Below are 180,904 nucleotides of genomic sequence, written 5' to 3' on the forward strand. Positions count from 1 at the left end.
GGGCGCCGCGCGTTGCGGGGGCCCATCCCGGACGGACCGCGCTGGTACGCGATGGGGAACACCTCCTGGGGCAGGGGCACGTTGTGACCGGCCTGCGCGTGGGTCATCCAAAGACCTCCGTACCATCGGGAACCGTCGCGTACTGCAGACCGCCGCCGTCGTACGCGGGGAGGTCCAGGTGGTCGCTACGCCGCACGTCCCACCCCAGGTGTACCCAGTCCACGTACTCGAGGTACGTCTGGACACCCTCGGATCGGTCGAGCGACGCCTCCATCTTCGCCGGGTCTCCCACAGCCGTCACCTTGTACGGTGGTGAGAAGACCTTTCCGTGCAGCAGCAGGATGTTTCCCGAGCACCGGAACGCCGACGTCGACGTCACTCGCTCGCCCTGGAGGGTCATCGCCTCGGCGCCGCCGCTCCACAGCGCGTTGATCACGTGCTGGAGGTCCTGCTGGTGCACGACGAGGTCGTCCGGCTGCGGCTCCACGCCCCCGGGGCCCGCGCCGACCGCGGTGGACGGGGCGTCGTCGAGGGTCACGGTCAGGCCGGCGCCCTGCACCGGCACCGTCCCGGAGACAACGCCCTCCCGCCGCCTCAGGTCGTCGTCCAGCGTAGGCACGATCGTGCCGGCGCGGGCGCTCAGCGTCTCGATCTCGCGGTCCAGCACGGCACTGCGGTCGGTGAGGTCCTGGACCCGGTTCGTCTCGGTGTCCACGAGCTGCGCCAGGTCCTGCGGGTCGCGGTTGCCCGCGCCGCCGCCGGCGGCCAGGCGGGCGCTGGCGCTGAACATGAGGCCGGCCAGCACGGCAACGGCGCCCACGCTCAGCCAGGAACGCCAACGCGCGTGGGTGAGTGCACCAAGGAAGCCTCCCGCACCGCCCTTGGGCGCCGGTGCCGAGGTCGGCTCAGGTCCGGTCACACGCGTCCCTCCTGCAACATTCGACAAACCCGCGGACGCGTCTGGTCACGACTCGGGCTGTCGACCACTACGCTAGTCCACGAGCAAGCAGACGTCGGCTCGGCACACCCGTCGGGCAGACCCCCCAGGACAGGAGCCCGCCTCGTGCCCGAGTCGAAGTCCCGCAACAAGAAGAAGGCCACGCCCAAGGCCGCCAAGGCCGAGGCCAAGGTCGCGCTGCCCGGTGAGGCGGTCAACCCGCGTTGGCTCGCCCCCGTCATGGTCGGCCTCATGGTCCTCGGTCTCGCGTGGATCGTGACGTACTACCTGACGAGCGCCGACCTCGCGCTGCCGATCCCGCCGATCGGCCAGTGGAACCTTGCGGTCGGCTTCGGCCTGATCATCGTGGGTTTCGGACTCACCACGCGCTGGCGCTGAACACGGCGGCTCCGCGGCCGCACAGAGGCGGCCGCGGAGTCGTGTACCCATTTATCCACAGCTGTGGGTAAAGCTGGGGAAAAGAGAGCGGCGATACACCGCCAGCCGCTCCGTCCGCCTGTTCACAGGACGCCGACGGAGCTGTAGCGCCACACGGCGAGGCCGACGAGAACCGCGATCCCGGCCACCGGGACCAGCCAGGCGACCAGCTCGCGACGCTCCTTCGGCGCGTAGGCGTAGGCCGTCGCCACCAGCGCACCGGTGACCAGGCCGCCGAGGTGCGCCTGCCACGAGATGTTCGGCACCCAGAATCCGATGGCGCCGTTGATCGCGAGCAGCACGAGCACCTGGCCCATGCTCCGGCCGAGCCTGCGCATGACCGGGAGCATGGCCCCGAACAGCCCGAACACCATGCCGGACGCCCCGACCACCGGCGTGACCCAGGCATCCGACGTGAACGGGTCGCCCGCCAGGAGCAGCACGCCGACGGATCCGCCCACCGCGGAGAGCAGGCACAGGACCGCGAACCGCGCCCGGCCGAGCAGCGGCTCGAGGAACTGGCCCGTTATCCACAGCGCGTACATGTTGAACAGGATGTGCAGCGGCGACGTGGAGTGCAGGAAGGATGCCGTCAGGAAGCGCCACGGCTCCACCGCGCCGCCCCAGGGCCAGAACCACAGGGCATGCGTCCACTCACCTCCCGTCGCCAGCTGCAGCACCCAGCTCACCACGCAGATGCCGATGATCGTGAGCGTCACGACCGGCCGGCCGTTGGCCGTGGCGGTGGCCGTACCACCGAAGACCGTCCGGACACGCGGCGCGGCGCGGCTCGACTCACGGACGCAGTCGACGCACTGGATGCCGACCGCGGCCGGCCGTTGGCATTCCGGGCACGCCGGCCGACCGCAGCGCTGACAGCGCACGTAGGCCACCCGGTCCGGGTGTCGCGGGCAGACGGGAGCCTCGGCCTCGGTCGGCTCCTCGGCGGCCGGGTCGTTCATCGTGATACGTCCTCAGTCCCCTCGGTCCTCGTGCTCAGGTCGTACGCGTCCGGTCCGACGGCGCTGGCGCGCCCCCGAAGCTCAGGGCTCGATCGTGACGGACTCGATGACGATGTCCTCAACGGGACGGTCGCCGGGACGCGTGCGCGTCTTGCCGACCTGGTCGACGACGGCCCGCGACTCGTCGTCCGCGACCTTGCCGAAGATCGTGTGCTTGCCGTTCAGCCACGGGGTCTCCGCGGTGGTGAGGAAGAACTGGGAGCCGTTGGTGCCCTCGATCTCGCCGGTGACCGGGTTCCGGCGCTTGCCGGCGTTGGCCATCGCGAGGATGTACTTCTCGTTGAACTGGAGCTCCGGGTGGATCTCGTCGTTGAACGTGTACCCCGGGCCGCCGGTTCCCGTCCCGAGCGGGCAGCCGCCCTGGATCATGAAGTCGTCGATGACGCGGTGGAAGATCAGGCCGTCGTAGAACGGGTCCTTGCGCTCCTCGCCCGTCCGCGGGTCCGTCCAGGCCTTCTCACCCGTCGCGAGGCCGACGAAGTTCTCGACAGTCTTGGGCGCGTGGTTCGGGAAGAGCTCGATGCGGATGTCACCGGAGGTGGTGTGCAGGATTGCGAACATGTATCAATCCTCCCACGGAGCGGCCCGCAGGTGCTGCAGCGGCGCCGCCCGCCCTCGCCAGTAACGTCAGGCGATGGCAGAGTGGCACCTTGAGGAGTATTGAACAGTTCGGGGGGAGTTACATGACCCGCAAGAAGGTGACCGACTACGTGGACACGACCAAGATCGACACCGAGAAGGTCAAGGAGAAGGCCGCGGAGGCCACAGCTCTGCTTTCCGACGTCAGCTCCAAGGCCGCGACACAGGCCGGCTCGCTCGCGGCCCAGGCCAAGGACCGGGCCTCGAACGCGAAGGACTGGGCCCAGCCCCGCGTGCACGATTTCATCGCGTGGCTGACACCGCGCGCGGAGAAGGCGTGGCAGGACAGCGTCCAGGCCGCAGCGCCCCAGGTCGAGAAGGCGGCCGGCAAGGCCGCGCCGCTCATCGACTCCGCACACGACAAGCTCGTGGACGACCTGCTCCCGAAGATGGTCTCCGCGTTCAACGCCGCAGCGGACAACGCCGCGGCGGCACAGGGCAAGGCCTCGCTCGCCGCGACCGTCACGGACGCGGCGGACAAGGCGAGCAAGAAGTCCCGGAAGGGCTGGCTCATCGCGCTGGCCGCCGGCGGTGCGGCCGTCGCGGGCTACGTGTTCTGGAAGCGCGCACAGCCGCAGACCGACCCGTGGGCCGAGCCCTGGGAGCAGAGCTCGGGAGCGGACTACTCCGACGGCGCCGCCAAGCACTCCTCCGGCGCCGGTTCCGCCGTGGCCAAGGGCCGCGAGGCCGGGGCCAAGGCCGCACAGACGGCCAAGGACCTCGGTGCCCGGGCCTACTCGGCCGCGAGCCCCGCGTTCGAGGCGGCGAAGGAGAAGGCCGGCCCGGTGCTCGAGAAGGCCGCACCGGTGATCGACGCCGCCAAGGAGAAGGCCGCACCCGTGATCGACGCGGCGCGGTCGACGGCGCAGAAGGCCAGCAGCGCGGTGTCCGACGCCGCGCACAAGGCCGGTATCAGCGGCTCCGACAGCGCCTCTGACGCACCGTCCGCGACCCCGGAGCCGGAGGACGCCGCGCCGACCCCACCGGTCGTGGACGAGCCGGTCGTGGACAAGGTCCCGCCGGGGGAGAGCAAGCAGGGGAGCTGACCTCCGGGTCGCTGTCCGAACTCCAGGAGGGCCCGGCCGATTCGGCCGGGCCCTCGTGTCGTGCGCGGACCTGTCGTGCCCGGCGTCAGCCGCCGATCGGCGTAGCGGCACCCGCGAACGGGTCGAGCTGGATGAAAGCCTCGGTCGGGTCACCGTCGTGCACGAGCGACTCCTGCGCCACGACGTCGTCGAACGCGAACGCGTACGCCTTCCCGTCCGCCATCTGCTCGTGGATGAACTTCGCGTAGTAGTTCGTCACCGAGTCCTGGTAGAAACCGGCGGGATCCTGGGTCGGCTGCGTGCTGCTGTCGAGCAGCGAGGACCGGTTGAACCCGGCACAGAGCGTGCGGGCGATGGCGCCGATGTCGTTGTTCGGCGCCGCGAGGTCGCCCGCGCAGCCGAAGATCGACTCGCCCGACGGCTTCGGGAACGTCGTGACGACGGCGCCCGAGGTGTCGGTGAACGTCATCGTGTCGCCCGAGACGGTGCCGAGGAACTTCTTCTCGGGCTGGTCGCCGTAAGGCACGACCGTCAGGGTCTCGCTCGAGTACTTGCTCCAGACCCGGTCGACATAGTCGGACAGGACGTTCGCATCGACCTGGCCCGTGCCGACACCGTGGCCCGGGGAGAGCACCCGCAGCACGGACCCGTCGGGGCCGGTCTGCGCGAGGCCGTCCCAGCCGTCCTGCTGCGCGAGCGAGGAGACCACGTTGTCCCAGCCGTCTGGCTTGAGCATCCCGGTGTGCATTAGCTCGCCGCTCGAGGAGCGCAGGCCCGTCTGGTAAGGGGCCGAGAAGAAGTCGACCTGGGTGCTGTTGATCCACAGCCCCGAGTCGTTGAGCGTGTACTCCGTCCAGTTGAACAGGATGTCCCGGTTCGGGTCGCTCGGGTTCTGCACGGCCGGCTGCACGAGCTGGCCGTCGTTGACGATCTTGAAGTCGAGCTTGCTGCCGTAGGAGAAGTAGACCCGTCCGGACAGCTTCGGCATCTGGATGGTGACGTCCTGGCCGTCCGCGGGTCCCGCGATGGACGCGTCGGGTGCCGCCTCGGGCACGCCACCGACGTCGGGCCAGGCGTGGAACGTCCCCTCGGCGTCGGAGTAGCCGAGCTGGCCACCCGTCTCGCCCAGCACATAGATGAACACCTGGTCGCTCCGGCCGGAGTCGTTGGTGATCGTGAGCGGGATGGTGTCGGGTACTGCGGTGGCTGTCGGCGTGGCGACCACGGCAGCCGCCAGGGCGGCGGTCACTGCGGCGGCGGTGCCGATGAGCTTCCTGGTCAGGGACACGCTGTCCTCCTCGGTTCACGAGGGGCCGAACAGTGTGGTGGTGCTGCCCCTCGCGACTCGACGATATGGAAGGAGTCCTGCCTTGTCAGTAGGCGGAAGCGGATTGAGGGTGAAAAATCGTGCGAACGGCCCGAACCTGCGGGTATTCCACGAGTAGGGCGTACGTGGTTCCCCCGACAGGTGTCCGCCGACCATGAGAGCCGAGGGTGGCGAGAACGCAAAAAATGACCGAAGCCCGGACGAATCCGGGCTTCGGTCATTTGGGGTGGAGCCAGGGGGACTCGAACCCCCAACCCCCTGCTTGCAAAGCAGGTGCGCTACCAATTGCGCCATGGCCCCGGTGGAGGACCGCTCAGTCGATCGAGTCGGTGACCTCGGACCAGAGATCGCGGCCTGCGGCATCCTCGCTCAGCTTGCGCCAGAGGATGTAGCCGGCTCCGGCCGCCAGCAGCAGTACGAGCAGCTTCTTCACGAGTTCCTCCTGGGGAGCCTCTGCAGGTCCTGGAGTGGGGCTAGGAGGACTTGAACCTCCGACCTCTTCCTTATCAGGGAAGCGCTCTAACCGTCTGAGCTATAGCCCCGAGAGCGTTGCGCACGCTCTTGGCGACACTGGAGATTACCCCAGGTAGGGACGATGTCCCAAACCGAAATGATGGTTCGCGGTGTGACGTGCGCCGAGCCGTGCGCGATGACGCACGGGAACGCTCTGGTACTGCTGGATCAGTCGTCGGTCAGCGTCATGTGCACGCCGCCGACCAGTGCTGCCGTGATGTTGTACAGGAACGCCATGATCGTCGCGATCGCCGTCAGCAGGACGATGTTGCAGATGCTGATCAGGGTCGCGAGCGAGATGACACGGGGGAACTCCACGAACTGCGTGAGGTTCACGTTGCTCTGCGGGCCGACGGCGTCCTCCACGAACGTCTGCACCGTGGTGAACACACCGAGGCTGTTGAGCACCGACCAGAAGACGGCGGTGGCGACCACGGTCATGATCGCGACCGCGACGGCCAGCAGGAACGCGAGCTTCATGACCGACCACGGGTCCACCCGGGAGAGGGCGAGCCGCACCCGGCGAGGCCCGGCCGGCGCCGGACGCGGCACCTCCGGCGTGGGGGTCGACGCGGGCTGCGCGGGCACCTGCTGGGCCTGCGGCCCGTCGGGGACCGGAGTGGCCGTGCCGCGCACGCCTGCGGCCGTGTAGTGCATCTCGGGCCGCGGCTTGGGCTCGTTCTGGGCGGACGCCGCCTGCCCGTCGTCGTCAGGCATGATCGAGGACACCTTCTTCGCCGCGCTGCGGGCGGCGTCCAGGGCGGCCTGGGCCGCCTTCATCGCGCCGGCCTTCACGCCGTCGGCCGGTCCTGCCGGGGCCGGGGCCGGGGTGCTCACCGACGCAGTGGGCGCCGGCACCCGGTTCCACGACTTGGCGTCGGGCTCGGTCGGGGTGGAACCCTGCGCCGTCGAGGCGTCGTTCTTGGCCGAGGCCCGCCCGATGGCCGATACCAGACCCGCCGGGTCCTTGTCCTCGCCGTTCGACACCGACGTGGGCTCTGCCGACTTCTGGTCCTTGCCCGACTTCCCGGCCTCGTAGGCCGACCGCCAGACGCCCCCCGTCGTCGGGACGTCGGTGGTGGAATCGCCGGGAGCAGGCGGTGCCGGGGGCTTGCCCTCGGCCTTGGCCGGGGCCGTCTTCGCCGGCGCGGCGACCACGATCGGCTCGGACGCCTTCTCGCCGTCCTTGCCCTGCCCCGTGGCGGCCTCGCTGCTCGTCGAGCCGTCCGACGCGGACCCCTTCTCCGAGTCGGCCCCTGCCGACTCCGTGTCCGAGGTCTCGGCCTCGGCCGATGCCGCAGGCACGTCCTTGCGGTCCCGGGTGATCTCCAGGTCCTCTTCGAGCGAAGGCGTCGCGATGCGCACGTGCCCGTTCTTGTCACTCGTCATCAGCTGTCCTCGCGTCCGGTGCTGTCCTGCTCAGGGGTGCTCGGAACCTCGTCGGGGGTCGGATTCTCTTCCACGGTAACCCGCTCGGTGGGTTCGCCGTCGGAGTTCTCGTCCAGGGCTCCCACCGCATCGCCCGCGTCCTCACGCTCCGCGTTGCGCGCGACGGCGATGATCCTGTCCCCCTTGTCCGGCTTTGCGAAGGTTACCCCCTGGGTGTTCCGGCCGGTGAGGTTAACTTCTGCGACAGCCGAGCGCACGATCTTCCCGCGCTCCATGATGACCAGCACCTCGTCGTCGGCGTGGGTGACGAGGGCTCCCACGAGGTCGCCGCGTGCCTCGACGAGGTTGGCGACCTTGATGCCGAGGCCACCGCGGCCCTGGATCCGGTACTCCGAGATCCGGGTGCGCTTGGCGAACCCGCCCTCGGTGACGACGAACAGGTCGGCGCCGTCGATGACGACGTCGGCGGACAGCAGCTCGTCCTCCTCACGGAACTTCATGCCGGTGACGCCAGACGTCGCGCGGCCGAGCGGACGGATCGACTCGTCGTCCGCGTGGAAGCGGATCGACTGGCCCTTGCGCGACACGAGGATGAGGTCGTCGTCGGCGTTCACGAGGCGGGCCGAGACCAGCTCGTCCGCGGCGCCGTCGGCGTCCTCCCGCAGGTTGATCGCGATGAGGCCGCCGGAACGCGGCGAGTTGTACTCGCTCAGCCGGGTCTTCTTCACGAGCCCACGTCGCGTGGCCAGCACCAGGTAGTCGGCGGCCTCGTAGTCGGGGATGTCGAGCACCTGGGCGATCTTCTCGCCGGGCTGGAAGGCCAGCAGGTTGGCGACGTGCTGACCCTTCGCGTCGCGGCCACCCTCGGGGAGCTCGTAGCCCTTGGCCCGGTAGACCCGGCCGAGGTTGGTGAAGAACAGCATCCAGTGGTGGGTCGTCGTCGTGAAGAAGTGGTCCACGATGTCGTCCTCGCGCAGCTGCGCGCCGCGCACACCCTTGCCGCCGCGCTTCTGCGAGCGGTAGTTGTCCGTCCGCGTCCGCTTGGCGTATCCGCCGCGCGTGATCGTGACGACCACGTCCTCCTCGGGGATCAGGTCCTCCATGGACATGTCGCCGTCGTAGGGGAGGATCGTGGTGCGGCGCTCGTCGCCCCAGCGCTCGGTGACCTCGTCGAGCTCCTCGCCCACGATGGCCCGCTGCCGCTCCGGCTTCGCGAGGATGTCCTCGTAGTCCTCGATCTCGGCACGCAGCTTGGCGTGCTCGTCGAGGATCTTCTGGCGCTCGAGGGCGGCCAGGCGGCGCAGCTGCATCGACAGGATCGCGTTGGCCTGCTGCTCGTCGATCGTGAGCAGGTCCATCAGGCCCGTGCGCGCCTCGTCGACGTCGGGGGAGCGGCGGATCAGCGCGATGACCTCGTCGAGCGCGTCGAGCGCCTTGAGGTAACCGTCGTAGATGTGGATCTGGTCCTGTGCCTCCTTGAGGAGGTACTCGGTACGCCGGCGGATGACCTCGATCTGGTGCGTGGTCCAGTGCCGCACGAAGGCGTCGATGCTGAGCGTGCGGGGCACCTCGTCGACGAGCGCAAGCATGTTCGCGCTGAAGTTCTCCTGCAGCGGGGTGTGCTTGTAGAGGTTGTTCAGCACCACCTTGGCGACGGCGTCGCGCTTGAGCACGATCACCAGGCGCTGCCCGGTACGGCCCGACGTCTCGTCGCGGATGTCGGCGATGCCGTTGATCCGGCCGTCGTTGACGAGGTCCGCGATCTTCGAGGCCAGGTTGTCCGGGTTGACCATGTAGGGCAGCTCGGTGACGACCAGGCAGATCCGGTTCTGGATCTCCTCGACGTTCACGACCGCGCGCATCGTGATGGAGCCACGACCGGTGCGGTACGCGTCCTCGATGCCCTTGTGGCCGAGAACCTGTGCGCCCGTCGGGAAGTCGGGGCCCTTGATGCGCTGCAGGAGCGCCTCGAGCAGCTCCTCGCGCGTGGCGTCGGGGTGGGCCAGGTGCCACCGGACCCCCTCGGCCACCTCGCGCAGGTTGTGCGGCGGGATGTTCGTCGCCATGCCGACGGCGATGCCGGCCGAGCCGTTGACCAGCAGGTTCGGGATGCGCGCCGGAAGGACGACGGGCTCCTGCGTGCGACCGTCGTAGTTGGGCCGGAAGTCGACGGTGCCCTTCTCGATGTCTCGCACCATCTCCAGGGCGAGCGGAGCCATCTTGCACTCGGTGTACCGCGGGGCCGCGGCCGGGTCGTTGCCCGGCGAGCCGAAGTTGCCCTGCCCGGCCACGAGCGGGTAGCGCAGCACCCAGTCCTGGACCAGGCGGACCAAGGTGTCGTAGATCGCGGTGTCGCCGTGGGGGTGGTACTTACCCATGACGTCACCGACGACGCGCGAGCACTTGGAGAACGCGCGGTCCGGCCGGTAACCGCCGTCGTACATCGCGTAGATGACGCGGCGGTGCACCGGCTTGAGGCCGTCACGCACGTCGGGCAGCGCACGGCCCACGATCACGCTCATCGCGTAGTCGAGGTACGACCGCTGCATCTCGAGCTGCAGGTCCACCTGCTCCACGCGGCCGTGCTGCACCGCGACTCGTGCGTCCTCCGCGGGAATGCCGTCGTCGGCGTTCTCCACGCCGGGGGTCTCGTCCGTCACCGTCTGTACTTCCTTTCCACGCCGGTGGGCGTGTCACTTCGTCTCCTGGGCCGCCCTGTCCGTTCCCGGGGCCGCACGCCCGGACGGGCGGCGGCTCCGGGGCTCACGAGCCCCTGGCTCGTGCGCTCGTTCCTCGGACGACTCTGCACATGTCGATGTCCTGCGAGGCTGCGCCTCACTCCTCAGATGTCGAGGAACCGCACGTCCTTGGCGTTGCGCTGGATGAAGGTGCGGCGGGACTCGACGTCCTCGCCCATCAGTACGGAGAAGATCTCGTCGGCCGCGGCCGCGTCGTCCATGGTCACCTGCAGCAGCGTCCGGTGGTCCGGGTCCATCGTGGTGTCCCAGAGCTCGGAGTAGTCCATCTCGCCCAGGCCCTTGTAGCGCTGGATGCCGTTGTCCTTCGGGATCCGCTTGCCCTGGGCGGCGCCGGCCTCGAGGAACGCGTCGCGCTCCCGGTCCGAGTAGACGTAGTCGTGCGGTGCGTTGCTCCACTTGATCCGGTACAGCGGCGGCTGCGCGAGGTACACGTGGCCGTGCTCGATGAGCGGACGCATGTAACGGAACAGCAGTGTGAGCAGCAGGGTGGCGATGTGCTGACCGTCGACGTCGGCGTCCGCCATGAGCACGATCTTGTGGTACCTCAGCTTCGCGATGTCGAAGTCCTCGCCGATGCCGGTGCCAAACGCCGTGATGAGCGCCTGGACCTCGGCGTTCGAGAGCGCCTTGTCCAGCCGTGCCCGCTCGACGTTCAGGATCTTGCCGCGCAGAGGGAGGATCGCCTGGGTGCGCGGGTTGCGACCGCGGACCGCCGAACCACCTGCCGAGTCACCCTCGACGACGTAGATCTCGCACTCTTCCGGGTGGTTCGACTGGCAGTCCCGCAGCTTGCCAGGCATGCCGCCGCTGCTCAGGATTCCCTTGCGCCGGGTCGCCTCGCGCGCCTTGCGCGCCGCGATGCGGGCCTGGGAAGCCTGGATCGCCTTGCGGATGACGTCGCGCGCCTCGTTCGGGTGGGCGTCGAACCAGTCGACGAGCTGCTCGCGCACGACGCGCTGCACGAAGGTCTTGGCCTCCGTGTTGCCGAGCTTCGTCTTGGTCTGGCCCTCGAACTGCGGCTCGCCGAGCTTGACGGAGATGACGGCGGTCAGCCCCTCCCGGATGTCGTCACCGGTGAGGTTCTCGTCCTTCTCCTTGATGATCCCCTTGTCCCGCGCGTAGCTGTTGACCAGCGTGGTCATCGCCGCACGGAAGCCCTCCTCGTGCGTGCCACCCTCGGTGGTGGAGATCGTGTTGGCGAAGGTGTGCACCGACTCGCTGTAGGCGCTGGTCCACTGGAGTGCGACCTCGACGGAGATCTTGCGCTCGGTGTCCTCGCTCTCGAACCAGATCACGTCGGGATGGATGAGCTCCACGCGCTTCGCCGAGTTCAGGTGGTGCACGTAGTCCATCAGACCGTCGTCGTACTTGTACGTCACGGTGCGCCAGGCGTCGGCACCCTGCGCGTCCGGGGTGGTCCCGTCGGCGCCGCCCTGCCCGTCGGCGACCTGCTCGACGCCGTCGGCGGCCGCCTCGGGCTCCGCGCCCGTGACCTCGTCGGTCGCAGCGGAGTGACCCGCGCGCTCGTCGGTCAGCGTGATCTTCAGGCCCTTGTTCAGGAACGCGTACTGCTGGAACCGCGCCCGGAGGGTCTCGAAGTCGTACTCGGTGGTCTCGAAGATGCTGCCGTCGGCCCAGAAGGTCTGCGTGGTCCCGGTGTGCTCGTCGGCACCGAGCGGCTCAAGCTTCTCGACGCCGGTGATCGGGTTACCGCCGTCGGTGTACTCCTGGCGCCAGTGGAAGCCGTCGCGGCGCACCTCGGACACGAACCGGGTACTCAGGGCGTTCACCACGGACATGCCGACGCCGTGCAGGCCGCCGGAGACGGCATAACCGCCACCGCCGAACTTTCCGCCGGCATGCAGGATCGTCATCACGACCTCAAGCGTGGGCTTGCCCTCGGTCGGGTGCATGGCGACCGGGATACCGCGGCCGTCGTCGGTGACTCGCACCCCGCCGTCGGCCAGAAGGCGTACGTCGATCTCGGTGGCGTGGCCCGCGAGAGCCTCGTCCACAGCGTTATCCACAATCTCGTACACAAGGTGGTGGAGCCCACGCTCACCGGTTGATCCGATATACATGCCCGGTCGCTTACGAACGGCCTCGAGACCTTCCAGGACTGTGATGTTCCCGGCGTCGTAGCCGCCGTCGATTCGCTCTGTCACGGGCGGGGTTGCTCCTCGTCTTTCAGGCACACGATGTGCACGACGACGGACGTACCAGCGACGGCACGAGTGGCTCAGGCCCGGTAGGGCCCCGGCCTGCTCGGGTGCTATGCACGGTCCGACGACTCGTCGGTGCTCAGCGTTCCGGGTCCTCAGGACGTTCCTGGGAACCCGGCGCGGTTGACCCCCTCATACTACCTTCTGAGCGGCGAAAACCCGGGATCCTGGGGTGTTTGTAGCCACTCCTCCACAACCTTTCTCCACAGGGTGATTTCCGGGGCCCTGGAGGGGTTCGGATCAGCCCCCCGGACCGCCGTCGCGGTGGTTGATCGGGTTCGCGGCCCAGGCGTTGATCACCGTCGGGGGCCGCCCGCGATCGCGACGCCCGGACGACGTCGTCCGCCGTTCCACGGAGCACGCGTCACGGGCATGTCGCGACGGCACCAGGCATGCAGATGCCCACTGAATCGCAACGTCACTGCCTGACGAAGGTCAGAAAATTTGTACGCAGAAGGAGACATTTCGTTGATTTGTCTTTTTCTGCTCTAATGGCACCGACCGGTCACATGCGCGCGCTCGCGCACTCTCACTTCGAAGGGCTTACAGAGTGAAGAAGCTTCTTGCCGGCGGAACCCTCGCCGTCCTGGCTTTCGGCGGCATGATCGCCTCGGCCGCACCCGCATCCGCACACACGCCGAGCGTCTCCTCGGACTGCGGTTTCGTGAACGTTGATCTCAAGTACTACCAGGGCGCCAAGGTCACGGTCGTCATTGACGGCCAGACCGTCGAGGACACCGAGTTCAACGGTGGTTTCCAGAAGCGCTACGAGGAAAACCTCGGCCTCGACAAGGCGCACGAGTGGACCGTCACCGTCGACGCCTACGACGGCAAGGACGGCACGCAGTACGACTGGTCGCAGTCGGGCTCCATCGGTGTCTGCCAGACGCCGCCGCCCGCCGAGGTCGTCAACCCCGTGGTGCCGGAGGCCGTTTCCGGCTGCGCCGCCAGCCTGGACGACATCGTGCTCCCCGAGAGCACCGAGGCGATCACCTACACCAAGACCGAGGCCGGCATCGTCGCCACCCTCAACTCGGAGGAGTTCATCTTCCCCGAGGAGCTCGGTGCCTACATCCCGCAGGAGGACGGTTCGGCCCTGCTGCCGACCGAGGCCATCGTCTTCGAGGAGGAGTGCGAGCCGACGCCGACGCCGTCCGAGCCTTCGGTCGAGCCGAGCGAGGCGGCCTCCGTGCCGCCCGTGGACGAGCCGTCCGCATCGCCCAGCCCCGCGGCTGAGGAGCCCGAGGAGCTCGCCGCGACCGGTGCGACCGTCGGTGGCGCCATCGCGTTCGCCGCGCTGCTGGCCATCGGTGGCGTCGCCCTGGTCTGGGCCCGCAAGCGCATGCAGCACAACGCGTGAGCTGATCGCTCCTGGCTGACGCCACGGCGCAGCTGAGCAGAGAAGGGCTCCCCGGCTTCGGCCGGGGAGCCCTTCGTGCGTCTGTGGACGCGTGAGCGTGCGCCTGTGGATATCCGGCCGGCGTCAGCCCCAGGTATCGCGGGGACCCGGTCCACGCACCGAGCGCGGACCGCGCCGGAAGCCAGGACCCGCGGGGCCGAGAACCGTGACCTCCTCGACGACGCCCTCACCGATCTCCTCGGCCATGCGGCGGATCAGGTTCGGCACCAGCAGCCGTAGCTGGGTCGCCCAGGCGGTGGAGTCCGCGCGCACCACGAGGACCTTGTCCTCGAACGTCTCGGGCGTGCAGTGGTCGGCGATCTCCGAGCCCACGACCTCGCGCCAGCGGCCCACGACACCGCCGACCGACACCTCCTCGGTCCAGCCCTTCTCCCGTAGCAGCCGGCCGACTACAGCCCCGAGAAGCTGTGGATCCCGCGCTCCGGGGCCCGAACCGCTCGACCGGGGCTCGGCCAGGGGAGAGCGTCGTGAGGGCGATCCGGGCCGCAGCCCACGGGCACGGGCCGCCGCCTTGGCGCGGTTCAGGGCCGCGCGCGCGACCTCCGACGGCGGGGTCAGCGCGGGCTCGGAGTTATCCACAGGCCCCTGTGGAGATTCATCAGTCACGGGTCACCGTCCCGGGTTCCACGTGAAACCGTACGCCGTCGAGCGCCGCCGGGATGTCCTCGGGCACGGCGGCGGTCACGAGCACCTGGCGGGCCGGGAGCACCAGGTCCGCGAGACGCTGCCGGCGCCGGACGTCGAGCTCTGCGAACACGTCGTCAAGTATGAGCACCGGGTCGGCATCGGTACCGAGATCCGGGTCCCAGAATGCGGGTGAATCCGCCGAATTCTGCGGATCTCCGCCGAGTAGACGGAACGACGCCAACCGTAGCGCGAGCGCGAACGACCACGATTCGCCATGGCTCGCGTACCCCTTGGCAGGCAGCCCGCCGAGCGTCAGGACAAGGTCGTCCCGGTGCGGCCCGACCAGGCTCACGCCCCGTTCGAGCTCCTGCGGCCGGGCGGCGGCCAGGGCCTCCAGCAGGAGGTCACGGAGGCGCGCGACGTCCGAAAAGTTATCCCCAGAGCCTGTGGACAAGTCCGGTGGATTGTCCTCCGACAGCGCCGGGAGGGACGACCGGTACACGATCTCCGCATCGCCGTCGGCGTCGCTCACCTGCTCGTACGCCGCGGCGACCGCAGGACGGAGCGCGTGCACCAGCTGGACCCGCAGCGACAGGATCTCCGCCCCGAGCTCGGCGAGCCGGGCGTCCCAGACGTCGAGCGTCGCGAGCTCGGCGGCCGCCGAGCTCTCGGAGCGGGACGACCCACCCGACCGCCTCGCCGACCGGGCCGACTTCAGCAGTGCCGAGCGCTGCCGCAGCACCCGTTCGTAGTCCGAGAGCACCGCGGACATCCGCGGCATCATCAGGACCAGCAACTGGTCCATGAACCGCCTGCGGCCGTCCGGGTCACCCTTCACCAGGGCGAGATCCTCGGGGGCGAACAGGACCGTCCGCAGGACGCCCAGCACGTCTCGCGCCCGGACCGGCTGGCCGCGATTGATCCGGGCGCGGTTCGCCTTGCCCTGGGTGATCTCCAGCTCGACCGTGCTTGCCCGGTCGCCCCGCACGATCCGGGTCCGCACGACGGCGCGCTCCGCACCCGAACGCACCAGCGGTGCGTCCGTGGCGACGCGGTGCGAACCCAGGGTCGCGACGTACCCGATGGCCTCGACGAGGTTGGTCTTGCCCCGGCCGTTGCGCCCTACGAAGGCGTTGACCCCGGGCTCGAGCTCCACGTCGGCCGACGCGTACGACCGGAAGTCCAGCAGGGAGAGGTGGGAGACGTACATCGGTAGGAGATCGTACGTCCCGGACGCTACTCCGCCGACTTGACCGCGTGCCCGCCGAACTGCTGGCGGAGCGCGGCCACGGCCTTCATCGCCGGCGACTGCTCCTGGCGGGAGGCGAACCGCGCGAACAGTGCGGCAGAGATCACGGGGAGCGGAACGGCCAGGTCGATGCCCTCGTCCACGGTCCAACGGCCCTCACCCGAGTCGTCGACCCAGTCGTCCAGCAGCGCGAGCTTCGGGTCCTCCTCCAGCGCCTTGACCATGAGGTCGAGCAGCCAGGAACGGACGACCGTGCCGCGGCTCCAGGCACGGACCGTGCCGTGCACGTCGGTGATCAGGTCGGACTTGGCAGCCAGGAGCTCGTAGCCCTCGGCGTAGGCCTGCATGAGGCCGTACTCGATGCCGTTGTGGACCATCTTGGCGTAGTGGCCTGCCCCGACCCCGCCCGCATGGACGAAGCCCTCCTCGCGGGGCCCCTCGGGACGCAGCGCGTCGAAGACCGGCATGACGCTCTCCACGTCCGCGGCAGCGCCGCCGACCATCAGGCCGTAGCCGTTCTCGAGGCCCCAGACACCGCCGCTCACGCCGACGTCGAGGTAGCCGATCCCGTTCTTGGCGAGCTCCGCGGCTCGCTCCTGGTCCTCGACGTAGTGGGAGTTACCGCCCTCGATCACGATGTCGCCCTCGGACAGGATCTGCCCGAGCTGGTCGAGGACCCCGCGCGTGGGCTCGCCGGCCGGCACCATCACCCAGACGACGCGCTTCTCCTCGGGGAGCGCGGCGGCGAGGTCGGCGAGCGTCTCGACGTCGGACACCTCGGGGCGCGGGTCGAACCCGGTGACCTCGATGCCGCCCTTGCGAAGGCGGGCCCGCATGTTGTTGCCCATCTTCCCCAGGCCGACCAGGCCGATGTGGGTAACCATGTGCGTGAAATCCTCCAGGGTCGTTCGACGGGGTCGCTCGTGGCGGCCGCCTTGGTGCTTGCTGACGGTGCTGTGGATGCACTGGACCGCTCCGGCCCCGACGGGCGGAGCAGCGGACCGTCAGCCGGTGAAGCGGATCGGCACCAGCAGGTACCGGTAAGCGGAGTCGTCCTGGCCGTCCAGGCTGCCCTGGCCCGTGAACTCCACCGGCTTGTTCGGGTGCGTGAAGGACAGCCGGACGAAGTCCGTGCCCAGTGCGCCCAGCCCGTCGAGCAGGAACTGCGGGTTGAACGCGACGGCGATGTCCTCGCCGACGAGCACGGCCTCCAGGGCCTCGGAAGCCTGTGCGTCGTCACCCTGACCGGCGTCCAGCACGACCTGTCCCTCGCTGAACGAGAGGCGGATCGGCGTGTTGCGCTCCGCGACGAGGCTCACGCGCTTGGCGGCCTCGATCAGCGGCGCGGTGGCGACGACGGCGTGGATGGGGGTGCTGTCCGGGAACAGCCGGCGGACGGCCGGGTAGTCGCCGTCGACCAGCTGGGACGTGGTCTGCCGGCCGCCGGCCTCGAAACCCACGAGGTCGAGGCCCTGTCCTGTGGACAGACCGACGTTGACGAGACCGCCGCCCGAGCCGAGCGACTTGGCGACGTCGTTGAGCGTGCGCGCCCGCACCAGCGCGACGGCGGAGAAGCCCGGGGTGGCCGGGGTCCACGTCAGCTCACGCAGGGCGAGCCGGTAGCGGTCGGTGGACAGGAGGGTGATGCGCTCGCCCTCGATCTCGACCCGCACACCGGTGAGCAGAGGCAGCGTGTCGTCCCGGCTGGCGGCGACGGTCACCTGCGCGACGGCGTGGGTGAACGCGTCGCCGGAGACCGTGCCGCTGACCTCGGGGAGACCCGGCAGCGCGGGGTACTCGTCCACAGGCATGGTGAGGAGGGTGAACCGGCTGGCGCCGCAGGTGACGATCACCTTGCTGCCCTCGAGCGCCACGTCGACAGGCTTGTTGGGCAGCGCGCGGGAGATCTCGGCGAGCAGTCGCCCGGAGACCAGCACCGTGCCCGGCTCTGCGACCTCGGCGGGGATCTCCGACCGCGCGGACGTCTCGTAGTCGAAGCTCGCGAGGTTGATCACGCCCTGTGCGTCTGCCTCGATCCGGACGCCGGCGAGGACCGGAGCCGGTGGGCGCGTGGGGAGCGTGCGAGCGGTCCATGTCACGGCATCGGCGAGGACGTCGCGCTCGACCCTGAACTTCATGCCGTTGCATCTCCTCTTGTTCCTGGACTGTCGAGGGAAACCCTACGCGAGTTGAGGACCGGGCGGCACTCGATAGACAGGGGCTGTGGATGGACTTCTCGACGGCACTCGTACTAGTGTTCGAAGTGGTGTCTGAGCGCTCGACCGCCTGATGAAGGCGTGTGGATTCCCCCTGATAGATAACTGTCGTAGTAGTAGTCGGTGTTGTGGAAACTGGGGAAATCGTGCCTTTCCGCAGGTCAGGTGCCATTTCTGCCTGTGGAGGAACTGTGGGTCCAACTGTGCATGAACTAGGGACCACTGTGGACGGCCAGTTTTTACACACAGGCTGTCCACCGATTCGGGTCTCGTCGCCCACAGAAAACAGGCCTTCATCCACACCTGTCCACAGGCTTGTCCCCAGGTGTGAACGGGCTGGTCAGCGCGGCAGACCAGGTTCTGCACAGACTCGGTCCACAGTGCTGGGGACAACCTGATCGGAGTGGCCGGAATCCGGGGATCCGTGTGTGGACAGACCTGTGGAGGTGCGTATACGCAACACCCCTGTGCACCGATAGGGCTGTGCACAGGGGTGGGGATAAGTGTGGGACTGCGGGTTATGCCGGATTTCACAGACGGGTTCGGGCCTGTGGGCGGCTCGGGGGGACGTCGGTCCGGCGCAGAGCTCGGAGACGGCTCGGCGTCTGCCGGGGACGGTCAGGAGGGCTCGTCAGCCGCGCTGCTGCTGCTTGATCCGGCTGGTGAGCTCGGTGACCTGGTTGTAGGTCGAGCGACGTTCCGCCATCTGGCCGGCGATCTTCTTGTTCGCGTGCATGACCGTGGTGTGATCACGGCCGCCGAACTGCTGGCCGATCTTGGGCAGCGACAGATCGGTGAGCTCGCGGCACAGATACATGGCGATCTGCCGAGCGGTGACCAGCACGCGGGAGCGTGACGAGCCGCACAGGTCGTCGATGGTGAGGCCGAAGTAAGCGGCGGTCTGCGCGATCACGACGGCGGGAGTGATCTCCGCCGTGTCGTCGTCGTCGGTGATGAGGTCCTTGAGGACTATCTCCGCCAGCGCCAGGTCGACCTGCTGCCGGTTGAGGTTGGCGAAGGCGGTCACGCGGATCAGCGCGCCCTCCAGCTCACGGATGTTCGTGGAGATCCGCGAGCCGATGTAGGAGAGGACCTCGGCCGGCACGTCGAGGTGCTCGCTGGCCGCCTTCTTGCGCATGATGGCGATGCGGGTCTCGAGGTCAGGGGGCTGGACGTCGGTGATGAGGCCCCACTCGAAGCGGGAGCGCAGCCGGTCCTCGAACCCGTTCAGCTGCTTGGGCGGGACGTCGGACGTGATGACGACCTGCTTGTTGGCGTTGTGCAGCGCGTTGAAGGTGTGGAAGAACTCCTCCATCGTCTGTTCCTTGCCCTGCAGGAACTGGATGTCGTCGATGAGGAGCACGTCGACGTCGCGGTACCGGCGCTGGAACGCGCCCGCCTTGCCCTCGCCGATGCTGTTGATGAAGTCGTTGGTGAACTCCTCGGAGTTCACGTACCGCACCCGGATGTGTGGATACAGGTTGTGGACGTAGTGCCCGATGGCGTGCAGCAGGTGGGTCTTGCCCAGCCCCGAGTCGCCGTAGATGAAGAGCGGGTTGTACGCCTTGGCCGGCGCCTCGGCCACGGCGACCGCGGCAGCGTGCGCGAACCGGTTGGACGAGCCGATGACGAACGTCTCGAAGATGTACTTCGGGTTCAGCCGGGTGGGCTCGGCGGAGGGCTTGGGCGCGGGCTGCGGCGCGATCGGCATCTGCGCCTGCTCCGGCTCCGGTGGTTCCTGCTCGAGGGAGAGCGCGGCTGGGCCGGAGATCTGCGACGGGCCGGCGAGCGTGCTGCTGCTCAGCTCGGGGTCGACGGTGATGCCGAAGCGGACGTCCCGTCCGAGCACCGAGGACATCGCGGAGACCAGGTCGTCGCGAACGGCCGTCTCCAGGTAGGTACGCGTCTGCTCGTGGGGAACGGCGATGAAGACCATGTCGTCCAGCACGGCCATCGGCTTGGCGAGACGGATGAAGGCGAGCTGCCGGGGGCTCATGTCAGGCCGGGCCTCGAGCGCTGTCAGGGTCTGCGCCCAGACGTCGCCGATGTTCTCGTCCGGGTTGGCCACTGGCTTTCCTTCGTCTCGTGCGTGGGGTGGTGCGCGATGCTGGGGGTGTGTTGGAGTCTGCCATGATGGGGCACCGTCCACACAGTTGTCCACAGGTTGTGGATGGCGGGGATCATGGCTGGGTAAGTGGTACGTAGCGTGCGTTGACGGGGTGGGGACAAGGGCGTCCGGGACGCGCGGTGTGGCGCGTCCGACACGCATGATCCCGCGGTTCTGGTTTGACCCGGGGGGTCCCGTCGGCGTAACGTCAGACAGCCGTTCCAGGTACTTCTGCGCGCCTATACACCGATCCGAGCCACGTCCTCCGACGTTGGCCAGGACCAGTGGGCCAGGCCCCGGGTCGGCTCGGTCGATCGAAGTACTGAACGGCCACCATTCACTGCATCGTCGAGGACAGACGGTGTGCCTACCCCGACGTTCTTGGAGTACCTCGTGAGCAAGCGGACCTTCCAGCCGAACAACCGCCGTCGTGCGAAGACCCACGGCTTCCGGCTGCGCATGCGCACCCGTGCCGGCCGCGCCATCCTGGCAGCTCGCCGGCGCAAGGGTCGCGCCGAGCTCTCAGCCTGAGCCATGTTGCCCGCGGCGCACCGTCTGCGCCGTTCCGTCGACTTCGAGCGGACGGTGCGCCGCGGCACGCGCGCAGGTCGATCGACCTTGGTGGTTCACCTTCTCGTTCCGGACGAAAGCGTCTCGGATCCGGGATCGGGAACTCCCCAGGTCGGTTTTGTCGTTTCCAAGGCTGTGGGTAACTCCGTGCAGCGCAACCTGGTGAAGCGCCGGCTCCGTGCCGCGGCGATCGGCCAGCTCTCAGTGCTGCCCGACTCCGCTTGGGCCGTCGTGCGCGCGCTTCCGCCGTCGGCGGGCGCGACCTACGCGGACCTCGATCGTGACCTCGACTCGTGCTTGCGCCGTGCCGTCGCGCGCGCTTCCGGAGGCGGAAAGAGATGACCACCGTCCCCGTACCCGAGGGTGAGGCGCCGGTGCGCGAGCCATCGCTCATCGGCCGGCTCCCGGTGACGCTCCTCGTGGGGATGGTCCGGTTCTACCAGGCGTTCATCAGCCCGATGAGCCCTCCGAGCTGCAAGTACTACCCGTCCTGCTCGCAGTACACCGTGATCGCGCTCCGCCGCCATGGTGCGCTGCGTGGGCTCGGTCTCGCGCTGTGGCGCCTGCTGCGGTGCAACCCGTGGAGTCTCGGCGGCGTCGACGACGTGCCGCCGGCGCGCGGCACGCACACTCACGCCGAGGGCTGACCTGCCCCGGTCCGTGCCGCCGTACACGACCCCCTCGCACCTCCCGCAGACTTCGCGTCACCAACACTGGAGCTTCTTGACCGATGGACTTCTTCGCCTTCCTCTACCCCATCGAGTGGGTCGTGGCCTGGATCATGTACGGGTCACACTGGCTGTTCACGACCCTGGGGATGTCCAGCGGCCCCGGCACCGCGTGGGTGCTCTCGATCGTGGCCCTCGTGATCGTCATTCGCGTGCTGCTCATCCCGCTGTTCTTCAAGCAGATCAAGGCCTCGCGCGGGATGCAGATGATCCAGCCCGAGCTGCAGGCCGTGCAGAAGAAGTACAAGGGCAAGACGGACCCGGCGTCCCGCGAGAACATGACGCGCGAGACCATGGAGCTGTACCGCAAGCACGGCACCAACCCGTTCGCCTCGTGCATGCCGATCCTGCTGCAGTCACCGATCTTCTTCGCGCTCTTCCGGGTGCTCAACGGCCTGCAGCCGATCTCGACCGGCGCCCAGGACCCGATCGGCCCGATCACCCGTGAGGTCGCCGGCGACATCGAGTCGTCGACGCTGTTCGGCGCGCAGCTGAGCGACGTCTTCCTGCAGACCGACTCGATGACCTCGCGCATCGTGGTGATCGTCCTGATCGTCGCGATGAGCGTCACGACCTTCACCACGCAGCGCCAGCTCACGATGAAGAACATGCCGCCGTCGGCCCTCGAGGGTCCGATGGCGCAGACGCAGAAGCTGATGCTCTACATGCTGCCGATCGTCTTCGCGATCTCCGGCGTGAACTTCCCGGTCGGTGTGCTGATCTACTGGACCGTCACCAACCTGTGGTCCATGGGCCAGCAGTACTACACGATCAAGCGGATGCCGACGCCTGGTTCCATCGCCGAGAAGCAGATGAAGGAGCGGCAGGCGGCGAAGGCCGCACGCAAGGCAGCCCGTAACGGCACGGTCATCGAGGACGAGGTCCCGGTGGTCGAGGAGCCGAAGAGCGGTCAGCGAGTTCAGCCGAAGCGCAAGAACCGGCAGAAGGGCGCGGCTCGGCCCGAAGCGACGCGACCGGCGATCGCTCAGGCGGCACCGCAGGACGCGGCCGACACGACGACCGATGCGCCGGCCGAGAAGCAGCAGGTCGCCAAGTCGAAGCAGTCCGGCACGCCGAAGCAGGCCGGCTCGGCCAAGCAGTCCAGCACGCAGCCGGGATCGAAGCCGAAGCAGTCCGGTACCGCGCCGGGGGCGACCTCGTCGTCGTCGGGCAAGCGCAAGCAGAAGAAGTAGGAGGAGACTCGATGAACGCGAGCACAGGTACGGCCGCCCCCGACCCCGCGGCCACGGTCGCCGATCCGGAGGACCGCACCAAGCGCCTCGAGGAGGAGGGCGAGATCGCGGCCGACTACCTCGAGGAGTTCCTCGACATCGCCGACCTCGACGGCGACATCGACCTCGACATCAAGCACGACCGCGCTGCGGTCGAGGTGGTCGCGGACGACCCCTCGTCGCTGTCCCACCTGATCGGCCGCGAGGGCGAGGTGCTCGACGCGATGCAGGAGCTCACCCGGCTGGCCGTGCAGACGCGGACAGGGGACCGGAGCCGGCTGATGCTCGACATCGGGGGTTACCGGGCAGCTCGCCGGGTGGAGCTCACCCGCATCGCTGAGAAGGCCGTCGAGCAGGTGCAGGCCTCAGGCGAAGAGGTCGAGCTCGAGCCGCTGAACGCCTTCGAGCGCAAGGTCGTGCACGACGCCGTCGCCGCTGCCGGCCTGGTCAGCGACTCGCGTGGCGTCGAGCCGGAGCGGTACGTCGTGGTTCAGCCAGCCGAGACGTCGGCTGTGGTTACCGACTGAGCAGATGGCTTCGGCCGAGGGCCGGTGCACGTCCCAGGACGTGCACCGGCCCTCGGTGTGTTTGGCTACTTTCGACAGCGAGTGGAGGACGGGGACGTGGAAGGTTCCGACGTGGCAGGGGAGACCGGCGCGGCCGATGAGGTGTTCGACGGCGAGACGCTTGGTGCGAGCGACACGGTCAAGGCGTACTTCGGTGATGCGTATGACGGCGTGGCTCGCTACGCGGAGCTGCTCCGCGACCAGGGTGAGCTGCGTGGGCTGATCGGGCCTCGCGAGGTATCGCGCATCTGGGAGCGGCACATCCTGAACTCCGCCGCCGTGGTTCCGTACCTGCCGACGACCGGGTCGGTCGCGGACATCGGGTCCGGGGCTGGTCTGCCCGGCATCGTGATCGCGGTGATGCGGCCTGAGCTCGACGTCATCCTGGTGGAGCCGATGGAGCGGCGGACGACCTGGCTCGCCGAGGTGGTCGCCGAGCTAGGACTCACCAACGTCCAGGTGAAGCGGGGGCGAGCCGAGGAGTATCACGACGCCTTCGAGGTCGACGCGGTCACATCGCGGGCGGTCGCCGCACTGTCGAAGCTGGTCCGGATGAGCATGCCTTTGGTGCGCATGGGCGGCGAGCTGGTGATCCTCAAGGGGCGCAACGTGGTGCAGGAGATCGAGCCTGCCCGCAAGGTGCTGCGCAAGTTCTCGGCCGTCGAGCCGGAGATCCTTGAGGGGGCCACGGTCGAGGGCGTCGAGGCGACGACGATTCTTCGGGTGCGGCGCAGCAAGTAGCGATGTTTCACGTGGAACGGGAGCGGTCGCCGGTGGGGCGACCGCTCCCGTTCTGTGTGGTGGCACCTGCTGGTCCTGCGTTGTGCCGGGTGGAGCGTGGCTGCCTGAGGCCTTAGCAGCCGCCGCAGTTGTAGTAGAGGATGTCCCAGTGGTTGCCCTCGTCGGTGTACAGATTGCCGGCGCCGGAGCGGTACTGGTAGCCCCAGCCGGAGACGTACCCGACATACGTGAAGTTGCTGGTGATGTAGTTGTCGATGCAGGTGGTCGGCCGGATGTCGAGCTTGTAGCCGTTCCAGTGACTGTAGGTGCCGCTCGAGTGGCCGGTCTCGGTGCCGCCAGTGATCGTGATGGCACAGCCGCTGGCGGAGCGCAGCGTCTTGATCCCGTCGATGGTGGTCTGCCGTACCTGTTCGAACGAGGTGCACGTGGCGACGTTGCGATCGCTGCACCCGCCGCTCGACGTCCAGCTGATGCCGGCAGCGCTCAGCTGACTGGTCGCTTGTGCGTGGGTGAGGAAGGTGGCCGCGCTGGCCGGGGCTGCGAAGCCGAGCACGAGTGCTGCTGTGAACGCGGTGATGAGGGCAGTGGCTCGGGTGCCGAGTCTGGACAAGACGCCTCCCTGCGTGGAGTCAGACGTACCTGGGCGCTTCGAGGATATGTGGAGCGCTGACCCGATGGGGCATACCACTTCTGCCATAGCGAGTAGTGCGCGGGGCGCTGTGGCGGAATCTGATCACGGCACCGGGCAGCCGAGATTCACATGTCGCGTGGCGCCGCCGGGGGATGGCGGGCGATCCCAGAGTTGCCGATCGCAGGTCGGGAAGGGAAGGCAGAACAAGGTAGGCGCAGGAGGGCAGCTCGCGGTGCCTCTTGAGCATCGGTCAGGGCATCGTTTCACGTGAAACAGCATGCGATGTCTGGCCTCTCGATCACACCGCTCCGGGCAGGCCGAGAGGTCAGCGCGAGCGGGAGAAGCAGGAGTTTGAGCGGTCCCATGAGCCGATCGCACTGGCTCGGGGGCGTCCCGTGCGATGCGGGCCGGCGAGATGTCACGCTGACGCGGGGCGTGCGTTTCACGTGAAACAGACTGGGCCGTACCGTCCGATCCGGGAGGGCAGCGTGCGCTCGGCGAGGAATGCTCGTCAGGCGACATCTGATCCCTCGCGTGACGGCGTTTCGGCACGCTTGAACAAGGGCGCGACCGTAGCGTTACACGGGTGTGCTTCTTCAGACGAAAGTCCAAGCGAGCGGCGGCGGCTGCGGCTGTAGCGGCGCGCGCAGTGACGGAAAATACGTCCGAGTCGTCCGCGTCTGCGCGTCTTGCGCCTAGGCGCGACGCCAACCCGGTTGCGGATGACAACGGAGCGGGGGGTGGCGGCACCGGTGATGCCGGTGCGGTCGGCTCCGAGCGGGGCGTACCAACACCGCACACTCCCGTGTCGAGTGCCGTTGGGGCTGGGGCGTCGGTTGCCGGTTCCGAACGGGGGAGCGAGGCCGAGACGGCCAGTCCCGGAACTGGACCGGTGGAGGAGCCTGACGCCGAGCCAACCAGTGTCTCCCCGGCTGAAGCGTCTGGCGCGCCGTCCGCCGAGCCGTCCGCCGAGCCGGCCGGACTCGAGTCGACTGTCGCCCACTCCGGGCCGGCCACCGCTCAGGAGGCCCAGCCGCGCAGCCTGGCGGAACAGGACGCGGATGCTCCAACGGTCGAGCCCGCATTGCCCGGCGCAGGGCTCGGAGAAGCGCTGTCACCTGAACCTCCTGAGCAAGTGGAGCCGTTGGCGGGGGACCCGGCGACGGAGGACCTCCGGGACGCCGCGCGTGCGGAGCTCCCCGCGGCCCTCACTGGCACTGAACCCGGAGGTCAAGAAGCAGTTCCCTCGTCGGTCGACATGGCACCGCCGGCTGCGGAGATCGTGAGCGGTCTTCCGCGACACGAGATCTGGGGCCAGGACCGACCAGACCCTGAGGGAAAGAACGTTGCCGTACTCAACCAGCTGATCCAGTCGGTCACCCAGGCGGTGCCGACGGAAGACGACGAGAGCACCCACGTGGCAGAGGTCCTGGAGAACGACACGATGATGGAAGCAGTCCTGGAGCCGGCAGTTGGCGAACGGGAGGCGACCGCGGAGACGACGAACGGCGTCGCCGTCGACCCGGACCTCATGGAGGAGTTGCCCAACCAGCGGATCCCGGAGGATGCGATCAAGCGGGCGAGCGAGGCGCTCGACGCGGCCGTGAAAGCCGCACCGGCGGTGATCGGTTCCAGCACGATGGTGCAGGACGACGAGGCGGTGGAGTTCGTGGACTCCGAATTCACACATTTCGACGGAGAAACCGCGCCTGAGTCCGAGCCAGATGTCGGGGGCAGCGATTACAGTGTCCGCGTGACGGATCCGATTCCTGTGCAGAGCCTCTCCGCTCCTGGTGTTTCACGTGAAACGTCCGGGTCCGCGCAGACGCCCAATGGCACTCAGCAGCCCACGGGCGGCCCGCACGGTGGCGATGACGAGCGGCGATCGGCCCTCATCGCAACCGTCCCGGCCGTTGACGATACGACTCCTGTCGCCGCCGAGCTCGCAATGGACGCTCGCCGACGTATAGAACTACAGGGCAGGCGCTTCCCGCGTCCGCCGAAGACCCGCATCATCACGGTGGCGAACCAGAAGGGCGGCGTCGGCAAGACGACGACCACGGTGAACATCGCCGCTGGGCTGGCGCAGTCCGGCCTGAACGTGCTCGTGATCGACAACGATCCGCAGGGCAACGCCTCGACGGCGCTCGGTATCGAGCACCGCGCGGGTACGCCGTCCGTCTACGAGATCCTGGTCGAGGGCGAGCCCCTGGCGAACACCGTGCAGCAGTGCCCGGACATCCCCAATCTCTGGGGCGTGCCCGCGACGATTGATCTGTCGGGTTCCGAGATCGAGCTGATCTCGCTCGTTTCACGTGAAACGCGGCTCCGCAAGGCGCTCGACAAGTACCTGGACGATCGCGTCGCCGCAGGTGAGGAGCGCATCGACTACGTGCTCATCGACTGCCCGCCCAGCCTGGGCCTCCTGACGGTGAACGCGTTCGTCGCGGGTCGTGAGGTCTTCATCCCGGTGCAGTGCGAGTACTACGCGCTCGAGGGGCTGAGTCAGCTGCTCAAGACGATCGACCTCATTCGATCCCACCTCAACCCGGAGCTGCGTGTCTCGTCGATCCTGCTGACCATGTACGACGGCCGGACCAACCTGGCACAGCAGGTCGCAGGCGAGGTGCGGTCGCACTTTCCGGCGGAGACGTTCAAGACGACGATCCCACGCTCGGTCCGCATCTCCGAGGCGCCGAGCTACGGCCAGACCGTGATGACCTACGATCCGACGTCCACTGGCGCACTCGCGTATCTCCAGTCCGCCCGGGAGCTCGCCGAGCGCGGGCAGGGTGGGTCGAGTCCTCGCCGCATGAAGGCAGAAACGGTCGGAGCGCAGGACTGATGCTCGGCAGTGATGAACGGGGTGCGCTGCACCCGGTGATGATGGAGACGAAGCCCGTCCGCGCTCGGCGTCGGACCGGAACCGACGAGGAGACACGATGAGTGCGAAGCGACGCGGGCTCGGGCGGGGCCTGGGCGCCCTGATCCCGACGGGTCCGGAACCCGACGAGCAGGCTTCCGGCGGAGGGGAGTCCGACGGCGTGGATGGCGCCTTGGCGGGCTCGGTCGCGACCGTTGTCGAGGAGCGTCCGTCGCACGAGCTTGCTTCGGCGGACGAGGTGCCCGTCAGCAGCGTCTCGGTCGGGACCATCACGGAGTCCGCACCCGAGCAGGCCACCGAGAAGAAGGTCTCCAAGAACACCGGACCGCGTCCGAGCACGGTGAAGTGGGACTCCGCGATCGCCAGTGGCCGACTGTCGGTGGCCAACGAGAGTGCGGACGGCAACGGCGCCTCCGCGCTGGACGATGCCTTCTTCAGCCGGGAGGAGAGCGCGGCCGAAGTTGTTTCACGTGAAACGCCAGACCTCGTCCCCGTGCCGGGCGCTCGCTTCGCCGAACTGCCTGTCACCGCGATCCGGCCGAACACGTGGCAGCCGCGCACGGTCTTCGACGAGGGCGACCTCGACGAGCTGGTCGAGTCGATCAAGGAGATCGGCGTGCTCCAGCCGATCGTCGTCCGGCCGGACAAAGAGCACCCGGGCGAGTACGAGCTCATCATGGGTGAGCGGCGCTGGCGTGCGACGCAGGCCGCTGAGCTGGAGACCATCCCGGCGATCGTCCGCGACACGGACGACGGGGACATGCTTCGGGATGCGCTACTCGAGAACTTGCACCGGTCGAACCTGAACCCGCTCGAGGAGGCAGCTGCCTACCGGCAGCTGCTCGACGACTTCGACTGCACCCATGAGGAGCTGGCGAACCGAATCGCGCGCAGCCGTCCGCAGATCTCGAACACCCTGCGCCTGCTGCGCCTCCCCCCGCTTGTCCAGCGCCGGGTGGCGGCCGGCGTGCTCTCGGCCGGCCACGCACGGGCCCTGCTCGGGCTGAGCGATGGCGCCGAGATCGAGCGGCTCGCGCAGCGCATTGTGTCGGAGGGGCTCTCGGTCCGCGCGACCGAGGAGATCGTGATGCTCACGGAGTCGGACGGCACCGGCTCCAAGGCTCGGAAGGCCCCGCGGGCCGGCACGCGCTTCGAGGCCGTGGACGAGCTGGCGACCCGGCTCTCCGACCGGTTCGAGACGCGCGTCAAGGTGGCCCTCGGCAAGAACAAGGGCCGCATGACCGTCGAGTTCGCCTCGGTCGAGGACCTGAACCGCATCCTCAATGTCATGGCTCCCGAGGAGCGCGGACTCCTCCGTCCGCCGTCCGAGGACTGACGGACACACGCGGACAGGCACACGGCTCAGGGCCGGCACCCGTAAGGGTTGCCGGCCCTGAGCCGTTTCACGTGAAACCGACGACGCCGAACTAGCGGACCGCGGTCAGCGCTCGGTCGATGACCGCACGGTAGAGCGTCGCCAGATCGTGCCCGCTGGCCGCGACCGCCTGCGGCAGCAGCGACATCTCGGTCATGCCCGGTGCGACGTTGACCTCGAGCACATGGGCGGTGCCGTCCGGGTCGAGGATCAGGTCGGTGCGGGAGAGGTGCCGCAGGTGGAGCGCGCGGTGCGCGCGCACCGCGACGTCCGACACGAGGGCTGCCTGGTCCGCGGTCAGTCGCGCCGGTGCGAAGAACTCCGTCTCGCCGGCCACGTAGCGCGCGGCGTAGTCGTACCCGCCGTCGGCCACGATCTCGACCGAGGGGAGGGCCTCCGGGCCGTCCGCGCCCTCAATGACACTGACCGCGAGCTCGATCCCCTCGACCGCGCGCTCGATGAGCGCCGTCTCACCGTAGGCGAAGCACTCCACCATGGCGCGCGGCAGATCCTCGGCGCGGGTCACGACGGTGACGCCCAGCGCGGAACCGCCCTCGGTCGGCTTCACGACAAGCGGCAGTCCGATGCGCCGAAGGATCGTGTCGAGCACCGGCTGTGCCCCGAGATCGCGGAACAGGCTCTGGGGGAGCGTCACGTAGTCGGGGGTGGCGATCCCGGCGCCGAGCAGCGCGGACTTGGCGATCGGCTTGTTCCACACCACGCGGCTCGCCCGCGGACCCGTACCCACGTAGGGAAGGCCGACCATGTCGAGCACGTCGCGGACCGAGCCGTCCTCACCGGACGCTCCGTGCAGCAGCGGCCAGACGACGTCCGGCCGGGTCTTCTCCAGGAAGGGCAGGAGGTCTGCGTCGACGTCGTGCAGCAGGACCTCCAGGCCGGTGGTGCGGAGCGCCTCGGCGACACGACGCCCGGAGCGCAGGGAGACGTCGCGTTCGTGCGAGAGTCCGCCGGCCAGGACGACCACGAGCGGAACGCTCCGGGCGCCGTCGGACCTGGAGGAGATACTGGGCAAGCCAGGGGTGGCCGGCTCGGCCGGGACGGATGCGGGACTGGTCATCGAGGACTCACTCGGTCGGGACGAACTGGAACAGACAGCTGCCATCGTGTCAGACGCGCAGGTCAGGGGCGTGACCGGCCGCTCGCCGGCGCGGTGCGTCAGGCCAGGTCGGGTGCGGGGCCCTCGACGTCGTCCGTGTCGGGGTCGGGCTGTCCTGCGGTGCCGAAGAGCTGCACCAGCTCGGACTCGCCGTGCACGACCCCGGCCAGCCGGCGTACTCCCTCGCGGATGCGCTCCGGAGTGGGGAAGCAGAACGAGAGGCGCATGTGGTCGGAGCCGCTGCCGTCGTAGTAGAAGGCGGTACCGGGCACGTACGCGACGCGGGCGGTGACGGCCCGCGGCAGCATCGCCCTCGCGTCGAGGCCCTCGGGGAGCCGAACCCAGACGAAGAAGCCGCCCTGCGGTACGTTCCACGACGCGCCTGGCAGGTGCTCGCCGAGCGCGCCCACGAGCGCGTCGCGCCGTTCGCGGTACGTCTCGCGGTAGGCCTTGATCTGCGCCTTCCAGTCGCAGGTCTCCAGGTATGTCGCCACCGCGAGCTGGGACGCGTTCGAGGGCGACAGGACCGCGGACTCGCTGGCGAGGACGAGCTTGTCCCGCACCGCGTGCGGCGCGATGACGAAGCCGACGCGGTAGCCGGGAGCGAACGTCTTGGAGAAGGATCCGAGGTACAGCACGCCGTCGGTGTCGTAGGAGCGGAGCGCGGGCATCGGCTCGGTGTCGAAGCCGAGCAGCCCGTACGGGTTGTCCTCGACCACGAGCACGCCGTGCCGGCGGCAGATCTCCAGGATCTGCGGACGCCGTTCGGTGGACAGCGAGACGCCGGCGGGGTTCTGGAAGGTCGGAACGGTGTACAGGAACTTCACGCGCCGGCCCGCGGCGGCGAGGCGGGTGAGCGTCGCGTCGAGCTCCGCGGGGACCAGGCCGTCGGCATCGAGCGGCACCTGGACGACGTCGGCCTGGTAGGAGCGGAAGACGCCCAGCGCACCGACGTACGAGGGCGCCTCGGCGATGACGACGTCGCCCGGGTCCACGAAGATGCGGGTCACGAGGTCCAGTGCGGACTGCGACCCGGTGGTCACCACGACGTCGTCGGGGTGGGCGGACACGCCCTCCAGCGCGACGACCTGCGTGATGTGCTCCCGCAGCGACTCCTCGCCCTGCCCTGAGCCGTACTGCAGGGCCGTGGTGCCCTTGGTGACGATGAGCCGCTGCATCGTGTCGGCGATGACATCGAGCGGTAGGCCCTCGAGGTACGGCATCCCGCCCGCCAGCGACACGACCTCGGGGCGGTTCGCCACCGAGAAGAGCGCTCGGATCTCCGAGGCGCGCATGCCGTGCGCTCGCGCTGCGTACGAACCGAACCACGGGTCGAGGCGGGTACCGGCGGTCTCGGGAAGCTCGTTCACGCACGTCAGTCTCGCACGCACCGTGTGCGAGAGGCAGTGGTCGTTCGTAGTGAAACGGTGAGACTGCCAGGCAGACCGGCTCCGGGTCGGGCCCGAGCAGGACAGCAGAAGAGCGCGTGCCCGGCTCCACGTCCGGTCACGAGGACCAGCGGGCCGGGCACGCGCTCCTTGCACGCGGTGAGGGGACGGTCAGCCCGCGAGGACCTCGTCGATCTCCTCGGTCAGCGCGCGCTTCGGACGGGCGCCGATGATCGACTTCACGACCTCACCGCCCTTGTAGACGTTGAGCGTCGGGATCGAGACGATGCCGTAGTCCATGGCGGTCTGCCGGTTCTCGTCGGTGTCGATCTTGACGATCTTGATCTTGCCCTCGTACTCGTCGGAAAGCTCCTCGAGGATCGGCGCGACCATGCGACACGGGCCGCACCAGGTGGCCCAGAAGTCGACGAAGACAGGAATGTCAGAGTCTAGGACCTCGGCCTTGAAGGTGTCGTCGGTGACCTTGATGGTGCTCATCCAGCATCCTCCTTGTAGATGGCCCCGTGCGGGGCCGAGCGGGGCGGGCCGGCGGGTGCCGGCCGGAGGGCTCAGTCGTTCAGCGAGTCCAGGAACGCCTGGGCGTCGAGCGCCGCCGAGCAGCCCGAGCCGGCGGCCGTGATCGCCTGGCGGTAGGTGTGGTCGACGGCATCGCCGCAGGCGAAGACGCCGGGAAGGTTGGTACGGGTGCTGCGGCCCTCGACGAGGATGTAGCCGTTCTCGTCCAGGTCCACCTGACCCTTGACGAGATCCGTGCGGGGCTCGTGGCCGATCGCGACGAACAGGCCGGTCGCGTCCAGGTCGCGCACCTCGCCGGTGACGGTGTCCCGCAGGCTGAGCCCGGAGACCTTCTCGTCGCCCGTGATGCCGGCGATCTCGCTGTTCCACGCGAACTCGATCTTCGGGTCCGCGGTGGCGCGCTCCGCCATGATCTTCGACGCGCGCAGGTCGTCGCGACGGTGCACGACGGTCACCTTCGAGGCGAAGCGCGTGAGGAACGTGGCCTCCTCCATCGCCGAGTCGCCACCGCCGACGACGGCGATCTCCTGGTCGCGGAAGAAGAAGCCGTCACACGTGGCGCACCACGAGACGCCGCGCCCGGAGAGGCGCTTCTCGTCGGGCAGCCCGAGCTCGCGGTAGGCCGAGCCGGTCGACAGGATCACGGAGCGGGCACGGTAGGTGTCGCCGCCACCCGTGACGATCGTCTTGACGTCGCCGGACAGCTCGACCTGCTCCGCGTCGTCCCAGACGACCTTGGCGCCGAACTTCTCCGCCTGCTCCCGCATGGCCTCCATCAGGTCAGGGCCCTGGATGCCGGCGGGGAAGCCGGGGAAGTTCTCGACCTCGGTCGTGTTCATGAGGGCGCCGCCCGCGGTGACCGAACCCGCGATGACCACGGGCGCGAAGCCGGCACGAGCCGCATAGATGGCCGCGGTGTAGCCCGCGGGTCCGGACCCGACGATGACGACGTCGAGCACAGGGGCGTCGGCGGTGCCGGCGGCCGGAGCGGTGGTCTGTTCGGTCAAGGTGTTCTCCTCGAGTTCCATTGGCACACGCAACAACACGCGGGCGGGTCCCAGTGTTCCAGCCCTGGGCACGCACGGCTCGACCGTGGACGTGAGTCTCGACACACGGTATCGACATCCGTCGACCCATCGGGTAACGGCGCCAGTCCTGTCACGGCAGAACACCGGCGGGAGCGAACCATCTGCATGAACATGGTTCGGACCCGCCGGTGTTCCGTATTGCTCGGTGCCGTCGGTGACGGCGATCGGTCAGCTCAGCACTACCTCGTTCAGCTCCAGCCGGAAGCCGTCCGAGACCTGCGGCAGCTCGGTGACCCAGATCGTGAACGAGTCGCTCACGACGGGCTCCGACAGCTCGAACGTGGTGGTCTCCGAGAAGGTGCCCTCCGCGAGGACCTCGCCGCCCTCACCACCCTTGAGGATCTGCACCTTGCCGCCGGGCGTGTTGGTGAGCAGCTCGATCTTGGTGACGGACGCCGGCTCGCGGAGCCGCAGCTCCAGGCCGAGGAAGTCCTTGAACCCGCCGAACGCGGCACGCTGGTACGTCGTCGTGAAGTAGAACGTGGCCGGGTCCGTGTCGAAGGCCCGCTCGACCGCTTCGGGGTGGTCGAGCGTGCTGCCCTCCCAGTCGAGCTCGCCGAGCAGTGTCCCGGAGTCGATCACCGGACGTGCCTCGGTCTCCGTGGGCGCCGACGGCTCGGTGCTGCCCTCGCCGTCCGCTCCGGCCGACGTGGAGACCGACGGGGAGGGAGAAGCGTCGGCGATCACGTCGGGCGTGGGGGAGAGGACCGCGTTGACGGCCCAGATGAGTCCCGCCACCACGGCGACACCGACCAGGCCGAGCACGATGGGCGTCGGGTTCACGCCGCCACGCTTGGGCGCGGGCTGGGTGGCGAAGCCGCCGTCCTGCTCGTAGTAGCCGCCGTTGTCGGGCGGGTAGCCACCCGGGGCGAAGGACTGCGGCGGGTACTGCTGCGGCTGCTGCGGGGCGTACTGGGCCTGGTCGTGACCGGGCTGGCCCTGCGCGACCGGTTGGCCGTACTGGTCGTACCCCGCCGGCGGGTAGCCGGCCGGCGCCCCCTCGGGCGGCGGGGGTGGCACCGGGGCGTGCTGCTGCCCGTACGCCTGCGGCTCGTAGGTGTAGTCGTTCTGCTGTTCGGGATAGCCGGCGGGCGCGTTGCCCGCCCCCATCGCCATGGTCTCGTCGTTTCGTGCGATCCGGCCCGTGGCGGGACGCCGCACGGGCGGGACTCCTTCGCCTCCGAAGGCCTCGGCGATGGACTGCCGCCGCGGCTCCTCCGGCTCGGGCTGTACGAATCCAGGCAGCGATGCCACTACGGAAACCTCTCCCCACGGCGCGAGGGCCGTGGTCACGTCGTCGGGGTTCTTCGGTCCGTCGGTGCCGCCGGACGCGTCGAACGTCCGGGCCACCAGGCCGTCGATCTCGGGGTCCACGTGCGGGACCAAGCTGGAAAGGGGCGCCACAGCGCCGGAGCCGTCGACCTGCGCGGGCAGAGGGATCAGGGTGTCCTTCGCGATCCACTCCGCCTCGAGGTCCTGGCCGGGCCACCGCGCGGTCATCGCGTAGTAGAGGAGGGCCACCAGGCCCTGGGCGTCGAGCTCCGCGGGCTTCACGTTGAGCGTGTCGCCCGAGGCGAGCCCTCCGTCGAGCCCCAGGCCCGTGATCCGCACCTGGTGGCCGTCGACCCGTAGCGCCTCGGGGCGCAGAGCAGCATGGTGCACGCCGCGGGCGTGGGCCACGGCGAGCGCGCTCGCCGCCTCACCGACGATCGCCCGGGCCTGCTGCTCGTCCACCAGGCCGCTGGAGATGACCTGGGTCAGCGTGGTGCCGGTGTGCGGCTCCGTGACCACGTACTTGCGGCCCTCGGGGTCGGAGCCGGCGTCGAGCACCCGGACGAGGCGGGGATCCGTCACCAGGGCCGCACGCCGCGCGGCGTCCAGGGCATCGCCCGTATAGGGCCCGGTCACGAGCGTTACGCGGACGTCGCGGTCCAGGATCAGGTCGTGCGCTTCCCATGCGGTGGCCGCGGCAAGGTCGGTGGACGCCTGCTGGCGCAGCCGGTATCTCTCGACCAGCACGGTGCCTGGTTCGACAGTGCTCACGCGGACCTCCTCGCTCGGTCGGGGGACAGTAGCAGGTACGTGACCGCCGGGATCACGCACCGTCGCCATGCTACGCGGAACCGCTGCGGACCCGCGGGAACGTCGTCCGTATGTACGAAAGCGCAGCCCACACGAGTGAGCTGCGCCTCCCGTACGACGACGGCGCGCGTCAGCGCCGGAAGCGAGCCAGAACGGGGCGAAGCAGGCCGTCGAGCTCCCGGACCCGGAACAGGCGCAGGAGCAGGACGTAGACGGCGAGCATCACCAGGCCGCAGAGCGCGGTGACCCACAGGCCGCTGAGCATCGCGAGCACCCAGCCCTTCCCGAAGACGAGCGCGTCGAACCCGCCGACCAGCTGGTACACGCCCCACCCGGCACCACCGGCGACCGCGGCGGCGAGCACCGTCTTGGCGTGCAGCGCGAAGATGCGGCCGCCGTCCAGGCGTCCGTCGAGCTTGCGCTTGAGGCCGCCCGTGCGCAGCAGCACCGTGATCCAGTTCGACAGCGCGTAGGCGCCACCGGCGGCGATGACCCAGTACTGCGGCTCCAGCCACAGCTGCGCTGCGACCAGGCCGGCCACCAGTGCGACCGTGGACGGCACGGTGATCCAGAACACGGAGCGCCCGTCCTCGTAGGCGTAGTAGACCCACTTCATGAGCGCCATGCCGCCGAGCGGGACCAGACCGAACGAGAGTGCCACCAGGACGGGCGCGATGAGCGCTGTGTCCTCGGCTCCCGCGGTCGGGACGATGAAGGCCGTGAGCGGCCCGGCCAGGACCACGAGCGCGGCGGTGGCGAACACGGTGAAGACGCCGATGGTGCGCAGCCCCAGGGACAGGTCGTCGCGGACCTTGTCGGTGTCACCCTCCTGCGCGGCCTTGCTGATGCCCGTGAAGAGCGCGGTCGCGATGGAGACCGTGACCAGGGAGTGGGGGAGCAGGTAGATCAGGAGCGCCTGCGTGTAGGACGCGTTGCCGGCGAACGACTCCGTGGCCGTGCTCGCGGCACCGGCCTCGGACGCGACACGGGTCAGATAGAGGACACCCGCCTGCTCCAGGACGACGGCGGCGAACGTCCACATCGCGACGGCGCCCGCCGAGCGCAGGCCGATGCCCCGCAGGCCGAAGCGGAGGTTCCAGCGGAAGCCGGAGCGCAGCAGCGGGACGAGCAGGACCAGCGCCTGCGCCACGATGCCGAGCGTGGCCGTGCCGGCCAGCAGGATGGTGCGCGGGGTGTTCCACCCGGAGAGGTCGTTGATCCCGGCGTCGGCGCCGCCGAACACGATCAGGAAGATCCCGAACCCGAGCACGGAGACCACGTTGTTGGCGACGGGCGCCCACATGAACGGCCCGAACTGCTCTCGGGCGTTGAGCACCTGACCCAGCAGCGTGTACAGGCCGTAGAAGAAGAGCTGGGGGATGCACCAGTACGCGAAGACGGTGCCCAGGGCGAGCTGCTCCGCCGACCAGCCGTCGGTGTAGAGCATGACGACCCACGCGGCGCCGCCGGTCAGCACGGCGGTGATCGCGAGGATGCCGACGGCCGAGATCGTGAGCAGCTTGTCGACGCGTTCCTGCGCGTTGTGCGCGCGGAACGCCTTGACGATCTGCGGCACGAGGACGGCGTTCAGCATGCCGCCCGCGAGGATCGCGAACAGCACGTTGGGCAGCTTGTTCGCGACGTCGAACGCGTCGGCGACGGTGCCCGTGGCGCCGATGGCTGCCACGAGCATCAGGTTGCGAACGAGCCCGCCGAGGCGGGAGGCGGCCGTGCCGGCCGCCATCACTATCGAGTTGCGCCCCAGGCTGCTGCTCGACGATGCCGCGGCCGTAGGCGTCTCGGGCGCGCCCGGTCCGCTCGCGGCATCGGCGCTCGGGTCCGACGCTGGGTCGGTCGATGCGGTCACGGCGTTCTCCTGGGTCAAGCGACTACTCCCGTGGTCTGGGCCCTGCCCGGCGCTGTTCGGCCGACGTGTGCGGCCGAAACCTTACTCTGCCCGGACGGCCACGGAGGCCGCCGGCGCCGCCGGGGCGGGACCCGACGCCTCGGCGGCCGCTCCCGTGGCCTCCTCTACGTCCTTGCTGGTGGCGCGGTACGGCGACCGACCGCGGCGCACCGTGCGCCAGATACCGGCCAGGAACAGCAGGGCGACGAGCCCCGCGGCGATCCACGTGCCGAGCTCCTCCCAGCCGGCGCGGACGCGGACCTGGAACGACGAGTCGTCGCTGATCTTGGCGCCGTTCGGGGTGAGCACCTGGGCCTCCACCCGCACGTCGCCCGAGCCGATGGCCCGCACCGGTACCTGCACGTCCATCTCCCGGCCCGCCGGGATGACCTCGGTGATGCGGTCGTCGACGGTCAGGCGCGGGTGGTCGGGGCGCAGCACCACCGTGACCGTCGCGTCGACGTTGAGCGTGTTGCGCACGCGGACCGGGATATTGCCCTTGTCCGTGATGAAGTTGACGTCCTGGCGCGGCACCACGCTGACGGAGTGCTTCGTGAGCGCGTTCGACGCCTCGAGGGTCTGCTTGACCAGCGTCTCCCGCAGCCCGGCATCGGCGCGGTGTGCGACGGCGAGCGGGGCGATCAGGTGGGTGACACCGGGCTCCCAGATCTCGCGGGCCCGGTCGCCGGCGACCGACGAGAACGTGACGACGGCGTCGCGCGCCCGCTCCAGGGCCCTGACGCTCGTCACGCCGAGCTCGGCCTTGGCCATGCTGCGCTTCGCCAGGGCGGCGCGGGCCACGTCCGGAGCGTCCTGCGCGAAGAGCGTGTCGACGGTCGTGACGTCGACCCAGCCCGCCTCGTCGACCTCGTTCAGGATCTTGCTCGCGCCCTCGGCGTCGGGCGTCCAGGTGCGTGGTGCGACGATCAGCAGCGACGGCGGGGCGGCCGGCGTCTGGCTCACGACGGCGGCGGTCTCCGCGAGCAGTCGCTGCGCGCCCTCGGCCGGGGTGGCCGCGCTGGTGGCGGCCTTCGTCGAGGCGGAGCTCTCCGCGGACGTCCCGTCGTCCGCGCCGGACAGGTCGGTGGCGGCGAGGAAGGCCTGCGTGAGGGCGTTGTCGGCCACCGCGGCGCGTGCGGTGCCGCCCGGGACGCGGAGGTCCGCCCGGCCTGTCACGGTACCGGCGCCCTCGTACGCGAGTCCGCCGCTCCCGACGACGATCTGCCGGCGGTCCGCCCTGACGGCCAGGCTGAGGGTCGCGATGTCGGGCACGACGCCGTCGGCAGGCCAGGCCAGATTGGTCTGCCACGCCTCCGGGACCTCCCAGTTCCCCTCGCGAGGCGCCTGGAGGAAGCTGCGCGTGCCCGTGGTGCGCACGTTCGCGTGGGCGAGCGCGGCGAGGTCGGGGTCGTGGCTGGGGAGGGCGTACGTGGTGGTGTCCGCGGCGGCCGCGGTCATGCGCTCGGACCAGTCGATGAGTGCCGGGTCGTCCGACGCCGCGGCCACGCCGATGGTGTCGGGGTCGATCGCCAGCGACACCTTCGAGTTCTCCGCGACCTGCAGCACGCCGTCGAGACGCTGGCCGGACGCCGTCTGCTGGGCCAGCTCGATCTCGGCGGTGCTCGGGTCGGCCGGGTCGATCGCGGGGCTCGTGACGGCGGCCAGGACGCTGAGCTGCATCGGTGCGCGCTCGAGGCCGTCGGCGTCGTACACGAGGAAGGAGCGGGCGATGCCCAGGCGCCCCGAGGCGTCGCCGGCGGCCACGGCGAGCTTGCGCGCGCCGAAGCCCTCGAAGGTCTGGGCACCCGGGTCGTAGGTGAACGAGACGCTCTTGGACGCGCCCGGCTTGAGGTCCCCGATCGACTTCGGCACCGGCGTGCCCCGGACCGGGTCGAGCAGGCCGGCCGTGGCCCACTCGTCGATCTGGATGCGCGACGTGATCGCGACGTAGTCGATGGTCAGCTGGGCCACCGCGTCGGACACCGTTGCGTCGCTCGTGTTGGTGACCTCCGCGCGGATGGTCACCTTGTCCCCGGGACGTGCGACGGGGTGCGAGATGTCGGTGACGGCGACGTCGAGCGCACCGGCCTCGGCGGAGGTGGTCGTGGCGAGCGGCTCGGTGACCGTGGCGTCCGCGGTGGCGTGCGCCGTCGTCGGACCGGTGGCGGCCGCCGGGGGCAGCGCGGACCCGACGAGCACTACGCCCGCCAGGAGCACGGCGCCGAGCGTGCCGGTACGGCGGGCCGCCCGGTTGCGGGCGGGACTGCGGGAGGGGTCGGGCTGCTGCTTCATGGCAGGTCGGGGCGCTCCGTGGGGAAGGCGTCGGCGCGCAACGCGTCCCGGAGGTTCCTCGAGGAGACGAGGAGATCCAGGGCGGCCGCGGCCAGTCGCTGCTCGTTCGGGTACGACAGGCGCTCGGCGAGCTCGTCGACCCTGACCCAGAGAGCGTCCTCGGCTTCGCCGTCCGGATCGTTCTCCACGGTCAGGTGACCGCCCTCCGCGCGCAAGAGGTAATGGTGCACCACCTTGTGCACCCGCCGGTCCTCACCGGTGAACCAGTAGTCGATCACGCCGAGCTCCGCCTGGATGGAGCCGCGGATGCCGGTCTCCTCGCGGATCTCGCGGATCGCGGCCTCCTGCGGGGTCTCACGACCCTCGAGGTGGCCCTTGGGCAGGCACCACTCCAGCCGGCCGGTGCGGTTGCGGCGCAGCAGCACTGCCGCGCTGAACTCCTCGGGACGCTCGGACTCGGCCCGCAGGACGAGTCCGCCGGCCGAGGTCTCGTCCACGATGGGCAGGTGCACGGGGGCGGTCGCGGCGGCGGCACGCCGGGCAGGGTTCACCCGCAACGGGGCCCCGCCGGGCGGCGGAGGCACCTCCGGGCGACCGTCTGGACCGTCGCTCGCCGGAACAGGGGTGGACATGCCCCAACACTACCGACTGACCACCCTTGATCTGGTCAGGTGAGGGGGTGCGGGCGGTTTCGGGCACCGGGTCGCCCCGGCACGTCCGCACCACGTCCGCACCTCCGCATCTCGTCCGCACGACGGCGACGCGTGCGCACTCGCATGCCCGCCGGGTGGACCTCGGTGAGTGATGCCGTGCCGGGTCTGGGAGAATCTTGGGCTGTGTCTACCCCTGAGCAGGATCTGCTGCGTCGCGCCCTCGGCGTGCTGACCGAGATGGCGCCTGCCGCGCTCGAGCTGGGCGAGCAGTTCCGGGCTGCCGGTCACGAGCTGTCGCTCGTCGGCGGCCCGGTCCGCGACGCGTTCCTCGGCCGCGCGAGCAACGACCTCGACTTCGCGACGTCTGCCTCGCCGGACCAGACGCAGCGGCTCCTCGCGCGCTGGGGCGACGCCCACTGGGACATCGGTAAGGAGTTCGGCACCATCGGCGCGCGCCGGGGCGACGTCGTGGTCGAGGTGACGACGTACCGCACGGACAAGTACGACCCGGCGTCCCGCAAGCCGCTCGTGGAGTTCGGGGACACGCTCGACGGCGACCTGTCGCGCCGTGACTTCACCGTGAACGCCATGGCCGTGCGCGTGCCCGACCTGACCTTCGTGGACCCGTTCAACGGGCTCACCGACCTCGCGGCCGGTGTGCTGCGCACCCCCATCGCGCCCGAGCGCTCGTTCGACGACGACCCGCTGCGCATGATGCGCGCCGCGCGGTTCGCGGCCCAGCTCTCGTTTCACGTGGAACCGGGGACCCTCGCCGCGCTGGTCGCGATGGCCGAGCGGATCGAGATCGTGTCGGCCGAGCGCGTGCAGGCGGAGATCACCAAGCTGATCCTGAGCGACAACCCGCGGGCCGGGCTCGAGGTGCTCGTGGACACCGGCCTCGCCGAGCAGGTGCTGCCGGAGCTGCCGGCGCTCCAGCTCGAGATCGACGAGCACCACCGGCACAAGGACGTCTACCAGCACTCGCTCACGGTCCTGGACCAGGCGATCGCTCAGGAGACCGGCGCCGACGGCGCGGTGCCCGCCCCCGACCTGGTGCTCCGCCTCGCTGCTCTGCTGCACGACATCGGCAAGCCCGCCACGCGCCGCTTCGAGTCCGGCGGCGGCGTCAGCTTCCACCACCACGAGGTGGTCGGCGCCAAGCTGACCGCCAAGCGGCTGCGGGCGCTCAAGTTCGAGAAGCAGGTGGTCAAGGACGTGTCACGCCTCGTCGAGCTGCACCTGCGCTTCCACGGGTACGGCGACGGTGCCTGGACCGACTCCGCCGTCCGGCGCTACGTGACCGACGCGGGTCCGCTGCTGGAGCGGCTGCACCGGCTGACCCGTGCCGACTCGACCACGCGCAACAAGCGCAAGGCCAAACGGCTGTCCGACGCGTACACCGACCTGGAGGAGCGCATCTCCGCGCTGCGCGAGCAGGAGGAGATCGACGCGATCAGGCCTGACCTCGACGGCACGCAGATCATGGAGATCCTCGGCATCTCCCCGTCGCGTGAGGTCGGCGAGGCCTACAAGTACCTGCTGGGCCTGCGCATGGAGCGCGGCCCGCTGGGCGAGGAGGCGGCGACGGAGGAGCTCAGGAAGTGGTGGGCCGAGCGGGGGTAGGTGTCGCCGCTCGGCCGGCGCACGGGCCTAGACGTGCGTCGGGTCGAAGAGGGCGCTGACCGACTCGCCGCTGTGGATGCGGCGCACCGCCTCGGCGAACGCCGGGGCGACGCTGATCACCGTCAGCTTGTCGTGCGCCAGCAGTCCGGTGGACGGCACCGTGTTGGTGGTGACGATCTCGACCACGTCGGGGTCGGCCGCGATGCGGTGCGCGGCGTCGTTGGCGAAGATGCCGTGCGTGCAGACGATACGGACACTGCGTGCGCCGTGTTCCCGGAGCAGTTCGAGGATCGCCAGGATCGTCGAGCCGTTGGCGATCTCGTCGTCGAGCACGATGATGTCGCGGCCGGTCACGTCGCCGATCAGCGAGGTGATCTCGACCCGGTCGCCGTCGAACCGTTCCTTCGCGGCGGCAGCCACCGGAATGCCGAGCATCTTCGCGAACGCCGACGCGCTCTTCGCGTTGCCCAGGTCCGGGGAGACCACCGTGGCCTTCGAGAGGTCGCTCGGCAGGAAGTGCGCCGCCAGTTCTCGCAGTGCGTTGAGCTGGTCCGTCGGCACCCGGAAGAACGCGTGCACCTGCGGCGCGTGCAGAGTCATCGTGAGGATGCGGTTCACGCCCGCCGTCTCCAGCAGGTCCGCTACGAGGCGGCCGCCGACGGAGATGCGCGGGGCGTCTTTCTTGTCCGAGCGCGCGTACGCGAAGTGCGGCATGACGGCGGTGATCCGGGCGGCCGACGCCCCCTTGGCCGCGTCGACCATCAGCAGGAGCTCCATCAGGCTCTCCTGCGCGGGACGCACCACGGGCTGCACGAGATAGACGTCCCGCTCGCGGCAGTTCTCCAGGAGCTGGACCTGCAGGCAGTCGTTCGCGAAGCGCTGGATGTTGATCGGGCTCAGCGGAACGTCGAGATCAGCACACATCTCCCGAGCGAAACGCTGGCCCCCGGTTCCGGCAAAGACCCTCACCTCGGCCATGGCTGGAGTCTACGGAACGTCGAGCCGACACGCCCGGCCGGAGCAGGCATCATGTGGATCGTGAGCCTCACCGAGTGGCAGTTCTGGGAGCCCTTCGTCGACGCGCTGCGCCGGTCGGCACCGCCAGGGACGGGCGTCAGCGAGTTCGTCGGCACGGTCGGCGGGGGCACCTGGGACGGGACCTACCTCGACGACGGCGACGCCACCGCTCGCCGCGCGCACTACCGCGAGGCCGCGCGGGAGGCCGCCCGGACCGGCGGGCGCGGGCCCAAGGCCGAGCTCGACGACGCCCTGCGCGCGATCGCGGACCTGGCGCCCGAGGCCGGGCAACCGGTGCGGGTCGTGGCCGCGGAGGACCCCGACGACGACGTGGTCGAGCTGGTCGCGCTGCCGCCCGGCGTCGTGTCCGGGCCGGTCACGCCGGTGCTCGAGGTGGTGCTGGAGCCCGGTGCGCTCCCGGCGCCGTACCGGGAGACGATCTCGCCGCCGCCTGACGGTACCCCGGCGGCGTCCGCGGACGCGGACGCGGTGACGCAGGTGGTCGCGGAGCGGATGCCCGCCGCCGTCGGCGCGGCGCCCGAGGAGATCGACGAGGCGGAAGCGGCGCTGCCCGACGGCGCGCGGCTGCCCGCCGAGGTGCGGGCCCTGTACGCGGCGGCCGGCTCGGGCAACCTGCGGTTCGAACCGCGGGAGGACCTGTTCGGCGGGTTCGAGATCGTGCCGCTGCGTGGGAGCTTTCTGCGCGAGGCGTTCCTGCCGGCGGCCCGGTTCAGCACCTGGAGCGCCGACGCCGACAGGTCCGCGCCGGCAGATCCCGCCGGCCGGGTGCAGTCCGCGGTCGGCTCGCCGCTCTGGTTCCCCGTGGGGACGGACGGCGCCGGCAACATCTGGGCCGCCGACCTCGCGCCCGGACCGAACGGCCACCTGGGGCAGATCGTGCTGCTCGACCACGAGCAGCGGGCCGGGGCGACCTTTCGGGCTGAGAGCCTGGCGGCGCTGCTGGTGGGGCGGCGGGTCGAGGTGGGCGGGACCGGTTCCGGAGAGGGTTCCCCGCGGCGACCGGACGACCAGCCCGCCGGAGCCGGCCCGCGGCCGCCGTCGGACGGCGAATTCCTCAACCTGGACCCGGCGGCCTGGGCCGAACGGCTCGACGCCGGGACGGTGCCGACCACTCTCAAGGCCGCCGGGCTGGCACCCGACCGGGCGCACCCGCCGGCGCTGACCGACGCGATCGCGGCGGCCAACCGGCTGCTGAAGCTGCGCGGGCAGCCGATCATCGAGGTCACCCGGCTGACCAGGCCCGCCGGATCTCGTCCGAAGGGTCCGGTGTCCTCGGCGGGCGCGGAGGTGCCGCGACGCAAGGGACTGCTTGGCCGCCTGTTCGGGCGCTGACCGGCCAGGACGCGGCCGCCCGCGCACGCGAGGTCAGGACGACCGAGACCCGCGCATGACGAGGGCGGGACCTCCCGGAGGAGGCCCCGCCCTTGTCATACCCGCGGCGTCAGGCCCGCGACGTCATACCGATCGGCTCAGTGCCCGCCGTGGAACTCGCCGTCGGTCTCGGGCCGCTTGATCAGGACCGCCAGTGCGATCGTCACCGCCATCACACCGGCGCCGATCGCGAACGCCAGGCTGGCACCGGACGTCAGGGCGTCGGCGGCGGACTCTCCGGCGGCGGTCAGCGTGTCCGACCGGAGCGTCATGATCGCGATGAACAGCGCGATACCCGCCGCACCCGCGACCTGCTGCACCGTGTTGATCGTGGCCGAGCCGTGCGAGTACTGGTGCGGCTTGAGCACACCGAGCGCCGCGCTGAACAGGGGTGTGAACACCGCGGCCAGGCCCAGGCTCAGCAGGACGTGCGCGCCGAGCACGTAGAGCGGCGAGATGCCGGGGTGCAGGAAGGCGAGCATCCCGATGCCGAGGGTCACGAGCACCGTGCCGGGCACGAGGATCGGACGCGGCCCGACCCGGTCGTACCAGCGGCCGACGACCGGGCCCAGCAGACCCATCGCGAGCGCGCCGGGCAGCACGATCAGCCCGGACTGGAGCGGCGACAGGCCCATCGCCTCCTGCAGCACCAGCGGCAGGACGATCAGGGTGCCGAGCATCGCCAGCATCGCGACCGCCATGATGCCGATCGCCACGCGGAAGTTGGACTCGAGGAAGGTGCGCAGGTCCAGCAGGGCGGAATCGGTGCGCTGCCGCACGATCTGCCGCCAGATGAACAGGCCGAGGAACACCAGACCCGCACCGAGCGGGATCCACGGGTTGAGCCCGCCGCCCGCGTGCGCGCCCTCGCCCAGCCCCGACAGGCCCCACACGAGACCGCCGAACGCGACCAGCGTGAGCAGCAGGGACAGCGGGTCGAGGGTGTGGTGCTCCTTGTCGTTCACGTCGCGGATCCAGAGCAGGCCGGCGACCAGGGCCAGCACCGAGATCGGCAGGACCACGCCGAACACACCGCGCCAGCCGAGCGGCTCGAGGATCGCGCCCGAGAGCGTCGGGCCGAGCGCGGGTGCCGCCGCGATGACCAGGCCGACGTTGCCCATGACCCGGCCGCGCATGTGCGCCGGCACGATGGTCATGATGGTCGTCATGAGCAGCGGCATCATGATGGCCGTGCCGGTCGCCTGCACCACGCGGCCCGTCACCAGGACGCCGAAGCCCGGCGCGATCATCGCCAACGCGGTGCCGGCGGTGAACAGGGACATCGCGAGCAGGTAGGCGCCGCGCGTGCCGAGCCGGTTGATGAGGAACCCGGTCGCCGGGATCACGACGGCCATCGTGAGCAGGAACGCCGTGGTGAGCCACTGCCCGACCGTCGGGGTCACGCCCAGCTCGTCCATGATCGGCGGCAGGGCCACCGACATGGTGGTCTCGTTGAGGATCACGGTGAAGGCGCTCGCCATCAGCAGGGCGATGGCCCGGAAGTGGCCGGGGGCGAGCTTGTCGGGGCGCGCCTGTGCGTCGACCACGGCGTCGCCCGACGTCGGGCGGCTGGTGCGGTCGTCCAGCGGATCAGCGGTGTCAAGGATTTCGGTCGTCATGGGGATTGCCCTCTCGGTACGGTGCGCGGGCCGAGATCGAGAGCGACATTGCACACGACCTACGTCTAACGACGCCGGACCATCGTCGAGTATTCCCGGCGGTGATCGCGACCTGTTTTTGTCGACGTCTGCGGTCAGCAGAAATCATCGGTCGGGCATCGACCGGACCGAGCTCAGTTCCCCGTCGCGCCGGCCGGCTCCGCGTCGCCGTCCGCGGGACCGCCCGAGGGGGAGACCGGCTCCGTGACCGGCGTCGCGACGCCGAGTGTCACGCCCTGCCCGGCCATGAACGGCTCCGGGTCGACGGCCTCGCCGTTCATGCGCACCTCGTAGTGCAGGTGGCAGCCCGACGACGTCCCGGCGCCGGCCGGGTCGATGCGCGAGTCGCCGCCCATGGACGCGATCTGTTGCCCGGCCTGCACCGTCTGGCCCACGCGCACGAGGTTCGTGCCGGTGAGCAGGTGCCCGTAGGTCGAGTCGAGGCCCATGCCGTGCTCGATCCGGATCGTGTTGCCGGTGCCCCAGCCGGTCGCGCCGGAGATCACCACGCGTCCCGCCGCGGCCGCGTACACCTGCGTGCCGCACGACGCCGCGATGTCCTGACCCAGGTGGTACGTCGACGCGCCCGCGATGCCGGTGTTGCGGGGGCCGAACCCGGACGCCTTGGTCCCGACCGCCGGATTGGCCCAGCCGCCGATGCTCACGGCGGCCTGCCCGATCGAGCCGGACATGCACGGAGCGGCTGCCGCGGCGCCCTGGATGGAGCGCGACAGCCCGGCGAGGTCCTCCTTGTCGGCACCGCTGACCAGCTGCATGACCTCCAGCGCCTGGTCCCAGTACTTCTGGTAGTGGTACGGGTCGGCGTTCCGCTGCGCCTTGTGCGCCGCGATGGTCGGCTCGAGCGTCTCCCAGCCGGTGACGGCGAGCAGGCGGTCGTAGAACCGGCCCGAGGACTGCACCGGGTCGAGCCGCTCCTCGACCGTGCCGTACCACTTCTGCTCCTGGAACATGCCGATCGAGGAGGTCAGCGAGCCGTCCGGGTTGCGCACCCCGAACCGGTCGTCGCCGTAGTTCAGGTTGCGCATGCCGGACTCGCCCAGCGCTGTCATCACCGTGATGGCCTGCGCGCGGGCCGGCACCCCGCGCTCCTCGCCGACCTGGAGGATCACGGCCGCGTTCTGCAGCTGCTCGGCCGTGAAGCCGCCCGCGGCCTCCACCTGCCCGGCGGGCACCACCGACGCCGACATGCTGCAGCCGTTCTGCGATTGGTTCTCGCTGACCGCGCCGCCCACGAGCACGACCATCGCGATCACCGCCGCCGGGACGGCCAGGACGGCTGCGGCCAGGACGGCCAGCACGAGCACGGCGCGTCGCGTCGCGTCGTCCTTCTTCCTGCCGGTGCCCGGCCGCGAGGTCCGGACCGCCTGTGACACGGCCCGCGTCGCGAGCCCGACGCTGTCCCGCCCGCTCACGACCCCTCCGGCGGCCTGATCTGCTCGGCCAGCCAGGGTGCCGCGCCGTCGACCCGGGTCAGCAGCACCGTGTAGGCGCCGATGTCGGTGGGCACGGCCACCTCGGCAAGGAGCGTGGACGTCTCGTCGGTGACCTCTGGCTCACCGGTCACCTCGGTGACCGGCACGAGCCGCGGGTCGACGTCCTGATAGACCGGCTGCGCCTGCGGCGTCAGGAGCGGCTTGAGGCCGTCCCACCAGGCGTCCCCCGCCTGGTCCTTCGCCGCGAACGCGGTCATGGTCGCCAGGGCGGCGTCGCGCGCGGCCTGCCGGACGGCCTTGTCCCACCTGGCCTCGACGGGCTCGGCGGGGGCGGCCTCGTCGAACTCCGGCTCGGCCGTCACCTCGACCGCCGGGTCGCCGGCTGCAGGGTCGCCGTCGACCGCCTCGGTGGCGGCCGTGTCGTCGGCGTCGTCGGACGTGCCCTCGGGGTTGTCGAAGTCGTCCTGGCCCCCCGGTGTGACGACGTCGCCCACCTCAGCCGTCGGGTCGGCCGCCGGGCCACCCTCGCGGGGCCATCCGATCCAGGTCCCGATTGCGAGGACGATCACCGTCAGCACCACGATCACAGTGCGCTTCATGAGCGGCCCAGCCCTCGCATCTGACGTCGTCCGGGGTTGTGCACGATGGCGGACGGCTGCGGGCCGGCGCCCGGTGCCGCGCCACCCTGCCGCGCCGCGTTCAGGGACTGGGCGAGCCGGGCGGCGCTCTGCGAGCGCTCGCCCCGTCGGCCCAGGCCGCGCACGGCGCCGAGCACCTGCTTGGCCTGCCCGGCCTTGCGGACCACCGTGAGCGCCTTGGACGCGCCGGCCGCCGCGGCGGACGTGCCGCCGCTCGCGACCATGGCACCCGCCTGCAGCGCGATCGACGTCCCCGCGCGACCCGCGCTGCCCAGCCGGTCGGTGAGCCGTTCGCCCGCCGTCGGCGGTAGGTGGGGCGACGGCTCGTTCGACGCCTTCTCGCCGGCGTTCGTCGCGTCGGGCACCTGGTCCCCGGCCGCGCGTCCGCCGTCGGGCGAACCGTCCTGGACGGTCCGGGCCGCGGTGGTCCAGGCGCTGCCCCCGGCCCCGTTGCCCGGGCCGCCGTCCGGCCCGCCGTCGGGGCCCGCGGCGTCGACGGGGATCGGGACGGTCCGGTTGTCGTCGGACACGGCCCGCCCCGCTGCGACGCCTGCTGCCGCACCGGCGGCCGCGCCGCCGACCGTTCCACCGCCGGGGGTGCCGTCCATCGCGGACGGACCCGCCGCCGGCGCGTCGCCGCCGTCGACCTCCACGGCGTTGCTGTTCGGCTGTACCGGCGCCGGGCCGAGCCCGACGCCGGCCCAGGACTTGGCCTTGTTGTACCGGTCGCGCCACTTCGCGGTGCCGTCCCACGGCATCGCGGCGGGCTCGCCGATCTGGGAGGGCACGCCGGCGGCCGCGAGCTTGTCGGCCAGGGACCGCAGGCCCTGCCGCACGCTCGCGCCCATGAGCACGTAGAAGACGGCGCCCGCCACGACCAGCGTGTTGAAGAGGTAGAGCCGCACGAGGAACGGCAGGCCGCTCGTCGCGTCGTAGAAGCCGAGCAGCATCTTCATCCAGGCGACCAGGAACATCGTGGCCATCGCGACGAGGATGCAGCCGAAGCCCACGCTCGCGAACGTGCGGAAGAGCTGGGCGCGTGTGCCGCTGGAGATGACGCCGACGGGCAGCTGCCAGAGCAGCTTGATCGCCGACCAGCCCAGCAGCAGCACCGCGAAGATGGTGCCGCCCACGATCACCACGGACAGCAGCAGGAACACGAACCCGGTGGTGAGCAGGCTCAGCGTGGAGACGACCGTGCCGGCGTCGACCGTGGACGCCGCCTCCTTGTACGCCGCGTCGCAGCCGCCGATCTCGTCGACGGCGTTCTCCCGGCCCACGTTCTGCGTGTAGGTGTCCTCGCAGCCCGTGCCGTCGATGACCGAGCCGTAGTTGATGATCTGGTGCGGCGCGCGCAGCAGGGTGTCCACGAGCTGGCCCTTGAGGCCGTCCCGGATCACCGTCGCGTCGCGTTGGAAGGACGCGCCCTCGGTGGCGAAGCCGGTCGCGATGTCCATTCCGGCGTCCCGCGACTGCACGATGACGCCGTTCTGCCCGCCGACCACGGCCATCGGGTCGGCGAGGAACCCGGTGGCCAGGGCAGCGATGACGCAGCCGATGATCAGCTCCATGAACCCGCCGGCGTAGCGACCCTTGAGCAGCCACCACCCGACCACGAACGCCAGGATGATCAGCATCAGGTTCAGCAGGCCGACCTGCGCGATCATGCCCTTGACGATGACGCTGAGCCCGGCGAGCGGCGCCAGGATGTAGCCGAGCCAGTCCATCCCGAGCACCCAGTCGAGCACCCAGATCTGTACCGCGACCATGTCGCGGTACCAGACCCAGAACATGCCCGCGAGGGTCGAGAAGATCTCGGAGTCGACGTTGAGCGGGTTCCACGGCGAGCCCGTGTCCCACTGCAGCGTGAACCGGTCGACGGCCACGCCCTGGGTGTCCTCGAGGTTCAGCCCACCCTGTGGGTCGGCGAACGCGAGGGGCGCCAGCCGGATCATGCCCCGATCACCGCACCGGAGGAGCTCGTCGGCGTCGTCTTGACCGTCTGGGCGCGCTTCTCGACGAGCGGCGCCATGACCTTCGCCCGGCCGTACCGGGCCTGGAAGTCGCGGATGAGGCACTCGCCCCGGCGCTCCTCGACCACGCCGACGGCGGAGTCCGTCACCGGGGCGGTGCCCTCGGTGACGAGCTTGACCAGACCCTCGTCCACCGGGGCGTCGGTCGGCAGACCGTGCAACCAGCGCAGGCCTCTGCGAGCCAGGTTGGAGTCGCGGTGGCGCAGCAGCACGCGGAACGGGATCAGTCCGCGCACCACCTCGTTGCCGAAGTCCTCCTCGGCGTCGTGGCTGCCGAGCAGCAGCGCGGCCTTGTGCTTACGGCCGTCGCGGATGAACGTGCCGATCTCCTCGGCCGCCTCGGGGGACGACATGGTCTTGGACGCCTCGTCCGCGGCGAAGATGTCGAGCCGGGAGCGGTCCGCGAAGCAGCGGTAGCGCGCCAGGGCCGCGATGAGCGCGAACGTGGCGCGACCGAACACCTTCTCCGCCTTGAGCTCGGCGAAGAGGTGCCCGTGCTCCATGTCGGCGCGCGAGGGCAGCTGCATCTTGTGCGTGTGCAGCACGATCGCGGGCGAGCTCAGGTCGAGCGGCGGCAGGGTGTCGTCGAACAGGGCGCGGCCGAAGTCGAGCTCCGAGAAGATGCGCATCTCGTCGGCCAGCATCCGGGCACCCGGGAACTCGCAGTCCTCCTCGAGGTGCCGGGCGAGCGAGCCGAGCGACGTGATCTTGTGCCGCCACATGTACTCGGTCTGCAACACCTTGGACAGGAGCACGTTCTGCTCCGACTTGGTCTGCACGGACAGCAGCACGGTCAGGAACGCGCGGGCGACGCGGGGCGCCTGGGCGGGCGGCAGGATCCGCAGCGGGTCCATCGAGACCGTCGCGTCCTCCGAGATCTCCACGACCTGGGAGCCGGGGATCTCGGAGACGGCGATGCCCCACTCGCCCATCTCGGTGTGGTCCACCGCCATGAGCGTCGCGCCCATGTCGACGTTGTCCATCGCCACCGTCTTCATGCTCACCGACTTGCCCGAGCCCAGCTCGCCCACGAAGCCCATCGCGAGCGCGACGTCCAGCTTGTCGGTGGCGCCGGCCAGGTTCACGAACACCGGGTTCGGCCGGGCCGCTCCGTTCGAGATCTCCAGGGCGAACAGCGCGCCGGAGGTGTCGCCCAGCTCGGTCGTCGCGAACGGCACGGCGGCGGAGAACGCCCGTGCCGTCGTGATCTGCGAGTACTCGCGCACGGCCCGCGGCGTCGGCATGCCCGGCAGCGTGGCGTCGAAGAGCGTCGGCTGGATCGTCGGGTCGGTGCGCAGTGAGAACTGCATCGCGGCGAAGTACTTGGTCAGGTCACGGGCGTCGTCCAGCGCCTGCTCCGGGGTGTGGCCCGACACCGTGAACATCGTGGTGGCGTCGACCTCGACCTCGAGCTCGTCGGCGTCCATCACGGCCTGGTACTCGCCCAGCGCGCGCGCCGTCGTGTCCAGGGACGAGCCGGCGCGCTCCTCCTCGGAGCGCTGGTCGAACTGGTCGTTGAGCGTGCGGACGGCGCGCCGGTTGCGGTTGGTGACCTCGTCGCGCGAGCGCACCGTCATGCGGATGGCCCAGTCGCACGGGACGCCGGACTCGTCGACGCGCCCGATCCACTCGCAGCCCGGGTACACGATCCCGCCTGACGGTGTATCGCTCACCACGAGCGTCGTCTGGTACGACGCGAGCTCGGGATTGGTCGGGTCGAGCACCTTCACGTACGGTCGCTTCAGGATCTGCAGCGGGCCGAGCTTTTTCTCGGAGTCGGTCTGTCCCGCCGGGTCGATGAGCGCGGAGGGCAGCACCGAGGGTCCGGACAGGTGCATCTCGGCGTCGAGCGATCCGTCGACCGGCACCGCGGTGTCGAGCCCGAGGCCACGCTGCATCGCGTGGCCGAACATCCACGCCATCTCGGCCACGGTCGCCGGCCGGGGGTCGAACGCCGAGGGCATCTCCTTGCGCAGCGCCTCCGCCTGGGCGGCGCGCTCGCCGACAGCATGCCGGCCGGGCACGGACCGCGGCATCATCAGGGTGTCCTGGAGCGTGGTCCAGCTCGCCTGCAGCGGTTCCATGAAGGCCTTGGCGCCGGGGTTGGCCAGGGGCGCGGCGATCCAGTGCACGCGCCGCCCGATCGGGATCTGCTCCAGGAAATCGAGGGTGGCCTCGCACTCGGCGGCCCACGCCTCGCGTTCGGTCAGGTCGACGCCCTCGATCATGGCGAGCACCACGGAGGCCGGGTCGGTGGCCGCCGTCAGCCCCAGGTGCAGCGACTCGCCCCGCAGCGCGCGGTACAGGGCGGTGTGGTGCCGCCGCGCCGCGTGCTTCTTGTCGTCCGGCTGGAACGCGTAGGGCACGGGGGACACGCGCCAGACCGCCCACACGGTCCCGGTGCGGGTCCACATGAGGCCGTCGGTCAGGGCCGAGATGTGGCTCAGCATGGGGGCTCAGTCCTCTCGCGGGGTGGTCGGCGGGGTGGTGGGTGGGTTCTTCTGCTGGCCGGCGAGCAGCTGCCCCACACCCGTGAGGTCGCTGTTCCTGCGGTCCGCCGCCGCGGTCGCGGCGGCTGCCGCCCAGTCCGCCGGCGAGCGTCTGCTCGGTGGCGCACCGGGCTGTTGCCCGGGTTGCGGGCCCGGCCTCGGGTCGAGCCGGCGGCCCTCGAACGTGGCGTCCGCGGGTCCCCGGGCGGTCAGCTCCGGCAGGAGCTCGGTCGGCACGGGTCGCACCACGGTCGGCGGGACGGCCTCGGCGGGCCGGGCCACTGCCTGGGCGGGCTGGGCCACCTGGGCGGGCTGGGCCGCCTGAGCGGCGGCACCCGGCACCACGACCATGACGCGGTGCGTCATCAGGCGCGGCTTGGGCAGGGCGACCTGTCCGCCGGACAGTCGTCCCGGGCTGGAGGTCAGGTTCATCGCGTCCATGACGAACGCGACGGGGTTGCGCCCGGAGCTCGGGAGCTTGCCGGTGGCCCAGACGACGCCGACGACCACCCCGACGGCGACCACGATGTTCATGAAACCGCCGAGCTGCGCCCACAGCGGGGCGGTCTTCCACAGGGCGAACGCCACCACGGCGCCCGCTCCCACCTGGGTGATGGTGTACGGCCCACCCCAGATGCGCCCGCCGCTGGGCAGCTTCCCCACGAGCATGGGGATGCGGCGGGCCTTCGTGTAGAACTTCGCGGTCTCGGTCACCGGACACCCTCCTCACCACACGCCGGGCGCGCGGACGCGCCCGTCAGACCAACCCTGTGCCTTGCCCCCAGCGCCTTGCCCATGTGTCTGACCTGCCGGTACCGGCCGTCAGAGAACTGTCTGCGTGTTCACGATCGCCGGGGCGGAGTCGAACTCGTCCCTGGCGAGGTCGGAGGTGACGTTGATGCCACCGTTCACCAGCCACAGGACGATCCCGCCGACGATCGCGGACATCAGGATCGCCGCGATCGACATCTTGGTCTTCACCGCGGTGATGACGACCATGAGGATGACGACCACGAAGGTCACGGACTCGATTGCGCTCTTGACCTCCTCGGACTTCACGGTGATGAGGTCGAGGAAGCCGTCGGCCATAACGATCTCGCTGATCATGGTTTCTCCTTCGTTACTCCCCGGCGGTGCCGGGGTCGATCGTGCCGGATGGCGTCGTGTCGATACGGACCGCCGGCTCAACGCCGGCAACCTCCCAGCGGCCGTCCCGCGCGACGAGCGTGAGGACGTACTGGGCGGTCGTCTTGTTGCCGTCGAGCCGGGTGAGCTCGGCGGTGATGAGGGCGTGCGTACCGTCGCCGTCGGCGGGGTCCTCCGTGACCTCGTGCGAGCCCTTGATGCCCGTCACGGCCACGGCCGAGTACGGGGCGGGGGTGATCGCCGAGATGGAGGTGCCGGGCGCCAGGTAGCGCGTGATCTCGCCGTCGCCCGCGATCATGGCCGCGAGGAAGCCGGTCGCGGACTGGCCCGCGGCCGAGGTCGGGGAGATGGTCTCGGAGTAGTCGAGGTCCGGGGCCTCCGCCGCCGCGGCGGGTCCCGGGACGGGTGAGGGCAGCGCGAGAGCTGTGACCGCGAGGTCCGGGCCGGAGTACTTCGTGTCCGTGCGCTGCACGAGCACGGGCACCTGGAAGTAGCGGCGCACCCAGACGAGCGCGACCTCGGCCTGCTCGCCCTTGGCGTCCGCGGGCGGCGGCGTCGAGCCCGGGGCGGGCTCGGCGACGTCGACGCCGACCGTCACGGACCACACGTCGTTCTCCGCCTGCTCCACCTGCGCCACCGACGAGTCGCGGATGGTCAGGCCCTCCTGGGGGAGAGTGCCGACCGGGGCGTTCGTCAGGGACGCGATGAGCTGTTGGTCGTTGCTGTCGGCCCGCAGCCAGGTCTCCACGAGCTCGACCGCGCGCTCGGAGGCGGCAGCGGACTCCGCGGTGCTCGCCGAACCGGCGGCCACCGCGACGGGTGCAGGCTCGGGCCGCAGCAGGGTCCACGCCAGGGCGGCGGGACCGGCGAGCAGCGCGAGCGCCAGCAGGGCGCCCCAGGCCTTGGTGACCAGGGCAGGGCCGTTGGACCACTCGACGACCTGTGGGGGAGGGTCGCCGTCGTTCCCGCCGCCGCCCGATGCCGGGGGTGTCGCGGGTCGTTCGGGTCCGCCCGCCCAGGGCGAGGCGGAACCGGGGGCGCCGTCGGTGGGGGCAGGCAGCTCGGCCGGCTTGGCGGCCTTCTTGCCCCGACGGCGCACGAGGAGCGAGCTCATCGGGTGTGCACCTCGTTCTGCAGGTCCGCGCGGATGCGCTCGCGGGCCTCGCGGGCGCTGCGCACGCGCGGGCTGTCGAGCGCCTCGGTCAGGCGGATGGTCGTGTCGTTCTCGCCGAGGGGGTCCTCGGAGAGAGATGCGATGAGGTCGCGCACGACGGGCGCCACCTCACCGCGTGCGGCGTGCACCTCGGCCGTGTCGCGGAGCAGCGACCACGTGTGGTCGAAGGCCGAAGGCCCTGGGTCCGCGCTGCCGAGGTCGGTACTGCCGAGTCCGGCGCCGGGCGCCTGGTCGAGCTCGTCCTTGCTCATCTCGCCTCTCCCGTTGTTCCGTCAGTTGCGTCTGCTGAGCACAAATGGCTGGTGATGCGTTCGTGTGACATCGGTCGAGCAGGGGTTTTGCTCGACTGTGACGCAGGTCACACGGACTCCGGACGAGCGGGCAACAGTGGCGGGCAACACCCTCCCGATGGACTCGGGGCAGACGGAGGGGGGAACCGCCATGCCTGCACGCACACCGGCACCGGCATCAGGAACACTGATGCGAGAGCTCGACCACGACTGGGCAGACCTGGTCCGTACGCGATCGTTCGCCACCGAGATCGATCGCTTCGTCGCACGGTTCCCCAGGCTCGCGGGACTGCGCAGGGGTGAGCCCGTGCGCCTCGCGCCCGAAGAGGCGGACGAGGTGCTGTACGCGCTCATCGTCGAGCACGCGAGCGGCAGCTTCGCCGCGGGGCGCGCGGTGCTGCAGTGCATGCTGCCCGCGGTCCGCACCATCGTGCGCAAGTCGCGCCGGCACTACCCGGACGTGCAGGACCTCGAGCAGGAGGCCGCCGCCGCGATGTGGGACGCGATCACCCACTACGACCTCGCGCGCAGCAGCCGCGTCGCGATGTGGCTCCAGGGGCACACCCTGACGCGCGTCGTCGGCGACCGGGCGCCGCACGCACGGGGCGGGCGGGCGAGCCGCGGCCCCCAGGTGGCGGAGATCCCCACCGACACGAACACGCTGACCGTCCTCGAGCGGCCGACGACGCCGGAGGCGGGGCCCGACGCGGTCTACTCCCTCGCGAGCCTGTCGCTCGGCACCACGGGCGAGGTCCTCGACGTCATCGCCTGGGGGCTCGACAAGAGCGTCCTCACGCGGGACGAGTCAGCACTCCTGGCGCGGCTCTACGCGCCGGACCCCGATCTCCCGGAGTACGCCGAGCTCGGCTCGGGTCGCGGGAACTATCAGCGGCGGGTGGCCCACGAGCTGGGCATCTCGCACGCAGCCTTGCGCCAGCGGGCGAGTCGCGCAGTGCGACGGCTGGCGGAAGCCGTTCAGTCCGGTGGTCTGTCTGGGGGACAGCCGGGCGAACGGGACGGTGAGGGACGACGGCGGCCGACGGGTTGAGCACTGGGGGGTGCGTGATGCCCTGAAGGTCGTTCGAAGTCTCCTCATCGCGAGAGGGCCCCACCGCCAGCGGGGCCCTCTCGTTCTGTCCGGCTGCCTCGTGGCACATGGTGTCGTCAAGATTTTGCCGTCCATCTCTCCTCGGACCGCATCGTCGCGGTGGCCCTATCTCACGGGCTGACCTGCGAAGTCAATGCCACAACTGTGGTTCTGACATGCCAGCGAACGATTGTCTGAGGGTCACTCAATATTCAAGCCTTCTCCACAACTTTGAAGTCTCCTTGACCTAGCGAGCATCCGGAACGCTGATTAGCGTTCAACCTGCCGGGTCCGGCCGTCTGGATGAGGATTACCTGCGGTGACACACCTGTGACACCGCAGGAGGCCTTCGACAGCACGGCGGGAGCACGGTGGAGACAGGCGCAGGCATGGGATCCTCTTCGGGTTCCGCTCCGGGAAGATCCCTGGCGGACTCTGTCGACGGGCTCGGAGGAGACGGCACGGTGAGCAGTGGCACGAAGGTCGCGAACCAGGACCAGCAGGCCCGGTCCGCGACAAGACCCCAGCGTCCCGCACCCCCCGGGCCGCTCAAACCCACGCGTGCCCGACGCCGGCCCGCCCTGATCGCCCTCGGCCTCGCGCTCGTGGCGCTCAGCGTGCTCGGGAGCGTCTACCTGACCACGTCGCTCGGCCAGACCCACCAGGTGCTGGCCGTGACGGACGAGGTCGCGCGCGGCTCGGCGCTCACAGCGAGTGACATCGCCGTCGTCGAGCTGCCCACCGGGCCGACCACGCTCGAGCCGATCTCCGCCGACGAGTTCGACCGGATCGTGAATCAGGTAGCGACGACCGATCTCATGCCCGGCCAGCTCATCACGGAGAAGAGCATCACGCCGGAGCTGCAGCCTGCCGCGGGCCAGTCCATCGTCGGCGTCGCGCTCGCGCCCAACCAGATGCCGACGAACCAGCCGAAGTCCGGGGACTCCGTGCGGATCGTCGAGACGCCGGCCACCGGTGGCGAGCCGCCGGTCGAGGCGCCGTTCTCGATCCCCGCCACGGTGGTCAGCACCCAGCCGTCGAGCCTCGGCGACCAGACGGTCGTCGATGTGCAGGTCGAGTCGAAGAACGCCGCCGCGCTCGCGGCCCGCGCCGCGACCGGCCGGGTCGCGCTGGTGATCGACGCCGTCGGGGCCGGGTGATCCGGTGGCTCTCATCGCCCTGGCCAACGCGAAGGGTTCGCCGGGCACCACGACCGCGGCCCTCGTGCTGGCGCTCCAGTGGCCACGCCCGGTGCTGCTCGTGGAGGCCGACCTCGCCGGGTCGTCGATCCTGGCCGGTTACTTCCGCGGGCAGCTGCCGCACGACCGAGGCCTGCAGCCCCTCGCCATCGCGCACTCCCACGGCGATCTCGAGGCCGCGTTCTGGGAGCAGACCATCCCGCTCGTTCGAAACGATCCGGACAAGAAGCTGCTGCCCGGCATCGTCAGCCCGCACACCGCCCCCGCCGTCGCGAACCTCTGGGGGCCGCTGGCCAACCAGCTCGTCGCGCTGGAGCGGGGCGGCATCGACGTGCTCGTCGACCTCGGCCGGCTCGGCACCGGCGGCGCCGTCCGGGAGGACCGCGAGCCGATCGTCCGCCTGGCCGACCAGGTGCTGATCACCACGGGTTCGCGCCTGCCAGACATCGCGGTGACGCGGGAGCTGGTCAAGTCCCGCACCTCCGTCGTCGACGCCGCGGCGCGCGAGCTCACCAACCTCACGGCCCTGACCGTCGGGCCCGGCCGGCCCTACGACGCGAACGAGATCGCGCGCACGCTCGGCCTCGGCACCGTGGGCTCGCTGGCGTGGGACCCGGTGAACGCCGAGGTGCTGTCGGTGGGCTCGCCCGCCGGACGGCGCTACTCGACGTCGCCGCTGGTCCGGTCCGCCGGACCCGTCATCTCCCGCCTGCAGGACCGCACCGAGAAGCGCCGGGCCCGGTTCTCCACCGGGCCGAGCGAGGTGGGCCGGGGCACCGGTCCGCGCCGTCCGCCCGAGCAGTCGGGTGCCGGCGTCCGCCCCACGTCGTGGAGCGGGCAGGCCGCCGGACCCTGGCGGGGTGACGCGTGAGCACCCCCGAGTTCCCGGACCTCTCCTCCCTGCCGATCTTCCACGACGCGGACGACCGGGCCCCGGCCGCGCCGCGTCGTGCTCCAGACACAGATGCGGAGAACATGACGGGCCGACGCCCTGCCGCCGTGCAGAACACCTGGAACCCACCGGCCGCGGAGCCGGGCAACGGGCAGGCCCACACCGTCGATCCTGGCCGGGCGGCGACCGCACGTCCCGGGGGCGGTGCGCCGTCGCCGTCGGGCGGCGGGGCCTCGCCCTGGGTCGGGGCGGTGGCTCGGGCCGGCCGGGAGTACCACGGCCAGCCTGGCAACCCGCGCCTGCGCGACTCCGAGTTCTGGCGCCAGGTGAACAGCCTGCGCGGCGAGGTGTCCTCACGGCTCACCAACGCCCTGTCCACGCGCGAGCTGGACGAGGAGCAGCGCGAGGCCCTGGGCCAGGAGCTGATCCAGCAGGTGGTGCGCGACCACAACGACGCCCTGCTCTCGGGCGGTCAGCGCAACTGGACCACCGAGTACCAGGTCGAGGTGACGCGGGCGCTGTTCGACGCGCTGTTCCGGCTCGGCCGGCTGCAGCCGCTCATCGACACCCCCGACGTGGAGAACATCGAGATCACGGGTACCGCACCCGTGCTCCTGCTGATGGGCGACGGCCGCCGGACGTACGCCGAGCCGATCGCCGACTCCGACGCCGAGCTCATCGACTTCCTGCAGTTCCTCGCGGCGCGCGACCCGGCGAACGAGCGGTCGTTCACGCGGGCCAACCCGTTCCTCAACCTGGACCTGCCCGGCCGCGTGCGGCTGGCCGCCGTGGGCTGGGTGGTCCCGTGGCCGCGCGTCACCATCCGCCTCCAGCGCCTCCAGTCGGTGGACCTCGAGCTGCTGCGCGACAACGACACCGTCGACACGGTGCTGGTCGAGTTCCTGACGGCGGCCATCCGCGCGCGCAAGTCGATCGTGGTGTCCGGCCAGGGCCAGGGCAGCGGCAAGACGACGCTGCTCCGTGCGCTCTGCGCCGGGCTCGACCCCTGGGAGTCCATCGCCACGATCGAGACGGACTACGAGCTCTACCTGCATCTCGAGCCCGAGAAGCACAAGCGGGTGGTCGCGCTGCGCACCCGCGAGGGCTCGGGCGAGATGAACACGTCGGGCCGCCGGACGGGCGAGATCAACACGAACGTCAACGTCTACGAGTCCCTGCGGCACAACATCTCCCGCGTCATCGTCGGTGAGGTGCGCGGGCCCGAGATCGTGTCGATGTTCCAGGCGATGCAGATGGGCAACGGGTCGCTGTCGACGGTGCACGCCGACGGCGCGCGCGACGTCGTCGAACGTTTGGTCGGTATGGCCGTGCAGGACTCGACGCTGTCCGAGACCTACGCGTACCGGCAGGTCGCCCAGTCGATCGACCTCATCGTGTTCCTCCGGGTGGACACCGGGGCCGACGGCCGGCGCGTGCGCTACGTCTCCGAGGTCATCGAGGTGACCCGCGGCGAGGCCGGCAACCCGGTCGCGATCACCGACGTGTTCGAGCCGGGTCCGGGCGGACGTGCGGTGCCCAAGGTGACGCCGTCGTTCCTCGCCGACCTGGAGGCCGAGGGCTTCGACGCCAACCTGCTGAACTACCGGGACGGGCTCTGGGGGACCGCATGACCACGCTGATCGCGGTAGTCGTCGGGCTCGGTGCCGGGCTCGGCGTGTGGTTGGTCGTCGTCGGCGCGCAGCGGTACGAGCCGACGCCGAAGCCCAAGCGCACCACCCCGCCGTTCCACGGGCTGCTCCGGCTGCTCGGTCTGACCAAGGGCGGGCCGCTGTACCCGCAGCGCAAGATCCTCGGCGTCGGCGCGGTGGCGGGCCTCGTGGTCGGCATCCTGACCGGCTGGTGGTCGCTCGTGCTCATCGTGCCGGTGCTGATCGTGGGACTGCCGTCCCTGTTCCGCACCACCACCCAGTCCAACGAGGTGGAGAAGCTGACCGACCTGACCGCCTGGGTGCGTTCGCTCATCGGCGTGCTGTCCGGCGGCGCCGTCGGGCTGGAACAGGGCATCGCCGCGACGCTGCACAGTGCCGCGCCGTCCGTCCGGCCGTCGCTCGCCCGGCTGGTCGCTCGGCTGGAGGCGCGGCAGCCCATCAAGCCCGCGCTGTACCGCTGGGCCGAGGAGATGGACGACTACTCGGCGGACATGATCGCGTCGGCCATGATCCTGGAGTCGGACAACCGCACCGGCGCCGTTGCGCCCGCGCTGCGGCAGCTCGCCGAGTCCCTGTCCGCCCAGGCCAAGGCGCGGCGCGAGATCGAGACCGAGCGGTCGACCGGGCGCGCGACGGTGCGCTGGGTGACGATCGTGACGCTCGTGGTGCTGGTGGCCACGGCGATGTCCGGCTACCTGAGCGGCTACGACTCGCCCCTGGGGCAGGTCGTCGCCGTGGTGCTGTTCTGCGCGTACGTGGTCTGCCTGCTGTGGATGCGCCGCATCAGTCTGGGGCAGCCCATCCCGCGGTTCCTCCCCGACGAGCGGGGGGCCTGACATGTGGCCCTGGGCAGTGGGCAGCGGTCTGGTCGCGGGACTGGGCCTGTTCCTCGTGGTGCGCGAGCTGCTCCCGTCGACGCCGCGGCTCCAGTCCGCGCTCGACCGGCTGAGCGGCGACGACAAGGTGGAGCCCATCACCGTCTCCGACGGCACCGAGCTCACCGCGACCAAGCGGTACACGCAGGTGTTCGGGGCGTGGGCACAGCGGCGCCTGCCGCTGTCCCTGCTGGGCCGGGGCGGGCCGACCCGAGCCGACCTGGACCTGATCGGCAAGACCGCCACCGACCACTACGGCGAGAAGGCGCTCGGCACGGTCATCGTGCTGGTGGCCGTGCCGTTCCTCGGTCTGTGTGTCGGGCTGCTCAACCTGGGCATGCCGGTCGGGGTGCCGTTCGGGGTCGCCCTGCTGTTCGCGGTCGGCGCCTGGTTCCTGCCGGACCTCGACGCGCGATCCAAGGCCAAGCGGGCCCGGCAGGAGTTCACGCGGGCCGTGTCGACCTACCTGGAGCTGCTCGCGATCGAGCGGGTGTCGGGCGCCGGCGCCACGCAGGCCACCTTTGCCGCGGCGCAGGTCGCCGGGTCGTGGCCGTTCCGGCGGATCGCCGCGGCGCTCGAACGGAGTCGCTGGGAGGGGCAGGCGCCGTGGGTGGCGCTGCGCGAGCTCGGCGAGGAGGTCGAGGTGGACGCGCTGGGCGAGGTCGCCTCGATCGTCGAGCTGGCGGGCACCCAGGGCTCGGCGATCCACGACCAGCTGCAGTCCAAGGCGGCGGCGATGCGCGACGCGCAGCTCGACGTCGAGCAGCAGATCGCGCACGACGCGACGGTCCGGATGACGGTGCCGGGAACCATGACCGTATTTGTGTACTTTTTGATGCTCATCTTCCCAATCGGGGTCACTATGTTTCAGACTGCTCCCTGAATCGGCTCGCCCCCGGTGATGCCGAGGTGTCACACGAGCCGCGTCTTACCCATTTGTTGAAGTCGACATCACCCCAGGAGTCAACATGAACCAGCACCTGAGCCAGGGCCGGACGGTGGCGGCGCGCGCCGCCGCACGGGCGTCGCTGCGCGCGGCCGCGGCGCGTGGTCGCGTCGACGCCCTGAACGCGCGATTCGCCGAACGTTCGGCAGAGCTGCGCCGACGGCTCGCCGACCGTGCGGGCGAGCCGGACGATGCCGGGCTGGAGTCCATCGAGGTCGTCGTCCTGTCCGTGGTGGGCCTCGGCATCGCCATCGCACTCGGCGCCGCGATCAAGGGCCTCGTCGACCGCTACATGTCGCAGCTCTAGGGATGTAGTCCATGAATGAGCGCGGTGCCGCCTCGTTGCAGACCGTCCTCACCTACCCGATCGTGCTGATGCTGATCTTCGGGATGGTGCAGGGGGTGCTCTACTTCCACGCGCAGAACACGGCACAGTCCGTGGCCAACGGGGCCGTGCAGGCCGCGCGCGTGGAGGGTGGCAGCATCGACTCGGGCTACGCGGAGGCGGCCTCGCGGCTGGCTCGCGGGGGCGACGCGTTCGCCTCGGTCCGCGTCTCGGTGACGCGCGGCGAGGAGATGGCCACCGCGACGGTGACCGGGTTGGCGCCGTCGATCGTCCCGGGGTTCCGCGGGTTGCGGGTGGAGCAGTCGGCGACCGGTCCGGTGGAGCGGTTCACGGCGCCGGTGGTGGGGCCGTGAGCGCCGCCGACGAGCGCGGCAACGTGGCGATCAACACGGCCGTCATCTTTCCCGTGCTGCTCCTGATCGGGCTGCTGCTCATCATGGCCGGCCGGCTGGTGCTGGCCGAGGGCGTGGTGCAGTCGGCGGCGAACGAGGCCGCGCGGGCGGCGTCGATCAGCCGCACGGCGAGCATGGCCGGGATACAGGCGACGTCGACGGCGACCTCCACGCTGGTGAACTCCGGGGTGCGGTGCTCGTCGACGTCGGTTCGGCCGGCCACGGACGCGTTCGCGCTGCCGCTCGGGACCGTCGGCACGATCACCGTGCGGGTCGAGTGCGTGGTGCCGCTGCGGGATCTCGGGCTGCCGGGCGCGCCCGGATCGCGGACGATCAGTGCGACGGGGACGTCGGTGCTCGACGCCTACCGGGGGCGGTCATGACCAAGGGGGCAGGGCGGATGTGGTTGCGGCGTGGGCGGACGGCGGCGACGCCGGAGGGAGCGCGAGCGGTGCGCCAGCGGGGCGAGGTGAACATCCTCGCGGCCGGCATGGTGCCGGCGCTCATCATCGCGATCGGCCTGGTGGTGGACGGCGGCGGGCGGCTGCACGCCGAGGACGAGGCCGAGTACGCCGCTGACCAGGCGGCGCGAGCCGCCGCACAGCAGATCCGGATCGACCGCGCGCAGCTGGGACTACCTCCCGAGGTGGATCCCGCGCGCGCGACACAGGCTGCCGCCGACACGCTCGGCGCGCTGGGAGTGCAGGGCGGGGTGACCGCCGTCAACGGCGCCACCGTCAGCGTCGGCACTCAGGTCACCTACAAGACGACGTTCCTGACGTTGATCGGAATCAGCTCGCTCAGCGTCTCGGCCGATGCCGAGGCGCGGGCGGTCCGCGGTATCGGACAGGAGGAATCCTGATGAGCACCTCGACAGCCCAGGGTCGTGCGGTGACCGGTGAGCCCGGCGCACCGCGGCGGGGCACCGGCGCGCGCGTGGTGAGGGGGCTGGGCGCGACGCTGCTGCTGCTGGCGCTCGTCGTCGGGATCCCGGTGGGCCTGTGGCTGCTCGGCGGACCCATCTGGACGGGCCCGGTCAGCCTCGATCGTGTGGTCTCGCTGCTCAGCAGCCCCGACGTCACGGGTTCGGTGCTGATCGGCCTGATCAAGATCGTCGGCTGGATCGCGTGGCTGACGTTCGCGGTCGCCGTCGTCATCGAGCTGGTCGCCGCACTGCGCGGACGGCGGTCGCCGCACGTGCGCGGGCTCGGTGCCCAGCAGCGCGCCGCGGCGGTGCTGGTCGGCGCGGTGATCACGATGCTGGTCGCGGCTCCCTCGGTCTCGCCCGCGATGGCCGCGCCCGTGCCGGTCGAGCCGGCCGAGACCGGGACCGTGGCGACCGCGCCGGTCTCGTCGGAGGCGGCCTCGCTCAGTGGCGCGTCCACCGATGCCGTCACCGGAGCGGCGGAGCGGAGGGCGGCGGCCGACGAGGCGGCCCCTACCTACACGGTCCAGCCCGGCGACTCACTGTGGCGGATCGCCGAGCAGACCCTGGGCGACGGCGCGCGGTTCAAGCAGATCGCCGACCTGAACTACGGCGTACCGCAGGCCGACGGGAGCGCGCTCGACGCCGGCAACTGGATCGAGCCCGGCTGGGTGCTGCGTCTGCCCGCGGAGGCGGCCGACGGCGCCGTCGTCCCGACGAGCACGACCGGGACCGACGGCGACGAGCCCGTGGGTCTCGGTCCCTCGAAGGCCGACGACGACCGGGACGAGACCGTGGACGTGACCAAGTCCCGGTCGGAGGCCGCCGAGGTCGTCGTGGAGTCGGGCGACACCCTGTGGGGGATCGCCGAGGAGGAGCTCGGCGACGGCACCAAGTACCCGGAGGTGTTCGAGGCGTCACGCGCCACGGAGCAGCCGGGCGGGGCGCGGCTCACCGACCCCGACCTCATTCTCCCGGGCTGGACCGTGACCGTGCCGGGTGCGGAGTCGGCTCAGGGCGAGGGCGAGAAGGACGAGGCGGCGAAGGACGAGGGCGCCGCCCAGGGGAAGCCGGGTGGCGCCGACGAGTCGGCGTCTGAGGGGGAGTCCGCCGACGCGGGCGCGGAGCAGGGCGGCGGAGCCGGGGCGGAAGCCGAGCAGCCGGGTGACGCGGAGGCCGGGGCCGGGCAGTCGGACGAGGCCGCCGGTTCTGACGCTGCCACGCCTGGGGCAGAAGGCGACGACGCCGCGGCCGACGGCGGTGCTGCCGACGGTGCTGTGGAGGCAGCCGGGGCCGCGCGGATCGGCCAGCGCGCACCTGCCAAGGAGCCCGCGCCCGAGCCGGCGACGCCGTCGGCCGAGGTGACGCCCGAGGGCGCCGTCGAGCCCGAGGACATCAAGGAGCCCGGTGGGGCCGGGAACGACGTCGTCGAGGAGCAGGCGCCGACCGACGAGCAGCCCGCGGGTGAGCAGCCGGCGCGGGAGCAGCCGGCGGGGCAGGCCCCGGCCGGCGACGAGCCGAACCGTGCCGCGCGGAACGCCGCCCCGAAGGAGGCATCGGCCCGTGGCGACGACGCGCGGGAGGACGCCGGTCGCGACGGTGCCGGTCGGGAAGGCGCGGACACACCGGACCCGGCCGACGCCGCGACCGGTACCGCCGGGATCGGTCGCCCGGGCGCCGGTTCCGATGCCGGGTCGGGCTCCGGCGACAAGGAGCCGAGGCCCGAGCAGACCGCCGAGGGAAACCTCGTCCCGGAGCCGGCGCCCGCACCGCAGGAGCCGACCGGGCCCCAGTACGACGAGGTGACGCCCGAGGACCTCCAGAACGACCCCGACCTGGAGCAGGACCAGTCGGCGCCGCGAGGTTCCTCGCTCGACGAGACGGTGCCCGGCAGCGGGCTGATCGCTGACGAGCTCATGCCGCAGGAGCCCGCCGAGCGGCGGAGCGACGAGAGGTCTGCCGATGAGAAGTCGGCAGACGAGAAGGCGGCTGCGGAGGAGCCGGCTGCCGAGGAGACGTCGTCCGGGAGCGGCACGACCTGGGGCAGCGATCCGGCGTCCGAGGACACCGTGACGGGCAACGGCCTGGAGGGCGTGATCGAGGAGCCCACCGAGCTCTACCCCGAGACCGAGGTCGAGCCGACGTCCGTCGGAGGCGCGGGTGCCGACGCCGCCGGTAGCGGCGCGGACGACTTGCGCCCCGAGGAGATCGCCGGTGACGAGCCCGTCGTGGAGCAGACCGCTCCCGAGGTCGCCGTCGAGTCGTCCCCGCCCGTGGCGGCGTCCGACGAGGCACCGGCGCCGACCGAGGCCGAGGCCGCGGGGCGCGCGGAGTCGGGGTCCGAGGCGATGGCCTCCGGGCCAACGGCGACGGCCACCGTGGCAGCCGGGGGCGGGTCGCTCCTGGACTCGGCGACCGATGTCGTGTCCGACCTGGCCGACGACATCGAGGAGTCCGTGGGCGTTCGGACCGCGGCCGGCGTCGGCGGACTGCTCGCCGCGGGCCTGCTCGCACTGGTCGCCGTCAAGCGGCGCCGGACGCGCAAGGGCCGCGAGCCGGGAGAGACCGTCGTCCTGCCCGACCCGGAGACACCGGCGGGCGTGCTCGAACGCGACCTGCACGCCGTCGAGGACCCGTTCGGGCGAGACCAGGTGGACCGCGCACTGCGGAGCCTCGCGGTGTGGCACCGCGAACGCGGACTGCCGCTGCCCGGCGTCCGCATCGCACGACTGAAGAGCAACGAGTTCGTCGAGCTGTACCTCGACCGCGCCTCCGAGCTGCCCGAACCCTGGGCCAGCACCACCGACCGGTTCATCTGGCAGCTCGCGGCGGGTGACGCCGATGCGGCCGCCCAGGTCGGGTCGACGCGGCCCGCCGGACCCGAGGACGGCGAGGCGCCGTACCCGGCCCTCGTCACCGTCGGTCACGACGACGAGGACGCGCACCTCATGCTCGACCTCGAGAACCTCGCATGCCTCGACATCCGTGGCACCGACGCGGCCGCCCAGGCCACGCTCGCGGCGCTCGCGGTCGAGCTGGCCACGAGCCTGTGGGCGGACGACCTGCAGGTCACCGTTGTGGGCACGCTCGGCGAGCTGCCCGGCGTCGTCGACACGGGCCGCGTGCGGCACGTCGCCGGTCTCGCGGAGATCCTGCGCGAGCTCGAGGCGCGCGCAGCCGACGTCGACCGTACGCTTGCGCAGGTCGGAGCCGCTTCCGTGGCTGAGGCGCGGGGTCGTGGGCTGGCGACCGATGCCTGGACTCCCGAGATCCTGCTGGTCGGCGAGCGGCTCGGCCTGACCGACCGGGCCAGGCTGGAGACCCTCGTCGAGCGTGTGCCCGGCGTCGGGATCGCCGCGGTGACGTCCAGTGCGGAGGTGGGGGACTGGGTGCTCGACCTGACCGGTGACCTCACCAACGGCGACACCACCCGCGGCATCCTCATGCCCGCCTACATCGCGGTGCGCCCGCAGCAGCTCGACGCCGCGACCTACGCCCAGGCGCTGGCTCTCCTGGCCGAACCCGAGACCGCACCCGGCCCCGAGTGGAGCCGTTCGATCGACCGCACCGAACCGACGCTCGAGGAGATCCCCGTGGAAGCTGTCCGCGCTGGTGTCGCGGATTCCGACGTCGCCGTCGGCGAGGCGGCGAGCCTCGCTCCGTCGCCGAACTTTGCCGTGGGCACGGTGGGCGGCACGACGACGCACGGTGCGCAGCCAGAGAGCTTCTCGCCGTGGGCACGGGCCGCGGTCAGCGTGGCGACGCCGCCGCTGGGGACGCCCGTCGTCGGGGGGCCCGCTTCCGGGGCCGCCGAACCTGCACCGGCCGAGGAGCCCGCCGCCGTCGAGCCGCCGATCGTGCGCGTACTCGGTGACGTGGAGCTCGCCGGGGCCACGGGCGTGGAGCTGCCCTCCACGCACCAGCGGCAGGCCACGGAGCTGATCGCCTTCCTGGCGTTCAACCCGGGCTCGCGCGGTTCGGACATCTCCAAGGCGCTGTGGCCGTCGCGTGAGCCCAATCTGGCGACGCGGCGGTCCGCGGTCTCGCGTGCGCGGCGCTGGCTGGGTACCGACGAGAACGGCTTCGAGTACCTGCCCCGCTACTGGTCCGCCGACGACGGTGGCCAGGCGGACCTCGAGTCGGCCGGCTACCGCCTGCGCGGTGTCGCAACCGACTGGCACAAGTTCTGCGACCTGGTCGGCCCGGACCTCACGCAGACACCGACGCCGGACCTGCTCGCCGCGCTCGACATGGTGCGAGGCAAGCCGTTCGAGGGCGTGCCGCTGCGCAAGTACGCGTGGGCCGAGCAGCTCATGCACACCATCTCGTCGGGCGTGGTGGACGTGTCCCACGAGGTGGCGCGTCGCGCGCTTCTGGCGGGCGACGTGGCGACAGCGCGGCACGCATCCCAGGTGGGACGGCTCGCCGACCCGGTGGACGAGCGGTCGTGGCGCAACGGGATCCGCGCAGAGATCGCCTCCGGTCGGCGCGACGCGGTGGGACGGCTGGTGGACCGGCTGCGCGATCACCTGGAGCAGCTCGCGATGGACCCCGAGCCGGACACCGAGGAGCTGTTGGCCCAGGTGGACGAGCAGGACCGCCGCCGGGAGCGCGCGGGGGGCTGAGGCTGCGGCGCACGTGGTTCCTGGCAGTGTCTGCCGGCCGCGACCACGTGCGCTCAGTCGAACCCGCCCGGGCCAGGGATCGGCGCCAGATCGATCGCGAAGCTCTCGGCGCCCTCGCCGGTGAGCTGCGCCAGGAGGGCGCGGATGGCGGCCTCTGCGTCGTCCAGGAGGACAGCGTGCACGACGGCGCCGGGGACGCCGACCGCGCGCAGGGTCCAGCGTTGCTCGCCGCGATACGCGACCACCGTGTACCTGTTCACGCCGGGCTCGCCGGACGTCGCGCCGTTGGGCGCTTCTGCTGAGGTGTCATGACCACAAGCGTGTAGAGGAACTGGGTAATCCGCTACTTGAACACACTCCCCGACATGTTATGACGTGGATCCGAGGCGAAAAATCCGCCTATCGCGCTGTATCTCGATACCGAAGTGGCCCGTCTCCTCAAAGTTATCCACAGGGCCCACTTTCCGGATCGCGGGTGCCCGGCTAGCGTCTTTCTCGGCCGTTGCGGATACGCAACGGCGTGGTCCGAGGGGGCGGGGTGCGGGGATGAGCGGCAGGATCATGCGCGCGATCGGGCTGATCGTGACGGCCGGCTTGGTGCTGTCGGCGTGCACTGGGTCGCCGGGGGAATCCGAGGCGTCGCCGTCCTCGGCTGATGACCCGACTCCGGTGGTGTCCGCGAGCCCGTCTCCGACGGTTCCGCCCAAGCCGGAGCGCCCGGAGGCGATGAACCGGGAGGACGCGGAGGGGGCTGCCGCTGCGGCGAAGTACTTCATCGAGCTCTACCCGTATGTGATGGCTACGGGGGATGTCGAGGAGTTCAAGGCGATGTCGCATCGGGCTTGCGGGTTCTGCGAGGACGCGCTCAAGCAGGCTGAGAAACTCCGATCGCGCAATGAGACGTGGACCGGTGGCGAGATCAAGACCGATCTGCGCGAAACCTACGAGCGAGACGAAATCACGGGTATCTACCCACTCGATTTCGAGGTGGAACAAGCCGCTGCGCGGATCACGGACTCCACGGGCGCGACGGTCTTCGAGGGCAAGAATGAGCGGGCGACGTACCGAGTCGAACTCGGTCTGAGAGATGGCGATTGGGTCGTTGCCGAGATCGCAGCGAGGCCAGCGCAGTGAAGCGCTTGCTCACCCGGATTTGCCTGGTCGCGGGAATGGTTGGGCTCGGGGGTTTCAACCCTCCGTCTGCCGTTGCGGATGATCCATACGAGCAGTTTGGTGGGACTGCTCAAGGGCAGACGGTCTCGATCGATGCTGTGCGCAAGCCGCAGCCAGCGGATGGGTCCAGCCCTAGTGTGGGGCAGCGCGCACCCGGGTATGAAGCCCTTGCGCCCGTGCGCCAATGGCGGGTCACTCCCGCCATGTGCTACCTCCGCGATCTCGGCGGTGCGACCGTCCTTGCCGAGTCCTGTGACGAAGGTCATCAGCTGGCCTACGAGGGCATTGAGTGCGAGGACGACGAGCAGGCCGTCGGCGCCCTCTTCGAGCAGCGCAGGCAATCAGGTGGCTGGTCGAGCGCGGAACTCGTGGAGGACGAGTCCTGCCTGGCCGAACAACGCCGCCAGATTGACCTTCCTGCCGCTGCCGCTAGGGCCTTCCAGGAGATGCCGATCGCGCCGTCGGAGGTGATCGTGCAGCCGCCCGACGGCTGGACGCTCGTCAACGTTGACACCATCGCCTTCACCGATCGGGAACCACGAACAGTCAGCACCGAACTGTTCGGCATCCCGGTAGAGATCCGGGCAGTGCCGAGCAGCTATTCCTGGGACTTCGGTGACGGGACATCGCCGTTCCACACAACCGAACCGGGTGCGCCGTATCCCGAGCACACGATCGCGCACGCCTATGCGAAGCCGGGCGCGGCGACCATCTCGCTCACCACCACATGGGGCGGCCAGTTCCGGCTGGCCGGGGAGCCCACATGGCGTGATGTGCCGGGTGAGGCGACGACGGCGTCGGTGTCGGACAGTCTGGAGATCCTGGAGGCGCGAGCCCGCCTGGTGGAGGACTTGTACGGTGAGTGAACCGGTAACTGGGGCTCAAGTGGTCGCGTGTTTCGCGGCCGTGGCTTCGAAGCAGCTGTCGATGAGTGCGGTGAGCTCGAGCGGAAGCGGGAGCTCCGCCGCTTCCTCGGCGGACAAGTCGTCGTAGAGGGCGACGGCAACGGGTCCCGCCATGTGGTCGGCCGGTGCGTCGGTGCAGAGCAGGATCCCGACACTAGGGCTGTGGGTATCCGGTAGGCGAAGGAGATCGTCCACCAGCGCGACCGTGTACCGGGTGCGGCCGATCAGCGCCGGATTGAAGCGCCCGACGTGTACCTGGACCGCGATGTAGCGCAGCTGGGTCACGTGGAAGAGGAGCAGGTCGACCGTGTAGTCGCGCTCGTCCTCCATCAGGCCCATGTGCCGGTCGGCCACGCAGATGTTGCGCGCCGGCACGGCGAGCTCTTCCTCGAGATGGTCCACCACGATGCCGGTGAAGGTGCGGCGGAGGGACTCGGTGATTTCGTCGATGACGTCCTCGAACCCCTCAGGTCCGGATTCGGTGCGCCGGAACATGTTCATCGTTCGCTGGTCCCCTGGGTGTGCGTCTGATAGGTCATGACCCAAGCCTGTAGAGGGATTACAACATCCGCCACCCGAGTTGCGTATACGCAACGAATCGCGAGGAGTGGCCATGGAGGCCTGACAGGGCGTGGCGTCTACATGGTTAAGTCTTGCCCTGCGTTGGCGAGATGTTGTGAATTATCACGGAGGCGCCTTGCCGGGAAGACGGATGTAGCGCACCCTTGGCTACGGCCGTGTTCACTGAGTTCTGCCCGAAGTTGAGGGAGTCGCCGATGGTCTCGTCCGCCATCACGCCCAAGCGCACCATCGCCGTCCTCATCGGAGTCGCAGTCATAGCGGTGGCCGCATTCGCGGTCGTGCGGTCGGGAGTGCTCGAGCCGGAGACGGTCCAGGGTGCAATCCCGGGCCCGGGATCATCGGCCCCCTCGGCGTCGGCTCCCGCGAGCTCGTCCCCCTCCGCTCCGTCGGCGCAGCCGTCCCCCTCGCCGACCACGCCGGAGCAGATCAAGGCCCAGAACATCGCCGACGCGAAAGCGCGTCTGGAAAAGTACTACGAGACGACTGCCCAGGTCGCAAACAACGGCTACAAGGACTGGGACACGCAGTTGAGGCCTTTCTGGGGGCATCCGGCACTGAGGTCCTCGCTCAGGGCTGCCTATACGGAGTCGGCTTCCTCTGGCGACTACACGACTGGCGCAGCCTCGGTTGAGTCAATGAACGTAACGCAGTATAAGGACTCGGACGTCGGCAACGAGGAGGTGCATCTCAAGGCATGCGTTGACTTTGGTGACGTGCAGAACTTCTCGCGAGCCGGTGACGAAATTCCTCGTGCTGCTGGCGCTCCTACCAGATACCAATTTGATTATGTGATGCGCCACCAAGGGCCGAAGAGCTATTGGACAGTTAACCAGCAGACGCCACACCCGGAGCAGGCATGCTGACCTTGCGGCTGAATCGGTGGGTTGGAAGAGCCCTGGTTGCGTCAATCGCGATGCTGGCCGCCGTGCTCGTTGGTGTGGCGCCAGCACCGATAGCAACGGCAGACGAATGCACTCCTACGACACTTCCCGACGGGGTAGTTATTCCGTGTGAAGGCGGAGGTGGTGGTGATGACGGTGGTGGCGACGACGGAGGAGACACTGGTGGCGGCGGCGGTCCGCGAGTCTGCCGCGACCTGGGCGAAGTAGTCCCGTGTAGCAACGAGTACGGTGCATGGGACGGCGATTGCTATGTGCGGAATGCAAGCCCGCAGCCTCCTGCCGGGGACCCGGCATGGGAGGGCCACGAGCCCGGCGACGGAACTGTGCTTGAGTGCACCCCGCCTGCATGTGCAGAGGCGGGCGGCAACCTTGAGAACTGCGAAGGTCATTCCTATTACTGGTCCGCCAGCCCCGCGGCTCCCGCCGGCCCCTCCGCCGAAGAACTCGCTCGACGAGCAGTAGCCGCGATGAACCTCAGCATGGGCCAGATCGGTTCCACCCCGCCGGCATCGACGGCCAACCAGAATCCCGTCGGCACCATCGGCCTGCCCATCTGGTTGTGGATCGCCAATCGCGCCGAGAACACAACCGGTCCGATCACCCGCACCGCGGGCGGCGGCGGACTGACTGTCACGGCCACCGGCACGCTCGACCGGGTCGAGTGGACCCTGACCGCAGCGAACGGCACCACCGTGGGCGCCATCTCGTGCGACGGAGCCAACGCACCGGGCACGCCCTACGACGGCCGCAACAGCGACGAGCCGTCGCCCACCTGCGGTTTCGGAGCTGACCTCAACTCCAGCCCGGGCAACCTGACCCTCACGGGAACGGCCTACTGGGTCGTGGAGTGGCAGAGCAGTGGCGGACAAGCAGGCGAGATCCCGTTTACGTCGCAGCCGAACAGCTCGCAGATCCGGATCGGCGAGCTTCAGGCGCTGCTGCGGGACTGAGCCGCATCAGATCGACCGAGGGGCGGACCCAGATCGGGTCCGCCCCTGCTGCCTTCTCGGCTCCATGAACAGCTTGACCTTTAGCGCGCTATGGGTTGTGCCACGGATCGCGTGCGGCCCTCCCAGACCCCCGCAGCTCGCCGTCAGCGTCCCCGATGAAGGGCTGTCGATCGGTGACGTCGCCGCCGTCGTCGGGCTGAGCGTGCAGACCCTGCGTTACTACGAACGCGAGGAGCTGCTGCTCGACCCGACACCGCGCCGAAGAAACGGTCACCGGCACTTTCATCGCGACGAGCTCGACCGGCTGGTCGGCCCGGTGATGCAGCGCGAGACCGGGGTGCCGATCGCGCGTGTCCGCGACGTCACCGCTCCTAGCCGGGGACCGGAGCGGGAGCGTCTTGTGGCCTTCGAGAACCACCGGAAAGCCGTCGACGCGCAGCTGACGCGGGAGCGGGACGCGGGACTACGTGCAGGCCGTAGCGGGGGCGGATCGGTGACAGGCGTGGCAGGCGCCCACACCGCTCAAACGTGGACGCCGAATCGCTCGTATCTCACCGCGAGGAATTCTCGGTCTGGCCGGTCAGCGCGCCGCTGGGGCAGTCTGATCTGCCTCCCGTGCATCTCCTGCAGGCCATGCTTCAGCATCGGCCCGTCGATCTCGGCAAGCAATCGGTCGGAAATGCGAACCTCGAAGTCGGGCGTCACCCCGAGCATGTTCTGGTCGTAGGCAGCGTGGTGGATCTTGCACATCGCGAGCCCGTTGGTCACAGTCGGGGCTCCACGCTCGTCGGAGTCGGGAATGATGTGCGCTGCGTCCAACAGGGAACCGTGCTTCAACTCGCACACCGTGCAGCGTGTCTCGTAGGCAACGATCACACGTGTGCGAAAGGCCGGCTGGTGCAGGCGTTGCTTCGCCAGTCGGCGTGCGTAGTCGCGCTGCGGCTCGGCCATTGCCCGTACGTCGGGAACGAAGTTGAACGACTCATCGAGCGCGATGATGAACGTGCGTTCCTCGGGGTAGTCCTCAACGACATAGACCGGAGCCACCGGGGTGTAGATGTTTGGCACCTCCTTGCGAAAGAGGATCAGGGGCACGCCGGTGGCCAGTGCGTTCCGCAGCTTGCGGTTGTCCCCTGACCACGGGTCCCCCTCTCTGTATGCGTAGTGCAGCAGACCGTCCTCGGCTTCGACGTCGTCGTACGGGCCGTGAACCGCACTGACTATTGAGAGCGTCGACTCGAAGGAGGCCGGGTTACGGATTCCGCGGGAGAAGTCGATGATTGGTAACTTCTGGTCGTCGATCTGGAAGCTCAAGAGTTCGGTGCGGTGGAGAAACCCACCGTTGGCTTCGGCGCGCTCCTGAACCCAGGAGATGATGCGCGTGCGCAGCGCTCGCTCGACCACAGATTCCATGACCACACCCCATCAGATTTCGCCGCTCTGCGGGAGCGATTCCCGGGGTGAGGACGAAGATGCGACACAACGCCGGGCGTGCCACAGGTGCCCGCGTTCCACCCAACCCGCATGCTGGACACATGGCATCCACCAGCTCCGTTCTCCGCGGCATCGGCCAGGTAGCCCTCGGCGCCGCTCTCCTCACGGCCGGCATCGGCCACCTCACCAAGGCGCGCAAGGAGTTCCAGGCCCAGGTCCCGACCTGGTTCCCGGCCGACCCGGACGCCGTGGTGGTGGGGTCAGGGATCGTCGAGATCGGCCTTGGTACGGCGCTCGTGGCCACGTGGAAGCAGCCCGCCCGACGGCGGCTGGGCGCACTGGCCGCCACGTTCTTCGTCGCGGTCTTCCCCGGGAACATCGCGCAGCTGGTTGAGCGGCGCGATGCGTTCGGCCTGGACACGGACCGGAAGCGGGCGCTGCGCCTGCTGGGCCAGCCGGTCCTGGTCGCCTGGGCGCTCGCCTCGACGCGGTCCCGGTCCGCCAGGGCCAAGGCCAAGGACTGACGTCAGGCGTCCTGGAACACGCCCACGCTGCTCGCGAATTCGACCAGCTCGAACGTCGAGCCCGTGACGAGAGTGGCTCCTGCCGCTCGGGCGACGTCGGAGACCTGCTCGACGTTCCCATACAGCACGAACGGGACGTGGGCGTCCTCCGCACGGACCTTCGTCAGCAGGCGGAGTCCGGCGTCGGGGACGTCGACGCCGGACTCGTGCCGGCCCATGTCCGAGATCACCAGGCCGTAGTGGCGCGCCGTGAGCAGGCGCATCGCCTCGTCCGTGGTGCGCGCAGTGTCCACCTCGGCGCCCTCGCGCCGCCACGACTCCGCGAGCATCGCGTTGTTCTCGGGGTGGTCGTCGACCCACAGGATCGAGTGGGGCGCCGAACCCGGCAGCGCGCCCTGCGTGTCCGGCCGATCGAAGTCGATCAGCTCGTCGGCCGGCTCAGCCTCGTGCTGCTCGCCTTCCGACCCGCCCCACGCGGCCTCCGACCCGGCCCTCGCCGCGTCCGTCCAGCCACCGGCCTCGCCCACCCCGACGTCGTCAAGCCGCTTGCGCAGCGCAGCCACCTCGCGCTGCAGGTCCGTGATCATGTCCGACTGTTGGTCCGTCGCCTGCTTGAGATTGAGCCGTTGCCCGCCGATCTCCAGCGTGACGTCGTCGGAGTTTCGCAGCTTTGACAGGAGCTGCCGTCCGAAGACCAGCAGTACGACGATCACGAGCAGTGGCCACAGCAGGCTGGCGACAGCCCCGATCAGGTCAGCGACAGGAGACACGGGAGAAAAGGTACAGGTCGGACGGTAGCGGGCGTCAGCCCTCCAGCAGCCCACGGATGTCGTCGGCGCCCAGCGACCCCGCGAACGCGCCCGCGTCATCGCTCAGCACGGCGTCGAACAGCCGGGCCTTGCGCTCCTTGAGCGCCATCACCTTGTCCTCGATCGTGTTCTCGGAGACCAGCCGGAAGACCATCACGTTCTGGGTCTGCCCGATGCGGTGCGTCCGGTCGATCGCCTGCGCCTCCGTCGCCGGATTCCACCACGGGTCGAGCAGGTAGACGTAGTCGGCCTCGGTCAGGTTCAGCCCGAACCCGCCGGCCTTGAGGCTGATCAGGAACACCGGTGCCGTGCCGTCCTTGAACCGGCCGATCACCTCCGGTCGGCGCCGGGTGGAACCGTCCAGGTACTCGTACGGGATCCCGAGCTCCTGGCACACCTCCGCGGCCTTGGCGAGGAACGATGTGAACTGCGAGAACACCAGCGCGCGGTGCCCCTCGGCGGCTACCTCGGCCAGCTGCTCGGCCAGCAGGTTGAGCTTCGCCGAAGCGACACCCTCGTACTCCGCGTCCACCAGCGACGCGTCCAGCGCCATCCGGCGCAGTGTCGTCAGCGCGCGGAAGACCGCTACCCGGTTCTCGTCGAAGCTGTCCAGCAGACCCAGCAGCCGGGACCGTTCCCGCTGCAGGTGGGTGTCGTAGATCCGGCGGTGCCGGGGGTCCAGGGTCACGCGGAGCACCTGCTCCTGCCGCTCGGGCAGCTCCGGCGCTACCTGGCTCTTGGTCCGGCGCAGCATGAGGGGCTTGATCCGACGGCGGAGCCGGCTCAGGAGCGGGCCCGAGTCGCCCTCACCGGCGACGGGCTTGACGTAGTCCTCCCTGAACTTGGTCGCCGACCCGTACAGCCCCGGCGCAACGATCGCGAGCATCGCCCACAGCTCCATGAGGTTGTTCTCCATGGGTGTGCCCGTGATGGCCAGCTTGAACGGCGCCCTCAGCCGGCGGGCCGACTCGTTGGCCCGCGTCTGGTGGTTCTTCGCGAACTGCGCCTCGTCGAGGATCAGCCCGCTCCAGCCGACGTCGGCGAACGCGTCGAAGTCCAGCCGGAAGATCGCGTACGACGTGACGACGACGTCCGCCCCGGCGGCCAGCTCCGCCACCGATGTGCCGGCCTTGCGAGCCGTCGTCGGGAGCGTCACCACCTTCAGGTCCGGCGTGAATCGCGCGGCCTCCGCCGCCCAGTTGCTCACCACCGATGCGGGCGCGACCACGAGGAACGGCGACGAGCCTGGCGCGGCCTCCTGGCGGGCCTGGGCCACGAAGGCCAGGGTCTGCACGGTCTTGCCCAGCCCCATGTCGTCGGCGAGGATGCCACCCAGCCCGTGCCGCCACAGGAAGGTCAGCCACTCGAACCCGTGCTGCTGGTAGGGCCGCAGCTCCGCCTTCAGGCCCACGGGCGGGGGCAGTGTCGGCGGGCCGTCAGCGCCGTCGGCGGTGAGCGCGACCAGCTCGCTCACCGAGTGCCGCCACCGGTCGGACTGCTCGACGAAGTCGGCCACGTCCTCCAGCTCGGCCCAGAGGCTCGCGTTGAATCGGCTGACCCGCAGCTTGCCCGGCTGGTCCGAGAGTCGCTGCGCCTCTTCGATCAGGGCCCGGAGCTCCGCGAACACCGGCAGGTCCGTGCGCAGCCAGGTGCCGTCGGTCAGCATGAACCGCTTCTGGTTGCGGGCCAGCGCGTCGAACAGCGACCCGAAGGGGATCTCGCGCCCGTCGACCGCCACGGTGACGCCCAGCTCGAACCAGTCCATGTCGCCGCTGTCGGTGGCGCGCATGCTGACGACCGGCGTGGCCTCGAGCCCGCGGTACTCCGGCAGCTCGTCGCTCTCGACCCGGACGTCGGGAAGCGCCCGGAGCGCGGGCAGCGCCGTCGTGACCAGGTCCATCGCCCGCAGTCCGCGGTACACCTCGGGCGCCACCCGGAAGTGGCCGAACCCGGGCAGCTCGCGCACCGCGGACACGGCGCGGCCCAGGGTCGCGGTCTCCGCCGCGAGGTCGCGCAGGTCCGCGCCCGGCTCCAGCGCCGTGGTCAGCGGGTACTCCTTGTCCGACGGCGGGTAGGCCCACCGCCACGTCACGTGGACCTCGGCCGCCGACACCGCCTCGACGGACGCGACGAGCTCCGGCCGGGGCAGGTCCGGCAGGTCGACGCCGGGCTCCGCGCGGACCCGGACCTCACGGCGCAGGAGCGGCAGGTAGTCCGCGAGGAACTCGTCGACCGCGTCGGCCGGGATGGCGACGTCGGACAGGTGTACCGCCGCGCGCTCCTGGTCGGTGAGTGGCGCCGCCGTCGGGCCCAGCGTGATGATGCGGCCCTGGGACGACTCCTCGACCGCGAACAGGCCGTGGTCGCCGAGCGGTCCGACGGACGTCGCGGCCGTGACCACGCCGTCGAAGGCGACGGTCCGCTCCAGGCGCGCGCCGCCGTCGGGCAGGGAGAGGTCGAGCGAGACCGACGCCTCGTGGGCCAGCCGCACCGACTCCCGCCGGGACTTGCCGACCAGCTCGATCCCGAGCTCCGCGGCGTCGGTGAGGTGGTGCCAGAAGGGTCGGGCGAGCACGTCGTCGAGGCTGATCCAGTCGCCGGTGCTGAGGTAGCCGTAGCCGCGCGGGCTCGTGGCGCGCAGGGCGTCGAGCGTGGTGAACCACTGCCGGACCGCGGGGTCGACCCCGCGGAGGAACCCGTTGCGGATGTAGTTCCACGAGGCGTTGCCGCCGACCCAGGCGCCCCGGTCGTTGCGCTGCACGGGCCGCATCGACAGGGCCAGATTGTTCGCGGCGGCGGAGCCGTCGATCCGCAGCTGCAGCGCCAGCTCCGGCGCCTCGTCGGGCGCCGGCCCGGTCGGCGGAGCCGCGGGCGCCGTGGGTACGAGCTGCTGGACGACCGCCTTCCACTCCGGCACCTGCGGCGCGCGGTTCAGCGACGACGCGGGCCGCACCAGCGAGGCCAGCCCGTCCGTTCCCGACTCCAGCAGGGTCGCCGCCACGTGCTTGCAGGCGGACCTGACCGGGCACGTGCAGTCCGAGCCGACGACGACGGGCGGCCCCGGCGGGTCCTCCTGGAACTCGATGGAGCACGAGTAGGTGCTGCGGCCGCTGCCACGCACCCACGAGATGAGGAGCATCTCGGCCGGCAACCACTCCCACGAGATGACCCGGCCGTGCTGCTGGTACTCCTCGCCGCGCTGGTACGCACCACTGCCCACCAGCAGCTTGATGGCCGCGGGGTGGATACGCGGGGCGGGGATCGGCGGGGGCACCCGTCCATGGTTCCACGCCCGCCGGCCGGCACCGCCGAGTTATCCACAGCGTGCCGCGCATCACACGGGGTGTCAGTGGCCTCTGGGAGGGTGTCCGCATGACTCCGTTGCCCGATGCCGGCCGCCGGCCCGCTGCGCTCAGCATCCTCGCCCTCGCCCTCGCGGCCTGGACGGCGGTGCCACAGCGCCTGCTGCTTCCCAGGGGCGAGCTCGACCTGGGGTTCACCACGAACAACGTGATCTACGTGATGGAGAACGCGGCGACAGCGGGAACCGTGCTGCTCGCCGTGGGAGCAGCCGCGCTCCGGGCCCGGCGGCTCCTGGTCGTGGCCGTCGTCGTGGTCGGCGTGCACCTGCTGGTCCAGGCCGGCACAGCCGTCGTGCAGCTGGCGCTCGGCGCCCGGCCCGACCTGCTCCTGGGCACTCTTGCCGAGATCTTCGTGCTGGCCGTCGTGGGGACGGGCGTCCTGCTCGCACTGCTCCTGGGCGATCCCCGGACGGCGCGGCGGGCCGGCCTGGTCGTCGTCCTGGTCGGCGCGGTCATCCACACCCTGTGGACGAGCGTGCTGCTCCCGGTCGTCTCGATGCTGTCGTTCGGGGGAGTGCTGACAGGGATGATCGGGTCATTGCTGCTGAGTGCGGCGCTGGGGCTGCTCGTCGTGGCGGCAGCCGCGCTGTGCGGCTGGGCGACACCCGTGACGCGGCGGATCGGGGCGCTGTTCGCGGCCGTCGTCGCGGTGCTCGGCCTTCTGGCCGCGGCCGGCTCGTTCGGCGTACTCGGCGCTGGGTACGCGGTGATGCAGATCCTGCAGGGGCTGCTGATGCTGACTGCCGTGCCGTTCGCCGTCGTCGCGGCCCGGCGCCCTGCGGTGGCCGTTACCCCTGATCCGGCCACCGTCGAGGCTTGAGAGACTGCTATCTCGCGGAGCTGGCCCGAATTTCTTCCAGTGCCACGACCTCGAGGATCTGCTTGACGATGATCGGGCCGACCGACTCCCAGGAGAGCATCTCGGCGATCACCATGTACGAGAGGTCATCCCCGGTGAAGCAGCCGCCACGGTGCAGAGCGTTGAGCAGGCGGTGCTTGGGCCAGGTGAGTTCGTCGAGCCGCTCGACCCGCCGCACTGCGGGGTAGAGACGGCCGACGGGAAGGGGCTTGAGCCGCGTCACTGCGGCGTCGGCCAGGCGTGTGACGCCTACGTCGGTCTTGTTGTCGACCTTACCGACGTACCAGGCGTCGTCTTCGGCCATGACCTCGCGGAACCAGGGGAATACCTCACCCCAGGTTGGCGTCGGGGTGACGGCGGGTGCGTCGGACATGAACGGGAGCCTCCAGTCCCTGTAGGTAACTAGTCTCAATCCTTGCACCGTTCGACCGGCAAAACAGGCATGTTCGCCTCAAAAGACCGGACCTCATCCACAAATTCACCCGCTTACCGGTTGCCGCACCAGCGCAGCCGTGCGAGTGCCGCGGAGGCCGAACAGGAGCGCGGCCACGACATAGCCCAGGGAGAGGGCGACAAAGAGGCCGGGCGACCAGCCGGCGTCCGGCACGAGGAACGCCGCGAGGGCCGCCGCGCCGACGAACGCGGCGTTGTAGAGCACGTCGTAGAAGGCGAAGGCACGGCCGCGGTACGCGTCCTCGGAGTCACGCTGCACGATGGTGTCGACGGCGATCTTGGCGCCCTGCGCCGCGAGGCCGAGCAGCCCGGCGGCGGTGACCACGGCGGCGAAGCCGGGCTCGGGCACGAGGATCAGCTGCGACACCCCCGCCACCAGGAGCATCACGGCGATCCAGGACTGCGGGGCCATGCGCCGCGCCAGCACCGCGGTGAGCAGGATCGCGAGCCCGCCGCCCACGCCGGTCGCCGCGATCACCGTGGCGAACATCGCGAGGCCCGCGGTCGGGTCGCCGGGATCGGCCAGCAGGTTGCGCGACATCAGGATCGACGCGATGAAGACGACCCCGTACAGGAAGCGGTGCAGCGCCATGACCAGCAGGGCCTGACCCGGCGTGCGGCGCGCGGCAAGGTAGCGCGCGCCGTCCACCAGGCCACGGACGACCACCGCCAGCTCGTTGCGGATGGAGCCGACGGCGGGCTCCAGCGGACCCAGCAGCGTGCGCGACATCCGCAGCCCGAGCAGCGAGGCGCAGCCCATCACGACGCTCGCGCAGGCCAGGGCCGTGGCGTCGTGGGCGCGGCCCGACGGCATCGCGAGGCTCAGCACGAAGCTCAGTCCGCCCCCGAGGAACGCCGCACCCGCGCCGAGCGTCGGTGTCAGCGCGTTGGCCGTGAGCAGCAGGTCGCCCTGGACCACGCGCGGCAGGCCGGCCGAGAGGCCGGCGAGCAGGAAGCGGTTGACGCTGAGGGCCGCGAGACCCAAGACGTAGATCGCGGGCGTGACGCCCTGCGTGAGCATGAGCACCGCCATCGTGCCGGTGATCAGCACGCGCACCGCGTTGCCGTACACCAGCACCTGACGCCGCTGCCACCGGTCCAGGAACACGCCGGCGAACGGGCCCACGACGGTGAACGGCGCCAGCATCAGCGCGAACGCTCCGGCGATCGCTGCCGCCGAACCCTGCGACTCGGGGCTGAAGAACAACAGGTTGGCAAGGCCTACCTGGAACATGCCGTCGCCCGCCTGGGACACGAGCCGCACCGCGAACAGCTTGCGGAACCCGGGGAGGCGCAGCAGAGCGCGTAGCTCGGCAAGGACGGTCACGCCGTCGAGCCTAGCCGCGCACCTTGCTCCCCACCTGGGCGCGGTTGCCCGGAAGTTCACCTGCGCGACACCCCTGGGCCAGCCCGAAGTCCTCCCACCGACACCGGCTCGCGCGACGGTGCCGAGCGTGTCCCCTCACCGCCGCCACGCGGCCTTCATCGCTTCCGGCGCGGTTCTCGCGCTCGGCCTGAGCACGATTCCGGCGATCGCCGCCGGCCACCACGCCCCGACCGGATCAACCGCGTCCACCGGGTCGTTCGGCGCGACCAGCGCACGCGAGACGTTTCACCGCCTTGCCACCTACCCCGTCTTCGAGAACGTCCCCGCGGGCACCGACCCCGCCGACCCGACCGTCGCCGAGATCTCCGCGGTCAGCGAGGACGGCCGGACCCTCGTCCACACCGACGCCGCCGCCCGGCGCATCGGCTTCGTCGACATCAGCGACCCGGCCGAGCCCAGAGGCCTTGGCACGCTGTCGCTCGCCGAACTCGGCTCGGAGCACGACGAGCCGACGTCGGTCGCCGTCGTCGGCGACCACGTGCTCGTCGTGGTCGACAGCTCGACGTCGTTCACCGCGCCGTCCGGCCGTCTCGACGTCGTCGACCTCGCGTCCCGCACCCTCGTGCGGTCCATCGACCTGGGCGGGCAGCCCGACTCGATCGCCGTCACGCACGACGGAGCACACGCCGTCATCGCGATGGAGAACCAGCGCGACGAGGACGCACCGGCCGACACCGGCGAGGGTGAGGAGGGCGACCTCCCGCAGGCACCCGCCGGGTTCCTGCAGTTCGTCGACCTCCCCGGCACCGACCCCGCGGCCTGGCAGGTGCGCCCCGTCGCGCTCGACGAGGCGGCGCTCGCGGCCGCAGGCCTGGACACCCCGCAGGACCCGGAGCCCGAGTACGTCTCGATCAACCCGTCCGACACCAAGGTCGCGGTGACGCTGCAGGAGAACAACGGCGTCGCCGTGCTCGACGTCGTCTCCGGCGAGCTCGAGAACGTGTTCTCCGCCGGCTCGGTCGCGCTGGAGGGCGTCGACGCCGAGGACGACGGCGCGATCGACCAGACCGGCTCCGTCGAGGCAGCCCCACGCGAGCCCGACGCGATCGGCTGGATCGACGACGAGCATGTCGCCACCGCGAACGAGGGCGACTGGAAGGGCGGCACGCGCGGCTGGTCGGTCTTCGAGGCCGCGACCGGCGACGTCGTCTGGGACGCGGGCTCCTCGGTCGAGGAGCTCGCCGTCCGCGTCGGCCTGCACAACGAGGACCGCGCCGGCAAGAAGGGCGTGGAGATGGAGGGCCTCGCCGTCGCGACCCTCGACGGCGTCCGCTACGCGTTCGTCGGCTCCGAGCGGTCCAACTTCGTGGCCGTCTACGACGTCTCGCGCCCGGCCGAGCCGCGGTTCGTGCAGGTGCTGGCGACGACGAACGGTCCGGAGGGGATCCTGCCGGTCCCGTCGCGGAACCTGCTCGTCGTCTCCTCCGAGGAGGACGCGGCCGAGGACGGCGTCCGCGCGTCGGTCTCGGTGTTCGGCAAGGGGCAGCGGTATGCCCGCTCGGCCGGCACGGCTCTGCTCGATGCCGCGGCTTTGCGGGGCTCGCAAGCTCACTCCTCAGCCGCGGCCTTCCCGTCCATCGTGTCCGCCGACGCCCGCACCTCCGCGGGTACGAAGAAGCCGATCGGCTGGACCGCGCTCGGCGCGCTCTCGGCCGACCCGGCCAAGCGTGACCGCCTGTGGACCGTGACCGACGCCGCGAAGTCGCCGACGTCGATCCTCTCCGTCTCGACCTCCGGTTCGCGCGGCTCGAAGAACGGCCCCGCGGTGATCGACCGCGAGATCGTCGTGACCGAGGCCGGCGAGCCGGTCGGCCTGGACGCCGAGGGCATCTGGGCGCGGCCGTCGGTCCGCGGCAAGGCGGGCGGGTTCTGGCTCGGCGTCGAGGGCGCGACCGGTCCGGAGAACGCGCTGGTGCGCGTCTCGGCGTCGGGCCGCGTGCAGGAGCGCGTCAGCCTGCCCGACGACGTCGCGGCGGGCCTCGGCAAGTGGGGCATCGAGGGCGTGACGGGCATCGTGGACCGCGCCGGCGAGCACCTGTTCGTCGCGCTTCAGCGGGGCCTGACCAGCGACGACGGCGTGGGCGGCTACGCGCGCATCGGCCGTTACGACGTCGCGACGGGGGAGTGGACCTGGTTCGGCTACGAGCTGTCGGAGCCCACCGCCGACGGCGACTGGGTCGGCTTGTCCGAGGTGACGGTCGTGGACCGCGACACCCTTGCCGTGATCGAGCGGGACAAGCTCAACGGCCCCGCGGCGAAGCTCAAGGCCGTGTACACGGTGGACCTGCCGAAGCGGGACCCGCGACCGGGCACGGTCCCGGTGCTGCGCAAGAAGCTCGCTGTCGACGTGCTGCCGGCGCTCCGTGCCACGAACGGCTGGACGCAGGAGAAGCTCGAAGGCCTCACGATCGGCGGTGACGGCCGCGTGTACGCGATCACCGACAACGACGGCGTCAAGGACGCGACCGGCGAGACGGTGTTCCTCGACCTGGGCAACGCCCGCAAGATCTTCCGCTGAGTGCTCACCCCGGCGGTCGAGCTTGTCGAGACCTGGTGAGGTCTCGACAAGCTCGACCATCTGGAACCATCGGGAACCAGCGGAAACCGCCGGATCAGCCCCGGGCGCCCACGTGGATCGCCAGCGCCCCGTAGGCCGGGACCGAGGCCGTGAACCAGCCGCCCGAGTCAACGGTCCGCTTCACCGAGCAGTCCGTGGCGGCCACGACATCGCAGTACGTCCCTGCAGGCAGCGACGTCTGGAACGAGCGCTGCACGGCCGAGGCGGTGTTGTTCAGCACCACGTAGCCCTTGGCGCCGCGGCCGTAGGAGACCAGGTTGCCTCCGTCGTCCCACCAGTTGGTGACCTCGGTGCCGGCCACCTCGTTGTGGAAGCCGACCATGCCGCGGATCTCGGTCCAGCGCTGCGTGCAGGTCCACCTGCCCGTGCCGCAGGTCGCGTCCGGGACCGTGGTCTCGGTGGCGCCGGGCGCGCCGGCATCGTTGTTCGAGAACTCGTAGCCCGAGTACACCGACGGTGAGCCGTACGGCCACGACAGCAGGAACGTGTTGGCCAGGACGTACTTGGCGCCCCACTTGTAGTTCATCGACTCGCCGTTGCGCTCCGTGTCGTGGTTGTCCACGAACACGCCCGCCCGGTCGTAGGGCAGCTTGCCGTCGCCGATGAACCGCAGGTTCTTGATCTGCCCGTCGAAGTCACGCTTGAGCTGCCGCGCGTAGTCGAACTCGTGCGAGTCGCCGCTGCCCAGGTACTCGGACGGCTGGATCGGCTCGCCCGCGGCCCCGATCACCTCGTGCACCCAGAACACGTTCGGGTTGCTCATCCGCGCCTTGATCGCCTCCAGGTCCGACGCCGGGATGTGCTTCGCGGCGTCGATCCGGAACCCGTCGACGCCGAGGGACACCAGGTCGTCGAAGTACGCGGCGAGCCGGCCGCGCACGTAGTCCGAGCCGGTGCGCAGGTCCTGCAGCGAGACCAGGCGGCAGTTCTGCACCTGGTAGCGGTCGCCGTAGTCCGAGATGTTGCTGCGGCAGTCGTTGAAGTCAGCGGCGCTGTACGTCCCGGCGAAGTTGTCGTCCGAGAACTGCGTGCCGGCGACGCCCGTTCCGGACTGTCCGGCGCCCGCCATATGGTTCACGACGGCGTCGGCGATCACGCCCACTCCCGCGGCGTCGCAGGTGGCGACCATGTTCGCGAACTCGGCCCGCGTGCCCAGCTTGGACTCGATCTTGTAGCTCACGGGCTGGTACGACGTCCACCACTGCGAGCCGCGGATGTGCTCCATCGGTGGGGAGACCTGGACGTAGCCGAACCCGGCGGGTCCGACGACGTCGGCGCACTCCGCGGCCACGGAGTCCCAGGTCCACTGGAACATGTTCAGGATGACGTCCCCGTCGCCGTGCGCCGGGGTCGCTGCCCGGGCCGGCTCGGCGGCGGGTGTGGCGGCGCTCGCGACCGGGCCCAGGGTCAGTGCGGCGGCGAACGTCGTCAGGGTGGCTAGCAGGCGGCGGGGCACGTTCGGATGGCGCGTCATGGCGGCTCCTTGCGGCGTCGTCCCGGCTGAGGCCAGTGCGGCGTTGCACGGCTGTTTCCGGATCTTGCTGCAAGCCTTGCAGAAACGTACGACGACACGCCAGAGGCCCGGGTGAAATACCCGGGCCTCTGGCGTGTCGTTGCCCCGACGGGGGTCGGTTCAGTCCTCGTTGGGCATGAGGATCCAGAACGCGATGTAGGCGAGGACCTGCGGTCCAGGGATGAAGATCGAGGCGACGGCGAGGACCCGGACGAGCGTCGGGTCCCAGCCGAATCGGCGGGCGATACCGGCGCAGACACCGGCGATCATGCGCCCCTGGCGCGGACGGGAGAGTGTCTGTGTGCTCATGTCATCGACGCTACGCGGGCCGCGGTCTGTCTGGTATCCGGTGACCCCCGGGTCCGGCCCTGAACCTACCCGGAGGGCCGACCAGGGTGGACCGGGCCGCCCGCGGGGGTGCTCAGGCGGCCTGGCGCTCGTTCGGGATGGCGACCCAGCAGATGAGGTAGGCCAGCACCTGCGGGCCGGGGATGAGGATCGAGGCGACGGCGACGACCCGCACGACCGTGGGGCTCCAGCCGAATCGGCGGGCGATCCCGGCGCAGACACCGCCGATGATGCGCCCCTGGCGCGGACGGGAAAGGGTGTTTGTGCTCATGTCCTCGACGCTACGTGTGCCGCACCCGGGGCGACATCTGGGCTCACCCGGATCTTGCCCTGAGCAAGGTCTGAGAGCTCCCCCGGAAGAGGTAGGGGTGAACTTCCTCGAAACGGTCCGGTCGGGCTTCCGGCGCCGCCTAGTCTTGGGCCGCTCGATCGACGACCGGAGGCCGTGGTGGTTGTTGCTGTTCCTGTCCTTTCCAGGAGCCTTCGGGGTGCTGCGGTCCGTGCCGCAGCGGCCTTCGCCGGTGGTGCGCTGGTCGCGTCCTCGGTACTGGGCCCTGCTGTCCCCGCTGTCGCGTCGGCGGCGGACCTGCCGGCACCCTCCGGTATCACGGTGGGCGGCCAGGCCTGCGAGGCGGAGCCGGTTACCGTCGTCCGCGACCGGCAGGGCTCCGACGAGCTGCCGTTCACCGCCGAGCTCGACGCAGGGGTCAGGCGCGTCACGGTGACCGCTCTCGACTCCCTCGGCAACACCGCCGCCAGCTGGTTCTTTGAGGCGTACGACCAGGCCGTGCAGGGGTCGCTCCGGGCGGACGCCCTCACCGACAACGCCGTCAACACCCTGCGGGTCAGCGTGCTGGCCGACGACGGGACGAGCGGCCCGGCGGCAGAGTGCACGTTCCTGCTGCGCCGTGGTCCCATCGCCGAGCTGTCGATCGTCCCGGTGCTCGGCGCCGAGACCGTCTACACCCCCTGGTCCGCGCGAGGAGGCGTGGACGTGGCCGGTGCGTTCGCGGTCGTCGCTCCTCAGTCGCCGGACACCGTCGCCTTCGCGTACGGCTACGCCGCGGAGGACACCGCGGAGCCTGCGGTCTGGACGAACGTGCCCGCGACGGAGCACGCCGTGATCCCGTTCGTCCCGACAGCCACGGGAGAACAGGTGATCAAGGTGGCCGAGGTCGATGAGACGGGTCTCGTGGGCAAGGTGACCAACCGGGAGGTCATCGTCGCGCGCCCGGATCGCGCCCAGGCGGTCCCGCCTGCGGTCACCGCGCGGAAGCTCGCGGACACCGACCCGGTCGACGACCTGGTCACGGTCCGGCTCACCCTCACGAACGATCTTGTGGCGCCGGCAGGTGAGGCGACGCTGTACGACGGCGACACCGAGGTCGGCCGGACCACGTTCGACGCCCGCGTCAAGGACGTACCGGTGCGGCCGAGCCAGGTCGGCCCCGGCCACCGCGATCTTCGTGTCGAGTACGTGCAGTTCGCCGGGGCGCCCACCGTCACGAGCACGCTGCGGGTCTGCCTCGTCTCGTGTCCGTTCACAGGTGGGTCGGTCGTGGTCAAGTCGATCATGTCGGTCGGCAACTCCCACCCCAGCTACAACAGCTCCTACTCGGCGTGGGTCGACGGCTTCAGCCCGAACCCGTCGTCGTACGCGTACCAGTGGCTGCGCGACGGTGCGGCCATCAAGGGCGCGACGAGCAACCAGTACCTGAGCTCGCCGGCGGACGTCGGACGCAGCATCTCCGTACGAGCCACGGCACTGGGGCCCACCATGAGCCCCCGCTCCGTCACGTCGACGCCGTTCACGGTCCGGCCACGGGACACGATGCACGTCAGCTATGGGCTCAGCGGTGTCGGCAGCCCCTGGGAGAGCAACTACTGCTACTGCCAGGCCATTGACGGCCGAAGTGCCGGCATCGCAGGCAGCGGATGGGCGGCGCAGGCTCTGGTCGCCCGCCCGTACTCGGAGTCATACATGACGAGCCCGGTGCCCTCGACCAGCACCGAGTCGCCGGCTGCCTTCTGGTTCGAGTCCGAGGGCTATGTCCAGGGCCGCGGATGGGTCGGCTCCAAGGCCAGGTCGAACATGTACTACGTCGGCAGCATCGGGGAGAAGCGTCGGCTCGAGGCCATCCGGATCTCGCCTGGCGGGCCGCACGCGTCGTTCTACGACGTCTGGTACCGCGTGTACGTGCCGAAGTTCGGCTGGCTGGGCTGGGCGAAGAACGGGGAGGCCGCGGGTACGACGGGGTACGCCTACCGCATCGAGGACGTCCAGATCCGTGTGCTGCCCAGGGGCAAGACACCCACGGCTACAACGACCGGCAACGCGTCCTTCTACGACAAGACGACCCAGAACCAGGTGGAGGTGCAGCCCTACCTGCGGCCGGCGGGCTGGAAGCCGATCGTTCGCGGTGGGGCGACCGCTGGGTACACCAGCACCTCGCAGCGCCTCAACGCCGTGAGCATCGACGTGAACGGCCGGGAGTACTCGGGCGGTGTCCAGGTGTCGGCCAAGGTCGAGGGCTCCGGCTGGCGGCCCTACGTGAGCGACGACAGGGTCTCGGGCACGTACCACCGCACCAACCGCACCTCCGCCTACCGGATGCGGCTCACCGGCGAGATGGCCAAGCGGTACGACCTCTACTACCGCGTCCACGTGGCCGGCACCGGCTGGCTCGGCTGGGCGAGGAACAACGGGCGCGCCGGCACGGAGTCGTACAAGTACCGCAACACGGCGGTCCAGGTGGTGCTCGTCAAGAAGGGCGAGCGGCCGCTGATGAGCGCCTATGGCCGGGCGGCCTACAGGGGCTGAAGCGGGCCAAGCGGGCCGGTGCCGGGCGGCGGTCCCGCCCGGCACCGCGAGGGGTCTCACCACCCGCCCGGCGCCAGCACCTTCCGGATCCGCTTCTCGCTGACCGGACCGTCCGTGCCGAGCTGCTGCGCGAACAGCGACACCCGCAGCTCCTCCAGCATCCAGCGCACCTCGGCCAGCTCGGTGGCGCGGGCGGCGTCCGGCGACCCCGCCGCGTACGTCGCCTGCGCCTTCTCGTACGCCGACGTCACGTCGCCGATCCGCCACGCGAGGTCGGCGTCGCGCCCGGGGTTCTCCGCCGCCTTGGTCAGGCGGTGGGAGTCCGCGCGCAGGTAGCGCGCCAGGTGCGGCAGCCGCCGCGGCGGCGTCGCCGACACGAACCCGTCGTGGATCAGGGACGTGCGGTGCTCGCGGATGTCCTGCAGCGTGTTGAGCAGCGCCAGGCTGCCCGACGCGCGGACCTCCGCCTCGAGCGTGCGGCTCGCCGACAGCGCGGCGACCACGTGCCCGACGACGCGGTGCACCTCGTCCTCCAGGTGCTTCCGGACGAACGCGAGCGCGTCGGCGTAGTCAGCCGCCGACCGCACGGCCGCCGCGTCCGGCCCGCCCGGCGGCGTGTCGTAGCGCGCCTCGTCGGCCGGTGACGTCAGGGAGACGACGGCGGCGAGCTGCAGGTCCGCCACCAGCGCCTCTGTGCTGGGGTACGGCGACGCCGCGAGCGTCAGCGACTGCGTGCCGGTCCACCGCGACGTGATCCGCCCGGTCCCGAGCGCCGTCTCCGACAGCAGCAGGCGGCGCACGCCGGCGGCGTGCGCGGCGGCCTGGGCCGTCTCGTCCGCCAGGATCCGGAGCGCGACGCCGACGGTGCGCGCCTGCCCCTTCACCTTCGGGGCGGTCTCCTCGACCAGCGCGGGGAAGCCCCGCACCACGACCCCGGCGCCCACGTCGGTCGACACCGACTCCGGCAGCACCCCGCCGTCGGGCAGCCCGGCGGGCCACCCGGTCAGCCCGGTCTGCTCCCCGACGACGGCGCCGGCGCTCGTGCCGCTCCCGGCCGGGGCCGAGGCACGCGCGCCGACCGCGGCCGGCGACGCGGCGCCCGGCGCGGGCGCTTTCGCTCCCGGGGCCACGGACGCGGGGCCCCCGGCCACGGCGCCCCCGGCACCAGCGGCGGCCTGGGCCTCAGCCAGCGCGGCGCCGACGGCCCCGCGCACCGCCGACCGCACGGCGGCCTCCGCGCGCGACGCGAGCTTGCGCTGCAGCAGCACCAGGTCCTTGGACTCGTCCAGCACCACGGACGAGGCGTTCCGGCCCCGCCCGCGCTCCTCGATCACGCGGAACGTGACGCGCAGGTGCCCTGGCAGCCGGGAGACCCGCTCGTCGTCCCACACCTCGGCGGGCACGACGACGTCGCGCAGCGCGCGGACCGCCCTGGTGAACGCCGACGTGTAGGGCTCGGCCATGTCGCCCGCCCGGGCGATGTCTTCCCAGGCCGGAGCTTCGGCGCGCAGCCAGGCCACGACCTCGCGGGCGACGTCGGGCGCCGGTACGAGCTCTCGCCGCACCGCCTTGGGCAGCGACTTGATGGTCGCGACGGTCAGCTCCTCGAGGAGCCCGGGCACCATCCAGTCGAACCCGTCCGGCACCACGCGCGCGAGCACGGCCACGGGGACGTGCACGGTGACGCCGTCGGCGTCGGAGCCGGGCTGGAACTGGTAGGTGAGCGGCAGGGAGAGCTCGCCCTGGGGCCAGGTCTCGGGGAACTCGGCGGTGTCCACGGAGGCGTCGCCGACCAGCTGCTCCATGGTGAAGGTGAGCAGGTCGGGCGTCTCCTTGCGGGCCCGCGACCACCAGCGGTCGAAGTGCGCCGCGGACACCACGGTCTCGGGCACGCGCTCGTCGTAGAAGGCGAAGAGGTCGTCCTCGTCCGCCACCAGGCCGCGCCGCCGGGAGCGAGCCTCCAGCTCGCCGGCCTCCTCCAGGAGGGCACGGTTGTCGTGGAAGAACCGGTGGTGCGTGGTCCACTCGCCCTGCACGAGCGCGTGCCGCACGAACATCTCGCGGGCCGCCTCGGGGTCCACCTTCGCGTAGAGCACGCGGCGGTCGGACACGATCGGCACGCCGTACAGCAGCACCTTCTCCGTGCACATCGCGGCGCCCTGCTTGGTGGACCAGTGCGGTTCCGAGTAGGTGCGCTTCGCGAGCGGCCCGGCCAGGTCCTCGGCCCACTCGGGCTGGATGCGCGCGACATCGCGGGCCCACAGCCGGCTGGTCTCGACCAGCTCGCCCGCCATGATCCACACCGGCGGCTTCTTGGACAGCGGCGAGCCCGGGAAGATCGCGAACCGCGCTCCACGTGCGCCGATGTACTCGTTGCGGGCCTGCTTCTTAGCGCGCTTCAGCGCGATCTCGCGCTGGGCCCCACGCAGGTGCGCGACGGCGGACGCCTTGACCTCGCCGGTGTCCTGCATCCCCATCTGGGAGAGCAGCCCGGAAAGCAGCGACCGGTGAATCGTGTCGTCGTCCCAGACCTGCCGAAATGAAGGTGACGCAGCGTCGTCGCCCTCCGCCGGACCGGACCCAGCGCCGTCGGACCGACGCCGCGGCTGGAACGACATCTCGATGCCCAGCGGCTTGGCCATCTCGCGGAGCTGCGCCACGACGTCCTGCCACTCGCGGATCCGCAGGAAGTTCAGGTACTCCGCCTTGCACTGCCGCCGGAAGGCCGAGCTGGAGAGCAGTCGCTGCTGCTCCCGCACGTACTCCCAGAGGTTCAGGTACGTCAGGAAGTCGGAGCGCGGGTCGGCGAACCGGGCGTGCTGCTGGTCGGCCTGCGCGCGCTGCTCGGCGGGGCGCTCGCGCGGGTCCTGGATCGACAGCGCGGCCGCGACGATCGCCACCTCGCGGGCGACACCGTGCCGCGAGCCCTCGATGACCATGCGCGCCAGGCGCGGGTCCATCGGCAGCTGCGCGAGCGTGCGGCCCACCTCGGTGAGCTGCGTGACGCCGTCGACCTCCTCCAGCGCGCCGAGCTCGGTCAGGAGCTGCACGCCGTCGCGGATCGCGCGCGTGTCCGGCGGCTCGACGAAGGGGAAGCGGGCGACGTCGTCGGGCGTGCTGACCACGCCCACCGAGATCATCTGCAGCAGTACCGACGCCAAGGAGGTGCGCAGGATCTCGGGCTCGGTGAACTCGGGCCGCCCGTCGAAGTCCTCCTCCGAGTAGAGGCGGATCGCGATGCCGTCAGCGACGCGGCCGGAGCGGCCGCTGCGCTGGTTGGCCGAGGCCTGCGAGACCGGCTCGATGGGCAGCCGCTGCACCTTGGTCTGCTTGGAGTAGCGGCTGATGCGGGCGGTGCCCGGGTCCACCACGTAGTGGATGCCCGGCACGGTCAGCGAAGTCTCGGCGACGTTCGTGGCCAGCACGATGCGCCGCGACGCGTGCTGCTGGAAGACGCGGTGCTGCTCCGCGCTCGACAGCCGCGCGTACAGCGGCAGGATCTCGACGTGCTGCGGGTGCTTCGGGTCGCGCGCACGTTCCTTGAGATGGCCGGCGAGTCCGTCGGCGGCGTCGTGGATCTCGCGCTCGCCGGACAGGAACACGAGGATGTCGCCGCTGCCCTCCCGCATCAGCTCGTCGCAGGCCTCGATGATGCCGGTGACGAGGTCCTTCTCCTCGTCACCACGGGCCTTGCCCTTCTTCCTGGGGCCGCCCTGGTCGCGGGCCGACGGCGTCCGCCCGCCCTCCGTACCTGGCTCGCCCTCGTCCGGCGAGAGCGGCCGGTACCGGATCTCGACCGGGAACGTTCGGCCGGACACCTCGACGATCGGGGCCAGGTCCGGGAGCACGTCGGTGACGTACTCGGGCGCCCCGCCCCGCTGCGCCAGGGCCGCGGGGGAGAAGTGGGCCGCGAACCGCTCCGAGTCGATCGTGGCCGACGTGATGATCAGCTTGAGGTCGGGCCGTTGCGGCAGCAGCCGCGACAGGTACCCGAGCAGGAAGTCGATGTTGAGGGACCGCTCGTGCGCCTCGTCGATGATGATCGTGTCGTAGGCCAGGAGCTGCGGGTCGCGCTGGATCTGGGCGAGCAGGATGCCGTCGGTCATGACCTTGACCAGCGTCTCGTCGCTGGACTGGTCGGTGAACCGCACCTGGTAGCCGACGACGCCGCCGAGCTGGGTGCCGAGCTCCTCGGCGATGCGCTCCGCGACGGTGCGCGCGGCGAGGCGGCGGGGCTGCGTGTGGCCGATCTGGCCCTCGCGACCGCGTCCCAGCTCGAGCGCGATCTTGGGGATCTGCGTCGTCTTGCCGGAGCCGGTCTCGCCCGCCACGATCACGACCTGGTGGTCCCGGATCGCCGCGGCGATGTCCTCGCGCCGGGCGGAGACGGGCAGCTGGGCCGGATAGGTGATGTCCGGCAGCTCGACGGCGGCCCGCTTGGCCGCCGCGGCCGCGAGCTGTTCCGCGGAGACGCGCTGCGGCCCGGATCGCCGCGGACGGCGGTTCTGGTTGCCGGCGCGCCTGCCCGAGCCACGGCGGTGGTTCCGGCCTCCGCCCGCGCGACCGCGATCGCCGTCGGACACAGGGGTGGAAGAAGGCTCGGTACTCACAACCCCTCATTCTCCCAGGAACGGCAAGATGATTTGCCGCGGGGTCCGACGGGGCCCGCCCACGTGTCAGACGCACAGGTCACGGGGGTGATCCGTGCGTCTGACACGGGGTACTAGCCGGCCTCGGCCGCGTTCATCAGGTCCAGCACGCCGTGCTGGCAGCCGTGGCCCGTCGCGGGCCGCACCAGCGGCCCGGCCCAGTGCGGCCCGTACATGCCGAGCGAGTCCCGGTTGTTGGCCCACGCGGCGTCGGCCTGCCGGTCGAGGTACGCGCTGTACGGACGGTCGCCCAGGGCCACGTTGAGCTTGCCCAGCCCGCGCACGTAGGCCCCCTTGAACGACGCGCCGTCGCTGTTGCAGTCGTCGCCCTCGTTCACCTCGCGGAGGATCCCACCGGGGTTGAGGTAGGTCGAGCCGGTCGAGGCATCGGCCAGGTCGCGGGCGGTCTCCAGCAGCGCCACGTCGCCGGTGGCCCGGTGCAGCTCGGCCAGCGCCCCGAGGATCACGCCCTGGTTGTACGTCCAGGTGGGCTGGCCGTTGTTGGCACACGAGTCGTTCAGCCCGTCGTTGACCAGGTTGCCCGAGTTGATCATGCCGCTGTCCCGGAACCACTCCCACCCCTCCTGCGCCCGCTGACGGTAGGTGGTGTCGCCCGGGATCCGGTTGTGCAGCGCCGCGTTGAGCTGCACGTACAGCTCGTTGGTGATCGCGTTCTTGTACGCGATGCCCGTGTTCCACTGCACGCCGCCGCCGCACTTGTCGGTCCAGTAGGCGCGCATGTGGTCGGCGTCGGCCCGGGCGGTGCTCAGGTAGCGGCTGTCCCCGGTCAGGTCATAGGCGGCGATCCAGGCCAGGCCCCACCAGCCCGTGTCGTCCAGGTACTCGTTGCGGAACTGGCCGTCGCGCGAGCCCACGTTCTTGTCGTAGGTCTGCGCGATCGCGTACCGGTAGCTGCCCATGCCGCTGATCCGGGCGTTGTCGATGACGGCGGTCAGCGCGTTGGCCCCCGTCCACCAGCCGTTGGTCTCGAACAGGCCGGTGTCGCGGTCCCACAGCATCATCAGCGCGGTGGCGGCCGCCGTCGAGCGGCTGCCCGCGTTGCGGTCGTTGCGCGCCCAGCCGGTGCACGCGATCTCGGCACGGTCGCCCGCCTTGCCGCAGGCCCGCAGCGCGCCGACGCCGGTGTTGTTCCAGTCGTCCACGTTGTACATCTGGGTGCGCCAGCCGGTGGAGCCCGCCGGGATCGTCGTGGCGCCCAGCCGGCTGCCCGACGCCCACGTCCGGCCGCCGTCGAACGAGCGGTCCAGCCAGACCTCGTCGCCGGGCTGTCCGCCGTCGATCGAGCCCCAGCCCATGACATCGGGGTCGGACACGTGCAGCCGGATCGTGCGGCCGTGGACCGTGGTACTCACCGGCACCCGGTCGCCCACCGCGGCCCCGGGGTCCCGGGCGTCGCAGTAGATGTCGCAGATCTCGGCCAGGGCGGCGGCCCGCGTCCCGGTCCCGCCGGGTCCGGCGGTGGCCTCCGGTCCGGCGGCGCTCGCGCCGGCCGGCGCCGCGCCCGCCGGCGGGGCGGGGGTGAGCGGTACCGCCACCAGGCACATGGCGGCCAGCGCGGCGGCGAGGCCGAGGGCAGGCCGCCCGGACCGCCGGCCGGGGTGTCTCCTGAAGCGTCGGTGCGTGCGGTGCGAGGGCGTGTCTGACAGCGTTGTCATCGGTTCTCCCTGTGCTCGTACTGTCGTCCGTCGGTGGAGAGCTGAGCAGTGCGAACGCGGCCCGCAGGGCCGCGGCCCGACCAGACTCACCGGTCCACGCGGATCCGTCAACAGCCGCACGGGTCCGCCGCGGGACCGGTGCGTGGCCTGCGCAGGTGGCCCCTGCCGGCGGCGACATGGGGATCGCTCCCCATGTCGCCTCCGGCAGTGGCCGCCTAGGCTGCCGAAAATCCCTGTGACGTGCGGGGATGCCGGAAAGGGAGCTGGATGGCCGAGCAGCTGAGGGTCGATGCCGACGCGCCAGGGCGCACGCCATGAGCCCGGAGACGATCGCGCGTTCCGTACGACGGCTCACCGCCGCGGGCGTCGGCTGGCCGACGACGCGCCGGGTCGCCATCACGGTGCGCCTCGCGGGACTCGCCGACGTGATCGCGCTCGGCGACGCCGTGGTCGAGGGGCCGACGGCGGCCCGCGACGCCGTCGGGCACGTGCTGCGCACCGCGGGCCGGGAGGCCGACCCGGCCGCTGCCCTGCGTGAGATCGCCAGGATCCATCGGATCCTCGCGGTGCTCGACCGGCTCGAACCGGAGCCGGCGGAGGGGCGGCCGACAGGGCAGCCGGCGGTGCCGCCTGCCGGGACGCCCGCACCCGTCGACACCGCCGCCCAGGCCGAGACGGTCGCGGTGGACAGCCCGGTGGGGTCCCGGCCGCTGCCGGTCCGTCAGGTGGGCCCCGCCCGCCCGGACCCGGCGGCAGGACCGGCCGGCCATGCCGACGACGCGGGCGAGGGTCCGGCGTGAACCTGCTCGAGCTCGTCGACCTGTGCGAGAGCCGGATCGACGGGCTGAGCCGCAGGCGCCAGGGCTTCGAGCACCTGGACGTCCCGGAGTACGTCGAGATCCTGACCGAGGACCTGCGCGCGGTGTCGTCCGACTGGGACACCGCCGTAGGCCACCTGCCCGGCGGGAGCCCGGCGGAGGTGCGGGGGAGGGCGCGCGCCGTCCGCGACGCCGCCACGGGGCTGCGCACCATGCGCGGCGTGCTCCGCGGACCCGGCGCGTCCATGCCGGGCACGCGGAGCCTCGACGCCCTGGCCGACACGTTCGACGACTACGCGACCGCCCTCGAGTCCGGCCAGGCGCGGCACACGTCCGGCGTCGCGCGCCTGCGCGTGGCCCGGCACGGGGGCACCCGGCTCGCCTCGGTCGGCGGCACGGCCCCGCCCGAGGAGGTCGACGCCGTCTCACGGGCCGCGATCGGCGTCGTGGACGCCGCCTGCGCCGGGTACGCCGCCTGCCGGGACGCCTACCAGGCCGTGCTCGACGCCGAGGAGACGCTGCGCCGCGCGCTCGCCCGGCTGTCGGACGTCCAGTTGCCGGCCGCCCAGGTCGGCGAGGTGACCTGAGCGCCCGACAGCGGGATCAGTACGAGCAGCTGTCCAGCAGCGGCTGCAGCGCGGCCTTCTCGGCCGCGTCCACGCTCAGGCCCCAGCGCGACTTCGTGTGGATCCACATCTTCGAGTAGGCACAGCGCTTGCTCGCCAGCGGCGGTACCCACTCGGCGGGGTCCTTGTCGCTCTTCGAGCTGTTCACCTCGGCCGTGACCGCGATGAGCTGCGGCCCGGTGAGGTCGTTCGCGAAGTCCTGCCGCCGCGCCGTCGTCCACCCGTCGGCGCCCGAGCGCCAGGCCTCGGCCAGGGCAACGACGTGGTCGATCGAGATGTCCGCGGGCGCCGTGCGGGTCTGGCCGTCGTACTCGCTGTACCAGCTGCCCGACGTCGGGTAGCAGTCGCTGCCCACCTCCACGCCGTCGCCGTCGCGGCGCAGGACGGTCTCGCGGGTGGTGCAGCCGTCGACCGTGATCCAGTGTGGGAAGAGGTTCCGGTCGTACGGCGCTGACTCGCTCTCCGCACGGACCTGGAGGGCGTCGAGCTCGGACTGCGCCGCCGGCTTCGACGGGAGCCCGGGCGGGTAGGCGCTCGCGGACTGGGGATGCACCACCGTCAGGAGCGCGACGAGCGTCAGCGCCAGGGCCGACGCGACGAGATGGCGGGCGGGGTGGCCGCGCCGGGAGTCTCGCTGGGCGACGAGCTGCGACATGGGACAGACCTTCCTCGAGACCGACCTGGGCCCGTTCATGGTCGAGGCGTCCGGTGACGCCCGAATGACCACCATGTGTAGGTTAGCGAAATTTCACCCGTTCTGACCGAGTAGTGAGACATGGGTGGGCCGCGGCTGCCCGGGCAGCACGCAGAAGGTCCGCCCCACCCGGCGGTCCGGCACGGGTCTGGGGTGAGACCGTGCGGGAGGGCTCGGGGAGGCGGACCTCGGCAGGTGTGCGGGGCGACTCAGACGGCGCCGGCGGTCAGCAGGCCGAAGTAGTAGCCGATGCCGACCAGGATCAGGGCGCCGACGGTCTCGACGATGGCGAGCGCGAGGCCCCACCTGGCGAGCCACAGGTCGAAGCCCTCCTTGCCGGCGCGGGCGACCGCGATGGCGTTCAGCACGACGCCGATGATCGGGAGCGCGGCGAGGAAGAAGGTGACGAGGCTGAAGACCGTGGTCTGCGGATCCTCTTCCTCCGCCGCGGCGACGGCGGGAGCGGGCGCGGCGACGGCGGCCGCGGCGGCCGGTGCGGCGACCTCGGTCGAGGTGGCGGCTGCGGGGGCCGCTGCCGCGGCGGCGGGAGCGGCCTCGGTGGCGGGCTCGGAAGCGGGGGCCTCGGTCTCTGCCTTCGCCTCGGACGTCGCCGGCGCCTCGGCGGGCTCGGTCTCCACGACCTCGGTGGCAGCCGTGGCCGCGTTCTCTTCGGTCGCGGCCTCGGGGGTCGTGGTGTCGGGCGTGGTCATGGTGGTAGTGCTCCCCTGGTTGGCAGGTAGTCGGAAATGTCAGGCCATATTGTGGAGTATCCGATTGGTTCTGGATAGGGCACCGACATCAGGCCTTGGAACGACAGAGGCCGCCGCCCCGCAGGAGCGACAGCCTCTGTGCTGCGTGGTGCTGTCGGGCGCGCGTGCCGCCCGGTGCGCGCTACCTCAGGTCAGGCGCCGCTGCCGGCCGGCAGCGAGAGCGCCGCGACGACACCGAGTGCGACGAAGATCAGGTACAGCACGGTGAAGATGATCGAGAGGGCCAGACCCCACTTCGCGAGCTTGCTGTCGATGCCCGTCTTACCGGCCTTCGACACAGCGATCGCCGAGAGGATGATCCCGATCGGGGGCGCGACGAACGCGAGGACGAAGCCGACGATCGCGACGACGTTCGCCTGCGGGTCCTGCACGGTGCCCTCGACTGCGGGTGCGTTGGGAGTCTCGGTCATGGGGGGACTTCCTTTCACGGCCGTGCTTCCGGCCGCTCGGTTGCGGGCGCGGTGCGCCCGTACGGACCCGGGTCAGTGTGAAGCATCCGAGATGCACCAGGAAGACTTCATTGCGTTGTACGCCCGAATCGTTACTCTTGTCGATCGTGGGGCGTCGCCGACGCCTGGCGTGCGCCGTCCGCTGCCTCCGGGCGGGGCGGTTCACCTGGGCGCCGATAATTACTCCACCCGAGTTCACCAGATCGTGATACTGCTGTGTAAGGATCCGAAACGGCATGCGCCGCGCTCCAGCAGGCGGCGCACCGACCGAGGGGGAGACGCGTGAACCAGGCGAAGTCGCTCGTTCCACACGTACCCCGGACCGGCCTGCGCAGGTATCTCCGGCGGGCCTGGACCGGCGCCGTCGCGACCGCGATCGCCGCGGGCGTGCTGGTCACGGCGGCGGCGAGCGTTCCCGGTACGCAGGTCGCCCGCGACGGCGACGACCTGCCGATCCGGCTCTACGGCCTGCTCCAGAGCGTCACGGTGGGCGAGACCGAGACGGCCCCGCAGGGCGTCACGCTCACCCAGATCGTCGCGGTGCTCGAGCGCGCGGAGCAGGAGGCGCAGGAGCAGGGTCCCGCCTTCAGCCCCACCGTGGCGCAGGCTGCCGCCGAGCTCGGCATGCTCTACACGACCTACCAGATGCAGCAGCTCGCGTTCGGCGAGAACAACGAGGGCCTGCGCGTCGAGGACGCGCCGGCGCGCGGCACGGGGCCGGACGCGGACGGTCCGGGCTCCGGCTCCGGCTCCGGCTCCGACCAGGAGAGCGCCGACCAGGGAGACTCCGGCCAGGACGAGCCCGGCCAGGACGAGCCCGGCCAGGACGAGCCCGGCCAGGACGAGCCCGGCCAGGACGAGACCAGGACGCCGTCCGACGACGACACCCCGCCCGCCGTCCAGGTGTCGAACGAGCGCACCTCGGTGATCGACCCGGCGGAGGACGACCCGCACGCTGGTTATGTCACCTACGACGAGGTGGTCATCGCCGCCGTCCGGCTGGCGAACATGCTGGACCCGTCGGTGCCGAACGCGCTGGTGGAGGTCGAAGGGCTCGGCGGGCTCGGCGGGCTCGGAGGCCGGGCGGGTGTCTCCCTCCGCGAGAGCCTGCTCGACGTCGTCTCCGCGTTCGGCGGCTCCACGCTGGGCTACGCGAACGGCCGCATCCCGACCGACGTGCTGTGCCCGCTGAGCTTCGCCCCCGGCCACATGCTGCGCTGCGACGCCGCGGAGCGCTTCACGGCGCTCAACGTGGAGTTCGAGAAGAAGTTCGGCTACCCGATCCCGATCACCGACTCCTACCGCTCCTACGAGCTGCAGGTCGCGGTGGCGAAGACCAAGCCGCACCTGGCGGCGGTCCCCGGTACGTCGAACCACGGCTGGGGCCTCGCCGTGGACCTCGGCAACCCGATCGCGGGCGGCGCCTCCGACGAGTACGTCTGGCTGCGGCTGCACGGGCCGGACTACGGCTGGGACAACCCGTCCTGGGCCCGCCTCGGCGGTGCCAAGCCCGAGCCGTGGCACTTCGAGTTCTTCGCGGCGGGATCGATCCCGAACCGCGCGATCGATCCGTCCGACGTCGGCACCTGGACGCCGTCCGACTCGGCGACCCCGCGCTACAAGCCGTCGCCCGACCCGAAGCCGAGCGGTGGGAGCAGCGCCGGGAAGCCCGCGAAGCCGTCGGACGAGCCGGGGGCCAACCCGCCGTCGCAGAAGCCGCCGAAGCCGACGCCCAAGCCCACGCCGAGCGACCCGAAGCCGACGGAGCCCAAGCCGACGGACCCGACGACGAAGCCCACGCCGACGCCTACTCCTACCCCGACGCCGGACCCGAGCGACGATCCGGAGCCGAGCCCGACGCCGTCCGAGCCCTCGCCGTCGCCGTCACCGTCCGACCCGGTGGAAGAACCTGACCCGGACCCGTCCACCGACCCCGACTGCGAGGTCGACCCGGCCGGGTCGAGCGAGACGACCGAGCAGAGGGCCGTCGAGGAGAACGCGACCGAGGAGGAGGCCGGCGACGGGACCGACACGGACTGCTGTGCGGACGCGGTCGATCCGGCCGACGACACCGGCTCCGAGACCGATCCGACGACCTGCCCGGACGAGGACCCGGAGGGCACGGCCGGCGTGACGTCGTCCAGCCCGCTCGGTGTCCTCTCGAAGTCGTCGACGGTGGTCCGGGCGAGCCGCCGGCCCCGCCGGCCGGAGCTGGACTGACGGATGACGGCGGAGCGGACCTCGGGCGGCCTGGCCGCGGACGAGCCGGCCTCGGGCGATCAGGCCCCGGCCGGTGACCCCCGGCGGTTCCTGCGCTCCGGCCGGCTGGAGGCCCTGCCGCGCCGCTGGCGGGACAAGGTCGCGGTGACGCGGTACCTGGCAGCCCAGGCGCTCCCCACACTGCTGGAGCCGGTGACCGAGCGGGAGCTGACGGACCGGCTGCGCGAGCTCTCCTACGACCCGGCGGGTACCCGGCGTGCAATGGTTGACCACGGACTGGTGCAGCGCACGCGCGACGGGGCCGAGTACTGGCGCACCGAGCGCACCGAGTACGACGCCTGAGGGAGCGCCGCACAGGAGATACCTTGACCATATTGCGAGACAACGAAGACTCGCGTTTTCAGGATAGGAAATTCCATGAGTGAAGAACGAGCTGTCGCGGCGCTCGAGGCGGCGGGCATCCCGTTCGAGATCACCCGGCACGGTCAGGTCGCGAGCCTCGCCGAGGCGGCCGCCGCACGCGGGGTGGAGCCCGCGAAGCTGATCAAGACGATCGTCGTGCGTCGTGCCGACGACGACTTCCTGTTCGTCCTGGTCCCCGGCGACCGGCAGATCTCGTGGCCCAAGCTGCGGGCGCTGCTGGGCGTCTCGCGGCTGTCGATGCCGAGCAAGGAGGTGGCTTTCGAGGTCACGGGCTATGAGCGGGGAACCATCACCCCGTTCGGGTCGTTCCACAGGTGGCCCGTCGTCGCGGACTCCCGGCTCGGTGAGCCGGGTCCCGTGTCGATCGGCGGAGGTGCCCACGGTGTGGGTGCCACGCTCGATGCCGTCGACCTCACGTCGGCGCTCGGAGCCACGATCGCGGACGTGACCGACCCCGTCTGAGCAGCGTCCCGGACGGGCCCGCACCATGCGGAAGGTGGTAGTTCTCCTCCGTGCAACGCGACCGTAACGCCTGGGGGGTGGACGTAAGCCCGGTGTCGGGTGAACACTCGCCCTAGGCAATTCTTGCCCTAGCGGGGCAAGGGGTGGTCAGACAGCACCAAGAAGTGTCCAAGTTGACGATTACGTCAGTTGTGCAGAAGCAAGTGTCAACGAAGTCGAGGCCCGACCAATGCAGGACGGAGCGAATGACCCCATGGACCCTCTCCCGTCAGACTCAGCGCAGGACATGGTTCCCGGACGCGTGGGATCCGGAATCTCCTGCCGGAACACCTACGAGGGCACGGTGCTGACCCTCTGGGGTGACATCGACGCGCTGCTGCGCGAGAACGCGAGCGAGGCGATGGCCACGCTCGCAGCACGACCCGACCCCGATCCCGTCATCGTCGACGCCCGGGACGTCACGTTCATCGACTCCTCCGGGGTCGCCTTCATCCTCCAGGTGTTCGTGCTCGGTGAGGAGACGGGATCGCCCGTCCAGCTCCGGGAGCCGTCCGCCGTGGTCATGGAGGTCCTGGACATGGTCGGTATCAGCCAGCGCATCCCCGTGGTGCGCAGCGCCGGCGCCAGCGCCTGAGTCCTACCGCAGCACCACACCGAAGCACCACGTGAACGGCCGCGTCCGTACGGGCGTGGGAGTGGCACCCTGGTCCGGTGAAGAACTGGGCAGCGAACCTCACGTACTCCTCCGCGCGCACCGAGCGCCCCCGGACCCTCGCGGAGCTTGCCGGCATCGTCGCCGGCGAGCCCCGCGTCCGGGCCCTCGGCTCACGCCACTCGTTCTCGGACGTCGCCGACACCACGGGCGTGCACGTCCAGCTCGACCTCCTCGACGACGGCCGGCCGGCCCTCGAGGTCGACGCGGCCACGGGTGTGGCCTCGGTCCGCGCCGGACTGCGCTACGGCGACGTCGTCGCCGGGCTGCACGCCCACGGCCGCGCCTTGACCGCCATGGCCTCCCTGCCGCACATCTCCGTGGCCGGCGCCGTCGCCACCGGCACCCACGGCTCAGGTGACGGTACGCGCTCGCTCGCGGGCGACGTCGTCGGGCTGGAGCTGGTGACCGCGTCCGGGGAGACGCTGACCCTGCGCCGCGGCGACGCCGACTTCCCCGGCGTCGTGGTGGCGCTCGGCGCGCTCGGCGTCGTGACGCGCGTCGAGCTGGCCACGGTGCCGACGTTCGACGTGCGGCAGGACGTGTTCACGGGTCTGTCCTGGGACGCCCTGGTCGAGAACCTCGACGCCGTCATGGGCAGCGCGTACTCGGTCAGCGTCTTCACCAGCTGGTTCGAGCCCGACGTCCGCATGGTCTGGTGCAAGTCCCGGGTGGACGACGGCGTGGGCGCCGCCCCCGCGCTGCTGACCGAGCTGGGCGCCGCCCCCGCGACCGGGGCGATGCACCCGCTGCCCGATGTCGCCGCCGTCGCCTGCACGGAGCAGGGCGGGGTGCCCGGCCCGTGGTTCGAGCGCCTGCCGCACTTCCGGCTCGACTTCACGCCGTCGCTGGGGGAGGAGCTCCAGTCGGAGTACCTGCTCCCGCGCGCCGCGGGGCCCGACGCCGTCCGCGCCGTGCGGGCACTCGGCGACCGGCTCGGCCCGCTGCTGCTCACGTCCGAGATCCGCACGGTCGCCGGCGACGACCTGTGGCTCAGCACGGCGCCCGGCGACAGCCTCGCGCTGCACTTCACGTGGAAGCAGGACTGGCCGGCCGTGCGGGACGCGCTGCCGGAGCTGGAGGCGGCGCTGCTGCCCCTGGGCGCGCGGCCGCACTGGGGCAAGCTGTTCACCGTCCCGGTGACGGACCTTCCGGGCCTGTACCCGCGGTTCGACGACTTCGCCGCGCTGGCGGACCGGCTCGACCCCACGGGCACGTTCCGGGGCGGCTACGTGTCGGAGCTGCTGGAGCGCTGAGCTGTTGGCCTGCGAGGTCAGGGTGCTCCGGATGAAATGTTGCCCGGAGCGCCTGATTTCGCACTCGGGCGATCTATCCCGCAGGATCATGGGATGAGCGACGCGCAGAGCACGACCGCGAAGCCCGAGAAGCGTGAGGAGTTCAGCGGGCAGCTGGGCTTCATCCTGTCTGCCATCGGTTCGGCCGTCGGGCTCGGGAACATCTGGCGGTTTCCCGGGGTGGCCTACGAGAACGGCGGGGGCGCGTTCCTCGTGCCCTACCTGATCGCACTGTTGACGGCGGGCATCCCGATCCTCTTCCTGGACTACGCGATCGGGCACCGGTACCGCGGGGCCGCTCCGCTCGCGTTCCGCCGGGTCAAGCGCTGGCTGGAGGGTCTGGGCTGGTTCCAGGTGGCCATCTGCTTCGCCATCGCCGTCTACTACGCGGTGATCATCGCCTGGGCCCTCAGCTTCTTCGTGTACTCCTTCGACCTGCGCTGGGGCGACGACACCGCGGCGTTCTTCACGGGCACGTACCTCCAGCTGGCGGACGTCGGCGGCGCCGATCCGTGGATCACGCTCGACTTCGTGCCTGCGGTGCTGATCCCGCTGGTCCTGGTGTGGGTCGCGACGATCGTCGTGCTCGCGGCCGGTGTCGCGAGGGGCCTGGAGAAGGTCAACTTCGTGTTCATGCCCCTGCTGCTGCTGGCGTTCGGCACGCTCGTGATCCGGGCCCTGTTCCTCCCGGGTGCCGCCGACGGGCTCAACGCGCTGTTCACGCCGGACTGGGGTGCCATGGCCGACCCGAACGTGTGGATCGCCGCCTACAGCCAGATCTTCTTCTCGCTGTCGATCGCGTTCGGCATCATGATCACGTACGCCTCCTACCGGAAGCGCCGGGCGAACCTGACGTCGCCCGGGTTCGTGGTCGCGTTCGCCAACTCCGGGTTCGAGGTGTTCGCGGGCATCGGCGTGTTCGCCGCGCTCGGCTTCCTCGCCCACGAGCAAGGCGTCGCCGTCGCCGAGCTGGAGGGCATCAGCGGCCCCATCCTCGCCTTCGTGACCTTCCCCGCGCTCGTCTCCCAGATGCCGGCCGGTGGGCTCTTCGGGGCCCTGTTCTTCGGTTCGCTCGTGATGGCCGGCTTCACGTCGCTGCTGTCGATCCTGCAGGTCGTGTCAGCCTCCTTCCAGGAGAAGTTCGGCTGGAACCGGACCCAGGCGTCCCTCCGGATCGGGGTGGTCGCCGCAGCGCTCTCGGTGACGGCGTTCTCCACCACCACGGGGCTGATCGCGCTGGACACCGTGGACCAGTGGGCCAACAACATCGGCGTCGTGGCCTCGGCGGTGGCGACCACCGTGGTCATCGGCTGGGTGCTGCGTCGCACCGAGGAGATGCGGTTCCACCTGAACGCCGTGTCGACCATCCCGGTGGGGCGGTGGTGGAACTTCTGCATCGTGGTGCTCGGCCCCGTCGTGCTGACGTCCATGCTGGTCTCGCGCATCGTGACCCTGGTGCAGGAGGGTTACGAGGGCTACGCCGCGTGGTACCTGAACGTCATGGGCTGGGGCGTCGTCGCACTGTTCCTCGTCGCGGCGCTCGTGCTCACCCGGATGCGGTGGCGCGTCGAGCCCGACCGTTTCGATACCTGGCCGACGTTCGGAGGTAAGTCATGAGCGGCACAGCCGTCACCCTGCTGGTCGTCGCGCTCGTCGTCGTGTGGGGCGGCCTGGCGGTGAGCATCGCGGCCCTCGTCAGGCGGCCGGAGCGGACCAGCTACCCGCACGGGTGGGAGCACGAGGGCGGTCCGGAGGACCGGCCCGACGAGCCGGTCGAGCACGACACCTGATCCGGCCGGCGCTCGGCGACCCCCGCGACGGACAATTTCGCCGGACAGGTCGGTTTGGCGTCTTCGCAGGTCAGCCACGGTGCGCAGGGCGAAATGTACCAGAAACATGCCCTTCATCACAGTGTGACAATGGTCTCTAAGTTGCGGGTTTACGCCAGCGACCAGTCACGGTTGGGTGAGACTCGAGTCGAGGCGCCACGTGCGCCGTCGGGTTCTCTGCTCCCCTGATGACAGAGATCTGTCGGGTCGCCGGGGCCTCGCGAGACGTTCAAAAACCCGACCAGGAGACCCCTGATGCGCAGGCTTCCCGCCCTGACCGCCACGGCCGTACTCGCCGTGGCCACCCTCGCCCTGACCGCGTGCACCGACGCGTCGCAGCAGCCCGCAGGCTCTGACGGAGCGTCCGACGAGGCCAGCGCCGAGGCGTCGTTCGACCCCTCGACCGTCGAGGCCGACGAGGAGATCGCCGCGCTGCTCCCCCAGGAGATCGCGGACAAGGGCACGCTGACCGTGGGGTCCGACACCGCCTACGCGCCGGCCGAGTTCATCGACGCCGACGGCAAGACGCCGGTCGGGTTCGACATCGACACCATCACCGCCGTCGCCGCTGTGCTCGGCCTCGACGTCGAGGTCCAGTCGGCGGCGTTCGACGGGATCATCCCCGCCATCGGCTCCAAGTACGACGCGGGCATCTCGGCGTTCACCATCACGGACGAGCGGACCGCCGAGGCCAACATGATCAGCTACGCCGTGGCCGGCTCGCAGTACGGCGTCGCGGCGGGCAACCCCGAGGACTTCGACCCCGAGAGCCTCTGCGGCACCACCATCGGCGTGCAGACCTCGACCATCCAGGACGACGAGCTCACCGCGGCCACCGAGCAGTGCGAGAAGGACGGCGAGGAGCCGATCGACGTCGTGCGCTACGAGTCGCAGGCCGACGTCACCACCAACCTCGTGGGCGGCAAGCTCCAGGCCATGTACGCCGACTCGCCGATCACGGCCTACGCCGTCGAGCAGACCTCCGGCGAGGTCGAGACCGTCGGCGACATCCTGGACGCGGCGCCGTACGGCATCGTGGTCTCGCAGGACGACCAGGACCTGACCGACGCCGTGCAGGCCGCGGTCCAGAAGCTCATCGACGACGGCACGCTCGAGCAGGTCTTCGCGGCCTGGGGCAGCGCCGACGCCGTCGTGGACAAGGCCGAGCTGAACCCGGCCGAGTGACCCGACCGCCGAGTGCACGGCGCCCGCGGTCCGCACCACGTGCGACTGCGGGTACCGTGCACTCAGCTTTTCCAGGAGTCATCTCACGCAAGGTTCGAGGAAAGGACAGGCTGACGTGACGACGCAGACGTCGCCGTCGGGCAGCGACCCGGTGCCCAACCGGATCCACGCGCGGCCCGTGCCCCGGCCCGGCCGCCTCGTCGCGGCAGTGGCCGTGCTCGTGCTGGCCGCCATGGCGGCCAACGCACTGATCACGAACGAGAACTTCCGCTGGGACGTGGTCTGGCTCTACCTGCGGGACATCGTGGTCATCCGCGGTGTCATGTGGACCCTGGTCCTCACGTTCGGCTCCATGGCGATCGCCGTCGTGCTCGCCGTCGCGCTCGCGATGATGCGCCGGTCGGACAACCCGGTCATGCGCTCGGTGAGCTGGGCCTGGATCTGGTTCTTCCGTGGCACGCCGATCTACACGCAGCTCATCTTCTGGGGCCTGCTCGCCGTGCTGTACCCGCGGCTGTCGCTGGGCATCCCGTTCGGGCCGGAGTTCTTCTCGTTCCGCACCGACGAGGTGCTCACCGCGTTCTGGCTGGCGCTGTTCGGCCTCGCGTTCAACGAGTCGGCCTACCTGGCCGAGATCGTGCGCGCCGGCCTGACGTCCGTGGACCCGGGGCAGACCGAGGCCGCCAAGGCGCTCGGCATGAAGGACGGCAAGATCATGCGCCGCGTGGTCCTGCCCCAGGCCATGCGCGTGATCGTGCCGCCGACGGGCAACGAGACCATCTCGATGCTCAAGACCACCTCCCTGGTGGTCGCCGTGCCGCTCACGTTCGAGCTGACCTACGCCACCAGCGCGATCGGCAACCGCACCTTCCTGCCCATCCCGCTGCTGGTCATCGCGGCGCTCTGGTACCTGCTCATCACCTCGATCCTGATGGTGGGCCAGCACTACCTGGAGCAGTACTACGGGCGCGGGTTCGGGACGAGCACGCGGCGTCGCGGCCGGGGCAAGGGCCCGGCCGGTGGCAAGCAGGCGGCGATCGCCGCGGCCGGGACCGTGCAGCAGGACGTGAACAAGGACGTGACACCATGAGCGCCCCCACCGATGCCCCGGCCGTCCCGGCCGGCTCGACGGACATGGTGTCCGTCCGCGCCGTGCACAAGGTCTTCGGCCACGGGCACGACGCCGTGCATGTGCTCAAGGGCGTGGACCTCGACGTCCCGCGCGGCTCGGTCACGGTGATCCTCGGCCCGTCGGGCTCCGGCAAGTCCACCCTCCTGCGCTGCATCAACGAGCTGGAGGAGATCACCGGCGGCTCCGTCGTCGTGGGCGGCGACCTGATGGGCTACCGCAAGGACGACAAGGGGATCCTGCACCGGCTGCACCCCAAGGTGGTCGCGCGGCAGCGCTCGCGGATCGGCATGGTGTTCCAGCGCTTCCACCTGTTCCCGCACATGACGGCGCTCGAGAACATCATGGAAGCGCCCGTGCAGGTGCGGGGGCTGGCCAAGAAGGCGGCCAGGCAGCGCGCGCTGGAGCTCATCGAGCGCGTGGGGCTGTCCGACCGGACCGACCACTACCCGGCCCAGCTCTCGGGCGGCCAGCAGCAGCGTGTCGCCATCGCTCGGGCGCTCGCCATGGATCCCGAGCTCATGCTGTTCGACGAGCCGACGTCGGCACTGGACCCCGAGCTCGTCGGCGAGGTGCTCTCCGTGATGCAGGACCTCGCGCGGTCCGGCATGACGATGATCGTCGTGACCCACGAGATCGGGTTCGCCCGCGAGGTCGCCGACCACGTCGTGTTCATGGACGACGGCGTCATCGTCGAGTCCGGCCCGCCCGGCAGGGTGCTGGACGACCCGCAGGAGCAGCGCACCAAGGACTTCCTGGCGCACGTGCTCTGACCTCGGGAGACGCAGGTCACACGGGCCCGTCGAGGAACCGCTCCGACAAGAGCGCAACCTCGGCGGGCCCGCCCTGCGTCTAAGGTGCATGACGCAGACGAGGCGGCGCGCGGCGCGCCGCGAACCCACGCCGGGGCAGGTCACCGGCCACGCCTCCGGGCGGTGTACCGGATGAGCGAGGTGGCGGTGAGCCTGGAACCGGAGCGGGGCACCGGCGAGATCCCGGTGGTGCGCAGCGGCCAGGACCCGGTCGCGGACTTCACGGCGTTCGCGCAGGCCAACACCCCGGCGCTGTACCGGATCGCGTATCTGCTGAGCGGCGACGAGCACCGCGCCAAGGACCTGGTGCAGCTCGCGCTGGAGCGCACGTTCAAGGCCTGGAAGAAGGTGGCCGACGGCGACCCGTTCGCCTACGCGCGCCGCGTCCTGTCCACGGCCCGGATCGACACCTGGCGCCGTACCCGCCGGGAGGTGCTCACCGACGAACCGGTGCTCGGCCTGCGCGAGACGAGCACCCCGGCGTCGGACGCCGAGCTGGCCGAGCGGGACCGGCTGGTCCGCGCCCTCCTGGCACTCACCGTCAAGCAGCGGCGGGTGGTGGTGCTGCGCTACCTGCTCGACCGGTCCGAGGCCGACACGGCCGCGGAGCTGGGCATCTCCACCGGGACGGTCAAGTCCACCGCCTCACGGGCGCTGGAGCGCCTGCGCACCCTCGTGGTGCCCGCCGGCGAAGGGAGCCGATCATGAACGTGCACGACATCCACGCCAAGAAGGACGCCGCGCTGCTGGCCGGCATGAGGGCGACCGGATCGGCGATCAGGCCGCCTGCCGACCTCGACGCCACCGCGATGGCGACGCGCGCCGTGCGCAACGTGCGCCGGCGCCGGGTCGTGGCCACGGCGACCGCCTGCGTGGCCGCGGTGGTGCTCGCCGGGGCGGGCATCGGCGCGGCCGGGGCGTTCTACGCCGACCAGCAGCAGCCTCTGCCCGGCACGGTGAAGACCACGGCCAAGGGGGCTCCGTCCACCGAGCCGTCGTCCACGAGCCCGACGGCTGACCTCGCCGACGAGCCCACCGAGTACCTGGAGACCGGCGGCGGCACGCTGCCGGTGCTGCCGGGTGTCGAGCACGGCGTGGTCGAGGGAGCGGGGGCTGCGCCCTACATCCTCGGCGGGCTCTGGTACGAGGTCCCGGCCGGGGGCTGGACCGCCGTCGGCGACGTCAACGCGGGCGGCGTGGCCGGCTGGCTCGCCCCGGACCACCCGGAGGCGGACGGCCTCGGCGAGACCGGGACCATCGACGACATGGACGCCACGATCGAGCTGCGCAACGTGTTCGACGTCGCGGGCTGGACCGCACCGGCGAAGGACTCGGGCGCGACGACGATCGACATCGACGGCGCAGACCTCGTCGTCATCGAACAGCACGAGCGGGAGGGCAAGGTCCGGCCCGCCACCATCACGGTCCGCAGCGGCGACGAGGGCTGGATCATCGACACCCGGTTCGCGGCGACCGAGCAGGGCGACAAGATGTTCCGCGACTTCGTCGGGAACCTCTGGCTGAAGGAGGCGGGCGAGCCCGACTGGTACCTGCCGGAGTTCTCGGCCCCGGTGCTCGACGCCCTCGAGCGCGGGATCCCGGCCGACTGGGTGCGGACCGAGCACAACGGCCTGACGTTCGCGGTCCCGGAGGGCTGGACCTCGGCGGAGACCGACGGCGAGTTCTCCCCGGGCGTGGAGTGGACCGGGACGACGGTCACGCACGTGGATCCCGGCATCGACCAGGAGACGCTGAACCTGTGGACCGACGCCACCGCCGAGGAGAAGGCGCGTGCCGCCGAGGACACGGACGTGTTCGAGCGGGTCTACGTCCAGGGTGGCAAGCCCGGCGGAAACTGGTGGACGCCGTCCGGCACCCCGGGGTCCAGGATGATCGACGTCCCCGGCGCCGACTACGCCGAGGTGATCCCGAGCGCGCACAACGTCGACGGGGAGACCGACTACTACTGGGTCGACCTCTTCATCCACCAGGAGGACCGGGGCGAGAACCTGTTCCTGGTGGTCGAGTTCGACGGCGGCGAGCAGGGCCTGCGGGATCTCCACACGTTCCTGGGGACCCTGGACTTCCGCCGCTGACGGCGCTCGGCGAAGCACGTGTCGGACGTGCGGGCCACCCCCGTGGCCCGGGTGTCCGGCACGTGCTTCGTGGTTCCGGGAAATTTCTCTGAACCAATATGGAACCTTCGTCCCGGTCGGGCCGTGTTCCGTTCGTGACAGTCACGAGTCCGCGCGTTCGAGCGCCAGAGTCCCGGGCCCAGAGGCCCGTGGTCCTGCGCGTCGTGCGTGCCGACTCCAGCTCTGCGGACGACCTGGAGACCGTGACAACCCAGCAGAACACCCCAGACTCCCCATCCACCACGACACCGAAGTCAGACTCCGTCTCCCCGACCCGGCCGCTCACGGTGGTGCGAGGTGGGGACCGGGATGACGTAACCTCGCTGCCCGTGCGTACCGACCGGCCCAGGGCCACTCATGCGCGCAGGACCGCCCAGATCTCGAAGAACGAAGAGTTCACGGCGTTCATGCGAGAGGCCAAGGATCCGCTGCACCGGATGGCCTTCCTCCTCAGCGGCGACGCCCACCGCGCCGAGGAGCTCACGCAGCAGACCTTCGAGCGCTGCTACCGGCACTGGCACAAGGCCCGGCAGGGCGACCCGCTGGTGTACGCGCGGCGTGTGCTGGCGAACCTGCGCATCGACGCCTGGCGCCGCACGCGGCGCGAGGTGCTGACCGGGCCCGACGAGCTGCCGCAGGAGGACACCCGCGCGGCGCGCCCCTCGACCCGGATGCCCACGCGCACCGTGGACGACCGCGACACCGTCGTGCGCGCCCTCCTGCGCCTCCCGCTCAAGCAGCGCCGGGTCGTGGTGCTGCGCCACCTGCTCGACCTGTCGGAGTCCGAGGTCTCCAGCGAGCTCGGCATCCCCCTCGGCACCGTCAAGTCCACTGCCTCGCGCGGCCTCGCCCACCTGCGCGCGATCCTCGATCTCGATTCTCTGGGCGGAACGCGATGAACACGAACCTCTCCCACGGCGCTCCTGACGACGACTTCGTCGTCCGGCTCCGCGAGTCGGCGCACGCGGCCGTGCCCGAGTCGACGCTCGACCTGGACGGCGTCCTGCGGTCGAGCCGGCGCAAGCACACCGCTCGGCGGGCCGGCGTCTCGCTGGCGTCGACGCTCGTGCTGGCCACGGCGGGTGCCGGAGTGGCGGGCGCGCTCCCGGGGATCCCGGGGCTCTGGAGCAGCGCCCCGGTAGAGGTCACGCCCCTCGGTACGCCCGAGCCGATGGCCACGGTCGACGTCGAGCCCGCGCCGTCGCCCACCGACCTCCCGACGCCGGACCCGGCCACGGAGCTCGCGGACCTTGCGCCCGGAGTGACCTCGGTGGCGCAGCCGGCGGCCTACCGGGTGGACGCGAACACCGCCGTACTCGACCTCGGTCTCCCTGCGGGGAACGGCGACCGCTACCTGGCGGTCGTCACCCTGGCGAAGATCGACGGCCGGCACAGCGCAACCGACCTGGAGGTCCTGGCGGGCGGCGACACCGCCCTGCAGAACCTCCGCGCGGGGAACCTCGGCGGAACCCTGCTCTGGCGCGGCGTCACCTCCGACGCGATGGTCCTGCCGTCCGACGGCGGACCGGCCCTCGTGTTCGGCTTCTCCTCCGGTGCGAAGGAGGGGGACCAGTTCCTGGTCTTCGACGACCCGCAGACCGATGGTGCCGCGGACGCGCAGGGGGCGTCCGCGGCACCGGGGTCCGGGGCCGGTGCCGAGAAGGGCGCACCCGAGGCGGGCGCGTCGCTGCGGGTCACGCCGTTCGACGTGCTCGGCGACGGCAGCGTGTGGATGCGCGTGCTGCAGGTGGACCGGTCGACGGCGGAGCCGCGCGGCTTCGTCTACGCGAGCAGGAACACCTGGAGCGCCTCCTGGTGCCGCAGCACCTCACCGGAGTGCGCCGTCATCCACGACGTCGCCGGGAAGTCCGTGGACACGCCCCAGGCCGCCGAGCCCGCGCCGATGGTCGCGGAGCTCGCGCCGATGCTGGTCGACGACCCGCAGGCGAACGAGGTGCCCGCGATGGAGACCTGCGTCGCGCAGCGCACGGGTACCGACTGGACGGCTCCGGCCGGGCTCACCGGCAAGGCGTTCTGGCGTGCGCCCCAGGGTGTCGACGGCGACGTCTGGCGGCTCTGCCTCATCGACATGAGTGAGGCGCTGCAGCTCGCCGCGACGGGTGAGGTCCGGCCCGACGGCGGCGTGTCGCCCGCCCCGGCTCCGAGCGAGGAGCCGACTCAAGCTCCCGAGAACGAGGATCCCCTCGGTCTCGGTGAACTCCTGGAGGGACTCTTCGGGGGTTAGGACTTCCCGGTCCGCGTCTCGTCTGGGGAGATGGCGTGGGCCGGGAACAACCGAGCGGGCCGAGACAGAATCTGGGGATCTGTCTCGGCCCGCTCATTCTTGCGGCGGTGCGGCTTACTCGCCGTCCTCGCACGCGATGCCGTTGTTGTTCCGGTCGAGGTGCGGCATGTAGCCCGGCTCGGTGTTGGGCAGGGGCGCCGCGCCCGCGGCACGCACCGCGTCGCAGCTCCAGTAGAAGACGGTGCCCGGGTTCCCGTTGCCGTTCCCGTTGTTCTCCTGCTCCTGCTCCTCCTGCTGCTGTTGCTGCTCCTGCTGTTGCTGCTGCTCCTGCTGCTGCTTGAGCGCGGCCTCCTGCTCCTTGACCTGCGCCTCCCGGTCCCCGAGCGCCTGCTCGCGCTTGGCCACCTCGTCGCGCTGCTTGTCGACCTGCGCGCGGTCGGCCTCGATCTCGGCACGCTGCTCGTCGATGCCGGCCTGGATGTTCTGGGCGTCCGAGATCGCCTGGTTGGCGTCGGCCTGCTGGCCCGCCGTGACGATCACGCCGATGATCACGCCGAGCGCGAGCCCGGCGATGCCGATGGCCACCATCAGGCCGGCGCCAGGACCGCGCCGCTGTGTCTTGCCGGGCCGCTGGCCGGGGCCCATGGCTCCGGCCGCGACGGTGCCGACGGGGATCGGGCCACCGGACCGGCGGTTCGCGTCGTCGATGCTCAGCGGGCCGGGGCCACCGGGCCGCTGGTCGGCGGGCGTCGTCGTCGCCTTGCGGGCGCCGAGCCCTTTGATCGCGGCGAGCATGCCGGACGCCGGGCCCTTGGCCGACGTCTCTGGCGGCGGGGGCGGCGGTGCCATGCCGGGCTGCGGCGGGTAGACCGGCTGCGGGCCGGAGCCGGGGCGCCGGGCGCCCGCCGGCGGGGCGCCGATGGGCGCCATCGTCATGGTCGAACCCATCGCCTCGGCGGGCAGCACGGCCGGGGGTGCAGGCGCCGGGGCTCGGCCGGGGGCGTCGATCACCTGGATCGCGACGGTGCGGGTGTCCCCGCCTCCGTCCGGGGCGCCGGCGGGGGCCGGGGGCACGGGGGGCGCCGGGGGCGCGGCTGCGGTGGGTCCGGAATCGGGCTGGGGGGCGTCGGGGCGGTCGACCCAGTAGTCCCAACCGGGCGGGGCCGGTGGCCACGACGGGTCGGGAGCCCAGGTGGAGTCGGGTCGGAATCCCGGGGGCACCTGCCAACCCGGAGGCGGGTTGAAGCGCACGGGCATGGTTGCTCCTTCGATACGGTCGGCCCCACTATCGGCCATGCGGGTGGGTCGGCGCCAGAACCAGCGGGCCGATCGGACATTTCCCCCCGCGTGTGGAAGCGACAGTAGCGCGCCCGTGTCGGAGGTCACTGGTAGACCTGGGGGCATGTTCCTCCTGGAGCGTGAAGACGCCAGCAGTCTCGTGTACTCGGCCAGCGACCTCGTGATCGCGGGCGAGTGCGAGTTCCGCCTGCTCAGACGCCTCGACGAGCTCCTGGGCCGCAGCCCGCGCCGGGTGCGGGAGGAGGACCAGATGCTCGCCCGCACGGCGGCCCTGGGCGAGGACCACGAACGCCGCGTCCTGGCGGGCCACCTGGCCGCATTCGGCCCGGCCGACGACGAGCGGCCCGGCGGCGTGGTGGAGGTCGCGCCCGCGCGCCGGATGTCACGGGACGAGCTGCTCGACGCGCACTCGCGCACCCTGGCCGCGCTCGAGCGGGGCGCCGACGTCGTCTACCAGGCATCGTTCTTCGACGGGCGGTTCCACGGCCGGGCCGACTTCCTGGTGCGCGACCCCCTGGGCGCGGGGCTCCGGTACGCCGTGCACGACTCGAAGCTCGCGCGCCGCACCAAGGTGCGTGCCCTGCTCCAGCTCGCCGCCTACGCGGACCAGCTCCTGGCGGCGCGGGTCGACCCGACCGACGAGGTGCACCTGGTGCTCGGCACGGGGGAGACCACCTCGCACCGGCTGGCCGACCTGCTGCCCGTCTTCCGCACACGGCGCTCCCGGCTCACCGAGGTGCTCGACACCCACGTGGCCGACGCCGGCCCGGTGCGCTGGCAGGACGAGCGCTACCTGGCCTGCGGCCGCCTGCGCGACTGCCCGGACTGCGCCGAGGCCGCACAGCAGAGCCGCGACGTGCTGCTCGTCGGCGGGGTGTACGGGTCGCAGCGGGCGCGGCTCTCCGCCGCCGGCATCACCACCATCGACGACCTCGCGTCCGCCGAGGCCCCGCCGGACGGCATGGCCGCCGGCCGCTTCGAGGGACTGCGCGCCCAGGCGCGCCTCCAGCTCGGCCTGGACGAGGGCGACGGCTCGGTGGCGCTCGACCACCTGCCCGACGGCGTCCACCCGGACGGGCCCGACGCGCGCCTGCGCTGGCAGCTCGTGGCGACCGAGGCCATCGACGGGCTGCCGGCGCCGAGCCCTGGCGACGTCTTCTTCGACTTCGAGGGCGACCCGCTGTGGGAGGCGGCCCGGCTGCCCGGCGACGACCAGGCGCCGGCTATGGGCCTCGACTACCTCTTCGGCTGGGTCGAGCGACCCAGTCCGGACGACGGCACCCCGCCGTTCCACGGGCTCTGGGCCGACGACCTGGCGGCCGAGCGCGACGCTCTCGTGCGGTTCGTCGACTACCTGAGCGCCCGCCGCGAGACCTATCCCGACCTGCACGTCTATCACTACGCCGCCTACGAGAAGACGCACCTGCTCTCGATCGCGGCGCGCCACGGCGTCTACGAGGACGAGGTGGACCAGCTGCTGCGCGACGGGGTGCTCGTGGACCTCTACGCGGTGGTCCGCTCCTGCCTGCGCATCTCCAACCGGTCCAAGTCCATCAAGAAGCTCGAACCCCTCTACATGCAGGACGATCCGGCGCGCGAGGGCGTCACCAGCGCGACGGCGTCGGTCACCGAGTACGCGGAGTACGCGAAGCTCGCCGCCGACGGGGACGAGCGGGCGGCGGCGCTGCGGCAGCGCATCCTCGACTACAACGAGTACGACTGCCGCTCGACGCTGCGGCTGCTCGACTGGCTGCGCTGGGCGCGCGGCGCGGTGGGTCCGGAGGTCACGGCCTACGCGGTCGCCTCACCGGGGGCCGGCGATGCCGCCGGGGTCGGGGCGAGCACCTGGGTGCCCGGGCCTCCGGGTGGTGAGGGCTTCCCGGCGTCGGGGTCGGCCGGTGGCGGTGGTGCGGAAGTGCCCGTCGGGCCGGACGCGGCCGGGTCGGCGGGCGGCGGCGTCCTGGACGAGGCACGCCCCGGAGGCAACGGCGAGGCGGCGGCCGCCCGGGCGGAGGCCCGGCGCGAGGCCCGGGAGCGCCGGCTGGCGCTGGCCGCCGAGATCGCCGAGCGCGTCGGCGAGAACCGGGGCGACCGGTCGCTGGAGGTGCAGGCGCTCGCGCTGCTGGGCGCGGCCGTCGGGTACTACCAGCGGGAGGAGAAGCCGTTCTGGCAGGAACACTTCGCGCGGCTCGAGCTGCCGCTCGACGAGTGGCCCGGCCGACGGTCGACGTTCCACGTGGAACATGCGCGCGTGCTGCGGGACTGGGACGTCGTCGGGCGCGACCGGCTCGCCTCACGGGAGGTCGAGCTGGTGGGCCGCATGCTCGACGGATCGCGCATCGACGGGTCCGACCTGGGTGTGGGCGACGCGGTGCACGTGCTCTACGACCAGCCGGTGCCGCCCGTCGTGGGCGAGCTGGAGGCGCGGGCGATCCGCGGCGAGCACTCGGGCGGCACGATCCTGTCTGTCGGGGAGGAGGAACCCGCCGACCCCGTGGACGGCAGGCGCAGCCGCGACGTCGTGGTGCTGCGCGAGCGGCTGTCCGGGGGAGCGGACCAGCACGACCAGGCGCCCGTCGCCCTCGCACCGCAGCGCGGTCCGGCCCACGACGCCCAGGAGCAGGCCACCGAGGATGCCGCACGGACGGCGCTGGCCGCCTGGGACTTGAACCGCACCCTGCCCGACGGCGCGGCCGTCGACCTGCTGCGTCGCGACCCGCCTCGGCTGGTCGGCGGCGGAGACCTGCCCCGGCTGACGGAAGCCGGTGCGTCCGGCGGGGAAGTCGCAGGCGGGCGGCACCTGGAGGCTGCCGTGCTCGCCGCCGTCGAGCGGCTCGACCACTCCTACCTGGCGGTGCAGGGCCCGCCGGGCACCGGCAAGACGCACGTCGGCTCGCACGTCGTGGCCCGGCTCGTGGACGCGGGCTGGCGCGTGGGCGTGGTGGCCCAGTCGCACTCCGCGGTCGAGAACCTGCTGCGCTGCCTCGTCGACAAGGCCGGGGTGCCGGTCGATCTGGTCGCCAAGAAGCAGCGGGCCAAGGGCGTCGAGCAGGAGGCCGGCAGCCCGTGGCCGGAGCTGACCGGCAGCCAGCTCGCGGACTTCGCCGCCGGGAGCTCCGGCGGCTGCGTGGTGGGCGGCACCGCATGGGACTTCGCGCACGAGCGCTGGCCTGCCGAGGGCCTGGACCTGCTCGTCATCGACGAGGCGGGGCAGTTCTCGCTCGCGGACACGGTCGCTGTCGGCCGGGCCGCGCAGCGGCTGCTGCTGCTCGGCGACCCGCAGCAGCTTCCGCAGGTCAGCCAGGGAAGGCACCCCGAACCGGTGGACGAGTCGGCGCTCGCCTGGCTCGCGGCCGGTAGCTCCGTGCTGCCCGAGGGCCTGGGCTACCTGCTGCCCGAGTCCTGGCGCATGCACCCGATGGTCTGCGCGGCCGTGTCCGAGCTCGCGTACGCGGGCCGGCTGTCGGCCCACCCGGTCACGACCGAGCGGTCGCTCGACGGCGTGCCGCCCGGGGTGGCGCACGCCCCGGTGGTTCACGAGGGGCGCTCGACGTCCTCCCCGGCGGAGGCCGACGAGGTGGTGCGGCAGGTGCAGGACGTGGTCGGCCGCACCTGGCACCCGGGGCACGGCCGGCCCGCCCGCCCGCTGGGCCCGGACGACGTCGTGGTGGTCGCCGCGTACAACGCGCAGGTCCACGCGGTGCGCCAGGCGCTCCGCGCTGCCGGTCTCGACGGCGTGCCCGTCGGCACGGTCGACATGTTCCAGGGTCGGGAGGCGCCCGTCGCGATCCTGACCCTCGCGGCCTCGGCACCCGAGAACGTCTCGCGGGGCATGGGGTTCCTGCTGTCGCGAAACCGCATCAACGTGGCGGTCTCACGCGCGCAGTGGCGAGCCGTGGTCGTCTCGTCGCCCCGGCTCACCGACTACCTGCCCGGCGACCTGGAGGCCGACGGCGTGCGGCACCTCATGGAGCTCGGCGCGTTCCTGCGCCTCATCGGCTCCTGACCAGACAGAACTCTGGCGAGATGGAACTCCGGTGCCCACCAGAGCTCCATCTCGCCACGGTGCTGCCCGGCGCGAGGGGCTAGAACTCGCCGCCCCCGAAGTCCCCGCCGAAGTCGCCACCACCGTCGCCGCCACCGAACATGTCGCCGAAGAAGCCACCGCCGCCGTCCCCGGCGTCCGCACCGGCGTCGCCGCCCTCGGCGCCGGACGCCTCCACGGGCTCGGCACCGGCCTCCTCGCCGCCCGCCTCCTCGGCACCGGCCTCGCCGCCGCCCTCGTCACCGGCGAAGTCCTGGCCCGGATCGCCGAACGAGCTGCCGAACATCATGTCCGCCACGGCCGAGCCGATGACCATGCCGCCGATGGTGCCGAGCATGCTCGCGCCCAGCATCGAGCCGAAGCCCGGGCCACGGCTCGCCCCGAAGTTACGCTCCAGCGTGCCGGGGTTGCGCATCTCGGCGCGGGTGGCCATGCGGGCCAGGTCGCGCGGGTCGTCCGACGTCGCGCGCTCGTTGGGCGGCACGGTCTCGCTGAGCTGGGCCAGGACCTGGTTGCGCTGCTCGGGTGTGAGCTGGGCGAAAGCCTCCGCGTGCGCCTCCTCCACCCGGTCCGGCGGCGCGGTGCGCAGCAGGTACCGGTAGCGCTCGATCGCCACCTCGTCCTCGCTGCGGCCCGTGCTCGCCGCGGACCCGTAGACGGGGGCAGTGCCGTAGGCCGGGTTCTGGCCCGGTGCCTGCTGGTACCGCGGCCGCGGAGTGCCGCCACCCTGATACATGCCGGGTGTCTGCTCGCGCGGCTCGCGGCCGAGCAGTCGGTCGAGGAAGCCCATTGATCTCAGTCCTTCGTGAGGTTCGGTCCTGCCGGTCCACCCCGGTCAACGGCGCGCCGCCGCCCCGGGTTCCCGCACATCGTCCCTCCGTGACACGAACAGGACATGACGAAGGCCCGGTCACCGAGGTGACCGGGCCTTCGTCATGTCAGCCGGGAGCGTCAGCCCTCGACCTTGCCCTCGATCGCACGGTCGAACACGAGCGTGTTGTCGTCGGCGTAGTTGTAGACACCGATGAACGCGGACGACGGGTCGTTGTCCTCGTTGATCGGGCCGATGCCGGAGACACCCTTGTAGTGGATGTCATCGCCGGCCTCGAGCGCCTTGACGCCCTCCTCGAAGGTGGTCACCTCGGTGCCGCCGTCCGCGCCGGACACGGAGCGGATCGCCGCGGCGATGTCGGTGCCGGAGGTCGACTCCGCCTTCACCGCGGCGAGCGCGGCGAGGATGACGGCGTCGTACGACTCGGCGGCGTAGGCGTAGTCGGTCAGCGGCGAGCCCTCGCTCTCCTCGTACCAGGCGCTCGCCTCGTCCTTGAACTCCTGCGCGGGGTCGGCGCCGGGGATGGTGCCGACGACGCCCTTGAGCGTCCCCGGGTCGAAGTCCTTGGAGTAGTCGGCGGTGTTGCCGTCGCACAGGTACGTGGTGCCGTCGAAGTCCCAGCCCTGGGAGACGAGCTCGGCCACGGCCGCCTTGGTCTCCTCGAACGCGAGGATGACGATGGCGTCCGGCTTGGCGGCCAGCGCGTCGGTCACGATGGACGAGAAGTTGGTCTCGCCCGGGGCGAACTCCTCGCCGGAGCCGGTGCCGCCGTAGACGGCCTCGGCGCCGCCGGCCTCGATCGACTTCTGCACGTTGTCGCGCAGGCCGGTGCCGTAGGTCTCGTTCTGCACGAGGAAGGCGACCTTCTGGTGGCCACCGTCGAGCACGAGGGAGCCGAGCGCCGCACCCTGGACGGTGTCCGGCGGGGCGGTACGGGTGAACAGGTCGCTCACGCCGGAGAGCTCGGTGGCGGTGTTCGCGGGCGAGATCTGGAGGACCCCGGCCTCGGTGAACTGGTCGACCACGTTCTGCGAGACGGACGAGGACGCCGCGCCGATCGCGACCTGCACGCCCTTGCCGATGAGGTCGGTGGCCGTGTTGGTCGAGACGCTCATGTCGGTCGAGTCGCCGGAGTCGCCGGACTCAAGGGTCACGTCGTTGCCGAGCACACCCCCGGCCGCGTTGATGTCGTCGATCGCAAGTCCGACGCCCGCGACCTCGGGCGGGCCGAGGTAGGCAAGAGAGCCGGTGATCGGGAGGATGGTGCCGACGACGAGCGGCTCGGCAGAGCCCTCGCCCTCTCCATCGCCAGAACCCGAGGTGGAGCAGGCCGCCAAGCCCACGCTGAGGACTGCCGCTAGCGCGAGCCCGCGCGCAGCCGTGGAACGTCGAATCATGTCTGCTGTTCCCCTTCAAGCGGGAGTGGATCTGACGGCGCACTTTGCTCCGTCGTGGTCGCTGAAAGTAGTCACCTTGTGTGACGCCTGTGTCACGAATCCCCCACCCCGGCCGAGATCGTTACGAGGACGTGACCCACATCACCCTAGACCCAAGGAAAGTTCATCCGGCCACCCGCCAGACGCACCTCACGGAGATTGGTCGGGCTTTCCTGGGCCGAGCCAGGTACGCTTGCCATGTTGCAGTGCCTCGATCGTTCTTCCAAGAGATGACGACGACACCGTGATTACAGCGATCCCGAAGGCCGGGGTCGTCGCATCTTGCAAGGAGCAGTACATGGCATTCGGAACCGTCAAGTGGTTCAACGCCGAGAAGGGCTTCGGGTTCATCGCACCCGAGGACGGTGGGCAGGACGTGTTCGCCCACTTCAGCGCGATCCAGTCGAGCGGTTACCGCTCGCTCGAGGAGAACCAGCGCGTCGAGTTCGACGTGAAGCAGGGCCCCAAGGGCCTCCAGGCGGAGAACATCCGCCCGATCTGATCTCTGACAGCCGAGATGGCGGGCTCCTGAGCCCGCCCGGTTGTACGCCGAGGGCCCGGTCACCTTTCGAGGTGGCCGGGCCCTTGGCCTGTCCGGGGCCGGACGGCGGGAGAATGGGCCCGTGCAGCACTTCGCCTCCGACAACTACGCCCCCGTCCACCCCGAGGTCATGGCCGCCATCGCCGCGGCCAACGACGGCGCGGCCGTCTCGTACGGCGGCGACCCCGTCTCGGCCCGCCTGCAGGACCGTGCCACCGAGGTGTTCGGCGAGCGCGCCCGCATCTTCCCGGTACTGAACGGCACGGGTGCGAACGTCATCAGCCTCATGGCCTCGGCCCCACGCTGGGGTGCGGTGATCGCCAGCGACGTCGCGCACATCCACACGGACGAGAACGGGGCGCCCGAACGCGTGGGCAGCCTCAAGGTGCTGGCCGTCCCGAGCGTCGCGGGCCGCATCGGGCCCGACGCCGTGGACCGGTACGCCGGCGACATCGGCAACGTGCAGCGCGCCCAGCCCGCGGTACTGAGCCTCACGCAGGTGACCGAGCTCGGCACGGTCTACTCGGTGGCCGACCTCAAGCTCCTCGCGGACGCCGCCCACGCGTGCGGCCTGCGCGTGCACGTGGACGGCTCGCGCCTCGCGAACGCGGCGGCGGCCCTTGGTGTCGGGCTGCGGGAGATCACCACCGACGTGGGCGTCGACGTCGTGTCGCTCGGCGCTGCGAAGAACGGCGGCATGCTGGGCGAGGCCGTCGTCGTGCTCACCGACGACACCGCCCGTTCCGGCGACCCGGCCGGCCTGGCCGGCGCCGTGCCGTACCTGCGCAAGGCGACGATGCAGCTCGCCTCGAAGACTCGCTTCGTGTCGGCCCAGCTCCTGGCGCTGCTCGGCGAGCCGGGCACGCCGACGTCGGGGACGTCGTCCTCGGGCACGGTCGCCGCCGACGGCGCGCCGCTCTGGCTGCGCAACGCGGCGCACTCCAACTCGATGGCGGCGCGCCTGCGCTCCGGGATCGAGACGGCTGGGCTGCTGGAGCCCGGGGCCGGGGTCCGCGTGACATACCCGACCGAGGCGAACGTCGTGTTCGCGACCCTGCCCCGGGCCGCCGCCGACCGCGCGCGCGAGCACGCCCGGTTCTACGACTGGGCGCCGGGCGAGAGCGGAGACCGAGTCGAGGTGCGCTGGATGTGCGCCTGGGACACCACCGACTCCGACGTCGACGACTTCGTGCGGGCGATCGCCGCCGCGCTCTGATCCGGCCCCGCCGCCGAGTCGATTGCACGCCGGGTCGGCGGCGGGGTGAGACTTGTGGTCATGATCCGTTTTCGCCCCGCGGGCCTGCTGGTCGCCACCGTTCTCACGGTCGCGACGCTGGCCGCGGGATGTTCCGCTCCGGCCGGTGAGCCCGGACCTACTTCCTTGCCCGGACCCGTGCAGTCGAGCGCACGGCCGAGCCCCTCGCCGAGCCCGTCCCTGTCCGGTGGGGGAACGCCGTCGCCCAGCGCGTCGCAGCCCGCGCCCAGCGCGACGCCGTCCGCCCCGCCCACGCAGGAACCCCCGCCCGGCGAGCCGGACCTGTCGCTCGTGGCCGGCTGGTCGCTGGAGCAGAAGGTGGGTCAGGTCGTGATGGTCGGCCTGCCTGTCAAGGGTCCGTTCCAGCCGACGTTCGACATGCTGCGGGACCAGAAGATCGGCGGCGTCTTCCTGCACGGCCGTACCCAGGCCGGGCGCGGGCCGGTGAAGAACCTGGTGGACGCCGCCGTCGCCGCGGCGGACTCCCCGGTGCCCCTGTTCGTGGCCACCGATCAGGAGGGCGGCGAGGTGCAGGTGCTGCGCGGCAAGGGCTTCAGCGACATGCCGAGCGCGCTCGACCAGGCAACCCTGTCCGCGCCGGATCTACGCGCCCGTTCGGAGGTGTGGGGGCAGGAGCTCGCCGCCGCGGGCGTGAACCTCAACCTCGCGCCCGTGCTCGACCTGGTGCCGCAGCAGAGCGCGACGTCGAACGCGCCCATCGGCGTGTTCGGGCGCAACTACGGGTACGCCGAGCAGTCCGTGATCACGCACGGCAACGCGTTCGCGGAGGGCCAGCGGGACTCGGGCGTGCAGACGTCGATCAAGCACTTCCCGGGGCTGGGCCGGGTCACGGGGAACACCGACACCACGGCCGGCGTCACCGACACCGTGACCGGGCCCGACGACCCGTCGGTGTCGGTGTTCGACGCCGGCATCAAGGACGGCACCGGCCTGGTCATGATGTCGTCCGCCATCTACGCGCGGATCGACCCCGACGCGCCCGCGGTGTTCAGCCCCACCGTGGTGGGCCTGGTCCGCGAGCACGGGTTCGACGGCGTGATCATCACCGACGACCTGTCCGCCGCGGTGCAGGTGCAGGACGTGCCCGCCGGCCAGCGGGCGGTCCGGGCCGTCGACGCCGGGGTGGACCTGGTGCTGGCGTCCGCCAAGCCGTCCGTCGCCCCGGCGATGGTGGACGCGCTGGTCCGGGCCGCGCGCAAGGACCCGGCGTTCGCCGCGAAGGTCGACGCCGCGGCGGCCAGGGTCGTCGCGGCCAAGTCAGGCCTCTGACCGACCACCGGTCGAGTCGCCCCACCTCGCTGGTAGAGCCTGTGGAGACCAGGTTTCGACAGGCTCGACCAGCGAGGTGGTGGGCTCGATCAGACGCGGTGGCGATACCGCTCAGCGGTCGGCCAGGCCCAGCACGTCCAGGGTCCAGGCGTGCTCGAAGGCGATCTGCTCCCACGCCGAGTACCTGCCCGAGACCCCGCCGTGCCCCGCGGACATCTCGATCTTCAGCATCGCCGGCGCCCCGGCGGCCTGCAGCCGGGCGACCCACTTGGCGGGCTCGACGTACAGCACGCGGGTGTCGTTGAAGCTGGTCGTCGCCAGCACCTTCGGGTAGCGCGAGGCGTCGTCGGCCACGTTCTCGTACGGGGTGTACGACCGCATGTACGCGTAGACCTCGGGGTCGTGCAGCGGGTCGCCCCACTCGTCCCACTCGGTCACCGTCAGGGGCAACGTCGGGTCGAGCATCGAGGTCAGGGCGTCCACGAAGGGCACGCCCGCCTGCACGCCCGCGAACAGCTCGGGCGCCAGGTTGGTCGCCGCGCCGACCAGCAGCCCGCCGGCGCTGCCGCCGTCGGCCACCATGCGGTCGCTCGCCGTCCAGCCCGTGGCGACCAGGTGCCGGCCGCAGGCCACGAAGTCGGTGAACGTGTTGCGCTTGGCGCCCAGCTTTCCGTCGTCGTACCAGGCGCGGCCCATCTCGCCGCCGCCCCGCACGTGCGCGACGGCGAAGACGACGCCACGGTCGAGCAGGCTCAGGCGTGCCACCGAGAAATACGGGTCGATCGAGTACTCGTAGGCGCCGTACCCGTACAGGAGCAGCGGCGCGGGCTCGGCGGGCGCGTCAGCTGTCCCGGTGGTCTCGCCGGTCCCGCTGGTCGAGCCTGTCGAGCCCCCGAACCGCACCTTGTCCTTGCGCCAGACCAGCGAGATCGGCACACGCGTGCCGTCCTCGGCCACGGCCCACTCCCGGCGCTGGTCGTAGTCGCCGGCGTCGTAGCCGCCGAGCACCGGCTGCTGCTTGAGCAGGGTGCGCTCGCCGGAGGCGACGTCGTACATGTAGAGCGAGGAGGGAGTGACGAACGAGGTGTAGCCCACCTTGAGGTTGGGCTGCTCCCACACGCCGACGCCAGCGCCGACCGACTCCAGCGGCTGGCCGAACGAGATCTCCTGGAAGTCCCAGGTGACGGGCCCGCCGCCGGTCTCGACGGGCTCGTCCAGCGACAGCACGGCGGAGCGCGAGATCGCCTCGCGGCGGTAGTAGAGCACCAGGTAGCGCTCGCTGGCGCTCACCCCCTCCAGCCGCACCTCCGGATCGTGCGGCACGACGACGTCCGCGTCCCGCGGGGCCACCGTCTCGCCAGGGGCGGGAACCGGTGACGTGACCAGCTCGAAGTTCAGCGCGTCCTGGTTGTGCAGGATCAGCAGCACGTCGCGGGCCGGAGAACCGGGCAGCACCGCGTGCTCCACCGAGTACTCCACGCCCTCGCGGCGGGGCCAGACCACGCGGAACTCGCCCGTGGGGTCGTCGGACTCCAGCAGCCACGACTCGCTCGTCACCTTGGAGCCCAGCTCGATCTGCAGGTACCTCTTGGAGCGGGACAGGCCCACGCCCACCCAGAACCGCTCGTCCGGCTCCTCGAACACCAGCGTGTCCTGGGAGCCGGTCGCACCGAGCTGGTGTCGCCACACCCGCCACGGCCGCCAGGCCTCGTCCACGGTCAGGTAGAAGATGTGCTCGCCGTCGGGGGTGAACATGGCGCCCGGTGCGGTGTCACGCACCTCGTCGGGGAGGTCCTCGCCGGTGGCCAGGTCGCGCACGCGGAGCGTGTAGCGCTCGTCCCCGGCGGTGTCGGTCGCGTACAGCAGCCGCGTGCCGTCGTCGGACACGTCGAGCGAGCCGAGGGCGAAGAAGTCGTGGCCCTCGGCCGCGGCGTTCTGGTCCAGCATGATCTGCTCGCCCGGCACGGGCTGCCCGGGCTCGAGCACGCGGGGCGTCCAGTCGTCCGGCCCTGCTGCGGGGTAGCGGGCGTGGATCGGGTACTGCTGGCCCTCGACCGTTCGGGCGTAGTACCACCAGTCGCCGTCGCGCGCGGGGACCGAGAGATCGGTCTCGAGGGTGCGCCCCTTGATCTCGTCGAACAGGGTCTGCCGCAACGGCGCGAGGTGTTCCTGGCGGGCCAGGGTCCAGGCGTTCTGCGCCTCCAGGTGTGCGACGACCTCAGGGTTCTCCTTCTCGCGGAGCCACTCGTAGTCGTCGACGAAGGTGTCGCCGTGGAAGGTGCGCTCGCGAGGGCGGCGCTCGGTGCTGGGCGGTCCGGACGGCGGGAGCACCCGCACGGAACCGGTCGGTCGGTCGGCCGTGGGGGCGGCCGCTGGGGGAGTCTGGGCGTCGTCGGACACCGCGTCAGCCTAACCGCGCGGACCGCCGGACGAAGGGGTGTTCCACGCCCTCCCGGTGCCCGGATCGTTGGCACTCCGTGACCGGGGTGTGACCCACGGGTGTAACGAGTGACACATCGCACGGCTACACTTCCGGCACGCTCATGACATCAGTTTGATGCAGGCCTGGTTAAGCAGGACTGAATCATGTTGGTATCGAGTGGAACCGAGACCTCGTAGCACCACACATCAGAACCGACGGAGGACCCGGCAGATGACAGCCGACCGACCGAACCTCGCGACGGGCGCGCGGAGGCTGCTGGCCACGCTAGCGGCCGCGGCCATCCCAGCCGTGATCGCCGCGGCGCCCGCGGTGGCCGCCGCCGCGCCCGCCAACTGCACGCCCGACGACTCGACCGCATGTGTCGTCGCGATCGTCCTGGACGAGGACAGCAACCCTGTCCCCGACGTGGGCGTGACCATCTCAGGCGCGGGGTTCGAGCAAGACGTGACCACCACCCAGGAGGGGCCTGCGTCCGTGGAGGTGCCGGAGGTCGGCATCTACACGCTCACCCTCGACGAGGAGACCGTCCCCGACGGCCTCTTCCCGAACGCCACCGAGCAGCAGGTCACCGCGCAGACCGGCAGCTCGGCGCGTGCCGCGTTCCGGCTGAGCGCCACACCCCCGGAGAGCGCGGAACCGACCGACGGCGCCACCACGGCGCCGGGCGCCGGCGAGACCGGCGGCACCGAGCCCACGGACGCGGCGTCCGGCCCGGCCGCCGGTGACGAAGGCCTCGGCGGAGCCGGCACTGCCGCCACCGGCGGCGGCGGGCCCTCGCTCCAGCAGATCTGGCAGCAGTTCGGCTCGGGCATCCGCTTCGGCCTCCTGCTCGCCCTGGCCTCGGTGGGCATCAGCCTCATCTACGGCACGACCGGCCTGTCGAGCTTCTCGCACGGCGAGCAGGTGACCCTCGGCGCCATGTTCGGCTTCATCGGCATCAACTGGCTCCACCTGCCGGTCTGGCTCACGGTGATCCTGGTGATCGTCGCGTGCGCCGCCACCGGATGGGCGCAGGACGCCGCCATCTGGGCGCCGCTGCGCAGACGCGGCACCCCGGTGACGCAGATGATGATCGTGACCATCGGTCTCTCGCTCGCGCTGCAGTACGCCATCCAGATGGTCATCGGCGGCCGCTCGCACCGCGTGCTGCCGCAGAACCCGAAGCCGCTGGAGATCGCTGGCATCACGCTCAGCACCGCCTCCTGGCTCTCGATGCTGGTCGCGGTCGTCGTGATCTTCTTCATCGCCTGGTTCCTGACCCGGACCCGCATCGGCCGCGCCACCCGCGCCGTCTCGGACAACACGGCGCTCGCCGCGGCCACGGGCATCAACCCGGACCGCATCATCCGCATCGTGTGGATCATGTCGACGGGCTTCGCCGGCCTGGCGGGCATGCTGCTGGCCATCTCGTTCGGCTCGTTCAACTGGTCGCTCGGCATGCTGCTGCTGCTCCTGATGTTCGCCGCCGTCACCCTCGGTGGCCTGGGCACCGCCTACGGCGCCCTGCTCGGCTCCCTCGTGATCGGCCTCGTCGTCGAGATGTCCACCCTCATCCCCGGAATGCCGAGCGACCTGCGCTACGCCTCGGCACTCGTGATCCTCATCCTCGTGCTGCTGTTCAGGCCGCAGGGCCTGCTCGGCCGCGCCGAGCGGATCGGCTGAAAGGAGAACCATCATGGAACTGAGCCGCATCCTCACCCAGGCGCTCGCCGAGCTCATCGCTCCGACCACCGCCGCCATCGCGCTCGCCGCGATCGGCCTCAACCTGCACTTCGGGTTCACCGGCCTCCTCAACATGGGGCAGGCAGGCTTCATGCTGCTGGGCGCCTACGGCTTCGGCATCGCCACCATCTCCGGCGCGCCGTTCTGGCTGGCCCTGCTCATCTCGCTCGCCGCGGGAGCACTGTTCGCGCTCATCCTCGGCGCACCGACACTGCAGCTCCGCGGTGACTATCTCGCGATCGTGACGATCTCGGCCGCCGAGATCATCCGAATGCTCGGCCGTGCCACGGTGTTCCAGGAATACACCGGTGGCGCGGCGGGCCTGACGGGTGGTTCCTTCAAGTCGACGTTCCAGGAGCTGTCGTTCCTGCCCGCACCGCCCGAGCGCGGTGCGTTCGGTCCGCTGGAGTACGTGTTCACCGGGTCCGACTCGTGGTGGACCCGCCTGTTCGCCTGGGCCGTGGTGCTCATCGCGGTCCTGTTCGTCTGGCTGCTGACCCGCAGCCCCTGGGGCCGCGTGCTCAAGGGCATCCGCGAGGACGAGGACGCCGTCCGCGCACTGGGCAAGAACGTCTTCTCCTACAAGATGCAGGCGCTGGTGCTCGGCGGCATGTGCGGTTCGCTCGCGGGCATGCTGTACGTGCTGCCCCGGTCGGTCGCACCGGATGCCATGGGGCGCTCGCTGACGTTCTTCGCGTGGACCGTCCTGCTGCTCGGTGGCGCCGCCACCTTGTTCGGCCCGGTGCTGGGGTCCATGCTCTTTTATGCGGTCTACATGTTGCTCCGCGCGGGCATGCGCGAGGGCCTGGAGGGCGTCGTGTCGGCCACGATGGTCGAGCAGATCGGTGGTCTGCTCGTCGGCGTGACCCTGATGCTGCTGGTCATCTTCCGGCCACAAGGAATCCTGGGGAACAAGAAGGAGCTCGCCTTCGATGCCCGATGAGACGACGGAGAACAAGGTGACAGAGGTGTCCGACGTGCCGGAGGCGACCGACGTGCCCGAGAGCACCGTCGAGGCGCTCGACGCCGTCGAGCGCTCCGAGACCGAGGCCGCCAAGGCGGCGGAGCACGTCCTGGCCCAGGTCGAGCCCACGGTCGGCGTGAGCAAGCCCGACCCGATCCTGGTCGTCGACGACGTGCAGCGCCGGTTCGGTGGCATGACCGCCGTCGACGTGCAGCACCTCGAGGTCCAGCGCGGCGTCATCACGGCGCTCATCGGCCCGAACGGCGCCGGTAAGACGACGTTCTTCAACCTGCTGACGGGGTTCGACAAGCCCAACCAGGGCTCGTGGGCCTTCGAGGGCCGGCCGCTGGGCGGGGTCAGCGCCGCCAAGGTGGCTCGCAACGGCATGGTCCGCACGTTCCAGCTCACCAAGGCGCTCTCGCGCCTGACGGTGCTGCAGAACATGCTGCTCGCCGCCATGGGCAACCCGGGCGAGAACCTGTTCGGCTCCCTGGTCAAGCCCCTGTGGGCCGGCACCGAGAAGAAGAACACCGAGAAGGCACTCGAGATCCTGGCGCGGTTCAAGCTCGACGCCAAGAAGGACGACTTCGCGGGCTCGCTGTCCGGCGGTCAGCGCAAGCTCCTGGAGATGGCGCGGGCCCTGATGACGGACCCGACCATGATCATGCTCGACGAGCCCATGGCCGGTGTGAACCCGGCCCTGGTCCAGTCGCTGCTGCACCACATCCAGGCCCTGCGCGACGACGGCATGACCGTCCTGTTCGTGGAGCACGACATGCACGCCGTGCGGCACATCTCCGACTGGGTCGTGGTGATGGCCGAGGGCAAGATCGTGGCCGAGGGACCGCCGAAGTCCGTCATGCAGGACCAGGCCGTCGTCGACGCCTACCTCGGCGCGCACCACGACACCGACCTCGGGGACGACTCGCTGCTCGACCCCGCAGTGCTGGCCCGGCTCGAGGCCGAGGAGGAGAAGCGATGACCGACGCGGCCAAGACCGAGAAGCGGGAGATCCTGCTCAAGGCGACCGACATCGTCGCGGGCTACCTGCCCGGCGTGAACATCCTGAACGGGTGCAACCTCGAGGTCGCCAAGGGCGAGCTCGTGGGCATCATCGGCCCCAACGGCGCCGGCAAGTCGACGCTGCTGAAGTCCCTGTTCGGCCTGGTGCACGTGCGCTCCGGCAACGTGACCCTGGGCGGCGAGGACATCACGAACCAGAAGGCGAACACCCTCGTGTCACAGGGCGTGGGGTTCGTGCCGCAGAACAACAACGTGTTCCCCTCGCTCACCGTCGAGGAGAACATGCGGATGGGCGTGTACCTGCGGCCCAAGGCGTTCGCGGAGCGGTTCGAGTTCATCACCGACCTGTTCCCCACCCTCGGGGAGCGGCGCGCGCAGCGTGCGGGCGCCATGTCGGGCGGTGAGCGGCAGATGGTCGCCATGGCCCGCGCCCTGATGATGAACCCGTCGGTGCTGCTGCTCGACGAGCCGTCGGCCGGCCTGTCGCCGGTGCGGCAGGACGAGACGTTCCTGCGCACCCGGATGATCAACAAGGCGGGCGTGTCCGTGGTCATGGTCGAGCAGAACGCCCGGCGCTGCCTGCAGATCTGCGACCGCGGCTACGTGCTCGACCAGGGCAAGGACGCGTACACGGGGACGGGCAAGGAGCTGCAGTCCGACCCCAAGGTGATCTCGCTCTACCTGGGCACCCTGGCGGAGGACGTCGACAAGGCGTCCTGACCCGGGAACGCAAGAAGCCCCTGAGGTGTCAGACGTGCAGGTCACGGGAGTGAGCTGCACGTCTGACCCCTCAGGGGCTCCGTCGTGTCAGAGCTTGACGTCGGTCCAGGTGAGCCGGTGGTCGCTGCTCGGGAACGGGTACACGCCCGTGAGCCGGGACAGCGGGTCAGTCGCGGCCGGCCAGAACACGCCCGCGTCCCGGACCCGCAGGTCGCGCGACGGGAGCACGTAGTCGACGCGCAGGTTGCCCGGCGTCGTGTCGGCGAAGTCGGCCGTGTCGAGCGTCGGGTCGCCCAGGTGCGTCAGGTTCGCTCCGGCCTGGAGCGCCGAGGCCTCGGGTGCGCCCGCCGACGTCGGCCGCGGGTCGGTGATGCGGGGGTGCCGCAGGAACTGGTCGATCGCCGGGACGCCGTCGGCGCCCGTGGCCGAGTCGCCGTCGAGCGGGTCGGCGTTGTAGTCGCCCACGATCACGAACGACGTGCCGGGGCGCAGCCCGCCGCGGTCGCCCTCGTCGTCGTAGATGTACCGGGCCGCGCGGCCGCCACGCACGTAGTCGGCCCAGAGCCGGATCTCGTCGTGGTTGCGCAGGCCGTTGCGGTCCTCGGCCCCGTCGAACGACGGCGGCGTCGGGTGCGCCGCGAGCACGTGCACCGTCTCGCGGCCCACACGGACCGGCACGTCCCAGTGCGACTTGGACGAGAGCGGCAGCACGGCGAGCTCCTCGGCCGAGTACCAGTCGGCCGGGGCCTCCGTGGCGGGGTCGTCCGGCAGCAGCGCGCCGGGCATGTCCTGCCACCTGAAGTGCTGGAACGTGCGGACGTCGCGGTGCTGGATCGGGTACTTGGACAGCACGACCATGCCGTACTGCCCCGGGAACAGGCCGAAGCCGAGCGCGTCGTCGCCGCCCCCGACCGTGCCGTCGTTGTTCAGGTCGAACCCGCTCGGGACGCCCGTGTTCGACGGCGCCACGAAGGCGTACGGGTACTCGACCGGCGCGCCCGTGCCCTGCGGCACCTCGAGGTAGTTCTCGCGGAACAGGTCGGCCGCGGCGTACGGGTCGGCGTCGCCGGGGTAGTCGAACTCGTTGAGCAGCACGACGTCGGGGTTCGCGTGCTGGATGACCTCGGCCACGGTCGCGGCCTGGACGTCGTCGCCGGTGGACAGGTCGGCGACGAGCTCGCCCTCCGTCGCGCGGTTGAGCGACAGGTTGTAGGTCGCGACGCGCAGGGCCCGGGGCTTGGCATGGTTCCGGTCGTGCCCGGCCGACGTCGCCGCGGCGGCGCCGTCCGGCGTCGTGCCCGCCGAGGCCGTGCTCGCCGTGGCCGTGCTCGCCGTGGCGAGGAAGGCCCCGGCCAGCAGGGCCGCCGCCGCGGCCGCGCCCGTCAGGCGCGAGGTGGTGCTGGCTCGCATGACTGCTCCTTCTTCGAGTGTCGTGCGCGGGTGGTCCGCAGCGACACCGTAGGGCGGCGCCCGCTCGCGCGGGTGAACGACGCGTGAACAGGTACCCGTGTCGGGCCTCCGCGGGTCGTGGTGCCGGCCGCCGTCGGCCGTAATCGAATCGTTGCCCGCTCGCCACCAGTACGGACGTTCGAGACGGTATTTTTCCGGGGCGGCCCGAGGCGGCCGCGACGAGGGCGCCCGCCGTCGTGCCGAACCACAAGGAAGAACTTGATGAACCGCACCACCCGTACCGTCCGCCGTCCGGCCCGGCTGCTGGCCGCGGCGGCCGCAGCGGCCGTCTCGCTCACGATGCTCACCGGCTGCTCGGTCCTCGACGACATCATGTCGAGCGGCGAGGCCCCGCGTGACGAGCCGGGCGGCGAGATCACCGCGTCGGCGGACGCGGACGCCTTCGACATCCTCAAGGGCGACTGCATCGACCTGGCGGCCCTGGACGGCTACGGCGAGTCCGCGGAGGGCGAGGACTTCGAGGTCGAGTCGGTGCCCGTGGTGCCCTGCGCCGAGGAGCACACCGGCGAGGTCTACGCCGAGCTCATCATGGACGACGCCGAGTACCCGGGCGACGAGGCCATGTCGAAGAAGTTCGACGAGTGGTGCTACGACGAGTTCGAGAAGTTCGTCGGCATCTCCTACGACGAGTCCGTCTACGGCTACACCGGCTTCTACCCGACGCAGGCCACCTGGGACCAGCTGAACGACCGCTCCTTGCAGTGCATCATCAGCTCCGAGGAGCCGTTCACGGGCAGCCTCAAGGGCGCCGCGAAGTAATACCCGGCACGGTGTCGTGCGGCGTGGCGGTCCGGCGGGCCGCCACGCGCACGTCCACCCCGACGACGACCAGCGCGGCCAGCACGAAGAACGCCCCGACCAGCGGCACCGTGTCCACGCCCACCGTAGCCACCACCAGCGCGCCGAGCGCCGCGCCGCCGCCGATCCCGACGTTGAACACCGAGCTCGAGATCGCGGTCGCCGACTCGGTGGCGCCAGGCGCCACCTGCATGGACAGGAACGACAGCGCCGGCGGGATCGCGCTGAACGCGAGGCCGAACAAGGCAAGCCCGACGAGCGCCAGGGCCGGGACGTGGCCCAGCGTCCACAGGAGCAGCAGCGCCCCGGTCAGCAGGCCGAGCGCCACGAGCACCGTCTGCCACGGCCGCCTGTCGAGCACCTGGCCGATGAGCAGCGTGCCCACCAGGCCCGCGATGCCCTGGCCGAGCAGGAGCGCGCTCAGGTACCGGTCGGGGAAGCCCGCCGTCTCCAGCAGGAACTGTGTGACGAACGTGATCATCATGAAGCCGCCCGTCACGAGCAGCACCGTGACGACCATGAGCACCACGAAGCGGCGCATGCTGGGGTGGGTTCCGCGCGCCGTGCCGCTCTCCTCGGCGTCGACGTTCGGCATGGCGATCGCCATCGCGAGGCAGGCCAGCAGGCTGACCACCGAGAACACCAGGAACGCGGTGCGCCAGCCCGCCTGCTGGCCCACCCAGGTGCCGAGCGGCACTCCGAGCAGCGGTGCGAGCGAGTTGCCGATCGCGAGGCGGGCGATCATCTTGCCGCGGACGGCGGGCGCGAACAGGCTCGCGGCGGCCGGCGTGACCACCGACCAGAACAGCGCCTGCCCGAGCGCCGTCACCATGCGTGCGGCCATCAGGTCCACGTAGCCGGCGGCGACCGCCGACCACAGGGTGCCGACCGTGCAGACCGCCGTGGTCGCCGCGAGCACCCAGCGCCGCGGGAACCGGCGGGTCAGTCGCGAGAGGGGCAGCGACGCGAGCACCACGACGGCGGCATACGCGGTGACGAGCAGCCCGATCTCAGAGGTGCTGCGGCCCAGGTCGGGGGCGATGAGGGTGAGCAGCCCGCCGGGCAGATTCTCCGCCGTCACGAAGGTGAAGGCGCTCACCGAGAGCGCGATCAGGGCGACGGCGGCGCGGCGCTGGTCGACCGGGGGTGCGGCGAAGGAGGCCGCAGCGGCAGGGCTGTTCGCGGTCATGGGCATCTCCGGCTGGTCGACGGGCGTGGGGCTCACCCGGACGACGAACCGGTCCGGCGGACATCGACCAAAATACGCGCTCTCGAACCGATTCTACGAGCCCATTCCCGGCATACGTCCTGAACCAGAACTGTGTCCTAGGCAACATTGTCGTAATATTTCCCTGGTTTCCTCCTCCGTGGACAAAGGTGTCCAGCAGGTCCGGGAGCCCCGTACGCACCACCTCCTCGCCCCCGGACGCAGCTCTCTTCACGGAGGAAACATGAATCGACGTATCTGTGCAGTCGGTGCGGGAGCAGCCCTGCTGCTCTCGGCCGCCGTCGTGCCGATCACCGCTTCCGCGGCACCGCCGGTCGAGGAGCCGCCACAGCAGGCGGCGCCCGCCAAGGAGGACAACCGCCCCGACGCCCTCGCCGAGAAGCAGACGGAGAAGCGGCAGCTCGCCGTCGACATGGTCGCGACCGGTCAGGCGAAGGTCGAGACGCGTGGCAAGGGCAAGCACAAGTCGAAGGTCGTGGAGATCTCGCCGCGCGAGTACGTCGAGTACGGCGTCGAGGAGACCGCGCAGCTCTTCAGCATCCTGGTCGACTTCGGTGACCAGGCCGACGAGCGCTTCCCGGACGCGGCCGCAGGGCCGGTGCACAACGAGATCCCTGAGCCCGCCACGAACGACAACTCCACCTACTGGGAGTCCGACTTCTCGCGCGAGCACTACCAGGAGATGTTCTTCACCGGCCTGGAGGACCAGGACGGCGAGTCGTTCGCCGGTGTCTACGACGAGATGTCGTCGGGCCGGTTCGACCTCCAGGGCGACGTGTCCGACTGGGTCACCGTGCCGTACAACACGGCCTCCTACGGCACCACGGAGTCCGGCGTCGACATGACGCGGTTCATCCAGGACACCGCGGACGCCTGGTACGAGCAGCAGGTCGCGGCGGGCAAGTCCGCCGAGGAGATCGACGCGTACCTCCAGTCGTTCGACGTCTGGGACCGCTACGACCTGGACGGCGACGGCATCACCGCCGAGCCCGACGGTTACATCGACCACTTCCAGGCGATCCACGCCGGCGAGGGCGAGGAGGCCGGCGCGCCCGAGGAGGCCATCTGGTCGCACCGCTGGTCGGTCAACCAGGGCGGCCTCGGCACGGACGGCCCGGCCGACTACCCGAAGGTCGGCGGCATCAAGATCGGTGATTCCGACATCTGGATCCGCGACTACACCACGGAGCCGGAGAACGGTGGCCTCGGCGTGTTCGCGCACGAGTTCGGCCACGACCTCGGCCTGCCCGACTACTACGACACCGCGGGCGGCGAGAACGGCACCGGCTACTGGAACCTCATGAGCTCCGGCTCGTGGATGGGCCACGGCGACGGCACCATCGGCACCACGCCCAACCACATGGGCGCCACCGAGAAGCTCTTCCTGGGCTGGCTCGACTACGAGACGGTGGAGCCGGGCGAGACCGAGCGCATCAAGCTCGGCCCGTCGTTCCACGCGACGACGCGCGCGCAGGCCGCGATCGTGAACCTGCCGGACGGCGTCGCGAGCGAGGACCTGGGCGAGAAGTACGGCGTCGAGCCGTTCGACGGCGAGTTCGTCTACTCGGGCACCGGCAACGACCTGAACAACACGATCACCTCGCCGTCGTTCACCGTGCCGGACGGCGCCTCGCTGACCGCCAAGGTGCAGTACGACATCGAGGCGGACTACGACTACGCGTTCGCCGAGGTCTCGACGGACGGCGGCGCCACCTGGACCGCACTGGCGAACAACCTGTCGACGGACGAGGACCCGAACGGCACCAACCCCGGCGCCGGCATCACCGGTAGCTCCGACGGCGCCTGGGTGGACCTGACGGCCGACCTGGCGGACTACGCCGGCCAGACGGCGTCGGTCCGGTTCCGCTACTCGAGCGACGGCGGCACCAACGAGACCGGCATCGCGATCGACGACGTCGCCGTGGGCGACGCCCTGAGCGCGGACTTCACGGACACGTCCGACTGGACCGTCGACGGCTTCGTGCCGGTGGGCGCCGACGGCACCTACGAGGTCACCTACCAGCACTACTACGTGGCCGAGAACCGCGTGTACGGCGGGTACGACGCGACGCTCAAGGAGGGCCCGTACAACTTCGGCTGGAGCTTCACCAACAGCAACAAGGTGGAGCACTACCCGTACCAGGACGGCCTGCTGGTCTGGTACGTGAACAGCCTGTACGGCGACAACAACGTCTCCCAGCACCCGGGCGGTGGCCAGGCCCTGCCGGTCGACGCCCGCGCCAAGGCGCTGAAGTGGTCGGACGGCACGATCGCCCGCAACCGCATCCAGTCGTTCGACGCCACGTTCGGCCTGCAGAAGACGGACGCGCTGTCGCTGCACCGTGAGGTGTCGGCCACGTCGCTGACCACGCTCAAGGTCGGCAAGCAGTGGCCGGTGTGGAAGTTCGACGACACCAACCCCGAGGCCTACTACGACCAGTCCAACCCGGGCCACTCGGTCAAGGTCGGCGGCACCGGGACCACCATCAAGGTGCTCACGGAGGACAGCAAGAAGGGCCACATGACCATCCAGGTCAACTGACCCCCTCCCGCCCCGCACGTGTCAGACGCTCAGGTCACCCCGGTGACCTGAGCGTCTGACACGTTCTACGGGCACTACGCTCGAACGCATGACACACCTGCGATGGGGCATCCTGGCGGCCGGCGGGATCGCCGCGAGCTTCACATCAGACCTGAACGACAACGGCTTCACCGTGCAGGCGGTGGGGTCCCGGAACCTGGAGAGGGCCCGCGAGTTCGCCGACCGGTTCGGCATCCCGACGGCGCACGGCTCCTACGAGAACCTCGCGGCCGACCCCGAGGTCGACATCGTCTACGTGGCGACGCCGCACCCGTTCCACGCCGAGGCCGCGAAGCTCGTGCTGGAGGCCGGCAAGCACGTGCTTGTCGAGAAGCCGTTCACGCTCAACGCCGCCGAGGCGCGCGAGGTCGTGGAGCTCGCCGAGTCGAAGGGGCTCGTGGTCCTGGAGGCCATGTGGACCCGGTTCCTGCCGCACATGGCCCGCGTGCGCGAGATCATCGCGTCGGGCGTGCTCGGCGAGGTGCGCACCCTCATGGTGGACCACACCCAGGACCTGCCCGACGACCCGGCCCACCGGATCAACGATCTCGCCCTGGGCGGTGGCTCCCTGCTCGACCTGGGCATCTACCCGGTGTCGTTCGCCTGGGACCTGTTCGGCGAGCCGCTCACGGTGCAGTCGCACGCGACGTTCAAGGAGACGGGCGCCGACGCCACGATCGCCACGATCTTCGGGTACGACGGCGCCCGGGTCGCCACGACCGTGTCGGCGTCCGACACCCGGGGCCCCAACCGGGCCTCGATCCTGGGCACCGAAGGCCGCATCGAGATCGACGCGACCTGGTACAACCCGTCGACGGTGCACGTCTACGACGTCTCGGGGACCGAGGTGGAGACGTACAGTGCCGAGGTGACGGGGCGCGGCATGCACTTCCAGGCCGCCGAGGCCGAGCGCCTGGTCGCGGCCGGCGAGCTCGACAGCCCGCTGCTCCCGCGCGCGGAGACGGTGGCGATCATGGGCACGCTGGACACGATCCGCGAGCAGATCGGCCTCGAGTACCCGGGGGAGCAGCCCCCGGCGTGACCCTGCGGGCCCCATATCCCCTTTGAGGCCTAAGTTTCTTCGCTTTGAGGCGACTCAAAGCGAAGAAACTTAGGCCTCAAAGGGGAGAGGGGCGCGGTAGTGCCGACGACGCCGTGGTGCGACGCTCACCGCTCGCCCAGGACCGCCTCGATGAGGCCCGGGAACTTCTGGTCGAGCTCGTCACGGCGGAGCTGGATGGCGTGCGTGCGGCCGTGCACGATCGTGCGTGTGAGCCCGGCCTCGCGCAGCGTGCGGAAGTGGTGCGACATGGTCGACTTCGTGAGGTCGAGGCCCCAGCCGTCGAGGGTCTTGGGCTTCGGCTCGCCGTCGGCCAGCTTGTCCACTATCCGCAGGCGCACCGGATCGCCGAGGGCCTTGAGCACGTCGACGAGCTCGACGTCGGCCATGTCCGGGCTCGGGTAGTCACCCATGACGCACCTCCGGGGCATCGGCTCGCGCAAATTGTTCGACAGCCATCGAACTATCACGTACGCTCGACGGTATGACGTTCATCGAACAATCATACGCGCCGCGCGGCGCCTATCTCCGGATCGGCGTGATCGCGGCGGCGCTGTTCGTGGTCGGCACCAACGCGTTCGTCATCGCGGGCGTGCTGCCGCAGATCGCGACGGGGATCGGCGCGACCGCCGGCGCCGTCAGCTACTCCATCTCCTGGTACGCGATCATCGTCGCGGTGCTCGCGCCCGTGGTCTCCGTGCTGTTCGCCCGCGCGTCCCGCGCCACCCTGATGGGCGCCGGCATGGGCCTCATCGCCGCGGGCATCGCTCTCTCGGCCATCGCCGGTGACCTCGCGATCTTCACCGCGGGCCGCGTCGTCGCCGCGCTCGGCGGGGCCGCGCTCATGCCCGCGGCGATGGCGGCCGCCCCCACCCTCGTGCCGCCTGATCAGCGGGGACGCGCGCTCGGCGTCGTCGGCCTCGGGTTCATGCTCGCGACCGCCGTCGGCTCCCCGCTGGGCACGGCGCTCGCGGCCCTCGGTAGCTGGCGCCTCGCGCTCGGCATCCTCGCGGCGCTCGCGGCGGTGCTCGCCGTCGTCGTCGCGCTGCTCATGCGCACCGTGCCGACCGGGTCCGTCCCGGGGCTCGCCGCCCGGTTCGCCGTGCTCCGCGACGTCCGGATCGGCCTGGCCCTCATGACGGCCCTGCTGTTCACCGCCGCGTTCAACATGGTCTACATCTTCAGCTCGGCCGTCACGCGCGGCGTGACGGGCGGCAGCGGGACGGCGCTCGCGACGCTCCTGCTGGTCTTCGGTGTCGCGGGACTGGTCGGCAACTGGCTGGGCGGCTCCCTCACGGACCGGATCGGGGCCCGGCCCACCGCGATCACCGCCCTCGCGATGGTCGTCGTCTCCCTCGTCGCGCTGTTCGCGGCCGAGGACTCGTACGTGGGAACCGCCGTGCTGTTCGGCGTCTGGGGTCTGGCCACCGCGGCGGCCCTCGTGCCCATCCAGCACCGCCTGGTCGACGTCGACCCCGCCGTCGCCGGGGTGTCCCTGTCGTGGTACTCGACGGCGATGTACGTCGGGATCGCGATCGCGCCCGTCGTCGGCGCCTCGGTGCTGCCGCTGGGGGCGGCGTGGCTGGACCTGCTCGGCGCTGCGGCGGCCGCGGCGGCGCTCGCCGTCTTCGCCCTGGGCTACGCGTTGCCCCGCAGGGCCGCGCTGGCGTAAGGCGGCCGTCTCAACTCTTTCGAGGCCTAAGTTTCTTCGCTTTGAGGCGACTCAAAGCGAAGAAACTTAGGCCTCGAAGGGGAGGAGAGGGCAGCCACCGGGATCACCCAGCCCCGGTACGGCGCGGCGTCAGTCCAGGGGGTGCAGCACCCGCTGCAGGAACTGGCGGGTGCGCTCCTCGGCCGGGTCGGTGAAGATCTGCGCGGGCGCGCCCCGCTCGACCACCACGCCGCCGTCGAGGAACAGCACCTCCGAGGCGACCTGGCGCGCGAACTGCAGCTCGTGGGTGACCACGACCATGGTCCAGCCCTCCTCGGCGAGCTCCTTCATCACCGTCAGCACCTCGCCCACCAGCTCGGGGTCGAGGGCCGACGTCGGCTCGTCGAACAGCAGCAGGTCGGGCTGGAGGGCGAGCGCGCGCACGATGCCCACGCGCTGCTGCTGGCCGCCGGACAGCTCGTGCGGATAGGCGTCGCGCTTGTCGGCGAGCCCGACGCGGGCCAGGAGCTCCTCGGCGCGGCCGACCGCCGTCTCCCGCGGGACCCGCTGGACCTGGGTGGGGCCCTCGATCACGTTCTCCAGCACCGTGCGGTGGGGGAACAGGTTGTGGTGCTGGAACACCATCGCCGACCGGTCCCGCAGGGCCGCGCGGTTCGTCTTCGCGGTCCGGGCGGCGGTGCGCCGGCCGGACCGGCCGCCGTCCTGCCCGGCGGCCTGGGCACCGAAGTCGACCACGGGGCCGCCGTCGAACCGGAGCTCCCCGGCGTCCGGTGTCTCCAGGCCATTGAGCGAGCGCAGCACCGTCGTCTTGCCGCTGCCGGAGGCGCCGATCAGCGCGACGACGTCGCCGCGGCCCACCTCCAGGTCCACGCCGCGCAGCACGTGGTTGGCGCCGAAGGACTTGTGGATGCCGCGGGCGGTCAGGAGGGCGCCCTGCCTGCGGTCCTCAGTGTGCGACATACCGGTCCAGCCTCTTCTCGAGTGCGTTCTGCCCCGCGGCCAGCACCGTGCAGAACATCCAGTAGATGAAGGCCGCCTCCAGGTAGACCGTCATGAACTCGCTCGAGAACGCGGCGATCTCCTGGGCCTTGCGGAAGAGCTCGGTCACCAGGATGAGCGACGCGAGCGACGTGTCCTTGACCAGCGAGATGAACGTGTTCGACAGCGGCGGCACGGACACCCGGGCGGCCTGGGGCAGGATGATCCGGCTCAGGGAGCGGGCCGGCGACATGCCGATGGTCCACCCGGCCTCCCACTGCCCCTTGGGCACCGAGAGGATCGCGGCGCGCACGACCTCGGCCGCGTAGCCGCCCACGTTCAGGGAGAACGCGATGATCGCGCTCGGCCACGGGTCCAGGCGGATGCCGATCTCGGGCATGCCGTAGAAGATCACGAACAGCTGCACCAGGAGCGGCGTGCCGCGGATCACCGAGACGTACGCCCGGCCGATCCAGGACAGCACCGGGTTGGACGAGAGCCGCAGCAGCGCCACGACCAGCGCCAGCACCAGGCCGATCGCGAACGAGGCCAGCGCGAGCGGGATCGTGCCCGCCAGGCCACCCAGCAGGAGCGGCCAGAACGAGTCGACGACGAGCTGCCAGTCCATCTGTCTCCCCCCGCGCCGTCAGCGGTACCCGGCGCGGGACGTCACGCCGGCCGCCGCGCGGGGCGCCGTACCGCGCCCCGCGCCCTGCCGTACGCCGAGCGTCACTGGGAGACGTCCTCGCCGAAGTACTTCTCGCCCAGGTCGGCGAGGGTGCCGTCGGCCTGCAGCTCGTCGAGGGCGCCGTCGATCGCGGTGGCCAGGGCCTTGCGCTCCGGCGTCACGACGAACGCGGACTGCGACTCCTCGTCGGTCTCCGCGGCCACCTTGATGCCCGAGGCATCCTCGGTGTTCGCGTAGTCGAGGTACGTCAGGCTGTCGTTGATCGTGGCGTCCACGCGGCCCTGCTCCAGGAGCGCGACGGCCTGCGCCCAGCCCTCGACGGCCTCGACCTTGGCGCCGCTCTCCTTGGCGAGGTCGTTCCAGTTGCTGGTCAGGGACTGCGCTGTGGTCTTGCCGTCCAGGTCCGCGAAGCTGGTGATGTCGTCGTTGTCCGCCGCGACCACGAGCACACCCGTCGAGACCGTGTACGGCGTGGAGAAGACGTACTTGGCCTCGCGCTCCGGGGTGATGGTCACCTGGTTGGCGATCGTGTCGAAGCGGCCGGCGTCCAGGCCCGTGAAGATCGCGTCCCACTGCGTCTCCTGGAACTCGACCTCCAGGCCCAGGTTCTCGGCCACGGCCTGGGCGACCTCGACGTCGTAGCCCACGAGCTCGCCCGTCTCGTCGTGGTAGCTGAACGGGCGGTAGGTGCCCTCGGTGGCGACGACCAGCGTGTCCCCGGACAGGCCGAGCTCGTCGCCGGCACCGCTCGACTCGCCGGAGCTGCCACAACCGGTCAGGGCCAGCAGGGCGGCCGAGGCCGCGGTGGCCGTGAGGAGGGCGCGGTTGCGAGACATGGTGAGGGCTCCTTCGATGGGATGGCACGCATCGGCCCGGCCGATGCGTGCCCCAAAACTAGCCGATGGCAGACCTGAACTCACGCACGAGCCTAGGCCCGCTCGGTCCGCCGCCAGCGGTCGGGTGTGATCCCGTACCGATCCTTGAACCGGCGCACCAGATAAGTGGCGTCCCGCAGGCCGGTCCGCGCCGCGACCACGGCCAGCGGCAGGTCGGTGTCCCGCAGCATCCGGCGTACCTCCGTCATGCGCCGCTCGGTGATCCACTCCAGCAGCGTGCGGCCCGTGCGCTCGCGGACTGCCGTGGTCAGGTAGCCGGGCGTATAGCCCAGCGCGGCCGCGACGTCCGCCGCGGAGACCGGATCGCGGAACGTCGCCTCGATCTCCTCGAAGACGCGCGTCACCAGGGGGTCGGGCGGCGCGGGGGCCGACGGCGCCAGCCGCGCCGCCCCGATCAGGATCCGCGTGAGCAGGGCCGACGCCGCGTCCCGCGCGCCGACCCGCCCGGGCCGGGCCAGCTCCTCGTGCAGCTCCGTGAGCCAGGCCGACCAGCGCGGCCGCTCGTCCGCGGGGACGTTCGCGCTCAGGACCGGCGGGCGGTCGGCGGCGCCCGGCCCGGCGGGCTCCGCCTCGAACAGCGCCAGCAGCGGGTGGTGCGCCCAGGCCAGCGGCGAGACCGAGGCGAGCAGGGGGACGGCGTCGGGCGTGAAGGCGAGCGTCCAGGCCCGCGCGCCGGCGAAACCCCGGACCGTCCTGGGGTCGATCGCGCGGCCCGGCGGGACGGCGAACAGGTCGCCGTCGCGCGCGCCGTCCTCCCCGCCGGCGCCGCGCTCGATGAGGACGAGCACGTGGAAGTCGTGGGCGTGCCGGTGTTCGGGCGGAGGGTGCGGGTGCTGGTCCGCGCCGTCGTGCAGGTTCACGTTCACCGGGGGCATCCCGGGGCGCGGCTGGTACCGGTACACCGGGGTGCCGTCGGGCCGCACCGTGCGGATGCTGGACGGGGTGCGCAGCGGGGGCAGGCCGCCCTCCGCGGGCCCTGGCGCCATCAGCGGTCGTCCCTCACCGGTCGCCTGGCACCGCGAGGGTGAGCACGGCGTCGACGATCTGCGGCGTGCGCTCCAGCTGCCCCTCCAGCGCCCGCAGGCGGACGGCGACGTGCGACTCCGACTCGTCGCCGGGCAGGTCGATGCTCGCGACCAGCAGGATCTGCCGCGGGCCCACGAACTCGAGCCGCAGGTGACCCACGTGCTCCACGCCGGGCAGCGCCTCGATCCGCTCCCGCACCGCCCGGTGGATCCGCTCGTCCGCGACCTCGCCCGTGAGGAACCGCCGGTTGCGGTCGAACAGCACCCACGCCACGACGCACAGCAGCACGCCCACCAGCACCGACCCGATGGCGTCGTACCGGGCGTCGCCCGTGACCTGGTGCAGCGCCATGCCGGCGGCCGCGATCACCAGGCCGACGAGCGCCGCCGAGTCCTCCGCCAGCACCGCCCGCAGCGTCGGGTCCGACGTCGCCAGCGCGTGGTCCAGCAGGTCCCGGCCGAGCTTGCGCGCCTCCGCGCGCGTGCGCCGGTAGGCCTGGACGAACGAGAAGCCCTCCAGGCAGAACGCGACCGCCAGGACCAGGTAGCCGATGCCGTAGTCCGTGGCCTCCTCGGACTCACCGAAGGCGTGGATGCCGTGGTAGACCGACACCACGCCGCCGGCCACGAACAGGCCCAGCGCGGCCAGCATCGACCACACGTACGCCTCCCGGCCGTAGCCGAGCGGGCGCTCGCGATCCGGCGGGCGTGCCGCCTTGCGCTCCGCGACCAGCAGGAACACCTCGTTGCCCGTGTCGGCCCACGAGTGGGCGGCCTCGGCCACCATCGACGCCGAACCCGTCAGCACCGCCGCCACCGACTTGGCCACCGCCACCGCGAAGTTGGCCCCGAACGCGATCACCACCGTCAGCGCCGACTCGCTCCGTTCCCCTGCCATGCGTTCCCCCTCCGTCGCGACGCCCCTGACGCTACCGACCTTCCACCGCACCCGCCCGACCGAAGATCGTCTGATCGGCACCGACTTCCGTGCTGCCAGTGCGCCGCAGGATGTCCAATGCTGGGGGTGGCGGCCGGCACGGCCGGCCCGCGCCGTCCGGCGCGGGTACCCGGACGGAAGGCACTCGGGATGAACGACAGCACCACCGTGCGGATCATCGACCCCCGCACCCCGGAGGAACGCGGGCGCGAGTTCCTGCCCGGCATGGGCCGGCCCTGGCTGCTCCCGCTCTACGACACGTTCACGCGCCTGTCCCGCGTCCGGCCCCTGCACGACCGCGCGGCGGCGCTCGCGGACGTCGCCCCGGGCGAGTCCGTGCTCGACCTCGGCTGCGGAACGGGGAACCTCTCGCTCGCCGTGCTCCGCGCGCAGCCCGCCGCGCGGGTCACGGGCCTGGACCCGGACGCCGCGGCCCTGCGCATCGCGGCCCGCAAGGCGGCCCGCCGCCGCGTGCCGCTCACGCTCGTGCAGGGCTTCGCCGACCGGCTCCCCGTCGAGGACGGCTCGCTCGACCACGTGGTCTCCGCTCTCGCCCTGCACCACGTGCCCGACGAGGCGCGGGTGCGGTTCGGCGCGGAGGCCCTCCGGGCGCTGCGGCCGGGCGGCCGGGTGACGATCGTCGACTTCGGCAGCGCGGACGGGAGCGGGCACGGGACCGCGGACGGCGGTGGGCACGGGCACGGGGCCGGGGCCGGGGGCGAGCACGGCCACGAGCACCGGCACGGCCGGGGCCGCCGGCGCGGTCCCGGCAGCACGGGCGCGTACGGCCGGGTGCGGGGGCACGACCGCGGCAGGTCCGGCGTGGCCGCCAACCCGCACACCGCACGGAACCTGGAGGGCGGCCTGCTGCGCCTCCTCGCGGACGCCGGGTTCACCGACGCCCGCGAGGTGGACCGCGTGCAGCACCGCTACGGCCCGCTCACGTTCGTGCAGGCGACGCGCGGCTGAGCGACGCGCCGCCGTCACACGCGGCGGCGCCACACGCGCCGCCGCCACACGCGGCGGCGCGCCGCACGGCGCGCGCCTACGGGCGGCGGCGCACCCGCGGCTCCGGCAGTGCCGGGGGAACCGCCGCCGGGGTCTCCTCCAGCAGCCGGAACGCCTCGGCCATGCCCGCCTCGAGCTGCGGGTCGACGTCGGAGAAGTAGTCCGCCGGGGTGTGCCGCACCTCGATGTCGGGGTCCACGCCGTAGTTCTCGACGTCGAAGCCCTTGCCGTCGAGCCAGAGGCCGTACCGGGGCTGGGTGATCCCGGTGCCGTCCACGAGGTCGAAGCGGCCGTCGATCCCGATCACGCCGCCCCAGGTCCGCACCCCGACGACCGGACCGACGCCGAGCGCCTGCGCGGCCGCGTTCACGATGTCGCCGTCGGACCCCGCGTACTCGTTGGTGACGAGTACGACCGGACCGCGCGGTGCGCGGTCCGGGTAGGAGTTCGGGCGGTCGTAGTGCCGGTTCAGTCCCCAGCCCGCGACGCGGGCTGCGAGGCGGGCGATCACGAGCTGTGAGGTGTGCCCGCCGCCGTTGAAGCGCACGTCCACGACGATTCCCTCGCGGTCCGCGGCGAGCCGCAGGTCCCGGTGCAGCTGCGCCCAGCCGGTGCTCACCATGTCCGGGACGTGCACGTAGCCGAGCCGGCCGCCAGACTTCTCGGCGACGTACTCGCGGCGCGACCGCACCCAGTCCTGGTATCGCAGGTCGGACTCGTCGGCGAGCGGCACGACCACGACGCGCCGGTCCCTGCTCGCGGCCGGGCCGGGCGTCCCGCCGTCCGCGCCGTCCGTCCCGCCGCCCGCCGGGGCCGCCGTTCGCCGCAGGGTCAGCTCGACCGGGATCTCGGCCGCGCCGACGAGGTTCGCCGCAGGGCCGGCCACCGGGTCCACCGGCCGGCCGTCCACCGCGACGATCAGGTCGCCCGGCCGCGCGTCGACGCCCGCGGCGCGCAGGGGGGACCGCGCTCCCGGGTCGGACGACTCGCTCGGCAGCACCCGGTCGATCCGCCAGCCCTCGGCGGTCCGCGTGAGGTCCGCGCCGAGCAGCCCGAGCCTGCGGGACGAGTCGCCGCGCTCGTGGGGTGACCGCACGTAGGCGTGCGACGTGTTGAGCTCGGCGACGGTCTCCCAGAGCACGTCCTCCAGGTCGTCGTGCGTCGCCACACGGTCGACCATCGGGCGCCAGCGTGCCACCGCCCCGGCCCAGTCGACGCCGTTCATGTCCGCGCGCCAGTAGTGGTCGCGCATGATCCTGGCGTTCTCGTCGAACATCTGGTGCCACTGGGCACGTGGGTCCACCTCGTGGCGCACGCGGGACAGGTCGATGTCGAAGGCGCTCGGGTCGTCGTCGCCGGGCTTGCTGGTGGCCGACTGCGTGCTGAGCCCCGGTCCGGACCGGATCACCACCCGCTCGCCGTCGCCCGACACCGCGTACCCGTTCACCTTCTCCGCGACGTCCGTGGCCTTGCGTGCCTCGAACGACCAGAACTGGAGCACGTTCGGCACCGGGTCGCCCTCCGTGCCGGCGTGCCGGGTGCCGAGCACGCCGGCGTCATCTGTCTCGTGCACCCAGAGCACGCCACCCTTGGCCGCGAGCAGGTCGCGGTAGCGGCCCGACGTCACCGGGAACGGCACCACCCGCTCCTCGGCGCCGTCGAGGTCGATGTCCGGCGAGGCCGCGGCATGCGCGTCCTCGTCGTGCTTCGCGTCGCCCGCCGCGTCGTCGTCCGTGCCGGCCTTCTTGTCGTCCGGCGTGCTCAGACGCCAGCCGTCGGCGCTCGGACCGAACGGCGCCGGCTCGGTCGCGGCCAGGGGGATGAGCCACGGCCGGGTCGCCGCGCTGAACGACAGGGCGAACTCGTGGGAGTCGTAGGACGGGTCGAACGTACGGTTCGACAGGAAGACGACGTACTTGCCGTCGTCGCTGAAGGCCGGCGAGAAGTCGTGGAACCGCCCCGACGTCAGCGGCGCCACCGTCGGCGGCGTGGCGTGCAGGTCGGCGACGAGCACCTGGTGGTGGTCGCCCTCGGTGCCGGTCGGGCTGGACCAGGCGAGGTACCGCCCGTCCGGCGAGAACGTCGGGGATTCCGCCTCGCCGTTCGTCGATCGCCCGAGCGCGATGACGGTGCCGGCCTCCGCGGTGTGCTCGTGGGTGGCGGCGTCGCCGTCCGTCGCGGGGGCGGGCAGCGCGACCACGCTGACCCGGCCGTCGTGCGAGATCGCCGCCACCTTGTCGCCGGTCGGGCTCGCCGCCAGGTGCAGCACCCGGCCGAGCTCGCCGGCCGCGAAGCGCTGCGGTGCGGCGTCCGGGTCCACCCCGTCGGTGCCGGGCAGCGTGTGCACCTCCAGCGCGTCCTCCCGGCTCTCCCCGTCCGCCGTGGCGTGCGGCGCGTCCGTGACGACGACGGCGCGGCCGGTGTCGCCGAGCAGCACGGGCTCTCGCACGCGGACCGACGGGTCGGCCACGAGCGCCCGGGCCGGCCCGGCACGGTGGGTCACCCAGAACGCCGTGCCGAGCCAGCCCACGATGCTCGCGTCGCCGCTCTTGTCGACGGCGAGTCCGTCGACACCCCTCGGCGCCGAGTCGGGGTCGGTCGAGTACGGCTCAGGGAGCGCGCCCGTCAGGGTGATGTCGAGCCGGCGCGGGGTGCCGTCCAGCGCGTCGAGCAGCCAGAGGTCGCCGCGGCTGTGCCACACGATGCGCGCCCCGTCGGACGTCGCGTCGCGGACGTAGCCCTCGGCCTCGGTCTGGGTGGTGAGCAGCCGGGGCCCGGCGGCCCGCGTGCCCGTCGCCAGGCCGTCCCAGACCCAGAGGTTCGCCTGCTCGTCGGCGTGGTCGGGGAACGTCGCCGCGCGGTCGGAGGTGAACACCAGCGCGTCCCCGACCCAGATCGGGTCGTAGGTGCCGGCCTCGTCGTCGGGCAGGGGACGCTCCCACTCGCCGGTGCCCCGGTCGAGCCACAGCACGGAGGCGGTACCGCCGCGGTACCGCTTCCAGTAGGCGGGCGTGCGGTAGCCGGCCGAGACGAGGGCGGTCGTGCGCCTGCTGTCCGGGCCCTGGTGCTCGGCGACGCCCCATGCGGCCCCGTAGCGCGGGGTCTCGACGGTGCCGTCGAGGCCGACCGCGCGCACCACGGTCAGGGAGCGCTCGTGCGTGCCTGCGTTCGACGAGACGAGCACCCGGCCGGCGTCGTCCCAGCCGAGCACCGTCGTGGTCGTGCCGCCGAGCCAGGTGAGGCGCCGGGTGGCGCCGTCGGCCAGCTCGACCACGTAGGCCTCGGGGTGGCCGTCCTTGTGGGACACGTAGGCCAGGCGCGTGCCGTCGGGGGAGAAGCGGGGGGACGTCGCGGGTACGTGGTCACTGGTCAGGCGCCAGGCGCGACCGCCGGAGACGGGGGCGAGCCAGACGTCGTCGTCGGCCACGAACGCGACCTGGTCACCGTGGATGTGGGGGTACCGGAGATAGGGCTGGGTCACCGCCTCAACGTACTCGGGGCACCCCGGCGCGGTCACCGGAAATCGCTGACGGCGAGGACCATGTGAACGCATCCATTCCGGGGCGGTCCACATCTTGGTCTCACATCATGGAACGGCCTGGTGCGCGGGTTGCATCATCCGGTTCTATGGGGTTCATCGGCATTGCCTGACAAAAGATGACCGAACGCCCCATGGGAGAGGAAAGCCGGATGACGCCACGACGCGCCACGACGGCTCCCTCCGTCCCCTGGCCCTGCCGAATGCGGCAGTGCGCCGGCATGTGACGCTCCTGTCGAGCCTGCCGCCCGGACCGGTCCGGGCCATGTCGGTGCACAGCGACTGCCCCACCGCACGGACCGATCGCAAGGGATGACGCCCCATGGTTCCCACAGCACCGTCCACAGCCCTGTCCACGGCCTCGCCCGCCGGCGAGGTGGACGTCGCCGCCTCCCCGGCACTGCCCGTCAGGCTCGCGGACGTCTCCCGCACCTTCGGTGCGCCCGGGCGCACCGACCGCACCGTGCTCCGCGACGTGGACCTCCAGGTCGCGCCGGGCGAGATCGTGGCCGTGCTCGGCCCGTCGGGCTGCGGCAAGTCGACCCTGCTGCGCCAGGTCAGCGGCCTGGACGCACCCACGGCGGGCAGCGTCACGATCGGCGGTGCACCCGTGGTCGGTGCCGACCCGCGCACCGCCGTCGCCTTCCAGGAGCCTCGCCTGCTGCCGTGGCGCACGCTCACGCAGAACGTGGCGCTCGGCCTCCCGCCGGGCACCACGAAGGACGTGGGCCAGGAGCGGGTGGCCCGGCTGCTCGACCTGGTCGGGCTGGCGGGCTCGGCCGGGCTGCGGCCCCGCCAGGTCTCGGGCGGCATGGCGCAGCGCGCCTCGCTCGCCCGCGCGCTGGCCCGCAACCCCGGTGTGCTGCTGCTCGACGAGCCGTTCGGCGCGCTCGACGCTCTCACCCGCCTGCGCATGCAGGACCTCCTGCTCGACGTCCACGCGGCTCAGCCCGCGACGATCCTGCTGGTCACGCACGACGTCGAGGAGGCGCTCTACCTCGCCGACCGCGTGGTGCTGCTGCGCACGGTCGCCGACGGCGCGGCCGCGTCCGACGGCGGGCTGCTCGCCGCCGCCGGCCCGGCGAGCATCGCGCGGATCGTGGACGTGCCGGGCGACCGGCCCCGCGACCGCGCCGCGCGCGACCTGGCCGAGCTCCGCGCGGAGCTGCTCGACGGGCTCGGCGTGCCGACGCACCACGACCGCTGAGTCCTCACCCGCCCGACCCGAATCCCACCGCACCGAACCACCCGGCCCGCCGACCGCCGTCGGGCAGCGAGAGGAAAGAACCCATGCGCAACCGTAGGCACACCGTTCTGGCGTCCGGCCTGGCCCTCGTCTCGGCGATGGCGATGAGCGGCTGCGTGGCCGGCGAGGGCGCGGCCGCCGCCGGCGGTGGCGAGGGTGCGGGGGAGTGGAGCACCGACACCCTGAACATCGACTTCGCCACGTACAACCCGCTCAGCCTCGTGGTCCGCGAGCAGGGCTGGCTGGAGGAGGAGCTCGACGGCGTCGAGGTCGCCTGGGTGCAGTCGGACGGCTCGAACACGGCGAACGAGAACCTGCGGGCGGAGGCGATCGACTTCGGCTCCACGGCGGGCTCGGCGGCGCTCCTGGCGCGGGCGAACGGCTCGCCCATCCGCACGGTCGACATCTACAGCCAGCCGGAGTGGTCGGCGATCGTGGTCGCGGGCGACTCGAAGATCAAGGACGTCGCCGACCTGGAGGGCGCGTCCATCGCCGCCACCAAGGGCACCGACCCGTACTTCTTCCTGCTGCAGACCCTCGACGAGGCGGGCATCCCGCTCAGCGAGGTCGAGGTGCAGAACCTGCAGCACGCCGACGGCCGCGCCGCGCTCGACAACGGCTCCGTGGACGCCTGGTCGGGCCTCGACCCGATCATGGCGGCCGCCGAGGCGGAGGCGGGCGACAAGCTGATCTACCGCAACATCGACTTCAACACCTACGGGTTCCTCAACGCGCGCGAGGAGTTCGTGGACGAGCACCCCGACGTCACGCAGGCCGTCGTGGACGCCTACGAGCAGGCCCGCGCCTGGGCGCTGGAGAACCCCGAGGAGCTGTCCGCGCTGCTCGCCGAGGTCGCCTCCATCGACCCCGAGGTCGCGTCCACGGTGATCGAGGAGCGCACCGTGCTCGACCTCGACCCGGTGCCCGGCGACAAGCAGCGCGACGTGCTGGAGGTCGTGGGCCCGATCTTCGTCGAGTCGGGCGACGTGGCCGCGCAGGAGAACGTCGACAGCGCGCTCGACGAGCTCTTCGCGCCCCAGTTCGCGCAGGAGGCGGTGGCTTCTGATGGCTGACCAGCAGGCCGCCGTCGAACGGGCGAACGGCGCCACGGTGTCGTCCACCCGGCCGGGGCCCGGCGCGGGCCGTGCCGGGACGATCGTGCTGGGCCTGCTGGTTCCGGTGGCGCTTCTCGGCCTCTGGTGGGGCGTGACGGCGGCCGGTCTGGTCCCGCCGTACCAGCTCCCCGGCCCGGTGGCCGTGTGGGACGCCGCCGTCGACCTGGTCGAGCGCGGGCAGCTCTGGCACCACGTGGCGATCTCGACGCAGCGTGTGCTGATCGGGTTCGCGCTGGGCGCCGCCGCGGGCCTCGCCGTCGGCTCCCTGGTGGGGCTGTCCAAGCTCGGTGACCTGCTGCTCGCGCCCACGCTCGGCGCGATCCGCGCCGTGCCCTCGCTCGCCTGGGTACCGCTCCTGATCCTGTGGCTCAAGATCGGCGAGGAGTCCAAGATCACGCTCATCGCGATCGGCGCGTTCTTCCCCGTCTACACGACGATCGCGGCGGCCCTGCGGCACGTGGACCCCCACCTGGTCGAGGCGGGTCGCGCGTTCGGGCTGCGCGGCCTGCGGCTCCTGACGACGGTGCAGCTCCCCGCGGTGCTGCCGTCGCTCGTAGCCGGGCTCCGCCTCGCGCTCGCGCAGTCGTGGCTGTTCCTCGTGGCCGCCGAGCTCATCGCGTCGTCGATGGGCCTCGGGTTCCTGCTCAACGACTCCCAGCAGAACGGGCGCGTGGACCGCATCCTGCTGGCGATCGTGCTGCTCGCCGTGCTGGGCAAGCTCACGGACGCGCTGATCGGCCTGGCGGAGCGCCGGCTGCTGCGGCGGTGGGCATGACGGCGCCCAACGTCACCGCCGAGGCGTACGAACGCGCCGCGGCCGACCCGGTCGCGTTCTGGGCGGAGGCCGCCCGCCGGCTCGACTGGGCGACGCCGTGGCACACCGCGCACACCTGGTCGCCGCCGGAGCCGCGGGGCGGCGCCGTCGGTGACCCGGGCGACCCGGGCGACCCCGACGACCTGACCGTGCCCGAGGCCGCCTGGTTCGTCGGCGGCCGGCTCAACGTCGCCGTGAACTGCGTGGACCGGCACGTCACCGCCGGCCTCGGCGCCAAGCCCGCCCTGCACTGGGAGGGCGAGAACGGCGAGCGGACCACCGTCACCTACACCGGCCTGCAGCGCCGCGTCGCCCAGGCCGCCCACGCGCTGACCGCCCTCGGCGTCGGCCCGGGCGACCGCGTGGTGATCTACCTGCCCGTGCTCGTGGAGACCGTGGTGGTCACCCTGGCCTGCGCGCGCATCGGCGCGGTGCACAGCCTGGTGTTCGGCGGGTTCAGCGCCGAGGCGCTGCGGTTCCGCCTGGCCGACACGGGTGCCAAGCTGCTGGTCACCACCGACGGGCAGTACCGCCGCGGCGTCGCGACGCCGGTCAAGGCGACCGCCGACCAGGCCGTGGCCGGGCTCGACCACGTGGAGCACGTGCTGGTGATCCGCCGCACCGGCTCCGACGTGGCCTGGACCGACCGGGACGTCTGGTGGCACGACGCCGTCGACACCGCGCCCGAGGTGCACGACGCGCAGGCGTTCGACGCCGAGCACCCGCTCTTCATCATCTACACCAGCGGCACCACGGGTAAGCCCAAGGGACTTGTCCACACCTCCGGTGGATATCTCACGCAGGCGAGCTGGGCCCACTGGGCGCACTTCGACGCGAAGCCCGACGACGTGCACTGGTGCACCGCCGACCTGGCCTGGGTCACGGCGCACACCTACGAGATCTACGGCCCGCTCTCCAACGGCCTCACGCAGGTGATCTACGAGGGCACGCCGGACACGCCGTCGCGCGAGCGGCACCTGGAGATCATCGAGCGGTACGGCGTCACCGTGTACTACACGGCGCCCACGCTGATCCGGACGTTCATGACCTGGTTCGGCGACACCCTCCCGGAGCACGACCTGTCGTCCCTGCGCCTGCTCGGTACGGTCGGTGAGGCGATCAACCCCGCCGCCTGGGAGTGGTTCCGCGCGACGTTCGGGCGCGGCGAGCTGCCCGTGATCGACACCTGGTGGCAGTCCGAGACGGGTGCCGCCATGGTGGCCCCGCTCCCGTACGTGACGCCGCTGGTCCCGGGCTCCGCGACCCGGGCCCTGCCGGGTATCGAGGTGGCCGTCGTGGACGACGACGGCCGGCGGCTCGGTTCCGGCGAGCCCGGCATCCTCGTCGTGACGAGGCCGTGGCCGGGCATGGCGCGTACCGTCTGGCGCGACCCGGCGCGCTACCGCGACGCGTACTGGCGCAGGTTCGCGGGCCAGGGCCCCGCGGGCGCGTACTACGTGGCCGGCGACGGCGCGCAGCTGGACGAGCAGGGCAACGTGCACCTGCTGGGCCGGCTCGACGACGTCGTGAACGTCTCCGGGCACCGGCTGTCCACCATCGAGATCGAGTCCGCGCTGGTGGCGCACAGAGGCGTCGGCGAGGCCGGCGTCGCGGGCGTGCCGGACCCGGTCACCGGGCAGGCCGTGGCGGCGTTCGTGGTGCCGTCGGGCGTAGGCCGGGCGGGCACGGCGTCGCCGCAGGAGGCGGACGCCGGGGCTGCCGCGCTCCGGTCGCAGGTGGCGCGCGAGATCGGGCCGGTGGCCAAGCCGCGGCACGTGATCGTGGTGCCCGAGCTGCCGAAGACGCGGTCGGGCAAGATCATGCGGCGCCTCCTGGCGCAGCTGTGGCAGGGCGAGGAGCTGGGCGACGTCACGTCGCTGCAGAACCCGTGGGCCGTCGACGACATCCGCGATCTCCTGGCAGCAGGAGTCGCGGAGAGGAAGGCAGGACGATGACCGAGCACACCTTCGGGTTCCGCACGCGGGCCCTCCACGCGGGGGGCATCCCCGACGCGGCGACCGGAGCGCGGGCGGTGCCGATCTACCAGACCACGTCGTTCGTGTTCCAGGACACCGACGACGCCGCGAACCTGTTCGCGCTGCAGAAGTACGGCAACATCTACTCGCGCATCGGCAACCCGACGGTCGCGGCGCTCGAGGAGCGCATCGCGTCGCTGGAGGGCGGCATCGGCGCGGTCGCGACGGCGTCCGGCATGTCGGCGGAGTTCATCACGTTCGCCGCGCTCGTCGGGGCCGGCGACCACGTGGTCGCCTCCGCGCAGCTCTACGGCGGCACTGTGACGCAGCTCGACGTGACGCTGCGCCGGTTCGGCGTCGAGACGACGTTCGTGCCCGGCACCGACCCCGCCGACTACGCCGCGGCGATCACGCCCGAGACCAAGGTCCTGTACACCGAGGTCGTGGCCAATCCGTCGGGCGAGGTGGCCGACCTGGAAGGGCTCGCCGAGGTGGCCCACGCCGCCGGCATCCCGCTGGTGGTGGACGCGACGCTCGCGACGCCGTACCTGGTGCGGCCCATCGAGCACGGCGCCGACATCGTGATCCACTCCGTGACGAAGTTCCTGGGCGGGCACGGCACCACGCTCGGCGGTGTCGTCGTCGAGTCCGGCCGGTTCGACTGGGGCAACGGCAAGTTCCCGCAGATGACCGAGCCCGTGCCGTCCTACGGCGACGTGCGCTGGTGGGGCAACTTCGGCGAGTACGGCTTCCTCACCAAGCTCCGCTCCGAGCAGCTGCGCGACATCGGCCCGGCGCTCTCGGCGCAGTCGGCCTTCCAGCTGCTGCAGGGCATCGAGACGCTGCCGCACCGCCTGGACGCGCACCTGGCGAACGCCCGCGCGGTGGCCGAGTGGCTCGACTCCGACCCGCGCGTCTCCTACGTGCTCTGGGCCGGGCTGCCGTCGCACCCCCACCACGAGCGGGCGCAGAAGTACCTGCCGCTGGGACCGGGCTCGGTCTTCGCGTTCGGCCTCCAGGTCCCCGAGAACGGCGGCGTGCTGATCGACGGGCGCGAGGCCGGCCGGCTGTTCATCGAGTCGCTGGAGCTCGCCTCCCACCTCGCGAACGTCGGTGATGCGCGCACCCTGGTGATCCACCCGGCGTCGACCACGCACCAGCAGCTCTCCGCCGACCAGCTCGAGGCGGCGGGCGTGCCCGAGGACCTCATCCGCATCTCGGTCGGCCTGGAGGACGTCGAGGACATCCTCTGGGACCTCGACCAGGCACTGACCAAGGCGACGGGAGCGACCCGATGAGCGAGACCACCCGGACCTGGCAGGGCCCGAGCGCCCCGGAGCGCCTGCGGATCCTGCGCTCCACGAAGTCGATCGCGATCGTCGGGGCATCGGCGAACCCGGCGCGCGCCAGCTACTTCGTGGCGACCTACCTGCTGTCCTCGTCCCCGTACGACGTGTACTTCGTGAACCCGCGGGCCACCGAGATCCTGGGACACCCGGTGTACCCGAGCCTTGCGGACCTGCCTGTGGTCCCCGATCTCGTCGACGTCTTCCGGCGGCACGAGGACCTGCCGACCGTGCTGGACGAGACCATCGCCGTGGGCGCGAAGACCGTCTGGCTGCAGCTCGGCTCGTGGCACGAGGACGTCGCGCGCAAGGCGGAGGCCGCGGGGCTGAACGTCGTGATGGACCGGTGCGTCAAGATCGAGCACGCACGGTTCCACGGCGGGCTGCACCTGGCCGGGTTCGACACGGGCGTGATCAGCTCCCGCCGGGCTGACCGGTAGGTCCGGCGCACGGGCCTTCGGGCCCGGGCCGCGGCCCTGGCTCCGACCCCGGCTAGAGTCGGTCCACGATGAGCACACGTGTGGAACCGGTCAGCGCGGAGCTCCTCGTCGAACGGGTGGCCGATGCCGTCCTGGCCCGCACGGGCGGTGCCGACACCCCGGTCCGCCTCCTCGTCGACGGGCACCCGTCCACCCACCCCGAGCTGCTCGCCGACGCGCTCGTCGCGCCCCTGGAGACGGCCGGCCGGCGCGTGGCCCGGGTGCGGGTCGCCGACTTCCTGCGCTCGCGGTCCCTGCGGCTCGAACACGGTCGCGACGACCCCGACAGCCTGCTGGACGGTTGGATCGACGTCGAGGCGCTGAACCGCGAGGTGCTGCGGCGGGTCGTGGAGCGCGGCGAGTACCTGCCCAGCCTGCGCGACCCGGACACCGACCGGGCCACACGCGCCGCCTACGTCGCCGCCGACCCGGGCACCGTGGTCGTGCTGGACGGGGCGCTCACGATCGCCCGCGGGCTCGACGTCGACGTCGCCGTGCACCTCGCGCTCAAGCCGGGCACGCTCCGGCGTCGGACACCCGACGAGGAGGCGTGGGTACTGCCCGCCTACGAGCGGTACGCGGCGCAGGCGGAGCGCGCGGCGGACCTGCTGGTCCGGGTCGACCACCCGGACCACCCGGCCCTGGTGCACCGTTGACCGGGCGTCAGTCGCTCGCGGCCGACGCCGGGGCGTAGCCCCAGCACTCGCTCATCGCCCGCAGCTCGCGCGGGATCTCGTCCGGGTCGGGGAGCGCGCGCCCGGCCTGGATGCTCCCGGTGCGGATCTTGTCCCGCCAGTCGCCCAGGCCCTTGCGGACCTCGCCGTGCTCGTGGTCGCCGTACGAGACCATGCCCGGCTCCCACGGCAGGCCGAGGAAGTCGCAGATCCGGTGGAACTCGGTCGCCGGGTCCGCGGTGACGTCCTCGTAGCGGACCGTCAGCCCCGGAAGCCGGTGGCGCACGTCCTCCAGCGCCGTCATGTACTTCAGCGTGTGCATGACGGCGCGGTTCATGGGCCGCCGGGCCGGGTCGGCGTCGTGCCAGGAGCGGGCGATCGACGCCGGGTGGCGCAGCAGGAAGATGAACCGGGCGTCCGGCCAGCAGACCGCGAACCGGTCGGCGACGAAGACGTTGCTGGGGGTCTTCTCCACGACGACCTGCTTGCCGCTGCGCAGCAGCTCGCGGTGCAGCATCCGGTCCCACAGGATGTGCTCGACGTCGGCCACGTTGTGCCCCAGGGCGTCCATCGCCTCCGTGGTGAGCCGCGTCGTGAAGTCGACGGACAGCCGCCGCACGTGCGTCTCGATGGGCGCGTGCACCTGGGAGTGGCTGTCCAGCACCACGCGCAGCAGCGTCGACCCGGCGCGGGGGGACGAGAGCACGAAGACCGGGGCGACCAGCAGGCGGTCGGCCGCTGGGTCGGCCGGCGGGCGGATACGCCCCCTACCCGGCCGGCTCGGGCCGCCACCCGGAGTGCCGCCCTGGTGGGCGCCACTGCGGGCCTCACCCTGCCGGACGCGGCCGTGGTCGCGGGGCACGCGCGTGACCCGCAGGCCCGCGTGCTTCTCGAGTGCCGTACCGAACCGGCGGGCCAGCTGTGTGCCGGTTCCTCGAACCGTGAGCATGTCGAAAGGACTCCGTTCGGCTTCCCCCTGCCGTCCAACACGGTGACACGCCCGTCCCGGGCGCGCCACCGTAGCGGCGTCGGCCCGGCTACAGCACCAGGCAGAACGGATGGCCGGCCGGGTCCGCGAACACGCGGAAGCCGCTGCCCTCGCCGGGCAGCCGGGCCGCGCCGAGCGCCAGCACTGCGGTCTCGCCGGCGTCCAGGTCGGGCACCCCGACGTCGAGGTGCACCTGCTGCGGGTGGGCAGGGTCCGGCCACCGCGGCGGGTTGTAGTCCGCCACGGACTGGAAGAGCACGGGCCGGTCGCCGCCGAGCATGGCGACCCCGTCGGCGTCGTAGGCCACGGGGGCGCCCAGCACCCCGGACCAGAATGCGGCGAGCTCGGAGGCGTCCGGGCAGTCGAAGGTGGGACCCATCACGGTCACTCCGTCGGACTCCTCCTTGAGGCACAGGTCGAAGGGGTGCCCCGCCAGGTCGGACAGCGTGATCCACTGCTCGTTCTCCCGCAGCACGGTGGCCCCCAGCTCCACCGCCCGGGCGCTCGCGGCGGCCAGGTCCGGCACGTACAGGTCGAGGTGCGCCTGCTGCGGGTGCTCCTGCCCCGGCCACTGCGGCGGGACGTGGTCGGGCGCGAGCTGGAACGCGACGTCCCACCGGTCCGGGGTCGTGACGGTGATCCAGTCGTGGTCGGTGAACTTCACGGCGCCGCCGGTCAGGGCCGTCCAGAACCCCGCCTCGGTGGCGAGGTCGGGGACGTCCAGGACCACGGACTTGAGCACACCCACCCCGGGTGCGGGGGCTGCTGCGGCCGGTCCGGTGGAGGTCGATTCAGTCATGGCCCAACCTTTCGGGAGGTGGTGGGAAGAACCTTCGGCTACCACCTTGCACCCCACCTCTGACATTCCCCACCGGAAAAGTTGCGGAGGACTGTCCACCGGGTTATCCACAGCATGCTCGCCCCTGACCCGCACCACTCCGGGGTTATCCACAGATGCTGTCCACAGGCCTGTGAATGCGGTGGTCAGCCCTGGGGGCGGGCGGACACACTGTCCCGGTGCAGAACACCGTCGCCCTCGCCCAGAGCGCCCTCACGCAGACGCTCGGCGCCGTCCGTCTCACCGACCCGGTCGACCTGGGCGGCTCCGCCCGCTCCCAGGTGCTCCGCTGTCGGGTCGAGCGCGCCTGCAGCTCCGCGCCTCTCGCGGCGGGCCATGACCATCCGCCCACGGTGATCGTCAAGCGCTTCCTGTCCGACGCCGGCGCGTTCGTCCGCGAGACCGTCGGCCTGGACGTGTGCCCGGGCACACCGACGCTCCTCGCCCAGGACCAGGAGCACGGCCTGATCGTCATGTCCGACCTCGGGGTGCTGCCCACGCTGGCCGACCTGCTCCTCGGGGACGACCGCGACGCGGCCTGGGACGGGGCACGGTCCTGGGCCCGCGCGCTGGGCCGCACGACCGGCGGCTCCCGCGCCCGGGTCGCGGAGGCGCGCAGCCGCCTGGCGGACGCCGAGCCGTGGGACGCCGACGCCGACCTCCGCGCGGGTGTGGACCGGCTGCTCGAGGCTCTGGCCGGGGGCGACGCCGGGCCGGAGGGCCACGCGGTGGCGGACCGCCGGGCCGCCGTCGAGGCCGACCTCGCCGCGACCCTGCACCTGCGCACGCCCGGTGCCGCCGCGGTCGTCACGCCCACGGACACCTGCCCCGACAACGCCGTGCTCGGCCCGGACGGCTGGCGCTTCCTCGACCTGGAGGGCACCGACGTCCAGCACGCCGCGTTCGTCGCCGCGTACGGGCTGCTGCCGTTCGCCACCTGCTGGTGCGTGTTCGACCCGCCGCCCGGCCTCACGGACATGCTGCTCGCGGAGCTCACGGCGGGCCTGGCGGAGCACGCGCCGGAGATCGTCGCCGACCCCGCCTGGGACACCTCGGTGCGGCAGGCGTGCGCGGTCTACCTGGTCCTCGTCACGGGCTGGCTGTGGAAGAGCACCGTCGCGGGCCGGGAGCTGGTCGGCCCGGCGGGCCGGTCGCCGTCGTACCGGCAGCTCATGGTGTCCCGCTGGCGCTGGGGCGCGATCAACCTCCGCCCGGAGCTCCCGGCGCTGGCCGCCGCGTTCGGCGACGCCGCGGCCTGGGCGCTCGACCAGTGGGGCGCCGACGTCGAGCCGACCGGCTACCGCGCCTTCCGCTGACCCCGGCCGCCGAGCGCGGTCGTGACCGCGGTCCACGGCCGGGTCAGGCGTGGCAGCCAGCCCCGCTGCTGCCCGGCGCCGGCGCCCGGCACACCGGCCGTCACGGGCAGACCGGGCACGGCCGACCCCGCGTACCGCGCCGGGAGCGCCGGGTCGTCCGCGGCGTCGATCTCGGCGATGAGCGCCCGCACCCGCGCGGTGACGTCGTCGACGATCCGCTCGACCTCCTCGATCGGCCGGCCTGCCGGGTCGTCCAGCGGCCAGTCGAGGTAGCGGCGTCCCGGGAACACGGGACAGGTGTCGCCGCAGCCCATGGTCACGATCACGCCGGAGGTGCGCACGATGTCGTCGGTCAGCTCGCGGGGGAACTCGATGAGCCCGTCGAGCCCGCGCCGCGCCAGGACGGTCTCGGTCATCGGGTCGGGCTCCGAGACCGGGCGTGTGCCCGCGGTGCGCACCCGGATACGGTCGCCCGCGAGCCGGCGGGTCACGGCGGCGGCGATCTGGGACCGGCCGGTGTTGTGCACGCAGACGAACAGCACGTCGCGCGGCGAGCCGTGCGTCACCTCGGTCATGGCGGCCAGCCGGTCGGTGGCGAGCCAGGCGGTCAGAGCGGGCAGCTGCGCGGACGACCGCACCTGCTCGGCCAGCGCGGCGTAGCACTCCCGGACCAGGCGGTCCACGGTCCCGGCGCCCGCGTTGGCGGCGAACGTGGCGGCGAGGGTGTCGACCAACCGGTCGAGCAGCGCCTCGTGGTCGCGCGCGTCGAGCGCCGGCTCGTCGAGGAACCGCGGGGCGGCGAGCGCCGTCGTGCCGTACCGCGCGATCCCGCGCGAGGAGACGCGGTACTGCGCGGCGTCCGACGCCACCGGCCCGACGACGGCGACCAGCCCCACCGAGACCAGCGCCTCGAGGTCCTGTTCCACGCCGGCGACGGCGAGCGCTTCGGTCACGAGGTCGGCCGGCCGTCCGTCCGCGCCGTCCGGCACGAGCCCGGCGGCGGTGGAGCGGCCCGCGGGGTGCGTGAGCAGGCGCGCCAGCAGCCGCAACCGCTCGGGGTTCGCCATCGTGAGTCGTTGTGCGGAGCGCAGCTCGTCCGGGGTCATCGGTCTCTCCCTGGCCTACGGCGGTGTGGCCGAGTGCCAGGAGCGAGGCTACCCCGCCGTCCTGGACCTCGGCGGCCGCACGGTGGGAACATCACCCACGATCGGGATCGGCCGCCGGTGGAACGGGAACCCGTACCGCGTGACCAGCCCCGCCAGCGTGGTGACCCGGTTGCGGGGGCCGATCAGCGACATGATGTGCACGAACAGCCACACGATCCACGCCAGGCCCTTCGTGATCCGCAGCGGCCGGCCCCCGGGCAGGTTGATCTCGGCGATCGCGGCGCGCCTGCCGATCACGGCCATCGTGCCCTTGTCGACGTAGTGGAGGTCCTGCAGGGGCTCGCCGTCGATCAGGGCGCGGATGTTGCGGCCCGCGACGAGGCCGCCCTGGATCGCGGGCTGCGCGAGCTGGGGCAGGTCGGCCGGCGAGATCGCGATGTCGCCCGCGGCGAAGACACCCGGCAGGCCCTCGACCTGCATGTCGTCGCCGATCCGGATACGGCCGCTGTCGTCCTGCGGCAGGCCCCACTCGGACACCTCGTCGTGCACGCGCACCCCGGCGGACCAGACGGTCAGGTCGGCGTGGATGCGGGTCCCGTCGGTGAGCACCACGGCTTCGCGCTCGACGGCCGCCACCCCGGCCCCCAGGTGCAGCGAGACCCCGCGGTGCCGCAGCTCCTGGGTCGCGTAGGCGCGCAGCTTGGGCGCGAACGACTTGAGGATCTCGCCGCCGCGCTGCACCACCTTGACCTCGAACGCGTCGCCGTGGATCTCCGGGTAGGCGGGCGCGAGGCCGGCGGTGCGCAGCTCGGCGAGCGCGCCCGCGACCTCCACCCCGGTGGCGCCGCCGCCCACGACGACGACGCGCAGCCCGTCGTCGGCCCGCTTCGACTTCGCGGCCTTCTCCAGGCGGATGAAGAGGTTGTCGCGGATCCGCATCGCCTGCGACCGCGTGTACATCGGGAACGAGTGCTCCTTGGCGCCCGGCGTCCCGAAGAAGTTCGCCGTGACGCCCGCCGTGACGACCAGGTAGTCGTAGCTGATCCAGTGGTCGTTCAGCAGGCGGATCTTCTTCGCGGCGTGGTCGGCCTCCACCAGGTGCTCGTGCACCACGTGCACGTTCTTCTGCTTGAGCCGCAGGCCGCGCAGGAAGTAGGTGACGTCGCCCGGGTTCAGACCGCCGGTCGCCACCTGGTACAGCAGCGGCTGGAACGTGTTGTAGACGCGGCGGTCGATCAGCGTGATCCGCACGGGCGCGTCCTTGAGGGCCCGGACCGTCGCCATCCCGGCGAACCCGCCGCCGACCACCACCACGTGCGGCAGCGGCTCGGGGTGCTCGCTCATGGTCTTCTCGAGGCCGTAGTCCTCGTCGTCCTCGGGTGCTTGCACGGGGGTGTGTGCAGAATCGGTCACGATCACGAGTCTCTCACCGCCCGGGTTACCGTGGTCGGTCGTGAGCACCACCGAACACCAGACCGACCCTGCAGGCCGCCCCGAGCGGCTGGCCCACGGCCTGCGCACCCGCCACCTGACCATGATGGGCCTCGGCTCCGCGATCGGCGCCGGCCTGTTCCTCGGCTCGGGCCTCGGCATCGCCGCAGCGGGTCCCGCCGTCCTGGTCAGCTACGCCATCGCGGGCGCGATCGTCGTGCTGGTCATGCGGATGCTCGCCGAGATGGCGTCCGCGCTCCCGTCGAGCGGCTCGTTCTCCGTCTACGCGGAGGCGGCGCTCGGGCGTTGGGCCGGGTTCCTGCTGGGCTGGCTGTACTGGTTCACCATCGTCATGGTGCTCGGCGTCGAGGTGACGGGTGTCGCCGGGATCGTGCACGGCTGGTGGCCCGCCGTGCCGCAGTGGGCGGTCGCGGCCGCCGTCGTCGCCGTGTTCGGCGCGATCAACCTCGTGGGCGTGCGCCAGTTCGGCGAGGCCGAGTTCTGGTTCGCCACCGTCAAGGTGCTCGCGATCGTCGGCTTCCTCGTGCTCGGCGTGCTGATCGTCGTCGGCGTGGTGCCCGTGAGCGGCAGCGTCCTGGGGGAGTGGGCGCAGTACGGCGGGTTCGCCCCGGCGGGCCTGCCCGGCATCGCGGCCGGCCTGCTCACCGTCGTCTTCGCGTTCGGCGGCATCGAGATCGTCACCATCGCGGCCGCCGAGGCGCGTGACCCGCAGTCGGCCGTCGCGAGCGCGACCCGCACCATCCTGTGGCGCATCCTGTTCTTCTACGTGGGCTCGGTCGCGATCATGGTCGCCCTCATCCCGTGGACCGACGCCGCCCGCCTGGAGTCGCCGTTCGTCTCCGTGCTCCAGATGGCCGGGTTCGACGGCGCGGCCCGGCTCATGGAGGTCGTCGTGGTGCTCGCGCTGCTGAGCGCGTTCAACGCCAACGTGTACGCGACGTCCCGCATGCTGTTCTCGCTCGGCGGCCGCGGTGACGCCCCGGCGCTCGCGACCCGCGTCTCCCGCCGCGACGTCCCGTGGGTCGCCGTACTGGTCTCGGTGTTCTTCGGTGTCGTCGCCGTGCTGCTCAACTACCTGCTGCCCGAGTCGTTGCTCGGGGTGCTGCTCAACGCCGTCGGCTCGGCGCTGCTGGTGGTCTGGATCCTCGTGGTGGTCTCGCAGCTCCGCCTGCGTCCGCGCCTGGAGGTCGCGGCGGCCGAGCGCGGCGAGACCCTGCGCCTGCGCGCCTGGGGCTACCCGTGGCTCTCGTGGGCGACGCTCGTGGCGCTCGTCGTGGTGGTGGGCCTCATGCTGTCCGACGCCGCCGCCCGGCCGCAGATCGCCGCGACAGCGGGCCTGGTCGTGGTGATCTTGCTGGTCTACGTGGTTGCGCGGGCGGTGCGCCGGGTCCCGGCCGTACCGGCGGCGACCGGCCGGCGGTAGTCGTTCAGCAGACCGTCATCGGGGGTCCATCCGCCGGTCGGGCGGTCGCCAGCGGGGACCTCGATCGTCGTCGGCATGACCGAGCAGACCACCGGCGGCGTCGACCGCCGGACGTTCCTGTCCCTGAGCAGCCTCGGCGCGGCGGGCGTCGCGACCACGGCGGCCGTCACCGGCGCGGCCCCGGCCGACGCCGTGGAGCTGGCCCGGCACCCACAGCGGGGGCTGCGGTTCGGGCGCGACGGCAAGTTCAAGATCGTCCAGTTCAACGACACCCAGGACGACGAGAAGATCGACCGCCGCACTCTCGAGCTCATGCGCGCGGTGCTCGACGACGAGCGGCCCGACGTCGTGATCCTCAACGGCGACAACATCACCGGCGGCTGCGACACCCCGCTGGAGATGCGCCAGGCCATGAACAACGTGGTGCAGCCGATGGAGGAGCGGGCCGTCCCGTGGGCCATCACCTTCGGCAACCATGACGAGGACTCGACGCCGAACAGCGGCCTGGACGAGGCCGACATGCTGGCCTTCTACCGCTCCTACCGCTACAACGTGAACGGCCCGACGGCGCGCGGCGTCACCGGGCAGGGCAACTCGAACCTGCTGATCGAGGGCACGAACGGCCGCCCGGCGTTCAACCTGTGGCTGCTCGACTCGGGCCGGTACGCGCCCGAGACCCTGTCCGGCCAGGACTTCGACGGCTACCCCCACTGGGACTGGCTGCGCATGGACCAGGTCAAGTGGTACTACGACACGTCGGTGCAGATCGAGCGCAAGGCCGGGTACGTGGTGCCGGCCCTCATGTTCATCCACATCCCGCTGTGGGAGTACCGGTTCATGTGGTTCGGCTCGGTGGACGGACGCACCGACGCCGACCACGAGCGCGGCAGGGCACGCCACCGCATCGACGGCGAGCGCAACGAGGACGAGTGCCCCGGGCCGTTCAACTCGGGCATGTTCTCGGCGATCCAGCACCGGGGCGACGTCCGCGGGGTGTTCTGCGGCCACGACCACGTGAACACCTACTCGGGCGACTACTACGGCGTGCTGCTCGGATACGCGGGCAACACCGGGTTCGGCACGTACGGCCTGGGCGGCGCCGAGCGCAACCGGCTGCGCGGTGCACGCGTCTACGACCTCGACGAATCGGTCGACGGCGTGCTGGCGGGCACCCGGATGCGGTTCGCCGGCGAGTTCGGGATCGACCTCACCGCCGACGACCAGTGGATCGAGCCGCTCCCGCTGCCCCGCGGCAAGTAGCCGCACGTGTCAGACGTACAGGTCACCCGGGTGACCTGTACGTCTGACACGTCAGAGGGGTGCTCCCCGGATGAGAAAATGACGGCATGGCTGAGCTCCTCGCGGTCTGTCGCGTGCACGTCCTGCATCCTGATCCCGGCACCGTGGGCGTCACGGCGATCGACAAGCGTCCCGTGGAGGGGCGGGTCAAGGTGCGGCCCTACGGCCTGTACGCGGACGTGCAGGCCGACCGCGCCAACCATGGCGGCCTCGACCAGGCGGTCTACGCCTACGCCCAGGAGGACGCCGACCACTGGGGCGCCGAGCTGGACCGCGAGATCACGCCGGGGCTGTTCGGCGAGAACCTGCGGGTCAGCGGCCTGGACGTGAACGGCGCGGTGATCGGTGAGCACTGGCGGATCGGCTCGGCCCTGCTGGAGGTCACGCAGCCCCGCACGCCCTGCCAGACCTTCGGCCGCCGGCTCGGCGAGGAGCGCTGGGTGCGCCGGTTCACGCAGGCCAACCGCACGGGCGCGTACCTGCGCGTGGTCGAGAACGGCGACCTCGGCGCAGGGGACTCCGTCGAGGTGGTGCACCACCCGCTGCACGGCGTGACCGTCGCGGACTGGTTCGGCGCGCAGTACGGCCTGGCGCGCGCGGCGCGGGACGCCGCCGGTTTCGGCAAGCCCTACGCGTCCGAGGCCGAGAGCCTGGAGGAGCTCGCGAAGCGGCTGCTGAACGCGCACGCCGCGGGCGAGCTCCGGCTCAGCGTCGACATGCACCGCCGCAGCGAGCAGGCCGCGAGCCGCGCCGTCGTCGACTGACGATCGCCGCGCCCTGGGCCGTCATGCGCGGCGCTCGAGGCGGGTCCGCGCGGCGTCGTGCGCGTCGCGCAGGAGGGCGAGCACGGTCTCGCCCGTCGCGGGCCCGGGGTTGACGACGGCGATCCAGCCGGCCGCCCCGTACACCGGGTGCGGCAGGACGACGTCGGCGGTGTCGGGCGGCGTGGCCGGCTCGCCGGGACCTGGTTGGACGCCGCCGGTGAGCTCGGCCGCCCGTGCCCGGCCGACGTGGACGTTGACCCGCCAGCGCCCCACGGGATCGAGGTCCGAGGTGGCGTCGTCCGGGTAGTTCTTGGTGACGACGGTTCCGTACGGCTGCACGTTCCGCGGCATCTCGCCGTCCGGGGCGTAGTAGAAGAACGCGTCGCCCCAGGCCAGCTCCGGAACGGTGGGGTCGCCGACGGCCGGGGCCACGACCAGCGCGCCGTCGAGGTCGCGCACCGCCGCGATGATCTGGTCGATGGTCGGGCCGGTACTCTGCTCAAGGTCCATGGTTCAAGCATCACCTTCAAGTGCTTGTGTGGGGTTGAGCGAATGACACCCGAGGTCTCCCGGCCGTTGCGCACGGCCGACGTCGCGCGGGAGTCCGGCTACTCCGTGCAGCAGGTCCGGGACCTGGAGCGGCTGGGCGTCATACCGCCCGCGGCCCGGGCCGCGAACGGCTACCGGACGTACGCCCCGGGGCACGTCCACGCGCTGCGGGCGTACCGCCGGCTGGCGAGCGCCGCGGGTCCGGTCGACGCTCGCCGGCTGCTCGCCGCGGCGCTCACCGGGGGCGTGGCCGACGCGGCCGCGGCGGTCGGTGCCGTGCACGTCCGGCTGGCCCGGGAACGGGACGAGGCCCTCCGGGCCCGTGCTGCGCTCGGCGCCATTCAGCGCGAGGCGATCGAGGACGGGCGAGCCGACGCCGCCCCGGCGGGCAGCCCCGCACCGGCCGACCCTGCCGACGCCCTGACGATCACGCAGCTCGCCGCCGCCCTCGGGGTGCGGACGTCCACGCTCCGGTTCTGGGAGCAGGAGGGGCTCGTGGCGCCGGAGCGCGTGACGTCGCTGCGCGCCCGGCAGTACGGGCCGGCCGCCGTCGACGAGGCGCGCATCGTGGCCGCGCTGCGCGCCAGCGGCTACGGCGTCCCCGCCGTCCGCGACGTCGTCGCGACCTTGCGTGGCCTGCCGGGCGCGGACGAGGGGATCGCGCGGGCAGGGCAGATCCTGGACCGCCGGCTCGACCAGATCGCGGCCCGCACGGTCGCCCTGCTGCGCGCGGGCACGGACCTGGCCGACCTCATCGCCTCGCGCCCGCCGTCCGCCCGCCCGCAGTCCGCCTGACCGCCGCCCGCCCGGGCGCCGTCTCCTTCGAAGCCTAAGTTTCTTCGCTCTGAGCCGCGTCAAAGCAAAGAAACTTAGGCCTCGTGGGGAAGTGCCCGCGAGCAGATCGGGCCGATCGGGCGGTACGCGGCGGCCAGCAGCCCGCCCACCGCGGAGCGCACTCCCGTCGGGTGCACCGAACGTAGGGTTGCTCGCTCCACAGGGCCGTCTTGAGCCGCTCGGGGTCAGTCGTCGCTGAGCTGCTGTCCCTGGCGCACCAGGTCCTGCAGGGTGCGCTGCACCTGCTCGACGTCGGGCACGTCGTCGAGCACCATGCCCGGCTGGTCGGTGCCGTCGGAGATCACGAGGGTGCCGCAGCCGAAGATCCGGTCGCTGAGCTGCTTCTCGAACGTGACGTTGTTGATCCGGTAGAGCGGGATGTCGCGGCCGGTCTGCGTCAGGATGCCGGTGCGCAGCGCGACCCGCTGGTTGGTGATGATGTAGCGCGTGGTGCGCCAGCGCAGGAACGGGCCCGCGGACGCGACGAGGCCGAGCACCACGAGGAGCGCCGTCGCGACCCACAGCACGACCGGGTCGATCGGCAGCGGCAGCACCCACATCGCGATCAGTACGGCGATCAGCAGCAGGAGCAGCAGGATCGGCTTGACGACCTTCTTCGGGTGAGTGCGGAGCTGCATCACGATGGTCTCGCCTTCGGCGAGGTGCTCTTCCCTCATGCCGCGAATACTGCCTTACTGGGCCAATTGGATCTACTGTGCGGCAAGGTTCCATCCCTCGATGGTGCGCAGGCCGTGCCCGTACCCCAGCAGGCAGACGGCGGCCGTGCCCAGCTCGAACCGGGCGCCCAACCGCGGGTCGACGCCGAGCCACACCGTGGCGAGCACCCGCAGCAGGTGCCCGTGCGCCACCAGCAGCACGTGGCCGCCGGTCCCGGCCCCTGAACCGCCGTTCGACCTTGAACCGCCGTCCGACCCCGAACCGCCGAGCACCTGCTCCGCCCGGGTGATCACCCGCGCCGCGCGCACGGCGACCTGGTCCAGCGTCTCGCCGGGGCGTCCGTCGCCGTGGTCGGCCGACGGCGGCAGCACCCGCACGCCGTCCTCGAAGATCTCGAAGTCGCGGCCCAGCAGCTCGGACACGTCGCGCGACGTGCGGCCGTCGACGGGTCCGTAGTCCCACTCGGCCAGGTCCTCGTCGACGACGGCGCCGGGGTGGCCCACGATCTCCGCCGTCCGCCGCGCGCGCTCACGCGGGGACGTGAGGACGGCCGCGAACTCGTAGTCGGCGAGCGTCGCGCCGGCGGACCGGGCCTGCCGCTCGCCGGCCTCCGTGAGCGGCAGGTCGGTGCGTCCGGTGTGCTGGCCGCTCGCGCTCCACTCGGTCTGCCCGTGCCGGAGCAGCACGAGCTGCGGGTTGCTCGGGGGCCGCAGGGGCGGCGGCATCGTCTCGTCGGACATGGGACGAGCATCCTGCGTCCGGGACCCGTCCGCACCCCTGGCGACCGGCGTGGCGGCGTGCTCCGTCAAGGAACACCCCCTGACCTGGCCAAACACGCCGCGGACAACACGCCGGGCCGGCGCCACTGATCCTGGTGCGCGCCGGGTGCCGCGTCCTACTGTGGGCTCTGTGAGCCGTGCCACCCCGGCGTCGCGCGGCGCCGTCGACCGCTTCTCCACGCGAGGTGTGCCCGCGGCGCGGCGGATCGAGCTGTGGGAGGAGCACAACGCCGACGCCCTGGTGGCGCTGCGGTGCCGCATGCCCGAGGAGGCGGCGCTGGAGGCGTCAGAGGCGAACCTGCAGCTCGACCGGCTGCACCTGGCCCACGTCGAGGCCAGCCCGCACGCCGTCGAGCGCACGGCCCGCACGGTGCGTGCCCGCCCCACGGAGTCCGTGGCCCTGTACTTCACGCTCCGGGGCGAGGCGTACTTCCAGCACGACGACGGCATCCGCCGGCTGCGCCCGGGCCAGCTCCTGGTGTGCGACGCCGACCGGCCGTTCCTGCGCGGGTTCTCCCAGGGCCTGGAGGAGCTCGCGATGAAGGTCCCGTACGACGTGTTCCGGTCCGCGGGCGGCACCATGCCGCGCCCCGCCCGGGTGATCGACTTCGGTACCCCCGGCGCCGACCCGGACGCCAACCCCTACGCCGCGGCCCTCGCGGAGCTCGTCGCGCGCGCTGTCGGGCCGGACGGCGACGGCGTGGCCGACGAGGACGCCGCGCTCGACCTGGTGACGGCGGTGCTGGCCGAGCCCGAGGCATCGCAGGCCGCCGGCGCGCACTTCGCCGCGGCCGAGCGGTACGTGCGGCAGTGGCTGCGGGACCCGACGATGTCGGCGCGCCGGATCGCCGACGCGATCGGCCTCAGCGAGCGGCAGCTCTCCCGCGTGCTCGCGGAGCACGGTACGAGCGTGCCGCGGCTGATCGCCCGGCGGCGCGTGGAGATGGCGAGCCGCATGCTGCGCATGCCGTCGTACGCGGAGCAGACGGTCGAGGCGATCGGCCTGCGCTGCGGGTTCTCGTCGGCCGCGCAGTTCTCCCGTGTGTTCCGGGAGCAGTCGGGCATGTCGCCGTCGGAGGCCCGCCGGTACGCCCTCACGGCCAGGGCTTGATACTTTCCGCCGACATTCATGGCCAGGCCTTTTCCCAGGTCGGGGCGCACGGCACCCTGTGCGCATGCCTGAGTTCGACGACGGTCAGACCGAGACCGCACTGCCCAGCCACACCGTGACCGGCCCGACCCCGGAGGCTCCCGACGTCGTCGTCGAGACCGACGTGCTGGTCGTGGGTTCCGGCCCGGCGGGCGCGTCGGCGGCCCTTTTCCTGTCCAGCCTCGGTGTCGGCACCATCATGATCACCAAGTACCGCTGGACGGCGAACACGCCCCGCGCGCACATCACCAACCAGCGCACCATGGAGATCTTCCGCGACCTGGGCATCGAGGACCAGGTGCTCGCGGACGCCACCCCGCACGAGCTCGTCGGCGACACGGTGTTCTGCACGACGATCGCGGGCGAGGAGATCGGCCGCATCCTCACCTGGGAGACGCACCCCGCGCGCGAGGCGGACGCGCGGCTCGCCTCGCCGTCCCTGACGGTGGACATCCCGCAGACCTACCTCGAGCCGATCCTCGTGAAGAACGCCGCCCAGCGGGGCGCGCAGACGCGGTTCTCCACGGAGTACCTGGGCCACACGCAGGACGACGACGGTGTCAGCACCCGCGTGCTCGACCGCGTCACCGGCACCGAGTACACGATCCGCTCGAAGTACCTGATCGGCGGCGACGGCGCCCGCTCCCAGGTCGCCGCCGACATCGGCCTGCCCATGGAGGGCGCGATGGACATCGCCGGCTCCATGAACATCACCTTCAAGGCCGACCTCACGCACCTCGTGGGCCACCGCCCGTCGGTCCTGTACTGGGTGCTGCAGCCGGGATCCGACGTCGGCGGCATCGGCGCAGGGCTGGTGCGCATGGTGCGGCCGTGGAACGAGTGGCTCGTCGTCTGGGGCTACGACATCGCGGGCGAGCCCCCGCAGCTCGACGACGCAGCGGCCGCCGAGATCGTGCGCCAGCTCGTGGGCGTCGAGGACCTGGACGTCGAGATCACGGGCTACTCGCTGTGGGGCAACAACCAGATGTACGCGACGCACCTCCAGCAGGGGCGCGTCTTCTGCGCCGGCGACGCGGTGCACCGGCACCCGCCGAGCAACGGCCTCGGTTCCAACACGTCGGTCCAGGACTCCTACAACCTGGCCTGGAAGATCGCCGCCGTGCTGAACGGCCAGGCGGCGCCGTCGCTGCTGGACACCTACTCCGCCGAGCGTGCCCCCGTGGCCGAGCAGATCGTGCTGCGCGCCAACAAGTCGGGCGGCGAGTTCCGGTTCATGGAGGTGCTCGGGGTCCTGGACGCCGAGACGCCGGAGGCGATGCAGGCCGCGATCGACGAGCGCAAGGCGAACACCCCCGCGGGTGCCGCCAAGCGCGCCGCGCTCGTGGAGGCCATGGACCTCAAGCACTACGAGTTCAACGCGCACGGCGTGGACATGGGCCAGTTCTACGAGTCCGCCGCCGTCGTGCCGGACGGGTCGCCCAAGCCCGTGGACGAGCGCGACCCCGAGCTCTACTACAAGCAGTCCACGGTGCCGGGCGCGCGGTTCCCGCACGTCTGGGTCGCCGACGTGCACGGCCACAAGCGCTCGACGCACGACCTGGTCCCGTACGGGCAGTTCACGCTGGTCACGGGCATCGCGGGCGAGGCGTGGGCCGACGCCGCCGCGAAGGTCGCCGAGGAGCTCGGCGTGCCGCTGGAGGCCGTCGTCATCGGGCCCGGCCGCGACGTCATCGACACCTACTACGACTGGGCCAGGATGCGCGGCGTCGAGGAGTCGGGCGCGATCCTGGTCCGCCCCGACTCGCACGTCGCGTGGCGCGCCCAGACCCTGGCCGACGACCCGGCCGTGGCCCTGGGCGACGCCCTGCGGTCGGTCCTCGGCCGGGACCGGCAGCATGGCTGAGCCCGACGCCGAGCAGTCGGCACGCGAGCAGGAGCTGGTCGACCGGGTCGCGGCGTCGTTCGCGGGCGCGGACGACGAGCGTCTGGCGACGGTCATGCAGTCCCTGACCCGGCACCTGCACGCGTTCCTGCGCGAGGTGCGGCTCACCGAGGACGAGTGGAACCGGGGCATCGCGTTCCTCACCGCGGCCGGGCACATCACCGACGACAAGCGGCAGGAGTTCATCCTGCTGTCCGACGTGCTGGGTGCCTCCATGCAGACCATCGCGATCAACAACGCCGCCCACGCGAACGCGACGGAGGCCACGGTGTTCGGCCCGTTCTTCGTGGACGACGCGCCGCGCATCGATAACGGCGGCGACATCTCGGGCGGCGCCACGGGCCAGCCGTGCTGGGTGGAGGGCACGGTCACCGACACCGCGGGCAACCCCGTGCCGGGCGCGCGCATCGAGGTGTGGGAGGCGGACGAGGACGGCTTCTACGACGTCCAGTACGGCGACGACCGCACCTCCGGCCGCGCACACCTCTTCACCGACGACGACGGCGGCTACCGCTTCTGGGGCGTCACACCCACGCCGTACCCGATCCCGCACGACGGGCCGGTCGGCGCGCTGCTCGCCGCGTCCGGCCGCTCGCCCATGCGCGCCGCGCACCTGCACTTCATGGTGACGGCGCCCGGGCTCCGCACGCTGGTGACCCACATCTTCGTGCGCGGCGACGAGCAGCTGGCGTCGGACTCGGTGTTCGGTGTCAAGGACTCGCTCGTCATGGACTTCGAGGAGCAGCCGGCGGGCACCCCGGCGCCTGGCGGCCGCGAGGTCGAGGGCGCCTGGGCCCGCACCCGCTTCGACGTCGTCCTGGCCCCGGGGGACTGACCGGGCCGGCTCGCCGTCGTCGTGCCCGACGTCCTGACCCCGGGGGCGTTGTCGGGCCTGGGGGCACGTTCTTCGTATCCCTGATACTCGGTACCACCTGGGGCCCGCGCGCCGGGCACGGCGGCATGGTGAGCGTCGGTCGGCAGGCCTACGTCGGCATGGGCGGGTACGCGCCGATCCAGCTCGCCGGCGCCGTCGGCACCCCGCCGCGGGCCGCCGTCCTCGCGGCCCTCCGCGGCATCGACCGGGTCGACGCACGGCCTTCGTCCACCGGTTCGCGCTGGCGCGGACGGTCGCCGTCGTGCTCGGGTCCCACCTGCTGACGCGTTCTCACGTGGGACTGGGGCTCACTGGTGCTGGTGGGCGGCGTCGGCGCCATCCTGGTGGCGGGGCGGTTCCAGCTCTTCCCCATGACCTGTCGGTGCGGTCCGGGCGGATCTGACGGCGTGGTGAGTCCGACGTCACAGCGACTTGGGTCGACGACGCGACTCGGTATCAACGAAAATAGTTGATCCGCAGATCAGCGGGTGAGCCACGTGCAGCGTAGCCGTAAGTCTGCACCGGAGGAGGACCCATGACGGACGCCGACGACGCCCAGTACCACTCCATCGCCAACCCTCGCCGGACCACGCTCGTGCATCGGAGCGTCACCGACACCTACGGGTCCCTGCACGAGGAACGCGAGACCCCGGCCGACGACGCCAGCGCGGGCTGAGTCGAGCGAGGTCCGCGCCTGGTCCGAGTGCCCACGACGGAGGGCCCGGCCGCACCGCCATGTCTGGCGGACGCGGCCGGGCCTTCCGCGTTCCCGGACGGCGGCGTGCCCGGGCCGGCGGGGCGTCCCGGCCGGGCTGTCCGGCATGCGAGACGAATGCCGCGTCCGCAAAGTTCACCCCCGCCCCGAAAGGCCCTGTCGAAAGCCTGGTGAGGGGCCGCAGTTCACTTCCGGTTCATGTGATCGACCTCACTCCCGTTACATTCCGGAAACAAGTCCGCTAGCCTGGGGCGCGCATCCTCTCCCACAATTCGGTGAGCGGAAGCGTTACGGCACGTTGATGCAGGTGCATGAAACACGGCGAGTTCGGCACGGTGCGCAGGCGGGCAAGGACCCGCGGCGACCGGTACGACGTGGAACAGGGAACTCGCAAGGAGCCCGGCCCCGAGACGGGGAGCGGGCCCAGCAGAGCACGTCCGATCACGTACGACACAAGAACTGAGTGGGGTTACCAGGGATGAATGGCGAATCGATTCGACACTTCACGGACGGTCGCGTTCCCGACGCCGGGATCGCGCACCTCTTCAGCGTCGAGAACCGATTCCAGGCACGCCTCGACGTCGAGGCCGCACTAGCGCTCGCGGAGGCCGAGGTCGGCCTGATCCCGGAGCCGGCCGGTGAGACGATCGCCCGGGCCGCCCAGATCGAGAAGCTGGACCTCGACCGCGTGGCGGCGGAGACGGCGTCGGCCAGCCACCCGCTGATGCCGCTCATCGAGGAGTTCGCGCGCGTGGTCGGCCGCGAATACGGCGGCTGGGTGCACTGGGGCGCCACCACGCAGAACATCACCCAGACGGCGGACGTGCTCGTGCTGCGCGACGCGCACCGCGCGGTCAAGGACCTGCTCGCCAAGGTGCTGCGTGGCATGTCCAAGCAGGCCGAGGCGTCGGCCGCGGTGCCGATGGCGGGCCGCACGCACAGCCAGCACGCGGTTCCGGTCACGTTCGGCTTCAAGGTCGCCGTCTGGATCGACGAGCTCACGGCGCACACCGACCGGCTCGAGCGCCTCGAGGACCGGCTCTTCCGGGTGCTCATGGGCGGCGCCGTCGGCACGTTCGCGTCGTTCGGCCCCGCCGGGCGAGAGGTCGAGCGCCGGGTCGCGAACCACCTGGGGCTCGGCACCATGCCGGTCCCGTCGCGCGCCATCAACGACGGCATCGTCGAGCTGGTGCTCGTCCTGGGCCAGGTCGCCGGCACCGCCGGCAAGATCGGCAAGGACATCTACTCGATGATGCAGCCGGAGTTCGGCGAGGCGTTCGAGCCCATCCCCGAGGGCACGGTCGGCAGCTCGACCATGCCCCACAAGCGCAACCCGCAGCTCGCCCTCGACCTGCTGTCGATGAGCGCGCAGCTCCGAGCGCTGGCGGCGCCCGCGCTCGAGTCGATGCAGCACGACCACGAGGCCAACGGCGGCATGACCGACCTCCTGGAGTCGACGGTCTCCCGCGCCACTGTCCTGGCCGGCGACATCCTGACCCGCCTGGACGTCATCCTCGACGGGCTGGAGCTCGACGAGCAGCGCATGCGCGCCAACCTGGCCCTCAGCGAGGGCCTCATCGGCTCGGAGTCGCTGATGATGGAGCTGGGCGAGCGCATCGGCCGCCAGAACGCGCACGAGGTCGTGTACGAGGTGGCGCAGGAGTCGGCCGTCGGCGACGAGCAGTTCCTCGACCTGCTGGTGCGCAACACGACGGTCAGCGCCTACTTCGACCGCGATGAGATCTGCCGCCTGATCGACCCGCGCGCCTACCTCGGCGAGAGCATCACGATCGCGCACGACATGGCGCAGCACGCCCGCGCCGTGGCCGACCGGCTCGAGTTCAGCGCGCGCACGGCCAAGCCGGTGCCGCTCTTCGTCCGCGACACGGCGGACGAGCCCACCTCCGAGCCGAGAACCGGGGACGACGTCGACGTCGTCCGCCCGGTCGACGGCACCAGGGTCGCCGCAGCAGCGCGGACCCCGGAGGAGCTCCTGCTCGTCGGCCTGTAGCCCTCGCTCCTCGCGGCTGTCCGGCCGTCGCTTCCCCCACAGGTTCCCGGGGAGCGTCGGCCGGGCGGCCGCTCGCGTTCCCTAGAAGAGGGTGTCCGACTCCCACGTGCGCCCGATGCCGGCCCCGGTCACGACAGGGGTCGGCCGTGTCACGGGTGCCGCGCTCTCCCGGGGCTCGCCGGTGAGGCCCGCGCCCTGCAACTCCGCGTCGGGGATCATCCCGCCGTCGGGCACCAGCATCTCGCCGACGCCGCCGCGTCCTGCGGCCCACTCCTCGGCGGCGAACCCGGCGAGCTGGTCGACCCGCTCGTTGTAGGGGTTGCCCACGTGACCGCGCACCCAGTGGAACCGGACCGGCCCGGTGCGCTCCGTGACGGCGCGGTCGATGTCCTGCACCAGGTCGAGGTTCGGCACGGGCTCGCCGGCGGGGGAGCGCCAGCCGTTGCGCTTCCACCCCTCCGACCACTCGGACACGGACCGGACGGCGTACTGCGAGCCGGACTCCACGAGCAGCGGCTCGCTGCCGGGATGCGCGTCGATAGCGCGGAGCAGAGCTGAGAGTGCCGCGACCTGATCGTTGCCCTGGGCCGCGCCGCCCGAGTCGAACTGCCCGCCCGCGTGGTTGATCCACGCCCATCCGATCGCGCCGCCCGGCGCGGCCGACCCGTGCGTGCTGACGATGATCACGGCGTCCATTGTGCATCCTTCTGCCCGAGAATCCGGACGCCGGGCCGGACCTGGCGCCCGATCGTGAGTTCGGGGCGGCGAAACCGGGACCAAGGCCCTACGAAACCCATGACCGGCGATCCATGGGCATGATGGCTGCGTGCCACACCTACCGTCCGACCCCCGCCGTCACTCGCCCGGCAGCGCACCCACGCCCGCGCAGCGCGCGCAGGAGCTGCACCCGTCCCGCCCGCGGACCCGCGCCGACATCCGGCGCTGGCGCCGCCTGCTGGCCGACGAGCGGGCCGAGGCGGCCGTCTACCGCGACCTGGCAGGGCGGCGTACGGGCGAGGAGCGCGAGATCCTGCTCGCCCTGGCGCGCGCGGAGAAGCGGCACGAGTCGCACTGGCTGGAGCTCCTGGGGTCCGACGTCGGCGCGCCCGTGCGTGGCGACCTGCGGACCCGCGCCCTCGGGTTCCTCGCCCGCCGCTTCGGCGGCGTGTTCGTGCTGGCGCTCGCCCAGCGGGCCGAGGCCCGCTCCTCCTACGCGCACGACGCCGATGCGACCGTCACCATGGCGGCCGACGAGCAGATCCACGAGGAGGTGGTGCGCGCGCTGGCCAGCCGCGGGCGCAACCGGCTCTCGGGCACGTTCCGCGCCGCGGTCTTCGGCGCCAACGACGGGCTGGTCTCCAACCTCGCACTCGTGCTCGGCATCGGCGCCTCCGGCGTCGCGACGAGCACCGTGCTGCTCACCGGCCTCGCGGGCCTCCTGGCCGGCGCGCTCTCGATGGGCGCTGGTGAGTTCGTGTCCGTGCGCTCGCAGCGCGAGCTGCTCGAGGCGTCGTCGCCGTCACCCTCGGCCGACGACGCTCTGCCGCACCTCGACGTCGACGCGAACGAGCTGGCGCTGGTGTACCGGGCGCGCGGCATGGGCGCCGAGGAGGCGACGGCCCACGCCGACGCCGTGCTCGCCCGGCTCGCGGTCGCGCCCGCGGGGCGCGGCCTGCTCCTGGCCGATCCGGGTACGGCGGCCGGGGCCGCCGGGGCTGATCAGGAGGCCGGGGGCGAGCCCGCAGCCGAGGTGGACGACCTGGAGACGCACGGCACCGCCTGGGGCGCCGCGGTGTCGTCGTTCCTCTTCTTCGCGTCGGGTGCGGTCGTTCCCGTGCTGCCTTATCTGCTCGGGCTGGACGGCCTCGCGGCGGTGGTGGTCGCGACGGCGCTGGTCGGGATCGCGCTGCTGGTGACGGGCGCCGTCGTCGGGCTGCTGTCCGGTACCTCGCCGCTCACCCGGGCGCTGCGCCAGATCGCGATCGGCCTCGGCGCGGCGGCGGCGACGTACCTGCTCGGCCTCGTGTTCGGGGCCACGGTCGGGTGATTTCGGAGAGTTCACCCCAGGGGGTCCGGGCGGCTCGCCGATAGCACCGGATGCCCTGAAATGACTGAGATATAGCGCCTCTTCCGACATACTCGTGTTCCCAAGCACAATATTCTCGATCCGCAAACCGCAGCCATGTGGTTGCCGAACCTCGGAACGCCCCGCAGATTAAATGTGTATGCATGTCTGCTGAGCGGTTCGCCGCGGGCCGGAGAGCTGGAGACCGATGTCGAGGTACGCGCTGACGAGCACGGGGGACCACCTCCGCCGCTTCGTCGTGCGTGCCGTCGGGACCCTCACGCTCGGCGCCGCAGGCCTCGCGCTCGGTGTCTGCCTCGCAGCGCCCTCGAACGCCGCTGACCGGCCGACTCTCGGCTCGGTGCTCGGCGACACGGTGGAGGCGACGGTCCAGACCGTCGCGCGGACCACCGGTGCGCTCGGCTCGGTCGCGAGGATCGATCAGGCGACCACCGACAGCGACGGATCGGCGACGACGCCGACCGCGCCGGGGTCCGCGACCCCCGCGCCCGCGCCGGAGCCCTCGGCTCCCGCGCCCGCCCCCGCGGCCCAGGTCGCCGCGGAGCAGCCCGAGCCGGCCTCCGGTGCCGGCACCGGGAAGACGGTGGACGCCACGGCTGTGCAGCCTGCCTCCGCCCGCCCCGCGCCGTCGTCGGCCGGGAAGGTGACGGAGCCCGTCACGAAGGCCGTCGACGAGGTCGCGGCCGCGACCGGCGGCCTGCTCGACCCGGTGACCGAGCCGGTCCGGACGGCGGTGACCGAGCCCGTGGGCGCGGCCGTCACGGAGATCACGAAGAAGCCGGTGGCGCAGGTCGCCGAGGTCGTCGAGCAGGTCGCGGACCCGGTCCTGAAGCCCGTCACGGAGCAGGTCGGCGCTGCCGTCAAGCCGGTCACCGAGCCGCTCGGCGACGTGCTCGCCCCGGTGACGGGCGTGGTCGGGCAGGTCGTGACGCCGCTCGCGCCCGTGCTGAGCGCGGTCACGGAGCCGCTGGCTCCGGTGACCGACGGCCTGCTGTCCCCCGTGGTCGGCATCGTCTCGCCGGTGACCGACGTGGTCGGTGGCGTGACCGCCCCGGTCCTGGGCGCACTCGAGCCCGTGACCGCTCCGGTCACGGACGCGCTGTCGCCCGTGCTCACGCCGGTCGGCGAGGTTGTCGCCCCCGTGGGTGAGGTGCTCGCCCCGGTGGTCGAGCCGCTGAGCCCGGTCGTGGAGCCGCTCGCGCCGGTCACGGGCGTCGTGCCCGCCGCTCCGGGCGAGCCGGTGACCGTGGTCCCGACCCAGCGGGTCGAGGATCTCTCAGAGCCGACGTACCCGGGGGAGCTGCAGGCCTCCGGTGACGCCGCGGGTGTCGTGGTCTGGACCTCGGCCGGGGTCCGGCACGCGATGCTCGACCTGGTGCAGGCCCCGGTCGCCGAGGCGGCCGTCGACACCGCGCCGACGCTGGGCGCCATGGGCGTCGTCGAGGCCGGTGCGCCCGGCCTGCTCGGCGGCGGCCTCCCGCTCACCGCCGGCGGCTTCGCCCCCGCGGTGGCCGCGTCGGGCGCCGGCGGCGTCCTGGGTGGCGCACCGCAGCTCAAGGTGCCCGGCGGCGACCTCCTCGCGATGCTCTCCGCCCTGCTGATCTTCCGGGCGCGCACCTGGCGCGTCTCGGCCGACGAGTCGCGGGCGAAGCTCGCGAGCAGCTACACCGACATCCCCGTCTCTCCTGCCTGACCTGGGTGGTCCGCGCACTCGTGCGCGGTACCACCCGACGGCGAACGTGCCGTCGGCTCCACGCCAGGCAAGGAGAGATCCATGGACAAGAACTTCCGACGCGCGCTGTACACGGTGCTCGTGGCAGGCGGCCTCGTCGTCGTCGGTGCCACGGCGGCCTACGCCGCAGCCGACGCCCCGCGCGACGCGGTCGCCCAGGGAGCCCCCGGGGCCTCTGAAGGTGCTGCCCCGACCGGTGGTACGTCGTCCGTCGCGGCCGACGTCGCGGTGGTCGACGGCGCGCCTGTCGACGGTGACGCGGCAGTCGACGGCGCGGCCGCCGACGGCGCTGTTGCGGACGTCGGCTCCGAGGCCCGTGTCGACGACGACGGCCTCGCCGGTGCGCTCGTGCGCGGCGACGTCGCCGGTGTCGTCGACGGGACGCTGGGTGCGGACGGTCTCGTCCACGGGATTCTGGATGGTCTCCTGCCCCCCGGTGCGGAGGAGCCGGGCGTAGAGCCCGGGACCGGCGAGCCTGGTACTGACGAGCCTGGCGTCGAGCCCGGTGCGGAGGAGCCGGGCACCGACGGGCCTGACGCCGGTGAGCCGGGCCGGCCCGGGACCGACGAACCCGGGGTCGAACCTGGTACCGACGGTCCGGGCATCCTCGATCCGATCCTCGGCCCCGACGCCGGTGAGCCCGGCGTCGACCCGGGAACCGACGATCCCGGAACCGACAAGCCCGGGTCCCACACCCCCGGGTCCCACGGACCGGCGGCCGGCGCCCCGGGCGCGGAAGGCCGCCCCGGACGGGGCGGGCTCGCGACGGGTCCGCGACCCGAGCGCGGAACAGATCTTCCCGCGGGCCTCGCCCCCGGGAGCACGTACCCCGGCGAGCGGCCTGGTGCCGCGGCAGGTGTGCTCGGCGCGGTCGGCGTGGTCGCCGGCTCCGCGGCCGAAGCCGTCATCTCCGGCGCGGACGACGCGCCGGACGCCGGACCGGTGTCCGAACAGGTGGCCGGCGACGGCGTCCCGGACGGTGGCGTCGACATCAGCTGGGGTGACAAGGCGGTCGTCGTGCCGACGACCAACGACGGGACGATCCTGTCGGGCGGCCTGAGCGAAGGCCTCCTCGACGGCACACCCTCCGGGCTCGACGGGCAGGTGACGCCGGTGTCCGCACCGGGCGAGACCCTCGCCCAGACGGGCCCCATGATCACGGGGCAGCTTGCGCTGGTCTCGCTCCTTCTGGGGCTGGGACTCCTGGCGCTCCGTAGCCGTCGCCGTCGGATCGTGGTCTGACCACGGATCGACGGGCGACAACGACCCGGGCGTGGTTCTGGTGACGAGCTTGTCAAGGGGCTCGTGACGAGGACCGACCAGTCCGGGTCGGGAGGTTCGTAGGGTCGGGACGCCGCTGGGGGGCGTCCCGGCCCGCGGACCGCGAGTCCGGTGTCGGGGCGCCGCTGGGGGGCGCCCCGGCTCACGGACCGTACAGAACAGAGCGGGAGCTCAGGGCATCGGGGGGTGACCTGGGCGCCCGCTCTGTCATGTCCGGGCACGGCCGGTGCGGTGAACGTCATACGGGACGGCACCGCCCTGCCGCGTTGCCCGGGCATACGATCGGGGCACCATGCGCAACCTGCTCGCCGACACCACCCCGCTGAAGGTGTCGGCGGACTACCGGCGTCTCTGGTTCGGGCTGTCGATCTCGAACATCGGCACGCAGGTGACCATCGTCGCGGTCGGCCTGCAGGTCTACGCCCTGACCGGGTCCACGCTCGCCGTCGGCGTCCTGGGCCTGTTCTCGCTGGTCCCGCTGGTCGCGCTCGGCCTGTACGGCGGCGCGCTCGTGGACCACTACGACCGGCGCAAGGTGTCGCTCGTCTCCTCGGCGGTGCTGTGGCTGGTCGTGGCCGCCATCGCCGCGCAGGCCTGGCTCGACGTCGAGTCCGTGGAGCTGCTGTACGGCCTGGTCGCGGTGCAGAGCGCCGCGTTCGCGATCAACAACCCCGCCCGCTCGGCGATCATCCCGCGGCTGCTGCCCAAGGAGCTCATGCCGGCGGCCAACGCCCTGTCGTCGCTCTCGATGAACGTCGCGCTGACCGGCGGGCCGCTGGTCGGCGCGCTGCTCGTGGCCCAGCTCGGCTACGCCTGGGCGTACACGCTGGACATGGTCCTGTTCCTGGCCGCACTGTGGGCCGTGTTCCGGCTGCCGCCGGTGCTGCCGGAGGGCGTCGACGGCGGAGCCGGGAACGGCCGCAGCCGCGTGGGCGGCGCCGTCGGGCTGCGGTCCGTGCTCGACGGCCTGCGCTACCTCGCCACCCAGCCGAATGTGCGCACCACGTTCCTCGTCGACATCTGCGCCATGGTCCTGTCGTTCCCGCGGGTGCTGTGGCCGGCCGCCGGCGTCATCTACCTGGGCGGGGGCGAGACGACGACGGGTGTGCTCGCGGCGGCCTTCGCCGTCGGCGGCATCGTGGCGAGCGTGTTCTCCGGCGGGCTCACGCGCATGCGGAAGCAGGGGCAGATCATCGTCTGGGCGATCACGGCGTGGGGCCTGTCGATCGCCGCGTTCGGCCTCGTGCTGGTGCTGGTGGGCCGCGGCTCGCCGGACGGCGCGATCATGTGGGCAGTGGTCGCGGCCGGCATCGCGCTTGCTTTCGCGGGCGGGTCCGACAGCATCTCGTCGGTGTTCCGGCAGTCGATCCTGCAGACCGCGACCCCGGACCACATGCGCGGGCGGCTGCAGGGCGTGTTCATCGTGGTGGTGGCCGGCGGCCCGCGCCTCGGCGAGATGGTGCTCGGCGCCGAGGCGACCTGGTTCGGCGAGGGCTGGGCGGCCGTGGCCGGCGGGCTCACCTGCGTGGTGCTGCTCTGGGTGATCGTCCGGCTGACGCCGCGGTTCTGGCGCTACGACGCGCGGCACCCGGAGCCCTGACCCGCTCGTCGCCTCGACGTGGGGGGGGGCCCCCGGGCCCCCCGGGGCCCGGGGGGGCCCCCCCCCCCCCGGGGGGGTTATGGATGGCCCCCGCCCCCGGGGCCGCCGGGCCCCGGGGGCCGCGCC

General features: G+C 71.5%; 152 protein-coding genes, 2 tRNA genes and 1 pseudogene (1 of these 155 only partly in view). 84 read left to right on the forward strand and 71 right to left on the reverse strand.

From position 1 onward, the window contains the following. Positions 1-107, reverse strand: partial view of a class E sortase gene (locus ACH47X_RS09950; protein ID WP_020017314.1) — the beginning only. The gene continues 727 nt to the left of window position 1, outside the view; the window shows 107 of its 834 coding nt (coding positions 1-107); it begins with the start codon at positions 105-107; the stop codon falls past the left edge of the window. Continuing rightward, complete coding sequence (locus ACH47X_RS09955) at positions 104-820, reverse strand: DUF881 domain-containing protein (RefSeq protein WP_397403760.1); 717 nt, start codon at positions 818-820, stop codon at positions 104-106. Before ACH47X_RS09955 ends, ACH47X_RS09950 begins: the two co-directional genes overlap by 4 nt. 243 nt (positions 821-1,063) lie before the next feature. Between ACH47X_RS09955 and ACH47X_RS09960 the strand changes: the two genes are divergently transcribed. After that, positions 1,064-1,336, forward strand: a complete 273-nt coding sequence (locus ACH47X_RS09960) for a cell division protein CrgA (protein WP_020017316.1) — start codon at positions 1,064-1,066, stop codon at positions 1,334-1,336. A gap of 122 nt (positions 1,337-1,458) precedes the next feature. Here the strand turns inward: ACH47X_RS09960 and ACH47X_RS09965 are convergent, their stop codons facing one another. Both ACH47X_RS09965 and ACH47X_RS09970 read right to left on the reverse strand, forming a co-directional pair. Next, complete coding sequence (locus ACH47X_RS09965; protein ID WP_397403762.1) at positions 1,459-2,337, reverse strand: rhomboid family intramembrane serine protease; 879 nt, start codon at positions 2,335-2,337, stop codon at positions 1,459-1,461. 81 nt (positions 2,338-2,418) lie between these two features. After that, complete coding sequence (locus ACH47X_RS09970; protein WP_036958741.1) at positions 2,419-2,958, reverse strand: peptidylprolyl isomerase; 540 nt, start codon at positions 2,956-2,958, stop codon at positions 2,419-2,421. 122 nt (positions 2,959-3,080) lie between these two features. Between ACH47X_RS09970 and ACH47X_RS09975 the strand changes: the two genes are divergently transcribed. After that, positions 3,081-4,082, forward strand: coding sequence for a hypothetical protein (locus tag ACH47X_RS09975; RefSeq protein ID WP_397403764.1), 1,002 nt, complete (start codon positions 3,081-3,083; stop codon positions 4,080-4,082). Positions 4,083-4,167: 85 nt separating this feature from the next. Here ACH47X_RS09975 and ACH47X_RS09980 read toward each other — a convergent pair whose 3' ends face one another. From ACH47X_RS09980 to gyrB, 7 genes are all read right to left on the reverse strand, one after another. Next, positions 4,168-5,370, reverse strand: coding sequence for a beta-1,3-glucanase family protein (locus ACH47X_RS09980; protein WP_397403766.1), 1,203 nt, complete (start codon positions 5,368-5,370; stop codon positions 4,168-4,170). A 266-nt stretch (positions 5,371-5,636) separates the two neighbouring features. Beyond that, a tRNA-Ala gene (locus ACH47X_RS09985) sits at positions 5,637-5,709 on the reverse strand. Between the two features lie 13 nt (positions 5,710-5,722). Beyond that, the gene (locus ACH47X_RS09990; RefSeq protein WP_020017321.1) at positions 5,723-5,842 is read right to left on the reverse strand and encodes a DLW-39 family protein; all 120 of its coding nucleotides are present in this window, start codon (positions 5,840-5,842) and stop codon (positions 5,723-5,725) included. A 35-nt stretch (positions 5,843-5,877) separates the two neighbouring features. After that, positions 5,878-5,951 (reverse strand) — tRNA-Ile (locus tag ACH47X_RS09995). 139 nt (positions 5,952-6,090) lie between these two features. Beyond that, positions 6,091-7,311 carry a DUF3566 domain-containing protein gene (locus ACH47X_RS10000; protein WP_397403768.1) on the reverse strand — a complete coding sequence of 407 codons (1,221 nt, stop codon included), beginning with the start codon at positions 7,309-7,311 and terminating at the stop codon, positions 6,091-6,093. Further along, positions 7,311-9,971, reverse strand: a complete 2,661-nt coding sequence (gene gyrA, locus ACH47X_RS10005; RefSeq protein WP_142031803.1) for a DNA gyrase subunit A — start codon at positions 9,969-9,971, stop codon at positions 7,311-7,313. The genes ACH47X_RS10000 and gyrA overlap by 1 nt, the downstream gene beginning before the upstream one ends. Positions 9,972-10,153: 182 nt before the next feature. Continuing rightward, positions 10,154-12,235, reverse strand: a complete 2,082-nt coding sequence (gene gyrB, locus ACH47X_RS10010) for a DNA topoisomerase (ATP-hydrolyzing) subunit B (RefSeq protein ID WP_397403770.1) — start codon at positions 12,233-12,235, stop codon at positions 10,154-10,156. Between the two features lie 607 nt (positions 12,236-12,842). Here gyrB and ACH47X_RS10015 point away from each other — a divergent pair. Further along, a complete protein-coding gene (locus ACH47X_RS10015) occupies positions 12,843-13,652 on the forward strand; it encodes a hypothetical protein (protein WP_397403772.1) in 810 nt (269 codons plus the stop codon). Between the two features lie 123 nt (positions 13,653-13,775). Here ACH47X_RS10015 and ACH47X_RS10020 read toward each other — a convergent pair whose 3' ends face one another. From ACH47X_RS10020 to dnaA, 5 genes are all read right to left on the reverse strand, one after another. Continuing rightward, complete coding sequence (locus ACH47X_RS10020) at positions 13,776-14,291, reverse strand: DUF721 domain-containing protein (RefSeq protein WP_020017325.1); 516 nt, start codon at positions 14,289-14,291, stop codon at positions 13,776-13,778. A 19-nt stretch (positions 14,292-14,310) separates the two neighbouring features. Continuing rightward, entirely contained in the window at positions 14,311-15,549 is a 1,239-nt protein-coding gene (gene recF / locus ACH47X_RS10025) for a DNA replication/repair protein RecF (RefSeq protein WP_397403775.1), read from the reverse strand. Positions 15,550-15,575: 26 nt separating this feature from the next. Then, the gene (gene gnd, locus ACH47X_RS10030) at positions 15,576-16,472 is read right to left on the reverse strand and encodes a phosphogluconate dehydrogenase (NAD(+)-dependent, decarboxylating) (RefSeq protein WP_036958750.1); all 897 of its coding nucleotides are present in this window, start codon (positions 16,470-16,472) and stop codon (positions 15,576-15,578) included. Between the two features lie 120 nt (positions 16,473-16,592). Further along, a complete protein-coding gene (gene dnaN / locus ACH47X_RS10035) occupies positions 16,593-17,726 on the reverse strand; it encodes a DNA polymerase III subunit beta (RefSeq protein ID WP_397403777.1) in 1,134 nt (377 codons plus the stop codon). A gap of 709 nt (positions 17,727-18,435) precedes the next feature. Beyond that, on the reverse strand, positions 18,436-19,872 hold the full coding sequence (gene dnaA, locus ACH47X_RS10040) for a chromosomal replication initiator protein DnaA (protein WP_020017329.1): 1,437 nt from the start codon (positions 19,870-19,872) through the stop codon (positions 18,436-18,438). 432 nt (positions 19,873-20,304) lie between these two features. Here dnaA and rpmH point away from each other — a divergent pair, with 432 nt between their 5' ends. The 6 genes from rpmH to rsmG all read left to right on the forward strand — a co-directional run bounded on the left by rpmH (position 20,305) and on the right by rsmG (position 23,748). Further along, positions 20,305-20,442, forward strand: coding sequence for a 50S ribosomal protein L34 (gene rpmH / locus ACH47X_RS10045; RefSeq protein ID WP_010849920.1), 138 nt, complete (start codon positions 20,305-20,307; stop codon positions 20,440-20,442). Positions 20,443-20,445: 3 nt separating this feature from the next. Next, positions 20,446-20,823 carry a ribonuclease P protein component gene (gene rnpA / locus ACH47X_RS10050; protein ID WP_397403780.1) on the forward strand — a complete coding sequence of 126 codons (378 nt, stop codon included), beginning with the start codon at positions 20,446-20,448 and terminating at the stop codon, positions 20,821-20,823. Further along, positions 20,820-21,128, forward strand: a complete 309-nt coding sequence (yidD, locus tag ACH47X_RS10055; RefSeq protein WP_397403782.1) for a membrane protein insertion efficiency factor YidD — start codon at positions 20,820-20,822, stop codon at positions 21,126-21,128. The genes rnpA and yidD overlap by 4 nt, the downstream gene beginning before the upstream one ends. Before the next feature lie 83 nt (positions 21,129-21,211). Beyond that, a complete protein-coding gene (gene yidC / locus ACH47X_RS10060) occupies positions 21,212-22,402 on the forward strand; it encodes a membrane protein insertase YidC (protein WP_397403784.1) in 1,191 nt (396 codons plus the stop codon). 11 nt (positions 22,403-22,413) lie between these two features. Further along, positions 22,414-22,968 (forward strand): Jag family protein, encoded by a 555-nt coding sequence (locus tag ACH47X_RS10065; protein WP_036958754.1) that lies wholly within the window; start codon positions 22,414-22,416, stop codon positions 22,966-22,968. A 111-nt stretch (positions 22,969-23,079) separates the two neighbouring features. Next, positions 23,080-23,748 (forward strand): 16S rRNA (guanine(527)-N(7))-methyltransferase RsmG, encoded by a 669-nt coding sequence (rsmG, locus tag ACH47X_RS10070; RefSeq protein WP_397403786.1) that lies wholly within the window; start codon positions 23,080-23,082, stop codon positions 23,746-23,748. 112 nt (positions 23,749-23,860) lie between these two features. Here the strand turns inward: rsmG and ACH47X_RS10075 are convergent, their stop codons facing one another. Next, on the reverse strand, positions 23,861-24,358 hold the full coding sequence (locus tag ACH47X_RS10075) for a hypothetical protein (RefSeq protein WP_397403788.1): 498 nt from the start codon (positions 24,356-24,358) through the stop codon (positions 23,861-23,863). Between the two features lie 913 nt (positions 24,359-25,271). Here ACH47X_RS10075 and ACH47X_RS10080 point away from each other — a divergent pair. Next, the gene (locus ACH47X_RS10080) at positions 25,272-27,224 is read left to right on the forward strand and encodes an AAA family ATPase (RefSeq protein ID WP_397403790.1); all 1,953 of its coding nucleotides are present in this window, start codon (positions 25,272-25,274) and stop codon (positions 27,222-27,224) included. A gap of 97 nt (positions 27,225-27,321) precedes the next feature. After that, positions 27,322-28,599: a ParB/RepB/Spo0J family partition protein gene (locus ACH47X_RS10085; RefSeq protein WP_397403792.1), complete on the forward strand. Its 1,278-nt coding sequence runs from the start codon at positions 27,322-27,324 to the stop codon at positions 28,597-28,599. 91 nt (positions 28,600-28,690) lie between these two features. Here ACH47X_RS10085 and ACH47X_RS10090 read toward each other — a convergent pair whose 3' ends face one another. From ACH47X_RS10090 to ACH47X_RS10125, 8 genes are all read right to left on the reverse strand, one after another. Next, on the reverse strand, positions 28,691-29,716 hold the full coding sequence (locus ACH47X_RS10090) for a D-alanine--D-alanine ligase (RefSeq protein WP_397403794.1): 1,026 nt from the start codon (positions 29,714-29,716) through the stop codon (positions 28,691-28,693). A 98-nt stretch (positions 29,717-29,814) separates the two neighbouring features. Beyond that, positions 29,815-31,125 (reverse strand): PLP-dependent aminotransferase family protein, encoded by a 1,311-nt coding sequence (locus ACH47X_RS10095; RefSeq protein WP_397403796.1) that lies wholly within the window; start codon positions 31,123-31,125, stop codon positions 29,815-29,817. Positions 31,126-31,314: 189 nt separating this feature from the next. Beyond that, complete coding sequence (gene trxA / locus ACH47X_RS10100) at positions 31,315-31,641, reverse strand: thioredoxin (RefSeq protein WP_020017340.1); 327 nt, start codon at positions 31,639-31,641, stop codon at positions 31,315-31,317. Between the two features lie 71 nt (positions 31,642-31,712). Then, a complete protein-coding gene (trxB, locus tag ACH47X_RS10105; RefSeq protein WP_397403799.1) occupies positions 31,713-32,708 on the reverse strand; it encodes a thioredoxin-disulfide reductase in 996 nt (331 codons plus the stop codon). 228 nt (positions 32,709-32,936) lie between these two features. Then, positions 32,937-34,811, reverse strand: coding sequence for a hypothetical protein (locus tag ACH47X_RS10110; protein WP_397403801.1), 1,875 nt, complete (start codon positions 34,809-34,811; stop codon positions 32,937-32,939). Positions 34,812-34,980: 169 nt separating this feature from the next. Next, a complete protein-coding gene (gene murJ / locus ACH47X_RS10115; protein ID WP_397403803.1) occupies positions 34,981-36,717 on the reverse strand; it encodes a murein biosynthesis integral membrane protein MurJ in 1,737 nt (578 codons plus the stop codon). Between the two features lie 81 nt (positions 36,718-36,798). Continuing rightward, entirely contained in the window at positions 36,799-39,048 is a 2,250-nt protein-coding gene (locus tag ACH47X_RS10120) for a DUF6049 family protein (RefSeq protein WP_397403805.1), read from the reverse strand. After that, complete coding sequence (locus ACH47X_RS10125; protein WP_051109607.1) at positions 39,045-39,680, reverse strand: NUDIX hydrolase; 636 nt, start codon at positions 39,678-39,680, stop codon at positions 39,045-39,047. The genes ACH47X_RS10120 and ACH47X_RS10125 overlap by 4 nt, the downstream gene beginning before the upstream one ends. Positions 39,681-39,884: 204 nt before the next feature. On the opposite strand from ACH47X_RS10125, the gene ACH47X_RS10130 reads away from it, so the two are divergent. After that, positions 39,885-41,324, forward strand: coding sequence for a CCA tRNA nucleotidyltransferase (locus ACH47X_RS10130; protein ID WP_397403808.1), 1,440 nt, complete (start codon positions 39,885-39,887; stop codon positions 41,322-41,324). Positions 41,325-41,351: 27 nt separating this feature from the next. Here ACH47X_RS10130 and ACH47X_RS10135 read toward each other — a convergent pair whose 3' ends face one another. Beyond that, the gene (locus tag ACH47X_RS10135) at positions 41,352-42,302 is read right to left on the reverse strand and encodes a ribose-phosphate diphosphokinase (RefSeq protein ID WP_397403810.1); all 951 of its coding nucleotides are present in this window, start codon (positions 42,300-42,302) and stop codon (positions 41,352-41,354) included. A 60-nt stretch (positions 42,303-42,362) separates the two neighbouring features. Here ACH47X_RS10135 and ACH47X_RS10140 point away from each other — a divergent pair, with 60 nt between their 5' ends. Beyond that, positions 42,363-43,694, forward strand: coding sequence for an SMI1/KNR4 family protein (locus tag ACH47X_RS10140; RefSeq protein ID WP_397403812.1), 1,332 nt, complete (start codon positions 42,363-42,365; stop codon positions 43,692-43,694). 137 nt (positions 43,695-43,831) lie between these two features. Here the strand turns inward: ACH47X_RS10140 and ACH47X_RS10145 are convergent, their stop codons facing one another. The 9 genes from ACH47X_RS10145 to ACH47X_RS10185 form a co-directional block, all read right to left on the reverse strand. Next, a complete protein-coding gene (locus ACH47X_RS10145) occupies positions 43,832-45,352 on the reverse strand; it encodes an MDR family MFS transporter (protein WP_397403814.1) in 1,521 nt (506 codons plus the stop codon). 173 nt (positions 45,353-45,525) lie between these two features. Continuing rightward, complete coding sequence (locus ACH47X_RS10150) at positions 45,526-46,824, reverse strand: M23 family metallopeptidase (RefSeq protein ID WP_397403816.1); 1,299 nt, start codon at positions 46,822-46,824, stop codon at positions 45,526-45,528. After that, positions 46,821-47,444: a hypothetical protein gene (locus ACH47X_RS10155; RefSeq protein WP_397403818.1), complete on the reverse strand. Its 624-nt coding sequence runs from the start codon at positions 47,442-47,444 to the stop codon at positions 46,821-46,823. The genes ACH47X_RS10150 and ACH47X_RS10155 overlap by 4 nt, the downstream gene beginning before the upstream one ends. Beyond that, entirely contained in the window at positions 47,441-49,438 is a 1,998-nt protein-coding gene (locus ACH47X_RS10160) for a hypothetical protein (RefSeq protein WP_397403820.1), read from the reverse strand. Before ACH47X_RS10160 ends, ACH47X_RS10155 begins: the two co-directional genes overlap by 4 nt. Next, complete coding sequence (locus tag ACH47X_RS10165) at positions 49,435-51,966, reverse strand: ATP-binding protein (RefSeq protein ID WP_142041369.1); 2,532 nt, start codon at positions 51,964-51,966, stop codon at positions 49,435-49,437. Before ACH47X_RS10165 ends, ACH47X_RS10160 begins: the two co-directional genes overlap by 4 nt. 6 nt (positions 51,967-51,972) lie before the next feature. Beyond that, complete coding sequence (locus tag ACH47X_RS10170; RefSeq protein ID WP_397403822.1) at positions 51,973-52,719, reverse strand: hypothetical protein; 747 nt, start codon at positions 52,717-52,719, stop codon at positions 51,973-51,975. Positions 52,720-52,827: 108 nt separating this feature from the next. Beyond that, the gene (locus tag ACH47X_RS10175) at positions 52,828-53,112 is read right to left on the reverse strand and encodes a hypothetical protein (RefSeq protein ID WP_020017354.1); all 285 of its coding nucleotides are present in this window, start codon (positions 53,110-53,112) and stop codon (positions 52,828-52,830) included. Positions 53,113-53,125: 13 nt separating this feature from the next. Continuing rightward, positions 53,126-54,265, reverse strand: a complete 1,140-nt coding sequence (locus tag ACH47X_RS10180) for a hypothetical protein (RefSeq protein ID WP_397403824.1) — start codon at positions 54,263-54,265, stop codon at positions 53,126-53,128. Further along, entirely contained in the window at positions 54,262-54,576 is a 315-nt protein-coding gene (locus ACH47X_RS10185) for a hypothetical protein (RefSeq protein ID WP_020017356.1), read from the reverse strand. The genes ACH47X_RS10180 and ACH47X_RS10185 overlap by 4 nt, the downstream gene beginning before the upstream one ends. 229 nt (positions 54,577-54,805) lie before the next feature. Between ACH47X_RS10185 and ACH47X_RS10190 the strand changes: the two genes are divergently transcribed. From ACH47X_RS10190 to ACH47X_RS10240, 11 genes are all read left to right on the forward strand, one after another. Further along, positions 54,806-55,663 (forward strand): sigma factor, encoded by an 858-nt coding sequence (locus ACH47X_RS10190; RefSeq protein ID WP_397403827.1) that lies wholly within the window; start codon positions 54,806-54,808, stop codon positions 55,661-55,663. 503 nt (positions 55,664-56,166) lie between these two features. Next, positions 56,167-56,862: an SAF domain-containing protein gene (locus ACH47X_RS10195; protein ID WP_397403830.1), complete on the forward strand. Its 696-nt coding sequence runs from the start codon at positions 56,167-56,169 to the stop codon at positions 56,860-56,862. A gap of 4 nt (positions 56,863-56,866) precedes the next feature. Continuing rightward, positions 56,867-57,772 carry a hypothetical protein gene (locus ACH47X_RS10200; RefSeq protein WP_397403832.1) on the forward strand — a complete coding sequence of 302 codons (906 nt, stop codon included), beginning with the start codon at positions 56,867-56,869 and terminating at the stop codon, positions 57,770-57,772. Further along, on the forward strand, positions 57,769-59,424 hold the full coding sequence (locus tag ACH47X_RS10205) for a CpaF family protein (RefSeq protein ID WP_397403834.1): 1,656 nt from the start codon (positions 57,769-57,771) through the stop codon (positions 59,422-59,424). The genes ACH47X_RS10200 and ACH47X_RS10205 overlap by 4 nt, the downstream gene beginning before the upstream one ends. Beyond that, the gene (locus ACH47X_RS10210) at positions 59,421-60,299 is read left to right on the forward strand and encodes a type II secretion system F family protein (RefSeq protein ID WP_142041345.1); all 879 of its coding nucleotides are present in this window, start codon (positions 59,421-59,423) and stop codon (positions 60,297-60,299) included. The genes ACH47X_RS10205 and ACH47X_RS10210 overlap by 4 nt, the downstream gene beginning before the upstream one ends. 1 nt (position 60,300) lies before the next feature. Further along, positions 60,301-61,221, forward strand: coding sequence for a hypothetical protein (locus ACH47X_RS10215; protein ID WP_397403836.1), 921 nt, complete (start codon positions 60,301-60,303; stop codon positions 61,219-61,221). Positions 61,222-61,306: 85 nt separating this feature from the next. Then, positions 61,307-61,591 carry a hypothetical protein gene (locus ACH47X_RS10220; protein WP_036971104.1) on the forward strand — a complete coding sequence of 95 codons (285 nt, stop codon included), beginning with the start codon at positions 61,307-61,309 and terminating at the stop codon, positions 61,589-61,591. 11 nt (positions 61,592-61,602) lie between these two features. Continuing rightward, positions 61,603-61,983: a TadE family protein gene (locus ACH47X_RS10225; RefSeq protein WP_036971100.1), complete on the forward strand. Its 381-nt coding sequence runs from the start codon at positions 61,603-61,605 to the stop codon at positions 61,981-61,983. Further along, positions 61,980-62,405: a TadE/TadG family type IV pilus assembly protein gene (locus ACH47X_RS10230; RefSeq protein ID WP_020017365.1), complete on the forward strand. Its 426-nt coding sequence runs from the start codon at positions 61,980-61,982 to the stop codon at positions 62,403-62,405. Before ACH47X_RS10225 ends, ACH47X_RS10230 begins: the two co-directional genes overlap by 4 nt. A gap of 86 nt (positions 62,406-62,491) precedes the next feature. Further along, entirely contained in the window at positions 62,492-62,884 is a 393-nt protein-coding gene (locus tag ACH47X_RS10235) for a pilus assembly protein TadG-related protein (protein WP_026366037.1), read from the forward strand. After that, positions 62,884-67,572, forward strand: a complete 4,689-nt coding sequence (locus ACH47X_RS10240; RefSeq protein ID WP_397403839.1) for a LysM peptidoglycan-binding domain-containing protein — start codon at positions 62,884-62,886, stop codon at positions 67,570-67,572. The genes ACH47X_RS10235 and ACH47X_RS10240 overlap by 1 nt, the downstream gene beginning before the upstream one ends. Before the next feature lie 53 nt (positions 67,573-67,625). On the opposite strand, the gene ACH47X_RS10245 is transcribed toward ACH47X_RS10240, so the two are convergent. Further along, the gene (locus ACH47X_RS10245) at positions 67,626-67,832 is read right to left on the reverse strand and encodes a hypothetical protein (protein WP_397403841.1); all 207 of its coding nucleotides are present in this window, start codon (positions 67,830-67,832) and stop codon (positions 67,626-67,628) included. Positions 67,833-68,118: 286 nt separating this feature from the next. Between ACH47X_RS10245 and ACH47X_RS10250 the strand changes: the two genes are divergently transcribed. Beyond that, positions 68,119-68,706, forward strand: coding sequence for a DUF6318 family protein (locus ACH47X_RS10250; RefSeq protein ID WP_397403843.1), 588 nt, complete (start codon positions 68,119-68,121; stop codon positions 68,704-68,706). A 242-nt stretch (positions 68,707-68,948) separates the two neighbouring features. Further along, positions 68,949-69,611: a PKD domain-containing protein gene (locus tag ACH47X_RS10255; RefSeq protein ID WP_397403845.1), complete on the forward strand. Its 663-nt coding sequence runs from the start codon at positions 68,949-68,951 to the stop codon at positions 69,609-69,611. A 15-nt stretch (positions 69,612-69,626) separates the two neighbouring features. Here ACH47X_RS10255 and ACH47X_RS10260 read toward each other — a convergent pair whose 3' ends face one another. Continuing rightward, positions 69,627-70,151: a PDDEXK nuclease domain-containing protein gene (locus ACH47X_RS10260; RefSeq protein WP_397403847.1), complete on the reverse strand. Its 525-nt coding sequence runs from the start codon at positions 70,149-70,151 to the stop codon at positions 69,627-69,629. Between the two features lie 236 nt (positions 70,152-70,387). Between ACH47X_RS10260 and ACH47X_RS10265 the strand changes: the two genes are divergently transcribed. The 3 genes and pseudogenes from ACH47X_RS10265 to ACH47X_RS10275 all read left to right on the forward strand — a co-directional run. Then, on the forward strand, positions 70,388-71,095 hold the full coding sequence (locus ACH47X_RS10265) for a hypothetical protein (protein WP_397403849.1): 708 nt from the start codon (positions 70,388-70,390) through the stop codon (positions 71,093-71,095). A gap of 506 nt (positions 71,096-71,601) precedes the next feature. Beyond that, positions 71,602-72,084 (forward strand): hypothetical protein, encoded by a 483-nt coding sequence (locus tag ACH47X_RS10270; RefSeq protein ID WP_397403851.1) that lies wholly within the window; start codon positions 71,602-71,604, stop codon positions 72,082-72,084. Between the two features lie 64 nt (positions 72,085-72,148). Then, a pseudogene (locus tag ACH47X_RS10275) lies at positions 72,149-72,388 on the forward strand (MerR family DNA-binding transcriptional regulator); the annotation flags it as partial. Between the two features lie 218 nt (positions 72,389-72,606). Here the strand turns inward: ACH47X_RS10275 and ACH47X_RS10280 are convergent. After that, the gene (locus tag ACH47X_RS10280; RefSeq protein WP_397403853.1) at positions 72,607-73,497 is read right to left on the reverse strand and encodes an HNH endonuclease; all 891 of its coding nucleotides are present in this window, start codon (positions 73,495-73,497) and stop codon (positions 72,607-72,609) included. Between the two features lie 122 nt (positions 73,498-73,619). Between ACH47X_RS10280 and ACH47X_RS10285 the strand changes: the two genes are divergently transcribed. Then, positions 73,620-74,042 (forward strand): hypothetical protein, encoded by a 423-nt coding sequence (locus ACH47X_RS10285; protein ID WP_397403855.1) that lies wholly within the window; start codon positions 73,620-73,622, stop codon positions 74,040-74,042. A 2-nt stretch (positions 74,043-74,044) separates the two neighbouring features. On the opposite strand, the gene ACH47X_RS10290 is transcribed toward ACH47X_RS10285, so the two are convergent. Continuing rightward, positions 74,045-74,812, reverse strand: coding sequence for a response regulator (locus ACH47X_RS10290; protein ID WP_397403858.1), 768 nt, complete (start codon positions 74,810-74,812; stop codon positions 74,045-74,047). 34 nt (positions 74,813-74,846) lie between these two features. Further along, the gene (locus tag ACH47X_RS10295) at positions 74,847-78,125 is read right to left on the reverse strand and encodes a DEAD/DEAH box helicase (protein ID WP_397403860.1); all 3,279 of its coding nucleotides are present in this window, start codon (positions 78,123-78,125) and stop codon (positions 74,847-74,849) included. Between the two features lie 98 nt (positions 78,126-78,223). Between ACH47X_RS10295 and ACH47X_RS10300 the strand changes: the two genes are divergently transcribed. Continuing rightward, the gene (locus tag ACH47X_RS10300) at positions 78,224-79,033 is read left to right on the forward strand and encodes a hypothetical protein (RefSeq protein ID WP_397403862.1); all 810 of its coding nucleotides are present in this window, start codon (positions 78,224-78,226) and stop codon (positions 79,031-79,033) included. 7 nt (positions 79,034-79,040) lie between these two features. On the opposite strand, the gene ACH47X_RS10305 is transcribed toward ACH47X_RS10300, so the two are convergent. Together ACH47X_RS10305 and ACH47X_RS10310 are read right to left on the reverse strand one after the other, a co-directional pair. Then, positions 79,041-79,445: a hypothetical protein gene (locus tag ACH47X_RS10305; protein ID WP_397403864.1), complete on the reverse strand. Its 405-nt coding sequence runs from the start codon at positions 79,443-79,445 to the stop codon at positions 79,041-79,043. Between the two features lie 105 nt (positions 79,446-79,550). Further along, positions 79,551-80,852, reverse strand: coding sequence for an MFS transporter (locus ACH47X_RS10310; RefSeq protein ID WP_397403866.1), 1,302 nt, complete (start codon positions 80,850-80,852; stop codon positions 79,551-79,553). Between the two features lie 127 nt (positions 80,853-80,979). Here ACH47X_RS10310 and ACH47X_RS10315 point away from each other — a divergent pair, with 127 nt between their 5' ends. Then, complete coding sequence (locus tag ACH47X_RS10315) at positions 80,980-83,430, forward strand: esterase-like activity of phytase family protein (protein ID WP_397403868.1); 2,451 nt, start codon at positions 80,980-80,982, stop codon at positions 83,428-83,430. Positions 83,431-83,524: 94 nt separating this feature from the next. Here ACH47X_RS10315 and ACH47X_RS10320 read toward each other — a convergent pair whose 3' ends face one another. From ACH47X_RS10320 to ACH47X_RS10330, 3 genes are all read right to left on the reverse strand, one after another. Further along, a complete protein-coding gene (locus ACH47X_RS10320) occupies positions 83,525-84,964 on the reverse strand; it encodes an alpha-amylase family protein (protein ID WP_397403870.1) in 1,440 nt (479 codons plus the stop codon). Positions 84,965-85,123: 159 nt separating this feature from the next. Beyond that, positions 85,124-85,312 carry a PspC domain-containing protein gene (locus tag ACH47X_RS10325; RefSeq protein ID WP_397403872.1) on the reverse strand — a complete coding sequence of 63 codons (189 nt, stop codon included), beginning with the start codon at positions 85,310-85,312 and terminating at the stop codon, positions 85,124-85,126. Between the two features lie 112 nt (positions 85,313-85,424). After that, a complete protein-coding gene (locus ACH47X_RS10330) occupies positions 85,425-85,622 on the reverse strand; it encodes a PspC domain-containing protein (protein WP_033327770.1) in 198 nt (65 codons plus the stop codon). Between the two features lie 339 nt (positions 85,623-85,961). Here ACH47X_RS10330 and ACH47X_RS10335 point away from each other — a divergent pair, with 339 nt between their 5' ends. After that, positions 85,962-88,172, forward strand: coding sequence for a hypothetical protein (locus ACH47X_RS10335; RefSeq protein ID WP_397403874.1), 2,211 nt, complete (start codon positions 85,962-85,964; stop codon positions 88,170-88,172). Between the two features lie 56 nt (positions 88,173-88,228). Here the strand turns inward: ACH47X_RS10335 and hrpA are convergent, their stop codons facing one another. Both hrpA and ACH47X_RS10345 read right to left on the reverse strand, forming a co-directional pair. Next, entirely contained in the window at positions 88,229-92,782 is a 4,554-nt protein-coding gene (hrpA, locus tag ACH47X_RS10340; RefSeq protein WP_397403876.1) for an ATP-dependent RNA helicase HrpA, read from the reverse strand. Between the two features lie 113 nt (positions 92,783-92,895). Continuing rightward, positions 92,896-94,497 (reverse strand): glycoside hydrolase family 76 protein, encoded by a 1,602-nt coding sequence (locus ACH47X_RS10345; protein ID WP_397403878.1) that lies wholly within the window; start codon positions 94,495-94,497, stop codon positions 92,896-92,898. A gap of 314 nt (positions 94,498-94,811) precedes the next feature. Here ACH47X_RS10345 and ACH47X_RS10350 point away from each other — a divergent pair, with 314 nt between their 5' ends. Together ACH47X_RS10350 and ACH47X_RS10355 are read left to right on the forward strand one after the other, a co-directional pair. Then, the gene (locus tag ACH47X_RS10350; protein WP_397403880.1) at positions 94,812-95,297 is read left to right on the forward strand and encodes a hypothetical protein; all 486 of its coding nucleotides are present in this window, start codon (positions 94,812-94,814) and stop codon (positions 95,295-95,297) included. Beyond that, on the forward strand, positions 95,294-95,902 hold the full coding sequence (locus ACH47X_RS10355) for a hypothetical protein (RefSeq protein ID WP_397403882.1): 609 nt from the start codon (positions 95,294-95,296) through the stop codon (positions 95,900-95,902). The genes ACH47X_RS10350 and ACH47X_RS10355 overlap by 4 nt, the downstream gene beginning before the upstream one ends. A gap of 16 nt (positions 95,903-95,918) precedes the next feature. On the opposite strand, the gene ACH47X_RS10360 is transcribed toward ACH47X_RS10355, so the two are convergent. The 3 genes from ACH47X_RS10360 to ACH47X_RS10370 all read right to left on the reverse strand — a co-directional run bounded on the left by ACH47X_RS10360 (position 95,919) and on the right by ACH47X_RS10370 (position 97,815). Further along, positions 95,919-96,596 carry an HNH endonuclease family protein gene (locus ACH47X_RS10360; protein WP_397403884.1) on the reverse strand — a complete coding sequence of 226 codons (678 nt, stop codon included), beginning with the start codon at positions 96,594-96,596 and terminating at the stop codon, positions 95,919-95,921. 248 nt (positions 96,597-96,844) lie between these two features. Further along, positions 96,845-97,345, reverse strand: coding sequence for a hypothetical protein (locus ACH47X_RS10365; RefSeq protein ID WP_397403886.1), 501 nt, complete (start codon positions 97,343-97,345; stop codon positions 96,845-96,847). A gap of 191 nt (positions 97,346-97,536) precedes the next feature. Continuing rightward, positions 97,537-97,815: a hypothetical protein gene (locus ACH47X_RS10370; RefSeq protein ID WP_036971049.1), complete on the reverse strand. Its 279-nt coding sequence runs from the start codon at positions 97,813-97,815 to the stop codon at positions 97,537-97,539. Positions 97,816-99,063: 1,248 nt separating this feature from the next. Between ACH47X_RS10370 and ACH47X_RS10375 the strand changes: the two genes are divergently transcribed. The 14 genes from ACH47X_RS10375 to ACH47X_RS10440 all read left to right on the forward strand — a co-directional run bounded on the left by ACH47X_RS10375 (position 99,064) and on the right by ACH47X_RS10440 (position 112,301). Beyond that, complete coding sequence (locus ACH47X_RS10375; RefSeq protein ID WP_397404027.1) at positions 99,064-100,074, forward strand: M15 family metallopeptidase; 1,011 nt, start codon at positions 99,064-99,066, stop codon at positions 100,072-100,074. Between the two features lie 3 nt (positions 100,075-100,077). Beyond that, a complete protein-coding gene (locus tag ACH47X_RS10380; RefSeq protein WP_397403889.1) occupies positions 100,078-100,416 on the forward strand; it encodes a DUF2087 domain-containing protein in 339 nt (112 codons plus the stop codon). Positions 100,417-100,491: 75 nt separating this feature from the next. Continuing rightward, on the forward strand, positions 100,492-100,959 hold the full coding sequence (locus ACH47X_RS10385) for an aminoacyl-tRNA deacylase (RefSeq protein ID WP_397403891.1): 468 nt from the start codon (positions 100,492-100,494) through the stop codon (positions 100,957-100,959). 301 nt (positions 100,960-101,260) lie between these two features. Further along, on the forward strand, positions 101,261-101,593 hold the full coding sequence (locus tag ACH47X_RS10390; RefSeq protein ID WP_397403893.1) for an STAS domain-containing protein: 333 nt from the start codon (positions 101,261-101,263) through the stop codon (positions 101,591-101,593). 77 nt (positions 101,594-101,670) lie between these two features. Continuing rightward, on the forward strand, positions 101,671-102,927 hold the full coding sequence (locus tag ACH47X_RS10395) for a D-arabinono-1,4-lactone oxidase (RefSeq protein ID WP_397403895.1): 1,257 nt from the start codon (positions 101,671-101,673) through the stop codon (positions 102,925-102,927). 93 nt (positions 102,928-103,020) lie between these two features. Continuing rightward, on the forward strand, positions 103,021-104,583 hold the full coding sequence (locus ACH47X_RS10400; protein ID WP_397403897.1) for a sodium-dependent transporter: 1,563 nt from the start codon (positions 103,021-103,023) through the stop codon (positions 104,581-104,583). Next, positions 104,580-104,756: a methionine/alanine import family NSS transporter small subunit gene (locus tag ACH47X_RS10405; protein WP_084800759.1), complete on the forward strand. Its 177-nt coding sequence runs from the start codon at positions 104,580-104,582 to the stop codon at positions 104,754-104,756. The genes ACH47X_RS10400 and ACH47X_RS10405 overlap by 4 nt, the downstream gene beginning before the upstream one ends. A 294-nt stretch (positions 104,757-105,050) precedes the next feature. After that, positions 105,051-105,980, forward strand: a complete 930-nt coding sequence (locus tag ACH47X_RS10410; protein WP_397403900.1) for an ABC transporter substrate-binding protein — start codon at positions 105,051-105,053, stop codon at positions 105,978-105,980. Between the two features lie 115 nt (positions 105,981-106,095). Further along, positions 106,096-107,070 carry an amino acid ABC transporter permease gene (locus ACH47X_RS10415; protein ID WP_036971031.1) on the forward strand — a complete coding sequence of 325 codons (975 nt, stop codon included), beginning with the start codon at positions 106,096-106,098 and terminating at the stop codon, positions 107,068-107,070. Beyond that, on the forward strand, positions 107,067-107,882 hold the full coding sequence (locus ACH47X_RS10420) for an amino acid ABC transporter ATP-binding protein (RefSeq protein ID WP_397403902.1): 816 nt from the start codon (positions 107,067-107,069) through the stop codon (positions 107,880-107,882). The genes ACH47X_RS10415 and ACH47X_RS10420 overlap by 4 nt, the downstream gene beginning before the upstream one ends. A 171-nt stretch (positions 107,883-108,053) precedes the next feature. Then, positions 108,054-108,629 carry a SigE family RNA polymerase sigma factor gene (locus ACH47X_RS10425; RefSeq protein WP_036971148.1) on the forward strand — a complete coding sequence of 192 codons (576 nt, stop codon included), beginning with the start codon at positions 108,054-108,056 and terminating at the stop codon, positions 108,627-108,629. Further along, positions 108,626-110,017: a hypothetical protein gene (locus tag ACH47X_RS10430; RefSeq protein ID WP_397403905.1), complete on the forward strand. Its 1,392-nt coding sequence runs from the start codon at positions 108,626-108,628 to the stop codon at positions 110,015-110,017. The genes ACH47X_RS10425 and ACH47X_RS10430 overlap by 4 nt, the downstream gene beginning before the upstream one ends. Positions 110,018-110,385: 368 nt before the next feature. Beyond that, a complete protein-coding gene (locus tag ACH47X_RS10435; RefSeq protein ID WP_397403907.1) occupies positions 110,386-110,955 on the forward strand; it encodes a SigE family RNA polymerase sigma factor in 570 nt (189 codons plus the stop codon). Further along, on the forward strand, positions 110,952-112,301 hold the full coding sequence (locus ACH47X_RS10440; protein WP_397403909.1) for a hypothetical protein: 1,350 nt from the start codon (positions 110,952-110,954) through the stop codon (positions 112,299-112,301). The genes ACH47X_RS10435 and ACH47X_RS10440 overlap by 4 nt, the downstream gene beginning before the upstream one ends. A gap of 114 nt (positions 112,302-112,415) precedes the next feature. Here the strand turns inward: ACH47X_RS10440 and ACH47X_RS10445 are convergent, their stop codons facing one another. Beyond that, the gene (locus ACH47X_RS10445) at positions 112,416-113,375 is read right to left on the reverse strand and encodes an excalibur calcium-binding domain-containing protein (RefSeq protein WP_397403911.1); all 960 of its coding nucleotides are present in this window, start codon (positions 113,373-113,375) and stop codon (positions 112,416-112,418) included. A gap of 328 nt (positions 113,376-113,703) precedes the next feature. On the opposite strand from ACH47X_RS10445, the gene ACH47X_RS10450 reads away from it, so the two are divergent. Next, positions 113,704-117,606: a TM0106 family RecB-like putative nuclease gene (locus ACH47X_RS10450; protein WP_397403913.1), complete on the forward strand. Its 3,903-nt coding sequence runs from the start codon at positions 113,704-113,706 to the stop codon at positions 117,604-117,606. 79 nt (positions 117,607-117,685) lie between these two features. On the opposite strand, the gene ACH47X_RS10455 is transcribed toward ACH47X_RS10450, so the two are convergent. After that, complete coding sequence (locus tag ACH47X_RS10455; RefSeq protein WP_397403915.1) at positions 117,686-118,435, reverse strand: hypothetical protein; 750 nt, start codon at positions 118,433-118,435, stop codon at positions 117,686-117,688. Positions 118,436-118,596: 161 nt separating this feature from the next. Continuing rightward, positions 118,597-119,874, reverse strand: a complete 1,278-nt coding sequence (locus tag ACH47X_RS10460; protein WP_397403917.1) for an ABC transporter substrate-binding protein — start codon at positions 119,872-119,874, stop codon at positions 118,597-118,599. A gap of 337 nt (positions 119,875-120,211) precedes the next feature. On the opposite strand from ACH47X_RS10460, the gene ACH47X_RS10465 reads away from it, so the two are divergent. The 3 genes from ACH47X_RS10465 (at position 120,212) to ACH47X_RS10475 (ending at position 122,999) form a co-directional block, all read left to right on the forward strand. Next, positions 120,212-120,415, forward strand: coding sequence for a cold-shock protein (locus ACH47X_RS10465; RefSeq protein ID WP_036971009.1), 204 nt, complete (start codon positions 120,212-120,214; stop codon positions 120,413-120,415). Between the two features lie 121 nt (positions 120,416-120,536). Further along, positions 120,537-121,670 carry a threonine aldolase family protein gene (locus ACH47X_RS10470; RefSeq protein WP_397403919.1) on the forward strand — a complete coding sequence of 378 codons (1,134 nt, stop codon included), beginning with the start codon at positions 120,537-120,539 and terminating at the stop codon, positions 121,668-121,670. 60 nt (positions 121,671-121,730) lie between these two features. Continuing rightward, entirely contained in the window at positions 121,731-122,999 is a 1,269-nt protein-coding gene (locus tag ACH47X_RS10475; protein WP_397403921.1) for a glycoside hydrolase family 3 N-terminal domain-containing protein, read from the forward strand. Positions 123,000-123,110: 111 nt separating this feature from the next. Here ACH47X_RS10475 and ACH47X_RS10480 read toward each other — a convergent pair whose 3' ends face one another. Then, on the reverse strand, positions 123,111-125,336 hold the full coding sequence (locus ACH47X_RS10480; RefSeq protein WP_397404032.1) for a S9 family peptidase: 2,226 nt from the start codon (positions 125,334-125,336) through the stop codon (positions 123,111-123,113). A 316-nt stretch (positions 125,337-125,652) separates the two neighbouring features. Here ACH47X_RS10480 and ACH47X_RS10485 point away from each other — a divergent pair, with 316 nt between their 5' ends. Genes ACH47X_RS10485 through ACH47X_RS10500 form a run of 4 tightly spaced genes read left to right on the forward strand, consistent with a single transcriptional unit; the run spans position 125,653 to position 129,871 of the window. After that, positions 125,653-127,104 (forward strand): ABC transporter permease subunit, encoded by a 1,452-nt coding sequence (locus ACH47X_RS10485; protein ID WP_397403923.1) that lies wholly within the window; start codon positions 125,653-125,655, stop codon positions 127,102-127,104. Positions 127,105-127,117: 13 nt separating this feature from the next. Further along, on the forward strand, positions 127,118-128,107 hold the full coding sequence (locus ACH47X_RS10490) for a branched-chain amino acid ABC transporter permease (RefSeq protein ID WP_397403925.1): 990 nt from the start codon (positions 127,118-127,120) through the stop codon (positions 128,105-128,107). Further along, complete coding sequence (locus tag ACH47X_RS10495) at positions 128,097-129,110, forward strand: ABC transporter ATP-binding protein (protein WP_397403928.1); 1,014 nt, start codon at positions 128,097-128,099, stop codon at positions 129,108-129,110. The genes ACH47X_RS10490 and ACH47X_RS10495 overlap by 11 nt, the downstream gene beginning before the upstream one ends. Further along, a complete protein-coding gene (locus ACH47X_RS10500; protein WP_397403932.1) occupies positions 129,107-129,871 on the forward strand; it encodes an ABC transporter ATP-binding protein in 765 nt (254 codons plus the stop codon). Before ACH47X_RS10495 ends, ACH47X_RS10500 begins: the two co-directional genes overlap by 4 nt. Before the next feature lie 87 nt (positions 129,872-129,958). On the opposite strand, the gene ACH47X_RS10505 is transcribed toward ACH47X_RS10500, so the two are convergent. Further along, the gene (locus tag ACH47X_RS10505) at positions 129,959-131,281 is read right to left on the reverse strand and encodes an endonuclease/exonuclease/phosphatase family protein (RefSeq protein ID WP_397403934.1); all 1,323 of its coding nucleotides are present in this window, start codon (positions 131,279-131,281) and stop codon (positions 129,959-129,961) included. A gap of 261 nt (positions 131,282-131,542) precedes the next feature. On the opposite strand from ACH47X_RS10505, the gene ACH47X_RS10510 reads away from it, so the two are divergent. Continuing rightward, complete coding sequence (locus ACH47X_RS10510) at positions 131,543-132,100, forward strand: septum formation family protein (RefSeq protein ID WP_397403936.1); 558 nt, start codon at positions 131,543-131,545, stop codon at positions 132,098-132,100. On the opposite strand, the gene ACH47X_RS10515 is transcribed toward ACH47X_RS10510, so the two are convergent. Next, positions 132,081-133,328 carry an MFS transporter gene (locus ACH47X_RS10515; protein ID WP_397403938.1) on the reverse strand — a complete coding sequence of 416 codons (1,248 nt, stop codon included), beginning with the start codon at positions 133,326-133,328 and terminating at the stop codon, positions 132,081-132,083. The two genes, ACH47X_RS10510 and ACH47X_RS10515, sit on opposite strands and share 20 nt — an antisense overlap. 262 nt (positions 133,329-133,590) lie before the next feature. Between ACH47X_RS10515 and ACH47X_RS10520 the strand changes: the two genes are divergently transcribed. Both ACH47X_RS10520 and ACH47X_RS10525 read left to right on the forward strand, forming a co-directional pair. Then, positions 133,591-135,909: an immune inhibitor A domain-containing protein gene (locus ACH47X_RS10520; protein WP_397403940.1), complete on the forward strand. Its 2,319-nt coding sequence runs from the start codon at positions 133,591-133,593 to the stop codon at positions 135,907-135,909. Between the two features lie 88 nt (positions 135,910-135,997). Continuing rightward, complete coding sequence (locus tag ACH47X_RS10525) at positions 135,998-136,990, forward strand: Gfo/Idh/MocA family protein (RefSeq protein ID WP_397403943.1); 993 nt, start codon at positions 135,998-136,000, stop codon at positions 136,988-136,990. 125 nt (positions 136,991-137,115) lie between these two features. Here ACH47X_RS10525 and ACH47X_RS10530 read toward each other — a convergent pair whose 3' ends face one another. Then, positions 137,116-137,421 (reverse strand): ArsR/SmtB family transcription factor, encoded by a 306-nt coding sequence (locus tag ACH47X_RS10530; RefSeq protein WP_036970987.1) that lies wholly within the window; start codon positions 137,419-137,421, stop codon positions 137,116-137,118. Positions 137,422-137,492: 71 nt separating this feature from the next. Here ACH47X_RS10530 and ACH47X_RS10535 point away from each other — a divergent pair, with 71 nt between their 5' ends. Continuing rightward, complete coding sequence (locus ACH47X_RS10535) at positions 137,493-138,680, forward strand: MFS transporter (protein WP_397403946.1); 1,188 nt, start codon at positions 137,493-137,495, stop codon at positions 138,678-138,680. 129 nt (positions 138,681-138,809) lie between these two features. On the opposite strand, the gene ACH47X_RS10540 is transcribed toward ACH47X_RS10535, so the two are convergent. From ACH47X_RS10540 to ACH47X_RS10560, 5 genes are all read right to left on the reverse strand, one after another. Then, the gene (locus ACH47X_RS10540; protein WP_397403948.1) at positions 138,810-139,640 is read right to left on the reverse strand and encodes an amino acid ABC transporter ATP-binding protein; all 831 of its coding nucleotides are present in this window, start codon (positions 139,638-139,640) and stop codon (positions 138,810-138,812) included. Next, the gene (locus ACH47X_RS10545; protein ID WP_036964723.1) at positions 139,627-140,286 is read right to left on the reverse strand and encodes an amino acid ABC transporter permease; all 660 of its coding nucleotides are present in this window, start codon (positions 140,284-140,286) and stop codon (positions 139,627-139,629) included. The genes ACH47X_RS10540 and ACH47X_RS10545 overlap by 14 nt, the downstream gene beginning before the upstream one ends. Positions 140,287-140,387: 101 nt before the next feature. After that, positions 140,388-141,182 carry an amino acid ABC transporter substrate-binding protein gene (locus tag ACH47X_RS10550; RefSeq protein WP_397403951.1) on the reverse strand — a complete coding sequence of 265 codons (795 nt, stop codon included), beginning with the start codon at positions 141,180-141,182 and terminating at the stop codon, positions 140,388-140,390. Between the two features lie 92 nt (positions 141,183-141,274). Beyond that, positions 141,275-142,228: a helix-turn-helix transcriptional regulator gene (locus tag ACH47X_RS10555; RefSeq protein ID WP_397403953.1), complete on the reverse strand. Its 954-nt coding sequence runs from the start codon at positions 142,226-142,228 to the stop codon at positions 141,275-141,277. A 13-nt stretch (positions 142,229-142,241) separates the two neighbouring features. Continuing rightward, positions 142,242-143,165, reverse strand: coding sequence for a cation diffusion facilitator family transporter (locus ACH47X_RS10560; protein WP_397403955.1), 924 nt, complete (start codon positions 143,163-143,165; stop codon positions 142,242-142,244). Between the two features lie 189 nt (positions 143,166-143,354). On the opposite strand from ACH47X_RS10560, the gene ACH47X_RS10565 reads away from it, so the two are divergent. Further along, complete coding sequence (locus ACH47X_RS10565; RefSeq protein ID WP_397403957.1) at positions 143,355-144,173, forward strand: class I SAM-dependent methyltransferase; 819 nt, start codon at positions 143,355-143,357, stop codon at positions 144,171-144,173. Between the two features lie 76 nt (positions 144,174-144,249). Here ACH47X_RS10565 and ACH47X_RS10570 read toward each other — a convergent pair whose 3' ends face one another. Beyond that, positions 144,250-147,693, reverse strand: coding sequence for a S41 family peptidase (locus ACH47X_RS10570; RefSeq protein ID WP_397403959.1), 3,444 nt, complete (start codon positions 147,691-147,693; stop codon positions 144,250-144,252). Positions 147,694-148,072: 379 nt separating this feature from the next. Between ACH47X_RS10570 and ACH47X_RS10575 the strand changes: the two genes are divergently transcribed. The 7 genes from ACH47X_RS10575 (at position 148,073) to ACH47X_RS10605 (ending at position 155,382) form a co-directional block, all read left to right on the forward strand. Next, complete coding sequence (locus tag ACH47X_RS10575) at positions 148,073-148,957, forward strand: ABC transporter ATP-binding protein (RefSeq protein WP_397403961.1); 885 nt, start codon at positions 148,073-148,075, stop codon at positions 148,955-148,957. Between the two features lie 83 nt (positions 148,958-149,040). Further along, entirely contained in the window at positions 149,041-150,069 is a 1,029-nt protein-coding gene (locus tag ACH47X_RS10580; RefSeq protein ID WP_397403963.1) for an aliphatic sulfonate ABC transporter substrate-binding protein, read from the forward strand. Beyond that, positions 150,062-150,886: an ABC transporter permease gene (locus ACH47X_RS10585; protein ID WP_397403965.1), complete on the forward strand. Its 825-nt coding sequence runs from the start codon at positions 150,062-150,064 to the stop codon at positions 150,884-150,886. Before ACH47X_RS10580 ends, ACH47X_RS10585 begins: the two co-directional genes overlap by 8 nt. Next, the gene (gene acs / locus ACH47X_RS10590; protein WP_397403967.1) at positions 150,883-152,880 is read left to right on the forward strand and encodes an acetate--CoA ligase; all 1,998 of its coding nucleotides are present in this window, start codon (positions 150,883-150,885) and stop codon (positions 152,878-152,880) included. Before ACH47X_RS10585 ends, acs begins: the two co-directional genes overlap by 4 nt. Continuing rightward, complete coding sequence (locus ACH47X_RS10595; RefSeq protein WP_397403969.1) at positions 152,877-154,199, forward strand: O-acetylhomoserine aminocarboxypropyltransferase/cysteine synthase family protein; 1,323 nt, start codon at positions 152,877-152,879, stop codon at positions 154,197-154,199. The genes acs and ACH47X_RS10595 overlap by 4 nt, the downstream gene beginning before the upstream one ends. Beyond that, positions 154,196-154,687: a CoA-binding protein gene (locus ACH47X_RS10600; RefSeq protein ID WP_397403971.1), complete on the forward strand. Its 492-nt coding sequence runs from the start codon at positions 154,196-154,198 to the stop codon at positions 154,685-154,687. Before ACH47X_RS10595 ends, ACH47X_RS10600 begins: the two co-directional genes overlap by 4 nt. A 68-nt stretch (positions 154,688-154,755) precedes the next feature. Beyond that, positions 154,756-155,382: a uridine kinase gene (locus ACH47X_RS10605; protein WP_397403973.1), complete on the forward strand. Its 627-nt coding sequence runs from the start codon at positions 154,756-154,758 to the stop codon at positions 155,380-155,382. A 7-nt stretch (positions 155,383-155,389) separates the two neighbouring features. Here the strand turns inward: ACH47X_RS10605 and ACH47X_RS10610 are convergent, their stop codons facing one another. Beyond that, positions 155,390-156,349: a sulfotransferase family protein gene (locus ACH47X_RS10610; RefSeq protein ID WP_397403975.1), complete on the reverse strand. Its 960-nt coding sequence runs from the start codon at positions 156,347-156,349 to the stop codon at positions 155,390-155,392. A gap of 88 nt (positions 156,350-156,437) precedes the next feature. Then, positions 156,438-157,187, reverse strand: a complete 750-nt coding sequence (locus ACH47X_RS10615) for a VOC family protein (RefSeq protein WP_397403978.1) — start codon at positions 157,185-157,187, stop codon at positions 156,438-156,440. A gap of 218 nt (positions 157,188-157,405) precedes the next feature. Here ACH47X_RS10615 and ACH47X_RS10620 point away from each other — a divergent pair, with 218 nt between their 5' ends. Next, positions 157,406-158,542: a hypothetical protein gene (locus tag ACH47X_RS10620; protein WP_397403981.1), complete on the forward strand. Its 1,137-nt coding sequence runs from the start codon at positions 157,406-157,408 to the stop codon at positions 158,540-158,542. Here the strand turns inward: ACH47X_RS10620 and ACH47X_RS10625 are convergent. Both ACH47X_RS10625 and ACH47X_RS10630 read right to left on the reverse strand, forming a co-directional pair. Further along, positions 158,524-159,648, reverse strand: a complete 1,125-nt coding sequence (locus ACH47X_RS10625; protein ID WP_397403983.1) for a low molecular weight phosphatase family protein — start codon at positions 159,646-159,648, stop codon at positions 158,524-158,526. The two genes, ACH47X_RS10620 and ACH47X_RS10625, sit on opposite strands and share 19 nt — an antisense overlap. Positions 159,649-159,696: 48 nt before the next feature. Continuing rightward, on the reverse strand, positions 159,697-161,061 hold the full coding sequence (locus tag ACH47X_RS10630) for an NAD(P)/FAD-dependent oxidoreductase (RefSeq protein ID WP_397403985.1): 1,365 nt from the start codon (positions 161,059-161,061) through the stop codon (positions 159,697-159,699). 40 nt (positions 161,062-161,101) lie between these two features. Between ACH47X_RS10630 and ACH47X_RS10635 the strand changes: the two genes are divergently transcribed. The 3 genes from ACH47X_RS10635 (at position 161,102) to ACH47X_RS10645 (ending at position 164,586) form a co-directional block, all read left to right on the forward strand. Then, positions 161,102-162,523, forward strand: coding sequence for an amino acid permease (locus ACH47X_RS10635; RefSeq protein ID WP_397403987.1), 1,422 nt, complete (start codon positions 161,102-161,104; stop codon positions 162,521-162,523). 75 nt (positions 162,524-162,598) lie between these two features. Next, positions 162,599-163,783, forward strand: a complete 1,185-nt coding sequence (locus ACH47X_RS10640; RefSeq protein WP_397403989.1) for a metallophosphoesterase family protein — start codon at positions 162,599-162,601, stop codon at positions 163,781-163,783. An 86-nt stretch (positions 163,784-163,869) separates the two neighbouring features. Then, a complete protein-coding gene (locus ACH47X_RS10645; protein ID WP_397403991.1) occupies positions 163,870-164,586 on the forward strand; it encodes an MOSC domain-containing protein in 717 nt (238 codons plus the stop codon). Between the two features lie 21 nt (positions 164,587-164,607). Here ACH47X_RS10645 and ACH47X_RS10650 read toward each other — a convergent pair whose 3' ends face one another. Beyond that, on the reverse strand, positions 164,608-165,096 hold the full coding sequence (locus tag ACH47X_RS10650; RefSeq protein WP_397403993.1) for a DUF6194 family protein: 489 nt from the start codon (positions 165,094-165,096) through the stop codon (positions 164,608-164,610). A gap of 42 nt (positions 165,097-165,138) precedes the next feature. Between ACH47X_RS10650 and ACH47X_RS10655 the strand changes: the two genes are divergently transcribed. Beyond that, a complete protein-coding gene (locus ACH47X_RS10655) occupies positions 165,139-165,930 on the forward strand; it encodes a MerR family transcriptional regulator (RefSeq protein WP_397403995.1) in 792 nt (263 codons plus the stop codon). A gap of 224 nt (positions 165,931-166,154) precedes the next feature. Here the strand turns inward: ACH47X_RS10655 and ACH47X_RS10660 are convergent, their stop codons facing one another. Beyond that, the gene (locus tag ACH47X_RS10660; RefSeq protein WP_397403997.1) at positions 166,155-166,646 is read right to left on the reverse strand and encodes a PH domain-containing protein; all 492 of its coding nucleotides are present in this window, start codon (positions 166,644-166,646) and stop codon (positions 166,155-166,157) included. 33 nt (positions 166,647-166,679) lie between these two features. Next, on the reverse strand, positions 166,680-167,387 hold the full coding sequence (locus ACH47X_RS10665; RefSeq protein ID WP_397403999.1) for a histidine phosphatase family protein: 708 nt from the start codon (positions 167,385-167,387) through the stop codon (positions 166,680-166,682). A gap of 169 nt (positions 167,388-167,556) precedes the next feature. On the opposite strand from ACH47X_RS10665, the gene ACH47X_RS10670 reads away from it, so the two are divergent. From ACH47X_RS10670 to ACH47X_RS10695, 6 genes are all read left to right on the forward strand, one after another. Further along, positions 167,557-168,537: a helix-turn-helix domain-containing protein gene (locus ACH47X_RS10670; RefSeq protein ID WP_397404001.1), complete on the forward strand. Its 981-nt coding sequence runs from the start codon at positions 167,557-167,559 to the stop codon at positions 168,535-168,537. Positions 168,538-168,601: 64 nt separating this feature from the next. Continuing rightward, on the forward strand, positions 168,602-170,440 hold the full coding sequence (locus ACH47X_RS10675; protein WP_397404003.1) for an FAD-dependent oxidoreductase: 1,839 nt from the start codon (positions 168,602-168,604) through the stop codon (positions 170,438-170,440). Further along, positions 170,433-171,314, forward strand: a complete 882-nt coding sequence (locus ACH47X_RS10680) for a dioxygenase family protein (protein ID WP_397404005.1) — start codon at positions 170,433-170,435, stop codon at positions 171,312-171,314. The genes ACH47X_RS10675 and ACH47X_RS10680 overlap by 8 nt, the downstream gene beginning before the upstream one ends. A 125-nt stretch (positions 171,315-171,439) precedes the next feature. Next, entirely contained in the window at positions 171,440-171,637 is a 198-nt protein-coding gene (locus ACH47X_RS10685) for a hypothetical protein (protein WP_397404007.1), read from the forward strand. Positions 171,638-171,888: 251 nt separating this feature from the next. Next, positions 171,889-172,029: a hypothetical protein gene (locus ACH47X_RS10690; protein ID WP_020017462.1), complete on the forward strand. Its 141-nt coding sequence runs from the start codon at positions 171,889-171,891 to the stop codon at positions 172,027-172,029. 517 nt (positions 172,030-172,546) lie between these two features. Beyond that, positions 172,547-174,079, forward strand: a complete 1,533-nt coding sequence (locus ACH47X_RS10695) for an adenylosuccinate lyase family protein (RefSeq protein ID WP_397404009.1) — start codon at positions 172,547-172,549, stop codon at positions 174,077-174,079. 81 nt (positions 174,080-174,160) lie between these two features. On the opposite strand, the gene ACH47X_RS10700 is transcribed toward ACH47X_RS10695, so the two are convergent. After that, on the reverse strand, positions 174,161-174,775 hold the full coding sequence (locus ACH47X_RS10700) for a ribonuclease H (RefSeq protein ID WP_397404011.1): 615 nt from the start codon (positions 174,773-174,775) through the stop codon (positions 174,161-174,163). 130 nt (positions 174,776-174,905) lie between these two features. On the opposite strand from ACH47X_RS10700, the gene ACH47X_RS10705 reads away from it, so the two are divergent. The 4 genes from ACH47X_RS10705 to ACH47X_RS10720 all read left to right on the forward strand — a co-directional run bounded on the left by ACH47X_RS10705 (position 174,906) and on the right by ACH47X_RS10720 (position 180,778). Continuing rightward, a complete protein-coding gene (locus ACH47X_RS10705) occupies positions 174,906-176,126 on the forward strand; it encodes a VIT1/CCC1 family protein (protein ID WP_397404013.1) in 1,221 nt (406 codons plus the stop codon). A 226-nt stretch (positions 176,127-176,352) separates the two neighbouring features. Beyond that, positions 176,353-177,858, forward strand: a complete 1,506-nt coding sequence (locus tag ACH47X_RS10710) for a hypothetical protein (RefSeq protein ID WP_397404015.1) — start codon at positions 176,353-176,355, stop codon at positions 177,856-177,858. A gap of 81 nt (positions 177,859-177,939) precedes the next feature. Then, a complete protein-coding gene (locus tag ACH47X_RS10715) occupies positions 177,940-179,139 on the forward strand; it encodes a hypothetical protein (protein ID WP_397404017.1) in 1,200 nt (399 codons plus the stop codon). 331 nt (positions 179,140-179,470) lie between these two features. Further along, positions 179,471-180,778, forward strand: coding sequence for an MFS transporter (locus ACH47X_RS10720; RefSeq protein ID WP_036969686.1), 1,308 nt, complete (start codon positions 179,471-179,473; stop codon positions 180,776-180,778). Positions 180,779-180,904 lie beyond the last annotated feature (126 nt).

This window comes from Promicromonospora kroppenstedtii (assembly GCF_044389675.1).
Classification (GTDB): domain Bacteria; phylum Actinomycetota; class Actinomycetes; order Actinomycetales; family Cellulomonadaceae; genus Promicromonospora; species Promicromonospora kroppenstedtii.

What these genes read in the sequence shown, in the direction of transcription:
- ACH47X_RS10675 (WP_397404003.1), top strand. Translation starts at nt 168,602, where the DNA reads ATGCCTGAGTTCGACGACGGTCAGACCGAGACCGCACTGCCCAGCCAC.
- ACH47X_RS10165 (WP_142041369.1), bottom strand. Translation starts at nt 51,966, where the DNA reads ATGCTGAGCCACATCTCGGCCCTGACCGACGGCCTCATGTGGACCCGC.
- ACH47X_RS10460 (WP_397403917.1), bottom strand. Translation starts at nt 119,874, where the DNA reads ATGATTCGACGTTCCACGGCTGCGCGCGGGCTCGCGCTAGCGGCAGTC.
- ACH47X_RS10285 (WP_397403855.1), top strand. Translation starts at nt 73,620, where the DNA reads ATGGCATCCACCAGCTCCGTTCTCCGCGGCATCGGCCAGGTAGCCCTC.
- ACH47X_RS09975 (WP_397403764.1), top strand. Translation starts at nt 3,081, where the DNA reads ATGACCCGCAAGAAGGTGACCGACTACGTGGACACGACCAAGATCGAC.
- ACH47X_RS10185 (WP_020017356.1), bottom strand. Translation starts at nt 54,576, where the DNA reads ATGAGCAAGGACGAGCTCGACCAGGCGCCCGGCGCCGGACTCGGCAGT.
- ACH47X_RS10475 (WP_397403921.1), top strand. Translation starts at nt 121,731, where the DNA reads ATGATCCGTTTTCGCCCCGCGGGCCTGCTGGTCGCCACCGTTCTCACG.
- ACH47X_RS10385 (WP_397403891.1), top strand. Translation starts at nt 100,492, where the DNA reads ATGAGTGAAGAACGAGCTGTCGCGGCGCTCGAGGCGGCGGGCATCCCG.
- ACH47X_RS10405 (WP_084800759.1), top strand. Translation starts at nt 104,580, where the DNA reads ATGAGCGGCACAGCCGTCACCCTGCTGGTCGTCGCGCTCGTCGTCGTG.
- ACH47X_RS10720 (WP_036969686.1), top strand. Translation starts at nt 179,471, where the DNA reads ATGCGCAACCTGCTCGCCGACACCACCCCGCTGAAGGTGTCGGCGGAC.
- ACH47X_RS10555 (WP_397403953.1), bottom strand. Translation starts at nt 142,228, where the DNA reads ATGGCGCCAGGGCCCGCGGAGGGCGGCCTGCCCCCGCTGCGCACCCCG.
- ACH47X_RS10000 (WP_397403768.1), bottom strand. Translation starts at nt 7,311, where the DNA reads ATGACGAGTGACAAGAACGGGCACGTGCGCATCGCGACGCCTTCGCTC.
- ACH47X_RS10300 (WP_397403862.1), top strand. Translation starts at nt 78,224, where the DNA reads ATGACTCCGTTGCCCGATGCCGGCCGCCGGCCCGCTGCGCTCAGCATC.
- ACH47X_RS10270 (WP_397403851.1), top strand. Translation starts at nt 71,602, where the DNA reads ATGAACCTCAGCATGGGCCAGATCGGTTCCACCCCGCCGGCATCGACG.
- ACH47X_RS10135 (WP_397403810.1), bottom strand. Translation starts at nt 42,302, where the DNA reads ATGGCCGAGGTGAGGGTCTTTGCCGGAACCGGGGGCCAGCGTTTCGCT.
- ACH47X_RS10120 (WP_397403805.1), bottom strand. Translation starts at nt 39,048, where the DNA reads ATGAAGCAGCAGCCCGACCCCTCCCGCAGTCCCGCCCGCAACCGGGCG.
- ACH47X_RS10090 (WP_397403794.1), bottom strand. Translation starts at nt 29,716, where the DNA reads ATGACCAGTCCCGCATCCGTCCCGGCCGAGCCGGCCACCCCTGGCTTG.
- ACH47X_RS10505 (WP_397403934.1), bottom strand. Translation starts at nt 131,281, where the DNA reads ATGCGAGCCAGCACCACCTCGCGCCTGACGGGCGCGGCCGCGGCGGCG.
- ACH47X_RS10515 (WP_397403938.1), bottom strand. Translation starts at nt 133,328, where the DNA reads ATGACCGCGAACAGCCCTGCCGCTGCGGCCTCCTTCGCCGCACCCCCG.
- ACH47X_RS10545 (WP_036964723.1), bottom strand. Translation starts at nt 140,286, where the DNA reads ATGGACTGGCAGCTCGTCGTCGACTCGTTCTGGCCGCTCCTGCTGGGT.
- ACH47X_RS10160 (WP_397403820.1), bottom strand. Translation starts at nt 49,438, where the DNA reads ATGATCCGGCTGGCGCCCCTCGCGTTCGCCGACCCACAGGGTGGGCTG.
- ACH47X_RS10450 (WP_397403913.1), top strand. Translation starts at nt 113,704, where the DNA reads ATGTTCCTCCTGGAGCGTGAAGACGCCAGCAGTCTCGTGTACTCGGCC.
- ACH47X_RS10085 (WP_397403792.1), top strand. Translation starts at nt 27,322, where the DNA reads ATGAGTGCGAAGCGACGCGGGCTCGGGCGGGGCCTGGGCGCCCTGATC.
- ACH47X_RS10605 (WP_397403973.1), top strand. Translation starts at nt 154,756, where the DNA reads ATGAGCACACGTGTGGAACCGGTCAGCGCGGAGCTCCTCGTCGAACGG.
- ACH47X_RS10380 (WP_397403889.1), top strand. Translation starts at nt 100,078, where the DNA reads ATGACGGCGGAGCGGACCTCGGGCGGCCTGGCCGCGGACGAGCCGGCC.
- ACH47X_RS10530 (WP_036970987.1), bottom strand. Translation starts at nt 137,421, where the DNA reads ATGGGTGACTACCCGAGCCCGGACATGGCCGACGTCGAGCTCGTCGAC.
- ACH47X_RS10225 (WP_036971100.1), top strand. Translation starts at nt 61,603, where the DNA reads ATGAATGAGCGCGGTGCCGCCTCGTTGCAGACCGTCCTCACCTACCCG.
- ACH47X_RS10715 (WP_397404017.1), top strand. Translation starts at nt 177,940, where the DNA reads ATGGACAAGAACTTCCGACGCGCGCTGTACACGGTGCTCGTGGCAGGC.
- ACH47X_RS10540 (WP_397403948.1), bottom strand. Translation starts at nt 139,640, where the DNA reads ATGTCGCACACTGAGGACCGCAGGCAGGGCGCCCTCCTGACCGCCCGC.
- ACH47X_RS10350 (WP_397403880.1), top strand. Translation starts at nt 94,812, where the DNA reads ATGAGCCCGGAGACGATCGCGCGTTCCGTACGACGGCTCACCGCCGCG.
- ACH47X_RS10410 (WP_397403900.1), top strand. Translation starts at nt 105,051, where the DNA reads ATGCGCAGGCTTCCCGCCCTGACCGCCACGGCCGTACTCGCCGTGGCC.
- ACH47X_RS10685 (WP_397404007.1), top strand. Translation starts at nt 171,440, where the DNA reads ATGGTGAGCGTCGGTCGGCAGGCCTACGTCGGCATGGGCGGGTACGCG.
- ACH47X_RS10575 (WP_397403961.1), top strand. Translation starts at nt 148,073, where the DNA reads ATGGTTCCCACAGCACCGTCCACAGCCCTGTCCACGGCCTCGCCCGCC.
- ACH47X_RS10580 (WP_397403963.1), top strand. Translation starts at nt 149,041, where the DNA reads ATGCGCAACCGTAGGCACACCGTTCTGGCGTCCGGCCTGGCCCTCGTC.
- ACH47X_RS10485 (WP_397403923.1), top strand. Translation starts at nt 125,653, where the DNA reads ATGACAGCCGACCGACCGAACCTCGCGACGGGCGCGCGGAGGCTGCTG.
- recF (WP_397403775.1), bottom strand. Translation starts at nt 15,549, where the DNA reads ATGTACGTCTCCCACCTCTCCCTGCTGGACTTCCGGTCGTACGCGTCG.
- yidC (WP_397403784.1), top strand. Translation starts at nt 21,212, where the DNA reads ATGGACTTCTTCGCCTTCCTCTACCCCATCGAGTGGGTCGTGGCCTGG.
- ACH47X_RS10365 (WP_397403886.1), bottom strand. Translation starts at nt 97,345, where the DNA reads ATGACCACGCCCGACACCACGACCCCCGAGGCCGCGACCGAAGAGAAC.
- ACH47X_RS10650 (WP_397403993.1), bottom strand. Translation starts at nt 165,096, where the DNA reads ATGGACCTTGAGCAGAGTACCGGCCCGACCATCGACCAGATCATCGCG.
- ACH47X_RS10500 (WP_397403932.1), top strand. Translation starts at nt 129,107, where the DNA reads ATGACCGACGCGGCCAAGACCGAGAAGCGGGAGATCCTGCTCAAGGCG.
- ACH47X_RS10145 (WP_397403814.1), bottom strand. Translation starts at nt 45,352, where the DNA reads ATGACGACCGAAATCCTTGACACCGCTGATCCGCTGGACGACCGCACC.
- trxB (WP_397403799.1), bottom strand. Translation starts at nt 32,708, where the DNA reads ATGGAACTCGAGGAGAACACCTTGACCGAACAGACCACCGCTCCGGCC.
- ACH47X_RS10320 (WP_397403870.1), bottom strand. Translation starts at nt 84,964, where the DNA reads ATGACGCGCCATCCGAACGTGCCCCGCCGCCTGCTAGCCACCCTGACG.
- ACH47X_RS10155 (WP_397403818.1), bottom strand. Translation starts at nt 47,444, where the DNA reads ATGAAGCGCACTGTGATCGTGGTGCTGACGGTGATCGTCCTCGCAATC.
- ACH47X_RS10175 (WP_020017354.1), bottom strand. Translation starts at nt 53,112, where the DNA reads ATGATCAGCGAGATCGTTATGGCCGACGGCTTCCTCGACCTCATCACC.
- ACH47X_RS10660 (WP_397403997.1), bottom strand. Translation starts at nt 166,646, where the DNA reads ATGAGGGAAGAGCACCTCGCCGAAGGCGAGACCATCGTGATGCAGCTC.
- ACH47X_RS10565 (WP_397403957.1), top strand. Translation starts at nt 143,355, where the DNA reads ATGAACGACAGCACCACCGTGCGGATCATCGACCCCCGCACCCCGGAG.
- ACH47X_RS10645 (WP_397403991.1), top strand. Translation starts at nt 163,870, where the DNA reads ATGGCTGAGCTCCTCGCGGTCTGTCGCGTGCACGTCCTGCATCCTGAT.
- ACH47X_RS10455 (WP_397403915.1), bottom strand. Translation starts at nt 118,435, where the DNA reads ATGGGCTTCCTCGACCGACTGCTCGGCCGCGAGCCGCGCGAGCAGACA.
- ACH47X_RS10345 (WP_397403878.1), bottom strand. Translation starts at nt 94,497, where the DNA reads ATGACAACGCTGTCAGACACGCCCTCGCACCGCACGCACCGACGCTTC.
- ACH47X_RS10695 (WP_397404009.1), top strand. Translation starts at nt 172,547, where the DNA reads ATGAATGGCGAATCGATTCGACACTTCACGGACGGTCGCGTTCCCGAC.
- ACH47X_RS10065 (WP_036958754.1), top strand. Translation starts at nt 22,414, where the DNA reads ATGAACGCGAGCACAGGTACGGCCGCCCCCGACCCCGCGGCCACGGTC.
- ACH47X_RS10595 (WP_397403969.1), top strand. Translation starts at nt 152,877, where the DNA reads ATGACCGAGCACACCTTCGGGTTCCGCACGCGGGCCCTCCACGCGGGG.
- ACH47X_RS10525 (WP_397403943.1), top strand. Translation starts at nt 135,998, where the DNA reads ATGACACACCTGCGATGGGGCATCCTGGCGGCCGGCGGGATCGCCGCG.
- ACH47X_RS10325 (WP_397403872.1), bottom strand. Translation starts at nt 85,312, where the DNA reads ATGAGCACACAGACACTCTCCCGTCCGCGCCAGGGGCGCATGATCGCC.
- ACH47X_RS10615 (WP_397403978.1), bottom strand. Translation starts at nt 157,187, where the DNA reads ATGACTGAATCGACCTCCACCGGACCGGCCGCAGCAGCCCCCGCACCC.
- ACH47X_RS10700 (WP_397404011.1), bottom strand. Translation starts at nt 174,775, where the DNA reads ATGGACGCCGTGATCATCGTCAGCACGCACGGGTCGGCCGCGCCGGGC.
- ACH47X_RS10640 (WP_397403989.1), top strand. Translation starts at nt 162,599, where the DNA reads ATGACCGAGCAGACCACCGGCGGCGTCGACCGCCGGACGTTCCTGTCC.
- ACH47X_RS10490 (WP_397403925.1), top strand. Translation starts at nt 127,118, where the DNA reads ATGGAACTGAGCCGCATCCTCACCCAGGCGCTCGCCGAGCTCATCGCT.
- ACH47X_RS10610 (WP_397403975.1), bottom strand. Translation starts at nt 156,349, where the DNA reads ATGCTCACGGTTCGAGGAACCGGCACACAGCTGGCCCGCCGGTTCGGT.
- ACH47X_RS10425 (WP_036971148.1), top strand. Translation starts at nt 108,054, where the DNA reads ATGAGCGAGGTGGCGGTGAGCCTGGAACCGGAGCGGGGCACCGGCGAG.
- ACH47X_RS10400 (WP_397403897.1), top strand. Translation starts at nt 103,021, where the DNA reads ATGAGCGACGCGCAGAGCACGACCGCGAAGCCCGAGAAGCGTGAGGAG.
- ACH47X_RS10430 (WP_397403905.1), top strand. Translation starts at nt 108,626, where the DNA reads ATGAACGTGCACGACATCCACGCCAAGAAGGACGCCGCGCTGCTGGCC.
- ACH47X_RS10220 (WP_036971104.1), top strand. Translation starts at nt 61,307, where the DNA reads ATGAACCAGCACCTGAGCCAGGGCCGGACGGTGGCGGCGCGCGCCGCC.
- ACH47X_RS10305 (WP_397403864.1), bottom strand. Translation starts at nt 79,445, where the DNA reads ATGTCCGACGCACCCGCCGTCACCCCGACGCCAACCTGGGGTGAGGTA.
- ACH47X_RS10465 (WP_036971009.1), top strand. Translation starts at nt 120,212, where the DNA reads ATGGCATTCGGAACCGTCAAGTGGTTCAACGCCGAGAAGGGCTTCGGG.
- rnpA (WP_397403780.1), top strand. Translation starts at nt 20,446, where the DNA reads ATGTTGCCCGCGGCGCACCGTCTGCGCCGTTCCGTCGACTTCGAGCGG.
- ACH47X_RS10330 (WP_033327770.1), bottom strand. Translation starts at nt 85,622, where the DNA reads ATGAGCACAAACACCCTTTCCCGTCCGCGCCAGGGGCGCATCATCGGC.
- ACH47X_RS09970 (WP_036958741.1), bottom strand. Translation starts at nt 2,958, where the DNA reads ATGTTCGCAATCCTGCACACCACCTCCGGTGACATCCGCATCGAGCTC.
- trxA (WP_020017340.1), bottom strand. Translation starts at nt 31,641, where the DNA reads ATGAGCACCATCAAGGTCACCGACGACACCTTCAAGGCCGAGGTCCTA.
- ACH47X_RS10440 (WP_397403909.1), top strand. Translation starts at nt 110,952, where the DNA reads ATGAACACGAACCTCTCCCACGGCGCTCCTGACGACGACTTCGTCGTC.
- ACH47X_RS10550 (WP_397403951.1), bottom strand. Translation starts at nt 141,182, where the DNA reads ATGTCTCGCAACCGCGCCCTCCTCACGGCCACCGCGGCCTCGGCCGCC.
- ACH47X_RS09965 (WP_397403762.1), bottom strand. Translation starts at nt 2,337, where the DNA reads ATGAACGACCCGGCCGCCGAGGAGCCGACCGAGGCCGAGGCTCCCGTC.
- ACH47X_RS10495 (WP_397403928.1), top strand. Translation starts at nt 128,097, where the DNA reads ATGCCCGATGAGACGACGGAGAACAAGGTGACAGAGGTGTCCGACGTG.
- ACH47X_RS10520 (WP_397403940.1), top strand. Translation starts at nt 133,591, where the DNA reads ATGAATCGACGTATCTGTGCAGTCGGTGCGGGAGCAGCCCTGCTGCTC.
- ACH47X_RS10375 (WP_397404027.1), top strand. Translation starts at nt 99,064, where the DNA reads ATGCTGCGCTGCGACGCCGCGGAGCGCTTCACGGCGCTCAACGTGGAG.
- ACH47X_RS10680 (WP_397404005.1), top strand. Translation starts at nt 170,433, where the DNA reads ATGGCTGAGCCCGACGCCGAGCAGTCGGCACGCGAGCAGGAGCTGGTC.
- ACH47X_RS10710 (WP_397404015.1), top strand. Translation starts at nt 176,353, where the DNA reads ATGTCGAGGTACGCGCTGACGAGCACGGGGGACCACCTCCGCCGCTTC.
- ACH47X_RS10600 (WP_397403971.1), top strand. Translation starts at nt 154,196, where the DNA reads ATGAGCGAGACCACCCGGACCTGGCAGGGCCCGAGCGCCCCGGAGCGC.
- ACH47X_RS10510 (WP_397403936.1), top strand. Translation starts at nt 131,543, where the DNA reads ATGAACCGCACCACCCGTACCGTCCGCCGTCCGGCCCGGCTGCTGGCC.
- ACH47X_RS10370 (WP_036971049.1), bottom strand. Translation starts at nt 97,815, where the DNA reads ATGACCGAGACTCCCAACGCACCCGCAGTCGAGGGCACCGTGCAGGAC.
- ACH47X_RS10625 (WP_397403983.1), bottom strand. Translation starts at nt 159,648, where the DNA reads ATGACCCCGGACGAGCTGCGCTCCGCACAACGACTCACGATGGCGAAC.
- ACH47X_RS10585 (WP_397403965.1), top strand. Translation starts at nt 150,062, where the DNA reads ATGGCTGACCAGCAGGCCGCCGTCGAACGGGCGAACGGCGCCACGGTG.
- ACH47X_RS10190 (WP_397403827.1), top strand. Translation starts at nt 54,806, where the DNA reads ATGCGAGAGCTCGACCACGACTGGGCAGACCTGGTCCGTACGCGATCG.
- acs (WP_397403967.1), top strand. Translation starts at nt 150,883, where the DNA reads ATGACGGCGCCCAACGTCACCGCCGAGGCGTACGAACGCGCCGCGGCC.
- dnaN (WP_397403777.1), bottom strand. Translation starts at nt 17,726, where the DNA reads ATGAAGTTCAGGGTCGAGCGCGACGTCCTCGCCGATGCCGTGACATGG.
- ACH47X_RS10655 (WP_397403995.1), top strand. Translation starts at nt 165,139, where the DNA reads ATGACACCCGAGGTCTCCCGGCCGTTGCGCACGGCCGACGTCGCGCGG.
- ACH47X_RS10420 (WP_397403902.1), top strand. Translation starts at nt 107,067, where the DNA reads ATGAGCGCCCCCACCGATGCCCCGGCCGTCCCGGCCGGCTCGACGGAC.
- ACH47X_RS10240 (WP_397403839.1), top strand. Translation starts at nt 62,884, where the DNA reads ATGAGCACCTCGACAGCCCAGGGTCGTGCGGTGACCGGTGAGCCCGGC.
- yidD (WP_397403782.1), top strand. Translation starts at nt 20,820, where the DNA reads ATGACCACCGTCCCCGTACCCGAGGGTGAGGCGCCGGTGCGCGAGCCA.
- ACH47X_RS10690 (WP_020017462.1), top strand. Translation starts at nt 171,889, where the DNA reads ATGACGGACGCCGACGACGCCCAGTACCACTCCATCGCCAACCCTCGC.
- ACH47X_RS10210 (WP_142041345.1), top strand. Translation starts at nt 59,421, where the DNA reads ATGACCACGCTGATCGCGGTAGTCGTCGGGCTCGGTGCCGGGCTCGGC.
- ACH47X_RS10255 (WP_397403845.1), top strand. Translation starts at nt 68,949, where the DNA reads ATGTGCTACCTCCGCGATCTCGGCGGTGCGACCGTCCTTGCCGAGTCC.
- ACH47X_RS10215 (WP_397403836.1), top strand. Translation starts at nt 60,301, where the DNA reads ATGTGGCCCTGGGCAGTGGGCAGCGGTCTGGTCGCGGGACTGGGCCTG.
- ACH47X_RS10180 (WP_397403824.1), bottom strand. Translation starts at nt 54,265, where the DNA reads ATGAGCTCGCTCCTCGTGCGCCGTCGGGGCAAGAAGGCCGCCAAGCCG.
- ACH47X_RS10535 (WP_397403946.1), top strand. Translation starts at nt 137,493, where the DNA reads ATGACGTTCATCGAACAATCATACGCGCCGCGCGGCGCCTATCTCCGG.
- ACH47X_RS10125 (WP_051109607.1), bottom strand. Translation starts at nt 39,680, where the DNA reads ATGTCCACCCCTGTTCCGGCGAGCGACGGTCCAGACGGTCGCCCGGAG.
- ACH47X_RS10560 (WP_397403955.1), bottom strand. Translation starts at nt 143,165, where the DNA reads ATGGCAGGGGAACGGAGCGAGTCGGCGCTGACGGTGGTGATCGCGTTC.
- ACH47X_RS10260 (WP_397403847.1), bottom strand. Translation starts at nt 70,151, where the DNA reads ATGAACATGTTCCGGCGCACCGAATCCGGACCTGAGGGGTTCGAGGAC.
- gnd (WP_036958750.1), bottom strand. Translation starts at nt 16,472, where the DNA reads ATGGTTACCCACATCGGCCTGGTCGGCCTGGGGAAGATGGGCAACAAC.
- ACH47X_RS10665 (WP_397403999.1), bottom strand. Translation starts at nt 167,387, where the DNA reads ATGTCCGACGAGACGATGCCGCCGCCCCTGCGGCCCCCGAGCAACCCG.
- ACH47X_RS10360 (WP_397403884.1), bottom strand. Translation starts at nt 96,596, where the DNA reads ATGTCGCAGCTCGTCGCCCAGCGAGACTCCCGGCGCGGCCACCCCGCC.
- ACH47X_RS10250 (WP_397403843.1), top strand. Translation starts at nt 68,119, where the DNA reads ATGAGCGGCAGGATCATGCGCGCGATCGGGCTGATCGTGACGGCCGGC.
- ACH47X_RS10280 (WP_397403853.1), bottom strand. Translation starts at nt 73,497, where the DNA reads ATGGAATCTGTGGTCGAGCGAGCGCTGCGCACGCGCATCATCTCCTGG.